The organism is Rhizobacter sp. OV335 (genome assembly GCF_900142965.1).
In the GTDB taxonomy this organism is placed as follows: domain Bacteria; phylum Pseudomonadota; class Gammaproteobacteria; order Burkholderiales; family Burkholderiaceae_C; genus Rhizobacter.
Map to the genome: position 1 here is coordinate 1 of NZ_FRCQ01000013.1, position 174,307 is coordinate 174,307.

Here is a 174,307-nt window from a genome sequence, read left to right on the forward strand (position 1 = left end):
CAGGTGGCGCCGTCGTCGGAGACGAGGATTGCGTATTCCTTGGCGTACGCGGCTTCCCACACCAGCTTCAGGTAGCCGATCTGGGTCTTGGCGCCGAAGTCGAACTGGATCCAGTTGGTGTCGGACTGCGAGCTTTCCCAGCGGCTGTCCTGGGTGGCCTTGCCGTCGATCGCCTTGTCGGCGGTGTTGCCGCCACTGGCGGTCAACGCGGTGGCCTTGACCGGCACGACGGCGACGCCGGGCTTGCTCATGTCGACGCCGGCGGGCAGTTGCTGCGCGGGCGTCGGGGCCGGCGCGGCGGGGGCGCCGCCGGACGGGATCGACGGCGGCGGTGCCGGGGTCGTCGGCACTTCGTTGGGCGGGGTGGGGTCGTTGCCACCAACGACGGGCGGCTGTGCCGGGGGTTGCGCCGGCGGCTGACCGGGGGCGCCAACGTCCGGGCTCGGAGTCGCGGCGGAATCCGCATCCTTGCCGCCACACCCACTGAGGACGGCTGCGGCGAGGAAGAGGGAACTCAGCGCCACCACCGCTGTGCGCGGCCGGCTCTGTCCCTCGGGAATCGGGTGCTTCATGCTTGCAGGTCCTTTGATCGTGTCTATTGGCTTGGGGCGTGGCGCCGGAGAATTTCAGCAATCCTCAGTGCCGGGTGCACGCAGGGATTGATGCGCAGGTTTGATGCCAGCGTGGGTGTCGGACCACGAAAGCGGAACCGGTTCCGCTGCACGTGTCCTGCGGAGCTTGCGAGCGCACGGTCGCCGACAGGATCGGCCGCTTTTCACGCCAGAAACAACTGGATACAAACTTGACCGGTTGAGGCGCCGCGCAACAGTTTGTGGCGCTCATTGCTGCACTGCAGCGCGCCAGGGTGTGGCAGGAATCACGGCCTGGGGCGTGCCCGCATCGGTCAATCGTCCGATACCGTCGATCGGCTTTGCACGGGAGACTGGCTCGATCAACTCCGGAACTCCAAGCCATGACCTCTGCGATCTCCCTTGCCGCGAACTCCACCTGGCTGCGCAAGCTCTACCTCACGCGCGCGGCCGTCTCGATCGTGTGGGTGGCCCTCGCGTTCACGGTGGCGCTGAAATCGCCCGTCGTCGCGAGCGTGCTGCTCGTCGTGTACCCCGCATGGGACGCGTTGGCCAACGCCGTCGATGCCCGGCAATCCGGCGGCATGTCGGCCAACACGACGCAGATGATCAACGTGCTGGTGAGCGCCGTGACGACCGTCGCGATGGTGGTGGCGGTGGGGCAGGGCATGCCGGCGGTCTTCGTCGTGTTCGGCGCCTGGGCAGTGCTGTCGGGCCTGCTGCAGCTGGGCACGGCCGTGCGGCGCTGGAAGCACCACGGTGCGCAATGGGCGATGGTGCTCAGCGGCGCGCAGTCGGCGCTGGCCGGCACCTTCTTCGTGAAGCAGGCGGGCGAGCCGGGGCCGATGCTGCAGAACCTGGCCGGGTATGCGGCGGTGGGCGCGGTCTACTTCCTGATCTCGGGCGCGGTGCTGCTTTACCGCGAGCGCCGCTCGCACTGAATATCCGCGATCATGGGGGTCTCCGATCGACTCCTCTCCGGCATCCCATGAAGCAGCCTCGCCGTGTCTTCGCCGCCCTGCTCCTGGCCGCCACGGCCGCGCTGCTTCCGCAGGCGGCAGGCGCGCAGGAGAAGTTCATCGTCGTGGCCTCGACCACGTCGACGGAGCAATCGGGCCTCTTCAAGCACCTGCTGCCGGCGTTCACGCGCGCCAGCGGCATCGAGGTGCGCGTGGTCGCCGTCGGCACCGGCCAGGCGCTCGACATCGGACGGCGCGGCGATGCCGACGTCGTTTTCGTGCATGACACGGCGGCCGAGGAAAAGTTCGTCGCCGAGGGCTGGAGCGAGAAACGCTTCCCGGTCATGTTCAACGACTTCGTGCTGGTCGGGCCGAAGTCGGACCCGGCCGGCGCGCGCGGCGCGGACATCGGCGCCGGCATGGGCAAGGTGGCCGCCAGCGGCCAGCCCTTCGTCTCGCGCGGCGACCGCAGCGGCACGCACAGCGCCGAGCTGCGGCTGTGGAAACTGGCCGGGCTCGACCCGGCTGCGTCCAAGCCGGCCGGCTACCGCGAATGCGGCTGCGGCATGGGGCCGGCGCTGAACATGGGGGCGTCGATCAACGGCTACGTGCTGACCGATCGCGGCACCTGGCTCGCGTTCAAGAACCGGGGCGATCTCGCCATCCTGGTGGAAGGCGACAAGCGGCTCTTCAACCAGTACGGCGTGATGCTGGTCAACCCGGCCCGGCATCCGCAGGTGAAGAAGGAACTCGGGCAACGCTTCGTCGACTGGCTGGTCTCGCCCGCGGGCCAGGCCGTCATCGGCAGCTATCAGATCGAAGGTCAGCCGCTCTTTTTCCCGAATGCGAACTGATCGGGTGCGAACTGGCGCAGCCGCCGGATGAGCACCTTCGCCGACAGTTGGCGGCTCGCGTGGACGCTGATCGTCGGCGGCGATGTCGAACTGTGGCGCATCGCGATGCTGTCGCTGCAGGTCAGCGGCATCGCGGTGGGGGTCGGGTCGGTGGCGGGCCTGCTGCTCGGCGCCTGGCTGGCGGTGGCGCGCTTTCCGGGCCACGGCGTGCTGGTGTGGGGGGTCAACACCCTGCTCGCGTTGCCGGCGGTGGTCGTGGGGCTGCTGGTCTACCTGCTGCTGTCGCGGGCCGGACCGCTCGGGCCTCTGGGGCTGCTGTTCACGCCGACGGCCATGGTGGTGGCGCAGAGCGTGCTCGTCACGCCGCTGATCGCCGCGCTGTCGCGCCGGCTGGTCCTGGCGGCCCTGGATGAAGGCGGCGACCAGCTGAGGTCGCTTGGGGCGGGGCAGCTCGCCTGCGCGCTGCTGATGCTGGTGCACGAGCGGCTGGGCGTCGCGACGGTGCTGTTGACCGCGTTCGGCCGCGCGGTCGCGGAAGTCGGCGCGGTGATGATCGTCGGCGGCAACGTGGCCGGCGTCACGCGCGTGATGACCACCGCGATCGCGCTCGAGACCAGCAAGGGCGACCTCGCGCTGGCGCTCGGCCTGGGCCTGGTGCTGCTGGGCATCGTCGGCGCGGTCAATGGCGTGATCATGTTGCTGCAGTGGTGGGGCGGGCGCACGCGGGCCTCGCTTCCGGCGCCGCAGCCGCCGCGATCGGAGGACTCGCCGCTGGCAGGCGGCGCCGCGCCGGTCGCTGCCGATCCGCAGCCGCTGATCGCACTGCAACGGGTGAGCGTCGCGTTCGGCGACTTCACCGCGCTGCGCGACGTCACGATGACGCTCGCGCGCGGCGAACGCCTGGTGCTGGTCGGCGCCAACGGGTCGGGCAAGACCACGCTGCTGCGGTTGCTGCAGGGCCTCGTTTCCCATGCCGGCATCGTGACGCGCGCGCGCCTGCAGCCCGAGGCCCGGCTGCCGCGTGCGGCGATGCTGTTCCAGCAACCCTTCCTGATGCGGCTGTCGGTGTTCCGCAATGTCTGGATCGGCCTCTGGCTGCGCGGCATCCCGGGCGCCGAGCGCGCTGCCCGTTGCCACGAGGCGCTCGCGCGCGTCGGGCTGGGCAGCCAGGCTGCCAGGCCGGCCCGCGCGTTGTCCGGCGGCCAGCGCCAGCGCTTGGCACTCGCCCGCGCCTGGGCCACGCAACCGGACCTGCTGCTGCTCGACGAGCCCACGGCGAGCCTCGACCCCGGCGCGAAGCGCGAGGTCGAGGCGCTGATCGAGCAGATCGCTGCCACCGGCGTCACGATTGCGATGAGCACGCACAATCTCGGCCAGGCCAAGCGCCTGGCGACCCGCGTGGCCTACCTGGAGGGTGGACGCGTGGTGGTCGAGCGCCCGGTCGACCTGTTCTTCACCGACGACGCGCTGCCGGCCGAGGCCGCGCAGTTCCTGCGAGGAGAGCTGCCCTGGACATGACCCGAAGACCCGCTGGGACGAAGGATGTGCGCATGCACGGCTTCGCGCAGCGCAGCGAGGTGGGCGTAGCCCAGGCCTGGGTCGACCTGGCCAGCGCGCGGCCGTTGCCTGCGCAGCCCGTGGCGGTGGAGGACAGCGCCGGTCGGGTGCTGGCCGCCGACCTGGTCGCGACCATCGACGTGCCGACGTTCCAACGCGCCGCGATGGACGGCTTCGCGCTGCGGGGCGCGGAGACCGACGGCGCCGGCGAGTACAACCCGATCGAACTGACGGTGCAGGGCCAGGCCTTGCCGGGCCGGCCGTATGAGGGCAAGGGCGAGGTCCCGGCCGGCACGGCGGTGCGCATCATGACGGGCGCGCCGCTGCCCGACGGCCTGGATGCGGTGATCCCGGCCGAGTACGCCACCGAGGCCGGCGGGCGCATCGCGATCACGCGGCCGGTGTCGCCGTGGCAGCACGTGGGGCGCGTCGGCGAGGACATCCAGGCCGGCTCGACGGTGCTGCCGGCCGGCCGCCGCCTGCGACCGCAGGATGGCGGCCTCGCGGCCTCGCTCGGGTTCGCGCAGGTCAGCGTCGTGCGGCGTCCACGCGTGCGGCTGCTGGTGACCGGCAACGAGGTCGTCGCCCCTGGCGCGCCCAAGGGGCCGTGGGAGATCTACGATGCGAACTCCGTGCTGCTGCGCGGCCTCATCGCGCGTGATGGTGCGGAGCTGGAGAGCCACCAGCGCATCGGCGACGAGGCCGCCGCGATCGGCGCCGCGATGAGCGCGCCGGGCGCCGACGTGGTGCTGGTCTCCGGCGGGTCGAGCGTCGGCAGCGAAGACCACGCGCCGCAATTGCTGGGGCAACTGGGTGACTTGGCGATCCATGGCGTCGCGATGCGGCCGTCGAGTCCCGCGGGCATGGGCCGCATCGGCGACACGCTGGTGTTCCTGCTGCCCGGCAATCCGGTGTCCTGCCTGTGCGCCTACGACTTCTTCGCCGGGCGCGCGATCCGCCGCCTGGCGGGGCGCGGCCCCGATTGGCCCTATCGCCAGCGCCGGGCGACGGTGGCGCGCAAGATCGTCTCGGCCGTGGGCCGGGTCGACTACGTGCGCGTGAAGCTGGAGGGCGATGCGGTCGAGCCGCTCGCGATCTCCGGCGCGTCGGTGCTGTCGTCGACGACGCGCGCCGACGGCTTCGTCGTCGTGCCGGCCGAGAGCGAGGGCTACGGCCCCGGCAGCGAGATCACCCTCCACCTCTACGACTGAAAAGCCGAGCCCCGCCGTGAAGTCGACATCGCAATCGCAGTTCCTGGATGTCATCACGCGCGACGAGGCGACGCAGCGCTTCCAGCGCCACCTGAGGCTCGCGCCGCTCGGGCAGGAGCGCGTCGCGCTGGGCGCGGCGCTGCACCGCGTGCTGGCCGAGGACGTCGTGGCCGGCATCGACGTGCCGGGCTTCGACCGCTCCAACGTCGACGGCTTCGCAGTGCAGGCCGCCGACACGCACGGCGCGCAGGAGGAGCGGGCCCGCACGCTGCACTTGAGCGACGAGCTGCTGCGGCCAGGCGTCGTGCCGCGGGTCACGGTGACGGCGGGCACGGCCACCACGATCGCCACCGGCGGCATGCTGCCGCGCGGGGCCGACGCGGTCGTGATGGTCGAGCACACCGAGTTGCGCGATGACGGCCGCGTCGAGATCCGCCGCGCGGCGACGGCCGGCGAGAACGTCAGCTACGCCGGCACCGACATCGCGCGCGGCGAGGCGGTGCTGCGCGCGGGCCAGCGCCTGACCTCGCGCGAGATCGGTGTGCTCGCCGCGCTCGGCCTGGCCGACGTGCCGGTGCACCGCGCACCGCGGGTCGCGATCTTCTCGACCGGCGACGAGATCGTCGCACGCGGGCAGCCGCTGCGCACCGGCGCCGTCTACGACTCCAACGCCGCGATCATCGGCGCGGCGGTCGAGGAACTCGGCGGCCGGCCGGTGCACCTGGGCGTGATCCCCGACGACGAGGCCGCGCTGAGCGCGGCGCTGGCACGCGGGCTGGCCTGCGACGCGGTGGTGTTCTCGGGCGGCACGTCGAAGGGCGAAGGCGACCTGTCGTACCGCGTCGTCGGCCGCCTGGCCGATCCGGGCATCGTCGCGCACGGCGTGGCCCTGAAGCCCGGCAAGCCGGTGTGCCTGGCGGTCACCGGCGGCAAGCCGGTCGTCATCCTGCCGGGCTTCCCGACCTCGGCGATCTTCACGTTCCACGAGTTCCTCGCGCCGGTGCTGCGCGCCTTCGCGGGCCTGCCGCCGGACCGGCAGGACACGGTGCCGGCGACGCTGCCGATGCGCGTGAACTCGGAGCGCGGCCGCACCGAGTACCTGCTGGTCGGGCTGGTCCGCACGGAAGACGGCCTGGCGGCCTACCCGATGGGCAAGGGCTCGGGCTCGGTGACCGCTTTCAGCACGGCGGACGGCTTCATCACGATCCCGCAGCACACCGAGATGCTCGATGCCGGCGACCGCGTCGACGTGCAGTTGCTCGGGCAGGGCCTGGAACCCGCGGACCTGATCCTGATCGGCAGCCACTGCGTCGGCCTGGACTGGCTGGCGGGGCAGATGATCGGAGAGGGCTGGCGCGTCAAGTCGCTCAACGTGGGCAGCAGCGGCGGCCTGATGGCGGCGAAGCGCGGCGAGTGCGACATCGCCGGCATGCACCTGATGGACCCGGCCAGCGGCGAATACAACCGGCCGCTGCTGACCGACGCGTTGGAACTGCTGCCGGGCTATGGGCGGATGCAGGGCATCGTGTTCCGGCCAGGCGATCCGCGCTTCGAGGGGCGCAGCCGCGACGAGGCGGTCGCGGTGGTGACCGGCGACCGCGACTGCGTGATGGTCAACCGCAATGCCGGCAGCGGCACGCGCGTGGTGATCGACCGGCTGCTGGGCTCGGCCCGTCCGTCAGGCTACGGCGTGCAGACGAAATCGCACAACGCCGTGGCGGTGGCGGTGGCGCAGCAGCGCGCGGACTGGGGCGTGGCGATCGACACGGTCGCCCGCCAGTACGGGCTGGGCTTCATCCCGGTGCAGGAGGAGCGCTACGACTTCATCGTGCCGAAGTCGCGGCTCGAGCGGCCGGCGGTGCTGGCGTTTCGCCGGCTGCTGGAGGCTGCAAGCACGCGCGCGGCGTTGCGAGGGCTGGGCTTCCGCGTCGACGCGGATTGAGGCGGATGGCGATCCGGCGTCGGCAAGAATGACGGCATGAAGCAACGAGAACAGACCCGTCGATCCGCCGTACCGACCCTTCGTCGTCTGTCGAGCGTGCTGCTCTTCATCGGCGCCTTGGCGGGCTGCAACCTGGCGCCGAACTCGGCCGGGCAGATCAGCGAGCGCATCGGCGAAGTGGCCAACGAGCCGTCCAGCAAGGAGCTGGACCTGGGCCGGCTGACTTCGTTCGGCTGGGACAGGCTTTACCTGTTCAAGGCCGGCACCACCCGCGAGGCGATCTGCCGGTTTCTGAGCGCGAACCGCAACCTCTGCGACCGCGTCGTGCGCTACGAGTCCGTGCCTGCGGCCCACATGGCGATCCTGTTCGCGCTCGACGGGCGGCTGACGCACATCGAACTGCATGCGCTGGCCAACGGCGAGTTCGATGTCGACCCCGGCCCTGAAGGCCTGCCACGGTCCGACTGCGTCTTCAGGATCAGGCATGCGGCCTCCACGGGCGAAGCGTCGGTCGCGCACCTGGAGCCGATCCCGGTGGCTGCGTCAGGCCCTCGATAGCTGAGGCGCCAGGGATTCAGGCCTACCCCGTCGCGTCCGCATTCGCGGCGCGCAGCGGGTCGGACACCTCCAGCCAGTCCAGGTCGTTCTCCAGGCTGTGGAACGCGTCGTCGCCGATGTCGCCGGCGTCCCTCATGCCGAGCAGCGCGTGGCGGGCGGCCTGCAGCGCAGCGCGGTAGCGGCTGTCGTACTCGGCACCGAAGGAGGCGAAGGGGCTCTCGCTGTCGTGGAGCTGCCGGCCAAGGTGCATCTTGAGGTTCTTGCGCACCAGGTCCCCGGCTGCGGAGGACTCCTGCGGCAACTGGGCGAAGGCCGCGTCCAGCATGCGCTGGCGGGCGGCGTGCTCCTCTTGCGCGACGGGGTCGCCGTCGTGCAGCTTGAGGGCGCGCAGCAGCGGCTTCAGCGTCAGCCCCTGGATCAGCAGCGTGCCCAGCACCACCAGAAAGGCCGTCAGCACGATCAGGTCGCGGGCCGGAAAGTCCGCGGGCAGCGCGAGCGCCGCGGCCAGCGTGACGATGCCGCGCATGCCCGCCCACGAGATCACCAACCCGCTGCCCACGGTGGGTCGCAGCATGGGCCGCGGCGGGTGAAAGCCGTGGCGCCGGTCGCGCCAGCGCACCACCGCGTTGAAGCTCATGTGCCACGCGATGCGCACGCCGATGACCGTGGCCAGCACGGCGGCTGCCACGCCGAAGTACTGCTCCCGCGCCGCTGGCGCCAGCTCGACCAGGATCGGGCGCACCTGCAGCCCGATGAAGATGAACGCGAAGATGTTCAGCGCGAACACGACGGTGGCCCACACCGCATTGGTGGGGATGCGGATGCGCGCCGGTATGCGCGCCGGCGCCGTTCTCGCCAGCGTCATCGCGAAGGCGACGGTGGTCAGCACGCCGGAGAGCCCCACCTGCTCGGCCAGCTGCCACACGGTGAAGGTGCCGATGAACTGCAGGATGATGGCCGTCGGGATGTGCTGCACCTTCTCGAACAGGCGCTGCGCGAGCCAGCCCAGCGCCGGCCCCGCGACGAGGCTGCCCAGCACGGCCAGCAAAAAGGTCGGCGCCACCGCCTGCACCGAGAAGCCGCCGGCGGCGACGGCGCCGACCGCGAGACGATAGATCAGCAGCGCGCTGGCATCGTTCAGCAGGCTTTCGCCTTCGAGGATGCCGAGGATGCGCTGCGGCGGACGCAACGGGCGCAGCACGGCCGTGGCGGCCACCGCGTCGGGCGGGGCGACGATCGCGCCCAGCGCCACCGCGGCGGCCCATGGCAAGGTCGGTACCAGCGCATGGACCACGACTGCCACCGCGGCCGTGGTCAGGCCGACGGCGACGATCACCAGGCTGGCGAGCGGCGCCCAGTTGTCCCGGAGATCCCTCAGCGACGCGTCGTAGCCGGCATCGACCAGGATGGGCGCGACGAACAGCGCCAGCACGAGGTCGGGTGGCAGGCTCATCCGGGGCGCGCCGGGGATCAAGGCCAGCAGCGCGCCACCGATGGCGAGGAAGACCGGGTACGGCGCCCCGGCGCGCCGGGCGGTGGCGGCCAGGACCACGGCCGCCATGAAGAGGATCAGGAGCTGTTCGAGTTCGTGCACCGGCGCAAGTATGGCCGCGCCGCCACCGCAAGGAAAGGCACGAGCCGGCGGTGGCGACCGCGATCCGTCAGGGCCGGAAGGCCACGTTGCGCACCGTCATCTGCACGCCGCGCTGGTCGTTCCAGCGCGGGAACACCGAGAAGCTGCCGATGCGCGCCACGTCCAGGCAGGCGGCCGCCCCGGCCAGCACCGTGCTCATCGGCACCGACACCGTGGCCCACGCGCCTTGCGGCGGCCGGCCGATCGAGATGTCGGCGGTCGCGCAACCGGCGCCGCTCTCCAGCTTGAGGGTCAGGTCCGAGGTGTTGCTGCCGTAGAGGTAGGGGTAGACCTCCAGTGTCAGCCGCCCGGCCCGGTACGCCGACAGGTCGGTCGCCGGGCCGCTGATGAAGACCATGCCGTTGGCGCCCACGGTGTTCGAGAACTGCATGCGGATCTCGGCCGGCGACGCACCCACCGGGATCACCTGCCAGCTGACGTGGCCGGCCGTGCTCTGGTAGCTGCTGAAGCCGAAGCCCGGTGCGACGCCGTTCGGCCCGAACAGCGCGAAGTCGCTCTGCTGACCCGAGCAGCCCGAGACCCCGCCTCCCAGCGCACCGCCCTTGACCACCTTCAGGTTGGTGAAGGCCAGCGTCAGCGCGCCCATCGACTCGAGGCTGAACGGCGTGTCGATGCTCGCGAGGTTGGCGCCGGTCGACGCGAAGCAGCTGAGCGGGATCTTCAGCGTCTGCCTGGCGTTCAGCGGCAGGCTGCGCAGCGTCTGCGTCAGGTCCACCGTGCCGCGGCACGGGTAGCCGCAGTCCATGTGCAACTGCACCGCGGCGGCGGGCGCCTGCGAGACGATGGTGTCGAACTCCAGCGTGCCGTCGGTGTAGCCCGAGAGGTTCTGGCCGCTCGCCGCCTTCGAGAAGATCTGGCCCGGCGAGAACCAGGTGACCAGCTTGGCGTCCTGCTGCGTGTTGATCTGCGTGGTCTGCACCCGCATCGCCGCGGTGCCGGTGGCCGGCACGTTGAGCGTCGCGTTCAGGTCGCTGCCGACCGGCACGCTGGCCCAGTTGTTGGCGGCGGTGTTGACGTTCAGCGCAAAGGGCGCGACGTCGCCCTGGTTGAACAGCACCAGCGTGCCGCTGCCCTGGCCGCAGGCCGACGGCACGGCCGGTGTCGGCAGCGTGCCGACGCTGGCGGTGCTCGTGTAGGTCAGCCCGTAGCCCGGCGCGAACTGCGGTTGCTGGCCGTCGCCGAGGTTCAGCGGCGTCTGGCAGGCCGAGGCCGGCCACGAGAACGACAGCGTGCCGTTGAAGTCGAAGCCGACCGCGCCCTGCGCCGTGCGGTAGAGCACGTCGCTGACGCCCTTGCCCTCGGTGCCCGGCAGCCAGCCGGCGACGAAGGCATCGGATTTGTTGATCAGGTCGTTCGCGTACAGCGGGCGGCCCGCCAGCAGCAGCGTCACCACCGGCTTGCCCTTGCCCGACACCGCGTTCAGCGCTGCCAGGTCCTCCGGGTAGTTGGCCGCGTGCGCGAGCGTGCGGCTGCCCTTGATGTCGCCGGCGCCTTCGGCATACGGCGTCTCGCCGATCACCGCGATCACCACGTCGTAGTTGGCCGGGTTCTTGTCGGTGCCGGTCGCGCTGTACTCGACGTTGGCGCTGCCGGCCGCCTCCTGGATGCCGGCCAGCACGGTGTCGCTGATGCCGGTGAAGTCGGCATTGCTGTTGCCGGTGCCCTGCCAGGTCAGCGACCAGCCGCCCGACTGGTTCGAGATGCTGTTGGCGCTCTTGCCGACCACCAGCGTCTTGCGCCCGCGGGCCAACGGCAGCAGCGCGCCGTTGTTCTTGATCAGCACCAGCGACTTGCGCACCGCGTCGCGCGCCAGCGCACGGGCCACCAGCTGGCTTTGGACACCGGCTCCGGCGGACTGCGACGGCTTGCGCCCGTTGAACAGCCCCGAGCGCATCTTGACCCGCAGGATGCGCGTCACCGCGTCGTTGATGCGCGCGATCGGGATCGCACCCGAGCGCACCTGGGCCGAGGTGTTGCTGATGAAGGCCTGCCACTCGTCGGGCACCATCACCATGTCGATGCCGGCGTTGATCGCCTGCGCGCAACTCGCGTTGCTGCAGCCGGGCACCTGGCCGATGCCGTTCCAGTCCGACACCACGAAGCCGTCGAAGCCGATCTTGGTTTTGAGGATGTCGGTCAGCATCTGCTTGCTGCCGTGCATCTTGCCGACGTTGATGCCGGCGGCTGCATTGGTCCAGCTGTTGAAGGACGCCATCACCGTCTGCGCCCCGGCGCCCAGCGCGCTGTAGTAGCCCTGGCCGTGGATGTTGATCATGTCGGCGGTCGACGCCATCGTCACGCCCTGGTCGACGCCCTGGTCGGTGCCGCCGTCGCCCATGAAGTGCTTGGCGGTCGCGACCACGTTGGTGTCGCTCGCGAAGCTGCCTTGCAGGCCGGTCACGTAGGCGCCGGCGTAGGCGCGCACGATGGAAGGATCTTCCGAGAAGCTCTCGTAGGTGCGGCCCCAGCGGTCGTCGCGCACGACGGCGATCGTCGGCCCGAAGATCCAGTTGATGCCGGTGGCGCGCACCGCCTGGCCGACCGCCGCGCCGATCTGCTGCACCAGCGCCGGGTCATGCGCCGCGCCGAGCCCGATGTTGTGCGGGAACAGCGTCGCCTGGTAGACGTTGCTGTGGCCGTGGATCGCGTCGGTGCCCCAGATGAGGGGAATCCTGGTGGCCATCGAGCTGGCCATCGACGCGTTGTAGTACTGGTCGGCCAGCGCCACCCAGGCGGCGGCGCTCGCGTGCTTGTCGCCGTTCGGCCAGGAGCCGCCGCCGTTCAGCACCGAGCCGATGAAGAACTGCCGCACCTGGTCGGGCGTGATGCTCTTGATCTCGGGCTGCGTCATCTGCCCGACCTTCTGCTCGATCGTCATCGCCGCGACGATCTGCGCGATGCGCGACTCCATCGCCGGGTCGCGCGCGATCGCGCTGGTGACGGCCGGCCAGTCGGTGTAGGTGGGGGCGGGCGCGATGACGGCAGCGGCCTTCTCGGGCCGGGCGCCGGCGGCATGGGGGCTCATTTCCTCGGCTGCGGCCGAACCGCCTCCGCCGCAGCCGGCGGCCAGCAGCGCGCTCAGCACGCCCAGGGCCGCGGCACCGTGCCGGGCAAGGTGCTTCGAATTCATGGTGTCTCCTCGGGATCTCGGAATGGCGGTCGGTCCGGCATCCGCTTTCTCTTCGTGCCTCATCCCGGGAGGGTGGCCAAGAGTGGAAGCGGTTCCACAGATTGTTGTGGATGGGGTGGGCCGCTTTGCAGAGGGATAACCCGCTGGTCTGAGCCTGGACCTGCCGAGTTCCGGTACCAGAAGCACCATCCACCGCTTTCCCAAGCAGTGGTTGATCGTCAGCGTGCTCTCGCCCTCCAGGCTCACTTCCGCGCAAGCGGGATCTGCAGATTCGTCGGCCTGTTCTCTTCCTTGTCGAACCCACGGCCGTCCACGTTGCGTGCACCCCAGAACAACATGCCGTGGCTCAGGTAGACGAGGTCGAACTCCATGAAATTCTTGCCCTCGCTCAACCCGAACGGGGCGAACGCTTTGCCGAAGACGCTTTGCGTGTCGTTGACTTGCCACTTTCTGTAGCCACTGGCGGCGATCTGGTTCAGCAGATCGGCAAACCCCTGGTTCAGCGGCGTCACCTCGTAAGCCTCGTCGGCGACGAAGTCAACCTTCTGCGCCCCGGCGGCGATCGCGTGCGGTCCGCGCCAGATCATTCGGCCCCGGATGGCGATCCGAGCGATGGGAACCGCACCGTTCGGGTCTGCCGAGTTGACGATGCCCAACTCGAACCGATCCCCAGCCAGGTACTTGAACTCACGCTTCAGATAGAACGGCTTCAGCGTGCCGTCAGGATTCTTGCCGGCGCTCGGCCGGACCTCCGGGGCGACGCTGACCCAGTCGCCCACAAGGGCCTCCTTGATCTGTTCCACGTTCATGACGGGCATTCCTTCGGGTCTGCGAGAGGGGGCGGTTGTTGAAGCACAGGCTGCGAGCGTCAATGCCAGCACGTGCGCCAGGAGGCGCGAAACACATCGTGTCCACATCTGGAAGGAGGTCCTCGACGGAGAAGGTGTGCCCACTATGCAGCGTGCGCGCCCGGCACCGTTAGCCCAAATCGGCAAACCAGCGCGGAATCCGAGCCAGGGCTATTCTTCGGCAGCAGCGCCGCCACGGGACACCGCATGACACTCAAGCTGGATGTATTCGACAACTTCCACGTGCATGGCGCCTCGGCGCCAGAGTGGAACCAGCGCTACCTTCAAGTGTCGCCGGGGGTCATGCACAGTTCGCTTGCCGAAGCGACGACCGGCAGCATCCACGTCTTTCGCAAATGGATGAGCGAGCGGGTGATTCAACAGGGCTGTCTGCCCAACGGCAAGATCTGCTTCGCAATCCCGCTGGGGAAGTTGGCCGAAACGCCCCGGATGCAGGGCCATGAAATGCACGGGGACAGCATGGTCGTCCTTCGCAGTGGCGACGAGTTCACGCTGCAACGCCCGAAAGGCATGGAGCTTGTGGCGGTGACGTTCGAGCTGGACGAATTTCGTCGCCTGTCCGAGGAACGGCCGTGGGCACCGGGCGCCCGGACCCTGCTGTCCCGCTCCGTGCTGCGTGCCCCGGGGCACGCGATGCAGCGATTGCGGTACGCCCTGCTTTCGTTGCTCGATGACACGCTGGCAACCGACCCACGCAAGTCGGAAGCAATCGAGGATCAGTCGGTATCCTGCGGCGTGTTCGAAGCGCTGCACGAACTGTTCAATGGTGCGGCCGACGCAGGGCAGGCTGTCGGGAGCGCGTCGGCCAGTTACATCGTCGCGCAATGCCATCGAATGGTGGAAGGCAGCGGGAATTCCCCGCCCAGCGTGGAGGATCTATGCCTGCGCCTTCGCACGAGCCGGCGGACCTTGCAGAACAGCTTCAGGCAGGTCGCCGACACGACGCCGGTGGACTACCTGCGCTGCGTGAGGCTGAACGTCGTGCGGCGGCAGTTGATGTCGACACGAGCGGTGGACCTGAACATTGCGCAGGCGGCCGCGGACAGAGGATTCAACCATCTGAGCCACTTCGCCCAACGGTACAGGGCGCTGTTCGGCGAGTTGCCGTCGCAGACACTGCGAGGCAGCACCTGCGCAACCACAAGCGGGCCGAATACGATAGCCACGACATGAACGACTCGCCGCTCTTCGAGGACTTCTCCAAGCCGGATTTGAGCCCACGCCTGAGTTGGCGCTGCGAACCCGCGAGCTGGCGTGTAGACAGCGCTGCAATGTGCCTTCGGCTCAATCCAGACGCCACGACCGACTTCTGGCAACGAACTCACTACGGCTTCGAAGTCGACAACGGCCATTTCCTGTACCTTGAGGCTGCTGGCGACTTCGTGCTCACAACCAAGGTCACGTCGAACCCGCTGCACCAGTACGACCAAGCGGGCCTCATGGTGCGTCTGTCGCCCGCTTGCTGGCTCAAGACCTCCGTCGAGTTCGAGCCAGATGGCTCCAGTCGCTTGGGCGCGGTTGTCACCAATGGTCAGTATTCGGACTGGTCAACACAGCCCATCGCTGCAGAGGTGCGTACCGTCTGGTTTCGGGTCCGGGCCGAAGACAACGACTACATCGTCGAGTCGTCCTTCAACGGTCAGAACTGGGAGCAAATTCGGATGGCACGCCTGCTTGAACGGCCGGCAGCGAAATCAGTGTCCTGTGGTCTTTACGCCTGTAGCCCGAAGGCCGCAGGTTACGAGGCGGAGTTTTCGTTCTTGCGCTTCGAACCAGGGCGAATACGCTAGATGCGGCATGGTGTCCGACCTGCCTGCCCCGCAGCGTCAAGCTGTAGACGGTCGCATCGCGTCGGCTGAAGGGTTGCGACAGGCATCCACAATGGCCCTGTCCCGCGTCAGTCCACCCTGCAAACGGGCCATGACGGCATAGTCGACGATCAGAATGGAGTTCTTCGTCGAAATGCCCATCAGCATGAGCAGACCGATCATTGACGGCAGCGACATCGTCGCCCCGGCGAGATAGAGCGCAACGAACGCGCCCGGGATCGAGAGGACAACTGCTACCAAGATGGTCATGGATTGCACAAAGTCCTTGAGAAGCAGGACCAGGACGACGTAGATGCACAGCACCCCCGTCACCATGGCTGTGCCGAAACCCTGCGAGAGTTCGTCCATCGCCTTTGCAGGCGCGGTCATGGCGGGTGATCTGGGCGGGACCGCTGCCGGTCGCGAGTGATGCGACGTGGCGAATGGAACGTGACGGTCACCGTCAGGGTCGGCGCGAGGCGCCGCTTTCGCGGCCTGTGCTTCTGCGCAATCTGCTCATGGGTGCTTTCTGGGGGTCGCCCGGCAGCGAGGCTGTCATCGCGCGCAGAGGCGAGACAGGTGCAGCAGGACGAAGCCGCCGACCTCGGTCCGCTGCGTGACGCAGTCGAAGCTTGCAAGGACGTTGGTGTCGTCATCGCGCAGCGCGACAAAACCGCCGCTCGGTGCCAGGCGCTTCAGCGCCTCAGCCGGGGAGGTGGCGAACTCCGCCCGGCCTGCGCTGTAGAACGAAGCCGAGTGAAGCCGTTCGGTCACGAACACCAGCGGCTCGGCATCCTGATGGCGCTGTGCTTCCCAGGCGCTGACGACGGCCTTGGCGGAGCTGCTGCCGAACGTGCCCGCACGCTCGGCGTGGATGAGGAGTCCCAGCGCACTGGCGGTCGACAGTGCCAGTCCCCCGGCAATCCAGGCGTGCATGCGTTCTGAGCCGACGCGACGCGACAGCCAATGGCTGGCCAGCAAGGCCATCGCCGGGAGGGCCGGCAGCGCATACGGCAGGATGATGTTGCGCGCCGCTGTGAAGAACACGAGCGGCGCCAGTGACCAGCACGCGAGGTAGGCTTGCCAGGAGCGCGTGTCGACATCGGGGCTGGCACGCTCGGTCCGTGCCACACGAGGCGTGGATGCGGCGGCCAGCAGCAGCAGCGGCCAGGGCAGGGTCGACACAAGGGCGAAGAGCCAGATCGTTCCCGGAGGAAAGGCATGGGCGAAGCCATAGCGGTCGCCGGACCATCCCGGCGTGAGGAAGCGGTGCCAATGTTCACCGATGAGGTAGTAGTCGATGAAGCCGGGCGTCTTCAGTTCTGCCGCGATGTACCACCAGGCGGCAGCCGCGGTCGTCGCTGCCAGCCCCGGGATCCACGGGACGTCCCTCAGCAAGCGGCGCCCCTGCCTTGTCCACACGGCCCAGGCTGCCGTCGGCAAGCCTGCCAGCACGAGTGCCAGTGGGCCCTTGGCCAGCAGTCCGATCGCCAGGCCGGCGAACAGCAGGATGGCGCCGTCGCGATACCGCGGCCCGTGCAAGGCCTGCCACAGGCCGCACAGCGCGAGCGTGTTGCCGACCACGAGGGCTTCGTCGGTCATCACGGCGCCGGCCGATACCAGGAACAGGGATGCACCGCACAGCAGGCCGAGGGTGGCCAGCGGTGGGGTGTCGCGGCGTGACGCCGCCAGGCGGCCGCATGCCGAGGCGACGAACAGCATGCAGAGGAAGTGGGGCAGCCGGGCCGCGAGCTCGTTGACGCCGAACACCTTCATGCTGGCCGCGGTGAGCCAGAACGACAGCGGCGGCTTGGCCCAGAACGGCACGCCGTTGTCATGCCAAGGCGTGATCCAGTCGCCGAGCTCGAGCATCTTGCGGCCGATCTCGGCATAGCGCGCCTCGGTGGTCTCCATCAACGGCAACCAGGCCATGGCGAACAGGCGCAGCGTCAGCAAAGCGGCGATGAGCAGCACCATCGCCTTCGACAGGCGACCTGAAGGGCTTGTGGCCTGCATCGCTCAGAAGAGATACAGGTAGCCGAATCGGACGCCGTCTTGCCTGGAACGCTCCACCAACGGGCTGTCCTTGATGCCGGCGCCCAAGCGGGTCGTGTTCAGGTCGAGCGAAAGCTTGTGGCGCGGTGCGAGCGAATAGCCGATCCGCACCCCGGCTTCAACGTTCGTCGTGGACTTGCCCGGGTAATACGGGCGGGTCGAGGTGGATTCATCCGCGCGCACGCCGTAGTAGTAGTCGACGTACTTGCCGTCGAAGCGGTGGAGTGCGAGGCGCGGCGTGAAATCGAAGTCTCCGGCCTTGAACTCACGTTCGATGCTCAGGCTGGCGCGTTTCCCTTTGCTTTTGCCGGAGGCGTCTCCCAGAAGTTCGACGGACAGGGTGGCAATGTCGGTATTCAAGCTGCTCGCGCCGCCGACCCAGAAGCTCGCCTTGCGCTCGGCCATGCCGGCCAGGTAGGGGGAGTCACCGGGTTCGTATCCGTCCCCGGCATAGTGCAGCCTTGCGCTGAACGACAGGGAGTCAGTCGACAGCAGCTTCAGGTCGAGGGTCGGTCCGATCAAGCTGACCCAGCGGCTGTCATAAAAGATGAAGGGCAGTGCCTTCGCCTTGTTGTCGAAACTTCGATAGGGCTTGCGGTCGTACAGGGTCACGAGGCCGAGGCCCCATTGCGAGCCTTGCCGTTCCTCGTCGGCCTGAGCGGAAAACAGCGTGAGCAGGCCCAGGGCGAGGACACCGGCTCTGACGACGGGACGAATGTGGGACATCATGGAATTCCAGGGGTGGGTTGAACCGGCCAGCGACTTGTCGCGGCACATGACACGAACGAGCGGATTGGGGCGCCCGATGCGTGAAGCAACCGTGAGGTTCGCCAGGCGTCCCGAGCGCCCTTTTGCAGGCGGCTTCAGTGAATGAACTGGCAACGGTCAGAATGGAAGGCGTTGACGTGTCCTCGCTGCGCAGCGATTGCGCACGCGACGTTCATCCATGAGGCCCGTGATGCATCGCGAACGTGTTTTGCTCGTCGAAGACAACCGAGACTTGGCTGCCTCGATCCTGGAGACTCTGGAAGAGTCCGGGTTCGATCCGGACTATGCAAGCGATGGTGCGCAGGCACTGCGACTGGTGGAGAGCACATCACCTCCGTTCGATGCGGTGCTGCTTGATGTAGGTCTCCCGCGCATCAGCGGATTCGACGTCTGCACGCGACTGCGCAGCGATGGTTTTCGCTCACCCATCCTGATGCTCACCGCCCAAGGCGCCCCGGACCAGGTTGTCGAGGGGCTCGACAGGGGAGCCGACGACTACATCGTCAAACCCTTCGAATCCAAGGTGCTGGTCGCCCGCGTCCGGGCCGCGATTCGAAGGTTCCTGACCGTCCCGAACAGTGCCGGTGTCGTTCAGGGCGCCGGCCTCACCTTGGACACCAGGCAATGGAAGCTGCTGATCTCGTCGGGCGAGACCTGCACACTGACGCCGCTCCAGGGACGTCTCCTTCACACCCTGATGCGACACGCGCCACGCGTCGTCTCGCGCGAAGAGCTCGAGAGCGCCTTGTGGGGCGATGATGACCGGCCTGCAAGCGACGCATTGCGCACGCATCTCTACCAGCTCCGCCGTCTGATCCACCACGCTGGAGGCCGCGCAGTCATCCAGACTCGAGGCAAGCAAGGCTATTGCCTGGAGCCCTGATGGCAAGCTTCGTTTCCACCTCGGAGCGGTCGAAGACGCTGTTCGCGAGGATGTGGCATCTGCTGTTGGTGATCCTCGTGTTGACGTTTGCGGTGAACGCGTTTCTCGTGAAGGGTGCGCTGCACCTGGGATCGGACTTCCAGACCGAGCGCCGCCTGCAGCGCATCGGTGACCACTGGAGCAAGCAGGCGACGTTGGAGGAGCCGCTCGGGATCGATCCTGTCACCGTCATCTATCCCCGTTATGAGCTGCTCCCGCCCGAGCTGCAGCGGATGTTGTCGCCGGACAAGCGCGGCATCGTCGAGCTCGGCAACCAGGACCTGGACTACTACGTGCTGGCGCAGCCCCATGCGACCGGCCGCGCCTTCTACGTTGTCGAGTCCCACGCCGAGGTCAAACCGACCGAGACCATCGAGTCTCAGGTCTTCGTCTGGTACCTGATAGGCATCGTTCCGTTCGGCCTGCTGCTGCTGTGGCTGTGCAAGAGGATCACCGGACGGGTCACCGCGCCGATGCTGGAGGTCGGGCGCCTGGTGTCGGCGCGCGATCCCCGAAGCCTCGAGAAGGTCGCACTGCCGGCCAATTCCCCCGTCGAGATCGAGGTCCTCGTCGTCCAGATCAACAGCGCACTGCAGAGAACTTCGGACGCTCTGGATCGGGAGCGCAGTTTCACCCGCTTCGCGAGCCATGAGCTGCGTACGCCAGCGGCGATCGTGCAAGCGGCTCTTGAGCGCATTGAGGCGCACAGCAGGCCGGAGCAGGTGCCGGCGATCGAGCGTGCCCACCGGGGGCTGCGGGACATGCACGCACTGGTCGACACGTTCCTGCAACTGTCCGGCGACACGGTCCGGCCGGTGTCGGACGTGCTGTCGATCGATGAAGCCTGGGTGAGATCCTTGATCCGCCATCTCATGGGCGAGAGCCCGAGCCATGCGTTCTCGGTCCTGGAGCGGCATCCACTGTTGCTTTCGGCCCCTGCGACGACGGTCCACGTGCTCGTGGCCAACATGCTGAAGAACGCCGTCTTCCACGGTGGCCCGGAGCGCATTGAAGTGGTCGTCGACGAGTGCAGTATCGAGGTGCGGAATGGGCTTCCTGACACGCCGTCGACGGCAGGCTTCGGGCTGGGGACCCAGATCGCGCATCGGATCTGCGAGCGGTTCGGCTGGACTTTCACGCTGACGGTGGCAACGCACCTCGCGGTGGCCCGGTTGTGGGTTCCCCCCGAGCGGCAGGCCTGATGATCGGATCAATGCTGATTGTCAAGACGCACCCAGTGCTGTTCAGCGAACGCCGCCTGGTGTAGCAAAGTCGACTTCCTCTGCTGTTGCGATTCCGTTCTTCCGTCCGGGGTAGCTGATCCACTTCATCGCGACGTTCAAGTCGGCAACGACGCTTGGGGCCTCAATCTTCGGCCCGTTCTCAAGCTCGACACTCTTCGTCGTGTGCGCATCCTTGACCAGAGTCAGGTCGTAGCCGCGATCCAGTGCGCCGTAGGCGGTGGCACGGATGCACCAGTTGGTCGCGGCGCCGGCCAGAACGATGTGCGTCGCGCCGATGCGCGCAAGCTCGGCTTCGAGCCCCGTCTCTTCGAACGACGACTCGAAATGCTTGTAGATCCGCGCTTCGCCTTGCGCGGGAACCAATTCTGGTACCAGTTGCCATGACGGCGAGTCGCGCACGAGTTCCTTGTCGTCATGTTGCACCCAGATCACGGGGACAAGTTGCTCTCGGGCGCGCTCAACAACGCGCGCGACGTTGTTGACGACTCGCGTGGTCTCCCAGGCTTCGGCTACGACGCTGACTTGAACGTCAACTACGACGAGCGCTGCTTGATTTCCGGCGCGGACTGTGGACATGGTCAGGATGCCTTGATGCGAGGTGGAGGGCAGGCGGTCGATCTTCTGCGGCCTGACGTTCGAGTCAACCGGCCCGCGCAGGCAAGCGCCGCAAGCCCGGACTGAGATGATGCACCATGTGCCTCAGGCCGGGCTTGCGGCGCTTGCCGTCGCGGGTCCGGTTGAACGAGATGTCAGGCCTCATTGCCATACTCCGCCGGCAAGTCTTGCTGAAAATGCATCCCCATCTTGTGTCAATCAAGTGCATGGCTAACTACACGCGAACCCTTCTCCTCGTTGCGTTCGGCGCGGTGATCGCGTCGGGAGCCTGCGGTCAGACAAAGCCGTCGGGTCATCGTTCATGCGAACTAGGGTACGACAACAGCATCTTCGCCCCGAAGTCATGGCCTGAGCGGGACCTCGATTCGTACGCCCTGCGAAACCTGGGCATCGTCGTTCCGCAATACGATCACTTCTATCTGTTCATCGCCTACCGGAAGCTGTCCGCACTGTCGTTGACTCCCACGGATGTCGAACGGTTGCGGCCGTTCGATCCGTGCTGGGACGACGGATCGAGGCAATGGCATGGCCATGACGGGTGGTCTGCGTCCCCGATGCAATCGGCGCAGGAAGCCTGGCGGGATGCCCGGGCGAGGGTCCTTCCGCCATCTGGGCGGTCGCAGCAGAATGGCAGCTACGATTCCGTGCTGGGATACCTGGGCCGTTCCGTTCCGAACTGCAACCCGGACGCATATCGCAATGCCGCCCGTACCTTGCTCGACAGGTTGGCAGTGCACGGCGGGGATCCGTTCGTGGTCGAGTGGGCACGGGGACAGGATCTGGTCCTCGGGAAGTGCACGGCGGTGTCCGACGAGCTCCCCGCCGCGGCGCCGGTGAACGCCCCGGATTGGTATCGCCATGACCGGGCATACCAGACTGCCGCGGCACAGTTCTACGCGGGCCACTACCAGCGCGCCGCTGAAGCCTTCGACGCTATCGCACAAGAGTCGTCATCGCCCTGGAAGGACATCGCGCCCTACTTGACCGCACGTTCCCAGATTCGGCAGGCAAGCATCGACCGGGCGGCGGACAACGAAGCTTTGCTGACCGATGCCAGAACCCGTCTCGATGCTGCTGGCGCCGCGAGCAAGGACGAGGCACTGCGTGCCGATATCGCCCGGTTGGTACAGCGAGCTCGCCTGACGCTGGAGCCGCAGGCCGTCAAGGCCGAGTTGGACCAGCACCTCAGCGCTGCGACGCTGCCTCAAACGATCGGACAGGACGTGCGGGATTTCGATCCGAAGGCTTTGCTCGAATTGCCCGCTGACACCGATGGCCGACGGTTCAGTCAATGGCTGGACGCGATGCGGAGTACCCCGGAGTTGAACGGCGGCGAAGGTCGGCCGGCCAACGATTTGTGGCTCGTGGCTGCACTGCAGAACTCGAACGTCGACGGCCCTCAGCTGTCCCAGCTGCTGGCCCGCGCCTCGAGGGTCCCGAAGGCGTCACCCGCCTACTACACCGCGCAGTACCACATCGTGCGATTGACGCCCGAGCACGATCGGGCGATGAGGATCACCCGCGAGCTACTGGCCCTGCCGGATGACGAGTTCTCACGGCAGGACAAGAATCGGCTCAAGGCTGCGGCGATCGGTCATGCCCGGACGCTGCCTGAATTTGCCCTGCTTGCTTACAGGCAGCCCATCGCCATGACTTCCGCCAGGTACGACAAGGCCTCCTTGCCGGTCGTAGACTCTGCCACCGCCAAGGTGCTGAACGGGGCATTGCCCCTGGACACTCTGTTCGCGCTGTACGCCGATCCGGCGACCCCTGCACCGCTGCGCGACGAATTGCAGGGAGTTGTCTGGGTGCGCGGGCTCGTGCTCAAGCGATGGGACGTCCTGCATCGGTTGAAACCTGCGCTGCAGGCGCGCCTGGCATCGGCTTCCCCGATCCTCTCGCAGCTGGACGCGGCCGAGGACCCGGCGGAGAAGGCCGCCATCGGTGCGATGTTTCTCGCGCGCTACCCGGGGCTCGTCGGCTCGGTCCCGCTGCCGGCTTTCGTCGGCAAGAAGGCAGCCGCGACATGGAAGGACGAACGCGCCAAGCTGCAGGCCACGCCGAACGCAACCGACTACCTTGCCAAGACAATCCTCTCGTGGGCGTCGATTCATCCCCGCGATGAACGGTTGCCGCCTGCCCTTCGCATGCTGGTCAGATCTTCACGCGGCGGCTGCGTCAGTCAGGAGTCGGCGGGCCTCGGGCGCACAGCCTTCCGACACTTGCACAGGCACTTCCCGGGTCGCGAAGAATCGAAGCTGACAAGAGTCCACTACTGAGAACCGTCGATCGACCGACCGCAAACCCAGTGCCGGACTTTCGGTGCGAGACCTGTCAGGGTCGCCCAACGGAGCGTTATTCGTGGCAGAGTTCAAAATGGAGATGGTCAAGGTGCGCAAGACGACTGGCTGATCCGCCTGAACAGCAACGAAGTTCAACCGCGCGAACGGCGGAAAGCCTCGAAAAACGGGCAGCCGTCAAGGGTCGACGCCAGGCCAAGATCACTCCAACGAACCAACGAACCAACGAACCAACGAAGCGCAAGCGACGCGTTTCGCGAAAGGCGTCGACGCCAGTCGCTCAGTCCGCAGCAGTACAGATTGAAGGCGGTGTCAGCTCGCAGTAGAAGTAGGACTCCGGCACGCGGCGCGTCGAGCATTGAGGGTTCGATGTCATTTGTCCGCGGTAAACGGGGCCGCCACGCTCACGCCCTGCCACGCACCATGTCGAGCAGCCGGCCGACGATGTGCTCACCATCGGCCCGCAGCCCGTTGTGGGCGTACTCGTTGGTGATCCACATACGCAACCCGCGCACGCGAGTCGCGGTGTCCTCGGCGAATGATCGCTCCACATACATGTCGTCCACATACACGGTCGCAGCGACCGGCACCTCGTTGCGCGCCAGCCGGTCGGCGTCGTAGAGGCGCGGCCACGGATGCTCCGCAAGCAACTGCGCTGCCTCACGGTGCGCATGTAGCCCCGCGTAGTCCTCCCACATCCAGGGGAAGACGTGCTCCCCGCCGAGCAGTTCACCGCTCACCGCGTCGTCGGGGGCCAAGCGGTGCGCCGACCAGCGTGTAGCGCCGCCATCGGCATACGAGGACTCGTGCAGCGTCGCGTAGATTGGGTTGCGCTCCCACGCCGACGCCTGGTGCGCGTCCCAGAGGAACGCCGCCGATGCGAAAGGCAGCTCGAGCAGGTGATGCAGCCGTTCGAAGCCGGCGCTGTCGCCCAGCCACATCCCGGTCTGGCGGAACCGGCGCGCCGTGAGGCGTTCGCCGTCGGGCAGGCGAACGTCCTCGTCGTCGAGCCGGCGCAGGATGGTGCGCAAGCGATCGAGGTCGCCCGGGTACCGCGCGTGGTAGCGCTGGTTGGCTTCGCGCGTGCGCACCCAGGTGGCCGCGTAGACCTCGTCGACAGGCCGGCCCGTCACCGGTGCGAGGCCGCCGGTGATCAGCACCTCGCGCAGACCCTCGGGGGCCAACGACAGGTAGGTGAGCGAGGTGAAGCCGCCAAAGCTCTGGCCGAGCACGCTCCAACGCTCGACGCCGAGTTCGGCACGGATCAGTTCGAGGTCGCGCACGATCGAGTCCGCGCGAAAGTGCGTGAGGTACTCGGCCTGATCGGCCGGCGTTGCACCGGGCAGGACAGAGCCGACCGGCGTGGAGCGCCCGGTGCCGCGCTGGTCCAGCAGCAGCAAGCGAAAGTCGGCCAGCGCCCGCGCCAGCCAGCCCGAAGGCGGACTCGTGGGGCGGGTGGCCTCGAAGCCGGGACCGCCTTGCAGGAAGACGAGGTAGGGGCGATCGCCGCCGTCGGGCGCTGCCACCTCACGGGTGAACACGCTGATCCTGCCGCGCTGCGGGTCGCCGTGAACCAACGGAACGGCGTGCTCGCGCTCGGTCAACACGGCGCCGGGAATGGGGTAGGTGGTGCTCATGGCGACACGATAGCCAAGTAACGATGCGATTTGAAGTAAAGACGATTGATCTCGGGGGCTTGCAGATCGGAAGTTCGATGCGAACCGACTTCGTGCTCGACGCGCTGGAGATTGGCAGCTATTTGCCCGCCGCGCGCCGCAAGCTTGCCCGCTCGCTTGAGTGCGCGCTGTTTCCGGCGGTCGCCGAGAAACTCGCGGGGCGACCCGTCATGAAGGACTGGCGGAGGAGAACGCGACGTCCAGTCGCGTGCTCCTGAAGCCGTTGACGACGCAATCGACGAAGACACGCGTCTTCGCCGACATCAGCTTTCGTGATGCGTAGTAGATCGAGAGTACGCCGGCCTCCGCGTACCAGCCGGGAAGCAGTCGAATCAGTTGTCCACGCTCCAGTTCCGGCAGTACATCGAACAGCGCAATCAAAGAAATACCCAACCCGAGAAGTGCGGCTTCGCGCATCGCGACGGGATCATCCATGACGACGTCTTCGTCGAGCGTCCCCGCCATCTCGACCCCATCGACGTTGCGGAACATCCACTGGCGAATTCGTCCAGTGCGGTGCTGCCGCATGACGATGCCGTTGTAGCCAGAGAGTTCTGACGGGTCGGCCGGTGCCGTGCGGCCGGCCATATAGGCCGGTGAGGCCACTGCGATGATATGGACGGGTGCCAGTGTGCGTGAAACGAAACCGTCGGCAAGGTCGAAGCCGCCGCCAATGGCAACGTCGTAATTCTCGGCGATCAGGTCGACGGGACGATTCTCGAAGTGCCACTCAGGTCGAATGCGCGGGTACTTTGCCAGGAAGGGTGGCAGCAAGGGCAATATGTGCCGGACACCAACGGTTGGGCTCATGCTGACTTTCAACACACCTGCCGGCTCGCTGCTCTCGGCTGACGCCTCGGCAATGGCAATCTGGAGCCCATCGAGGTTGTCGTGGATCGACTCCAGGAAGCGCTCGCCAACCTCCGTCAGCGTGAGCTTGCGTGTGGTTCGGTGAAACAGCCTGACCCCCAGGTTGCGTTCCAACATCGCCACGTTTCGGCTGATCGCGGCAGCTGTCAGGCCCAGCCTGCGGCCCGCCTCCGCGAAGCTGTGGCCTTCCGCCGCACGCACGAAGGACTCAAGGTTCGCCAAAGACTCCATATGCCTGATGCTCTTCAACGATCACTTGAAACAGAAACACGATATTAGCGCCTAATCAAGGGGTGATCGAGCACCTATGCTGAGCTTTTCCAACCGCTTCTTGCAAGGCTCATGTCCAAAATCGTCCGTTTTCACAAGGTGGAAGCTGTGGGGCTGAATCATTCGGAAGGCGCATATTTCCACGGCACCTATGTGGAACAGCCAAAGCTTCCGTCAAAGTTGGGATACGAGGCAAGGGGAGTCGTCGAAGCTGTGGGGCATGGCGTCGATGTGGGCTTGATCGGCGCAGGTCGCGGCGCCAGAGGCAACAATTTTCCTCTATGGGAGTCTGTCTGGGCAGCCTACAAATTATCCGGCGCTGGATTCGGAAAAGGTCTGGCACTACGCGCCTACGTCATGATGGAAATGTGGGCTTCGTCGGAACGCATGAACGAAGCCAAGAGATACATCTACGAACGGCTGGAGGACGGTCGATTCACACCGAAGATCGCAAGGACGTTTTCGTTCGCGGATAAGCGCGAGGCGTTTGCATATACATCCACACGACTAATGAAAGCAGCCAAATGAAAACGACCAACACGTCAGAAAAATCGGTAATCGAGGCAACGATATTAGAATATTTCGAAGCCTTGAATGCCGGCGATATAGACGCTGCGCTCAAGCTTTATACCGATGACCCCGTGCAGCTGCCATTCATGCAGCCCACTATAGTTGGCACCGAGGCCGTCCGCAGCGGTTACGAAGGCCTCTTCGGGCTTATCCGCTTCCAGATGCACACCAAGATTGTGGAATTGGTGCAGATGTCGACAGACTGGGCATTCGTCCGTACCGAGTCCGCTGGGATGATGACGCCGGTCAGGACGGGACAAGCCTCTCCAGCCACCTTCCACGAGCTGTTCCTCCTTCGCAAGACCGGTGATGCAAAGTGGCGGATCGCGCGATATAGCTTCTCCCCGACCGCTCCGCTGCCGGAGTTATGACGGCCCGCGGATCGCCGCATCCTCTGGCGGGTTGAAATGCGGACCTCGGCCAGCCCTGACTTTGGCGGGGATGGCCGCCCTTCATCTGGATAGATCCGGAGATTTTCCAAGTGGTTGTCTCAGCGCATAGTCAGCGACAGCTTGCGGGTCGTCCTGTGCAGGAGGCGCAGAGCCAGGTGGGATTCGAGTGAACCGATATGTCGACCGACATTGCGCTGCCCGATGCCGAGTTCGCGCGGTCGCGGAAAAGCTGCCGGTCTCGACCGCGCGAACGAAGCACTGCATCCAAAGGAGCTTGCCCGTCTGTCGAACCACATCGCCTTTCTGATCGAGGGCGTCAGTCCGCTCGATGACGTGCTTGTATGTCATGCCGTTATGAGGTCAGGTCATCGTGGATTGGAACTCGAACCACATGCGAACTAAGCATAGGCGATATGCCCTTGGCCTACCTTCCAGAGGGGTGTGGTGCGGCAGGACACTGGAGTCTTGTTACCAGACAGCCCTCCTGGAGAAACCCATGAAGATCGAACTCAACGGCCGTAGAGCACTTGTTACCGGATCCACCGCTGGCATCGGCCGAGCCATTGCCGAAGGGCTTGCCCGCGCCGGCGCCTCCGTCGTCATCAACGGCCGCAGCAAGGAACGCGTGGAAACCGCTGTGAATGAGCTGCGTGCACTGCTGCCGAACGCCGAGTTCATCGGCGTCGTGGCCGACGTCTCAACGGCTGAGGGCTTCGCCTCTTTGACTGCGCAAGTCAAGGACGTCGATATTCTCATCAACAACGCCGGCACGGCATACCCGAAGGGCTTCTTCGAACAGAACGATGCCGACTGGCTCGACATCTACCAACTCAACGTCATGAGCGGCGTTCGCGCGGCGCGAGACTACATGCCCGGCATGATTCAGCGAGGCTGGGGGCGCGTGGTGTTCATCAGCAGCGAGTCCGCCATTGCCGTTCCCAAGGAGATGATCGACTACGGCGTCACGAAGACGGCTCAGCTCGCCGTATCAAGAGGGTTGGCCGAACTGGCCAAGGGCACGGGCGTTACCGTCAACGCCGTCCTGCCTGGCCCGACGCGGTCCGAAATCATGAGTAATTGGATGAAGGCGGCCGCGGAAGAGCAGGGCATCACCCAGGATGAAGCCGAGCAAAACTTTCTAGACACAACGCGACCGTCTTCTCTGATCAACCGATTTACGACCACCGAAGAAGTGGCAAACCTCGTGGTCTACGTGAGCTCGGAGCAGTCTTCTGGCACCACGGGCTCTTCGCTGAGAGTCGATGGGGGTGTGGTTCGCTCCATTATTTAAAGTATTCGAGTGTGCGCGCGAGACGCGGTCGAGCGCACCTCGCTTGCGAAGCGACACCTTCCATTGGCGCCACGCGCCGCATGCTCCACCGGACGATTTACTCATGACCACTGAAGATTCATTGATCAAACGACGTACGTTGCTTGCGGCCAGCATGGCCGCGGCTGCGTCAGCTTCGGTCCCGGCTTCCACGCTGATCGCCGGCGTCACCCCGTCTGTCAGCGATGCGAATGAAAACGCCATGTCTTCAAATCGTCAGTTCTGGCCCAACAATGCGCGCCTGGCCATCAGCTTCTCTCTCATGTTCGAGGCAGGAGGTCAGCCAATTTCGGGCGCGCCAGGCTTCATTGAGGAACCCATGCAAAAAGGTCTGCCCGACCTCGCAACCAATGGCGCGTTCCAGTACGGCGTCTATGAAGGCATCCCCCGCATCCTGGACCTGATGGACAAGCATCAGGTAAAGGTCTCATCCTTCATGATCGGTCAAGCCGTTGACAAGGCCCCTGATCTCGCGCGCGAGATCGTGAAGCGTGGGCACGAGGCCGCCGCGCATGGGCGAACTTGGCAAAACAGTTATCTCCTCGACGCTGACGCCGAGAGGCGCTTCATCATGGACGGCGTCGAAAGCATCCACAAGGCCACGGGCCAGGCGCCGGTCGGCTGGAACGCCTACTACGTGCGTAATTCGCCGAACACGTTCGACATTCTTCAGAGTCTCGGCTTCAAATATCACATCGATGAGTGGAGCGCCGATCAGCCGTTCATCATCAAGCTCAAAGGTGGTGATTTCGTCACTGTGCCTTACACGCTGCACTTGAACGACATGTTGTATCCCTTCTCGGGGTGGAATCCAGCCGCTTACGAGCAGGCGCTCAAAGACGAATTCGATCAACTCTACGAAGAGGGGGCGAACCGCCGGCGGATGATGGTCATTGGACTCCACGACCGAGTCTCGGGCCACGCCAATCGGGTTCGCGTGCTCGACCGCTTTCTTACCTACGCGCGCTCGAAGCCTGGCGTCTGGTTCGCCCGCAAGGACGAAATTGCTGCTTGGGCACTGGCGCATCGTGACTTCACCCCAGTGTACGAGCGCGGCGCGCCCACTGTCACCGGGCTGCCTGGTTCCGCGTCAAAGGAATAGGCGACATGGCATTCAAATTGGACACCTGCCGCGTTGTCGTCGAGGGGAGCGTATGCCACGACTAATTGGAGCTCTTCGCTTCGTCGTGGTTGCGATTGCGGCGCTCTTCTGCATCGCCTCCCTATGTGCAGTTGCGACGAATGCCATCCCGGGCTGGACGATCATGGTGGTCATCGCACTCTTGTGCGTTGTGGTGGTGGGTGTGGTAGCGCTCATTCGTCACCCGAACGGTCCATTCTTTGAACCGCTCAGCATCTTGCTGCCCGGGTTGATTATCGGACGCCTCCTATCGACCGTCTGGCTCATCCCGGCGGGACAGCCCGTCCCCAAGCTGAGCGAGCTGATCCTGGGCGAAACCGGACCGGGGGTTGCTTACTTCGAGCCGCTTTCCCTCGTCTTTGTGGTTGCAGTGTCGCTTTATGTACTCGCGCAAGCGCACCGTTCGATCACCGCCAGTTCGAACGGCGCTAATTTCAGCGCTTCAGATTGGTTGGTGACCCTGCTGCGCATCTATGTCGGGTTGATGTTCATATCTCATTTCACAGGGCATATCTTTGCAGGACCCATCCCGTTCGACGCTTTTGTCGATCTTTTCGGTCAGATCGGAATGCCGCTTCCCGCCGCTTCGGTCGTGCTTGCCGGCCTGATCGAGATCACGGTCTGTATCGGCCTGACGTTCGGTTTGTGGACTCGCCCGGTGGCGGTCCTGGGCACCTTCTATCTGCTGTTCGCGGTAGGGATTGGAGGGCACTTCAGCATAGGCTACAGCTGGGCCTTGCCCGGTCTGGGCTGGGAGTTTCCCGCGCTCTGGTCGTTTGCGGTCGCCCTCTTCGGAATGTTCGGCCCCGGGCCAATCTCTCTGGATGCGAAGCTCGATTCGAGGAGATCGGGAGCGGCGTGAGCAGCGGCGCTCCGCGTTGCTCTGCCTCGTTCACCATCTGCGCAGCGGGTTCGCATTGATGCCGTTGGCCATCGTCCACGTGTCCGCGGAGGAGTCAAGTGGAGTAGAGCCTCCTATGGCAGCGAGCTCAGATCAAGATGGCTTGGCCGGACGCATGCTGACGTCTCATGGGTGAAGCATCCCGTTTGTCAGCATGCGCGCCCACGGCGCGCGTTCCGACGTGAGGGACAGCGTCGTGATGAGGTGGCACAGCTGCCCGTAGGCCATGAACCGCTGCACCGCCTCGTCGGAAGCGCGCGAGTGCTTCTTCACGAACATCGTGATGGCCTGCAGACCGCTCCGAAAGGCCGCGTTGATCTCCGGCACGCTGGCGGCAGACTGCGCGTGCACCTGCAGGATCAACAGATCGCGATTCGAGATCAAAGCGGCGTAGGCGGCGCCCATGGCAGACAACACGCCGTTCGGGCTCTTGTCGGTACTGGATTCGGCGCCCTCAGCGAGCGCATCGTGAATCAAATCGAAGCAGCGCTCCAGCGCAGCGACAAAGAGCCCTTCCTTGTTGGGGAAGAGCTTGAACACATACGCCGGGGATATGCCAGCGTGCGCCGCGACCGCGGTGATCGGCGTCCCCAGATACCCGCTTTTGGCGAAGCAGACGATAGCGCTGGCTACGACCGCCCCGCGACGCACGTCTGCAGTCGAGAGCGATCGAGAAGTACGTGAATATGGCATATAAGTGACTGTACACTTACCGGTAAATGTGTCGCGCGTTGCCGCAGTGTGATGACGGTGAAGTGTCGTCAGAGGGCCTGTTGCCGCTGATGTTCTTCAGTGACAGTGCCGCGACAGAAATCTCTGCGGTTGGCGACCGGAACAAAGTGTTTGAAGCTGCCGGGCAGCCCTCACAAGGGTTCTCTGCGAGCAGCAAGTACCTCATGCAGCCTTCTGCGAGGGCCTTCCTGCCCAGCCTTGGACGAAGGTTCCAACGCCCTCCATCTTGGCCCTTTGTTGCCCCTGCAGGCTGACTGCCTGATGCAGGTTCCGCATCCCCAACAAGCTCACAATTGGTGCAACATCAGACTATGCTGAATAGCGCTTCCATCAGGCCCTTGCGCCTCGCCGAGATCGACGATGTCGCGTCGCTGGCCAAGTTGATTTGGCGAGAGCACCACACCAAGTTCATTACCGACGCTCAAATTGAGTACATGCTCTCCGGCAAATACACGCTTGAGGATCTGCAGCCGTTCATCGGTGCCTCGGATCGATGGTTTGATGTCTTGCGGGTGGACAGCGTAATTTGCGGATTTCTTCGCTGCATCCAGACGAGTTCGCATCAACTCAAGTTGTCGGAGGTATACATCTCTCGTGCCCAGCGGGGCCGCGGCCTGGGCGGACTGCTCCTTGCCAGGGCGGAATCTCTGGCCAAGGACATCGGCTGCAAATCAATCTTCCTGTATGTCAATCGGCGAAACGATGTACCCATTGCCGCTTACAAACGAGCTGGGTTCGCCTCGAAGGGAGAGCAGGTCTTTGACATTGGCGGGGGCTTCGTCATGGAAGACTTCTTGATGGAGAAGTTGCTTCACGAAGCTTGAGACGAGGTGTCTCGTCTTATCAACGATCGATCGGTCCACCTAGACTCTGCTGCACAAAGGCACGCAGCGAGGCTATCTCGCACAGCGGTTTTCTCTTCTCCGGATTGCTCACCGTGAGCCAGTCTGCATCGGGTTCAGGCGTGCCATCCAGCCCACCGGATACCACTGTCCTCGGCCAGTGACCAGGTAGTACGGCCCTGTCGCGCCCAGCACCGCGTTCCGTGGCACAACCACTCCCATTTCCTCAGGGACACTTTCGCCGAGCCTTCTTGCGCTTGCCGGCGTACTCGGGGGTGAAAAACTCATCCGGCTCATCGCTGCGCGCCCCGCTGCTGACCTGAATCCCTTGACTTGCTCAACCAGTGAGTGCACAGTCACTCATATGCACGCTTTACCCACTTCTTCTCGGCCGTGGCGAAAAATCGACCCTTCCGAATCAAATTTCAGAATCGATCATGCATCTTCATTTCAAATTCTCCCGCGTCGTCTTTGCTGCGCTCCTTCTATCGGCACTCGGTGCCTGCGGAGGTGGTGGCAATAACGGAACGTCGCCATCGCCTCCCGACACTTCCGCGCCGACAATCACTGCAAGTGCGACGGTAGGAACCGAAGCCGTCGTGCTCTCGGCTGCTGTCAGCGACAACGTGGCCGTGACGCAGGTTGAGTTCATCGTCGACGGTGGCGTCACCACAGCAACGGTCACAGACTTGCAAGGCCGCACCTTGTTCTCGACCAGCATCCCCGCCACCACTCTCGGCCCGGGCAGCCACAACTTGGTGGCGCGAGCCCACGATGCCGCCGGAAATGTGACCGATACCGCGGCTGTCGGCTTCTCAGTCAGCCAAGGCGCGGCCCCTGCCTCTCCCATTAAGTTGACCACGAGCGGCACAAACGAAGGCGGGAACGTCACGTTTACCGTGGACATCCAATCGGACAAGCAGATCAAGCTGGTCAACTTCTTCATTGATGGCGAGTTCGTGGGTGGACGCGCAGATGACCAGAGGCACTACTCCTTCTCTCGCATGTTGCCGTCGGGCACACATCACCTGATCGTCGATGTGACGGACGTGAACGGCAACAACTCGCAAGCCGAAGTCACCGTTCAGGTTTGAACGAGACCCAGTTCAACGCCATCGGCACGAATCACTTGCGGCAGCACTCGGGCAAGTGGGCCGGGACGAATTGAAGGCAGCGCCGCGGGCCTCAAGGAACTCCGCTGTGCGGGGAGTGCTGTAGATGGTGGGGTCATGCGGGGGTCAACTGCTGTCGCTGGTCGATGCGCTGAAGGCGCAGATGCTCGCGCACCGGGTGTTGCATGCCGACGAGACGCCGGTGCCGATGCTCGATCCGGGCAGCGGCAAGACCCATCGAGCGTACCTGTGGAGTTACTGTACGAGGCAATTCGAGTCGGACAAGATCGTCGCCTACGACTGTCGCCGCCTGGTGCATGCGCGGCGCAAGTTCTACGAGCTGTGGACCAACCACAGCAGCCACATCGCCGAGGGGCGCTGAGCCATTTCGGCAAGCTCTACGACGTGGAGCGGAAGCCGCGCGAGTCGAGTACCGATGAGCGAAGGCGCGTGCGGCAAGCCCGAGCGCGGCCGGTGGCGGCCGCTAGCGATGGTGTCACGGCGCCACGAACGGCGGCGCCGCTCACGCGGGTCTAACGGCTTGCCTTCGACGCGCTGGCTTCGCTTGTGGCCTTCAATCGTGTCAGCCACTCCCGAAGCGCACTGTCCAGGAGGGGTTGGAGCGATGCCGCGTTGGCTCGCACGACCTCGCCACTCCACGATTCCTCGGTGCTCACCTTGACGCCCTGCGCGGTCTCGGTGAACTGCCAGACGTGGACGGCGTCGATGCCCTGCGCGGGGCCTGTCCAGACGATGCGGTGCAGCGGCGCCAGTTCCTGCACGGTCGAGGTGATCTGCAGGCCACCTTCTTCCCACTTGAAGGCCGAGCCGACGGCCAGTTTGCCGTCGAAGCGAGCTGCCGTGACGGTTGGCCGCCACGTGGTCCAGGACGAGATGCCGGTCTGAATCTTCCAGATCGTCGCGAGCGGAGCGTTGATCACGATCTCCTGACGGGAGATGACCGGTGCCGCCGGGTCGATGCCCCTGACCTGTGCCGCGCGCGCATCGCCCGTCTGCAGAAATATGCCGAGTGCCGCAGCGAGCACGGTTCCGGACGCGGTGCGCGCGGCCAGACTCCAGCGGATCCACATCGAGACATTCAGGCCCGAACCTTTCACCATGACGTTGTTTCCCATGTTGACTCTCCAAAAAGTTGCGATGAAGGAAGTCTGAGCGTGGAAGGGTTCTAATGAAATTGCTCAAGGACGCTGAGCATCCATGCGTTTTTGTATGGCCACACGGGGCGCATCGAGCCCGCCGCACCGAGGGCGGCTTTGCGCCACAGGCTTGAAAGTCGCGCGAATGCCTGGAGCAACGCCCTGCGCGGGAAATGAGGTCACCCTGTTTGCTCAACGACGCAGCGCCTTCACCTGATACGGCAACTTCGGTGCTCCCGTCTCCGTCCCTACGGCATACCCCAGCCTCGATTCGTTGACGAGCAGCCAATTGCGGCCGTCCAGGGTCACCGTTGCAATCCCCGACGGATCGAACAGGTCTTGTGCCAGCACCGTGCGTCGCACGGTCGTCGGGCTGGTGAACTCGATGCGGTAGATGCTGCCCTTGGCGCCGGCCGTGAAGAGATCGTTCTCTGCATAGTCGATGCCGCCATTCGTCCAGCGCATGCCGTCGGCGAAGATCACCGGGTCGCCCTCCACCTGCACTGGCAGGGCGGCACGCGCACTGCCGTCTTCGGCCAGGCCGATGAACCAGAGGCGGTTGTCGTGAGCCGCGTAGATCCCGCCGCCCCCCTGCACCATCCCTCCGATGCCGAAACCGCCCTCGGGCCAGCGCGCATCGGTGGCCCAGGTCGTCAACTGGTCGGTGGCCGGGTCGATGCGCAGGATTCGGGGATGCGGCCCGATGTCGCCAACGTAGATTCGGCCCTGCGCATCGACGTCAATGGAGTTGCCCACGGCCTGCGCAGGCAGGTTCCAGCGTTTGACCACCGCGCCCGTGCTCAGGTCGAAGGCGGTGACGCGTCCGGCCTGTGCATGCGCGGGGTTGAAGTCGTAGGGCAGGTTCTGCACCGACAGCAGCCAGCCTTTCGAGCGCAATACCTTCAAGCCCCAGGCGGCGCTGTAGGCGTCGCTTGCAGCTGGGACGAACGTCGAGGCTGCTCCGCCCCGTGCGAGATCCAGTTGCAGGATCGAGCCGTCGCTCAGGCTGGACACATAGGCTCGTGAACCGTCGACCTCGATGTCCTCGGGGATTCCGTTGCCGACATCGATCGCCGAAGGCAGGGATGCAGCAGCTTCCGCGTCGTTTCCGCCGCAGCCGGTGAGCGCCAGCAGGGGGATCGCCAGCGCCGCGGCCAGCAAGGGGTTCAGCTTCATAGGGAGTTCTCGTTGGTTGAAATCACGGGGTAGTCCGCGACCGAGAGCGTCCCAGTTTTGCGTGAGCGGGAATAGATGGCTAACAATAGAATCAATTTCCCATGGGCAAGAAAATGAAGTCATCGGACAAGAACGCAATGGCTTTGTATGTGCGGGTGGTCGACTGCGGCAGCTTTTCCAAGGCAGCCCTGCGCGAGGCGGTGCCTGTGTCCACCGTCAGCCGCAAGATCGCCGACCTGGAGCAGCACCTGGGTGTGCGCCTGCTGGAGCGCTCGACGCGCCAACTGCGCACGACGGAGATGGGACAGCTGTATTTCGAGCATTGCCGCCGTGGCCTGGCCGAGTTCGACGCGGCGGACGCTGCCCTCACCGACCGCCAGGCGCGGCTGTCGGGCCGCATTCGCATCTCGGTGCCGCCGACGATGTCGGACCTGGTGGTGCTGCCGTTGGTGTCGGCCTTTCTAACTCTGCATCCGGACGTGAGCGTCCAGTGCCTGGTCACCGAGCGCTTCATCGACCCCATCGGTGACGACATCGACCTGGCGCTGCGCGTCGGCAAGCTGGACGACAGCAGCTTGATTGCCGCGCCGGTCAGCCGGCATCGCCCGCGCCTGCTGGCCTCGCCTTCGTACCTGGCGGCGGCGGGCGAGATCGGCCACCCCGCGCTGCTGGCGGCCCATGTGCAGGTGGCCTTCTCGCGCTGGGAACGGCCGATTCGGTGGACCCTGCGCTCCGGCACCGAGAGCTGTCGGCTGGAGCCGGCACCGCGCCTGGTGATCAACGACTATGCCGGCGTCCTGCACGGGCTGCTACAGGGCGCCGGCATATCCGAGCTGCCGACCTTCATCGGTGCGCAGCCGGTGCGCGACGGCCGCTTGGTGGAAGTGCTGCCAGAGTGGCAGTTCGAGGCCCAGCCGGTAGCGATGGCTTACCCGAGCGGCAAGCACCTTTCATCATTGGTGCGGGCGTTCAAGGAGCATTGCCAGCGGTACTTCGATGAGCATCCGCTTGCGTGACGCGGCACCTGCAAGGATGAGGTGACTGTGCAGGGCATGAAATGTTGTCACCAGAGTTCAAGCCGAGCGAGATCCTTGGCTGTAAACGCGCTCTCGCATTCCGGGCGGGCCAAGGACGGTATCGAGCTCGAACGCCGCCCCGCAAGGTCGGCATTGGAGACCAGTTCCAGCTCGGCGACGCTGGTGAAGCTGTCGCGCTTGATGCAGTTCTCGGAGATGTCGCGGAAGAAGCGCTCGACCATGTTCAGCCACGAGGCAGTGGTGGGCGTGAAGTGCATGACGAAGCGAGGATGCTTGGCCAACCAGTCCTGCACGTCAGTGTGGGTGGCCTAGTTATCCGCGATCAAGTGCAGCGTCAGGTGCTTGGGCGTGCGCCGCTGGATGAGCCGCAGGAAGTTCAACCACTCTTCGTGCCGGTCAGTGTGTTCAACGCGGCGAACAGCGTGGTCGTGCCGTGGCGCTTGTGGTCGTGGGTGACAGTGCCTGCGCGTCCGGCCTTCATCGGCAGGTCCGGCTGCGTGCGGGCCCACTCCCAGCTGCGCGGCCAACGTGCCCGTGCTCCATTGCGTGGCGGCAATGGGCTTGTCCTGCAGCGACTGACCCGGCGTGAGCCTCCTCCTCACTCCACCGTCACGCTCTTCGCCAGGTTCCGCGGCTTGTCCACATCCGTCCCGCGCGCGCACGCCGTGTGATACGCCAGCAACTGCAGCGGCACCACGTGCAGGATCGGCGACAGCGCCCCGTAGTGCTCCGGCATCCGGATCACATGCAGCCCTTCGCTCGATTCGATGCGCGTGTCGGCATCGGCAAACACGAACAGCTCGCCACCTCGCGCCCGCACTTCCTGCAGGTTGCTCTTCAGCTTCTCCAGCAGCGCGTCGTTCGGCGCCACGGTCACCACCGGCATCTCGGCCGTCACCAGCGCGAGCGGCCCGTGCTTCAGCTCGCCGGCCGGGTAGGCCTCGGCGTGGATGTAGCTGATCTCCTTCAGCTTCAGCGCGCCTTCCAGCGCGATCGGGTAGTGCAGCCCGCGGCCGAGGAACAGCGCGTTCTCCTTGCGCGCGAACTCCTCGCTCCACGCAATGACTTGCGGCTCCAGCGCCAGCACCGCCTGCACCGCCACCGGCAGGTGGCGCAGTGCCTTCAGGTGCTCCTGCTCCTGCGCATCGGTCAGGTGCCCGCGCACCTGCGCCAGCGCCAGCGTCAGCAGGAACAGCCCGACCAGCTGCGTGCTGAACGCCTTCGTCGACGCCACGCCGATCTCGGCGCCGGCGCGCGTGATGTAGGCCAGCTCGCATTCGCGCACCATCGCGCTGGTCGCCACGTTGCACACCGTCAGCGTGTGCTTCATGCCCAGTGAGCGGGCATGCTTCAACGCCGCCAGCGTGTCGGCGGTCTCGCCGCTCTGCGTGATCGTCACGACCAGCGTGCGCGGGTTCGGCACGCTGTCGCGGTAGCGGTACTCGCTCGCGATCTCGACGCTGGTCGGGATCTTCGCGATGCTCTCCAGCCAGTACTTCGCGGTCGAGCCGCTGTAGTAGCTGGTGCCGCAGGCCAGGATCAGCACCTGGTCCACGTCCTTGAAGATCTTGTATGCGCCGTCGCCGAACAGCTCGGGCGTGATGCTCTCGACCGCGTCGAGCGTGTCGGCGATCGCGCGCGGCTGCTCGAAGATTTCCTTCTGCATGTAGTGCCGGTACGGGCCCAGCTCGGCCGCGCCGGTGTGCGCCTGCACGGTGCGCACCTCGCGCTGCACCACCTTGTAGGCCGCCTCGCCGGTGCGGCTGGTGATCCACACCTTGCCGAGCTGCAGGTCGACCACGTCGCCTTCTTCGAGGTAGACGATCTGGTCGGTCACGCCGGCCAGCGCCATCGCGTCCGAGGCCAGGAAGTGTTCGCCGCTTTCCTTGCTGCCGATGCCGAGCACCAGCGGCGAGCCTTCGCGGGCGCCGATCACGCGGTGCGGCTCGTCGCGGCAGAACACCGCGATCGCGAACGCGCCGCGCAGTTGCAGCGTCGCGCGCTGCACCGCATCGAGCAGGTCGCCGTCGTACAGGTGGTCGACCAGGTGCGCGATCACCTCGGTGTCGGTCTGGCTGTCGAAGACGTAGCCCTTGGCCTTCAGTTCGGCGCGCAGCTCGTCGTGGTTCTCGATGATGCCGTTGTGCACCAGCGCGATCCGCCCGGCGGACGCCGCCTTCGCGCCGGGGCCGGCCGAGAAGTGCGGGTGCGCGTTGTGCACCACCGGCGCACCGTGGGTCGCCCAGCGGGTGTGGGCGATGCCGGTGCCGGACTGGATCTCGTCGCTGCGCACATTGGCTTCGAGCTCGGCCACGCGCGAGGTGCTGCGCGCCCGGCGCAGCTGGCCGTTCTGGTGGACGGCCACGCCGCAGGAGTCATACCCGCGGTACTCCAGGCGCTTCAGCCCTTCGATCAGGATCGGAACGATGTTGCGGGTGCTGACGGCGCCGACGATGCCACACATGGGAGGTCTTTCTGGTGAAACTGGGATGGGCGGATCGTAGGGAGCTTGGCGTGGTGAATGTTTGCGCAAAATTGGCATCACTGAAATAATTCGCCATCACTTGGAAGTTTGGGTGAATTATTTCAAAGAGTGTATAGAAATGGCGGAATCAGACAGAAAACTGAACCTGGACCCCACCGACTTGAGGGTGCTGGAGCTGTTGCAGAACAACGCCTCGCTGTCCAACCAGGACCTCGCGGCCGCCGCCCACACCTCGCCGGCCACCTGCCTGCGCCGCGTCAAGCGGCTGGTCGAAGCCGGCGTGATCGAACGGCGCGTCGCCATCCTGTCGCCCGAGAAGCTCGGCGCCGGGCTCACGGTGCTGGCCGAGATCACGCTCGATCGCCAGGGCGCCGAGCACCTCGCGGCCTTCGAGGCGCGTGCCGTGGCCGAGCCGGCGGTGCAGCAGTGCTACCGCGTTTCGCCGGGTCCGGATTTCATGCTGGTGATGCAGGCGCCCGACATGGCCGGCTACCACGCGCTGGTGCAGCGCCTCTTCACGCAGGACGCCAATGTGCGCAACGTGAAGGCCTTCTTCAACGTGCACCGCGCGAAGTTCGAGCCGCGCATCGCGCTGCCGGTCATCGCGTGAGCGCCCGCGCCCAGTTCTGCGCCCAGCGGTCGAGCGGGCCCAGCTCATCGAGCAGCCCGAGGCCGCGCGCCGTCAGCGCATAACCCTCGGGCCGCAGCTCCAGCAGCTGCGCCTCGCGCAGCTCTTTCGCGCGGCTGTTCAGCAGCGTCGGCGATGCCCCGCCCATGCTCTGCTGCAGCGCGCGGAAGTTCTGCGGCTGCCCGTCGCGCAGCTCCCACAGCAGGCGCAGCGTGCCGCGCCGGCCCAGCAGGTCGAGCAAGGCCATGATCGGCCGCCCGCTGGCCGATCCGCGCACGCGCGTGCCGGGCAGCGGGGCCTTCGGTCGGGATGAGGTGGTCGTCGTCACGTCGGCGACTATGCCATGCGGGCTTCGGTGCCAAGATCGGTTTGCTATCATTTTTGTAGCAACCAGGAGATCGCCATGGCATCGACCGAAGCCTCCCCGCGCATTCCCCCCGTCGTGCCGCCGTACGAACCCGAGCTCGACGCGCTGCTGCGCCGCATGACGCCGCCCGAGGCGGTCGACGTGCTGCAGTTGTTCCGCGTGTTCGCCCGCCACCCGCTGCTGGCCGAACGGCTGCTGCCCTGGGGCGGCTTCATGCTCGGCCGCCACGCGATGCTGTCGCTGCGCGACCGCGAGGTGGTGATCGACCGCGTCTGCGCGCGCTGCGGGGCCGAGTACGAATGGGGTGTGCACGTCGCGGCGTTTGCGAAGGCCGCCGGCTTCACGCCGGCGCAGGTGGCCGCGATCGAGAGCGGCCGCGCCGACGATGCGGCGCTGACCGCGCGCGACGCGCTGCTGGTGCGCCTGGTCGATTCGCTGCACGACACGGCGGACGCCGACGACGACCTGTGGGCGCAACTGGCCGCCGTCTGGAGCGAGCCGCAGCTGCTGGAGCTGCTGCTGCTCGCCGGCTGGTACCGCGCGATCTCCTACGTCTGCAACGCGGCGCGGGTGCCGCTGGAGCGCTGGCAGGCGCGGTTCAGCGCGGAGCCTGGCGTTTGATGATCACCAGCCCCTTCAGGTAGTCCCCCTCGGGGAAGGTGATCGTCATCGGGTGATCCGGTGCTGCGCCGGTGCGTGCATAGACCAGGCCGTCGACCTGCGCATCGAGCCCGGCCCCGGCGACGATCTTGTGGAACAGGTCGGGGCTGATGCCGCCCGAGCACGAGAAGGTGAACAGCACGCCGCCCGGCTCCAGCAGCATCAGCGCGAGCCGGTTGATGTCCTTGTAGGCCCGCGCCGCGCGCTCGGCATGCGAGACGGTCGGCGCGAACTTCGGCGGGTCGAGCACGATTGCGTCGAAGCGCCGGCCTTCCTGCAGCATCGCGCGCAAGGTCTGGTTCACGTCGGCGTCCAGCGTCTCGTGCGCCGCGTCGTCGAAGCCGTTGCGCAGCACGTGCGCACGCGCCCGCTCCAGCGCCGGGCCCGATGAATCGACGCTCGCCACCTGCGCCGCGCCGCCGGCGAACGCCGCCACGCTGAAGCCGCCGGTGTAGCTGTAGCAGTTCAGCACGCGCTGCAGGCCGAAGTGCCGCACGGTGTCGGCGAACAGCTTGCGGCTGTCGCGCTGGTCGAGGTAGTAGCCGGTCTTGTGGCCCTCGGCCACGTCGAGGCTCAACTGCCAGCCGTGCTCGCGGATCGTGACCTCGGTGGGGCCGTCGCCGCGCAGCCAGCCGGTCGCCGGTGGCAGGCCCTCGAGTTCGCGCGAAGTCGCATCGCTGCGCTCGTACAGCCGCGTGAGGCCGGTGGCCTTCAGCAGGTGGTCGGCGATCGTCGCCTTCCAGCGTTCGGCGCCGGCCGACAGGAACTGCGCGCTCAGCGTGTCGCCGTAGCGGTCGACGATCAGGCCCGGCAGCCCGTCAGCCTCGCCGTGGACCAGCCGCACGCCGTCGCTCGCGATCGGCAGCCGCGCGCGGATTGCGATCGCCTGCTCGATGCGCCGCAGGAAGAACGCGCTGTCGATGCGCTCGGTCTCGTCGAAGCTCCACGCGCGCACGCGGATCTGGGAATGCGGGCTGCAGGCGGCCCAGGCCAGGAACCTGCCATCGTGCGTTTGCACGCGCACCGTCTCGCCGAGATCGGCCTTGCCGCTGGCGATGCTGCCCTCGAACACCCAGGGGTGGCGGCGCTGCAGCGAGCGCTCCTTGCCTTCACGTACTGTGATCGTCTTCATGGCCCGATTGTCGGCGACGCAGCCGACCGCCCCCCGGGATGGGGGAGACATCGACAGGCTAGGGATGTCGATCGCTCCAGGTGCCGCCTAATTTGGTTGCAGCGCGCGGTCCGCGCGTCGTTCCACCACCTGGCTGCCAAGGAGGCTCCGCCATGCCCACGCTCAAGAACCTGGCCGTGCTCGACACGTTCATCCTCAAGTGGTTTCGCGAATGCACGCCCAAGATCCTGGTCGTCACCGATGGGCTGAACTTCAGCGCCGGCGACGATTTCGGCCTGACCCGCTTCGTCGATGCGTTGCGCACCAGCACGGTCCATGCGATGACGCCGATCGTGCGCACCGCGCTCTACACGCCGGGCTCCGGCAGCGCCGCCACGCTCGATGCCGCCACGCAGCACATCAGCAATTTCCAGTTCACCGACGCGACGCACGGCGTGCTGAAGTCGCGCTACGACGTGGTGTTCCTGCTCGCGATCACCACCGAGGGCGGTGCCGGGCTCGCGCAAGAGCCGGGCGCGCAGGCGGCGATCGTCAACTTCATGCAGCAGGGCGGCGGGCTGTTTGCCACCGGCGACCATGAAGACCTGGGCGCCGCGATGTGCATGACGATCCCGCGCGTGCAGGGCATGCGGCGCTGGGCCGCGGCCGACACGCCGAGCGGCGGCGGCATCGACCGGCTGACCACCACCGGGCCCGGCACGAACGACGTGTTCGAGTTCGCCGACCAGTCCGATGCGCTGCCGCAGCGGCTGTACGTCAACTTCCGCACCAGCTTCGGCGTCGGCGTCGCGCACCCGGTGCTGCAGGTGCCGGGTGCCGCGCCTGCGCGCGCGATCGAGGTGTTTCCGGATCACCCGCACGAAGGCGAGTGCCGCGTGCCGGGGGTGCTGACCGGCAAGCTGCCCGATGGCGTCACCGACGAATGGCCGGTCGCCACCGGCAGCACGCAGCGCGTCGTGCCGGAGGCGATCGCGCTGACGGTGTCCGAGGGCAATGCGTTCCCCGGCAAGGCGGCGGTCGCGCCGCGCTCGTTCATCCCGGTCTGTGCCTACGACGGGCAGCAGGCCGAGGTGGGCCGCGTCGTCACCGATTCGACCTGGCACCACTTCGTCAACGTCAACCTGATCGGCCTGACCGGCCGCAACCTCACCGACCTGCACCAGTACTACCGCAACCTCTCGACCTGGTTGATGCCCAAGCACGTGCGGCGCTGCTGGCGCTACCCGGTGCTGATCCGCGAGCTGGTGCGCTACCCGCTGTTCGAGGAGATCCGCCTGGAGCCGGTCGAGAAGCTCGACGGGCCGGCGCTGCATGCGCTGGGCGAGAAGGTGGAAGACGCGCTGCAGAGGCGCTTCACGCGGGCCGACGTGGCGGCGATGGTGGACGATGCGCTCGACGAGATGCTGGATGCCCGCACGCGCAAGCTGCTCGACGGCTTCCACGGCCGCTATGGCGAGGTGTCGTCGCGCGACACCGGTCTCGCCGCGCTCGGTGCGCTGACGCTCGCGACCGGCAACACCGCGCTGCAGCTGCAGGACAAGGGCGACGACGTGAAGGACGCGATCGGCCTGTTTGACGAGGCCGCGGCGAAGGCGCTGCGGCTGGGCATCCAGCGCTACCTGGGCGATGCGCGCGAGGGTCTGCGCAAGCTCGACGAGGTGATCGGCGCGGTGCTGCGCTGATCAGGGCTTGCGCTTCGCCCGCGGGTGCGCGGCGTCGTACACCTTCGCGAGGTGCTGGAAATCCAGCTTCGTGTAGACCTGCGTCGTCGAGATGTTCGCGTGGCCCAGCAGCTCCTGCACCGCCCGCAGGTCGCCGCTGGACTGCAGCAGGTGCGACGCGAACGAATGCCGCAGCATGTGCGGGTGCACGTGCGTCGGCAGCCCGGCCTGCAGTGCGCGCCGCTTCAGCCGCGAACGCACCTGGCTGTCGGTCAGCCGCGTGCCGCGCCGGCTGACGAACAGCGCCGGCTCGCCCGCGTCGGCCAGCGTGCCGCGCAGCGCGAGCCACTGCGCGAGCGCCAGCAGCGCCGGCCCGCCGACCGGCACGCTGCGGCGCTTGCGGCCCTTGCCGAGCACCTGCGCCTCGGCCTCGGCGGCATCGATCCAGCCGGCGGCCTCGCCGCTCGCCTGCACGTCCAGCCCCACCAGCTCGCCGACGCGCAGCCCGCAGCCGTACAGCAGCTCGACGATGCACTGGTCGCGCGCGGCCAGCGCCGGGTCGGTGCCGTCGTCCTCGCGCGGTTCGGCCAGCGCCACCGCCTGGTCGACCGGCAGCGCCTTCGGCAACGGCTTGGCCGCTTTGGGCGCGCGCACGCCATCGACCGGGTTCAGCGGCACCACGCCTTCATGGCCGAGCCAGCGGAAGAAGCCGCGCCAGGCCGACAGCACCAGCGCGATGCTGCGCGAGCCGAGCCCTTGCGAGTGCAGCTGCGCCGCCCAGCGCCGCACGTGGTGCACCTGCGTCGCGCGCAGCGCCACCGGCTGCGCCTGCGCGAAGGCCTGCAGCCGCGTGAAGGCATCGCGGTACAGCACCAGGCTGCGCGGCGCGAGCCGGCGCTCGGATTCGAGGTGGACGAGGTGACGCTGCAGGTCCGCGTCGAGGGCGGCGGACGGTGCGGTCATCAGCGCGACCTTCAGGCGACAGGCAGCAGCCGCGACAGCCCGGCGCTCGCGATGTCGCCGATGCGCGACAGGAACTCGGTGCCCATGTCGGCGCTGTAGCGCGTCGGGTCCGGCGAGGCCAGCACCAGCATGCCGAAGGCCGGGTCGTCCTGGCGCACGCGCAGCGGGATCAGCGCGAGCGACATCACGGTCGCGACCTCGGTCAGCCACTGCGCCGCCTCGAAGCCTGAATTGACGCCGCAGTACGGCTGCGTGAGGCTGGCCGCGAAGCTGCGCGCGTCTTCGCTGACCGACTTGGCGAACGGCAGCACGTTGAACACCTCGGCCGCGCCCCAGATGCGGATCGCCGCCTGCGGGATCATGAACTGGTGCTTCAGCTCGGCCACCAGCACGTCGGGCAGGTCGCCGGGGTTGTGCGTCAGCATGATCGCGCGCGTCCAGCGGTGCAGCTTGTCGGCGATCGAGACGTTCTCGGTGCCGTGGCGGATCATCTCGATGATGCGCAGCTCGAGGCCCTTGTGCTTCTCGCGCAGCATTTCCATCTGCCGCTCCTGCAGCGAGACCGCGCGCTGCCCGTGCGGGCTGGTCAACTGCACGGCCGCCAGCAGTTCGGCATGGCGCTCGAAGAAACCCGGCGTGTTGGCCAGGTAGTTGGCGATGTCCTGTTCGGTGATGCCTTGGATGCTCACGGGGTGCCCTTCTACGGCTTGAGGGATTCGGCTTTTACAGATGGATCACGCCGTCGAAGACGGTCGTGGCGGGGCCGGTCATCAGCACGGGCTCGTCGAGCCTGCCTGCCGCGCCCTGCCATTCGATGGTGAGCCGGCCGCCGCGCGCATCGACGTCGACGCGCGCATCCAGCAGGCCCATGCGGATGCCCGCGACCACCGCGGCACAGGCGCCGGTGCCGCAAGCGAGCGTCTCGCCGGCGTCGCGCTCGTGCACCCGCAGCCGGATGTGCGTGCGTGACAGCACCTGCATGAAGCCGGCATTCACCTTGCGCGGGAAGCGCGCGTGCTGCTCGACCAGCGGGCCCTGCATGGCGACCGGTGCGGCGTCGACATCGGCCACCACCTGCACCGCGTGCGGGTTGCCCATCGACAGCGCGGCCACCTCGATCGTGCCGTCGCCCACCGGCAGCGGCCACACCGCGAAGCCGTTGAGCTCGCGCGGCGCGAGGCCGCTGGCGTCGAACGGCAGCGCGGCCAGGTCGAACACCGGGGCGCCCATGTCGACCGTGACCCGGCCGTCGGCCTGCAGGCGCAGTTCGAGCACCTGCCGGATCGTCTCGACGCGGATCGTTGTCTTGTCGCTCAGTTTCTTGTCGTGCACGAAGCGCACGAAACAGCGTGCACCGTTGCCGCACTGTTCCACTTCGTCACCGGTGGCACCGTTGAAGATGCGGTAACGGAAGTCGATGCCGGGCGTGTCGCTGGCCTCGACCACCAGGATCTGGTCGGCCCCGACGCCGAAGCGCCGGTCACCCAGTGCGCGCAGCTGCGCGGCATCCAGCGCGAGCGGCGCGGTGGTGGCATCGAGCACGACGAAGTCGTTGCCGGCCCCCTGCATCTTCGTGAACTGCACTCTCATGGGCGGCGATTATCGCTGCCGCGCCGTGACAGCGGTCACGGCAGGGTCGCCGTTCATCCGGGCCATCTGCCCGCCAGATGCGGGTTTCTCGAAAACATCTGGCCGCCTGCAAAAGGCCTGCACAAAGCCTGCACAGCATGCCGGGCCATGCCGTGGGCGAATCCTCGCGCCGGCTTCCACCTGGGAGAAACGATGGACATGAACCACCCCTTTGCTGTCTGTGTCGCTGTCGACGAGGCCGCTGCCTGCCGCCGGCCGCTGACGCGCGCCCCCGCCGTGCGGCTGAAGCCCGTCCGGCGACGACCGCCGCGGTCCTGTGCCTGCACCTGCGGCCGTGGCCGGGCGCACCCGTGGCGAGCCGACAAGCGCTGGCGCCTGGGCGGCGCGCCCTGCCTGATCCTTCGTCGGGAGCGCGTGCCATGCTGAAATTCCTGAAGCGACTTCGCCGCCGGTTCGACGAGCCCGAACCGCTGTGCGTGCAGGCGGCCGTCGAGACCGCATGCTTGCCTGCCCTTGCCCCGATTCCGGCCGAGCCGGCACCGCAGCAGGGCGACGTGTCGGTCGTCGACTGGCTGCGCCTCGTGCTCGGCCACCTGCGCACCGAGGAGCGGCATCGCCTGCAGCAGCGCGTGCTCAACAACCTGCGCTTCGGCGACAGCCTGCCGAAGGCGATGGTCCATGCGATGCTGAACGAAGGCGGGCAGCAGGACGGCCAGTGGGCGATGCTGCTCGTCGGCGTGAACGCGGTCGAAGACATCGAGCGGCAGGGGCGCGAGCTGGCGCGGTCGGCCGGCATCGCCGCGGTGTACGGCTGGGAGTGGCACGAAGGCCATGGCCGCACGACGCGCCCCGCGATGTTCGCGTTGCACGCCTGGCTGCTCGGTTTCGGCTATTCGCTGCTGCAGATGGACACCGGCCGCCAGGAGCATTGCATGCTGATGACCAGCGCGGCCGACGCCGAGACCGCGATCCGGCTGGGCGCCGCACTCGGGTTGCAGCTGACGCTGCCACGCAGCGACTGAGCGAGTGACCGTGGGGCCGCGGCCGGTGCCGTCTGCCGGTCGTGGTCTCAGTGCCGTGGTCTCACTACCTCGGTCTCAATACAGCGACGGCTCGCCCGCCGGCCGCGTCTTGAAGCGCTTGTGCACCCACAGGTACTGTGCCGGGTTCTTGCGGATCTCGTCTTCGATCCAGCGGTTCATCGCCGCGGTGTCGGCGACCGCGTCGTCGCTCGGGAAGTGCGTGAACGGCTCGCCGAAGCGCACCCGGTAGCCCTGGCCGCCGGGCAGCATCTCGGCGATCACCGGTTGCACCACCATGCCGAGCGCGCGCGCCATGCGCGACGGCGCCAGCAGCGTGGCGGCGGGCACGCCGAAGAACGGCACGAACGCGGCATCGCGTTCGCCGAAATCCATGTCGGGCAGGTTGAAGAAGGCGTGCCCCTTGCGGATCGCGCGGATCAGCGGCAGCGCCTTGTCGCTGCGCGGAAAGATCTCGGCATGGTCGCCGAAGCGCATGCGGCCCTTGCGGATCGCGGCGTCCATCAGCGGGTTGCTCTGCTGCTGGTACATCGAGCAGGCCGGGTGGTGCTGGAACAGCAGCGTGGCCACGCCCGCCACGTCCAGCCCCATGAAGTGCGGCACCAGCCACATCACCGGCCGCGGGCTGTGCTCGGCGAGCTTCACGTCGCCTTCGACGTGGATGATCCGCTTCAGCTGGCCCATCGGCGCGTACCAGAGCAGGCTGCGCTCGAGGATGCTGCGCCCCAGCCAGCGAAAGTGCTCGCTGGCCAGCGCGAGCCGCTGCGCCGGGCTCCAGTCGGGGTAGCACAGCGCGAGGTTGCGCAGCGCGACGCGCCGCCGCGAGCGTGCCAGCACGAACAGCAGCCGCCCGAGGCCGCGTCCCAGTGCGGCGAGCAGCGGCAGCGGCAGCCAATGCAGCAGCCACATCGTTCCCAGCAGGAGTCGGGTTCCCATCGTCTGTTCGTCAGTTCTTTTCTGCGGCGTCCGCTGGATGTTCGCGCGGCACCTTGTATCGGTTGTAGCCCCACAGGTACTGGCCGGGGCACTGCAGTATCAGCTGTTCCATCGCCCGGTTGACGGCCGTGGCCGCTTCGGTCGGGTCGTCGGGCAGCGTGCCGGGGAATTCGAAGAAGCGCTGCAGGTAGCCGGCGCCGTGCGGCAGCCGCTCGCCCCAGGTCAGCAGCAGCGCGGCGCCAGTCTGCTGCGCGAGCCGCGCGGCCAGCGTCATCGTGTAGGCCGGCTTGCCGAAGAAGGGCGCCCACACGCCCATGCCGTCGGGTGGCACCTGGTCGGGCAGCAGGCCGACCATCTCGCCACGGCGCAGCGCGCGGATCATCTGGCGCACGCCCGACAAGGTGGCCGGCACCGCCTGCAGGTGCGGGCGATCGCGCGCGGTTTCCTCGAGGCGGCGCAGCCAGGCCTGGCGCGCCGGACGGTACAGCACCGTGATCGGCTGGTGCGAGCCCCAGCGCTCGGCGATGGCCTGGGCGGTGACCTCGAAGCAGCCCATGTGCGGCGTCAGCAGCAGCACGCCCCGGCCGGATTCGAGCGCACGCGCCAGCAGCGGCTCGCCTTCGAAGCGCACCAGGCCGAGCACCGACCGGTCGACCGGCCGCAGCCACAGCTTCGGAAGCTCCATCACCATGCGCCCGGCCGACGCGATCGCCGGCTGCCACTGGGCCTTCGCCAGCCCCGCCTGGCTGGCGTTGTCGACCATGCGGCGCCGGTAGCTGCCCGACACCGCGTAGCCCAGCCAGCCGAGCACGCTGCCGAGATGATGCAAAAAGCCCAGTGAAAGGCCGGCAAACCAGCGCAGTAGGGTCGACATCTGTTCCTATAATCCCGCCATCGCCGAGTTATGAACTACTTGCGGGGCGATTCAAAAAATTCTGCTAAAGCGTTCGCCGCTCGATGAACCCTCAAGTCCGGCAACGCGTTTTTGCAACCTTGCTGGAGTTTAAGAGTGTCGAACGACTTCCTTTTCACGTCCGAGTCCGTTTCCGAAGGTCACCCCGACAAGGTGGCTGACCAGATCTCCGACGCCATCCTCGATGCGATCTTCAAGCAGGACCCGCGTTCGCGCGTGGCCGCCGAGACGCTGACGAACACCGGGCTGGTCGTGCTGGCCGGCGAGATCACCACCAACGCGCACGTCGACTACATCCAGGTCGCGCGCGACACCATCAAGCGCATCGGCTACGACAACACCGAGTACGGCATCGACTACAAGGGCTGCGCGGTGATGGTCTGCTACGACAAGCAGTCCAACGACATTGCCCAGGGCGTCGACCAGGCGAGCGACGACCACCTGAACACCGGTGCCGGCGACCAGGGCCTGATGTTCGGCTACGCCTGCGACGAGACACCGGAGCTGATGCCCGCGCCCATCTACTACGCGCACCGCCTGGTCGAGCGCCAGGCCCAGCTGCGCAAGGACGGCCGCCTGCCGTTCCTGCGCCCCGACGCGAAGAGCCAGGTGACGATGCGTTATGTCGACGGCAAGCCGCACAGCATCGACACCGTCGTGCTGTCGACGCAGCACAGCCCCGATCAGAGCGAGACGCCGAAGAAGATGAAGGCCTCGTTCAACGAAGCCATCATCGAGGAGATCATCAAGCCGGTGCTCCCGAAGGAGTGGCTGAAGGACACCAAGTTCCTGATCAACCCGACCGGCCGCTTCGTCATCGGCGGTCCGCAAGGCGACTGCGGCCTGACCGGCCGCAAGATCATCGTCGACACCTATGGCGGCGCCTGCCCGCACGGCGGCGGCGCGTTCTCGGGCAAGGACCCGAGCAAGGTCGACCGCTCGGCCGCCTATGCGGCGCGCTATGTCGCGAAGAACGTCGTCGCGGCCGGCCTGGCGCGCCAGTGCCAGATCCAGGTGGCGTACGCGATCGGCGTGGCCCGCCCGATGAACGTGACGGTCTACACCGAAGGCACCGGCGTGATCTCCGACGACAAGATCGCCGCGCTGGTCAACGAGCACTTCGACCTGCGCCCGAAGGGCATCATCCAGATGCTCGACCTGCTGCGCCCGATCTACGAGAAGACCGCTGCCTACGGCCACTTCGGTCGCGAAGAGCCGGAGTTCAGCTGGGAAAAGACTGACAAGGCGGCTGTGCTGCGGGCTGCGGCCGGGCTGTAAGACAGGCTGCGCTCCGTGCGGTAGTGCGCGCCGCTTCGCCGGCCATCGTTGCCGCCGCTACAGGCCGCGGCACGGTCGCCGATAAGCAGGCCGAAGGCGTCGACATCGGCGTCATCGGCCCTGCCCATGTCCGTTGTTCCTGCCGCCACTTCTTCGCTGACCATCCTCGTCGTCGACGACCAGCCTGCCGTGCGGGTCGCACTCGTCGCGCAACTCGATGCGCTCGGCCACCGCGTGCTCGAAGCCGGTGACGCGACCTGGGCGCTGGACCAGTTCCAGCGCCACCAGCCCGACCTGGTGCTGCTCGACGTGGTGATGCCCGGCCACGACGGCTACTGGCTGGCGCGCCAGATGCGCCAGGCGGAGTCCGGTCGCTGGACGCCGATCATCTTCCTGTCGGCGCGCGACCAGGAACAGGATCTGTGGAAGGGCATCGAGAGCGGTGGTGACGACTACCTGGTGAAGCCGGTGTCGACCGTGGTGCTGGCCGCCAAGCTGCGCGCGATGAGCCGGCTGCAGCAGATGCAGGCGCAGCTGATGCAGGTGTCGTCCGAGTTGCGCACCGCGAACCAGCGGCTGCAGCACCTGAGCGAGCTCGACGAGCTGACCGGCCTGATCAACCGCCGCGGCTTCGACCGCCTGCTGCATGCCGAGATCGGCGCGGCGCGCCGCGAGCAGCAGCCGCTGACGCTGGTGTTCTGCGACCTCGATGCGTTCAAGCCCTACAACGACACGCTCGGCCATGTGCAGGGCGACGATTGCCTGCGCCGCATCGGCGCGCTGTTGCGCGACGCCTGCCACCGGCCGCGCGACCGCGCGACGCGCTACGGCGGCGAGGAGTTCGCGCTGATCCTGCCGAACACGCCGAAATCCGGCGCGATGACCTTCGCGCGCGCGGTCCGCCGCATGCTGGCCGGCGTGGCGCTGCCGCACCCGGCCTCGCCGGTCGGTGGGCTGGTCACGCTGACCGGCGGCATCACCACCTGCATCCCCGACGCGCAGACCACCACCGAAGGCATGGTGATGCGCGCCGACCAGGCCTTGTACGCCGCGAAAGCGCAGGGGCGGGATCGCTTCTTCAGTTTCGAGATGCAGTTGGACACGGTGGAGCAGCTGGCGCAGTAGTGTCAGCAGGCCCAGGCCAGGCGCTTTGCTCGCGCGGGCGGATGACGCATCATCCGGCCCCATGCCGATCACCCTCGACCACCTGCGGCGCTATGCCGTCGCCCGCACGCTCTTCAAGCCGACCACGCTGCTGCGCGCGATCCGCCAGCTGGGCTTCCTGCAGGCCGACCCGATCCGCTCGCCGGCGCGGGCGCAGGACCTGACGCTGCGCCACCGCGTCAAGGGCTACCGCGCCGGCGATCTGGAGCGCCGCTACGCGAAGCTGCCGGTCGAGGAGGACTGCCTCGTCAACTACGGCTTCCTGCCGCGCGAGCACCTGGCGCTGATGCACCCGCGCATCGCGAAGACCGCGTGGGATCGCGCCACGCAGCGCCGCGCAGCCGACGTGCTGGCCTTCGTGCGCGAGCGTGGCCGCGTGCACCCGCGCGAGGTCGACGAGCACTTCGCACACGGCCGCATCACCAACTACTGGGGCGGCTCGTCGAACGCGAGCACGCACCTGCTTGACGGCATGCACTACCGCGGCCTGCTGCGCGTCGTGCGGCGCGATGCGGGCATCCGCGTCTACGAGGTGGTCGAGCATCCGCCGGCCGACGAGAGCCCGGCCGAGCGAACGCGCCGTGCCGCCGCGCTGCTGGAACTGATCGTGCGCAAGTACGCACCGCTGCCGGCGCGCAGCCTGACCCACCTGACCGGGTTGCTGAACTACGGCGCGCCGCACCTGAAGGCGCAGACGCAGGCGGCGATGAAGCTCGCGCGCGAGCAGCTCGCGAGCCTGCAGCTCGATGGCGTCACCTGGTACTGGCCGGCCGACGAGAACCCGGCCTCGCGCCGCCATGCGCCCGACGACGCGGTGCGGCTGCTCGCACCGTTCGACCCGGTGGTCTGGGACCGCATCCGTTTCGAGCTGCTGTGGGACTGGGCCTACCGCTTCGAGGCCTACACGCCGCAGCCGAAGCGCAAGTTCGGCTACTACGCGCTGCCGCTGCTGTGGCACGACCGCGTGATCGGCTGGGGCAACCTGTCGGTGGTCGGCGGGCAGCTGAAGCAGCAGTTCGGCTATGTCGAGGGCCGGGCGCCGCGCGATCCGGCGTTCAAGGCGGGGCTGGCCGACGAGATCGCGCGCATGCGCCATTTCCTCGGCGTGGACTGATTCACGCCGCCGGCAACGGCCGCTGCCGCGCGGCGAGCGACGCCGCCAGCGCCAGCACGCCGGCCGATGCGGCGAGCCCGGCGCGCAGCCCGCCCGGCCCGTCGGCCAGCCAGCCGACCAGGCTGGGGCCGACGATCTGCCCGGCCGCGAACACCGTCGTGAAGGCGGCGATGCCGGCCGGCCACGCGGCGGCCGGCAGGTTGTGCCGCACCAGCGCGGTGGTCGACGCGACCACCGACAGGAACACGCCGCCGAACAGCGCGCCCGATGCGAAGCCGGCCAGCGGGTGCGCACTGACCACCGGCAGCAAGGTGGCGACCGCGAGCAGCGCGTTCAGCAGCGCCATCGGCTGCCCGCCGCGCCAGCGCTGCAGCAGCCCGGCCCACAGCCACGACGACGCGATCACGCCCAGGCCGAGCAGCGCGTAGAACACCGTGATCAGCCCGCTGCCCAATTGCTGCTCGCGCAGCAGCGTCACCGAAAACGTCATGTAGCCGATGTAGCCGAGGCCGAACAGCGTGTACGACGCGAGGCCGAACACGAAGTCGCGCGGCCGGAAGCCGGTGCGGGCCGAGGCCGGGGCGGGTGCCGCGTCCAGGCCGCGCGTGCCGCCGGCGGTGACCGCGGTGGCGAGCAGCGCCGCGGCGCCCAGCGCGATCCACGCCCATTGCCAGGCATGCGCTTGCGGCAGCGCGACGAGCGGCGGTACCAGCAGCGCCGAGGCCACGATGCCGACGCCGGTGCCGCCGTAGTACAGACCGAGGATCAGCCCGGCGCGCGCGGCGCCATCGCTGCCGACCAGGCGGGCGGCCATCAGCCCGCCGGCGATGAAGGCGGCGGCGCTGGCGATGCCGGTCGCGAGCCGCAGCGCGTACAGCGCTGCATCCGAGCTGACGAGGCCATGCGCCACCAGCACCAGCCCCGCCGATGCGCTGCCCGCCAGCAGCACGCGCCGCGCGCTCAGCCGCGCCAGCGCCAGCGGCGTGGCCAGCGCGCCGAGCAGGTAGCCGGCGGCGTTGACGGTGTTCATCGCGCCGGCCGTGAGGTAGCTCCAGCCGAGGTCGGCGCGCATCGCCGGCAGCAGCAGCGCGTACGAGAAGCGCGCCAGCCCGAGCGACACCGCGGCGGCCAGCGCCAGGGCGGCGGCGGTGCGCAGCGTGGAGGAGGAAGGGCTCATCGCGGCGCATTGTGCCCATGCGCGCGGCCGGGCGCATTCGTCCTACAGCGTCGTGGGCGGCCGGCCGATGGGCGCGGTGCGGGTCTCGCGGTGCAATGCCGCATGCACCAACACTTCGACGTCGACTGCGAGCTGAGCTACCAGATGGCCGGTCCGGCGGACTTCCTGTTCCAGCTGCATGCGCTGGACGGCATGGACCAGCGCGTGCTGAGCGAATCGCTGGAGGTGGAGCCGGCGGTGCGCGTGCACGTCTACGAAGACCCGGCGGTGGGCCACCGTTTCGCGCGCCTGTCGGCGGGAGAGGGCACGCTGCGGCTGCAGTACCGGGCGCGCGTCGAGCGGCGGCCGGTGCCGGCGGACCTGGCGGCTGCCGAGATGGCGATCACCGAGCTGCCCGACGAGGTGCTGCATAACCTGATGCCCACGCGCTACTGCGAATCCGACCTGCTGTCGCATGCGGCGATCAAGATCTTCGGCGAGCTGCCGCGCGGCGCGCTGCGGGTGCAGGCGATCTGCGACTGGCTGCACGACAACATCGACTACCAGCTCGGATCGAGCACCGCGACCACGACCGCCTGCGACGTGTTCCGCAACCGTGCCGGCGTGTGCCGCGATTTCGCGCACCTTGCGGTGACCTTCTGCCGCGCGCTGAACATCCCGGCGCGGCTGGTGGTCGGCTATGCACGGTTCGACGAGCCGCCGCCGGACTTCCACGCGGTGTTCGAGGCGTACCTCGGTGGCCGCTGGATGATGTTCGACCCGACCCGGATGTCACCGGTCGACGACCTGGTGCGCATCGCGATGGGCCGCGACGCCAAGGACGTGGCCTTCGCGACGATCTTCGGGCCGGCGACGATGACGGGCATGCGGCCCGATGTGGCGCTGGTCGCGCAGGGTGCGAATGCCGGGCCCCGTGGCGAATCGTCTGGCTGATCGGGTGGAACCGTGTGCGCGAGCGCGTTACCAACCGGGCTGTTGCTGATGACGGGAGATTTTCGATGACATCGCTGACCCAAGATCGCCGTGCCCTTGTCGAGGCCGAAGCCGACGGCCAGGATGGCGCGCCTGCGGACGGCGCTACGTTCCTGAAGATCGTCCAGATCCTGCAACGCAAGGAGCGGCTTGCCGCGAGCGGGGCGGCGTTCGAGCGTTTCGATCCGACAGCACCCGGCATCCATTCCGCTCGACGCCGCGAGCCTGCCGGCGCGCTCACCTTCACCGGCTGAGCCCGGCCAGAGCCTCGACGGAACCTCGTTCAAGCCGGCTCGCTGACCTCGTTCTCGGCCAGCCAGCGCCGCCGGTCACGCGCCGGCGGGGCGCCGAACATTCGGCCATATTCGCGCGCGAACTGCGAGGCGCTTTCGTAGCCGACCTGGTGTGCCGCGGTCGACGCATCGGTGCCGCCGGACATCAGCAGCCGGCGCGCCTCCTGCAGCCGCAGCTGCTTCTGGAACTGCAGCGGGCTCATCGCGGTGACCGCCTTGAAGTGGTGGTGGAACGACGACACGCTCATGTGCACCTCGCGCGCGATCTCGTCGATGCGCAGCGCCTGCGCGTAGTTCGCGCGCAGCCGCGCGATGGCCTTCGCGATGCGCTGCGTCTGGCTGTCCTGCAGCGCGAGCTGCCGCAGCCGCGCGCCTTCGCCGTTCATCAGCAGCCGGTACAGGATCTCGCGCTTGACCAGCGGCGCGACGATCGCGATGTCGGCCGGCGCATCGAGCAGCTTCAGCAGCCGCAGCACCGGCTCGAGCACCGGCAGCGCGATGCGGTTCACGTAGATGCCGCGGGCCGGCCCGGTCTGCGCGGCAGCGGGCAGGCGTTCGTCGCGGATCAGCTCGCCGATCTCGGCGATGTCCAGCGACAGCCGCAGGCCGAGGTAGGGCAGCGAGTCGCTCGCGACGCGCACTTGGCCGACCACCGGCAGGTCGACCGAGGTCACCAGGTAGTGCAACGCGTCGTAGGTGTGGACGTCGTCGCCGACCATCACCTGCTTGGAGCCCTGCGCGATCAGCGCCAGCGCCGGTTCGTAGACGTTGTGCTTCGGCCCGCCCGGGTTCGCGATGCGGTGGACGATGAGTCCGGGCACCGGCGTCTGCACGGCGCCTTCGACGCCACCGGTCGCGCGGTCCAGCATCCCCACCAGCGAGCGGCGGGCGTCGTCGAGTTCGGGAGGGTCGTGCGGGGACATCGTCTTGCGGTGGAGGATCGGGTGTGTCGCAGCTTAGCGCCGTCCACGTACCTGTGCTTTGCCGGCCGGCGCGGTCTGGAGAAATGGGCAAGAACTCTGCAGGAACGTGCTGGCGTGGCATCGGCACGCGGCAGGACACTGCCGGCCTGGCCCCGCTTCCCGGGGCGACGTCACAAGGAGCTGGACATGCAACATCGAAAACTCGGCCGCACCGGCCTGTTCGTCTCGGAACTGTGCCTGGGCACGATGACCTTCGGCGGCGGCGGTGGCATCTGGAGCCAGATCGGCAAGCTGCAGCAGGACGAGGCCGATGCGCTGGTGGGCCGCGCGCTCGACGCCGGCATCAACTTCATCGACACCGCCGACGTCTATTCGGAAGGCCAGTCGGAGCAGATCACCGGCCAGGCGCTGCGCAACCTGAAGGTGCCGCGCGACAAGGTGGTCATCGCCACCAAGGTGTTCGGCGAGACCGGCGCCAAGGGCGTCAATTCGTCGGGCATGTCGCGCTTCCACATCATGGACGGCGTGAAGGCAAGCCTGAAGCGCCTGCAGCTCGAGCACATCGACCTGTACCAGATCCACGGCTTCGACCCGTCCACCCCGATCGACGAAGCGGTGCATGCGATGGACACGCTGGTGCAGCAAGGGCACGTGCGCTATGTCGGGGTGTCGAACTGGGCGGCCTGGCAGATCGCGAAAGCGCTGGGGATAGCCGAGCGCGACGGCAAGGCGCGCTTCGAGTCGCTGCAGGCCTACTACACGATCGCCGGGCGCGACCTGGAGCGCGAGATCGTGCCGATGCTGCGCAGCGAGCAGGTCGGGCTGATGGTGTGGAGCCCGCTGGCCGGCGGCTTGCTGAGCGGCAAATACGGGCGCGACGGGCAGGGCGCCGAGCAGGGCAGCCGGCGCACCACCTTCGATTTCCCGCCGGTGAACCGTGCGCGCGCCGACGATTGCATCGACGTGATGCGCGGCATCGCCGAGGCACACGGCGTGTCGGTCGCGCGGGTCGCGCTGGCCTGGGTGCTGCACCAGCCGGCGGTCAGCACCGTGATCATCGGTGCCAAGCGGGTCGAGCAACTGGACGACAACATCGCCGCGACGGCGTTGAAGTTGAATGCCGATGAGCTCGCGGCGCTGGACAAGGTCAGCGCGTTGCCGGCGGAGTACCCGGGGTGGATGCTGACGCGGCAGGCGGGGCAGCGGGCGGCGCGGCTGGGTTGACGGCTCTGGGGCGCTTGTCGGCGGTGCGAGCCGCGCGCAGCGCCCCGGCCACTTCAGCGAACCCTCGTCCGCGCTCGCCTTGAGCCAGGTACGCCGGCCACGTGTGCAACCGATCCGCGAATTGCATCAGGTTCGCGACCCCGACGCTGACCGGGAAGTGCCCGAACATCGCCTGGTCGTTCGTCGAATCGCCGACGTACGCCCAGGCCGCGGTCTCGTCATCGAGCGAGCGCCCGAGCAAACGCTGCACGATCCAGCGCGCACCGCTCAGCTTGTCGTGCTCGCCGTACCAGCCGTTGATGTGGATCGAGCTGACGGTCGCGTTCATGCCTTCGCTGCGCATCACCTGCAGCACCGCGTCGATCTGCGGCGGCGTCAGGTGCGCGAACTCGCCGTGGTCGATCGCGATGTCGGTGACGCGGCCGGCGCTGTCCTGCGCGAGCGTGGCGCCGGGCACCTCGTCCAGCACGCGCTGTGCGGTCTGACGCAATCGCATCGCGTTGTGGGTTCGTGTCGCTTCGTCCTGCGCGTACTCGATCAACAACCGCCCGGCCGCTTCGCGGAACAACGCGACCGCGCCGTTCTCCGCGACGATCGCATCGATCGGCCAGTCGCGCGCGAACGGTTCGCTCCAACCCATCGGCCGCCCGGTGATCGCGATCACCGGAATGCCGGCGTCGCGCAGCGCCTGCAGGGCCGCCAGCGCCGCCGGCTCGATCGCGCCGTCGCGCGTCAGCGTGTCGTCGATGTCGGTCAGCACGCCGCGCACGCTGCGGGCCAGCTCGGGGCTCAGTTCTGAAAGGGGGCGGGGCCGGGGTGTGGCGTCAGGCATGCCCCGCAGTCTTGCACGACCCGCGGGCATAACGCACGCCACAACGCACGCAATGGGCTGGAATCCGCCCGTTCCGGCGTCTACAATCCCTGCACTTTCCGAGGAGCGTTGCAAGGCCGCCTGTCGCCACGACAGCCGCCCCAGGCTCGGGAATCCAATTGCAACCGCGCTCACCCGCACGATCGTCCTTCGTGGGTGAGTTTGTGAACCGCGGTCCTGAACCGCGTTCTTGAGCTTCCAACGTCGTTGCGCGTGCGGGGTCCTTATCAATGGAGCCCGACATGAACGCTGTTCTCAAGCCTTCCCAAGACCACGCCATCGCCGACATCTCGCTTGCCGCCTGGGGCCGCAAGGAGATCCGCATCGCCGAGACCGAGATGCCCGGCCTGATGTCCATTCGCGAAGAATTCGCGAAGACACAGCCGCTGAAGGGCGCGCGCGTCACCGGCTCGCTGCACATGACGATCCAGACCGCCGTGCTGGTCGAGACGCTGCAGGCCCTCGGCGCCCAGGTGCGCTGGGCCTCGTGCAACATCTTCTCGACGCAAGACCACGCTGCTGCCGCGCTGGTCGAGAAGGGCACCCCCGTCTTCGCCTACAAGGGCGAGAACCTGACCGACTACTGGGACTACACCCACCGCATCTTCGACTTCGGCACTAAGGGTTCCGAAGGCGAAGGCCCGAACATGATCCTCGACGACGGCGGCGACGCGACGCTGCTGATGCACCTGGGCCAGCGCGCCGAGAAGGACATCAGCCTGCTGGACAAGCCCGGCAGCGAAGAAGAGACCTGCCTGTTCGCCAGCATCAAGGCCAAGCTCGCGCAGGACCCGACCTGGTACACCCGCAAGAGCGCGCAGATCCAGGGCGTGACCGAAGAGACCACCACCGGCGTGCACCGCCTGAAGGAAATGAGCGCGAAGGGCACGCTGCTGTTCCGCGCGATCAACGTGAACGACTCGGTCACGAAGAGCAAGTTCGACAACCTGTACGGCTGCCGCGAATCGCTGGTCGATGGCATCAAGCGCGCGACCGACGTGATGATCGCCGGCAAGGTGGCCTGCGTGGCCGGCTACGGCGACGTGGGCAAGGGCTCGGCCCAGGCGCTGCGCGCGCTCAGCGCCCAGGTGTGGGTGACCGAGATCGACCCCATCAATGCGCTGCAGGCCGCGATGGAAGGCTACAAGGTCGTGACGATGGAGTACGCCGCCGACAAGGCCGACATCTTCGTGACGACCACCGGCAACAAGGGCGTGATCCGCCATGAGCACATGGTCGCGATGAAGGACCAGGCGATCGTCTGCAACATCGGCCACTTCGACAACGAGATCGACATCGCGGCGATCGAGAAGTACGAATGGGAAGAGATCAAGCCGCAGGTCGACCACGTGATCTTCCCGGACGGGAAACGCATCATCCTGCTGGCCAAGGGCCGCCTCGTGAACCTCGGCTGCGGCACCGGCCACCCGAGCTTCGTGATGAGCTCGAGCTTCGCCAACCAGACGATCGCGCAGATCGAGCTGTTCACGCGGCCCGAGAAGTACGAGGTCGGCCAGGTCTACGTGCTGCCCAAGCACCTCGACGAGAAGGTCGCCCGCCTGCACCTGAAGAAGGTCGGCGCGATGCTGACCGAGCTGACGGACGAGCAGGCCGCCTACATCGGCGTGTCGAAGAACGGCCCGTACAAGCCCGACACCTACCGCTACTGATCCGACCATGCGCATCGACCAGCTGCTCGTCTCCGAGGGGCTGGCGCCCACCCGATCGGCCGCCCAGCGGTTGATCGAGCGCGGCGCCGTCCGTTGGCTCGGCCCCAAGGGCTGGGCCGTTCCGAAGAAGGCGGGCGAAGACGTGCCCGAAGGCTGCGAGCTCGAGATCACCGACGACGCCGAGCTGCGCTTCGTGTCGCGCGGCGGGCTCAAGCTCGAAGGCGCGCTGAAGCACTGCGCGATCGACGTGACCGGGCTGGCCTGCCTCGATGCCGGCCAGAGCACCGGCGGCTTCACCGACGCCCTGCTGCAGGCCGGTGCCGCCCGCGTGGCCGGCATCGACGTCGGCCATGGCCAGTTGCACCCGAAGCTGCAGGCCGATGCGCGGGTGCAGTGCTTCGAGGGCGTCAATGCCCGCGACGTGACCGGCTCGGCCTTCGAGGCCGCATCGACGCCGCACAGTTTCGGCTTCGTCACCGGCGACCTGTCGTTCATCACGTCGACGCACGTGCTGCCGACGCTGGCGCACTACCTGGCGCCCGAGGGTCACCTGCTGCTGCTGATCAAGCCGCAGTTCGAGCTGCAGCCGGCGCAGATCGGCAAGGGCGGCATCGTCAAGGACGAACGGCATTTCGCCGAGGTCGAGACGCGCATCCGCAAGGCCTGCAGGGAGCAGTTTCTGCAGGTGCGCGCCTATTTCCAAAGCCCGATCAAGGGCGGCAACGGCAACACCGAGTTCTTCGTGTGGGCCGTGCCATCCGAGGATGTTGCATGAGCCGAGTTCCCGTCAGTCTGGAGTTCTTCCCGCCCAAGACGCCCGAAGGCGTCACCAAGCTCGCAGCCGTGCGCCAGCAGCTCTATGCGCTGAAGCCGAGCTTCTGCTCCGTCACCTATGGCGCGGGCGGCTCGACGCAGGACGGCACGTTGGCGGCCGTGCAGGCGATCCTGGCCGAGGGTGTCGAGGCCGCGTCGCACTTCACCTGCGTCGGTGCGGACCGGGCGTCGGTGCAGGCCAAGCTCGAGCAGTTCAAGGCCGCGGGCATCCGCCGGCTGGTGGCGTTGCGCGGCGACCTGCCGAGCGGCTATGGCGGTTTCGGCGAGTTCCGCTACGCGAGCGAGCTGATCGCGTTCATCCGCGAGGCCACCGGCCAGCAGTTCCACATCGAGGTGGCGGCGTATCCCGAGATGCATCCGCAGGCGAAGTCGCCGCAGGCCGACCTGCAGGCCTATGTCGAGAAGGTGAAGGCGGGCGCCGATGCGGCGATCACGCAATTCTTCTTCAATGCCGATGCCTACGAGCGTTTCGTCGAGGACGCGCGCCGGCTGGGGGCCGACATCCCGGTGGTGCCGGGCATCATGCCGATCACGAACGCGAGCGGCATCATCCGCTTCGCCGATTCGTCGGGTGCCGAGATCCCGCGCTGGATCCGGCTGCGGCTGCAGAGCTTCGGCGACGACACCGCGTCGATCAAGGCCTTCGGGCTCGACGTGGTGACCGAGCTGTGCGAGCGGCTGCTGCGCATCGGCGTGCCGGGGCTGCACATCTACACGATGAATGCCGCGACCGCGCCGATCGAGATCTGCCGGCGCTTGGGCCTCTCGTAGTCAGCTGTCCCGCTGCCACATCACACCCTCTTCGGTGATGACGGCATCCAGCGGGTTCTCGCCTTCCTTCGGGCGCAGCATCGGCAGGAAGCCGTGCGCATAGCAAAGCCCGACCGTGATCGGGCGGGGCGTCAGCGCGGCGACCGAGCGCTCGTAGAACCCGCCGCCATACCCCAGCCGCGCCCCCTCGGTGCCGTAGCCCACGCAGGGCAGCAGCAGCAGTTCCGGCTGGAACTGCTCGGTGCCTTTCGGCTTGGGGATGTCATGCGCATCGAGTTCGGTCGGGCAGCCCGGGTACCAGACGTGGAAGCGCAAGGTGCCGTCGGTCCGGTCCATCACCGGCAACCCGATGCGCCGGCCCGGTCCGCCTTCGCTCCAGCGGAACAGCGCCGGCAGCGGATCGAACTCGCCCTTGATCGGCCAGTAGCCGCCGATCAACGATTCGCGCCGGCTGACCAGCCAGATGCGCAGCATGCTTTGCAGCTGCACCGCAAGCTCGAGCCGGTCGGGCAAGGCCTGACGGTCGGCGATCAGCTTCTTGCGCAGCACCGCAATCGTGGAGGACGTGTCGGGGGTGGCCATGCGGGCGATTGTGACCGAGCCGTGGCACGGGTGGCCAGCACCACAGCAGCGCGCCTACCATCGGCGCATGGCCACGATCAGCTCACCGAAGGATGAATTCGCCCGCTACTGCGTCGAGCTGCTCGGCTCGCTGGGCCCGACACGCTCGCGGCGCATGTTCGGCGGGCACGGCTTCTATGTCGACGATGTGTTCATCGCGCTGATCTTCGAGGAGCGCCTGTACCTGAAGGCCGACGACGCGACCCGGGCGCGCTTCGAGCAGGCCGGCTGCCAGCCCTTCGTCTACGAAGGCGGGCAGGGCAAGTCGGTGTCGATCAGCTACTACACCGCGCCCGACGACGCGATGGAATCGCCGGCGCTGATGCGCCCGTGGGCGCGGCTCGCGATGGAGGCGGGCCTGCGCGCCGCGGCGGCCAAGGCCCGCAAGCCGGTCAAGCCGCGTGCAGCGCCGGCGAAGACGAAGCGCCCAGCCGCGAAGAGAGCTGCTCGCTGAACCGCTGCGCCAGCGACTTGCCGCGCTTGCAGGCGTCGGGCGGCACCAGCAGCTGGAACTGCGCGCTCGGCCAGGCTTCGAGCACCGCCTGCGCGCCGGCCGGCAGCGCGACGCTGTCGCCGCGTTCCAGCCACACATCCTGGGCCGGCTCGTCGGCCGTGCCCGGCACCGTCAGCCACAGGCGGCCTTCGGTGACGCGCAGCCAGCGCGACCCGGGTCCGATCTCCAGCGGGCGGGCCTCGCCGGGCGCCACGGTCCAGCTCGCGGCTTCGGATTGTTGAAAATTGCTCATCACCATCGGGCTTGCCATGTTGCTCTCCTTGCAGGGCATGGGATGAACTTTAGGGGGCTGCAGGCCGGTGGTCCAATGACTTACGCGGCGCGCATTGATACCATTCGCGCATGAATCAACCGCGTCATCGGCCGCTCTCGGTCGGTCCGATCCGGGCCTTCGAGGCGGTGGCCCGCCACCTCAGCTTCAGCGCTGCCGCCGAAGAACTGCACCTGACCCAATCGGCCGTCAGCCGGCAGATCAAGGGGCTGGAGGACGAACTCGGCGCGCCGCTCTTCAACCGCGGCACCCGCTCGGTCGAACTCACCGGCGACGGCCAGGTGCTGCTGCGCGCCGTCGCCCCGTCGCTCGATCGGCTCGACACCGCGGTGCGGCAGATCCGCACCTCGCGCGGCCGGCGGCGCGTCACGGTGAACACCTTCGCGTCGTTCGTGTCGCTGTGGCTGCTGCCGCGGCTCGAGGCCTTCCAGCGCGCGAACCCCGACATCGACATCCGCGTCTCGGCCACCGACATGGTGGTCGACCTCGACGACCCCGAGATCGACATCGTGCTGCGCTACGGCGGTGACCACCTGGTGCCGGCCGGCACGCCGCGGCTGTTCGGCGAAACGCTGACGCCGGCCATCAGCCCGTGGCTGGCCGAACAGATCGCGCGCGGCCAGGCGCCGCCGCTGTCGACGCCGGCCGACCTGGCCGGCCACACGCTGGCCGAGGAAGACGACAACCGCCCGACCGCCGAGTTCCTGAGCTGGCGGCGCTGGCTGACGCTGCACGGACAGGCCGGGCTGCAGCCGCGCCGATGGATGTACCTGAACTTCACCTACCAGCAGGTGCAGACGGCGCTGGCGGGGCAGGCGATCGCGCTGGCCCGCATGGCGCTGGTGGCCGACTCGCTGGAGCGCGGTGACCTGGTCGAGCCGTTCGGGCCGGCCGGGCGCATCGATGCACCGCATGCCTACTGGATGGTGGTCTCGCCGCAGTCGATCGCGCGGCCGGAGGTACAGCGCTTTCGCGACTGGCTGATCGAGCAGGGCGAGCGCACCAACGCGACGCTGACCGCGCAGTCGGCCAGCAGCGTGCAGCGCCTCGCGCAGGCGGTGCCGGAGCTGGTCAGCCCTGCGCCACCCCGTTCTCGGTCACGATGAGCGCGAGCGGCAGGTCGTGGGCCTGCGGCGCGAGTTCGGCCTCGCTGAGGCGCCCGGCCTCCCACGCGACGCCGATGGCCGTGACGTGCGGGTGCAGCGCGAGCCAGCGGTCGAAGAAGCCGCCGCCGTAGCCGAGCCGCCAGCCGCTGCCGGTGAAGCCGACGCAGGGCACCAGCACCACGTCGGGCACCACCGCGGCGCCGGTCGCCGCCGGGATGTTGCACTCGTCCTTCAGCGCCGGCGCGCTGCCATCCCACAAGCGGTAGTGCATCTGCGGCGGCACGCGCTGCGTGAATGGCAACGCAAGCGGCAAGGCGGCATGCGATCCATCGCCATCCCACAGGGATGCTGCGTTAAATTCGGACCGGAGCGGCCAATAGACCCCGAGGCACTCGGGTTCGAGTTGATCGAGAACCCGCCCGAGGTGATGGGCGAGCGACTCCGCTGCAACTTTTCCGGCGGGCGACGAGACAAACGCGGTGCGCGCGGCCAGCAAGCGTTGGCGCAGGGGATGTCGCAAGGGATGGCGGACGTCGGGGTCTGATGGCAAGGTCGGCACCATGAAGGACAGCGTGAACAAAGACAAATCATATGGCGCAGCGATGGTGAGGTGGGTGCTGAAGGCGTTGGCGGCCGCCGTGCTCCTGAACGCGATGCCCGCCTGCGCGCAGACCGGCAACGACGCGGTGCTCGAAGCCCGCGAGGCGCTGCGCAAGAAAGACCGGGCCCGGCTCGCCGCACTGCGCGACAGCGCGATCGCCGAGCGCAACCCGCTTGCGATGTGGATCGACTACTGGGAGATCGGCCAGCGCCTGCAGTTCGTGCAGGCCGACGAGATCGCGGCGTTCTACCAGCGCTGGCGCGGCACCTACGTCGAAGACCGGCTGCGCAACGACTGGCTGCTCGAGCTCGGCCGCCGCCGTGATTTCAAGGCGCTGGCCGCCGATTTCCCGAGCTTCCGGATGAACGACGACCGCGAGGTCTCGTGCTACGCGCTGCTGGCCGATCACCTCGGCGGCAAGGACGTGCGCAGCGCCGCCCGCAGCGCCTGGTTCGCGCAGCGCGAGGCCGACGACGGCTGCGCGCTGCTGGCCGCCACGCTGTACGACGCGAAGCAGCTCACCGAAGCCGATGCCTGGCGCAAGGCGCGCCTGGCGATCGACGGCAACAAGCCGCGTGCGGCGCGCCAGGCCGCGCTGATGGTCAACACCCGGTCCGCCAGCGATGTCGACGACCTGGCCGACAACCCGGCGCGCTACCTGACCCGCGCGCTCGGGGGCCGCCAGGCCAACCAGCTGAACACGCTGGCGCTGATGCGCCTCGCGTCCACCGATCCCGAACTCGCCGCCAACCTGCTGAACGGCAAATGGGAAGCCGCGCTGCCGCCCGAGCTCGCGGCCTGGGCGTGGGCGGCGGTCGGCAAGCAGGCGGCGCTGAAGCTGCTGCCCGAGGCCTCCGGCTACTTCACGCGGGCCGCGCTGTTGTCGGCCAAGTCGTCGACGACCATCGACTGGGCCGACGAGACGCTCGCCTGGAAAGCGCGTGCCGCGCTGCGCGCCGGCGAGAACGCGCCGCGCTGGCAGCAGGTGGTGCAGGCGATCGATGCGATGAACCCGGTGGAGCAGCGCGATGCGACCTGGGTCTACTGGAAGGCGCGCGCGTTGCGGGCGCTGGCCAAGGAGTCGGCCGAGGGCGACGGGCTGCGGGCGCAGGCGACCGAGATGTTCGAGGGCATCTCGTCGCAGTTCGGCTTCTACGGCATGCTCGCCGCCGAGGAACTGGGCCGGCCGATCACGCTGCCGGTCGCGCCGCAGCCGCTGACGCAGGACGAGCGCGACGCCGCCGCGCGCCAGCCGGGCCTGGCGCGCGCGCTGACGCTGGTGTCGATCGGGCTGCGCAGCGAGGGCGTGCGCGAATGGAACTTCACGCTGCGCGGCATGGAAGAGCGCGAGCTGCTCGCCTCGGCGCAGCTCGCCTGCGACCGGCACGTCTGGGACCGCTGCGTCAACACCAGCGACCGCACGCGCGGCGAGATCGACATCGCGCAGCGCTATCCGACGCCGTTCCGCGCCGAGGTGATGGCGGCGTCGAAGACGACCGCGGTCGACCCGGCGCTGATCTACGGCGTGATGCGCCAGGAGTCGCGCTTCCAGCCCGACATCCGCTCCAGCGCGAATGCGTATGGGCTGATGCAGGTGATCCAGCCGACCGCGAAGAACGTCGCCAAGCGCATCGGCATGGCCTACGACCCGGCGCAGATCATGGACGTGCCGACCAACGTGCAGCTCGGCTCGAGCTACCTGCGGCTGCTGCTCGACGACTTCGGTGGCTCGCAGGTGCTGAGCGCCACCGCCTACAACGCCGGCCCGGGTCGGCCGCGGCGCTGGCGCGAGGGCCCGAAGCTGGAGCCGGCGATCTGGATCGAGAACATCCCGTTCAACGAGACGCGCGACTACGTGAAGAAGGTGATGGCCAACACCTTGCTCTACGCGACGCTGCTGAACGACCCGACGGCGCTGCAGACCGCGTCGCTGAAGGCGCGACTGGGCAAGCCGGTCGGCCCGCGCGAGCTGACCGCGCCGCCCCCCGACACCAACCTGCCGTAATGCCATGGACCTGCTGATCCTCGGCGGCAGCGGTTTTCTCGGCCGCGCCGTGTGTGCCGAACTGATCCAGCGCAACGGTGCGGCCGGTGGCCGACTGACCGTCGCGAGCCGGCAGCCGCAGCGCGCGAAGGCGCTGCAGATGCTGCCGACCGTCGAGCTGGTCGGCGCCGACGTGCACGACGACGTGCAACTCGCGCGCATGGTTGCCGGCCGCAGTGCGGTGATCAACCTGGTCGGCATCCTCCACGGGAGCGAGGCGGATTTCCAGCGCGCCCATGTCGAGCTGCCGAACCGCATCGCACACGCCTGCCGGCAGGCAGGCGTGCGCCGGCTGGTGCACGTCAGCGCGCTCGGCGCGCAGGCCGGCACCCCGAGCATGTACCTGCGCTCGAAGGCCGCCGGCGAGGCGGTGCTGCAGCAGTCGGGGCTCGACGTGACGGTGCTGCGCCCGTCGGTGATGTTCGGCGAGGAGGATCGGTTCATGAACCTGTTCGCCCGGCTGCAACGCGTGCTGCCGGTGCTGCCGCTGGGCGGGGACGATGCGCGCTTCCAGCCGGTGTGGGTGCAGGACGTGGCGGCGGCGATCGGGCAGGCATTGACGCGTGGCGCGGCGGCCGCGCGTTCGTACGAGTGCGCCGGCCCGAAGGTCTACACGCTGGAGCAGCTGGCGCGGCTGGCCGGGCGCTGGTCGGGCCACCCGCGGCCGGTGCTCGCGCTGCCCGACGGCCTGGCGCGGCTGCAGGCCGGGCTGATGGAATGGCTGCCCGGCACGCCGCTGATGTCGCGCGACAACCTCGATTCGATGAAGGTGCCGAACGTCGCGAACGAAGCGCTGCCAGGGCTCGATGCGCTCGGCGTGCGCCGCACCGGGCTCGAAGCGGTGGTGCCGGACTACCTCGGCGGCGTCGCCGGGCCGGCGCGGCTCGAAGGCTGGCGGCGGCAGGCCGGGCGCGGTTGAGCGCGCGCGCCGGCAGCGAATGCGTGCCGGTCATTGATCTCATTCGCAAATCTCATCGGTGACCGGGTCGGCGGCGGCGCGGGGCTCGCCTACGATGCATGGCCCCCTCTGACCGACTCGACAACCCGAGATCCTCCATGCAGCTCTACATCGGCAACAAGAACTACTCGTCCTGGTCCATGCGCCCGTGGGTGCTGCTGAAGCAGGCCGGCATCGCGTTCGACGAGGTGATGGTCCGCTTCGATTCGTTCGAGCCCGACTCGAAGTTCAAGAGCGAGCTGGCGCGCCACTCGCCGACCGGCCGCGTGCCGCTGCTGGTCGACGACGGCTTCGCGGTGTGGGACACGCTGGCGATTGCCGAGTACCTGGCCGAGCGCTTTCCCGCCAAGCAGCTGTGGCCTGCCGATGCGAAGTCCCGGGCACGCGCCCGCAGCGTCTGCGCCGAGATGCATTCCGGCTTCGGTGCCTTGCGCAACCACTGCCCGATGAACATCGAGGCCGTGCTGCCCGAGGTCGGCGAGCGGCTGCTGCGCGAGCAGCCGGCGGTGCGCGCCGACCTCGACCGCCTGGTGCAGATGTGGAGCGAACTGCTCGAGCAGCACGGCGGCCCGCTGCTGTTCGGCGGCTTCACGATCGCCGATGCGTACTTCGCGCCGGTGGTGATGCGGCTGCTGAGCTACCGGCTGCCGCTGCCGCCGCAGATCGCGGCCTACGTGCAGCGGGTGCGCGCGCTGCCCGGGGTCGATGCCTGGTGCCGCGACGCGCTGGCCGAGCAGGACTTTCTTCCCTTCGAGGAGCCGTATCGCAGCGCGCGCTGAGGCCGTTCACCGCGCCGCGCCCCCTACACTGCGCCGATGAAGAAGTGGATGGTAGGCGGCGCAGTCCGCGATGCGTTGTTGGGGCGGCCGGTCAACGACCGCGACTGGGTGGTGGTCGGCGCGTCGCCGCTGCAGTTGCTCGAGGCCGGCTACCTGCCGGTCGGCAAGGACTTCCCGGTGTTCCTGCACCCGGAGACCAAGGACGAGGTGGCGCTGGCGCGCACCGAGCGCAAGACCGCGCCGGGCTACCACGGCTTCGCGTTCCATGCGGACCCCAGCGTCACGCTCGAGGAAGACCTGCAGCGCCGCGACCTGACGATCAACGCGATGGCGCAGGACGAAGACGGCCGCATCGTCGACCCCTGGGGTGGCAGGCGCGACCTGCAGGACAAGCTGCTGCGCCATGTGTCGCCGGCCTTCGCCGAGGACCCGGTGCGCATCCTGCGGCTCGCGCGCTTCGCGGCGCGCTTCGATGATTTCAGCGTCGCGCCGGAGACCGACGCGCTGATGCGCCACATGGTCGAGATCGGCGAGGTCGATGCGCTGGTGCCCGAGCGGGTCTGGCAGGAGCTGGCGCGCGGGCTGATGGAAGCGCGACCGTCGCGCATGTTCGAGGTGCTGCGTGGGTGCGGCGCGCTGGCGCGCCTGCTGCCCGAGGTCGACCGGCTGTGGGGCGTGCCGCAGCCGCCGGAGCACCATCCCGAGGTCGATACCGGGCTGCACCTGATGCTGGTGCTCGACATGGCGGCGCGGCTCGAGGCACCGCTCGAGGTGCGCTTCGCCTGCCTCGGCCACGACCTCGGCAAGGGCACGACGCCGGTCGACGAACTGCCGCGCCACATCGCGCACGAGGCGCGCAGCGTGCAACTGGTGCAGGTGCTGGCGCAGCGGCTGAAGGTGCCGACCGACTGCCGCGAACTGGCCGAGGCGGTGGCGCGTGAGCACGGCAACATCCACCGCAGCCTGCAGCTCGACGGCTCGGCGGTGATGCGCCTGTTCGACCGCTGCGACGTGTGGCGGCGGCCGGTGCGGTTTTCAGAACTGCTGCTCGCCTGCGAGTGCGATGCGCGCGGGCGCACCGGCTTCGAGGAGCGGCCGTATCCGCAGCGGCCGCGCCTGCAGGGCGCGATGGACGCCGCTCTGGCGGTGGACACCGCGAAGGTGTCGTCCGATGCGCTGGCCCGCGGCTGGAAGGGCACCGCGATCGGCTCGGCGATCCGGCATGCGCGCTACGTGGCGGTGTCGGAATTCCTCGCGTCGCAGTCTCAGTCGCAAGCTCAGCCTTCGACCGGCAACTGACGATTCCGCACGTGGAGGGCGATGCGCCGGCGGGCCCGGTCATCGAGCATCAGCAACCAGCGCACCGCGCGCAACTCGTGCGCCACGAACACCGGGACCGACAAGCGCAACACGCCGGGCAGGTTGTGCAGGCCTGCCGGGCAGCCTGTGCGACGCATCGCCTCAGGTGGCGAAGTAGCGCGACTCGAGCGCCCGGGCGTCGGTCAGGTGCAGCCGCAGCTTCACCCGGTCGAGCCAGCTGAGCGGGTGCATGCGGCCGTCGGGCATCGCGAGCACCGGGCCGAGGATCGGTTCTTCCTCGATGCGGGATTCCTGATAGTCCTGCTGCGTCGTCGGCGATTTCAGAGCTTCAGTCATGCGGGCCTCCTTGTACTCCCTCGAGGAGGGAGCGAGGCCGTTGTAACCAGTTGTAGGGGGCGGCGCAAGTCTGGTTTGTCCGTGCCCCTGCCGGCGGTGCAGCCTTCAGACCAGCTTCGTGATCAGCAGCGCCACCACGCTCAGCAGCACGCTGCTGGTGATCGGGATGAAGAACTCGCGCCCGAACAGCCGGAAGCGGAAGTCGCCGGGCAGCCGCCCGAGCCCGAGCTTCAGCAGCCAGCGCTGCAGCCCGCTGAACAGCAGCAGCGCGATCAGGATCACCAGCAGCCAGCGCAAGCCCATGGTCGTCAGCCCCGCGTCAGAGCGTGTGGCTGCGGTCGCCGTGGGCGAAGCCGAGCGGCGCGTCGGTGAACGACGCGTCGCAGCCGCGCGCCAGCGCGATCACCTTGAACAACTCGCCCATCTCGTGCTCCAGCAACAGCTTCTGCGCATTCGCGCGGGTCTTCAGGTCGGCGTCGGCCAGCCGCTCGACGAGCCCGCAGTTGATCAGGAAATGGGCCTGCGTGGTGTAACCGACGACCTCCAGCCCGGCGTCCTGCGCGGCCAACGCGATGCCGGTGAAATCGACGTGGGCGGTGATGTCCTTGCGGCCGACCTCGACGAGCGGGTCGCCGTCGGCCTGGTGGCCCTGGTGGCACATCAGCGTGCCGCCATGGCGCTGCGGCAGGTAGTACTCGGCCTCGGGGAAGCCGTAGTCGATGAAGAAGGCCGCGCCGCGCTGCAGCCGGTCGGCCAGCGTCGCGATGAAGGCGCGCGCCTGCGGGTGGATCTCGGTGACGGTGCCCGGCACGAAGGGCGCGTCCAGCGGCGGGCGCAGCGCGGTCGGCCGGTCGCCCCAGGCGAGGCCGTCGCCGGACACAACCACGCCGCGCTCGTGCCACTGCGTGCCGTCGAAATGCAGCAACTGCACCGGCATCGCGTCCAGCACCTCGTTGCCGACGATCACGCCGTGCATCGTGTCGGGCAGCTCCGACACCCAGCGCACCTGCGTGCCGAAGCGCGCCAGCCGCGCCTGCTGGCGCTGCCGCAGCGCGCCGGACAGGTCGACGATGGTGTAGCGCGCGGGTGCGATGCCGTCGGCGGCCAGCGCGTCGAGCAACTGCTCGGCCAGCGCGCCGGAGCCGGCGCCGAACTCCCAGACCTCGCGGCCATCGCAGGCCCGCAGCGCCTGCGCGACCTGGCGCGCGAGCGCGGCGCCGAACAGCGGCGTCAGCTCCGGTGCGGTGACGAAATCGCTGCCGGACGACGGCAGCATGCCGAACTGCCGGTCGCCGGCCGCGTAGTAGCCGAGCCCGGGGGCGTACAACGCGAGCGCCATGAAGCGGTCGAAAGGCAGCCAATCGCCGTTGCGGGCGATGGCCTGGCGGATCAGCGACGAAAGCGCCGCCGATACACTGCCGGCTGGTGGGGTTTGCATGCCCCGATTGTAGAAAGCCATGTCCGCACGCCCCGTCACCCTGGTCACCGGCGCGGCCCGCCGCCTGGGCCGGGCGATCGCGCTCGAACTCGCCGCGCACGGCCACGACCTCGCGATCCACTGCCGCGGCTCGCGCGACGAGGCGCAGGCCACCGCCGACGAGGCCGCGCGGCTCGGTGCCCGCGCCGCGGTGTTCGCCGCCGACCTGGCCGACGAGGCCGCCTGCCGGGCGCTGGTGCCGGCCGTCTGCGAGCGCCTGGGCCGCCTCGACGCGGTCGTCAACAACGCCTCCACCTTCGCCTACGACAACGCCGAGAGCTTCAGCTACGCGTCGATGGAGGCCCACTGGCGCGCCAACACCGGCCCGGCCGTGCTGCTCGCGCAGGCGCTGCACGCGCACCTGACGGCCCGCGACGGCCGCGGCTGCGTCGTCAACCTGCTCGACCAGAAGCTGTGGAATCCGAACCCCGACTACCTGTCCTACACCTTGTCGAAGGCGGCATTGCAGTCGGCGACCGTGCTGCTGGCGCAGGCGCTGGCGCCGCGGCTGCGGGTGTGCGGCGTCGCGCCGGGCGTCACGCTGCTGTCGGGCGCGATGACCGAGGCAGAATTCGCCCAGGCGCACGGCCTGACGCCGCTGCAGCGCTCGTCGACGCCGGGCGACATCGCGCAGGCGGTGCGGTTCCTGATCGAGTCGCCGGCCATCACCGGCAGCACGCTGCTGGTCGATGGCGGCCAGCACCTGCAGGGCCAGCCGCGCGACGTGATGTTCATTGCCAATCCCGAGAAGAAGACCTGACATGCATTCCCTGCTCATCCACCCCGGCCTGATGGATTGCCGCCGGCTGTTCCTGCGCGACTACGAGGTGTGGATCAACATCGGCGTGCACGACTTCGAGAAGAAGGGCGAGCAGCGCGTGCTGATCAATGTCGACCTCTACATTCCGCTGGCAATGTCGACCCCGAAGGCCGACGAGCTCGACGAGGTGGTCGACTACGACTTCATCCGCCGCACCATCGCCGGCCGCGTGAAGCAGGGCCACATCCACCTGCAGGAAACGCTGTGCGACGACGTGCTGGCGCTGATGATGGCCCACCCGCGCGTGCGGGCCGCGCGCGTGTCGACCGCCAAACCCGATGTGTACCCGGACTGCGAAGCCGTCGGCTGCGAAGTCTTTGCGATGAAGAAGGACCTGTGATGAGTGCGGTACTGGACAACCCCAAGGACGAAGCGAAGAACGCCTTCGAGATCAACAAGCTCAGCAAGCGCCTGCATCGCCAGGTCGGCCAGGCGATCGCCGACTTCAACATGATCGAGGACGGCGACAAGGTGATGGTCTGCGTGTCCGGCGGCAAGGACAGCTACGCGCTGCTCGACATCCTGCTGAACCTGCAGCAGCGCGCGCCGATCCGCTTCACGCTGGTGGCGGTGAACCTCGACCAGAAGCAGCCGGGCTTCCCCGAGCACGTGCTGCCGGAGTACCTGAAGTCGCGCGGCGTGCCCTTCCACATCGAGAGCCAGGACACCTATTCGATCGTCAAGCGCCTGATCCCCGAGGGCAAGACGATGTGCAGCCTGTGCTCGCGGCTGCGCCGCGGTGCCCTGTACCGCGTGGCCGGCGAGCTCGGCGCGACCAAGGTGGCGCTCGGCCACCACCGCGACGACATGCTGCAGACGCTGTTCATGAACATGTTCTTCGGCAGCCGCATGAAGGGCATGCCGCCGAAGCTGGTCAGCGACGACGGCAAGAACATCGTGATCCGCCCGCTGGCCTACGTGGCCGAGCCCGACCTGGAGCGCTGGGCCGCGCACCGGCAGTTCCCGATCATCCCGTGCACGCTGTGCGGCAGCCAGGAGAACCTGCAGCGGGTGCAGACGAAGCAGATGCTGCGCGACTGGGACAAGCGCTTCCCCGGCCGCATCGAGAACATGTTCACCGCGATGGGCAACATCGTGCCGTCGCACATGATGGATCGGAACCTCTACCCGTTCACGACGCTCAAAACCACCGGGGTGCCCGATGCCGGTGGCGATCGGGCCTTCGATGACGACGAGAGCTGCGCCCCGGCGGAACCCGCCGGCGACGCGGTGCCCATCAAGCTGCACGTTTGACCTGACGGAGGCCGACCATGTGGAAACCTGCCCTGACCACCACCCTGCTGGCCGGCGCGTTGCTGGGCCTGGGGGGCTGCGCCGCGCTGAACGCGGTCGACAGCAACGTCTCCACCTACAGCCAGTGGCCGGCCGGGCGCAGCGCATCGACCTACGCGTTCGAGCGCCTGCCGTCGCAGCAGGCGCGGGCGATGGAGCAGGAGAAGCTGGAGTCGATGGCCCGGCACTCGCTGCAGGTGGCCGGTTTCAGCGAAGCGGGTGAGGCGAAGGCCGCCGATTTCACGGTGCAGGTCGGCGCGCGCATCAACCGCTACGACGTCTCGCCGTACGACGATCCGCTGTGGTGGCACGGCGGGCTGTACCGTTCGCGCTATGGCTACGGCTATGGCCGGGGGCCGTTCTGGGGCCCGCCCGGCTACTTCGGTCCGCGCTACTACGACACGACCTACTATGACCGCGAGGTGGCGGTGCTGATCCGGGACCGGCAGTCCGGGCAGGTGGTGTACGAGGCGCGCGCCGCCAACGACGGCACGACGATGGGCAGCGATGGGCTGATCGCCGCGATGTTCGACGCGGCGCTGAAGGACTTTCCGCAGACCGGCATCAATCCGCGCCGGGTGACGATCCAGTTGCCCCCAAGTTGACGGGGGTCAGCGGCCGGCGTCCGCCGCCAGCGCGTGGAAGTCGCCGGCCCACCCCTTGAGCTTCTTCGCCGCGTACTGCCGCTGCACCGCGCTCGTCGTGTTGTGCAGCTGCGCGCCGAACTCGCAGTTGTAGCGCGTCAATTTTTCCTGGTAGCTGCGGAAGTTCTCGCGCGGCGAATGCTGCACCCGCTCGGCGATCGCGCGCAGCGCCGCCTGCACCTGGGCCTGCGGCGGCCGCTCCGCCAGCAGCCGGCGCAAGGTCTGCAGCACGTCCTGCTGGCGCGCCTTGCGCTCGGCCAGCCACAGCTCGGGGTCGAACGGCGACGCCGCCATCGCCCGCTTCACTTGCGCGGTCTGCGCGTCGTCCAGGTCGCCGTACAGCATCTCGGCGCGCTCCATCGTGCGCTTCATCGTGGCCTTCACGCGGTCCTGCGGATCGGGCTGCAGGTAGTCGTCGGCATAGTCGTCGTTGACCTTCGCGTAGCGCTTCTCGATGTGCTTGAGCTGCTCGGGCTTCAGCGACAGCGCCGTTTCGGCCAGCGCCGGCAGCGCCTGGTCGAGGCCGACGAACATGCGCGACTCGACCTCGTCGGTCCAGCGGCACACCTGGGCCGCGGTGACCGGCTGCTGCAGGTCGCCGGCCAGCTTGTCCAGCCAGCGCGCATAGTCCGGCAGCTGGGTGCTGCGGTTCCAGCGGAACCACGACGTGATCGCATCGCGCACACGCGGCGTCTGCTCGTCGTTGAAGTCGATGTACTTGTCCAGCCACCAATACCCCAGATCGGGGGCCTGGTTGTAGGCCAGCCGCATCGCGCCACACCCTGAAAGCAGGGTGGTCAACGCCAGCGCGACACCGATAATCACCGACCTGAAAAAAGGACGTTGCATGGCTCTCGACATCGTGATCATGGCCGCGGGCAAAGGCACCCGCATGAAATCCGGCCTGCCCAAGGTCTTGCACAAGCTGGCCGGGCGAAGCCTATTGCAGCATGTTCTGGGTACCGCAGCAGCGCTGGGGGCGACCCGCATCATCACGATCACCGGCCACGGCGCCGAGCAGGTCGAGGCGGCGGTGCAGGCACCCGGATTGCTCTTCGTGCGGCAGATGCCGCAGCTGGGCACCGGCCATGCGGTGCAGCAGGCCGTGCCGCAGTTGCATGACGAGGGCACGACGCTGATCCTGAACGGCGACACGCCGCTGATCGACGCGGCCACGGTGCGCGCGCTGGTCGACGCCTGCGGCGGCGAGCGCTTCGCGCTGCTGACGATCACGCTGGCCGATGCCACCGGCTACGGCCGCATCGTGCGCGACGGCGAGCAGGTGCGCGCGATCGTCGAGCACAAGGATGCGACGCCGGCGCAGCGCGAGATCCGCGAGGTCAACACCGGCGTGATGGCGGTGCCCACGAAGCGGCTGAAGGACTGGCTGGCCAGGCTGGACAACAAGAATGCCCAGGGCGAGTACTACCTGACCGACATCATCGCGATGGCGGTCGCCGACGGCGTGCCGGTCGTCACCGCGCAGCCGAAGAGCGAGACCGAGGTGCTGGGCGTCAACAGCCCGATGCAGCTGGCCGACCTGGAGCGCCGCTACCAGCGCAGCCGCGCCGAGGCGCTGATGGAAGCCGGCGTGCGGCTGGCCGACCCGGCGCGCTTCGACGTGCGCGGCAAGCTGAGCTGCGGCAGCGATGTCGAGATCGACGTCAACTGCGTGTTCGACGGCGAGGTCGAGTTGGGCGACGGCGTGCGCATCGGCGCGAACTGCGTGATCCGCAACGCGCGCATTGCGGCCGGCGCGGTGATCCACCCGTTCACGCACATTGATGGCGAGGCGCAGGGCGTGACGGTCGGCCGCGGATCGCTGGTCGGCCCGTTCGCGCGGCTGCGCCCCGGCGCACAACTGGGCGACGAGGTGCACATCGGCAACTTCGTCGAGGTGAAGAACTCGACGCTCGCGAAGGGCGCGAAGGCCAACCACCTGGCCTACCTGGGCGATGCGACGGTGGGCGAGCGCGTGAACTACGGCGCCGGCAGCATCACCGCCAACTACGACGGCGCGAACAAGCACCGCACCGTGATCGGCGATGACGTGCACGTCGGCAGCAACTGCGTGCTGATCGCACCGGTCGTGATCGGCGCCGGCGCGACCATCGGCGGCGGCTCGACGATCTCGAAGGATGCGCCGGCCGGCCAGCTGACGGTGTCGCGCGCGAAGCAGGTGTCGCTGGAAGGCTGGACGCGGCCGGTCAAGAAACGCTAGCGAGGGAACCGATCTGCGTCCTGCGTCACTCAGGTCGGGTGCAACCGACAGCCTGAAGGACCGACTTGACCACCCACCTGAAGAAGCAGATGAGCATCGCGGCGTTCGTCGATGAACTCCTGACGCAGGTCCCCGAACTGTCGCCCTTGCACCAGCGGCACATCGAGGCCCACCACGGCCTGGTGCCGGTGGCGCTGATGGCCGACGTCACCCGGCTGATGCTGCGCCTGATGAAGGACCCGGCCGGCGCCGAGCCGCTCACCCGCCTGATGCGGGCCATGGAGCGGGCGCTGCAATCGCCGGACACCGGCGTGCGCGAGCTGGTCGAATCCTCGCTGGTCGAGCGCCTGTCGACCCGCAGCGCCGAGCTGGCCGAGCGCTGGCTCGCCAACGACGACCTCGTCACTCGGCCCTGATGTTCACACCAGCGCCGGCCCCGCCAGCGCGATCGCCCAGGCCTCGAACGCCGCCGCCGGCAGCGGCGCGCTGACCAGCTCGCCCTGCAGCTCGTCGCAGCCGAGCCGCGTCAGGAACTCCTGCTGCGCGATCGTCTCGACGCCTTCGGCGATCACCGTGATGTCGAGGCTGCGCGCCAGCTGCACGATCGCGCGCGCGATCGCCGCCGAGTCGTGCTCGTCCGGCAGGTCCTTCACGAACGAGCGGTCGATCTTCATCTTGTCGATCGGCAGCTCCTTCAGGTGGCCGAGCGACGAGTAGCCGGTGCCGAAGTCGTCGACCGAGATGCGGATGCCCATCGCCTTCAGCTCGCCGAGCCGGGCCTTCACCTCGCCCAGGTCGTCCATCAGCATGCGCTCGGTCAGCTCCAGCTCGAGGAAATCGCCCGGCACGCCTTCCTCGCGCAGCATGTCGGCGATCAGCTGGATGAAACCGACCGTCTGGAACTGCACGCTCGACAGGTTCACCGCCACCGGCACGCTGCTGATGCCGGCCTCGTGCCAGCGCCGCGCGCAGCGCAGCGCGTCGCGCAGCACCCACTGGCCGATCGGCAGCATCAGCCGCTGCTGCTCGGCCAGCGGGATGAAGTGGTCGGGCATCAGCAGCCCGCGCTCCGGGTGGTTCCAGCGGATCAGCGCCTCGACGCCGACCAGCACGCCGTCGTGCGAGCGCACCTGCGGCTGGAAATGCAGCACGAACTCGCTGCGCTCCAGCGCCTGCGTCATCTGGCTTTCCATCACCAGCGCGGCATAGGCCGAGCGCGCCATCGCCGGTGTGAAGAACTGGTAGTTGGCCCGGCCGCGCGCCTTCGCGAGGTACATCGCGGTGTCGGCGTTCTTGATCAGCTCGTCGGCGGTCTGCCCGTCGTGCGGGAACATCGAGATGCCGACCGACGGCGTCACCGAGATCAGCCGCCCGTCGGCATTCACCGGCACCTCGATCGCCGCCAGCAGCTTCTGCGTGGCCTCCTCGACGTCGGCGCGCTGCAGCACGCCGGGCAGCAGCACGATGAACTCGTCGCCGCCGAAGCGTGCGACCAGGTCGGTCGAGCGCAGGCTCTGGATGATGCGCTGCGCGACGGTCTGCAGCAGCGTGTCGCCGATCAGGTGGCCGAGCGAGTCGTTGACGCGCTTGAAGTGGTCGAGGTCGATGAACAGCAGCGCGAGCTGCGAGTCGCTGGTGCGGGCGCCGGTGATGCGGTGCTCCAGCGTCTCCATGAAGCTCATCCGGTTCGGCAGCTGCGTCAGCGCGTCGTGGTGCGCCAGGTGATGGATGCGCTCCTGCGCCGCCTGCCGGTCGCGCAGGTCGCGCACCAGCGTCATGCGCATGCGCTCGCCGTTGCGCAGCATCGTGCGCACGGTGAACTCGACCGGGATGCGCCCGCCGTCCTTGTGCAGCGCGACGCTCTCGTAGGTGATCTCGGCGGCGGCGGCCTGCGTCGCGGCGGCGCGGGCCAGCTGGTCGGGCGCGATGAAATCCAGCGTCTGGCGGCCCTTCAGCTCCTCCAGCGTGTAGCCGATCAGCGCGAGCGCCGGCGGGTTGGCGTCGGTGATCACGCCATTCTTGTGGAACACGATGCCCTCGGCGCTCGCCTGCATGAACTTCGCGAGCCGCTCTTCCGATTCGCGCACCGATTGCTCGGCCAGCCGGTGCTTCGTGATGTCGGAGATCAGCACGAAGGCGGCGGTCGCGTCGCCGTCGTTGACGACGTGCGGCAGCAGGTTCACCTCGATCCAGCGGCGCGCGCCGTCGGCACCGATCAGCTCGCGCTCGTACGACGCGCCGCGCCGTTCGCGCAGCACCCGGTCGACCTGCGGCTGGATCAGCCGTGCGGCCGGCTCGCCGATGATCTCGGCGACGGTGTGGCCGACGATCGATTGCTCGTCCCAGCCGAAGGTCTGCGCGTAGCGCTTGTTCGCGAACAGGCAGCGCAGCGTGCTGGCCTGGTAGTAGGCGATCAGCACCGGCACGTTGTCGGCCAGCAGCTGGAACTGGTCGGCGCGGGCGCGTGCCGAGAGTTCCGCGCGCCGGCTGTCGGTCACGTCGTGCAGCACGCACAGGTAGTGGCCGAACGCCGGCAGCCAGCGCGCCTCCATGTCGAGCCAGCAGTAGCCGCCGGTCGACTGCGGCGCGCACTGCATGCGCAGGTTCAGCGCGAAGTCCTCGCGGCCGATCAGCCGCGTGGCGAGCGTGGCGCGCGATTCGGGGCCGAGCAGCGCCTGCCACAGCAGCCCGGCGTCGAGCACCGAGCCGGCGCCGCTGAACTCGACGAAGGCGCGGTTGCCTTGCAACAGCACGCATTCGGGCGTCAGCCGCAGCACCATGCACGGCAGGTCCTCGGTGTCGGGCCAGGCGGGCGTGGTGGCGTCCATCGTCAGGTGGCCGCCGTTTTCATCTGTTCGGCCTTCATCTGCTCCAGCGCCAGGCACAGGTCGTCCCACGCCCGGGCCTTGTCTTCCGGATTGCGCAGCAGGTAGGCCGGGTGGTAGGTCACGACCAGCGGCACGCCCTGGTACTGGTGCACGCGGCCGCGCAGCCTGCCCACCGGCTCGTTGCTGCGCAGCAGGCTCTGCACCGCGAAGCGGCCCATCGCGAGGATCATGCGCGGCTTCACCAGCTCGATCTGGCGGATCAGGAAGGGCTCGCACTGCGCCAGCTCGTCGGGCTCGGGGTTGCGGTTGCCGGGCGGGCGGCACTTCAGCGTGTTGGCGATGAAGACCTGGCGCGCCGGCTCGGCCTCGCCGCGCGTCAGCCCGAGCGCGCGCAGCATGCTGTCGAGCAACTGGCCCGATTTGCCGACGAAGGGCTCGCCCTGCCGGTCCTCCTGTTCGCCGGGCGCTTCGCCGACGACCATCCAGTGGGCCTGCGGGTTGCCGACGCCGAACACCGTCTGCGTGCGGCCGCTGCACAGCTTGCAGGCGGTGCAGCCCGCGACCGCCTCGCGCAGCGCGGGCCAGTCCATCGCGTCGACGCCGGTCGCGCGGGGGCCGCGCACGGGGGCGGCCGCGGCGGGCGAGGGCAGCGCAGGCGCCGACGCGGGCGGCGGGGTGTCGACCCCGGTGTCGGGCTCGGCGAGTGCCACCGCATCGTCCTGCGACGGCGTGTTCCACACGCGGATGCCCATCTCCTGCAGCATCGCGACCTGGCGTTCACTCCAGCGCATCGGCACCCTCCACCTGCAGGCTCATCACCGCCGCATCCTCGCGCCCGCTCGGGTGCGTGGTGCGCGACGCCGGGTAGTAGCCGCGGCGCGTGCCGATCGCCTTGAAACCGTAGCGCAGGTACAGCGCCCGCGCGCGCTCGTTGCTCTGCCGCACCTCCAGCCACAGCTGGGCGGCGTGGCGCTCGCGGCACACGGCCACCAGCTCGTCGAGCAGGAAGCGCGCATGCCCCTGGCGCTGGAAGGCCGGGGCGACGGTCAGGTTCAGCAGGTGCATCTCGTCCACGCCGGGCATCGCGATGAAGTAGCCCAGCATCTCGCCGCGCTCGCCGTAGATCACGCGGGCCACGTAGCCGGCGGCCAGCGAGTCGATGAAATTGCCATGGGTCCACGGGAATTCGTAGGCCTGGCGCTCGATCTCGAGCACCGCGTCGAGCTGCGTGACGCCCAGCGGCAGCAGCAGGCGCTTGTCCCTCAGCACGGCACTCATGCAGCCGCCTTCGCTTTCATCGCCTGATCTTTCATCACCTTGTCGTGCGCGCGCTCGACGGTCGTCTGCGCCACCTTGTCGCGCAGGTAGACGGGCAGCGCGTGCGCGGCATCGACACGGACCCCTTGTGTCCACAGCTGGGTGGCAACGCGGGCCAGCGCCTCGGCTCGCGAGCGCGGCTGCGGCACACGCCGCGGCGAGGGCGCCAGGGCCAGCCGGTCGCCGAAGGCCTCGAGGGCCGAGCCGGCGATCACCGCGGGCGGGTGCTCATGCCACAGTGCGTTGAAGGCTTCGATGCGCAGCAACGCGGGCGCCGTGGTCACCGTCCAGCGCCCATCGCTCCAGCGGTAGCGGCCGGCGTAGATCTCGTCCATCCGCGCGTCCATCGCGACGCAGAGGTCGTCGGCACCGGTTTGCGCCCGCGCGTCGTCGGCCACCAGCATCAGGCTGTCGACCGGGATCACCGGCTTGTTCGCGCCGAACGCCAGCCCCTGGGCCACCGAGCAGGCGGTGCGCAGGCCGGTGAACGCGCCGGGGCCGCAGCCGAAGGCGATCGCGTCGATGTCGGCGAGCGCGAGGCCGTGCGCGGCCAGCAAGGCCATCAGTTCAGGAATCAACGTGGCCGAGGCTTGCGGTCCACCGGCGCGATCGTGCGCAAGCTGCAGCCCGGGCGCGACCAGCCCGACGCTCATCGCGTCGGTGGAGGTGTCGAAAGCCAGCAGCGTGCCCATGGCGAGAGTCTAAAGCCCGGGGTGCGTGCGATCATCAGGTGATGGGGTATCTAGGGAGACGCATCCTGTGGGGCGCGATCGGTCTGTGGGCCGGGATGCCGGCATGGGCCGTCCCGCTGCCGATCGAGGCCGAGGTCGCGCTCGACGCCGCCAAGGTGCCGCGCGAGGCGATGGTCGCCTGGGTGCAGGAGGTCGGCGCGAGCGCGCCGCGGCTCGACTGGCAGGCGCGCCAGTCGGTCAACCCGGCGTCGCTGATGAAGCTGCTGACCACCTCGGCCGCACTCGAGCTGCTGGGCCCGGCCTGGAGCTGGTCGACGCCGGTCTGGCTGCAGGGCACGGTGCGCAGGCCGGGACCGAACGGCGTGCTCGACGGCGATCTCGTGATCCGCGGCACCGGCGACCCGAAGCTCGTGCCCGAGCGGCTGTGGATGATGCTGCGCCGCGTGCAGCAGCTCGGCGTGCACGAGATCCGCGGCGACATCGTGCTCGACCGCAGCGCGTTCCGCCCGGCGCTGCAGAACCCGGGCGATTTCGACGGCGATCCGCTGCGGCCGTACAACGTGCAGCCCGATGCGCTAATGCTGAACTACAAGTCGCTGACGCTCACCTTCGCGCCCGACGCGCTGGCCGGCGTCGCCCGCATCACCGCCGACGTGCCGCTGTCCGGGCTGCAGCTCGACGACAGCGTGCCGCTGATCGCCGGTCCGTGCGACGACTGGCGGGCCCCGCTGATGCTCGACGTCGCCGATCCGGCGAAGCTGAAGGTGGCCGGCGGGTTCCGCAAGCTGTGCGGCGAGAAGTCGTGGTCGATCGCGTGGCCCGAGCCGCAGCGCTACAGCGAACGGCTGCTGCGCGGCCTGTGGAGCGAGATGGGCGGCAAGCTGGGCGGCAAGGTGCGCGATGGCACGGCGCCGTCGACGCCGCCGAGCTTCGAGCTGGTGTCGCCGCCGCTGGCCGAGGTGATCCGCGACATCAACAAGTTCAGCAACAACGTGATGGCGCAGCAGCTGTTCCTGACGCTCGGGCTGACGCAGCGCGGCCTCGGCTCCCCGGAACTCGCGCGCGAGGTGCTGCGCCAGTGGGTGGCCGAGCGGTATCCGGATGCGGCGCCGTCGGTCGTGGTCGACAACGGTTCGGGGCTGTCGCGCGATTCGCGCGTCACCGCCCAGTTGCTCGGCCGCGTGCTGCAGGCCGACTGGGCCGGGCCGGTGATGCCGGAGCTGATGAGCTCGCTGCCGGTCAGCGGGCTCGACGGCACGATGAAGCGCTCGCGTGCGCCCTTGGGGCGGGCGCACCTGAAGACCGGCTCGCTGAAGGATGTGGCCGGCATCGCCGGCTATGTGCTGGGCAACAGCGGCCGGCGCTACGTGGTGGTGGTGATCATCAACCACCCCAACGCCAACGCTGCCCGCCCGGCGCTCGACGCGATGACCCAGTGGGTGCTCAACGACACGCTGACCCCGTAGGTTTCCATGTCTGGCAGTGTCAGAACGGGTTGTTGACGGCGCGGCTGGCCGCCATCGCCCCGAGCTGGGCCTGGGCGGCCGGGCCGAAGTGCAGGGGGTCGGCCCACAGCCAGCCGTAGGCGGTCGCGTCGGCGGCGCCCGATTCCGGCACCTTCTTCAGCGTCGACACGGTGCAGGTCGGCAGCGGGGCGCTGGCGAGGCAGGAGCCGTCGGTGATGTTCACCAGCCCGTAGCCCGGGTAGTTGCGCACCATGTCCTGCAGGCGCTCGTCGAACACCACCAGGCCGACCGACTTGCCGCCTTCCTTCACGTCTTCGAGCTTCAGCCGCAGCGCGGCGTTGAACTGGAAGCTGAGCGAAGACAGGAACGCGCCGCGTCCCGGATCGTTCAGGTCCTGGGCGCCGGCATACGGCGTGAGGCCCTGGTCGGGCGCAGTCGACACGATGATCTTCGCGCCGAGATCGGCCAGCCGGATGATCTGCGCGCCCAGTGCCGTGCCGGCCGCGGCAGCGGCTGCCTGCAGGTCGGTCGTGCTCTGGCCGGGGTACTGCTGGTACAGCGCGATGATGTCGTTGGCGCCGGCCATCACGGTGACGAGGTCGGTGGCCGACAGCGAGTCGCCGGAGGTGAACTGCGTGATCTGCGACGCGACGTCGCTGACGGTGGCGCCCGCCGTCGCCAGCGTGTGCGCGGTGACCGGGGCATTGTTGACGTTGCACTCCGCGAAGATCAGGCGGAAGGTGCCGGCCACGTTCTGGATCCAGATCGGGTTGTTGTTGCAGTCCAGGTCGGTTTTCGGCGTGTGCGGGTTGGTGGTCTCGTCGTAGAGCACCGCGTTGACGCTGTACTTGGCGCTGGTAACAGTGGTCATCACGCTGGCGTCGTCGCCGAACGCGATCAGGCGGCGCGGCGAGAAGCTCTCGACCTGCGTGCCGCCGCCGCACGACGCCAGCAGCGTGGCCGCCAGCAGTGCTGCGCCGATGCGCACCCAGCCGTTTTGCTTCGGATCAGCCTTGAAAATCATGAACACTCCAGACGGGAAACGGTAAGGGGAGGAAGTCAGGCGGCGGCAGCCCGTTGCAGGCGGTCGCGCACGCCGTCCCATTCGGGCTCGGCGGGCGGCTCTTCCACCCAGATCAGATGCACGCCCTCGGCATCGAGTTCGCGCAGCGCGGAAAAAAGTTCGTGTGCCGCCTGCGATGCCTGCGACGGCATCGCGCGGTGGCGCAGCCCGCGCACCGCCTTGGCGGGCACGGTCCGCGAATATACCGCCAGCTTCAATGTCGAGCCTTCGAGCATCTGCAACGCCGTATTCAGCATCGGGCCGGGCATCAGCCGCAGCTTGGCGCGCGGCGCGTAGTGGGCTTCCAGCGTGCCGGAAGCGCGCGGCGCGGCATCGTCGCGGTCGGCCAGCGGCTGGCCGGCGGCGGCTTCGAGCTGCCGGCGCGTCAGCACGCCGGGGCGCAGCAGCACCGGCCGGCCGCGCGAGCAGTCGACGATGCTCGATTCGATGCCGACCTCGCAATCGCCGCCGTCGAGCACCAGCAGCGCGTCGCCGAATTCGTCGACCACGTGGGCGGCGCGCGTCGGGCTGATGCGCCCGAAGCGGTTCGCGCTCGGCGCCGCGACGCCCGGCACGCCCAGCGCCTTGGCCTCGCGCAGCAGCGCCTGGGCGACCGGGTGCGACGGGCAGCGCAGCCCGATGCTGTCCTGGCCGCCGGCCGATGCGCCGGCGATGCCGGGTGCGCGCGGCACGATCAGCGTCAGCGGGCCGGGCCAGAAGCGGGCCGCCATCTGCTGCGCGACGGCCGGCCAGTCGGCCGCGAACACCTGGGCCGAGCCGACGTCGGGCACGTGGACGATCAGCGGGTGGTCGGCCGGCCGGCCCTTGGCGGCGAAGATCTTCGCGACCGCGGCGTCGTCGTCGGCACGGGCGGCCAGGCCGTAAACGGTCTCGGTCGGCATGCCGACCAGCTCGCCGTCGGCCAGCGCGCGGGCGGCCCGGGCCACGGCCTGGGCGGTGTCCGCACCGGCGGGATCGCGGGCATCGAGCAGCACGGCAGGTCCTCGGCTCAAGCGCTCACCAGGCCGCGAGGCCCAGGTGCTCGGCGGCCTGCAGCGCGACCGCATTGGCCAACTCGGCCGTCGCGGCGGTGACCGTCAGGTGGCCCATCTTGCGGCCCGGGCGGGCGCTGGCCTTGCCGTAGAGGTGCAGGTGGGCGCCCGGCAGCGCGAGCACCGCGGCCCAGTCGGGCTCCGCCGGGGTTTCGGTTTCACCATCGCGGAACCACAGGTCGCCCAGCAGGTTCAGCATCACCGCCGGCGAGTGCAGGCGCGGCGCGGCCAGCGGGGCGCCGGCCAGCGTGCGCACCTGCAGGTCGAACTGCGACTGGTCGCAGGCGTCGAGCGTGTAGTGGCCGGAGTTGTGCGGCCGCGGCGCCATCTCGTTGGCGACCAGCCGGCCATCCTTCAGCACGAAGAACTCGACGCACAGCACGCCGACGTAGCCGAGCGTCGCGGCGATGCGGCCGGCATGCGCGATGGCCTGCTGCTGCACGTCGGGCGTCACGTCGGGCGAGGGCACGCGGGTCACCGCGAGGATGCCGTCGCGGTGCAGGTTCTGCTGCAGCGGGAAGTGCACGCTGGCGCCGTCGGCGCCGCGCGCGACGATCACGCTCACCTCGTAGGCCAGCGGCAGCATCTGCTCGAGCACGCAGGGCACCTGCTTCAGCATGTCCCAGGCGGCGGCGAGCGCGGCGCGGTCGGCCACGCGCACCTGGCCCTTGCCGTCGTAGCCGAGGCGGGCGGTCTTCAGGATGCCGGGCAGCAGCGCGGCGTCGACAGCGTCGAGCTGGGCGGGAGTCTCGATCAGCACGAAGGGGGCACACGGCACGTTGCAGCGGCCGAAGTGCGCCTTCTCGGCGGCGCGGTCCTGGCATACCGCGACCGCATCGCCGGACGGCGCCACCGGCCGCATCGCGGCCAGCGTGCGCAGCGCGGCGGCCGGCACGTTCTCGAATTCGGTGGTGATGGCCGCGCTGATCGCGGCGAGCTGCGTGAGGCCGGTCGAGTCGAGGTAGTCGGCCTGCACATGGTGGTGCGCGACCAGGCCGGCCGGGCTCGCGGCGTCGGGGTCGAGCACCGCGGTGGCATAGCCCATCTGCTGCGCGGCATGCACGAACATGCGGCCGAGCTGGCCGCCGCCCATCACGCCGAGCGTCTGGCCGGGGGGAATGAAGCGCAGGATCATTTCAGGTCGGCACTCATGGCGCGGGCGACCTCGGTCTGGCGCGCACGGTAGGCCTCGAGCTGGGCGCGCAGCGCGGGCTGGTCGCAGGCCAGCATCGCGACGGCGAACAACGCGGCATTGGCCGCGCCGGCGCTGCCGATCGCGAAGGTCGCGACCGGAATGCCCTTGGGCATCTGCACGATGGAATGCAGCGAATCGACGCCCTGCAGGTGGCGGCTCGCGACCGGCACGCCGAGCACCGGCACGGTGGTCTTGGCGGCCAGCATGCCGGGCAGGTGGGCGGCCCCGCCGGCGCCGGCGATGATCGCGCGCAGGCCGCGCGGGGCGGCCGATTCGGCGTAGGCGAACATGTCGTCGGGCATGCGGTGGGCAGAGACCACGCGCGCCTCGTAGGGCACGCCGAACTCGGCGAGAATCTCGGTCGCGAGGCGCAGGGTCTCCCAGTCGCTGCTGGAACCCATCACCACGCCAACCACGGGGGCGCTGCTCACGGCTCGCTCCAAGGGCTGAACAACCTTGAATTGTAGGCGGCGCGGCCCATCTGACTGATCGACCTCATTGCAGCATCGCCTGCCATTGCCGGAACACGATGGACATCACGATTCAGAACTTCGAAACCGACCTGATCAACGCCTCGGTCGAGCAGCCGGTGCTGCTGGACATCTGGGCGCCGTGGTGCGGTCCCTGCAAGGCGCTGACGCCGGTGCTCGAGAAGATCGAGGTCGCCTATGCCGGGCGCTTCAAGCTGGCCAAGCTGAATGCCGACGAGCAGCCCGAGATCTCCGGCCAGCTGTCGCAGATGTTCGGCGTGCGCAGCATCCCGTTCTGCGTGCTCTTCAAGGGCGGCCAGCCGGTCGACGGCTTCGTCGGCGCGCTGCCCGAGGCGCAGGTGCGCGAGTTTCTCGACCGGCACGTGCCGAGCGCCGAGGAAGTGGCGGCCGATGAAGACGTGGCCGCTGCCGAAGAGCTGCTGGCCGAGGGCGATGCCGACAGCGCGCTGGAGCGCCTGCAGGAAGCGGTCGCGATCGATCCGGCCAATGACGTGGCGCGCTACGACTACCTGCGCGCGCTGCTGACGGTCGGGCGGGTCGACGATGCGCGCCGGGCGTTCGACCCGGTCGCGAGCAAGGTGATGCTGGATGCGCGGCTGGCGGCGGCCGGCCATTGGCTGGCGGCCTGCGAGAAGGCCGCATCGGCGCGCAGCCCGGAGCAGCTGGCCGCGGCGATCGCCGCCAGCAAGCGCGATTTCGACGCCCGCTTCGAGCTCGCGCAGACCCACTTCGCGGCGCAGCGCTTCACGCAGGCGATGGATGAGCTGCTCGAGATCGTGATGCGCGACAAGGCCTGGAACGGCGAGCTGGCGCGCAAGACCTACGTCGCGATCCTCGAGCTGATGAGCAAGCCGGCACCCAAGGCCGAAGCCGCGGCGCCGAAGGGCGCGCTGGAGCTCACCGGCAAGGTCAACACCGCGCCGGCCGATCCGGTCATCGACCAGTACCGGCGCAAGCTGAGCATGGCGCTGTTCTGATCCGGGCTATTTGAGCGCTGCGTCGAGCAGGCGCAGCACTTCCGCCTGCTCGTCGGCGAAGGCGCGCCATGCGGCCTCGGCCTGCTGCGAGTGCTTCTTCGCGGCATCTTGCTGGCCCATCGCTGCATAAACCTGCGCCAGCCGGCTGTGCGTCGCGGCCCGGTCGTCGAGGTCGCAGTCGGAGCGGTTCGCGGCCTCGGCCGCCTGCGCATCCTCGCGCGCCTGGTCGAGCTGCTTCAGCTGGACCCGGCACCACGCCAGGTCGGCGCGCAGCCAGTTCGCCATGTGGGCCGCGCCCTGCGTCAACGCATGGTCGAGGTGCTGCTCGTACAGCGGCAGGGCATCGGCATGCCGCCCCTGCAGCGACAGCAGTTGCGCCCGCAGGACCGGCGCCAGCGCTTCGAGCGCCGCGGTGCCGACCAGCGCATCGAAGTTCTGCGACGACTCGGCACCGAGCAGCGCCTGCCGCGTGGCCTGCGCCTCGCCGGGGCCGCTCAGCACGTTCTGGCGCGCCTGGCTGGTGTTCAGCCAGGCCATGTTGGCCAGCAGCGCGGCAAGCGTCGCTTCGTCGCCCTCGGCCGTGCCGTGCTGGCGGGTCAGCGCGTACCAGGGCTGGGCGAGTTCGTAGCGGCCGGCGAAGTGGTAGGTCTGCGCGATCACCAGGCTGATGCGCGAATGGGCCGCATGGTGCTTGGCGTCGGCGAGCTTCAGCGTCTCGGCGACGCGGCGCGCCATCGACACGAAGTCGTGCTTCACGTAGTCGAGGTGGGCGAGCCAGGCGCAGCACAGCGCGTGCAGTGCCGGCTCGCGCGCGGCGCCGCTCATCGCGTAGGCGCGGTGGATCTTGTCGATCGCCTCGGCCGAGCCGAGCTTGCCGTAGTGCGCGATCAGCCCTTCGGCCAGGCTGATCCACGCGCTCAGCACCATGTTCGGTTGCCGCGCGTACTGCTGCTGCAGGCCGGTGAGCGTCTTGCGCGCGTCGTCGAAGTGGCCGTGGCGCGCCATCAGGCAGGCGCGTTCGGCGCGCAGGCAATCGGCCTTGACCGGGCTGCCGGCGGAATCGATGGCGGCGTCGAGCTGCTTCAGCAGGCGAGACTGCATGGCGCTCAGGAGGTCAGGCGTTGCAGGGCTTCGCGGTACTTGGCGGCGGTCTTCTCGACCACTTCGGCGGGCAGGGCCGGAGCCGGTGCACGCTTGCCCCAGGGCTGGCCGTCGACGCGGGCCTGCTCCAGCCAGTCGCGCACGAACTGCTTGTCGTAGCTCGGCGGGTTGCGGCCTTCGCGGAAGGCGGCGTCGTAGCCCTCGACCGGCCAGAAGCGCGACGAATCGGGCGTCAGCACCTCGTCCATCAGCGTCAGCGTGCCGTCGCCGTCGAGGCCGAACTCGAACTTGGTGTCGGCGATGATGATGCCCTTCTTCAGCGCGATGCCGGCGGCGCGGGTGTAGAGCTGGATCGCGGTGTCGCGCACGCGGGCGGCGAGGTCGGCGCCGATGATCTGCGCCATCCGGTCGAACGAGATGTTCTCGTCGTGGTCGCCCATCTCGGCCTTGGTGGCCGGCGTGAAGATCGGTGCCGGCAGCGGGCTCGCGTTCTTCAGCCCCGGCGGCAGCGCGACGCCGCACACCGACTGGCTCTGCTGGTACTCGGCCCAGCCGCTGCCGGCCAGGTAGCCGCGCACGACGGCCTCGACCGGCAGCGGCTTCAGGCGCTTGACCAGCATCGAGCGGCCGCGCACCTGCGGCCGTTCGGCGGCGGTGACGACGCTCTCGGGGTCGTCGCCGGTCAGGTGGTTCGGGATGATGCCTTCGAGGTGCGCGAACCAGAACAGCGCCATCTGCGTCAGCAGCTCGCCCTTGCCGGGGATCGGCTCGCCCATGATCACGTCGAAGGCGCTGAGCCGGTCGCTCGCGAGCATCAGGATGCGATCGGTGCCGACGGCGTAGTTGTCGCGAACCTTGCCGCGCGCGAGCAGCGGCAGGGAGCTGAGGGTCGAATTGAGGACGGCGTTCATGGAAATCCGGCGCAGGAGCTGAAGCGCCGGATTGTAGTGAGCCACGAACGGCGAAGCCCGGCGTGGCCGGGCTTCATCAACACTGGGGATGCGGTGTCAGACCACCATCTGCGCCAGCTCGCCCTTCGCGTACCGCTGAGCCACGTGCTCCAGGCTCTGCGCCTTGATCTTGCCCGATTGCCCCTCGCAGCCGAACTCCAGGTAGCGCTGCTTGCAGATCGCCTTGGCCGCCTCGCGCGCCGGCTTCAGGTACTCGCGCGGGTCGAACTTCTCGGGGTTCTGCATGAAGAACTTGCGGATCGCCGCCGTCATCGCCAGGCGGATGTCGGTGTCGATGTTGATCTTGCGCACGCCGTGCTTGATGGCTTCCTGGATCTCGCTGACCGGCACGCCGTAGGTTTCCTTCATGTCGCCGCCGAACTCGCGGATCGCCGCCAGCAGCTCCTGCGGCACGCTCGAGCTGCCGTGCATCACCAAATGGGTGTTCGGGATGCGGGCGTGGATTTCCTTGATGCGGCTGATCGCGAGGATATCGCCGGTGGGCTTGCGGGTGAACTTGTAGGCGCCGTGGCTGGTGCCGATCGCGATCGCCAGCGCGTCGAGCTGGGTGCGCTTGACGAAGTCGGCGGCCTGCTCCGGGTCGGTCAGCAGCTGGTCCATCGTCATCGTCGCGTCGGTGCCGTGGCCGTCTTCCTTGTCGCCCTTCATCGTCTCGAGCGAGCCGAGCACGCCCAGTTCACCCTCGACCGTGACGCCGACCCGGTGCGCGATGTCGACCACCTTGCGCGTCACGTCGACGTTGTAGTCGTAGCTGGCGATGGTCTTGCCGTCGGCCTGCAGCGAGCCGTCCATCATCACCGAGCTGAAGCCCAGGTTGATCGCGCCCTGGCAGACGTCCGGGTTCTGGCCGTGGTCCTGGTGCATCACCAAGGGAACCCGGGGGTAACTTTCGACCGCCGCGAGGATCAGGTGCTTGATGAACGGCTCGCCGGCGTACTTGCGGGCACCGGCGCTGGCCTGCAGGATGACCGGGGCGCCGACCTCGTCGGCGGCGCTCATCACGGCCTGCACCTGCTCGAGGTTGTTGACGTTGAAGGCCGGAATTCCGTAGCCGTTCTCGGCGGCATGGTCCAGCAGCTGACGCATCGAAACGAGTGGCATGGCGATGTCCTGGAAGTGAAGAAACCCTTCAGGCGGCATGAAACCGCGCTGTAACTCTCGGCATTGTACTGAGGCCTTCCACGGGAAAACCCCGTGGCCTCCATGCCTTCCCCCCGAGCCCGGGGGGCGGAAATGGCGGGTGTTCCCGCCGCTTTTCGCGCTCAAGTCGTCCGACCTGCGCGGGACACTGATGGCAACAACCGACTGTCCCGCTGGAGGGAGACCCGTCATGGCCCGACTCGACCTGAATGCACTCACGCTGTGGATCACCGCGGCGGCCCATCAACAGCCGCAAGACCTCGCGTCGCAGGTGGCGCAGCGGGCTGGCGTGTCGCGCGCGACCGCCAACAAGGCGCTGCGCCGGCTGGCCGAGATGAAATGGCTGGTTCGCGAAGGCAGCGCCTCGCGCCCGCTGTACCGGCCGGGCACGATGCGCCAGGTGGTGCAGCGCTACACGCTGGCCGGGCTCGGCGAGGACCTGCCGTGGTCGCGCGATTTCGCGCCCTGTTTCGAGTTGCCGGATGGCGTGCGCCGCATGGTGCACCACGCCTTCACCGAGCTGCTGAACAACGCGATCGACCACAGCGCCGGCCACAGCGTCACGGTGTCGATGCGCCAGACCGCCAGCCATGCGCAGCTGCTGGTGTCGGACGACGGCCGCGGCCTGTTCGACAAGATCAACGAATCCTTCGCGCTCGACGAGCCGCACCTCGCGATGCTCGAACTCAGCAAGGGCAAGCTGACCAGCGCGCCGGACCGCCATTGCGGCCGCGGGCTTTTCTTCACGTCGAAGCTGGCCGACGTGTTCGACCTGCATGCGAATGAATCGGCCTTCCAGCACCGCGGCTGGGAAGCCGGCCGCTGGCGCGAAGGCAAGCCGCTGAAGCACCAGGGCACCTCGATCTACGTGGCGTTCGCGCTGGACAGCACGCGCACGCTGGAGCAGGTGCTGCAGGCGCACAGTGCCGATGGTGCCGGCTACGACTTCGAGCGCACCGTGGTGCCGCTGCGCCTGCTGACGACGACGCAGTCGGGGCTGGAGTCGCGGGCCCAGGCGCGCCGCGTCGGCGCCCGCCTGAACCAGTTCCGCCGCGCCGAGGTCGATTTCAGCGGCGTGACCAGCGTCGGGCACAGCTTCGCGGACGAACTGTTCCGCGTGCTGGCCTCGGAGCAGGACGCGCTGGAGCTGGTGCCGATCAACATGCTGCCGGCGGTGGCAGCGATGGTCGGCAGCATCCGCCGCTAGCCGATTCTTTCTGCGCGGTAGCCCTGGGCTCGCATCGCGGCCAGGATCTCCTCGATGTGGGCCACGCCGCGCGTGTGCACCACCACCTCGATCTCCGCGCGCTCCACCGACAGCGAGCTGAACGCCCGCTGGTGCTGCACCTCGTCGATGTTGGCGCCCAGCTTGCCGAGCAGCGTCGCGACGTCGGCCAGCGCACCGGGCACGTCGCGCACGTCCATGCGCAGGCGCGCCAGCCGGCCCGACTTCACCATGCCGCGCTGGATGATCTCGCCCAGCACCAGCGGCTCGATGTTGCCGCCGGAGAGGATCAGCCCGACCTTGCGCCCGGCGAAGCGCGCGCGGTGCTTCATCAGCGCCGCGAGGCCGACGGCGCCGGCGCCCTCGACCACCGTCTTCTCGATCTCCAGCAGCATCAGGATCGCCTGCTCGATGTCGTCCTCGCCGACCAGCAGCACGTCATCGACATGCTGCTTGATCAGCGGCGCGGTCAGCACCCCGGGCACCTTGACGCCGATGCCGTCCGCGATGGTGGCCTGCGCGCTCTCGCGCTGCTGGTTGTGCACGACGTTCCAGACCGCGGGGAAGCGCTCGGTCTGCACGCCGATCACCTGGATGCCCGGCTTCAGCGCCTTGGCGGCGCTCGCGACGCCGCCGATCATGCCGCCGCCGCCGATCGCGACCACCAGCGTGTCGAGGCCCGGCTGCTGCGCCAGCATCTCGAGCGCGATCGTGCCCTGGCCGGCCGCGACATCGAGGTCGTCGTAGGGGTGCACCAGCGTCAGGCCGCGCTCTTGCGCGAGGCGCAGGCCGTGTGCGCGCGCATCGTCGAAGGTGTCGCCTTCGAGCACGACGGTGGCACCGAAGCCGCGCGTGCGCTCGACCTTCACGGCCGGCGCGAAGCGCGGCATCACGATGGTGGCGGGAATGCCCAGGCGCTGCGCGTGGTACGCGACGCCCTGCGCATGGTTGCCGGCCGAGACGGCGAGCACGCCGCGCGCGCGCTCGATGTCGCTCAGCTGGGCGATCTTGTTGAGGGCGCCGCGTTCCTTGAAGGAGGCGGTGAACTGCAGGTTCTCGAACTTCAGGAACACCTCGCAGCCGGCGATGGCGGAGAGGGTTCGCGAGGGCACGCAGGGGGTGTCGAGGACCTGGCCGTGCAGGCGCTCGGCGGCGGCACGGATGTCGGAAAGGGCGAGCGTCATCCCATGATTGTGGCCGGCTTCGACAAGCTCAGCCCGAACGGAGGTCGTTCAGCCGACGCGGCACACCTTCAGCATGTTGGTGCCGCCCGGGTAGCCCATCGGCTCGCCGCAGGTGATCGCGTAGGTGTCGCCCGGCTTCAGCACGCCCTTCTCGACCAGCAGCAACTCGGCGCGCTTCAGCGCCTCGTCGCGGTCGCTGAAGTTCGGCATCAGCAGCGGGCGCACGTTGCGGTACAGCATCATCTTGCGCTGCGTGACCACCTGCGAGGTCAGCCCGTAGATCGGCACGTGGATCTTGTGGCGGCTCATCCACAGCGACGTGGAGCCGGATTCGGTCAGCGCGAGGATCGCCTTGCAGCCCAGGTGGTACGCGGTGAACAGCGCGCCCATCGCGATCGACTGGTCGATGCGGCCGAACTTCTTGTTCGTGAAGCCGGCGTCCAGCGAGATCTCCTCGGCGCGCTCGGCCTCGATGCAGATGGTGGACATCATCTCGATCGTCTCGACCGGGTACTTGCCGGCAGCCGTCTCGGCGCTCAGCATCACCGCGTCGGTGCCGTCGAGCACCGCGTTGGCCACGTCGCTCACCTCGGCGCGCGTGGGCACCGGGTTGACGATCATCGACTCCATCATCTGCGTCGCGGTGATGACCACGCGGTCCATCTCGCGCGCCATCTTGATCATGCGCTTCTGCAGCGCCGGCACCGCGGCATTGCCGACCTCGACCGCGAGGTCGCCGCGGGCGACCATGATGCCGTCGCTCGCGCGCAGGATGCTCTCGAGCGCGGGGATGGCCTCGGTGCGCTCGATCTTCGCGATCAGCGCCGGCTTGTGGCGCCACGGCTCGCCGGCCACGTTGGCCAGCTGGCGCGCCATCTCCATGTCGGTCGCGTTCTTCGGGAAGCTCACCGCCAGGTACTCGCACTGGAAGCTCATCGCGGTCTTGATGTCCTCCATGTCCTTGGCGGTCAGCGCCGGGGCGGTCAGGCCGCCGCCTGCCTTGTTGATGCCCTTGTTGTTGGACAGCTCGCCACCGATCACCACGGTGGTGTGCACCTGGTCGCCGCGCACCGCGTCGACCGTCAGCTTCAGCAGGCCGTCGTTCAGCAGCAGCGTGTCGCCGGGCTTCACGTCGCGCGGCAGTTCCTTGTAGTCGAGGCTCACCATCTCGTTGGTACCGAGCGCGGTGCTGCTGGCATCGAGCACGAACTTCTGGCCCTGCTCGAGCATCGTCTTGCCGCCTTCGAACTTGCCGACACGGATCTTCGGGCCTTGCAGGTCGGCCATGATGGCCACTTCCTTGCCGGCGGCGCGGGCGACCTCGCGCACCAGGGCGGCGCGGTCGATGTGGTCCTGCGCCTTGCCGTGCGAGAAGTTGAGCCGCACCACGTCGACGCCGGCGCGGATCATCTGAGCCAGCACCTCCGGCGAACTGGAAGCGGGGCCGAGGGTGGCGACGATCTTGGTGGCGCGTGGCATGGTGGGTGTCTCCGGTCTTGTCGTTGTAGGTGCTGCAATCAGGGGTGCCGGCACGGGGTGGGCCGGCGCGCGGCCGGAACGGTCAGCCCTGGGCACGGCGCTGAAGGATCTCGAAAGCCGGAAGCGTTTTGCCTTCCAGCACTTCCAGGAAGGCGCCGCCGCCCGTGGAGATGTAGCCGACATCCTTCTCGATGCCGTACTTCGCGATCGCGGCCAGCGTGTCGCCGCCGCCGGCGATGCTGAACGCATCGGAGTCGGCGATCGCGCGCGCCAGCGTCTCGGTGCCGTGCGCGAACGCATCGAACTCGAACACGCCGACCGGGCCGTTCCAGACGATGGTGCCGGCGGCCTTCAGCTGGGCCGCGAGCTTCGCCGAGGTCTCGGGACCGATGTCGAGGATCAGGTCGTCCGGCTCGACGGCCGAGGCCGCCTTCACGGTGGCCGGCGCATCGGCCGCGAAGGCCTTCGCGGTGACGACGTCGGTCGGGATCGGCACCGCGGCGCCGCGCGCCTTCATCGCCTCGATCACCGCCTTGGCCTCGCCGACCAGGTCGGCCTCGACCAGCGACTTGCCGATCGGCAGCCCGGCGGCCAGCAGGAAGGTGTTGGCGATGCCGCCGCCGACGATCAACTGGTCGACGTTCTTCGCCAGCGATTGCAGGATCGTCAGCTTGGTACTGACCTTGCTGCCGGCGACGATCGCCACCAGCGGCCGCTTCGGATTGGCCAGCGCCTTCGTGATCGCGTCGATCTCGGCGGCCAGCAGCGGGCCGGCGCAGGCGATCTTCGCGAACTGCGCGATGCCGTAGGTCGAGGCCTCGGCGCGGTGCGCGGTGCCGAAGGCGTCGTGCACGAAGATGTCGCACAGCGCGGCCATCTTGCGCGAGAGTTCCTCGCTGTTCTTCTTCTCGCCCTTGTTGACGCGGCAGTTCTCGAGCAGCACCACCTGGCCGGGCGCGACCTGCACACCATCGACCCAGTTCGCGATCACCGGCACCTCGCGGCCGAGCAGCTCGCCCAGGCGCTTCGCGACCGGGGCCAGCGAATCCTCGGGCTTGAACTCGCCCTCGGTCGGGCGGCCCAGGTGCGAGGTGACCATCACGGCGGCGCCGGCCTTCAGGGCCAGTTCGATGCAGGGCACCGAGGCGCGGATGCGGGTGTCTTCGGTGATGCGGCCGGTGGCGTCCAGCGGCACATTGAGGTCGGCGCGGATGAACACGCGCTGGCCTGCAGCTTTGCCTTGGGCTGCAAGGTCTTCAAAACGGAGAACGTTCATGGGCGGCCAAAGTTTAGAGGGGGAATTCTAGGGATGCCGCGGGCGCAAAAGTTACGAAGCGGTTCCGAGATCCATTGGACACCAGCCGGGCATTCCAACGCCAGCGCCAATGGGGTCCGTCAACCCTACCAGCCCAGCAGCAGTTTCAGCGGCACCAGCACGGCCATGCCGACGACGATGGTGCCGAGGATGCCGCGGCGCCAGAAGAAATACGCCGTGGCGGCCGGCACGGCGTACAGGCGGGCGTCCTGCCAGGTGCTGATCAGCTGGCCCTGGCTCATCAGCAGTTCCGGCACGACGACGGCCGCCAGCGCGGCCAGCGGGGCGTAGCGCAGGCCGCGCTGCACCCAGCCCGGCAGGCGCAGCTCGCGCTCGGGGATCAGGAAGAAGCAGCGCGTGACGACGGTGATCACCGTCAGGCCGATGATCGTGATCAGTGATTCGAGTTCGCTCATCCGGTGACTCCATCGCGCGGCTTCGTGCGCATCAGCGACGCGAGCACGCGACGCCCCGCATCGCCGCCGCCGTCGATCATCAGCCCGACGCACACCGCGGCGGCGATCGCGACCACGATGTTGAGCCGGTACGGCAACGCGAAGGCGGCCACCGCGGCCGCGCCGGCCACGACCGCCGCGAAGCTGGTCGCCTTGTCGGACAGCAGCGAGTAGCCCAGCCCCAGCAGCGCCAGCACGCCGGCGAAACCGAGGCCCCAGTGCGTCGGCACCACGTCGGCCAGCACGATGCCGAGCACCGACGGCGCCTGCCAGGCCACCCAGCTCATGAAGCTGCTGCCGAGGAAGTATTCGATCTGGCCCTCGTCGTCGCTCGGCTCCTTGAACTTCTTCATGAAGAGCACGTAGTTCAGGTCGGCCGTCAGGTAGCCGAACAGCATCCGCTGGCCGCGCGGGAAGCGCATGAAGAAGGGCCGCCAGTGGGCGCTGAAGATCACGAAGCGCAGGTTCACGCACAGCGCAGTGGCCCAGATCACCCAGGCCGGCGAGCCGGCGCCCATCAGCGGAATCGCCGCGAGCTGTGCGCTGCCGGCGAACACCGCGAAGGTCATCAGCAGCGACAGCGGGATCGAGAGGCCGGCCTTCACCATCGCGACACCGGTCACCAGGCCCCAGGCGGCGATGCCCAGGCTGACGCCGGACATCTCGCGCGCGCCGGTGGCGAACTGGGGGTGGCGGACGAGGGCGCGCAGCGAGGAACTCATGCGGGCATTGTCACCGCATGCGGGTTATCCCGCTGTCAGGTGTCGCTGTGCTTGGCGGGCTTCGTGCCCGACGCCTTCGCCGGCCGCTTCTCGGGAGCAGGAGCGGCCGCCTCGGCCGGGGCCTCGCCTTCGGGGGCGGCCTTGGCCTCGGCTTTCACGTCGGCGCGCATCTCGGCCTTGGTGTCTGCCTTGCTCTCCGCCTTGGCACCGCCTGCGATCTGCGGCACCACCGGCTCGATCTTGTTCTCGCGCATGTAGTCGTTCATGTCGCGCCAGCCGGCGAACACCGAGGCCTTGTCGGCCTTCTTGTTCAGCGTGTAGCAGTCCTCGATGGCCCGGTTGGCGTGACGGCACGCGCCGCCGATCGCGCGGCCATCGGCCTCGCGCGCCGCGGCCAGCTTCTCGGCCGAATCGACGCCCAGCATGTCGCAGCCGGCGAGGGCGGCGGTGCTGAGCAGGAGCGCGGAGATCAGGTGGCGTGGCATGGCGGGCAGTGGTCGGAGGACGGGTCTGTGGTCGCAGTGTCCGCTGCTTCGCGGCCGGGGCAGGCGTGAAAAAGCCCCTCGAAGAGGGGCCAGTTCGGGGCTTTGGCGATGCGGCTCAGGCGGGCCGCATCGCCATCAGGCGTGCGACGCGTTCTTCGGTCGACGGATGGGTCGAGAACAGCCCCCGCAGCCCGCCGCCGGACAGCGGGTTCATGATCATCATCTGCGCCGTCTCCGGGTGGCGCTCGGCGGCCTCGAGCGGCGTGCCTTGCGCGTAGCGGTGGATCTTCTGCAGCGCGCTCGCCAGCGCCTGCGGGTCGCCGGAGATCTCGGCACCGCCGCGGTCGGCCTCGAACTCGCGGGCCCGGCTGATCGCCATCTGGATCAGGCTCGCCGCCAGCGGCGCGAGCAGCATCACCAGCAGCCCGACGATCGGGTTGTGCGGCCGGCCTTCGCTGTCGCGTCCGCCGAAGAACATCGCGAAGTTCGCGAGCATCGAGATCGCGCCGGCCATCGTCGCGCTGACGGTGCTGATCAGGATGTCGCGGTGGCGCACGTGGGCGAGTTCATGGGCCATCACGCCGCGCAGCTCGCGCTCGCTCAGCACGCGCAGGATGCCGGTGGTGGCCGCCACCGCGGCGTGCTCCGGGTTGCGGCCGGTCGCGAAGGCGTTCGGTGCGTCTTCGTTGATCAGGTAGACGCGCGGCATCGGCAGCTGCGCACGCTGCGCGAGCTCGCGCACCATCCGGTAGAACTGCGGCGCCGAGGTCTCGTCGACCTCCTGCGCGTTGTACATGCGCAGCACCATCTTGTCGGAGAACCAGTAGCTGAAGAAGTTCATGCCGACGGCCACGACCAGCGCGATCATCATGCCGGCGCGGCCGCCGATCATCGCGCCGATGGCCATGAACAGCGCCGTGATGGCAGCCATCAGCACCGCGGTCTTCAACAGGTTGAACATGGGGAAACCCTTTCTCTTGCTACAGGGCCTCAGATGAGGTCCGCTGCCCCAAGTTCAATCGATGTGCCCGAAGGCGCTGCCGGGGGCGACCGGCCGCGACTGCAGCCAGGCCGAGGCCGCCAGCCGCTTGCCGCCGGGGCGCTGCAGCTCGGTCAGCAGCAGCGAGCCGGTGCCGCACGCGACCTCCAGGCCCTCGGCGCCGCTGGCCAGCACGCGGCCGGGCTGGCCGCTGCCGGCACGAACCTCGCCGCGCCAGAGCTTCACGGTCTCGCCGTCCAGCAGGCCGGTGGCGCCGGGGAACGGGTCGAAGGCGCGCAGCCGGCGCTCGAGCTGGTCGGCGGGCAGCGCCCAGTCGACGGCCGCCTCCGCCTTGTCGATCTTGTGCGCATAGCTGACGCCCTCGGCCGGCTGCGGCGTGCGCGGCATGCCGCCGCAGGTGGCCAGCTCGAGCGCCTCGACGATCAGGCGCCCGCCGAGCGGTGCCAGCCGGTCGTGCAGGCTGGCGGTGGTGTCGGCCGGCAGGATCGGCAGCGTCTCGACCAGCAGCATGTCGCCGGTGTCGAGCCCGGCGTCCATCTGCATGATCGTGATGCCGGTCTGGGCGTCGCCGGCCTCGATCGCGCGGTGGATGGGCGCAGCACCGCGCCAGCGCGGCAACAGCGAGGCGTGGATGTTCAGGCAGCCGCGCGCCGGCAGGTCGAGCACCCACTGCGGCAGGATCAGCCCGTAGGCAGCGACGACCATCAGGTCCGGGCGGGCCGCCTGCAGCGCGGCCCGAGCCGCGGCCGCATCGTCGGGGTACTTGCCGTCCAGCCGCAGGCTGCGCGGCTGGGCGACCGCGATGCCGTGGCTTTCGGCGAAGGCCTTCACCGGCGACGGTTGCAGCTTCATGCCGCGGCCGGCCGGGCGGTCGGGCTGCGTCAGCACCAGCGGGATCTCGAATCCGGCGGCATGCAATCGGGCCAGCGCGATCTGCGCGAACTCGGGGGTGCCGGCGAAGACGACGCGCATCGCAGTCATCGGTTCGCGCGGCTCAAGGCCGCTGCTCGTCGCGCGTGCGCTTCAGCATCTTGGTCTTGATGCGGTCGCGCTTCAGCGGGCTCAGGTACTCGACGAACACCTTGCCGAGCAGGTGGTCCATCTCGTGCTGCACGCACACCGCGAGCAGCCCTTCGGCGTCGAACTCGACGCTTTCGCCAGCGCGGTTCAGCGCGCGCACGCTGACGCGCGCGTGGCGGGGCACCTTGTCGTAGACCTGCGGCACCGACAGGCAGCCTTCGTCGCCGGTCAGCATCTCGTCGCTGAGCGCCGTCAGCTCGGGGTTGATCAACACGTGCGGTTCGTCACGGCGTTCCGAGGTGTCGATCACGATCACCCGTTCGTGGACGTCGACCTGCGTCGCCGCGAGGCCGACGCCGTCGGCCTGGTACATGGTCTCCAGCATGTCGTCGACAAGCTGTCGGATGCGTGCGTCCACTTGCGTGACAGCCTTCGCAACGGTGTGCAGGCGGGGATCGGGGTAACGAAGGATCGAGAGCTTGGCCATGTGGGAAACGCGCAACGCCGGACGGCGTGACAGGACGCACGCGAGGTGTGTCCGGAAGTCAATTTCGTTGCGATATCAAGGGTTTAGGGGCAGAATCTGTGAAACTGAATGAAGATTTTCGCTGAGTCGCAGGCGTCGTGCCGCGGCCCGGTTCAGTTAACCGCACAACGCAGCATTGTGCTGCCTGAGCGCCCGGAGACTTACCTTCATGACCCGAAGCCACCGTATCGCCCTGTCGTTCCCCCGGGCTGCCGCCATCACCGTTGCGCTGGGCGTCTGCTTCGGTTCCGCGACCGCGAACGCAGAAGCCGGCAACTTCCCGATCACGCCCAAGCAGCGCAGCACCGCCAAGCAGGTGGCCGAAGCCGGTGTCGCACTGTCCGAGCTGTCGCCCAACGCGCCCGATTCGTACACCGTGAAGACCGGCGACACGCTGTGGGGCATCTCCAGCATGTTCCTCGTCAGCCCGTGGCGCTGGCCCGAGCTGTGGGGCATGAACCTCGACCAGATCCGCAATCCCCACCTGATCTACCCGGGCCAGGTGCTGTTCCTCGACAAGGCCAATGGGCGTGCGCGGCTGCGCGTCGGCAGCGGCGAGCAGGGCGGCGTCGTCAAGCTGTCGCCGCGCGTGCGTGAAGGCGATCTGTCGCGCGACGGCATCCCGGCCATCGCGCTGAACCTGATCGAGCCGTTCCTGAACGAGGCGCTGATCCTCGACGAGAACGAACTCGCAAAGGCGCCGCGCGTCGTCGCGACGCCCGAGGGCCGCGTGCTGCTGGCCCGTGGCGACAAGGCCTACGTGCGCGGCGACCTGGGCGGCGTGCGCAACTTCCGCTTCTTCCGCGAGCCGCAGCCTTTGCGCGACCCGACCACCAATGAAGTGCTGGGCTACGAGGCCTTCTACCTCGGCACCGGCGAGCTGATCCGCCAAGGCGACACCAGCGGCGCCGCGCGGGCCGACGACATCGTCCCCGACACGTTCATGCTGAACAACATCCGCCAGGAAGTGCGTGTCGGCGACAAGCTGTCGCCGGTGCCTCCGCGCGAATTCCAGAACTACGTGCCGCGTGCGCCGCAGTCGCCGATCACCGGGCAGATCGTGTCGGTGTACGGCGAGGCGGTGGCAGCCGGCCAGAACCAGATCGTGTCGCTGAACAAGGGCGCACGCGACGGGCTCGAGAAGGGCAACGTGCTGGCGCTGTGGAAAGACGGCGCACGCACCGTCGACAAGACCGAAGCAGGTTCACCAGCGATCAAGCTGCCGGACGAGCGCCACGGCTTCCTGTTTGTCTTCCGCGTGTTCGACCGCATGTCGTACGCGCTGATCCTGTCGGTGCAGGAACCGGTTCGCCGCGGCGACCGCTTCACGCAGCCCTGAACGCCCTGCGCTGACCGCGACTGCCGCGTTGTTGTTGTCGGGCAGTCGCCGGTCGGATGACCGGCATGGGTGCTTCCCCCGCGTTCCATGGGTCCGCCCCGATCGATGATTGGGCGGCCTGGGTTCGGCTGACCGAAACTCCCGACGTCGGGCGCGAGGCAGCACGCAAGCTGCTGGCGGCGTTCGGCTCGCCCCAGGCGGTGCTGCAGGCGGGATCTGCCGCGCGCCGGCAGGTCGTCGCGCCGGCCATCGCCGATGCGTTGAATGAGGTGCCGGCGGAACTCTCCGATCTGCTGGACACCACGCAGCGCTGGCTTGCCTCGGCCCCGGCCGATGCACCGCGCCGCATCGTCACGCTGGGCGATCCCCACTATCCGGCAGCGTTGCTGCAGACCGCCGACCCGCCGTTGATGTTCTATGCCGAGGGGCGCATCGAACTGCTGGCCGCGCCCTGCGTGGCCATCGTCGGCAGCCGGCAGGCGACGCCCCAGGGGCTGGCGAATGCGAAGGCCTTTGCGCGCGCGTTGGGCGAGGCCGGCATGACGGTCGTGTCCGGACTCGCCCAGGGCATCGACGGCGCGGCGCACGAAGGCGCGCTGCAGGGGCCTTCGAGCACCATCGCGGTGGTCGGCACCGGCCTGGACCAGGTCTTCCCGAAACGCCATGCCGCGCTGGCGCAGCGGATCAGCGTCGAGGGGCTGATGCTCAGCGAATACGCGCTCGGCATGCCGCCGCTGCCGCACAACTTCCCTCAGCGCAATCGCATCATCGCCGGGCTGTCGCGAGGCACGCTGGTCGTCGAGGCGGCGCTGCAATCGGGGTCGCTGATCAGCGCCCGACTGGCCAGCGAGGCGGGGCGCGAGGTGTTCGCGATTCCCGGGTCGATCCATTCGCCGCAGTCGCGCGGTTGCCACGGCCTCATCAAGCAGGGCGCCAAGCTGGTCGAGAGCGCGGCCGACGTGCTGGAGGAGATCCAGTTCCCTCTGCACACGGCCGCCGGCGCGAATGCCGAGGTGGGTGCTCACGCGGACGCTACTTCCGACGATGCCGTCGAAGATGCGGTGCTGGCTGCCCTCGGCTTCGAGCCGGCCAACCTGGATGCGCTGGTGGCGCGCACCGGATGGTCGGCGCAGCAGCTCAACATCCGACTGCTGGAGCTCGAACTGGAGGGCCGCGTCAACCGCCTTCCGGGGCAGCTGTTTCAGAGGGTTTCAGCCGCCTGAGCCACCCCGAACGCAGGGCTTTTTGCCGCTCATCCAGCAGTGACGCTGCGGTATAGTGGGTTCATGTTCGACGTGCTTGTCTACCTGTACGAAAACTACTGGCGGCCGGACGCATGTCCCGACCACGCCCAGTTGACGCGCAAGCTGTCGGCGATGGGCTTCGAGTCGGACGAGATCGAAGAAGCCTTGTCCTGGCTCGACGGTCTGGCCACTGCGGCGCAGTCCCATGCCGGCGAGCAGAGCGCCGACAGCCTGCGCGTGTACTCCCCGGCCGAGCAAGAGCACCTGGGCGAGGCATCGATCGGCTTCGTCAGCTTCCTCGAATCCGCCGGCGTGCTGCCGCCGCCGATGCGCGAGATGGTCATCGACCGTGCCACGGCGATTTCCGGCGGGCCGGTCGACCTCGAAGACCTGAAGATCATCGTGCTGATGGTGTTCTGGAGCCTGGGCGAAGAACCCGATGCGCTGATCCTGGACGAGTTGTTCGTCGACGAAGCGGACCGGCTGATCCACTGAGCACCGGCTTCGCACCAAGCAGAAGGCCACCGCATGCGGTGGCCTTTTTGTTGGGTGGCGGCAGCCTCAGTTCAGCAGCCGGCTCGGATCGACATCGAGCTTCGCCAGTGCGCTGCGGGTGGCCCGCACGGTCAGCGATTCGTCCTGCGCCGGCACCAGCAGCCCGGCCTGCAGGAAGGCGGCCAGTCGGTGCTGCTGGAACAGGATGCCCCGCCCGTGCGGCGACACGAACAACGCCAGCTGGCGCCGCAGCCCCTGCCACGCCAACTGCACCGCTTCGTTGCGGTTGCGGTAGTCGAGCATGTACCAGCCGCCCACCTGGAGTTCGCGTGCCCAGGTCATCATCGCCGGCGTCGGCATCGAACCGCCTTCGCCGACCACCTCGAGTTCGGCGCTCTCATGGCCTGACAGGTCGAGCACCATCGCTTCGTCGATGTCGACGTCCGCGGAGTCGGGCAGCATCTCCTCGAGCGTCTCGAGGCGCACCATCAGTTCCTCGAGCCGCTCCTGCGGGATCGCGGCGGTCTTCGCGGTGAACGCCGCGGCGAGCGAGTTGTTCAGCCGCTGGATGTGTTCGTCCTGGCGCTCCGGCGAGACACCGGCGTGGTCCATGCCTTCGCGCAGCGTCTTCAGCAGCGGCGGCAGGCGGCGGATCACCTCGGCGCGCTCCTCGCGCGAGACCTTCGCGCTCGCCGACCAGATCAGGTCGGCCGCCGCGCGCTTCATCGTCTTGGTTTCCTGGCCCTGCGCGCCGCTCTTCACGGCCGTCATCGCCATCACGTCGGCCCAGACCTGGAACAGGAAGTCGCGCACGCCTTCCTGCACCGGCACCTCGTTGAGCATCTTGCGCAGCTCGATCGTGTACTGGATCGCGAGCGTCTCTCGCTGCTCGACCTGCTGCGCCAGCGAGACGCCCTTGCGGGTCGCTTCGTTCTCGTTCTGGAAATAGTTCTCGAGGAACTTCTCGAACTCGGTCAGCACCGTCTGGAACACGCGGCGCCCGGTGTCCGGGTAGGCCTCGACGACCTGCACGACGCGCTTGATCTCGCGCTCGAGCGCATCGCCGACGGCGCGGCTGGTGGAGTCGAAGCCCATCACGCAGGCACCCATGCGGTCGATCAGCCGGCGCGCCGGGTGGTCGACGGTCGCGAAGAAGTCGGGCTCGCTGACGGCGACGCGCAGCACCGGCATCTGCAGCCGGGCGAACCAGACGCGCACGACGGCCGGGATGCGCTCCTCGGTCAGGATGCTCTGGAACAGCAGCGCGACGATCTCGATCGTCGCGCGCTCGACTGGCGTCGACGCGGCCTTCTTCAGCGCCTGCTTGCGCTGGTGCAGCTCTTCGAGCAGGGCCGGCGTGCTGACCTGGCCCGGCCCGGTGCGCGGGGAATCTTGCGAACCCAGCCGCCGCTGGATGCCTTGCTGGGCATCCGAGATCGCGGCCTTCAGCTCGGGCGAGGTCGAATTCATCGGCGCCGTGCGGCTGAAATCGGGCAGCTGCCGACCGATCAGCCGGTTCAGGCGCCCGAGCACGGCTTCGGCATGGTCCGACCCGCGGGCAAAGCCGCCGGCCCGGGTCATCATGCGGGTTTCTTCGCCGACCCCGGTGCGGCCGAAGCCGGTGGCCGGCTGCGCGGCGGTGGCCGATGCGCCACCCGAGCCGCCTCCCGCAGCGCTCTGGGAATTGCGCGTGCGGCGGATGAACGGGCGCAGGTCGATGTCGGGCAGCACGCCCTTCTGCACGAGCCAGCGGTTGGTCTCGTGGTACGCCTCTTCGGCGAAATGGGCGAACTCTTCGTGGATCACGCCTTGCAGCGTGCGCCACAGGTCATGGTTGAGCGAGGCACCGCGCCATGCGGCGGTGACGATGCGCGCGAGCACATGGGGCCGCAGCACGTCGTTGGTGTCGAGCTCGTCGCGGCGCTCCATCGCCGACATGCGCGAGCGCAGGTCGGTGAACTCCCACGACGACTTGTCCATCATCGCCAGCGCCAGCCGGGAACTCAGGATCTCGACCTCGATGGTGTCGTCGTCGACCAGCGTCATGCTGGCGGCGCGCCCCGGCGGCGGCAGGTCGCCCGGGCGGGATGCCGACACCATGCCGCTGCCGAGCGACGCACGCAGTGCCGTCGTCATGCCGCTGACCCACAGCGGCGCAGCACGGCGCAGGTCGGCCGCGGCGTCGCGGCGCTTGTACTGGATGCCGTGCTCGGCCGTCTGGGCGGCAAGCAAGCGGGCACCTTCTTCGACGGCCTGGACGATGCCCGGCACGCCGTACAGCAGCCGCTCGACGTAGGAGCGGCGCGCCTGGGCGGCCAGGGCCAACGAATCGGCGGCGGTCGCCATGAAGGTGTCGGATAGCGCTCGAGTGGGGGAAGCCCTTACTCTACACCACCGCTCCGGCGTTCGGGTCGTCCGGATCGGTCTCTTTGGCGGTCGCTTTCATCAGGTCTTCACGCTTCACGCCCAGCCACATCGCGATGGCAGCGGCGACGAAAACCGACGAGTAGATGCCGAACAGGATGCCGATCGTCAGCGCCACGGCGAAGTAATGCAGCGTCTGGCCACCGAAGATCAGCATCGACAGCACCATCATCTGCGTGCTGCCGTGCGTGATGATGGTGCGGCTCATCGTGCTGGTGATCGCGTGGTCGATGACCTCGTGCGTCGACATCTTGCGGTACCTGCGGAAGGCTTCGCGGATCCGGTCGAAGATCACGACCGATTCGTTGACCGAGTAGCCCAGCACCGCGAGCACGGCGGCCAGCACCGACAGGCTGAACTCCCACTGGAAGAACGCGAAGAAGCCCAGGATGATGATCACGTCGTGCAGGTTGGCGACGATCGCGGCGACCGAGAACTTCCACTCGAAGCGGAAGGCGAGGTACAGCATGATCCCGGCGATCACGAAGACCAGCGCCTTGGCGCCGTCTTCAGCCAGCTCGCGGCCGACCTGCGGGCCGACGAACTCGTTGCGGCGCAGCGTCACCGGCTCGGCGTCGCCGGCGGTGCAGACCGGCCGTGAGACGGCCTCGCCCTTGTCGCTGACGAACTGCTTGGTCGAGACCGTGCCCTTCTCGGCTGTGCACAGCGCGCCGAACACCCGCTCGACGACCACGTCCTGCTTGACGTCGGGCCGCACCGGCAGGCGGATCAGCACATCGCGCGCGCTGCCGAAGTTCTGAACCTGGGCCTCACCCAGCTGCAGCGTCTCGACGATGCCGCGCACCCGGTTGATGTCGGCCGACTGCGAATATGCCGTCTCGATCAGCGTGCCGCCGGTGAACTCGACCGACAGGTGCAGGCCGCGGGTCACGAGGAAGAACACCGCGGCCAGGAAGGTCAGCAGCGACACGATGTTGAACACCAGCGCGTGCCGCATGAACGGGATGTCGCGCTTGATCCGGAAGAATTCCATGGAGATGCCTGCTTGTTCTGGTGTTGCGTGGATCAGCCTTGCGACGGCTGGTCGCCCGGCGCGGCCGGTGCTGCGCCTTGCGGACGCCAGACCTGGCCGATCGACACGCCCTTGAGCTTCTTCTTGCTGCCGTACCAGAGGTTCACCAGGCCACGCGAGAACATCACGGCCGAGAACATCGACGTCAGGATGCCGAGGCAGTGCACGACCGCGAAGCCCTTGATCGGGCCGGAGCCGAAGGCCAGCAGCGCGACGCCGGCGATCAGCGTCGTGACGTTCGAGTCGAGGATGGTCGCGAACGCGCGCTCGTAGCCGGCGTTGATCGCCGTCTGCGGCGCTGCGCCGTTGCGCAATTCTTCACGCACCCGCTCGTTGATCAGCACGTTGGCGTCGATCGCCATGCCCAGCGTCAGCGCGATGGCGGCCACGCCCGGCAGCGTCAGCGTGGCCTGCAGCATCGACAGCACCGCCACCAGCAGCAGCAGGTTGAAGGCCAGCGCCAGTGTCGAGAACACGCCGAACAGCATGTAGTAGCAGCACATGAACAGCGCGATCGCGGCGAACCCGCCCATCACGCTGTGGAAGCCCTTGGCGATGTTGTCGGCGCCGAGCGTCGGGCCGATCGTGCTCTCTTCGATGATGTCCATCGGCGCGGCCAGCGAGCCGGCGCGCAGCAGCAGCGCGGTGTCGGTGGCCTCGGACGGCGTCATCGAGCCGGAGATCTGGAAGCGGTTGCCCAGTTCGCCCTGGATCACCGGGGCGGTCACGACCTCGCCCTTGCCCTTCTCGAACAGGATGATCGCCATGCGCTTGCCGATGTTCTCGCGCGAGGTGTCGCGCATGATGCGCGCGCCCTTGGCGTCGACGGTCAGGTCGACCTTCGGCTGCTGGGTCTGGCTGTCGAAGCCGGGTTGCGCATCGGTCAGGCTGTCGCCGGTCAGCACGACGTTGCGCTTGACGATGATCGAGCGGCCGCCGCGTTCGACGAAGCGCTCGGTGCCGAACGGCACCGGCCCGCTGCCATTGGCCGCGGCGCTCGCCTCGGCGCTGTCGTCGACCATGCGCAGCTCGAGCGTCGCGGTGCGGCCGAGCGTCTGCTTCGCCCGTGCCGTGTCCTGCACGCCGGGCAGCTCGACGACGACGCGATCGATGCCCTGCTGCTGGATCACCGGTTCGGCGACGCCGAGTTCGTTGACGCGGTTGTGCAGCGTCGTGATGTTCTGCTTGATCGCGGCATCCTGGACCAGGCGGGCGGCCGCCGGTTTCAGCACGCCGGACATGCGGATCTCGGTCCCGTCGGGCGTCTCGGTCCACTGCAGGTCGGGCAGCTGTTCAGTCAGCAGCGCGCGCGCCGCATTCACCGTCTCGCGATCGCGGAAGCGCACGTCGACGGTGTTGCCGTCGCGCGTGATGCCGGCGTGGCGCAGGTTCTTGTCGCGCAACAGCGTGCGGATGTCGCCGGTCAGCGCCTCGGCCTTCTTGGTCAGCGCCGACTTCATGTCGACCTGCATCAGGAAGTGCACGCCGCCGCGCAGGTCGAGGCCGAGGTACATCGGCAGCGCATGGATCGCGCTCAGCCAGTGCGGCGAGCGCGACAGCAGGTTCAGCGCGACGACATAGCTCGGGTCGTTCTCGTTGGGGTTCAGCGCGCGGCTGATCGCATCCTTGGCCTTGGCCTGGGTGTCGAGGTCGCTGAAGCGGGCGCGCACCGAGCTACCGTCGAACTCGACGAAGTCGGGCTGGATGCCGGCGGTTGCCAGCACCTGCGACACGCGCTGCGTCATCGACGAATCGAGCTTCAGCGTCGGCTTGCCGCTGCTGATCTGCACCGCCGGTGCTTCACCGAATACATTGGGCAGCGTGTACAACAGGCCGACCACCAGTGCGATCGCGAGGATCGCGTACTTCCACCACGGATAGCGATTCATGGCGCGCTGCTTACTTGACCGTGCCCTTGGGCAGCACTTGCACGACGGAGCTGCGCTGCACCTGCACCTCGACGCCGTTGGCGATCTCGACGTGGATGAAGGTCTCGCCCAGCTTGGCGACCTTGCCGAGCAGCCCGCCGGCGATCACGACCTCGTCGCCCTTGGCGATGGCCTCGATCATCGCCTTGTGCTCTTTCTGCCGCTTCATCTGCGGACGGATCATCACGAAGTACATCACCACGAACAGCAGCACGAACGGCAGCATGCCGGTGATGCCGCCGCCAAACGGCGACTGGGCGCCTGCAGCGGGAGCGGCCTGGGCAAAAGCTTCGGAAATGAACACGTGAGAACCCTCAGTGGACGCCCCTGCGTGCCAGACGGCCCCGGGGCAGAAATGAAAAGTCCGCGATTGTAGGTTGTGGCGCGAGCGCAAAGTCCTGGCGCTGCGCCCGGTTTCTTTTGGCGGGCCTTGTTGACAGCGCCTTCAGAAGTCCTCCATAATCCGCAGCTTCGCCGAAACGCCCGTTTGGCCTCATGTCGAAATGGTTGCAAGAGCACCAGATCGATGCGAGAGCAAAACGAGCTCCGGCTCCGCCCACACCACGGGCCCAAGACTGACTGCGCTTGCGCAGTACAAGTTGGGGACAGAACATGATTCAAATGCAATCGCGGCTTGATGTCGCGGACAACACTGGCGCGAAATCCGTCATGTGCATCAAGGTGCTCGGCGGCTCGAAGCGTCGTTACGCCGGCATCGGTGACGTGATCAAGGTCAGCATCAAGGAAGCTGCGCCGCGTGGTCGCGTGAAGAAGGGCGAGGTCTACAGTGCCGTCGTCGTTCGCACCGCCAAGGGCGTTCGCCGCCAGGACGGCTCGCTGGTCAAGTTCGACGGCAATGCCGCCGTCCTGCTGAACGCCAAGCTCGAGCCCATCGGCACCCGCATCTTCGGCCCGGTCACGCGTGAACTGCGTACCGAGCGCTTCATGAAGATCGTTTCGCTCGCACCTGAAGTGCTCTGAGCTGAGACAAGTCAAAGGACGAGCCATGAACAAGATTCGTACAGGCGACGAGGTCATCGTGTTGACCGGTCGCGACAAGGGCAAGCGCGGCAAGGTGATCGCGCGCATCGATGCTGACCACCTGACGGTCGACGGCGTGAACGTCGTCAAGAAGCATGTGAAGCCGAACCCGATGAAGGGCGCCACCGGCGGCATCGTCGACAAGGTCATGCCGATCCACCAGTCGAACATCGCCATCTTCAATGCGGCGACCGGCAAGGGCGAGCGCGTGGGCATCAAGTTGCTGTCTGACGGCAAGAAGGTCCGCGTGTTCAAGTCCAGCGGCGAAGAAATCAAGGCATAAGAGGTCAGCCATGGCACGTTTGCAACAGTTTTACCGCGAGAAGGTCGTTCCCGATCTCGTGACGAAGTTCGGCTACGTCTCGACGATGCAGGTTCCCCGCATCACGAAGATCACGCTCAACATGGGCGTGAGCGAGGCAGTCTCCGACAAGAAGGTCATGGAACACGCCGTCAGCGACCTGACCAAGATCGCCGGCCAGAAGCCCGTGGTCACCAAGTCGAAGAAGGCGATTGCCGGCTTCAAGATTCGTGACGGCGTGCCCATCGGCTGCATGGTCACGCTGCGCGGCGTCCAGATGTATGAATTCCTCGACCGGTTCGTGACGATCGCGCTGCCGCGCGTTCGTGACTTCCGCGGCATCTCGGGTCGTTCGTTCGATGGCCGTGGCAACTACAACATCGGCGTCAAGGAACAGATCATCTTCCCCGAGATCGAGTACGACAAGGTCGATGCGCTGCGTGGTCTGAACATCAGCATCACGACGACTGCCAAGAGCGACGATGAAGCCAAGGCGCTCCTCGCTTCGTTCAAATTCCCGTTCAAGAACTGAGGTGGCCCGTGGCTAAGACATCCCTCATCCAGCGTGAACTGAAGCGCGAGCAACTGGTTGCCAAGTTCGCGAAGAAGTACACCGAGCTGAAGTCCACCGCGAACGACGCGAAGAAGTCCGACGAAGAGCGTTACGCCGCGCGCCTGGAGCTGCAAAAGCTGCCGCGCAACGCGTACCCGACCCGTCAACGCAATCGTTGCGAGCTGACCGGCCGCCCGCGTGGCACCTTCCGCAAGTTCGGCCTGGGCCGCAACAAGATCCGCGAACTCGCGTTCAAGGGCGACATCCCCGGTGTCGTCAAGGCCAGCTGGTAATCGGCAGGACGATCAGGAGATATTCGAATGAGCATGAGTGATCCTATCGCCGATCTGCTGACGCGCATCCGCAACGCACAGATGGTCCAGAAGACCTCCGTGACGATGCCGGCGTCGAAGCTGAAAGTGGCGATCACACAAGTCCTGAAGGACGAGGGCTACATCGAGAGCTTTGCAGTGGTGGGCGAAAAGTCCAAGCCGCAGCTCGAGATCACGCTGAAGTACTACGCCGGCCGCCCGGTGATCGAACACATCGAGCGCGTCAGCCGCCCGGGTCTTCGGATCTACAAGGGCCGCCACGATATTCCGAGCGTGATGAACGGCCTCGGTGTCGCCATCGTGACCACGCCGAAGGGCGTGATGACGGATCGCAAGGCTCGCCAGGCCGGTATCGGCGGCGAAGTCCTTTGCTACGTCGCCTAAGGAACGGAGAAGCGAATGTCCCGCGTAGGAAAAATGCCGATCACCGTCCCGCAAGGCGTGGACGTGTCGATCACCGCTGAGAAGATCAGCGTCAAGGGTTCGCTCGGCACGCTGGTGCGCCAGGTGAACGGCCTGGTGGCCGTGAAGAACGAAGGCGGCAAGCTGATGTTCACGCCGGCCAACGACAGCGTCGAAGCCGATGCGATGTCGGGCACGATGCGCGCGCTGGTGGCCAACATGGTCAACGGCGTCAGCAAGGGCTTCGAGAAGAAGCTGACGCTGGTGGGCGTGGGCTTTCGTGCCCAGGCTGCTGGCTCGAAGCTGAACCTGCAGATCGGTTTCTCGCACCCGGTGGGGAAGGACATGCCGGCCGGCATCACGGTCACCTGCCCGACGCAGACCGAGATCTTGATCAAGGGATCCGACCGCCAGGTCGTCGGACAGATCGCCGCCGAAGTGCGCGCGATCCGGCCGCCCGAGCCCTACAAGGGCAAGGGCATCCGGTATGCCGACGAGAAGGTCGCCCTCAAAGAGACCAAGAAGAAGTAAGGAGCGAACGACATGTTGAACAAAAAAGATCAGCGCATCCGTCGCTCCCGCCAGACCCGTGCACGCATTGCGACGCAACGCGTGGCGCGCCTGACGGTCTTCCGCACCAACCTGCACATCTACGCCAGCGTCATTTCCGACGACGGCCAGAAGGTGCTCGCCACCGCCTCGACCGCCGAAGCCGATGTCCGCAAGGAACTGGGCGCCGCCGGCAAGGGTGGCAACGTGGCCGCTGCCACCGTCATCGGCAAGCGCATCGCCGAAAAGGCGAAGGCGGCTGGTGTCGAGAAGGTGGCGTTCGACCGCGCCGGTTTCGCATACCACGGCCGCATCAAGGCGCTGGCAGACGCGGCTCGCGAAGCCGGCCTGCAGTTCTGATGCCCTCGGGCGTCTGAGAATCGGCGAAGACAAGGAATTCGACAATGGCAAAGTTTCAACCCCGCGCTCAAACCGAAGGCAACGACGACGGCCTGAAGGAGAAGATGATCGCGGTCAACCGCGTCACCAAGGTCGTCAAGGGTGGTCGCACGCTGAGCTTCGCGGCACTGACCGTGGTCGGTGATGGCGATGGCCGCATCGGCATGGGCAAGGGCAAGGCGAAGGAAGTTCCGGTCGCCGTGCAGAAGGCGATGGAATCTGCCCGTCGCAACATGGTCAAGGTCTCGCTGAAGAACGGCTCGATCCACCACAAGGTGATCGGCGAGCACGGTGCTTCGCGCGTCCTGATGGCGCCGGCGAAGCCGGGTGACGGCATCATCGCCGGCGGCCCGATGCGCGCGGTGTTCGAAGTGATGGGCGTGACCGACATCGTCTGCAAGAGCCTCGGTTCGACCAACCCGTACAACCTCGTTCGTGCCACGCTGAATGCCCTGAAGCATGTCAGCACGCCGGCTGAGATCGCCGCCAAGCGTGGCCTGTCCGTCGAGCAGATCCTCGGCTGAACGGCACGCGGAGAAACATCATGGCTGACAAGAAAACCGTCAAGATCAAGCTGGTCCGCAGCATCGCCGGCACGCGCGAGTCGCACCGCGCGACCGTGCGCGGCCTGGGCCTGCGCAAGCTGAACAGCGAATCGACGCTGGAAGACACGCCGGCAGTGCGCGGCATGATCACCAAGGTCCAGTACCTGGTCAAAGTGCTCTGAGCCGAGGAACGAACATGGAACTCAACAACATCAAGCCCGCCACGGGTGCCAAGCATGCCAAGCGCCGTGTCGGCCGTGGCATCGGCTCCGGCCTGGGCAAGACGGCCGGTCGCGGCCACAAGGGCCAGAAGTCGCGTTCGGGCGGCTATCACAAGGTCGGCTTCGAAGGCGGCCAGATGCCGCTGCAACGTCGCCTGCCGAAGCGCGGCTTCAAGTCAGCGCTGCTGAAGTACAACGCCGAAATCACGCTGGCCGACCTCGAGGTGCTGGCCGCCGATGAAGTCGACATGCTGACGCTGAAGCAAGCGGGCCTCGTCGGCCAGCTGGCCAAGGTGGTCAAGGTCATCAAGACCGGCGAGCTGACCAAGAAGGTCGTGCTCAAGGGCATTGGTGCGACCGCCGGCGCGAAGGCCGTGATCGAAGCCGCTGGCGGCTCGGTGGCGTAAGCCTTTTCGAACAGACTCAACCCACCCACTCACTCGGGACACGCTTCAGTGGCAACCAACGCGAATCAGCTGGCCAAGAGCGGCAAGTTCGGCGACCTCCGTCGCCGGCTCGTCTTCCTGGTGTTGGCGCTCGTCGTGTACCGCATCGGCGCGCACATCCCGGTGCCGGGCATCGATCCGAACCAACTGCAGGCGCTGTTCAAGGGCCAGCAGGGCGGGATCCTGAGCCTGTTCAACATGTTCTCGGGCGGAGCACTGTCGCGCTTCACCGTGTTCGCGCTGGGCATCATGCCGTACATCTCGGCGTCGATCATCATGCAACTGATGACCTACGTGGTGCCGAGCCTGGAAGCGCTGAAGAAGGAAGGCGAGTCGGGCCGCCGCAAGATCACGCAGTACACCCGCTACGGCACGCTGGGTCTCGCGGTGTTCCAGTCGCTGAGCATCGCGCTCGCACTGGAAGGCTCGCCTGGCCTGGTGGTCTCGCCCGGCTTCGGCTTCCGGATGACGGCGGTCGTGAGCCTGGTGGCCGGTACGATGTTCCTGATGTGGCTGGGTGAGCAGATCACCGAGCGCGGTCTGGGCAACGGCATCTCGATCCTGATCTTCGGTGGCATCGCGGCCGGTCTGCCGAATGCGATCGGCGGCCTGCTCGAGCTGGTGCGAACCGGCGCGATGGGTGTTCCGGTGATGCTGTTCATCCTGATCGTGATCGGCGCGGTGACCTATGCCGTGGTGTTCGTCGAGCGGGGCCAGCGCAAGATCCTCGTGAACTATGCGAAGCGCCAGGTCGGCAACAAGGTCTACGGCGGCCAGTCGTCGCACCTGCCGCTGAAGCTGAACATGTCGGGCGTGATCCCGCCGATCTTCGCGTCGTCGATCATCCTGCTGCCGGCCACCGTGGTGAGCTGGTTCGCAACGGGCGAAAGCCTGCGCTGGCTGAAGGACCTGGCCGGCCTGCTGTCCCCGGGCCAGCCGATCTACGTGATGCTGTATGCGGCCGCGATCGTGTTCTTCTGCTTCTTCTACACGGCGCTGGTGTTCAACAGCCGCGAGACGGCAGACAACCTGAAGAAGAGCGGCGCGTTCATTCCGGGCATCCGCCCGGGTGACCAGACGGCCAAGCACATCGACCGCATCCTGTCCCGCCTGACGCTGGCCGGTGCGATCTACATCACGCTGGTCTGCCTGCTCCCCGAATTTTTGGTGCTGAAGTACAACGTTCCGTTCTACTTCGGTGGAACCTCGCTGCTGATCATCGTGGTTGTCACGATGGACTTCTGGGCGCAGGTGCAGTCTTATGTGATGAGTCAGCAGTACGAGTCGCTGCTCAAGAAGGCGAATTTCAAGGCCAGCTGATGCTGGTGATCGACGAAGACAGTCACGAAACAGACAGGCATGGCGAAAGACGACGTCATTCAGATGCAAGGCGAGATTCTGGAGAATCTGCCGAATGCCACGTTTCGTGTGAAGTTGGAAAACGGGCACATCGTGCTGGGCCACATCTCCGGAAAAATGCGGATGCACTACATCCGCATCCTGCCCGGCGACAAGGTGACAGTCGAGTTGACGCCCTACGATTTGACGCGGGCCCGCATCGTGTTCCGGGCCAAGTGATTGTTCGGAACACGACGAGTTTGAATCAGGAAGCGCTCGAAAAGGGCCTAGGAGAAGAGTATGAAAGTTGCAGCATCGGTCAAGAAGATGTGCCGGAATTGCAAGGTCATCCGTCGCAAGGGCGTTGTGCGCGTGATCTGCACTGATCCGCGCCACAAGCAGCGCCAAGGCTGAACCTGGCCTTCGACGACAAGCGAATAGAGGAAGCACATGGCACGTATTGCTGGTATCAACATTCCGCCGCAAAAACACGCGGAGATCGGCCTGACGGCGATTTACGGCATCGGTCGCAGCACCGCGCAAAAGATTTGCGCAGTCTGCAATGTTCCGTTTGATCGCAAGATCAAGGACCTGACCGACACCGACCTGGAGAAAATCCGGGAAGAAATCGGCCGCATGACGATCGAAGGCGACCTGCGCCGCGAGATGTCCATCAACATCAAGCGATTGATGGACCTCGGGTGCTACCGTGGTTTCCGTCATCGCCGTGGCCTGCCGGTTCGCGGCCAGCGCACGAAGACGAATGCGCGCACTCGCAAGGGCCCGCGCAAGTCCGGCGCCCTGGTCAAGAAGTGATTTGAGAGAAGGTCGATATGGCTAAAGCACCGAATACCGCTGCCCAGCGCGTGCGCAAGAAGGTCCGCAAGAATGTTGCGGACGGCATTGCCCACGTTCACGCATCGTTCAACAACACGATCATCACGATCACCGATCGTCAGGGCGGCGCGCTGTCCTGGGCTTCGAGCGGCGGCCAGGGCTTCAAGGGCTCGCGCAAGTCGACCCCCTTCGCAGCCCAGGTGGCAGCTGAAGTCGCCGGTCGTGCTGCCCAGGAACAGGGCATCAAGAACCTCGACGTGCGGATCAAGGGCCCCGGCCCGGGTCGTGAATCGTCGGTGCGCGCCCTGGCTTCGCTGGGCATCCGCATCAACTCGATTTCCGACGTGACGCCGGTGCCGCACAACGGCTGCCGTCCGCAGAAGCGTCGTCGCATCTGATCGTTGAAGTTTTTCTCGTCGCCGGCGGGTGCCCAGCACCGCGCCGGCGCATTCGTTAGGCCATCAGGCCTCAAGCCCACCGTCCGAGCGCCCAGAACAACACTCGCCGGACTCGCATGAGCTTCAAGAGAAGCCCATGTCAGATTGACCAAAGGAAGCAACGTGGCACGTTATCTTGGCCCCAAGGGCAAACTCGCCCGCCGTGAAGGCACCGACCTGTTCCTGAAGAGCGCCCGTCGCGCCATCGGTGACAAGGTCAAGTTCGACAGCAAGCCCGGCCAGCATGGCCGCACCTCCGGCTCGCGCACCTCCGACTTCGGCCTGCAGCTTCGCGAGAAGCAGAAGGTCAAGCGCATGTACGGCGTGCTGGAGCGCCAGTTCCGCCGCTACTTCGCCGAGGCCGAGCGCCGCAAGGGCAACACCGGTGCCAACCTGCTGCTGCTGCTGGAATCGCGCCTGGACAATGTCGTCTACCGCATGGGCTTCGGCTCGACCCGCGCCGAAGCGCGCCAGCTGGTGTCGCACAAGGCGATCACGGTGAACGGCGCCACGGTCAACATCGCGTCGTACCTGGTCAAGGCCGGCGACACGGTGGCAGTGCGCGACAAGTCGAAGAAGCAGCTGCGCATCACCGACTCGGTCAAGCTGGCCGAATCGCAAGGCATGCCGAACTGGGTGCAGGTCGATGCGAGCAAGCTGGAAGGCGTGTTCAAGAAGGCGCCGGACCGCGACGAATTCGGCGCGGACATCAAGGAAGCGCTGATCGTTGAGTTGTATTCGCGTTGATGCCCGTCCTGGCCGCGCCGACGCCGCCTGTGCAGGTGGCGTGGGGCGGCCCGTCCGCGTTTCGCGCGTCCCTCGATTTCCCTGGTGCGGCCGTGGCACCCGCCGTGGCCGTTGGTCCCTCAGCCTTATCGGTGTAACGAACCGAGGGTATTGAAAGAAAGACCTCATGCAAACAAATCTGCTCAAACCCAAAGCCATCAATGTGGAGCCGCTGGGCGGCAACCGCGCCAAGGTCACGCTCGAACCGTTCGAGCGCGGCTACGGCCACACGCTGGGCAATGCGCTGCGTCGCGTGCTGCTGTCGTCGATGGTGGGGTATGCGCCGACCGAAGTGACGATCGCCGGCGTGCTCCACGAGTACTCGACCGTCGATGGCGTCCAGGAAGACGTGGTTCACATCATGCTGAACCTGAAGGGCGTCGTGTTCCGCCTGCACAACCGCGACGAAGTGACGCTGGTGCTGCGCAAGGAAGGTGAAGGCCCCGTCACCGCCGGCGACATCCAGACGCCGCACGACGTGGAAATCATCAACCCGGATCACGTCATCGCCCACCTGTCGCAAGGCGGCAAGCTGGACATGCAGATCAAGGTCGAGAAGGGCCGCGGCTACGTGCCGGGCACGCTGCGCCGTTATGGCGACGAGCCGACCAAGTCGATCGGCCGCATCGTGCTGGACGCGTCGTTCTCGCCGGTCGCCCGCGTCAGCTACACGGTCGAGAGCGCCCGCGTCGAGCAGCGCACCGACCTGGACAAGCTGGTGATGGAGATCATCACGAACGGCGCGATCACGCCGGAAGAAGCGATCCGCGCCTCGGCGAAGATCCTGGTGGAACAGCTGGCCGTGTTCGCGCAGCTGGAAGGCAGCGAGATCGCCGCGTTCGACCAGCCGGCCCAGCGCAGCACGCAGTTCGATCCGATCCTGCTGCGCCCGGTCGACGAGCTCGAGCTGACGGTGCGTTCGGCCAACTGCCTGAAGGCCGAAAACATCTACTACATCGGCGACCTGATCCAGCGCACCGAGACCGAGCTGCTGAAGACCCCGAACCTGGGTCGCAAGTCGCTGAACGAAATCAAGGAAGTGCTTGCCTCGCGTGGTCTCACGCTCGGCGCACGCCTGGAGAACTGGCCCCCGCAGGGCCTGGACAAACGCTGAGGCGTTTGATCGTGCAAGCCCCAGTACCTGATACGGCTGGGGTTCTATAAGTCAGTCAAGAAAGGAAAGCACCATGCGCCACCGTAACGGCCTACGCAAACTCAACCGCACTTCGGAGCACCGCGCCGCGATGCTGCGCAACATGTGCAACTCGCTGCTGCAGCACGAAGCGATCAAGACCACGGTCCCCAAGGCCAAGGAACTGCGCCGCGTCGTCGAGCCGCTGATCACGCTGGCCAAGGAGCCGACGCTGGCAAACCGCCGCCTCGCCTTCGACCGCACGCGCGACCGCGACATCGTCACGAAGCTCTTCAACGAACTGGGCCCGCGCTACAAGGCGCGCCCGGGCGGCTACACCCGCATCCTGAAGATGGGCTTCCGCATCGGCGACAACGCGCCGATGGCGTTCGTCGAGCTGGTCGACCGCCCGGAAGTGGCTGACGAGGCGACCGCCGAAGCCTGAGCTTTCACGCGTTGAACCGAGAAGGGCTGGCCGTTTCGATGGCTGGCCCTTTTTCATTGGGGCCACCGATCGTCGCCCGCCCGCGACCCGCGGGGCTTTGGCACACTGCAGCCCATGCCCGAGCCGATCTTCCGCATCTCCCACCTGTTCAAGAAGTTCGGCGACAACCAGGTCGTCAATGACCTGTCGCTGGAGATCCGTCCCGGCGAATGCCTCGGTGTGATCGGCCCCAACGGTGCCGGCAAGACCACCACGATCCGCATGTGCCTCGGCCTGGTGGGCCCCGATTCGGGCGAGGTCGAGGCCTTCGGCCTGCCGATCCCGCAGGAAGTGCGCGAGGCGAAGAAGCGCATCGGTGTCGTCACGCAGTTCGACAGCCTCGATCCCGACTTCAGCTGTGCCGAGAACCTGCGGGTGTACGGCCGCTACTTCGGGCTGTCGAAGGCGGTGATCGACGCGCGCATTCCCAAGCTGCTCGAGTTTTCGGCGCTGCAGGCCAAGGCCGATGCGAAACCCGGCGAACTGTCCGGCGGCATGCGGCGGCGTCTGAGCCTGGGCCGGGCGCTGATCAACGACCCCGACCTGTTGCTGCTGGACGAGCCGACCACCGGTCTCGACCCGCAGGCGCGCCACCTGATGTGGGAACGGCTGCAGAACCTGCTGCAGCAGGGCAAGGCCATCCTGCTGACCACGCACTTCATGGACGAGGCCGAGCGCCTGTGCGACCGCTTGCTGGTGCTCGACCACGGCCGCAAGATCGCCGAAGGCACGCCGCGCGGGCTGATCGGCGAGCACCTCGAGAGCGACGTCGTCGAGGTCTTCGGCGACGGGGCGCTCGCGACGGCGCAGCAGCATGGGGCGCTGGCCGAGCGGGTCGAGACGAGTGGCGAAACGGTGTTCTTCTACCTGAGCCGACCGCAGCCGCTGCTGCAGGCGCTGGCGCAGCACCACGACATCCGCACGCTGCACCGGCCGGCCAACCTCGAGGACCTGTTCCTCAAGCTCACCGGCCGGCAGATCCGCGATGAATGACGACCGCCGACCCCGCCGCACCGGAGCCCCGACATGCTGATCTCGTTCTACGCCGCCCCGCGCATCACCGCCCGCTTCTGGCCGGTGGTGCTGCGCAACCTGCTGGTGTGGCGCAAGCTGGCGGTGCCAAGCGTGCTGGGCAACATCGCCGAGCCGCTGATCACGCTGGTGGCCTTCGGCTACGGGCTCGGCTCGATGATCGGCCAGGTGCAGGGCCTGCCGTACATCGAGTACCTGGCGTCGGGCAGCATTGCCGTCAGCGGTGCGCTCGCGGCGACCTTCGAGGCGCTGTACTCGGCGTACTCGCGCATGCAGGTGCAGCGCACCTGGGACAGCATCATGAACGCGCCGATCGCGCTCGACGACATCGTGTTCGCCGAGATGCTGTGGGCCGCGATGAAGTCGGTGTTCACGGTGGCGGCGATCATGGCGGTGATCTTCGTGCTGGGCATCAGCCGGGCGCCGACGATGCTGCTGGCGCTGCCGCTGCTGTGCTTCGTCGGCGTGACCTTCGCGTCGATCGCGCTGGTGTTCAACGCGCTCGCGCAGGGCTACGACTTCTTCACCTACTACTTCACGCTGGTGATGACGCCGATGACCTTCCTGTCGGGCGTGTACTTCCCGATCGAGCAGATGCCCGGCTGGCTGCAGGTGATTGCGCACGTGCTGCCGCTCACCGCGGCGGTCGACCTGGTGCGGCCGCTGATCCTCGGGCAATGGCCGCAGCAGGTGTGGGGTCCGATGCTGGTGCTCGCCGCCTATGCACTCGGCGGCTATTACCTGGCATTGGTGCTCACCCGGCGCCGATTCTTCAAGTAGCGGCACGGAACCTGTCGCGTGCCTTCGACTCCCCACCCCATGCGTGCACTGAACACTTTCACCGTCTGGTACCGATTGGCGGCCGTGCTGATGATGGCCGCGGCGCTCTCGGTGGCGCCCGCTGCCGTGCGCGCCGCGGACGATTTTCTCGATCCGGAAGTGGCGTTTCGCTTCGATGCGAAGCCGCTCGACGCGAAGAGCGTCGAGGTCAGCTTCGCGATCGCGCCGGGCTACTACCTCTATCGCGAGCAGTTCCGGTTTGCGGCCGAAGGCGCGACGCTCGGCGAGCCGGTCATCCCGGCGGGCAAGGTGAAGTTCGACGAGACCTTCCAGAAGAACGTCGAGACCTACCGCGACGTGATCCGCATCGTCGTGCCGGTGCAGCAGGCGTCGCCGCGCTTCACGCTCGCGGTGACGAGCCAGGGCTGTGCCGACAAGGGGCTGTGCTACCCGCCGCGCGAATCGCGTGCGGAAGTAGGGCTGAGCGGATTCGGCGGTGACGGCTCGATCCGCCTGGTGGCCGCCGGCGGCGGCGGTGCGCTGTCTTCGGGTGCGGTGCTGTCCACCAGCGCAGCGGCCACCGCGCCGACGCCTTCGGTGACGTCTACCACGTCAACCTCCACCGACAGCGCCGGCATCGACGCCGCATTGCGTGGCGGCCGATTCTGGACGGTCGTCGGTGTGTTCTTCCTGGCCGGCGTGCTGCTGTCGCTGACACCGTGCGTGCTGCCGATGCTGCCGATCCTGTCGTCGATCATCGTCGGGCAAGGGCACAGCGTGACGCGCTCGAGAGGCCTGGCGCTGGCGGCGAGCTACTCGCTCGGCATGGCGCTGGTCTACACCGCGTTCGGCGTGGCCGCCGGGCTGGCCGGTGTCGGGCTCGCCGCGGCACTGCAGAACCCGTGGGTGCTGGGCACGTTCGCGCTGGGGCTGGTGGCACTCGCGGTGTCGATGTTCGGCGTCTACGAATTGCAGTTGCCAGCGGCGCTGACCGGGCGGCTCACCGAAGCCTCGCAGCAATTGCCGGCCGGCCGAATGGCCAGCGTGTTCGCGATGGGTGGCGTGTCGGCGTTGATCGTGAGCCCCTGCGTGGCGGCGCCATTGGCCGGCGCGCTGGTGTACCTGAGCCAGACGCGCGATGTCCTGCTGGGCGGCACGGCGCTGTTCTCGCTCGCGGCCGGCATGAGCATCCCGCTGCTGCTGGTGGGTGCCTCGGCCGGCACCTTGCTGCCGCGGGCCGGCGCGTGGATGGACGGCGTGAAGCGCCTCTTCGGGCTGATGCTGCTCGCGGTCGCGCTGTACACGGTGCAGCCGGTGCTGCCGTCGACGCTGGCGCTCGCGCTGTGGGGTGCGTTGCTGATCGGTGCAGCGGTGGTGGCCCTGGCTGGCGGTGCGCATGCGGCCGCGACGGCACCGGGCACGCTGTTGCGCAAGTCGGGTGCGGCGGTACTGGCGTTGCTGGGCACCTTGCAGCTGGTGGGCGCGGCCTCGGGCGGAACGGATCCGCTGCAGCCGCTCGGGCATCTGCGTGGCGGCGGCACGGTCGCCGCATCGCACGGACCGGTGTTCGGATCGGTGCGCAGCGTGGCCGAGCTCGATGCCGCGCTGCGCAGCGCGGGGCGACCGGTGATGCTCGATTTCTATGCCGACTGGTGCGTGTCGTGCAAGGAGATGGAGCGTTTCACGTTCACCGATGCGGCCGTGCAGGCGAAGCTGTCGAACGCGCTGCTGTTGAAGGCCGACGTGACGAAGAACGACGACGACGACCGTGCGCTGCTGAAGCGCTTCAGCCTGTTCGGCCCGCCGGGCACGATCTTCTTCGGTGCCGATGGGCGCGAATTGCAAGGCACCCGCGTGATCGGCTTCCAGAAGGCCGAAGAGTTTCTCGTGACATTGCAGCGGGCCGGTCTGTAAACCTCGCAATGTCCCCATCTCTTGTGCTATAGTCACAGGCTCAGTCGCGGGGTGGAGCAGTCTGGTAGCTCGTTGGGCTCATAACCCAAAGGTCGTTGGTTCAAATCCAGCCCCCGCAACCAAAATAGTCATGCAAAACGCCCACGCCATGTGGGCGTTTTGCATTGAGCGCAAGCTTCTGTCCATTGGGCGCCAAGCTTCCGCAGAAGGTGTGCCGACAGGAACCCTCGTGCCGATCAAGACCCTCCATTGCGCTGCCAGCGGCTTCGAATCCGCATGTGAAGTGAGCCTGCTGCCGGCTGGCCATCGCTCGCGGCGGCTGCACGGCCACAGCTTCCTCGCGACGCTGCGCGCCGAACTGCCGCCCGGCTGGGCCGCGTTCGAAGGCGGCGAGGTCGAACGCCTGCGCGCGGACCTCGAATCGCGCACCGCCCAGCTCGACTACCGCCTGCTCAACGACATCGTCGCGCAGCCGACCGACGAGAACCTCGCGCGCTGGATCCGCTCGCAGCTCGACGCCCCCGGCATCACGCAGCTCGGTATCCAGAGCACCGCGCACGGCGGTGTCGACCTCGATGCCGCCGGCCAGGCGCACGTCTGGCGCCGCTACCTCTTCCAGGCCGCCCACCAGCTGCCGAACGTGCCGCTCGGCCACAAGTGCGGCCGCATGCATGGCCACGGGTTCGAGGTCATCGTGCATGCCAACCAGGACCTCGGCGCACGCGACCTCAGCATCGACTACGACCACCTCGACGACTGCTGGGCGCCGCTGCACCATGAGCTGAACTACGGCTGCCTGAACGACCTGCCGGGCCTGCAGAACCCGACCAGCGAGCTGATGTCGAGCTGGATCTGGGAGCGCCTGAAGCCCACGCTGCCCGAGCTCTCGTGGATCACCGTCTACGAAACCGCGTCGTGCGGCGCCAACTTCGACGGCCGCCACCACCGCATCTGGAAAGAGTTCACGCTCGACAGCGCGCTGCAGCTCAAGCACGCACCCGACGGCAGCCCGCTGCGCCGCATCCACGGCCACACCTACACGCTGCGGCTGCACCTCGCCGCGCCGCTCGACACGCTGATGGGCTGGACGGTCGATTTCGGCGATGTGAAGACGCTCTTCGATCCGATCTTCAAGGCGCTGGACCACCGGCCGCTGCACGAGATCGATGGCCTCGCCGACTGCGACACCGCCACGCTCGCCGCGTGGATCCTCCAGCAAGCCCGCGCCGTGCTGCCGATGGTCGACCGCGTCGACCTCTACGAAACGCGCGGCTGCGGCGCGATCGTGATCGCCGACCAGGCCGAGGCGCAGGCCGGCCTCGCGATCCCGATCTGAAGTTGCCTACGCAAGAACGAACGGAAGGACGCGGCATGACCTACGCGGTCAAGGAAATCTTCTACACGCTGCAGGGCGAGGGCGCACAGGCCGGCCGCCCCGCGGTGTTCTGCCGCTTCGCCGGCTGCAACCTGTGGTCCGGCCGCGAGCAGGACCGCGCGAGCGCCGTCTGCCAGTTCTGCGACACCGACTTCGTCGGCACCAACGGCGTCGGCGGCGGCAAGTTCGACACCGCGCTCGCGCTGGCGCAGGCGGTCGCGTCGCACTGGCCGGTGCCGCACACGGGCCGGCCGTTCGTCGTCTGCACCGGGGGCGAGCCGCTGCTGCAGCTCGATGACGCGCTGGTCGATGCCTTCCATGCGCAGGGCTTCGAGATCGCGGTCGAGACCAACGGCACGCAGCCCGCGCCGAAGGGCCTCGACTGGATCTGCGTCAGCCCGAAGGCCGACGCCGAACTGGTGTTGACGCACGGCCACGAGCTGAAGCTCGTTTTCCCACAGGCGAAGGCGATGCCCGAGCGCTTCACGTCGCTCCAGTTCGAGCACTTCTTCCTGCAGCCGATGGACGGCCTCGAGCGCAAGCGCAACACCGAGCAGGCGGTCGCCTACTGCCTGGCGCATCCGCTGTGGCACCTGAGCGTGCAGACGCACAAGTACATCGGCATCGCCTGACGCGACGTGATGCGATGAGCCCGCGCTACGCCGTGTTCGCCACCGCCATCGGTCCGTGCGCGATCGCGTGGGGCGAGCAGGGCATCGTCGGCGCGTGGCTGCCCGATGCCGACGAGGCGGCCTTGCGCCGGCGCATCCAGCGGCGCCTGGCCGCATCGATCGAAGACACGGCACCCACGATGATCCAGGCCGTCATCGAGCGCCTGCAGGCCTTGATGGAAGGCGAGCGTGTCGACCTGTCCGGCTCGCCGCTCGACATGACCGGGCAACCCGATTTCCACCGCCGCGCGTACGCCATCGCGCTGGCGATCCCGCCGGGCCAGACCCGCAGCTACGGCGAGATCGCGCAGCAGCTCGGCGAGCCCGGCAGCGCCCGTGCGGTCGGCCAGGCGATGGGCAGCAACCCGTTCCCGCCGATCGTGCCATGCCACCGGGTGCTGGCAGCCGGTGGGCGCTCGGGCGGCTTCTCGTCGCCGGGCGGCCTCGACATGAAGCGGCGCTTGCTCGGCATCGAGCGCGCGCGCATCGGTCGTGAGCCCGGCCTGTTCGACGATCTGTAGCGCCCGTTGCCGCCGCGAAGGCTGGCATCATCGGCGCGATGTCCGATGAGTATCAAATCCACGTCCCGCCGAGCTTCTACGCGCTGTACACCGACGCACGCCAGCGCCTGACGGTGCCGCTGGCCGAGTTGCGCGAGCGATCCGAACTGTGCGAAGACTTGGCGCAGCACCTGAGCGAGCGCGCGAGTGCGCAGCATTTCGGCACCGGTGCCTCTCACGCGTCGGTGCTCGGCGATTGCCTGCGTGGCCTTCAGGCCGGCCCGGTGGTCACCCCTGACGAAGCGGTGTGGGTCGTGCACCGCCTGGCGGAGCTGCTGGGCTGGCCGTTCCTCGAACCCGAGGGCCCGACGAACGGCGACTGAGCCCGATCTCGAGCCGACCTCTCGCGCGAGAAACCCCGCGCGACCTATCGCTCCGACTATTCCGCCTGGCCGCCGACAGCGGCGCTGTTGGCCACCACGGTCGCCGCTGCGGGCGTCACTTTCGGCGCCTCCAGCAACGCGACCGTCGGGCTCTTCAGCGTCTTCGCGAAGCCCACCACCGTCTGGGTCGGCTGGTACGGCAACGGCTGCCACGGGTTCGCGCCGTGGCTCATCAGAAAGCTCACCATCTGCGCCTGCGCGCGCTCGTCGTTCATGAACGTCGGCACGACGACGCGGGCCAGCGGGATCCACGGCAGCTGCTGCCCCTGCGTCGACGGCACCTTGTCGACCAGCTTCGGCTCGCGCTTGAACCACCATTCGAGCGCCGCATAGTCGGCGGTGCGCAGCGCCTCTTCGAAGCCGGCGGGCGTCTTGCCCTGGTACGGGCCGAGGCCCGCCTTCGCGGTGTGGCCGGCAGCTTCCAGCTTGGCCGCGAGCGGCGTCTGCAACGCACTCGGGTGCAGCGCGCTCAGCGGGCTGAAGGCCAGCTGGCCGACCGCCAGGCCGCCCTGGTCGACCCACTGCGCGATCACGTCGTCAAGGCCGGCGGCGCGCGCGCTCGGCGAGCTCAGCAGCCGCACCACGTCATGGTTGACCGCCCGCGAATCGACCTCGGCCAGGAAGCGCAGCGAACGCAGCGCCTGCGGCGAGGCCTTCGAGAAATCGACCGGGTTCGGCGAACGCGCCAGCGCGACCATCGGCGGCTGGTAGCAGGTCTCGGGCTGGGCACCCTTGTCGAGCAGCTCCGGCAGCACCGGCCAGAACTGCGGATCGCGCGCAGCGATCGTCAGCGTGCATTCCTGGAAGCCGCTGGCACGGATGTCGGCCACCTTCAGGCTGCCCGGCTGGAACGGCAGGCAGCGTGCGGTCAGCGCGCGCTGGGCCGAGTTCAGTGATGCGCAGGATTGCGGGTCGCCCTCGGTCAGCTTGGCGTGGAAGTGCTTGATGATCTCCCAGGTCGGGCTGGTATCCGTCGCGATGCCGGTGGCGCTCATGATCGCGCTGGCCGTGGTGGTGCAGCCGCTGGTCAACAGCAGGCCCGAGATCGCGGCGCTGAGCAGCGCCAGCCGTGGCAAGAAGTTCATGAGGTGGCGCTCCCAACGCACAGCCGCCCGGCTCGTGGCCGGAATGCTCTTCTCAGCGCAAAAAACAAGCCATCGCCGAATCACGCTTCCAGGCTGGTGCGCAACCGGATGGCGAACTGGTGCATGGCTGCACGAAGCGAGAATCGGCGCGGGTTGCGGGCGATGTTGGGAAGCACTCGCCCACCGAGCGCCAGTGAAACGGATGCTGACGCACCTGACACAAATGGGAAGCCCGCGCCTGCGCAGGGGTCAAGCCGGGCAAAAAACGGCAGCGCTGGCGACAGGCGGTAACGCCGCGTGTGCTGGTGTTCGACCCGCGGCGAATGTCACACGCCGAGCCAGCGCGCCAGCGCGGCGCTGTCGGCGGCGAGGGTTGCCGATGCCGCGCAGCACACGATCCGCCCCTTCTCCAGCACCACCGCCTGGTCGGTGTGCTCCAGCACGCGCCGCACGTTGCGGTCGACGATCAGCGTGCTGATGCCGCCCGCGCGGATCTGCGCGATCACGCGCCAGATCTCGGCGACCACCAGCGGGGCCAGGCCTTCGGTCGCTTCGTCGAGGATCAGGAGCCGCGGGCTCGTCATCAGCGCGCGGCCGATCGCCAGCATCTGCTGCTCGCCGCCCGACAGTTGCTGGCCGCCGCGCGCCAGCCGCTCGCCGAGCCGTGGAAACGTTTCCAGTACGCGCTCCAGCGGCCACGGCCGCTGCCCGTCGGCCGAGGCCCGCGCCGCCATCACCAGGTTCTCGCGCACCGACAGGTTCGGGAAGATGCCGCGGCCTTCGGGCACGTAGCCGACGCCGAGCCGCGCGATGCGCTCGGGCGGCCAGCCGGTCACGTCGCGGCCCTGCCAGCGCACGCGGCCGGCGGTCGGGCGCAGGTAGCCCATCAGCGTGCGGATCAGCGTCGTCTTGCCCATGCCGTTGCGCCCGAGCAGGCCGAGTGCGCTGCCGGCCGGCAGCGCGAACGACACACCGTGCAGCACGCGGCTGTCGCCGTAGCCAGCGTGCAGCGCATCGATCTCGACCAGCGGCGCGGTCATGCGTGCGCCTCGCCGAGGTAGGCCAGCACCACCTGCGGGTGCTCGCGAATGCGCTGCGGCACGTCGCTCGCGATGACCGCGCCGTTGACCATCACCGTGATGCGGTCGGCGATGCGGAACACCGCGTCCATGTCGTGCTCGACCAGCAGGATCGCGTGGCCGGCCTTCAGCGACTGCAGCAGCGCGAGCATGCGCTCGGTCTCTTCGGCGCCCATGCCGGCCAGCGGCTCGTCGAGCAGCAGAACACGCGGTTTCGTCGCGAGGCACATCGCGATCTCCAGCTGGCGCTTCTGGCCGTGGCTCAGCGTGCCGGCGATGCGGTCGGCGCTGTCGGCGAGCCCGGCCGCCTGCAGCGCCTGCGCCGCCACCTCGCGGCTGCCGGCGCAGCGCTGCGCCGATTGCCACACCTGCCACGGCCGCTGCAGCGCGGCCTGCGCGCTGAGCCGGCAGTTCTCCAGCACGCTGAAGCTGTCGAAGATGGTGGTGCGCTGGTAGCTGCGGCCGATGCCGGCGCGCGCGCGGCGCGGCTGCGACCAGCCGGTGATGTCGTCATCGCCGAAGCGGATCCGGCCCGACGTGACCGGCAGCTCGCCCGACAGCAGGTTGACCAGCGTCGACTTGCCGGCGCCATTGGTGCCGATCACCGCATGCACCTCGCCGAGCCGCAGGTCGAGCGAGACCGCATCGACGGCCGCCAGCCCGCCGAAGTGGCGCGACAGCGCGGTGGCCTGGATCACGACGCTCATGCCGAACCCCTGCGCCACCGCAGGCCGACGATGCCGCGCGGCAGCAGCGCGACGAACGCGATGATCGTCAGCCCGAGCGTCATCTGCCAGTGCGCCGCCAGCGGGCCGACCAGGCCCTCGCTCGCGAACAGCTCCTTCAGCAGCGTGAACGCGACCGCGCCGACGATCGCGCCGCGCAGCGGGCCGAGGCCGCCGAGGATGATCATCAGCAGCACCGCGCCCGATTCGTGCCATGACAGCAGCTCCGGGTTCACGACGCCGTCCTGGATCGCGAACAACGCGCCCGCCAGCCCGGCCAGCGCCCCGGCGATCACGAACGCGGCCAGCTTGTAGCCGTAGGTGCGGAAGCCGACCGCCCGCATGCGCGCCTCGTTGACGCGGATGCCCTGCAGCGCGTGGCCGAAGCGCGAGCGCAGCAGCAGCGCGAGCAGGCCCCAGGTGAACGCCAGCGAGGCCAGCACCAGGCCGTAGACCTGGCGCTTGTTCTCCAGGTCGAGCAGCGTCGTGTCGCCGAGCCGCAGCACCGGGCGCACATACAGGTAGATGCCGTCGCTGCCGCCGCCCAGCTTGGTGTCGTGGAACACGAAGTAGGCCATCTGCGCGAAGGCCAGCGTGACCATGATGAAGTAGACGCCTCGGGTGCGCAGGCTCAACGCGCCGACGAACAGCGCATAGGCCGCTGCGCCGGCCATCGCCGCGGGCAGCAGCCACCACAGCGATGCGCCTTCGCCCTGCGGCGATGCGAGCACCGTCACGTAGGCGCCGATGCCGAGGAAGGCCGCGTGCCCGAGGCTCACCAGCCCGGTCGTGCCGACCAGCAGCTGCAGGCTCAGCGCGAAGATCGCCGAGACCAGGATCTTCACCGTCAGGTCCATCAGGTACGGCGACAGCACCGCCGGCAGCAGTGCCAGCGCGAGCAACAGTGCCAACGGCGCGACCAACGGCAAGCAGCGCGACCAGGCGGGCACCATCAATGCCCCCGCCGCATCAGGCCTTCCGGCCGCCACACCAGCACGATCGCCATCAGCAGGTAGATGCCGATGCCGCTCAGCTCGGCGAAGAACACCTTGCCGAAGGTGTCGACGAAGCCGACCAGCAGCGACGCGACCAGCGCGCCGGTGATCGAGCCGATGCCGCCGATCACGACGATGACGAAGCTGACGATCAGCACGCTGCCGCCCATGCCCGGGTACACCGACGACATCGGCGCGGCGATCATGCCGGCCAGCGCCGCCAGCGCGACGCCGGCCGCGAACACGCCGCGGTACAGCAGCCGGATGTCGATGCCGAGCCCGCGCACCATGTCGCGGTTGCTGGCACCGGCGCGCACCATCATGCCCAGCCGCGTGCGGTTGACCACCAGGTACAGCAGCGCTGCGATCGCGAGGCAGGCGGCCGACGCGAACAGCCGGTACACCGGGTACGACATCAGCTCGCCGAGCGCGATGCTGCCCGCGAGCCACGCCGGCGGCTGCACGCCGTGCACGTCATTGCCGAGCAGCAGGCTGCGCGACTCCTCGAACACCAGGATCAGCGCATAGGTCATCAGCACCTGCTGCAGGTGCTCACGCTGGTACAGGAAGCTGAAGAACAGCCACTCCAGCACGAAGCCGAACAGCGCGGCGAGCAGCGTGCCGACCAGCAGCATCAGCACGAACTGGTCGACGAAGTACGGCGCCAGCGCGAACGCCAGGTAGGCGCCGATCATGTAGAAGCTGCCGTGCGCGAGGTTGATCACGCCCATGATCCCGAAGATCAGCGTCAGCCCGCTGGCCACCAGGAACAGCAGCAGGCCGTACTGGACGGCGTTCAGGCACTGGACGAGGAAGGTGGCGAGGTCCACCTCAGAGCTTGCAGCCGCGGGCTGGGTCGGCGAGGGCCTTCACGGCGATCGACTTGAACTCGTTGTTCGGGCCCTTCGCCTCGCGCAGGTACATGTCCTGCACCGGGTTGCCGGCCGCCGACAGCGTGAACTTGCCGCGCGGGCTGTCGACCGTCGTCTTGTGCATCGCGGTCGTCAGCGCCTCGCGCTTCGAGAGGTCGCCCTTCACCGCGTTCAGGCCGGCCGCGAGGATCTGCGCGGCGTCGTAGCCCTGCACCGCGTAGACGTCGGCGTTTGCCTTGTACGCGAGCGCGAAGCTCTTGCGGAACGCGTTGTTGCGCGGCGTGTCGAGGTTGTCGGCATAGTGCAGCGTGGTCTGCAGGCCCTGCGCGGCGGCACCCTGCGCCTCGAGCGTGCCGTCGGTCAGGAAGCCCGAGCCGTACAGCGGGATCGTCTTGTTCAGGCCCGCGGCCGCGTAGTCCTTGACGAACTTCACCGCGCCGCCGCCGGCGAAGAACGCGAACACCGCATCGGGCTTCTGCGCGGCGATCTCGGTCAGCAGTGCCTGGAACTCGACGTTCGGGAACGGCAGGTTCAGGTCCTTGACGACCTTGCCGCCACCCTTCTCGAAGGCCTCGGTGAAGCCCTTCACGGTCTCGCTGCCGGCCGCATAGTTCCAGGTGATCGTCATCGCACGCTTGTGGCCCTTCTGCGCCACCACGACACCGGTGGAGTAGCCCGGCTGCCAGTTCGAGAACGAGCTGCGCACGATGTTCGGCGAGCACAGCGGGCCGGTGATCGCGTCGGCGCCGGCGTTCGGGATGATCAGCAGCGTGTTGCTCTCCTTCGCCGCCTTGGCCATGCCGAGCGCGACGCCCGAATGCACGGTGCCGACCAGCACGTCGACCTGGTCGCGCTTGATCAGCTTGTTGACGTTGTCGGTCGCCTTGGCCGGCTCGGATTCGTCGTCGACCTTGAAGTACTGGATCTCGCGGCCGCCGAGCTTGCCGCCTTGTTCCTGCACGTAGAGCTTGAAGCCGGCCTCGATCATGTTGCCCAGGCTCGCGTAGGTGCCGGTGTAGGGCAGCATGAAGCCCACCTTGACCGGCCCGGTGGCGGCCTGCGCGCGGGCCTCGCCCGTCATCGCCAACGTCATCGCCAATGTCGTCGCCAGGGCGGCCGCGGCCGACAGTTTGATCAGGTGCATGCCAATCTCCGTTGAGGTTCAGGTCTCGGTGGTCTCAGGACTTCCGGTGATGAAGCGGCCGACCTCGCGGATCACGACGTCGGCCTGGTCGCGGTGCGGCGAATGGCCGCATTCCACCAGCTCCAGCAGCCGCGTCTGCGGCACGCGCCGCGCGATGCCGCGGATCTGCTCCAGCGTACCGTACTCATCGTCGACGCCTTGCACCGCCAGCACCGGGCAGGTGATTGCGGGCAGCTCGTCCTCGATGGTCCAGCCGCGGAACTCGGGTGCCAGCCAGATGTCGTTCCAGCCGCGGAAGGCCGATTCCGCGTCCGCATGGTAGCGCCCGAGGCGCTGCGGAAGGTCGGTGGTTTCATAGGTGTTGCGGGCCCGTTCGATGCTCGCGATGCTGAGGTCTTCGACGCGGATGTGCGGTGCCATCGCGACCACGCCGGCGGTGGCGTGCGACGCGGCATGCAGCAGCGCGATGCTGCCGCCGTCGCTGTGGCCGAACAGCCAGGGCCGCGTGACGCCGAGCTGCAGCAGCAGCGCCGGCAGCACCTCGCGCGCCTGGGTGTGCATGAAGTCGACCGGCCAGCGCTCGCCGCGCGGCTTCGGCGTCGACTGGCCGTAGCCGTAGCGCGAATACACCAGGCCGCGCAGGCCGTGCGCCTCGCACAGGTGGCGCGGGAAGTTCTTCCACATCGCGAGCGAGCCCAGCCCTTCGTGCAGGAACACGACGACCGGCCGGGTCGACGCGGCATCGCCGACCCATTGGTATTCGAGGCGCAGCGGCTGGCCGCGCCCGGCGAGTTCGGCGAACTGGATGGGCTCGGCGTAACGGCGTCCGACCATGCGTCAGGCGGTGGTGTCGCTCGCCGCGCCCAGCGCACGCAGCTTGAAGCGCTGGATCTTGCCGGTCGCGGTCTTCGGCAGCTCGGTCGTGAAGACGATCTCGCGCGGCGTCTTGTGCGGCGCGAGCCGCGTCTTCACGAAGGCCTTCAACGCGGCCTCGAGTTCGGCGCCCACCGCATGGCCCTGGTTCGGCACGACATAGGCGCGCGTCTTCGTCAGCCCCTGCGCATCGGCCAGGCCGATCACCGCGCACTCCATCACCGCCGCGTGGCCCATCAGCGCCGATTCGACCTCGATCGGCGACACGTACTGCCCGCTGACCTTCAGCATGTCGTCGCTGCGGCCGGCGTAGGTGTACCAGCCGTCGGCATCGACCACGTACTTGTCGCCGCTGCGCACCCAGTCGCCCTGGAAGGTCGAGCGCGTCTTGTCGCGGCTGTTCCAGTAGAGCAGCGCGGCACTCGGGCCGCGGATGAACAGGTCGCCGATCTCGCCGGGCGCGGCCGGCCGGCCGTCGTCGGCGCGCAGTTCGAGTTCGTAGCCCGGCACCGGCTTGCCGGTGCTGCCGTAGCGCAGCGCGCCGGCACGGTTCGACAGGAAGATGTGCAGCATCTCGGTCGAGCCGATGCCGTCGAGCACGTCGCAGCCGAAGTGCTTGCTGAAGCGCTCGCCGACCTCGCGCGGCAGCGCCTCACCGGCCGAGGCGCAGACGCGCAGCGAGACCGCACTGCGCGGCGGCAGGGCCTCGTTCGCGAGCAGTGCGACGTACAGCGTCGGCACGCCGCAGAACACGGTCGGGCGGTGCTGCGTCAGGCGCTTGAAGACCGCGGCCGGCGTCGGCCGCTCGGCCATCAGCACGACGGTCGCGCCGACGCTCAGCGGAAAGGTCAGCGCGTTGCCGAGCCCGTACGCGAAGAACAGCTTGGCGGCCGAGAACACGGTGTCGTCCTCGCGCACGCCGAGCACCGGCTGGCCGTACAGCGCGGCCGTCCAGTACAGGTTGGCATGGCTGTGCACCGTGCCCTTGGGCTTGCCGGTGGAGCCGGACGAGTAGAGCCAGAACGCGAAGTCGTCGGCGTGCGTGTCGGCGGGGGCGGCGAGCGGCGGGGTGTCGAGCAGCGCGCTGAAGGCGATGCTGCCGTCGGCGGGCGCGGCACCGGACATCACGATGGCCGGTTTGTCATCGAGGGCCGCCAGCGCCTGCTGCGCCACCGGCCACAGTGCGCCCGACACCACGAGCGCGCGGGCCCGGCTGTGCGCGAGCATGTAGGTGTAGTCGCCGGCCGGCAGCAGCGTGTTGACCGGCACCGGCACGATGCCGGCATACAGCGCGCCGAGGAACGCGACCGGCAGGTCCACCGTGTCCAGCATCAGCAGCAGCACGCGGTCCTCGCGGCGCAGGCCCAGGCGCAGCAGCCCGGCGGCGCAGCGCCTCACGCGATCGGCCAGCTCGCCGTAGCTGAGGCGGGTGTCGTCATCGATGTAGGCGGTCTTCGCGGCGCGGCCCGCGTTGCGCTGCAGCAGGTGGGCTGCGATGTTGAATCGTTCGGGCGGCGCATCCACGGCGAGGTTCGGGGCCATGCTGTTCTCCTGACGGTCAATCGGCCCGGATGCCGGGGCGGACCTGCAAGGCCACCCGCGTCGCGACAGCTGGGGCCGCCGGGACGGCCGGCCGCGTTTGTACCTCAAGCGCGCCGGGGCCGAACCGTCCGCGCCGCAACTTCGTCTGAATGGACCCTGGGGTGGGTTCGCACTGGCGTCTCACGGCGATCTCCGCATAATGCATTCACGGACAGTGCAATCAGCCATTGATGCAATATGTTGCACTGAAACCAGTATAGCCAGCAGTCCCGATCGACCTCGTTACGGACATACCCTTGGACCGATTCCCGAACTCGCCGCCCGCGCCGGAAGGCGATTCCGACCCGACCGCCAACAAGGACCCATTCCTCGCCTCGCTGGGCGAGCGAACGCGTGCGCTGCGATCGCGGCGCGGCCTGACACGCAAGAGCCTGGCCAAGGTGGCCGACGTGTCGGAGCGGCACCTGGCCAATGTCGAGATGGGGGTCGGCAATGCGTCGATCCAGTTCCTGCGCCAACTGGCACAGGCGCTCAACTGCACGCTGGCCGAGCTGGTCGGCGACGAGACCGCCAGCTCGCCGGAGTGGCTGATGATCCGCGAGATCTTGCGCGGCCGCAGCGAATCCGAGCTGGCGCAGGCGCGCTCGGCGCTGGCCTCGGTGTTCGGGGCGCCGGCCAGCCAGGCGGCGCGACGCCAGCGGGTCGCGCTGATCGGCCTGCGCGGCGCCGGCAAGAGCACGCTCGGCAAGATGCTGGCCGACAGCTGGGCCGTGCCCTTCGTCGAGCTGAACCGCCACATCGAGACGGTGGCCGGCTGCAGCGTCTCCGAGATCCATTCGCTGTACGGGCCGGCGGCCTACCGGCGCTACGAGCGGCGTGCGCTGGAAGAGTGCATCCAGCGCTTCCCGCGTGCGGTGATCGCGACGCCCGGCGGGGTCGTCTCCGACCCGGCCACCTTCAACATGCTGCTGGCGCATTGCTACACCGTGTGGGTGCGCGCCTCGCCCGAAGAGCACATGAACCGCGTGCTGGCGCAGGGCGACACCCGCCCGATGTCGGGCAACGCCGAAGCGATGAACGACCTGCGGCGCATCCTCGAGAGCCGCGCGGCCTTCTACTCGAAAGCCGACGAGGTGTTCGACACCAGCGACAAGACCATGGAGACCGCGTTCGTGGCCCTGCAGGACCAATTGAGGGGCACGATCCGGCTGGCGGGTTGACGCTCGGCGTGACATGCACTAAATTGCATCTCTATTGCCGAGCGTGCAGCATACTGCCGTTCGCTGGAGATGCCCATGAGTGCTGTCGCTGAGCCTGTCGTTGCCCCTGTCGCCCCCGTTGATTACGAAACCCATCCGGACCGCTACCGCCACTGGCGCCTGAGCGTCGAAGGCGCCGTCGCCACGCTGGTGCTGAGCGTCAGCGAAGACGGCGGGCTGCGCGCGGGCTACAAGCTGAAGCTCAACAGCTACGACCTCGGCGTCGACATCGAGCTGCACGATGCGGTGCAGCGCATCCGCTTCGAGCACCCGGCGGTGCGCACCGTGATCATCACCAGTGGCCGCGAGCGGGTGTTCTGCTCGGGCGCCAACATCTTCATGCTCGGCCTGTCCAGCCACGGCTGGAAGGTCAACTTCTGCAAGTTCACGAACGAGACGCGCAACGGGCTCGAAGACAGCAGCCGGCACGGCGGCCTGAAGTTCCTGGCCGCCGTCAACGGCGCCTGCGCCGGCGGCGGCTACGAACTGGCGGCGGCCTGCGACGAGATCATCCTGGTCGACGACCGCTCGTCGGCCGTCAGCCTGCCCGAGGTACCGCTGCTCGGCGTGCTGCCGGGCACCGGCGGGCTGACGCGCCTGACCGACAAGCGCCGCGTGCGCCACGACCATGCCGACATCTTCTGCACCACCAGCGAAGGCGTGCGCGGCAAGAAGGCGGTCGACTGGCGCCTGGTCGATGAAGCCGTGAAGACGCAGGCCTTCGCGCAGCGCGTGCAGGAGCGAGCGCGCGAGCTGGCCGCGTCGAGCGACCGGCCGGCTGACGGGCGCGGCGTGCCGTTGCCGCGGCTCGTGAAGCAGGTGTCGGCGGACGGCATCGCCTACGGCCACGTCGACGTGCAGATCGACCGCGCCGCGCGCCACGCGACGCTGACTGTGCATGCCCCCGCTGGTGCGCAGCCGGCCGACCTCGCCGGCATCGAAGCCGCCGGTGCCGCCTGGTACCCGCTGCAGATGGCCCGCGAACTCGACGACGTGATCCTTCACCTGCGCACCAACGAACCCGAGATCGGCACCTGGCTGCTGAAGACGCAGGGCAGCGTCGACGCGGTGCTCGCGATGGACGCGGCGCTGCAGGCGCACCAGGCGCATTGGCTGGTGCGCGAGACCATCGGCCTGCTGCGCCGCACGCTGGCGCGGCTCGACGTGTCGTCGCGCTCGCTGTTCGCGCTGGTCGACCGTGGCTCGTGCTTCGCCGGCTCGCTGCTCGAGATTGCTCTCGCGGCCGACCGCATCTACATGCTGGCCCTGCCCGACGAGCCCGTCGCGGCGCCGAAGATCGCGCTGTCGCCGTTCAACTTCGACGCACTGCAGATGGTCAGCCGCGAGACGCGCCTGCAGCGCCGCTTCCACCGCGATGCCGGCGAGATCGCCGCGGTGCAGGCCACGCAGGGCCGCGTGCTCGATGCCGACGAGGCGCTCGCGCTCGGCCTCGTCACCGCGGCGCCCGACGACATCGACTGGGCCGACGAGATCCGCATCGCCGTCGAGGAGCGGGCGAGCCTGTCGCCCGACGCGCTGACCGGCCTGGAGGCCAACCTGCGCTTCGCCGGCACCGAGAGCATGGAGACCCGCATCTTCGGCCGCCTGACCGCATGGCAGAACTGGATCTTCAACCGCCCGAACGCCGTCGGCGAGGCCGGCGCGCTCAAGGTCTACGGCACCGGGCACAAGGCCCAGTTCGACTGGAAACGCGTCTAGGCCGATCGAACACCCTCCGTTCGCACTGAGCCTGTCGAAGTGCAGCGCAACGAAACCAAGTCCATGTCCAGCATCAACTACACCGACAAGATCCCGAACAACGTCCACCTGTCGGAGGACCGCACGCTGCAGCGCGCGCTCGAGCACTGGCAGCCCAACTACCTGAACTGGTGGCAGGACATGGGCCCCGACGGCTCGCACGGCTTCGACGTCTACCTGCGCACCGCCACCAGCACCACGCCCGACGGCTGGGCGCAGTTCGGCCACGTGAAGATGCCCGACTATCGCTGGGGCATCTTCCTCGCGCAGCCCGAGGCCGACCGCCGCATCGGCTTCGGCGACCACAAGGGCGAGGCCGCCTGGCAGGACGTTCCCGGCGAGCACCGCGCCAACCTGCGCCGCATCATCGTCACGCAGGGCGACACCGAGCCGGCCTCGGTCGAGCAGCAGCGCCACCTCGGCAAGACGGCACCCAGCCAGTACGACCTGCGCAACCTGTTCCAGGTGAACGTGGAAGAGGGCCGCCACCTGTGGGCGATGGTCTACCTGCTGCACAAGCACTTCGGCCGCGACGGCCGCGAGGAGGCCGAGGCGCTGCTCGAGCGTCGCTCCGGCGACCAGGACAACCCGCGCATCCTCGGGGCCTTCAATGAAGAGACGCCCGACTGGCTGGCGTTCTACATGTTCACCTACTTCACCGACCGCGACGGCAAGTTCCAGCTGTGCGCGCTGGCCGAGAGCGCGTTCGATCCGCTGTCGCGCACCACGCGCTTCATGCTGACGGAAGAGGCGCACCACATGTTCGTCGGCGAATCCGGCGTGTCGCGCGTGATCCAGCGCACCTGCGAGGTGATGAAGCAGACCGGCCTCGAGGACCCGGGCGAGTTGCGCCGCCACGGCGTGATCGACCTGCCGACGATCCAGCGCTACCTGAACTTCCACTACAGCGTGACCATCGACCTGTTCGGTGCCGACCAGTCGAGCAACGCGGCGATCTTCTACAGCTCGGGCCTGAAGGGCCGCTACGAAGAAGGCAAGCGCGCCGATGATCACGTGCTGAAGGGCGCCCACTACAAGATCCTCGACGTGCGCGACGGCGTGCTGGTCGACAAGGAGGTGCCGATGCTGAACGCGCTGAACGAGGTGCTGCGCGACGACTACATCCGCGATTCGTCGGCCGGCGTGAACCGCTGGAACAAGGTGATCGAGAAGGCCGGGCTCGCGTTCCGGCTCGGCGTGCCGCACAAGGCCTTCAACCGCCACATCGGCAGCTTCGCCGGGCTGCGCGTCAGCCCCGACGGCCGCGTGATCGGCGAGATCGAGTGGCAGGCTCATGTGCGCGACTGGCTCGCGAGCGAGGAAGACCGTGCCTACGTCGCGTCGCTGATGGGCCGCGTGGTCGAGCCCGGCAAGTACGCGAACTGGATCGCGCCGCCGCCGATCGGCATCAACAAGCAGCCGGCCGATTTCGAGTACGTGCGCTTCAACTGAGGATGTGATGGACCCCGTCGTCTTCATCCAGCAGCACCTGATCGACCCCGAGGTCTGCATCCGCTGCAACACCTGCGAGGAGACCTGCCCGGTCGATGCGATCACGCACGACGACCGCAACTACGTCGTCGACGCGGCCATCTGCAACGGCTGCCAGGCCTGCGTGTCGCCGTGCCCCACCGGCAGCATCGACCACTGGCACCCGGTGCCGAAGGCGGCGGCCTATTCGATCGAGGCCCAGTTCGGCTGGGACGAGCTGCCGCCGAAGCAGGCGGTGCCGGCGCTCGCGCAGGACCCGGCGGAGGTCGGTGCGCCGCCGTCGGTCGACGTGCCGCCGCAGGCGAATGCCGCGGTGTCGCCGAGTTCGCCGAGGCCACCGTGGTCGGCCGCGCACCCGTACCTGAACCTGCACACGCTGAAGAAGCCGGTGCAGGCGACGGTGGCCGGCAATTTCCGGCTGACCGCGGCCGATGCCGAAGGCGACATCCACCACCTGGTGCTCGACTTCGGCACGCAGTTCTTTCCGCTGCTCGAAGGCCAGGCCATCGGCATCGCGCCGCCCGGCACCGATGCCGCCGGCAGGCCGCACTACCTGCGCATGTACTCGGTCGCCAGCCCGCGCAGCGGCGAGCGCGAGGGCTACAACAACGTCTCGCTGACGGTGAAGCGGGTGACCAGCGACCACGACGGGCAGCCGGTGCGCGGCGTTGCCTCGAACTACCTGTGCGACCTGCGCAAGGGCGACACGGTGCAGGTCTGCGGCCCGTTCGGCGACCGCTTCCTGATGCCCAACCATGCGGGCTCGAACCTGCTGATGGTGTGCACCGGCACCGGCGCGGCGCCGATGCGGGCGATGACCGAGCACCGGCGCCGGCTGATGGCAGCGGGCAAGCCGGTCTACGCCAGGCTGATGCTGTTCTTCGGTGCGCGCCGGCCGGAGGAGCTGCCGTACTTCGGACCGCTGACCAAGCTGCCGGCCTCGTTCATCGACACCTCGCTCGCGTTCTCGCGCGTGCCGGGGCAGCCGCGGCGCTACGTGCAAGATGTGCTGCGCGAGCGCGCGGCCGACGTCGTCGAGCTGCTGCGTGGCGACACCTGCATCTACCTGTGCGGGCTGAAGGGCATGGAGACCGGCGTGCTGGAGGCGCTTTCCGACATCTGCGCGGCGGCGGGGCTGGACTGGCCGCCGCTGCACCAGCGCCTGGTCGACGAAGGGCGCTTCCACGTCGAGACGTATTGAGGGGTATTCCCTGCTGTGCCTCGGCGTCGTTTGTTTAAGACTCATAACTGTCCAGGCTTCAAGCACCCGCCGTGAGCAGCTCCTTGTTGAACGTTTCCAACGACGGCCCGGTCGCCCACGTCCGCCTGACCCGTCCCGCCAAGCGCAATGCGCTGAACGATGCGCTGATCGCCGAACTGCTGCGCGTCTTCAGCAGCTTCGACGGCAGCGTGCGCGCCGCGGTGCTGAGCGGCGAGGGTGCGCATTTCTGCGCCGGACTTGACCTCTCCGAACTCGGCGAGCGCAGCGCTGCCGATGGCATCCTCCACTCGCGGGCCTGGCACGCGGCCTTCGAGCAGATCCAGTTCGGCCGCGTGCCGGTGGTCGCGGTGCTGCACGGCGCGGTCGTCGGCGGCGGGCTCGAGCTCGCGAGTTCGGCCCACATCCGCGTGGCGGAGCGCAGCAGCTTCTACGGCCTGCCCGAGGGCCAGCGCGGGCTGTTCGTCGGCGGTGGCGGCTCGGCCCGCATCCCGCGGCTGATAGGCGTCGCCCGCATGAGCGACATGATGCTGACCGGCCGCGTGCACGATGCCGACGAAGGCCAGCGCATCGGCCTGTCGCAGTACCTGGTCGACGACGGGCAAGGCCTCGCGACTGCGTTCGAACTCGCCCGCAAGATCGCGTCGAACGCGCCGCTGTCGAACTTCGCGGTGATGCACGCGCTGCCGCGCATCGCCGAGCAGGGCCAGGCGGCCGGGCTGTTCACCGAATCGCTGATGGCCGCGATCGCGCAGGCCGACGATGCGGCCAAGCAGCGCATGCGCGACTTCCTCGACGGCAAGGCGGGCAAGGTCTTGAAGTCATGACGGTGCCGCGCTACCGGTCGGTTGCGCTCGGCGGCTCGTTGGCAGCCCGCTTCACGCCAGGCGACGACGGCAGCCTGCGCATCGAATCGACCGAGCCGCTGCAGCCACACCCGCAGCGCCTGACCGATCGCCTGCAGCACTGGGCCGCACGGGTGCCCGAGCGCACGCTGGCCGCCAAGCGCGATGCCACCGGCACCTGGCGCCACCTCAGCTACCGCGACGCGGTGCACGGCGCGCGCAGCATCGCGCAGGCCTTGCTCGACATCGGCCTCGGCCCGGAGCGTCCTCTCGCGATCCTCTCCGACAACGACCTGGAACACCTGCTGCTGACGCTTGGCGCGATGTGGGCCGGCGTGCCGTGCGCGCCGATCTCGCCGGCGTACTCGCTGCTGTCGCAGGACCACGCCAAGCTGCGCCACATCCTCGGGCTGCTGACGCCGGGGCTGGTGTTCGCGTCGAACGGAGGCGCCTACGCCAGGGCGATCGACGCCGCGTTGCCGCCCGGCACGCCGCTCGCGCTGACCGGCGGCGCCGTCGACGGCCGGCACGCCTTGCACTTCGCCGACCTGCTCGCGACCACGCCCACCGACGCGGTGGACGAGGCGCATGCCCGCGTCGGCCCCGACACCATCGCGAAGATCCTGTTCACCTCCGGCTCGACGCAGGCGCCCAAGGGCGTGATCAACACGCAGCGCATGCTGTGCAGCAACCAGCAGATGATCCTGCAGTGCTTCCCGTGCCTCGGCGAGACGCCGCCGGTGCTGGTCGACTGGCTGCCGTGGAACCACACCTTCGGCGGCAACCACAACGTCGGCCTGACGATCTGGAACGGCGGCACGCTGTACATCGACGACGGCAAGCCGACGCCGGCGCTGATCGGCCCCACGCTGCGCAACCTGCGCGAGATCGCGCCCACCGTCTACTTCAACGTGCCGAAGGGCTTCGAGGAGATCGCCAATGCGCTGGAGCACGACGCCGCGTTGCGCGACACGCTGTTCAGCCGCGTGCAGATGTTCTTCTTCGCCGGCGCCGGGCTGTCGCAGCCGGTGTGGGACCAGCTCGACCGGCTGGCCGAGGCCACCTGCGGCGAGCGTATCCGCATGCTGACGGGGCTCGGCATGACCGAGACCTCGCCGTTCGCGATCTGCGCCAACGGCGGCGACGTGCGCTCCGGCCACATCGGCCTGCCGGCGCCCGGCATCACGCTGAAGCTGGTGCCGAGCGGCGACAAGACCGAGCTGCGCTACCGCGGCCCGAACGTCACGCCGGGCTACTGGCGGCTGGCGTCGGCCGGGCATGTCGACGACGACGGCTTCTACGCGAGCGGCGATGCGGTGCGCCTGGTCGACCCGGCCGACCCGCAGCGCGGCCTCGCGTTCGACGGCCGCATCGCCGAGGACTTCAAGCTCGCGACCGGCACCTTCGTGTCGGTCGGGCCGCTGCGCGTGCGGGCCATCACGGTCGGCGACCCTTGCGTGCAGGACGTGGTCGTCACCGGGCTGAACCGCGGCGAGATCGGCCTGCTGGTGTTCCCGCGCGCCGACCGCTGCCGTGCGCTCGCCGGCCTCGCGGCCGACGCGCCGCTGGCCGAGGTGCTGGCCGCCGCGCCGGTGCGCGCGTTCTTCCAGCGCTGGATCGACGCGCTGCACGACGCCGGCACCGGCAGCGCGACGCGCGTCGCCCGTGCGCTGCTGCTGGTCGAGCCGCCGGCGATCGACCGCGGCGAGGTGACGGACAAGGGTTCGATCAACCAGCGCGCGGTGCTGGCCTGCCGCGCCGCGCTGGTCGAGCAACTGCACGACGGCAGCGCACCGGGCCTCTTCCTTCCCGCCAGGTCATGAGCGAATCCCGCACCACGACGCACACGGTGGCCGTGAACTTCGGCGATTGCGACCCGGCCGGCATCGTCTTCTTCCCGAACTTCTCGCGCTGGATGGACGCGGCCTCGCTGTCGTTCTTCATGCAGTGCGGCGTGCCGCCGTGGCGCGTGCTCGAGCAGACGCGCGGCATCGTCGGCACGCCGCTGCTGGAGATCCACACCCGCTTCCTGCAGTCGGTCACCTACGGCGAGACGATCACCATCGAGACCTGCGTCGAGGAATGGCGTGGCAAGGTGTTCGTGCAGCGGCACCGCGTCACGCGCGACGGCGAGCTGGTCTGCGAAGGCCGCGAGACGCGCATCTTCGTGACCCGCGACGCCACCGGCAAATTGAAGTCCATTGCGGTGCCGGACGACATCCGCGCACTGTGCCAGACAGAATCACGCCCCCGAACGGAGACACCCCCATGAAGCACCTGAAGACCTGGCTGGCCACCGCCGCACTGGCCGCCCTCGCGGCCGGCGCACAAGCCGACGTGACGATCGGCGTCAGCGTCCCGCTGACCGGCCCGACCTCGGCGCTCGGCATCCCGAGCAAGAACGGCATCAGCCTGTGGCCGACCACGATCGCCGGCGAGAAGCTCAACGTGATCGTGCTCGACGACGCGACCGACCCGACCGTCGGCGTCAAGAACGCGCGCCGCTTCGTCACCGAGGACAAGGTCGACCTGATCGTCGGGTCGTCGGCGACGCCGATCGCGATCGCGATGTCGGACGTGGCCGCCGAGGCGCAGACGGTGCAACTGGCGCTGTCGCCGATCCCGCTGCCCGAAGGCAAGGGTGCCTGGACCTTCCGGCTGCCGCAGTCGACCGCGGTGATGGCGATCCCGATCGTCGAGCACTGGAAGAAGACCGGCGTGAAGACCTTCGGCTTCGTCGGCTACGCCGATGCGTACGGCGAGGCCTGGCTGAAGGACATCACCGCGCAGGCCACCGCGGCCGGCATCAAGAACGTCGGCGTCGAACGCTTCGCACGCGCCGACACCAGCATCACCGGCCAGGCGCTGAAGCTGGTCGGCACGAACCCGGACGCGATCCTGGTGGCAGCCTCTGGCAGTGGCGCGGCGATGCCGCACAAGGGCCTGGTCGAGCGTGGCTACCCGAAGGGCAAGATCTACCAGACGCACGGCGCGGCGACGCTCGACCTGATCCGCGTCGGCGGCAAGGACGTCGAGGGCTCGTTCGTCTCGTCCGGCCCGGCGCTGGTGGCGACCAAGCTGCCCGACAGCAACCCGAGCAAGGCGATCGGCGTGCGCTTCATCGAGCAGTACGAGAAGGCGTTCGGCCCGAAGAGCGCGAACCAGTTCGGCGCGCACGCGTTCGACGCGGCGATCGTGCTCGAGAAGATCATCCCGATGGCGCTGAAGAAGGCCAAGCCTGGCACGAAGGAATTCCGCGCCGCGCTGAAAGAGGCGCTGGAGACGGCCGGCCGCATCCCGGTGTCGCAGGGCGTGCTGAACTACACCGCGGCCGATCACTTCGGCTTCACGCCCGACACCGGCGTGCTGCTGAAGGTCGTCAACGGCGACTGGGAAGTCGTCAAGTGACGTTGAACCTTCACTGATGGACCTCTCGATCGCGGGCATCCTGCTGCTCGACGGCGCGACCAGCGGTGCGGTCTACGCGCTGCTGGCGCTCGCGCTGGTGCTGGTGTTCGCGGTCACGCGGGTCATCTTCATCCCGCAGGGCGAGTTCGTCGCGTACGGCGCGCTGACGCTCGCGATGCTGCAGATGGGCAAGCTGCCCGGCACCGTGTGGCTGCTCGGGATCCTGGCCGTGCTGGCCGCGCTGCGCGATGCGTTCGGCGCGGTGCGCGAAGGCCAGTCGGCCGGCCGCATCGTGCGCGACGCCGCGCTGTCGCTGGCCGTGCCGGCCGTGGTGACGCTGCTTGCGCTGTGGGCCGCGCCGCGCCAGTTGCCGCTGCTGCTGCAAAGCCTGCTGACGCTCGCGATCGTCACGCCGCTCGGTCCGCTGGTCTACCGGCTCGCGTACCGGCCGCTCGCCGATGCATCGGTGCTGGTGCTGCTGATCGTCTCGGTCGGCGTGCATTTCGCGCTGACCGGCCTCGGGCTGCTGTTCTTCGGCGCCGAGGGCTTTCGCAACCCGAGCTTCTGGGACGAGCGCTTCCAGGCCGGGCCGCTGATGCTGTCGGGGCAGGCGCTGATCATCTTCCTCGTCTCGGCCGCGCTGATCGTCGGGCTGTGGCTGTTCTTCGGCCGCACGCTGCGCGGCAAGGCCTTGCGCGCGACGGCGGTGAATCGGCTGGGCGCGCGGCTGATGGGCATCTCGACGGATGGCGCCGGGCGCTGGAGCATGGGCCTCGCCGCGTTCATCGGCGCGCTGTCCGGCTTGTTGATCGGCCCGACCACGACGATGTTCTACGACACCGGCTTCCTGATCGGGCTGAAGGGCTTCGTCGCGGCGATCTTCGGTGGGCTCGCGAGCTACCCGGGTGCGGCGGCCGGCGCGCTGTTCGTCGGCTGGCTCGAATCGTTCGGCTCGTTCTGGGCCAGCGCCTACAAGGAGGTGATCGTCTTCACGATGATCCTGCCGGTGCTGCTGTGGCGCAGCTTCACGCATGGCGCGCCCGATGACGAGTAGCCGCTGGTGCCTGCTCGCGTTCGCCGCCGCGCTGGCGCTGCTGCCGCAGTTGCCGGTGCCGGAGTTCTGGATCACGCAGCTGAACTACATCGGGCTGTACGCGCTGGTCGTGATCGGGCTGGTGCTGCTGACCGGCATCGCGGGGCTCACGTCGTTCGGCCAGGCGGCCTTCGTCGGCATCGGTGCGTACAGCAGCGCCTGGCTGACGCTGAACCTCGGCTGGTCGCCATGGCTCGCGGTGTTCGGCGGTCTGGCGCTGACGGCGCTGGCCGCGCTGGTGCTGGGCTGGATCACGCTGCGCATGTCGGGCCACTACCTGCCGCTCGCGACGATCGCGTGGTGCCTGAGCCTGTACTACCTGTTCGGCAACCTGGAGGCGCTGGGCCGCTACGACGGCCTGCTGGGCATCGCGCCGATCGGTTTCTTCGGGGTGCCGCTGAACACCGGGCGCAGCTTCTTCTACCTGCTGTGGGCGCTGGTGCTGCTGGCGGCGCTGGCCGCCACGCAGCTGCTCGATTCGCGCAGCGGCCGCGCGCTGCGGGCGCTGAAGGGCGGCAGCACGATGCCCGAGGCGATGGGCATCGACACCTTCCGCGCCAAGGTCACGGTGTTCGTGCTGGCCGCGCTGCTGGCCAGTCTCTCGGGCTGGCTGTTCGCGCACTTCCAGCGCAGCGTCAACCCGTCGCCGTTCGGGCTGAAGATGGGCATCGAGTACCTCTTCATGGCGGTGATCGGCGGCGTCGGCCAGGTGTGGGGTGCGCTGGCCGGTGCGGCCGTCGTGAAGCTGCTGGAAGACCAGCTGCAGGTGCTGCTGCCGCGGCTGCTCGGCGGCAGCGGCAGCTACGAGGTGATCGTGTTCGGCGTGCTGCTGGTGCTGGTGCTGCAGTACGCGCGCGACGGGCTGTGGGCCGCGGTGGTGGCGCGGCTGCCGCGGCGCGCCCGACAGCGCGACTGGGCCGATGCGGCGCCGCTGCCCGAGGCCGTGCGCCCGCCGCACGGCGAGCTGGTGCTGGACGTGCAATCGGTGCGCAAGGAGTTCGGCGGGCTGGTCGCGGTGAACGACGTCAGCTTCCAGGTGCGGGCCGGCGAGATCGTCGGGCTGATCGGGCCGAACGGTGCCGGCAAGTCGACCACCTTCAACCTGGTGAGTGGTGTGCTGCCGCTGACGCGCGGGGAGGTGCGGCTGCGCGGCGAGCGCATCGACGGGCTGCCGTCGCGCGGCATCGCACGGCGCGGCGTGTCGCGCACCTTCCAGCACGTGAAGATGGTGCCCGAGATGACGGTGCTGGAGAACGTCGCACTCGGCGCGCACCGGCGCGGACAGCGCGGCGTGGTGGCGGCGATGCTGCGGCTCGACCGCGCCGAAGAGCGCCGCCTGCTGCGCGAGGCCGAGCGCCAGTTGCAGCGCATCGGCATGGCCGACCGCGCGGATGAGCTGGCCGGCAACCTGGCGCTCGGGCCGCAGCGACTGATGGAGATCGCGCGGGCGCTGAGCGCTGATCCGTCGCTGCTGTTGCTCGATGAGCCGGCCGCCGGGTTGCGCCACCAGGAGAAGCGGGCGCTGGCCGAGGTGCTGCGGCAGTTGCGCGCCGAGGGGCTGTCGATCCTGCTGGTCGAGCACGACATGGACCTGGTGATGGACGTCAGCGACCGCATCGTCGTGATGGAGTTCGGCACGCAGCTGATGCAGGGCACGCCGGCCGAGGTGCAGGCGAGCGAGGCGGTGCGCGCGGCGTACCTGGGGACGGAGCACTGAGCATGAGCGACGCGACCCCCACCCCTCCGTTCACCCTGAGCTCGTCGAAGGGTCGGGCTGAGCCTGTCGAAGCCCTCGAAGTCAACGAGCTCCACGCCGGCTACGGCCGCGCCGAAGTGCTGCGCGGCATCCGATTGCAAGCCGCCGCCGGCAGCGTCGTCACCGTGATCGGCCCGAACGGTGCCGGCAAGTCGACGCTGCTGAACGCGCTGATGGGCGTGCTGCCGTCGCGCGGCGCGATCCGCTGGCAAGGCAGTGCGATCGACGCGCTGCCGCTCGAGGCGCGCGTCGACCGCGGCATCGCGCTGGTGCCCGAAACCCGCGCGCTGTTCGGCAGCATGCCGGTCGAGGACAACCTGCGGCTCGGCGCATGGCGCTTGCGCCAACGCGGGCCGCAGGCGGCACGCGACGCGATGGAACGCGTGTTCGCGCTGTTCCCGCGCCTGCAGGAGCGGCGCGGGCAGCTCGCAGGCACGCTGTCAGGCGGCGAGCGGCAGATGCTGGCGGTGGGTCGCGCGCTGATGGGCGAGCCGTCGCTGCTGATGCTCGACGAGCCGAGCCTCGGCCTCGCGCCGCTGGTGGTGCGCGAGATCTTCCGCACCATCGCCGCGTTGCGCGCGACCGGCGTGACGATCCTGCTGGTCGAGCAGAACGCGCGCGCGGCGCTGGAGGTCGCCGACCACGCCTACGTGCTGGAGATGGGCGAGATCGTGCTGCAAGGCCCGGCGGGCGAGCTGGCGCGGGATGCGCGCGTGATCGACACCTACCTCGGCGCGGCGCGGTCTAGGGCCTGTTAACACTACGGGAAGGCTCGCGTGACTCATCAAAAGGGCACCCGCAAGGCGCACGGCGCAGCCCAGGCTTGCTGCCTGGGCAAGCCGTGCAACGCGGCGGGTGCCCTTTTGATGAGATCACCCTGCGGGCCGGTGCCTGCCAAGGCGCTGGGCCGCGTTGCGCCGCTTGCCCGGGCAGAGAGCCCGGGCCGCGCGTCGCGCCTTGCCCAGCGCCTTGGCAGGCACCGGCGCGAGCCTTCCCGTAGTGTTAACAGGCCCTACGGACCCCGCTGATGGCGGAAGCCCTCGACACCTCGCGCCTGGAGCACCTGGTCGGCTATGCGGCGACGCGCGCCTCGGTGCAGCTGAAGCGCTCGTTCGTGCGCCACCTCGGGCCGCTGCAACTGAAGGCGGTGGAGTTCTCGATCCTGGTGCTGGTGGCGGCCAACGAGCGCGTGAACCAGAAACAGCTCGGTCAGGCACTGGACGTGTCGGCGCCGAACATGGCGGTGACGCTGGACCGCATGGTCGAGCGCGGCTGGGTGCTGCGCGAGCGCTGCAGTGACGACCGGCGCTCGCAGCGCATCGCGCTGACGCCGGCGGGGCGCAAGCTGACGACGCGCGCCGAGAAGATCGCCGAGACGATGGAAGACGACGCGCTGCAGGTCTTGTCGTCGCGCGAGCGTGCGACCTTGATCAAGCTGCTGATGCGCGTCGCGGCCGGTGCGGCCGACTAGAGCGGCTTCAACTCGGGCCCGCGCAGCCCGATCAGCAGGGCGCGGCCGTTGTCGTCGATGCGGAACTCGCCGAAGCGCGCCCCGGACCAGCGCTGCGCTTCGCCCTCGCGGAAGAACCATGCATCGGTGACGAGGATCCAGTCGCCGCCCTTCGGCGTCAGCTCGACGCGCAGCTCGTCGGTGGCAAGCGGCGTGCCGTTGTCCAGCCGCAGCAGCGTCAGCACGTTGCGCTCATCGCGCCGGGCGATTGCGTGCGGGCGCTGCGCACGCAGCGGGTCGCCGTCGAGCTGCTGCTGCACGCTGAACGGCATGCGGAAGTTCAGCCGCATGAAGTCGCCCTGCATCAGCGAGCGCGGATCGGCCGGCGCGAGTTCGACGAACACCGGCTGGCCGTGGGCGATCAGCGATTCCTTCTGCCAGATGGCGAAGTTCGCGACGGCCAGCACGGCCACCGCGCAGATCGCGATGCCCCAGCGTTGCAGTCCGGCCGATGCCACGACCGGTGTCGCAGCCTCGCTCGACACGCGCCGCGGCGTGCCCCAACGCGCCAGCAGCGCGAGCACCACGCCGGCCGCCACCATCAGCAAAGCCTTGTGCGCGAGCGGCCACGCCAGTTGGTAGTAGAACGCGCCGATGATCCAGGCCGCGGCCACGCCAGCGGTGGCGGCCAGGCGCCAGCGTCGCGTGGTGATGCACAGCGCGAGCGCCAGCAGCACCGCGCCGAGCGTCGGCATCAACCAGGCCAGCAACGCGAGCACCGCGGCCACGCCGATGAGCCACGGCTGGCGCAGGCCCGGCCAGCGGCGCGCGGCCCACAGCGCGCCGACGATGGCCAAGGTCAGCGAGGCCGCCTGCTGCAGCGCGCCGGTCCAGTGAGGTCCATCGCGATCGAACCCGCGCGCGACGTCGTTGCCGAACTCACCGAGGTTCGCGCCGACCAGGAAGGTCATGCCGGCCCACCAGGCGAGGCCGCACAGCGTCGCGAGCAGCCAGCCGGCGCTGACCGGTTCGACGATGGCGGCGTGCTCCTGCGGGATGCGGCGCACCATCACGTGAGCCGCCAGCCAGGCCGCCGCGCATCCGTGCCACGCGAGCCAGAACACGCCGAGGCGCGTCGCATGCGAGCCGCGCCACGGGTCGATCGCCAGCGCGAGCGCCAGCATCACCGCCGCCAGCGCGCCGAGCAGCGCGCGCAGCCAGTCGGCATGCACCAGCACCGCGGCGGCAAGCGCAACCGCGCCGAGCGCCGCGAAGGCGAGGGCATCCGGTAGATCGCGGAACAGCCCGAAGGCGAGCGCGCCGCCGCCGACGATCAACCCCGGCACCGCGAGTTGCTCGACGAACAGCGGGATCTGCCGCGAATGCAGCACCACCAGCGAACCGGCCAGCACCAGCAGCCCGATCAGGTAGGGGCCCGCGCCGCGCGTGACGAAATCGCCGAACAGCATGCCGACGACGATGATCAGCGGCACGGCCGCGAGCCAGGCGCCCAGCCCGGTCAGCAGCACGACCGGCCACGGGCGGGTCTCGGAAGAGATCGTGAGGGAATCGTTCATGCGTCGGCTCCGCTGGGGGTGCCGGTGCGTGCGTGGCGGCGTGCGAGGCGCATCACGCCCGACACGCTGGCGGCCAGCAGCCCGGCTGCGGACAGGCCCAGCACCAGCATCCGGCTGATCTCGTCGAACGGGCTGCGGCGGTCGAACAGCCAGTGCGTGAGCCCGGCGACGAGCAGCGCGTTCAGCCCGAGGGCCACCGCGCTGAGCCCGTAGATGTCGAACAGGCGCTGGTTGGACAACACCACCGCGGCGACGCCCAGCACTGCCAGCGCCAGCGCGTAGTGCGCGCCGCTGCGGTCGCCGAACACCGCGCTGGCGCCGCTGATGCAGATCATCGCGACCGCGAGCGTCACCGCGGTGCGCTCACCCCATTCACCGCCGCCGGTGAAGCGCTGCCACGCCGGGTGCAGCGCGGCCACCAGCGTGATCGCCGCGCTCCAGCCGATCAGGTGCGCCGGCAGGTCCTGCGGCTCGATGCGCCAGCGGTGGCCGGTGTGCGCGACGATCCACAGCGAGATGCCGCTCATCGCGACCAGCGCGAACGGGGCCCACAGCACGTCGCTGCGCGCGCCCAGGCACAGCGGCAGCGCGAGCGCGGCCCACAGCGCGAACAGCTGCCAGGCATCGGCGCCGGTCTGGTAGGTCTGGCCGAAGAACGCGAACAGGCCGCCGATCGCGAGCAGCGCCAGCAGCCCCAGCGGCGCGCGCAGCGTGGGCCGCCACAGCGCGCCGGCGCACATCACGACCACGCAGGCCTGCAGCAAGGCGAAGCGGCCGGTGCGACCCAGCTCGTCCCAGTTGGCGGCGACCCAGAAGATCAGGCCCAGCCCGCCGAGCGCCGCGGCCAGCACGGCGATGCCCTGCGGCAGGCGCTGCGAGAGCGCGGGGGGTTCATCGTGCAGGTCCATGGCTCCTCCGGGATGTGGGGGCGATGGTAGCGATGTGCCGTGATGCCTGGTGCCGCTGCGTGCACGCAGTGCCGCGGGCCGGCACTGTCGGGAGCGTGTTCCGATACCGCTGTCAGTCCGATGACGCCAGGTTGTCCGTCACCCGCTGCAGCAGCGCCTGCAACTGCCGCTGTTCGGCCGCGCTGAACCCCGACACCGCGCGCGCCGTCAGCTTGCGCGCCTGCTGCTGCAGCGTGCGCAGCACCGCCTGGCCGTCCGCCGTCAGCGACAGCGCGACGCTGCGCCGGTCGGCCGCGTCGGCCTGCGCATCGAGCAGGCCGCGCTCGCGCAGGCCCTTGATCAGCCGGGCCAGCTGCGCCTTGTCGCGCCCGCTGTGCTGCGCCAGGTCGCTCTGCGTCGTGCCGGGGTGGCGGCCGAAGTAGCCGAGCACCTTGCTCTCCATGTGCGTGATGTCGTGCGGCCCGTCGCGCAGCACCTGGTACTGCTGGCCGCGGTATTGGTGCATCACCGTGTGGATCAGCTCCAGCACGTCGTCTTCCACGCGGGCTTTGCCCTGATGGTTGACATTGTCATCTTGTTTGCCCATGATGGGGGATATTGTCAACCATTTCGGAAGCGGCTCCCATGACGGCAGAAACATCCACCCGGCGCGTGCAGCGCATCCAGCATGAGATCAAGAGGCGCGAGCTGCGCATCGTGCGCGTCGAGGCCACCAGCCCCGGCTTCCGGCGCATCGTGGTGGCCGGCGAGCCGATGGCGGGTTTCGTCAGCGCGTCGTTCGACGACCATGTGAAGCTCTTCATCGACACCGGCGATGGCGAACCGGTGCGCCGCGACTACACGCCGCGCCGCCACGATGCAGTTGCGGGCGAGCTGACGCTGGACTTCGCATTGCACGACGACGGCCCGGCGTCCGACTGGGCTGCGCGTGCGAAGCCCGGCGACGCGCTGATGGTGGCCGGCCCGCGCGGCTCCTTCATCATCCCGCTCGACTACGACTGGCACCTGCTGGTCGGTGACGCGAGTGCGCTGCCGGCGATCGAGCGCCGGCTGGAGGAATTGCCGGCCGGCACGCGCGCGATCGTGCTGTTGCAGCTCGATGAAGCAGACCGCCGGCCGCTCGCGAGCGCCGCCGAGCTGCAGGTACAGCATGTCGACAGCGATGACGCGCTGCTCGCCGCGGCGCGCGCACTCACGCTGCCGCCCGGCGAGGGCTACGCCTGGTGCGCCGGCGAGGCCGCGACGATGGCGGCGCTGCGCCGCGTGCTGGTCGACGAGAAGGGCCACGACCGCCACGCGATCCGCGCAGCCGCGTACTGGAAGCGCGGTGTGATCGCGCACCACGAGAACCTCGGCGACTGAAAGGAACTGCCATGTCAAACCGAACCTTGCCGCTCGACGACCACCTGCTCGACTACGTCATCGCCCATTCGGTGCGCGAGCACCCGGCACAGACCGCGCTTCGCGACGCGACGCGGCGCCACCCGCACGCGTCGATGCAGATCTCGCCCGAGCAGGGGCAGTTCATGTCGCTGCTGGTGCGCCTGATCGGCGCGCGCCGCGCGATCGAGATCGGCGTGTTCACCGGCTACAGCGCGTTGACGGTGGCGCTCGCGCTGCCCGATGACGGCCGGCTGCTCGCCTGCGACATCAGCGACGAGTACACCCGCGTCGGCCGGCCGTTCTGGCAGCAGGCGGGCGTGGCGCACAAGATCGACCTGCAGATCGCCCCGGCGTTGCAGACGCTGGATGCGCGGCTCGCGGCGGGCGAGGCCGGGCAGTACGACTTCGCGTTCATCGATGCCGACAAGCGCGGCTACGACGGCTACCTGGAGCGCTGCCTGCAGCTGCTGCGCCCGGGCGGGCTGATCGCGATCGACAACGTGCTGTGGGGCGGCGAGGTGGCGCACCCGGCCGCGGCGGGCACTGACACCGCGGCGCTGCAGGCGCTGAACGACAAGCTGCACCGCGACGAGCGGGTGGATGTGTCGTTGCTGCCGATCGGCGACGGGCTCACGCTCGCGCGCAAGCGCTGACCTTCATCGAGGCGCAGACGTCGCGGCCGAAGCAGGTGCGGCGGACGGGGGGCCGATGTACCGCGCCAGGAATGGCAGGATCGTGTCGTAGATTCGGCGACTGTCTTCCACGTAGAAGCCGTGCCCTGCGCCGAGCAGGGGCTTCCACTCGACGCTCTTGCCTTGGTCCAGCAATGCCGTGCGCATGTACTTGCCGTGGATGATCGGCACGCGCTCGTCGTCGGTTCCGTGGATCAGCAACACCGGCGCCTGGATGCGGTCGGCATGCTTCAGCGGGGAGACGCTGTCGAACTGCGCCTTGTCCTGCTTCACGCTGCCCACCATTTCACGTCTCCAACGACGGGCGTCCCAGTCGCCGTTGGCGTCGGAGCCGTCCGTCCGCATGTTCGCGATGTCGGAGACACCCGCAACGCTGATGCCGCACTTGTAGAGCGCGGGTGTTTTCACGAGGCCCCACAGTGCCGCATAACCGCCATAGCTTCCGCCCATGATGCAGATGCGCTGCGGGTCGACGGCGTGCTGGTCGATCAAGTACTGCACGCCGGCGGTGATGTCGTCCTGCATCGCCAGCCCCCACTGCCTGCGGCCGGCCACCTCGAACTTCTTGCCGAAGCCGCTGGACCCTCGGAACTGGGGTTGGAACACCGCATACCCGTGCGCCGCGAGGATCTGCACTTCCCAGTCGAAGCCCCAACGGTCACGGACGTTCGGTCCGCCATGGATCAGCACGACGAGCGGAGGCAGCGTTCCCGCCGTTGCAGACGGGGCGGGGCGGGTGAGGTAGGCGGGAATGCTCATGCCGTCCGCAGCGGGATAGCGCAAGGTTTCCATCGGCCGCATCGCGGCCGGATCGATCGCCGGATCGCGCTCGGCCACCTGCCACAGTTTTCGTTGTGCGGGGTCCAGCACCAGCCAACGCCCGAGGTCGATGTCGCTGTACGAATACACGAGGATCCGACCCTTGGGGTTGCCCGACAGCACGTTGATGTGATTGGGACGTGCCGCATCGATCGTCGCCTGCAGCCCGGCCCACACGGGGTCGAACCAGATCTGGACCGGCTTCAGGCCCTGAGCGACGACGCCACGGACGCTGGCGTTGCGGTCGATGTCCGGCAGCAGATCCTGGTTTTCGGCACCGACCATCAGATCCACCGTCTGGCGCGTCTTCAAGTCGTAGCGGAAGACGCCCCATGTATCACGGCCATGGCGGGACGAGATGATGAGCGTGTCCTTGTCCTCGAAAGCGAGAGCGTTCCATCGGTCTTCGGTGAGAGGATGGGACTCAAGCAACTGCCAGGGCGCCTTGGCGTCGGGGCGGTACCAGTAGCTGAGGCGGGTGTCGTCCTCCCAGAACGAGCTCTTTCGCGTGATCGCGAAGCGCAAGGCGCCGGTACCGTCATACGACGCCTCGATGAACTCCTCGTCGAGGCCGACGTCCTCACGCGTCGATTTGCCGGTGCGCGGATCCACCGTGTCGAGGTAGCCGCGGTAGCCGTCGCGGCCGGTCAGTACCCTTGCGGCCGGGCCGGCACGCGCATCCAGGCCCAGCCGTCGAACTTGGCAATGACGTTCCCCTGCAGGTCGATCGTGATCGAGCTGCCGTCGGACAAGCCGACGACGAGGAGCCCGTCGCCGATCCACATCACCCGATAGGGTTGCACGACGCGTCGGCCATACACGATGCGCGGTGGGACCAGCAGATCGGCTCCAGCGTCTGCACGTCCAGCACAAACAGTCCCGTGTGCCCGCCGCCGTGGCCGATCGCGGCGAGCCGCTGGCTGTCAGGTGACAGCGACATGCGGCTGAAGGTGTCCGGCGTCGTCATCTTGCTGACCACCGGATCACTGGACTTGTACTCGTCGTCGCCTGCCGTGGCGTGCAGAGCCGCCACGAACAACACCGCGGGCAAGGCCCGGCGCACCGCTTCGCACCATCTCGTCATGTCGTCCCCCGGTCGCGTCGCGACCACCTCCCTGGGGTCGGCATTGTCCACGAGCTCCGATGTACCGCGGCGCTCGATCAGCCCCACACCTCCTGCGCCGTCTCCACCACCAGCCGCAGCTTCGCCCGCTGCGCCTCCACCGCGATGTCGTTGCCGTGCACCGTGCTGCTGAAGCCGCACTGCGGCGACAGGCACAGCTGGTCGAGCGGCACGTACTTCGCGGCCTCGTCGATGCGGCGTTTCAGCTCGTCTTTCGATTCCAGCTCGCCGAGCTTGGTCGTCACCAGCCCCAGCACCACCGTCTTGCCCTTCGGCAGGAAGCGCAGCGGCTTGAAGTCGCCGCTGCGCGCGTCGTCGTACTCCAGGAAGTACGCGTCGACGTCCATCTCCGACAGCAGCGCCTGCGCCACCGGCTCGTAGCCGCCCTGCGCAGCCCAGGTGCTCTTGAAGTTGCCGCGGCACAGGTGCACCGCGAGCGTCATGCCGGGCGGCTTCTGCGCGACCACGCGGTTGATGAAGCCGGCGTAGCGGTGCGGCAGCTCGTCGGGGTCGTCGCCGCGCTGGCGGGCCGCCTCGCGCATCTTGTCGTCGCACAGGTAGGCGAGGTTGGTGTCGTCCATCTGCACGTAGGTCGCGCCGGCGGCGGCCAGCGAGCGCAGCTCGTCGCCATAGGCGTTCGCGACGTCCTGGTAGAACGGCTCCAGGTCCGGGTAGTGCTCGCGGCTGATGCCGGCGCGCCCGCCGCGGAAGTGCAGCATCGTCGGCGACGGGATCGTCACCTTCGGCGTGCGCCGCGTCTGCGATTTCAGGTACTCGAAGTCGGCGCGCTGGATGTCCTTCACGTGGCGCACCTTGTCGATCACGCGCATCACCGGCGGGGCGAGTTCCTCCGTGCCGTCCGGCTTCTTCACCAGCATCGGGATGTCGGTCTTCACGCCGCCCAGCTGCTCCAGGAAATCGATGTGGAAGTAGGTGCGCCGGAACTCGCCGTCGGTGATGCTCTGCAGCCCCACGTCCTCCTGGAAGCGGACGATCTCGGTGATCGCCCGGTCTTCCACCGCGCGCAACTCGGCCGCGTTGATCTCCTTCAACCGGAAGCGCTCGCGAGCCTCCAGCAAGTACTTCGGCCGCAGGAAGCTGCCGACGTGATCGGCACGAAACGGAGCACTGGAACGCGAGGTCATGGACGTCTCCTGTGAGGGTTCACCGCGATGCGCGATGCCCCTGTTTCTGCTGCAATGTTCTTATATAGAACACGGGTGCTGTATGCGAACCAGAATGCTAGCATCCGGCCCCGGATCCGCTGCATCATCCACCGCCTTCTATCCCGGAGACAACGCATGCACAAGCGCACCGCCCTGCGGCACCTCGCTGCGGCGGGGCTGGCCTCGAGCCTGCCCCTGGCTTTCTCGTCGGCCGCCGTGGCCCAGGCCAAGCCGTTCAAGATCGGCTTCATCCTCCCGATGACCGGGCAGTCGGCCTCCACCGGCCGGCAGATCGAGGCGGCCGCGAAGCTGTACCTGGCGCAGAACGGCGCCACGGTGGCCGGCCGCAAGATCGAGCTGATCATCAAGGACGATGGCGGCGTGGCCGACGCGACCCGCCGCATCGCGCAGGAGCTGGTGGTCAGCGACAAGGTCGACGTGCTGGCCGGCTTCGGGCTGACCCCGCTGGCCCTCGCGACGGCGCCGATCGCGACGCAGAGCAAGACGCCGATGGTCGTGACGGCCGCCGCCACGTCGATCGTCACCGAGCAGTCGCCCTACATCGTGCGCACCAGCTTCACGCTGCCGCAGGTCACGCTGGGCATCGCCGAATGGGCGAGCAAGAACCAGATCAAGCGGGCCGTGACGATGGTGGCCGACTACGCGCCGGGCATCGACGCCGAGAAGACCTTCAAGGACCGCTTCAAGCTGAACGGCGGCGAGATCGTCGCCGAGATCCGCTCGCCGCTGCGCAACCCCGATTTCGCGCCCTTCCTGCAGAAGGTGCGCGACGCCAACCCCGATGCGGTGTTCGTTTTCCTGCCGTCCGGCCAGGGCGCGGCGTTCATGAAGCAGTTCGCCGAGCGCGGGCTCGACAAATCGGGCATCCGCCTGATCTGCACCGGCGACGTGACCGATGACGACCAGCTCAACGACATGGGCGACGTCGCGCTCAACATCGTCAGCTCGCACCACTACTCCGCGTCGCACCCGTCGGCGCTCAACAAGAAGTTCGTCGAGGCCTTCCAGGCGGCCAACAAGTTCCGCCCGAACTTCATGGCGGTGGCCGGCTACGACGGCATGCGCGTGATCACGAAGGCGCTCGAAGCCACCAAGGGCGCGGGCGGCGGCGATGCGCTGCTGGCTGCCATGAAGGGCCAGGTCTTCGAGAGCCCGCGCGGGCCGGTGCTGATCGACGCGCAGACGCGCGACATCGTGCAGGACGTCTACATCCGCCGCGTTGCCCGCGTCAACGGCCAGCTCTTCAACGAGGAGTTCGAGGTGCAGAAGGCCGTGAAGGATCCGAACAAGACGAAGTAGGCATGCTGACGCTGCTGTTCGACGGCATCGCCTACGGGATGCTGCTCTTCGTGCTGGCCGTCGGGCTGGCGGTCACGCTCGGGCTGATGAACTTCGTCAACCTGGCGCATGGCGCGTTCGCGATGGCCGGCGGCTACGTCACCGTGCTGTTGATGAACCGCCTCGGCGTGCCCTTCCTCGCGACGCTGCCGGCTGCCTTCATCCTGACCGCGCTGGCCGGCGCGCTGCTCGAACGCACGCTGTACCGGCCGATGTACGCGAAGCCGCACCTCGACCAGGTGCTGTTCTCGATCGGCCTGGTCTTCATGGCGGTCACCGCGGTCGACTGGTTGATCGGCTCGCAGCAGCAGATGATCCAGGTGCCGCCGTGGCTGCAGGGCCGCTTCGACTTCGCCGCGGTCGGCATCGGCAAGTACCGCTTGTTCCTCATCGTGCTGTGCGGCGTGCTGACGATTGCGCTGCAGGCGGTGCTGACGCGCACCCGCTTCGGCAGCCGGCTGCGCGCGGCGGTCGACGACGCGCGCGTCGCGCAGGGGCTGGGCATCAACACCAGCCAGGTGTTCCTGCTGACCTTCGCGGTCGGCTCGGGCCTGGCCGGGCTGGGCGGCGCGCTCGGCGCCGAGGTGCTGGGGCTGGACCCGAGCTTCCCGCTCAAGTTCATGATCTATTTCCTGATCGTCGTCTCGGTCGGCGGCACCACCACCATCACCGGCCCGCTGCTGGCCGCGCTGCTGCTGGGTATCGCCGACGTGTTCGGAAAGTACTACGTGCCCAAGCTCGGCGCCTTCATCGTCTACACGCTGATGATCGTGATCCTCACGCTGCGCCCGCAAGGCCTGTTCGGGCGGGGCGCGACCCGATGAGCTTGCGCGAAGGCGTGCGCGATTCACTGGCCGCCGCTTCGGCCTGGCGCTGGTGGGAGTTCGCGCTCGGGCTGGTCGCGCTGGGTTCCGGCGTGTTCGCCGGCGAGCATGCGCTGCTGCTCAACGAGATCGCGATCCTCGGGCTGTTCGCGATGTCGCTCGACCTGGTGCTGGGCTATGCCGGCATCGTGTCGCTGGGCCATGCGGCGTTCTTCGGCTTCGGCGCCTACGCCGCGGCGTTGTTCGCGAAGCATGTGATGCCGGACCCGCTGGTCGGCCTGGCGGTGGCGATCGTCGCGTCGGCGCTGCTCGGGGCCGTCAGCAGCCTGCTGATCCTGCGCGGCTCCGACCTGACGCGGCTGATGGTGACGCTCGGCGTCGCATCGGTGCTGTACGAGCTCGCGAACAAGCTGGATGGGCTGACCGGCGGCACCGACGGCCTGCAGGGCGTCGTGATGGGGCCGCTGCTCGGGCGCTTCGAGTTCGACCTGTATGGCCGCACCGCGTACGCCTACAGCCTCGCGGTGCTGGTGATCGCGCTGCTGCTCGCGCGGCGCGTCGTGCACTCGCCGTTCGGCGTATCGCTGAAGGCCTTGCGCGACAACCGGCTGCGCGCCACCAGCATCGGCCTGTCGGTGAATGCGCGCCTCGTGGCGGTCTACACCTTCGCGGCGGCACTCGCCGGTGCGGCCGGCGCGCTGCTCGCGCAGACCAGCGGCTTCGCGTCGCTCGACGTGCTCGATTTCCACCGCAGCGCCGACGTGCTGCTGGTGCTGGTGATCGGCGGCACCGGCTACCTGTACGGCGGCATCTTCGGCGCGATCGCGTTCAAGCTGCTGCACGACCTGGTCTCGGCGTGGACGCCGCAGTACTGGCTGTTCTGGCTCGGGCTGTTCCTCGTCGTGCTGATGCTGGTCGGTCGCGATCGCTTCATCCGTCCGTGGACCTGGTGGAGGCCGAAGGCATGAGCGTCGCGCTGGAAACCCGCGGCCTCGTCAAGCGCTTCGGCGGCCTCGCCGCGACGCAGGACGTGTCGTTGACGATCGAGACCGGTGCGCGCCACGCGCTGATCGGCCCGAACGGCGCCGGCAAGACGACGCTGATCAACCTGCTGACCGGCGTGCTCGCGCCGAGCGCCGGCACGATCCTGCTCGACGGGCAGGACATCACCCGCCTCGCGCCGCACCAGCGCGTGCGCCGCGGCTTGGTGCGCACCTTCCAGATCAACCAGCTGTGGAGCGAGCTGACGCCGCTGCAGTCGCTCGCGCTGGCGGTGTCGGCCCAGCGCGGCGCCGCTTCGCGCTGGTGGCAGCCGCTCGGCCGGGCGGACGGCGTGGCCGAGGCCTGCGAGGCGCTGCTGAAGCAGTTCCGGCTCGACGACGTGATGGACCGCCAGGTCTCGGTGCTGCCCTACGGCAAGCGCCGGCTGCTGGAGATCGCGACCGCGCTGGCCTGCAAGCCGCGCGTGCTGCTGCTCGACGAGCCGGTGGCCGGCGTGCCCGAAGGCGAGCGGCAGGAGATCTTCGACGCCATCAATGCGCTGCCGGCCGACGTCTCCATCCTGCTGATCGAGCACGACATGGACCTGGTCTTCAACTTCGCGCGCCGGGTCTCGGTGCTGGTCAGCGGTGCGCTGTTCGCTGAGGGCGACGTGCAGAGCATCTCGAACGACCCGCGGGTCAAGGCGGTGTACCTCGGCCATGGAGACGCCGTCGATGGCTGAGCTGCTGCGCGTCGAAGGGCTGCGCGCCGGCTATGGCGAGGCGGTGGTGGTGCAGGGCGTCGACTTCGCGCTCGACGCCGGCCGCTCGCTTGCGCTGCTCGGACGCAACGGCACCGGCAAGACCACGCTGCTGAACACGCTGGTCGGCGTGACGCGCCGGCACGCCGGCCGCATCGTGCTGGCCGGGCAGGACGTCAGCGCGCTGCCGCCCTACCGCCGCGCCGCGGCCGGCATCGGCTGGGTGCCGCAGGAGCGCAACATCTTCAAGTCGCTGACGGTCGACGAGAACCTGAGCGCGGTCGCGCGGCCCGGGCCGTGGACGCCGGCGCGTGCCTACGAGATGTTCCCGCGGCTGGCCGAGCGGCGCGCCAACCTCGGCCACCAGCTGTCGGGCGGCGAGCAGCAGATGCTGGCGGTGGCACGCGCGCTGGTGCTGAACCCGAAGCTGCTGCTGCTCGACGAGCCGCTCGAAGGGCTGGCGCCGATCATCGTCGACGAGCTGCTGCGCTCGATCGCCCGCGTGGTGCGTGATGAGGGGCTGTCGGCGATCATCGTCGAGCAGAACCCGCGGATGATCCTGCCGATCACGCAGCAGGCGATCGTGCTCGACCGCGGCAGCATCGTGCACCGCGGCGACAGCGCGGCGCTGCTCGCCGATCCACAGCAGCTCGAGGGCTGGCTCGCGGTGTCGCAGCGCTGAACCGAGCAATCCCGGTGGCGCGCGGCGGCGGCCGGCCGCCTACAGTGGCGCGGCCCATCACCTTCGTCCATGCGCCCGCAGTCCGAACTCTCCTACCGCCGCCGCATCAACCGCGTCGTCGCCCATGTGCATGCCCACCTGGCTTCAGACCTGGAGGGCGGCACGCTGGCCGACATCGCCGCGATGTCGCGCTTTCACTTCCACCGCGTGTTCTCCGCGATGACCGGCATGACGCCGGCGCAGTACGTGCTGCGCATGCGCCTCGCTGCCGCCGTCGAGGCGCTGCGCGGTGGCAGCGCGCCGGTCGGGCAGATCGCGCTCGATTGCGGCTTCGATGGCGGCACGAGCTTCGCTCGCGCGCTGCGGCGTGAGTTCGGCCTGTCGCCGAGCGCGGTGCGCACGGCGCTGGTGGACCCGCGCCTGGCGCTGCCGGTGGTGGCATCCCACCGACCCTCCCGGAGAAAGACCATGCTTGAACCGACCTTCCGCGACCTGCCTGAACGCCAGGTGCTGTGCGCCACCGAACGCGGTGCGATCGACAACGACATGAGCGCCGCCGCGCAGCGCGCCTTCGGCCGCCTGCTGCCGGCCATGCAGGCGCTCGGCCTCGGCGAGCGGCAGACAGCGTGCCTCGCGATCTGCCCCGACGAGATCCGGGGCTTCGACGACCCCGATGCGCGCTTCATCGCGGCCATCGCATTCACCGGCCCGGTGCCCGACCTCTCGACCGTGGACCGCATCGACTGCCAGGCGATCCCCGCCGGCCGCTGGGCGGTGTTCCGCCACACCGGGCCGTACGACACGCTGTGGCAGACCTGGCGTGCGATCTACCGCGACTGGGTGCCGTCGTCCGGTCTCGAGCTGCGCGATGCCGCGCCGTTCGAGGACTACGTGAACGATGCGAGCCGGGTGCCGGCCGAAGCGCTGATCACCGACATCCACATCCCGGTTCGCTGACGCGCCGGTCAGTGGTCGAGCGGCAGGCCGACGTAGTTCTCGGCCAGCACGGTGGCCGCCGCCTCGGACTGCAGCAGGTAGCCGATCTCCGCCTCCTGCACCTTCTGCCCGAACTCGCCACCCTCCGGAAACCGGTGCATCAGCGACGTGAACCACCACGAGAAGCGCACCGCGTTCCACACGCGGCGCAGGCAGCGTTCGGAGTAGTGGTCGATGCCGTCATCGCTGCGCTGCTGGTAGTGCTCGATCAGCGCCTGCGACAGGTACTGCACATCGGAGGCCGCGAGGTTCAGCCCCTTCGCGCCGGTCGGCGGCACGATGTGCGCCGCATCGCCGGCGAGGAACAGCCGGCCGAAGCGCATCGGCTCGGCGACGAAGCTGCGCAGCGGCGCGATGCTCTTCTCGATCGACGGGCCGGTCACCATGCGCTCGGCCGATTCCGGGTCGAGCCGGCGGCGCAGCTCGTCCCAGAAGGCCTGGTCGCTCCATTGCGCCAGCGTGTCGTCCGCCGGGCACTGGATGTAGTACCGGCTGCGCGTCAGCGACCGCATGCTGCACAGCGCGAAGCCGCGCTCGTGGTTCGAATAGATCAGCTCGTGCGAGACCGGCGGCGTCTCCGACAGCACGCCGAGCCAGCCGAACGGGTAGCTGCGCTCGAACACCTTCAGCGCTGCCGGCGGCACGCTGGCGCGGCTCACGCCGTGGAAGCCGTCGCAGCCGGCGATGAAGTCGCAGTGCAGCTCGTGCGCGACGCCTTGCCGGCGCCAGGTGACGCGCGGCGCTGCGCCGTCGAAGTCGTGCAGCTGCACGTCCTCGGCCTCGTACTCGGTGACGGCACCGCAGGCGCTGCGGGCGTCCATCAGGTCGCGCGTCAGCTCGGTCTGGCCGTAGACCATCACCTGCCGGCCGTGCGTCAGGCGGTGCAGGTCGATGCGCTGGCGGGTGTTGCGGAAACCGAGGTCGAAGCCGCCGTGCACCAGCCCCTGCGCATGCATGCGCTGGCCGACGCCGAGCTGGTCCATCAGGTCGACCGTGCCCTGCTCGAGCACGCCGGCGCGGATGCGGCCCAGCACATAGGCGGCGCTGCGCTGTTCGAGGATCACCGCGGCGATGCCGGCCTGGTGCAGCCGCTGGCCGAGCAGCAGGCCCGCCGGTCCGCCCCCGATGATCGCGACCTGCACCCTCATGGCGTCACAGCACCGTGCGCAGGCTGGCCTGGGCGTGCAGCAGCGCCGGCAGCGAGCCTTCGACCAGCTGGTCCATCGTGACGCGCGCCGCATGCACGCTGACGTTCATCGCCGCCAGCACCTCGCCGCGGTGGTTCTTCAGCGGCACCGAGATCGTCCGCAGCCCGAGCTCCAGCTCCTGGTCCACCGTCGCATAGCCCTGCGAGCGGGTGCGGGCGATCTCGAGGCGCAGCCGCTCCGGCAGCGTCACGGTGTTGGGCGTCAGCGGCTCCAGCGTCTGGCGCGCGATCCAGGTGTCGACCTCGGCTTGCGGCAGCGCGCTCAGCAGCACGCGGCCGTTCGCGGTGCAGTACGCCGGCACGCGCGTGCCCGGTTGCAAGGTGGACGACACGACGCGGCCGGCGCTGGTGGCGGCAATGCAGATCACGTCGTTGCCGTCGAGCACGCCGGCCGACGAGGCTTCCTTCAGCGCATAGGCCAGCTTGTGCAATTCAGGCTGCACGATGCGCGGCAAGCGCGCCGAGTGCATGTAGCTTTGCCCCATGCGCAGCACCTTCGGCGTCAGCGCGTACATCTTGCGGTCGCTGTTGACGTAGCCGAGGTATTCCAGCGTGATCAGGTAGCGGCGCGCGGCGGCGCGGGTCAGGCTGCAGCGGGCCGCCACCTCGCTGATCGTGAGCCGGGGACGGTCCTGGTCGAAGGCCTCGATCACCGCGAGGCCCTTTTCGAGGCCGGCGATCAGGTCGCGCTTGTTGGGGGCGACGGGGGCCGCGGGGTCGGCGGCCTGGTCGTCGTCGGGAAGCTGCGGTTCGCGAGCGTTCATCAACTGCCACTCCTGGACTGCTTCTGCGATGTGCGCCAATCGCCCACCGTGGGCGCTGTGTCGACGCGATCGGCGCGCAGCCCCTTGTGGTGCGATTCAATGTAGCCTACCTTTCGCGCGTTGCAGCCGCTGCGCCCACGCGTGGGCGATTGGCGGATCAAGGAGACATTCGATGCAGTTCGACGAGGTGGCGCCGGGCGTGTACCCGAGCCTGATCCATCCCCCGTACCGATCCACCCTTGGCCGCGGGCCGACGCTGTCGCCGCTGCGGGTGAAAGCGCCCGTTCCGGCGAGCGATGGAGTGCGTTTCTCGCCGGCGCTGATCGGCCCGAAGGACCTCGACCTGACGTCGCACGGCAGCAGCGCGCCGCTCGGCGAGAAGATCATCGTCAGCGGCCGCGTGGTCGACGAAGACGGCCGCCCGGTGCGGCGTTCGCTGCTCGAGGTGTGGCAGTGCAATGCGGCCGGCCGCTACTGGCACAAGAAGGACCAGCACGATGCGCCGCTCGACCCGAACTTCCACGGCGTCGGCAAGATGTTCACCGACGACGACGGCCGCTACCGCTTCGTGACCATCAAGCCGGGGCCGTACCCCTGGGGCAACCACGACAAGGCCTGGCGGCCGGCGCACATCCACTTCTCGCTGTTCGGCAACGTGATGGCGCAGCGGCTGGTGACGCAGATGTATTTCGCGGGCGATCCGCTGTTCGCGTTCGACCCCATCTTCCAGAGCATCCCGGACGACGCGGCGCGCACCCGCCTGGCCGCGCACCTGAACATGGACCACACCGACGGCGGCAATGCCCTCGGCTACGACTTCGACATCGTGCTGCGCGGCCGCCACGCGACGCCGATGGCCCTGTGAGCACGAGCGCCATGACGAACCGCATCACGCCGGCTCTCATCACGTCTTCGCAGACCATCGGTCCGTTCCCGCACGAGGGCTGGCGCTGGGCCGCCGAGCTGTCGCAGCAGGGCGCCACGGCCACCACCTGGATCACGATCGGCGGCGTGCTGTTCGACGGGCAGGGCCAGCCGGTGAGCGATGGCTGGGTCGAGGCCTGGTCACCGGTCGCGGCGACCGGCGAGCACGAGCGCCCGATGCCCGGCTTTCGCCGTTGCGCGACCGGCGAGCGCGGCGAGTTCCGCATCGAACTGGGCGCGTCGCCGCAGGCCGCACCGGGCGAGCCGGTGGCCTGGATCACGCTCTTCGCGCGCGGGCTGTTGAAGCACCAGTTCTGCGCGGTGTTCCTGGCCGATGCGCCGGGGCTCGCGAACTCGGAGCTGCTGGCGCAGGTGCCGGCGGCGCGCCGCGACACGCTGATCGCACAACGCCAGGCCGACGGCAGCTACCGCTGGGACATCCACCTGCAGGGCGAAGGCGAGACGGTGTTCCTCGATTTCGAATGAGCGGCTCGGCGAACCTCAGGGGTTGGCCGCTGCATGCGCGCCGGCCAGCAGCGCGTCCATCGCAACGGCCTGCGCGATCGAATCGTCGAGCGTGATGCGCGGCGCCTCGTGCCCGAGCGCCGCGGCCTCGAAGTGCCGCACCATCAGCGCATACGGGTCGCACGGTGCGAAGCGCTCGACGTGCTCGCCGATGCGCAGCACCGCCTCGACATCCTTCCAGCCGAACGGCGTTTCCAGCCGCAGGATGCCGTCGCGCAGCAAGGCCTCGAACTGCGTGTGCGGCGGCAGCGAGAACGCGCAATCGAAATGGCCGGTGACGTCGCCGTGCACCGTGTCGAAGCGCAGCATCGCGTGGGCGGCGTGGTCGACGCGGCCGCCTTCGGCATCGGGCGGGGTCAGCCCGGCCGTGACGCCGAGCACCACCGGTTCGACGCCGGCCAGCCAGCGCATCACGCTGAGCGGATAGCAGCCCAGGTCGTACAGCGCGCCGCCGCCCATGCGGCGACTCCAGCGCACGTCGGCCGGGTCGTGCAGCGTGTAGGTAAAGTGGCTGCGCATCCACTTCAGCGGGCCCCAGGCGTCGCCTTGCACGAGCGCCTGTGCGCGGGCGAGCTGCGGGTGGAAGCGGTGCATGAAGGCTTCCATCACGGTGCGCCCGGCGGCAGCGGCGGCGGCCTTCATCTGCCGCGCTTCGCCGGCGCTGAGCGCAAGCGGCTTCTCGCACAGCACGTGCTTGCCGGCCGACAGCGCCGCGAGCGTCAGCGGCAGGTGCGCATGGTTGGGCAGCGCGATGTAGACGGCGTCGATGTCGTCGCGCGCGAGCAGCGCGGCGTAGCTGGTCGCGAGCGGGATCTCGTGGGTGGCGGCGAAGGCCGCGCCGCGGGCGGGATCGCTGCAGCCGAGCGCGACGATCGGGCTGCCGGTGCTGCGGAAGGCCGGGATCAGCGCCGACGCAGCGATGCGGGCCGCGCCGATCAGGCCCCAGCGCAAGGTGGGTGGTGAGGTCATGGAGGTGGGGGTGCGAGCTTCGCCCATCGTGCCAGCAATTCCTGTTCTCGCTGCGGCGTCAGCTTGCTCTGCCGACGCGCATCGTCGGGCGCTGGGATCGGCTCAGCGAGGATGTCGGCGGCCGTCTCGTGCAGTGGCCGTGTGCGCAGCCCGGCCGCCTGCGCTCGCGCCACGCTGACCGCGAGGAAGCCTTGCGAATCCGCCTCGCTCACCGGGATCCACAGCGGCAGCTCGGTCCACAGGCGCACGCCTTCAGCTTGCAGGAAGGCCTCGCTGACGGCCCGTGGCGTCGCCGGCGCATGGCCTGCACGCGCGGCCGCGGCGAGGCAGGCGTCGATCAGCCGCGGCCAGGTCAGCGGCCCCTCGACCGGCCCGGTCGCGTTGAAGTCACCGCTCGCGCCATCCTCCAGCAGCGTCACCATCCACGCGGCGAGATCGCGCACGTCGATCACCTGCAGCGGCGATGGCGAATCGGGCACCAGCATCGTGCCGCCGGCCGCGGCGCGCCACAGCCAATGGCTGAAGCGGCCGGTCGGGTCGCCCGGCCCGACGATCAGCCCGGGCCGCACCACCAATGCGCGCTCGCCCCACAGCGCGCGCAACGCCGCCTCGCAGGCCGCCTTCTGTGTGCCGTAATGCGCGACGCTTCGATCGTCCGGGGGCACGCCGTCGAACGCGGCCAGCGGCGCGCGCTCGTCCTCGCCCGGCCGCGCGAGCGATGCATACGCCGATACGCTCGAGACGAACAGGTACTGCCCCGCATCGACCAAGGCCTCGGCGCTGAGCCGCACGTCCCCTGGCAGGTAGCCGCAGGTGTCGACCACCGCATCGAAGTTCCGGCCCTGCAGCGCACCGAGATCGTGTTGCCGATCACCGACGATGCATTCGACGCCCGCCGGCCACGCACTGCGCGCCCGCCCGCGGTTGAATACCGTCACCGCATGCCCCGCCGCGCGCGCCACGTCGACCACGGCCGCACCGAGGAACACCCCACCGCCAAGCACCAGCAGCCTCATATCGCCACCGGCAACGGCGACGGCGCCTTCACCTCTTCCATGCAGATCATCGAGCGCACGTCGTCGACGCCGGGCACCTGCATCAAGCGATCGGTCAGGAACTGGCTCAGGCTCTTCAGGTCGTGCGCGACCACCTTCAGCAGGTAATCGCTGTCGCCCGAGACCGTGTGGCATTCGAGGATCTGCGGGAACGCGCGGATGTCGGCCTCGACCTCACGCACGCGGCCGAACTGGCCACCGTCGATGTTCAGGCTGACGTAGGCCATCACGCCCAACCCCAGCGCCTGCGGCTCGACCTGCGCGCGGTAGCCGCGGATCACGCCGCGCTCTTCCAGCGCGCGCACGCGGCGGAAGCACTGCGGTGCCGACAGGTGCACCAGCGCCGCCAACTCCACGTTGCTGGCGCGGCCATCGGCCTGCAGGGCTTCCAGAATCTTGCGGTCCAGGCCGTCAATTGCTCCAGCATTCATCGCTTCGCCTTCTTCAATGCACGAATCGTGCACTTCAGGCGGCTTGGATGCAAGTTTTGGAACGCAAATTTCGCCATGAGATCTCTAGACTGTGAGCGTTCGCTATGCACCCAGACCAGGAGTCGACATGACCACCGCCGCCCGCGCCGCCGCGCTGCAAGCCCGCCAGGCCCCAGTGACGACATCACCGAAGACCTCACCGATCGCGCTGGAACAGCGGTATGGCGCCGACAACTACCACCCGCTGCCGGTCGTGCTGACGCGCGGCGAAGGGGTTCATCTCTTTGACGACCAGGGCCGGCGCTACCTCGACATGATGTCCGCCTACTCGGCCGTCAGCTTCGGCCACAGCCACCCGGTGCTGGTGCAGGCGCTGACCGAGCAGGCGCAGACGCTCGCCGTCACGAGCCGGGCCTTCCACACCGACCGGCTCGGTCCCTTCCTCGAGACGCTGTGCCGCATGACCGGCATGGCGCGCGCGCTGCCGATGAACAGCGGCGCCGAGGCGGTGGAGACCGCGATCAAGGCGGCCCGCAAGTGGGCCTACAAGGTCAAGCGCGTGCCCGAGGGCCTGGCGCAGATCCTCGTCGCCGAAGGCAACTTCGCCGGCCGCACGACGACGATCGTCGGCTTCTCGACCGAGGCGCAGTACCGCGACGGCTTCGGTCCGTTCGCGCCCGGCTTCAGCGCGGTGCCGTTCGGCGATGCGCGGGCGCTCGAAGCCGCCATCACGCCGCACACCGCGGCCTTCATCGTCGAGCCGATCCAGGGCGAGGCCGGCATCATCGTGCCGCCGGCCGGCTACCTGAAGGCGGTGCGCGAGATCTGCACGAAGCACAACGTGCTGATGATCTGCGACGAGGTGCAGACCGGCCTCGGCCGCACCGGCCGGCTGCTGGCCTGCGAGCACGACGGCGTGCTGCCCGACGGCCTGGTGCTCGGCAAGGCGCTCGGCGGCGGGCTGCTGCCGGTCAGCGCCTTCCTCGCGCGCGACGACGTGATGGCGCAGTTCACGCCCGGCGACCACGGCAGCACCTTCGGCGGCAACCCGCTGGCCGCGGCCGTCGGGCTGGCCGCGCTGCAGTTGCTGGAGCGCGAGCAGTTGTCGCGCCGCGCGCACGAGCAGGGCGACTACCTGATGGCCCAGCTCGGCAAGCTGCAGCACCCGGCGATCACCGACATCCGTGGCCGCGGACTGCTGGTCGGCGTGCAGATCGACCCGGCGTTCGCGAGCGCGCGCGAGGTCTGCGAGCGGCTGATGGACGAAGGCGTGCTGACCAAGGACACGCACCACACCGTCGTGCGGCTCGCGCCGCCGCTGGTGATCGAGCGGGCGCAGATCGACGAGGCAGTGGGGGCGCTGCGGCGGGTGCTGCAGGCGATCGATGCGAAGGCGGGGGTACGGCGCGAGGCCGCGGCGGCTTGAAGGGAGCGGGTTGCCGCACACCGATCCGTGCAGGCGCGCTGGCACTGATCGTCGATCTTTGTCGGGAGAAGGAACCGAACAGGGCCTCTGGTTCACTCAGAAGGATCGCATCACACGCCCTCCGTGGTTCCGTCCATGAACGTTCAGAGAAATACCTCCACCGCCGTGCCCGTCTCCTCTCAGGTGTGGGAACCGATTCGGATCGGCAATTCTTCGATTGGGGCCCGTATGCGGACCGGTCGAATCGCATCGCGCGGATTCGCGAATGCAGTCATGTTCGGACTCCTCCGGGAGAGCGGGCTTCCCATCGACCTCATCCGCGAGGCCGCCGGGTGGTTGATGGTTGTTGAGCGGGAGACGCGTGGGCGTGGCGTGGGCATCATCCTCCGATTGGGTGTCGATTTCGACCTGGGCCTCGATCGTCACGGGCTGGCGCCAGCGGCCATGTTCGACCTGAAGGCAACCATTGACAACAGCGAGTTCTCGAATGCTGCTGAGGCGCGTCAGAGGGGGCTGAGTTGGACGTCGCATCTTTTCGACGTAGAAGAAAATCTGCGCAGGAAACTGACTGCGGTAAGCGCCAAACTTCCACCGGCGCTTTCGAGTGCCATTGACAAAAAGCTCAATGAACTCGAAGAGAAAATCGACGCCGAGGACTGGGACGCCTGCTGCAAAAGCATGGCGGCGCTGGACCGCCTTGTCTCGGATGAACTGGTGAAAACGCCGTGCGCAAGCCACGTGGGCTGACGGCTGAAGCGGCGCGAGCCCTGCTCCACGGCACCCGACCGCGTAAGCTCCAGGCGATGGGTCTCATCGCCTCCTTGTTTGCCTCCTTCGCCAACTACAAGCGCCAGGCCTTCCGCTGGCAACGCGGCCGCCAGGGCACCGGCTACGACAAGATGCTGCTGCTCACGGCCCGCTGGCCGCTCGGCTTCGACAGCTATCTGCTGCGCTACCCCGAAGGCGCCGAGATCCCGCCGCACACCGACCCGGTGCAGGCGCGCCGCCACTACCGGCTCAACATCGTGCTGAAGGCCTCACCCGCCGGCGGCGAGTTCATCTGCGCGACGCCGATCTTCGCGACGCGCCGCATCAAACTGTTCCGCCCCGATGCCTGCGAGCACAGCGTGACGCGCGTGCTCGGTGGCAGCCGCTACGTGCTGTCCGTCGGATGGGTATTGCCGGCGCGCCAGACACAGGGTTAACCCGAGTCGCAGGCAGCGCTTCAGTTACCACCACTTACACGATCCGCGCTAGGCCCGCACAGTTTTTGGCCCGCGCGTCGCACGTCGCGCTTTATTTCCGCGCCGGGCATGCCGACAAGTACGCATGTCCTCCTTCAGCCTCACCTCCGTGCGTGAAGCGGCGCCGTCATCGAGCGCGCCATCACGTTTGTCGCCGAGCGCCTTCGCCTGCACCGCAATGGGCCTGGCCGGCGGCCTCGCCACCTGGGCCGCGAGCGGCTGGAATGGCTGGGCATTGCTGGTTGGCGCCGGCCTCGGCATCGCGGGCGCGCTGTTCGACCGGCGCCAGGCCACGCTGCGCCGCCAACAGCACGACGCCACCGCCGCCTTCGTCACCGGCACCGAGCGGCTCGGCCGCGAGCTGCTGCCGGTCTGGGGTGGCCACATCGAAAGCTCGCGGGCGCAGATGGAGGCCGCGATCTCGGCCCTCGCGCTGCGCTTCGGCGGCATTGTCGACAAGCTCGACCAGGCGATGCGCGCCTCGAACCTGGCCGCCGGCTCGGTCGAGAGCAGCGACCAGGGCCTGGTCGCCGTCTTCGCCCACAGCAGCAAGGAACTGAACGGCGTGCTCGATTCGCTGCGGGCCGCGATGGCCAGCAACGGCGCGATGCATGCCGAGGTGCAAAGCCTGAACCGCTTCGTCGGCGAGCTGCAGCAGATGGCCGCCGAGGTGGCCAACATCGCGTCGCAGACCAACCTGCTCGCCATCAATGCCGCGATCGAGGCTGCCCACGCCGGCGAGACCGGCCGCGGCTTCTCGGTGCTGGCGCAGGAGGTGCGCAAACTGTCCGCCGCGTCCGGCGAGACCGGCCGGCGCATGGCCGACAAGGTCGCGCTGATCGGCGACGCGATCGCCACCGCGCGCCGCAGCGCCGACGCATCGGCCGAGCGCGAGGCGGCGTCCATCGTCGCCTGCGAGACCACGATCACCAGCGTGCTCGGCGGCTTCCACACCGTCACCGATGCGCTGGTCGCGTCGGCCGACGTGCTGAAGCGCGAGAGCGTCGGCATCCAGGGCGAGATCGGCGAGGCACTGGTGCAGCTGCAGTTCCAGGACCGCGTCAGCCAGGTGATGTCGCACGTGCGCCAGAACATCGAACAACTGCCGGCCCAGCTGACGCGCAGCCGCGAAGGCTTCGAGCGCAGCGGCGTGCTGCAGCCGGTCGACAGCGCCGTCCTGCTGGCCGAGCTGGAGAAGACCTACGCGATGGCCGACGAGCGCAGCCTGCACAGCACGCATGCCGGCCAGGACGCGCAGGCGGCCGCCGCGAGCGAAGAGATCACCTTCTTTTGACAACGACAGACCGGGAAGCACAACACCATGGCCAAGACCATCCTGATCGTCGACGACTCCGCCTCCGTGCGGCAGGTCGTCGGCATTTCGCTCAAGCAAGCCGGCTATGACGTGATCGAGGGCGTCGACGGCAAGGACGCGCTGAAGAAGCTCACCGGCCTGAAGGTCCACCTGATCATCAGCGACGTCAACATGCCCAACATGGACGGCATCAGCATGGTGAAGGCGATCAAGCAGATGCCGGCCTACAAGTTCACGCCGATCGTGATGCTGACCACCGAGTCGCAGGACGCGAAGAAGAAGGAAGGCCAGGAAGCCGGCGCCAAGGCCTGGGTCGTCAAGCCCTTCAAGCCCGAGCAACTGCTGGGTGTCGTGCAGAAGCTGGTGCTGCCGTGACCGGGATCCGCATCGAAGGCGAGCTGACGATCTACCGCGCCGCCGAACTGAAGCAGACGCTGCTGGCCGCGGTGGCCGAGCATGCGGCGGTCGAGGTCGACCTGTCGCAGGTCAGCGAGTTCGACAGCGCCGGGCTGCAGCTGCTGCTGCTCGCCAAGCGCGAAGCCGGTGCCGCCGGCCGCACGCTGCGTCTGGTCGACCACAGCCCCGCCGTCGTCGAGGTGCTGGAACTGTTCGACCTGGCCGCGCACTTCGGCGACCCGCTGGTCGTCGGGTCGTCCCCGTCCTCATCGCGCGCCGCCTGACGCGCCCCTGGAAAGCATCCCGATGAACATGGACCAGGCCCTGCAGACCTTCTTCGCGGAAAGCCGCGAGCTGCTGGTAGACATGGAGGCCTCGCTGCTGCGCGTGCGCGAGGAGACCGAACCGGCGGAGACGATCAACGCGATCTTCCGCGCCGCCCACACCATCAAGGGCTCGGCCGGGCTGTTCGGCCTGGACCAGGTGGTGGCGTTCACGCACGTCGTCGAGAGCGTGCTCGACGAGGTGCGCGAGGGCCGCATCGCCGTTGACGAGCCGATGGTCGCGCTGCTGCTGGCCTGCGGCGACCACATCGGCGCGCTGGTCGACGCGGTCGAGTCCGATCCGAACCAGGTCGACCCGGCGCTGGTGCAGCGCGGTGAACCGCTGCTGCTGCGCCTGCGCGCGCACCTCGAGCCGGCGTCGGGCGCGGTGGTGGCGTCCGCCGTCGCGACGACCGAACCGTCGTTCGAACGCATCGGCGCTGCCGCACACGATGCCGACCTGTGGCACATCTCGCTGCGCTTCGGCCGCGACGTGCTGCGCAACGGCATGGACCCGCTGTCCTTCATCCGCTACCTCGGCACGCTGGGCCAGGTGGTCGGCATCGTGACGCTGGCCGACGCGCTGCCGGCGGCCGGCGAGATGGACCCCGAATCCTGTTACCTCGGCTTCGAGATCGCGTTCCGCAGCCAGGCCGACAAGGCGGCGATCGAGGGCGTGTTCGACTTCGTGCTCGACGACTGCACGCTGCGCATCGTGCCGCCGCACAGCCGCATCGGCGACTACATCGACCTCATCAAGGCGGCACCGGAGGAAGCGTCGCGCCTCGGCGAGATGCTGGTGCGCTGCGGCACCGTCACCGCCCACGAACTGGAAGCGGCGCTGAACGTGCAGGCCCACGCCGTGCCGACGCCGCTGATCGGCGCGGTGCTGGTCGAGCAGGGCCGCGTCTCGCCGCCGGTGGTCGAGGCCGCGCTCGAGAAGCAGAAGCGCGTGAAGGATGCGAAGACGCAGGAAAGCCAGTCGATCCGCGTCGATGCCGACAAGCTCGACCACCTGATCAACCTGGTCGGCGAGCTGATCATCGCGTCGGCCGGCGCCAACCTGATTGCGCGCAAGACGCGCAACAGCGAGCTGCAGGAATGCCACTCGGTGCTGTCCGGCCTGGTCGAGGAAGTGCGCGACAGCGCGCTGCAACTGCGCATGGTCAAGATCGGCGGCACCTTCAGCCGCTTCCAGCGCGTGGTGCACGACGTCTCGCGCGAGCTCGGCAAGGACATCGGCCTGGTCATCGACGGCGAGGACACCGAGCTCGACAAGACCGTGGTCGAGAAGATCGGCGATCCGCTGACGCACCTGGTGCGCAACGCGATCGACCACGGCATCGATTCGCCCGAGCAGCGCGCCGCGCGCGGCAAGCCGGCCCGCGGCACCGTGATGCTGAACGCGTTCCACGACTCCGGCAGCATCGTGATCGAGGTCAGCGATGACGGCGGCGGCCTGAACCGCGAGAAGATCCTCGCGAAGGCCGTCGAGCGCGGCCTGATCGAGGCCGGCCGCGTGCTGAGCGATGCCGAGATCTACGGCTTGATCTTCGAGCCTGGTTTCTCGACCGCCGAGAAGGTCACCAACCTGTCCGGCCGCGGCGTCGGCATGGACGTCGTCAAGCGCAACATCGTCGCGCTGCGCGGCAGCGTCGGCATCGCCAGCACGCCGGGCGAGGGCACCACCGTCACGGTGCGGCTGCCGCTCACGCTGGCCATCATCAACGGCTTCCAGATCGGCGTCGGCAAGGCGGTGTTCGTCGTGCCGCTCGACATGGTCGACGAATGCGTGGAGTTCAGCACCGAGACCGGCCACGACTACACCGACCTGCGCGGCCAGGTGCTGCCTTTCATCCGGCTGCGCGAGCTGTTCGACATCGACGGGCCGCGAAGCGCGCGCCCGAACATCGTCGTCGTCAAGCATGCCGGCCAGAAATTCGGCCTCGTCGTCGACACGCTGCTCGGCGAGGCGCAGACCGTCATCAAGCCCTTGTCGAAGATGTTCGGCCAGGTCCGCGGCATCAGCGGCTCCAGCATCCTCGGCAGCGGCGACGTCGCGCTGATCCTCGACGTGCCGGCGCTGATGGAGTCGGCCGGCACGCCGGTCGCGGCCGCCTGAATTCACCAGTTTCCAGGGAGAACCACACCATGTTCAGCAACTTCAAGATCGGCGTCCGGCTGATCGCGGGCTTCATGCTCGTCGCGTCGATCAGCGTCGTGATCGGCGTCATCGGCATCTCCAACACCGGGCAGATGAACGAGCTGGCCGACAACATGTACAACAAGGAGCTGATGGGGCTGTCGTACATCAAGGAAGCCAACATCAACCTGATCTACATCGGGCGGGCGCGGTCGAACTTCCTGCTGGCGAGCTCGCAGGCCGAGCGCGACAAGCACATGGCGTCGATCACGAAGAGCCTGGCCTCGATGAAGGACTACATCGAGAAGTCCAAGCCGCTGTTCGTCAGCGACCGCGCGAAAGAGGTCTTCACCGCGTTCGGCGCACTGTCCGAGGACTACCAGCGCGAGATGCAGCGTGCGCTGACGCTCGCGTCGGCGAAGAAGCTGGCCGACCGCGACGAGGTGCTGGCGCAGTCGCTGGACCTGGTGCGCGACAAGGCCAACAAGCTCGACGAGATGCTCGACGAGCTGATCCAGCAGAAGGAAGCGCGTGCCAAGGCGGCCGCCGAGCACACCGAGAGCCTGTACCGCAGCAGCCGCACCGTGATGATCGGCGCGATCGCGGGCGGCGTGGTGCTGGGCCTGCTGCTCGGCTTCTTCATCAGCCGCAGCGTCAGCAAGCCGCTGGGGCGTGCGGTCGAGGCCGCGAACCGGCTGGCCGAAGGCGACCTGACGGTGCAGATCGAATCCACCAGCCGGGACGAGACCGGCCAGCTGCTGCTGGCGATGAAGCACATGGTGGCCAGGCTGTCGCAGGTGGTGACCGAGGTGAACAGCGGCGCCGAGGCGCTGGCGGGGGCCTCGGAAGAGGTGAGCGCGACGGCGCAGTCGCTGTCGCAGGCGTCGAGCGAGCAGGCCGCGGGGGTCGAAGAGACGAGCGCGTCGATCGAGCAGATGACGGCATCGATCTCGCAGAACACCGAGAACGCGAAGGTGACCGACGGCATGGCGACCAAGGCGGCGAGCGAAGCGGCCGAGGGCGGCGAAGCGGTGCGCGCGACGGTGGCGGCGATGAAGCAGATCGCGCAGAAGATCGGGATCATCGACGACATCGCGTACCAGACGAACCTGCTGGCGCTGAA

Annotated in this window: 183 protein-coding genes, 1 tRNA gene, 1 pseudogene and 1 riboswitch; of the genes and pseudogenes, 107 read left to right on the forward strand and 78 right to left on the reverse strand. The window is 68.4% G+C overall.

What is annotated here, in order from left to right; genetic code table 11:
* A partial coding sequence (locus BUE42_RS33750; protein WP_235002371.1) for a discoidin domain-containing protein occupies positions 1–350 on the reverse strand: 350 nt, incomplete at its 3' end.
* A gap of 623 nt (positions 351–973) precedes the next feature.
* Between BUE42_RS33750 and BUE42_RS14935 the strand changes: the two genes are divergently transcribed.
* The 6 genes from BUE42_RS14935 to BUE42_RS14960 are packed head-to-tail and all read left to right on the forward strand — an operon-like array spanning position 974 to position 7,671.
* On the forward strand, positions 974–1,531 hold the full coding sequence (locus BUE42_RS14935) for a DUF308 domain-containing protein (RefSeq protein ID WP_073465910.1): 558 nt from the start codon (positions 974–976) through the stop codon (positions 1,529–1,531).
* Between the two features lie 47 nt (positions 1,532–1,578).
* Positions 1,579–2,403, forward strand: a complete 825-nt coding sequence (locus tag BUE42_RS14940; protein WP_073465911.1) for an ABC transporter substrate-binding protein — start codon at positions 1,579–1,581, stop codon at positions 2,401–2,403.
* Positions 2,404–2,430: 27 nt separating this feature from the next.
* Positions 2,431–3,921, forward strand: coding sequence for an ABC transporter permease (locus BUE42_RS34285; protein ID WP_073465912.1), 1,491 nt, complete (start codon positions 2,431–2,433; stop codon positions 3,919–3,921).
* Positions 3,922–3,953: 32 nt separating this feature from the next.
* Positions 3,954–5,171 (forward strand): molybdopterin molybdotransferase MoeA, encoded by a 1,218-nt coding sequence (glp, locus tag BUE42_RS14950; RefSeq protein WP_073465913.1) that lies wholly within the window; start codon positions 3,954–3,956, stop codon positions 5,169–5,171.
* 16 nt (positions 5,172–5,187) lie between these two features.
* Positions 5,188–7,113 (forward strand): molybdopterin biosynthesis protein, encoded by a 1,926-nt coding sequence (locus BUE42_RS14955; RefSeq protein WP_073465914.1) that lies wholly within the window; start codon positions 5,188–5,190, stop codon positions 7,111–7,113.
* Between the two features lie 36 nt (positions 7,114–7,149).
* A complete protein-coding gene (locus tag BUE42_RS14960; RefSeq protein WP_143171514.1) occupies positions 7,150–7,671 on the forward strand; it encodes a hypothetical protein in 522 nt (173 codons plus the stop codon).
* Positions 7,672–7,693: 22 nt separating this feature from the next.
* Here the strand turns inward: BUE42_RS14960 and BUE42_RS14965 are convergent, their stop codons facing one another.
* The 3 genes from BUE42_RS14965 to BUE42_RS14975 form a co-directional block, all read right to left on the reverse strand.
* Positions 7,694–9,265, reverse strand: coding sequence for a cation:proton antiporter (locus BUE42_RS14965; protein ID WP_073465915.1), 1,572 nt, complete (start codon positions 9,263–9,265; stop codon positions 7,694–7,696).
* A gap of 67 nt (positions 9,266–9,332) precedes the next feature.
* Positions 9,333–12,455 carry a glycoside hydrolase family 3 protein gene (locus BUE42_RS14970; protein ID WP_073465916.1) on the reverse strand — a complete coding sequence of 1,041 codons (3,123 nt, stop codon included), beginning with the start codon at positions 12,453–12,455 and terminating at the stop codon, positions 9,333–9,335.
* Positions 12,456–12,697: 242 nt separating this feature from the next.
* Positions 12,698–13,264 carry a hypothetical protein gene (locus tag BUE42_RS14975; protein WP_073466059.1) on the reverse strand — a complete coding sequence of 189 codons (567 nt, stop codon included), beginning with the start codon at positions 13,262–13,264 and terminating at the stop codon, positions 12,698–12,700.
* 246 nt (positions 13,265–13,510) lie between these two features.
* On the opposite strand from BUE42_RS14975, the gene BUE42_RS14980 reads away from it, so the two are divergent.
* Together BUE42_RS14980 and BUE42_RS14985 are read left to right on the forward strand one after the other, a co-directional pair.
* Entirely contained in the window at positions 13,511–14,497 is a 987-nt protein-coding gene (locus tag BUE42_RS14980; protein ID WP_073465917.1) for a helix-turn-helix domain-containing protein, read from the forward strand.
* Complete coding sequence (locus tag BUE42_RS14985) at positions 14,494–15,114, forward strand: DUF1349 domain-containing protein (RefSeq protein WP_073465918.1); 621 nt, start codon at positions 14,494–14,496, stop codon at positions 15,112–15,114. Before BUE42_RS14980 ends, BUE42_RS14985 begins: the two co-directional genes overlap by 4 nt.
* A 36-nt stretch (positions 15,115–15,150) precedes the next feature.
* Here the strand turns inward: BUE42_RS14985 and BUE42_RS14990 are convergent, their stop codons facing one another.
* The 3 genes from BUE42_RS14990 to BUE42_RS15000 all read right to left on the reverse strand — a co-directional run bounded on the left by BUE42_RS14990 (position 15,151) and on the right by BUE42_RS15000 (position 17,913).
* On the reverse strand, positions 15,151–15,522 hold the full coding sequence (locus BUE42_RS14990; protein WP_083614163.1) for an efflux RND transporter permease subunit: 372 nt from the start codon (positions 15,520–15,522) through the stop codon (positions 15,151–15,153).
* Positions 15,523–15,687: 165 nt separating this feature from the next.
* The gene (locus BUE42_RS14995) at positions 15,688–17,109 is read right to left on the reverse strand and encodes an ArnT family glycosyltransferase (RefSeq protein WP_073465920.1); all 1,422 of its coding nucleotides are present in this window, start codon (positions 17,107–17,109) and stop codon (positions 15,688–15,690) included.
* A 42-nt stretch (positions 17,110–17,151) separates the two neighbouring features.
* Entirely contained in the window at positions 17,152–17,913 is a 762-nt protein-coding gene (locus BUE42_RS15000; protein ID WP_073466060.1) for a MipA/OmpV family protein, read from the reverse strand.
* A gap of 232 nt (positions 17,914–18,145) precedes the next feature.
* Between BUE42_RS15000 and BUE42_RS15005 the strand changes: the two genes are divergently transcribed.
* Together BUE42_RS15005 and BUE42_RS15010 are read left to right on the forward strand one after the other, a co-directional pair.
* Positions 18,146–18,838: a response regulator transcription factor gene (locus BUE42_RS15005; protein WP_073466061.1), complete on the forward strand. Its 693-nt coding sequence runs from the start codon at positions 18,146–18,148 to the stop codon at positions 18,836–18,838.
* Entirely contained in the window at positions 18,838–20,079 is a 1,242-nt protein-coding gene (locus BUE42_RS15010; RefSeq protein ID WP_073465921.1) for a sensor histidine kinase, read from the forward strand. The genes BUE42_RS15005 and BUE42_RS15010 overlap by 1 nt, the downstream gene beginning before the upstream one ends.
* Before the next feature lie 42 nt (positions 20,080–20,121).
* Here the strand turns inward: BUE42_RS15010 and BUE42_RS15015 are convergent, their stop codons facing one another.
* A complete protein-coding gene (locus BUE42_RS15015) occupies positions 20,122–20,697 on the reverse strand; it encodes an isochorismatase family protein (protein WP_073465922.1) in 576 nt (191 codons plus the stop codon).
* Between the two features lie 245 nt (positions 20,698–20,942).
* Here BUE42_RS15015 and BUE42_RS15020 point away from each other — a divergent pair, with 245 nt between their 5' ends.
* Complete coding sequence (locus BUE42_RS15020; RefSeq protein ID WP_143171516.1) at positions 20,943–23,015, forward strand: hypothetical protein; 2,073 nt, start codon at positions 20,943–20,945, stop codon at positions 23,013–23,015.
* Positions 23,016–23,440: 425 nt separating this feature from the next.
* On the opposite strand, the gene BUE42_RS15025 is transcribed toward BUE42_RS15020, so the two are convergent.
* Both BUE42_RS15025 and BUE42_RS15030 read right to left on the reverse strand, forming a co-directional pair.
* Positions 23,441–24,673 carry an alpha/beta fold hydrolase gene (locus BUE42_RS15025; protein WP_073465924.1) on the reverse strand — a complete coding sequence of 411 codons (1,233 nt, stop codon included), beginning with the start codon at positions 24,671–24,673 and terminating at the stop codon, positions 23,441–23,443.
* A gap of 207 nt (positions 24,674–24,880) precedes the next feature.
* The gene (locus BUE42_RS15030; protein ID WP_073465925.1) at positions 24,881–25,813 is read right to left on the reverse strand and encodes a LysR family transcriptional regulator; all 933 of its coding nucleotides are present in this window, start codon (positions 25,811–25,813) and stop codon (positions 24,881–24,883) included.
* 111 nt (positions 25,814–25,924) lie between these two features.
* Here BUE42_RS15030 and BUE42_RS32215 point away from each other — a divergent pair, with 111 nt between their 5' ends.
* Together BUE42_RS32215 and BUE42_RS15035 are read left to right on the forward strand one after the other, a co-directional pair.
* Entirely contained in the window at positions 25,925–26,380 is a 456-nt protein-coding gene (locus tag BUE42_RS32215) for an alcohol dehydrogenase catalytic domain-containing protein (protein WP_143171517.1), read from the forward strand.
* Positions 26,377–26,793 (forward strand): YybH family protein, encoded by a 417-nt coding sequence (locus BUE42_RS15035; protein WP_073465926.1) that lies wholly within the window; start codon positions 26,377–26,379, stop codon positions 26,791–26,793. Before BUE42_RS32215 ends, BUE42_RS15035 begins: the two co-directional genes overlap by 4 nt.
* Before the next feature lie 119 nt (positions 26,794–26,912).
* On the opposite strand, the gene BUE42_RS31610 is transcribed toward BUE42_RS15035, so the two are convergent.
* Complete coding sequence (locus BUE42_RS31610; RefSeq protein ID WP_369822970.1) at positions 26,913–27,110, reverse strand: helix-turn-helix domain-containing protein; 198 nt, start codon at positions 27,108–27,110, stop codon at positions 26,913–26,915.
* 200 nt (positions 27,111–27,310) lie between these two features.
* Here BUE42_RS31610 and BUE42_RS15045 point away from each other — a divergent pair, with 200 nt between their 5' ends.
* From BUE42_RS15045 to BUE42_RS15055, 3 genes are all read left to right on the forward strand, one after another.
* Entirely contained in the window at positions 27,311–28,105 is a 795-nt protein-coding gene (locus BUE42_RS15045) for an SDR family NAD(P)-dependent oxidoreductase (RefSeq protein WP_073465927.1), read from the forward strand.
* A 103-nt stretch (positions 28,106–28,208) separates the two neighbouring features.
* Complete coding sequence (locus tag BUE42_RS15050; protein ID WP_200798965.1) at positions 28,209–29,246, forward strand: polysaccharide deacetylase family protein; 1,038 nt, start codon at positions 28,209–28,211, stop codon at positions 29,244–29,246.
* A gap of 52 nt (positions 29,247–29,298) precedes the next feature.
* On the forward strand, positions 29,299–30,147 hold the full coding sequence (locus BUE42_RS15055; RefSeq protein ID WP_083614167.1) for a DoxX family protein: 849 nt from the start codon (positions 29,299–29,301) through the stop codon (positions 30,145–30,147).
* A 165-nt stretch (positions 30,148–30,312) separates the two neighbouring features.
* On the opposite strand, the gene BUE42_RS15060 is transcribed toward BUE42_RS15055, so the two are convergent.
* Positions 30,313–30,879, reverse strand: a complete 567-nt coding sequence (locus BUE42_RS15060; protein WP_073465929.1) for a TetR/AcrR family transcriptional regulator — start codon at positions 30,877–30,879, stop codon at positions 30,313–30,315.
* Between the two features lie 377 nt (positions 30,880–31,256).
* Between BUE42_RS15060 and BUE42_RS15065 the strand changes: the two genes are divergently transcribed.
* The 3 genes from BUE42_RS15065 to BUE42_RS34290 all read left to right on the forward strand — a co-directional run bounded on the left by BUE42_RS15065 (position 31,257) and on the right by BUE42_RS34290 (position 33,254).
* Entirely contained in the window at positions 31,257–31,742 is a 486-nt protein-coding gene (locus tag BUE42_RS15065; RefSeq protein ID WP_159445424.1) for a GNAT family N-acetyltransferase, read from the forward strand.
* A gap of 455 nt (positions 31,743–32,197) precedes the next feature.
* Complete coding sequence (locus tag BUE42_RS15070) at positions 32,198–32,854, forward strand: Ig-like domain-containing protein (RefSeq protein ID WP_143171519.1); 657 nt, start codon at positions 32,198–32,200, stop codon at positions 32,852–32,854.
* Between the two features lie 124 nt (positions 32,855–32,978).
* On the forward strand, positions 32,979–33,254 hold the full coding sequence (locus tag BUE42_RS34290; protein WP_073465932.1) for an IS66 family transposase: 276 nt from the start codon (positions 32,979–32,981) through the stop codon (positions 33,252–33,254).
* Positions 33,255–33,405: 151 nt separating this feature from the next.
* Here the strand turns inward: BUE42_RS34290 and BUE42_RS15080 are convergent, their stop codons facing one another.
* The gene (locus BUE42_RS15080; RefSeq protein ID WP_143171520.1) at positions 33,406–34,008 is read right to left on the reverse strand and encodes an SRPBCC family protein; all 603 of its coding nucleotides are present in this window, start codon (positions 34,006–34,008) and stop codon (positions 33,406–33,408) included.
* A gap of 213 nt (positions 34,009–34,221) precedes the next feature.
* Positions 34,222–35,205: an NHL repeat-containing protein gene (locus tag BUE42_RS15085; RefSeq protein ID WP_073465933.1), complete on the reverse strand. Its 984-nt coding sequence runs from the start codon at positions 35,203–35,205 to the stop codon at positions 34,222–34,224.
* Positions 35,206–35,342: 137 nt separating this feature from the next.
* On the opposite strand from BUE42_RS15085, the gene BUE42_RS15090 reads away from it, so the two are divergent.
* Positions 35,343–36,221 (forward strand): LysR family transcriptional regulator, encoded by an 879-nt coding sequence (locus BUE42_RS15090; RefSeq protein WP_159445425.1) that lies wholly within the window; start codon positions 35,343–35,345, stop codon positions 36,219–36,221.
* Between the two features lie 167 nt (positions 36,222–36,388).
* On the opposite strand, the pseudogene BUE42_RS32225 reads toward BUE42_RS15090, so the two are convergent.
* Positions 36,389–36,744, reverse strand: a pseudogene (locus BUE42_RS32225) (transposase); the annotation flags it as partial.
* Positions 36,745–36,840: 96 nt separating this feature from the next.
* A complete protein-coding gene (gene glmS, locus BUE42_RS15100; protein ID WP_073465935.1) occupies positions 36,841–38,706 on the reverse strand; it encodes a glutamine--fructose-6-phosphate transaminase (isomerizing) in 1,866 nt (621 codons plus the stop codon).
* 139 nt (positions 38,707–38,845) lie between these two features.
* On the opposite strand from glmS, the gene BUE42_RS15105 reads away from it, so the two are divergent.
* A complete protein-coding gene (locus BUE42_RS15105) occupies positions 38,846–39,337 on the forward strand; it encodes an Lrp/AsnC family transcriptional regulator (RefSeq protein ID WP_073465936.1) in 492 nt (163 codons plus the stop codon).
* Here BUE42_RS15105 and BUE42_RS15110 read toward each other — a convergent pair.
* Positions 39,327–39,683 carry a winged helix-turn-helix transcriptional regulator gene (locus BUE42_RS15110; RefSeq protein WP_073465937.1) on the reverse strand — a complete coding sequence of 119 codons (357 nt, stop codon included), beginning with the start codon at positions 39,681–39,683 and terminating at the stop codon, positions 39,327–39,329. The genes BUE42_RS15105 and BUE42_RS15110 overlap by 11 nt on opposite strands.
* A 75-nt stretch (positions 39,684–39,758) precedes the next feature.
* On the opposite strand from BUE42_RS15110, the gene BUE42_RS15115 reads away from it, so the two are divergent.
* On the forward strand, positions 39,759–40,343 hold the full coding sequence (locus BUE42_RS15115) for a carboxymuconolactone decarboxylase family protein (RefSeq protein ID WP_073465938.1): 585 nt from the start codon (positions 39,759–39,761) through the stop codon (positions 40,341–40,343).
* On the opposite strand, the gene BUE42_RS15120 is transcribed toward BUE42_RS15115, so the two are convergent.
* On the reverse strand, positions 40,321–41,514 hold the full coding sequence (locus tag BUE42_RS15120; RefSeq protein WP_073465939.1) for a class I SAM-dependent rRNA methyltransferase: 1,194 nt from the start codon (positions 41,512–41,514) through the stop codon (positions 40,321–40,323). The two genes, BUE42_RS15115 and BUE42_RS15120, sit on opposite strands and share 23 nt — an antisense overlap.
* 152 nt (positions 41,515–41,666) lie before the next feature.
* Here BUE42_RS15120 and BUE42_RS15125 point away from each other — a divergent pair, with 152 nt between their 5' ends.
* Positions 41,667–43,196, forward strand: coding sequence for a hypothetical protein (locus tag BUE42_RS15125; RefSeq protein ID WP_073465940.1), 1,530 nt, complete (start codon positions 41,667–41,669; stop codon positions 43,194–43,196).
* Here BUE42_RS15125 and BUE42_RS15130 read toward each other — a convergent pair whose 3' ends face one another.
* From BUE42_RS15130 to dapF, 3 genes are read right to left on the reverse strand one after another with little or no spacing between them, the layout of a single operon-like run.
* Positions 43,197–44,138: a tyrosine recombinase XerC gene (locus BUE42_RS15130; protein ID WP_073465941.1), complete on the reverse strand. Its 942-nt coding sequence runs from the start codon at positions 44,136–44,138 to the stop codon at positions 43,197–43,199.
* A gap of 11 nt (positions 44,139–44,149) precedes the next feature.
* Positions 44,150–44,827: a DUF484 family protein gene (locus BUE42_RS15135; protein WP_073465942.1), complete on the reverse strand. Its 678-nt coding sequence runs from the start codon at positions 44,825–44,827 to the stop codon at positions 44,150–44,152.
* 34 nt (positions 44,828–44,861) lie between these two features.
* Positions 44,862–45,728 (reverse strand): diaminopimelate epimerase, encoded by an 867-nt coding sequence (dapF, locus tag BUE42_RS15140; RefSeq protein WP_073465943.1) that lies wholly within the window; start codon positions 45,726–45,728, stop codon positions 44,862–44,864.
* A 419-nt stretch (positions 45,729–46,147) separates the two neighbouring features.
* Here dapF and BUE42_RS15145 point away from each other — a divergent pair, with 419 nt between their 5' ends.
* A complete protein-coding gene (locus tag BUE42_RS15145; protein WP_073465944.1) occupies positions 46,148–46,750 on the forward strand; it encodes a DUF6630 family protein in 603 nt (200 codons plus the stop codon).
* Positions 46,751–46,825: 75 nt separating this feature from the next.
* Here BUE42_RS15145 and BUE42_RS15150 read toward each other — a convergent pair whose 3' ends face one another.
* Together BUE42_RS15150 and BUE42_RS15155 are read right to left on the reverse strand one after the other, a co-directional pair.
* Positions 46,826–47,704, reverse strand: a complete 879-nt coding sequence (locus tag BUE42_RS15150) for an LpxL/LpxP family acyltransferase (RefSeq protein ID WP_073465945.1) — start codon at positions 47,702–47,704, stop codon at positions 46,826–46,828.
* A gap of 10 nt (positions 47,705–47,714) precedes the next feature.
* Positions 47,715–48,578 carry a lysophospholipid acyltransferase family protein gene (locus tag BUE42_RS15155; protein WP_073465946.1) on the reverse strand — a complete coding sequence of 288 codons (864 nt, stop codon included), beginning with the start codon at positions 48,576–48,578 and terminating at the stop codon, positions 47,715–47,717.
* A gap of 135 nt (positions 48,579–48,713) precedes the next feature.
* Between BUE42_RS15155 and metK the strand changes: the two genes are divergently transcribed.
* From metK to BUE42_RS15170, 3 genes are all read left to right on the forward strand, one after another.
* Positions 48,714–49,895, forward strand: a complete 1,182-nt coding sequence (metK, locus tag BUE42_RS15160; protein WP_073465947.1) for a methionine adenosyltransferase — start codon at positions 48,714–48,716, stop codon at positions 49,893–49,895.
* Between the two features lie 126 nt (positions 49,896–50,021).
* The gene (locus BUE42_RS15165) at positions 50,022–51,020 is read left to right on the forward strand and encodes a GGDEF domain-containing response regulator (RefSeq protein WP_073465948.1); all 999 of its coding nucleotides are present in this window, start codon (positions 50,022–50,024) and stop codon (positions 51,018–51,020) included.
* 61 nt (positions 51,021–51,081) lie between these two features.
* A complete protein-coding gene (locus tag BUE42_RS15170) occupies positions 51,082–52,173 on the forward strand; it encodes a DNA glycosylase AlkZ-like family protein (RefSeq protein WP_073465949.1) in 1,092 nt (363 codons plus the stop codon).
* A gap of 1 nt (position 52,174) precedes the next feature.
* Here the strand turns inward: BUE42_RS15170 and BUE42_RS15175 are convergent, their stop codons facing one another.
* Positions 52,175–53,350 (reverse strand): YbfB/YjiJ family MFS transporter, encoded by a 1,176-nt coding sequence (locus BUE42_RS15175; protein WP_073465950.1) that lies wholly within the window; start codon positions 53,348–53,350, stop codon positions 52,175–52,177.
* A 102-nt stretch (positions 53,351–53,452) separates the two neighbouring features.
* Here BUE42_RS15175 and BUE42_RS15180 point away from each other — a divergent pair, with 102 nt between their 5' ends.
* Positions 53,453–54,283 (forward strand): transglutaminase-like domain-containing protein, encoded by an 831-nt coding sequence (locus BUE42_RS15180; protein WP_073465951.1) that lies wholly within the window; start codon positions 53,453–53,455, stop codon positions 54,281–54,283.
* Positions 54,284–54,348: 65 nt separating this feature from the next.
* Positions 54,349–54,576: a hypothetical protein gene (locus BUE42_RS15185; protein WP_073465952.1), complete on the forward strand. Its 228-nt coding sequence runs from the start codon at positions 54,349–54,351 to the stop codon at positions 54,574–54,576.
* A gap of 29 nt (positions 54,577–54,605) precedes the next feature.
* Here BUE42_RS15185 and BUE42_RS15190 read toward each other — a convergent pair whose 3' ends face one another.
* A complete protein-coding gene (locus BUE42_RS15190; protein WP_073465953.1) occupies positions 54,606–55,538 on the reverse strand; it encodes an AraC family transcriptional regulator in 933 nt (310 codons plus the stop codon).
* A gap of 186 nt (positions 55,539–55,724) precedes the next feature.
* Between BUE42_RS15190 and BUE42_RS15195 the strand changes: the two genes are divergently transcribed.
* A complete protein-coding gene (locus BUE42_RS15195; protein ID WP_073465954.1) occupies positions 55,725–56,762 on the forward strand; it encodes an aldo/keto reductase in 1,038 nt (345 codons plus the stop codon).
* Here the strand turns inward: BUE42_RS15195 and BUE42_RS15200 are convergent.
* On the reverse strand, positions 56,686–57,594 hold the full coding sequence (locus BUE42_RS15200) for an HAD family hydrolase (protein WP_143171521.1): 909 nt from the start codon (positions 57,592–57,594) through the stop codon (positions 56,686–56,688). The genes BUE42_RS15195 and BUE42_RS15200 overlap by 77 nt on opposite strands.
* A gap of 94 nt (positions 57,595–57,688) precedes the next feature.
* A riboswitch (S-adenosyl-L-homocysteine riboswitch) is annotated at positions 57,689–57,773 on the forward strand.
* 102 nt (positions 57,774–57,875) lie between these two features.
* Here BUE42_RS15200 and ahcY point away from each other — a divergent pair.
* The 3 genes from ahcY to metF are packed head-to-tail and all read left to right on the forward strand — an operon-like array spanning position 57,876 to position 60,908.
* On the forward strand, positions 57,876–59,303 hold the full coding sequence (gene ahcY / locus BUE42_RS15205) for an adenosylhomocysteinase (RefSeq protein WP_073466065.1): 1,428 nt from the start codon (positions 57,876–57,878) through the stop codon (positions 59,301–59,303).
* 7 nt (positions 59,304–59,310) lie between these two features.
* On the forward strand, positions 59,311–60,078 hold the full coding sequence (locus BUE42_RS15210) for a TlyA family RNA methyltransferase (protein ID WP_073465955.1): 768 nt from the start codon (positions 59,311–59,313) through the stop codon (positions 60,076–60,078).
* The gene (gene metF, locus BUE42_RS15215) at positions 60,075–60,908 is read left to right on the forward strand and encodes a methylenetetrahydrofolate reductase [NAD(P)H] (RefSeq protein WP_073465956.1); all 834 of its coding nucleotides are present in this window, start codon (positions 60,075–60,077) and stop codon (positions 60,906–60,908) included. Before BUE42_RS15210 ends, metF begins: the two co-directional genes overlap by 4 nt.
* On the opposite strand, the gene BUE42_RS15220 is transcribed toward metF, so the two are convergent.
* A complete protein-coding gene (locus BUE42_RS15220; protein WP_073465957.1) occupies positions 60,909–61,490 on the reverse strand; it encodes a 5-formyltetrahydrofolate cyclo-ligase in 582 nt (193 codons plus the stop codon).
* Positions 61,491–61,557: 67 nt separating this feature from the next.
* Between BUE42_RS15220 and BUE42_RS15225 the strand changes: the two genes are divergently transcribed.
* Complete coding sequence (locus BUE42_RS15225; RefSeq protein WP_073465958.1) at positions 61,558–61,983, forward strand: TfoX/Sxy family protein; 426 nt, start codon at positions 61,558–61,560, stop codon at positions 61,981–61,983.
* Here the strand turns inward: BUE42_RS15225 and BUE42_RS15230 are convergent.
* Positions 61,922–62,293: a DUF2917 domain-containing protein gene (locus BUE42_RS15230; RefSeq protein WP_235002375.1), complete on the reverse strand. Its 372-nt coding sequence runs from the start codon at positions 62,291–62,293 to the stop codon at positions 61,922–61,924. The genes BUE42_RS15225 and BUE42_RS15230 overlap by 62 nt on opposite strands.
* A gap of 92 nt (positions 62,294–62,385) precedes the next feature.
* On the opposite strand from BUE42_RS15230, the gene BUE42_RS15235 reads away from it, so the two are divergent.
* Positions 62,386–63,420 carry a LysR family transcriptional regulator gene (locus BUE42_RS15235; RefSeq protein ID WP_073465960.1) on the forward strand — a complete coding sequence of 345 codons (1,035 nt, stop codon included), beginning with the start codon at positions 62,386–62,388 and terminating at the stop codon, positions 63,418–63,420.
* Here BUE42_RS15235 and BUE42_RS15240 read toward each other — a convergent pair.
* Positions 63,386–63,982, reverse strand: a complete 597-nt coding sequence (locus BUE42_RS15240; protein WP_235002381.1) for a 5-formyltetrahydrofolate cyclo-ligase — start codon at positions 63,980–63,982, stop codon at positions 63,386–63,388. The genes BUE42_RS15235 and BUE42_RS15240 overlap by 35 nt on opposite strands.
* 10 nt (positions 63,983–63,992) lie before the next feature.
* Between BUE42_RS15240 and BUE42_RS15245 the strand changes: the two genes are divergently transcribed.
* The 4 genes from BUE42_RS15245 (at position 63,993) to BUE42_RS15260 (ending at position 69,101) form a co-directional block, all read left to right on the forward strand.
* The gene (locus tag BUE42_RS15245) at positions 63,993–66,026 is read left to right on the forward strand and encodes a lytic transglycosylase domain-containing protein (RefSeq protein ID WP_369822971.1); all 2,034 of its coding nucleotides are present in this window, start codon (positions 63,993–63,995) and stop codon (positions 66,024–66,026) included.
* A gap of 4 nt (positions 66,027–66,030) precedes the next feature.
* Complete coding sequence (locus BUE42_RS15250) at positions 66,031–66,984, forward strand: complex I NDUFA9 subunit family protein (RefSeq protein WP_073465963.1); 954 nt, start codon at positions 66,031–66,033, stop codon at positions 66,982–66,984.
* A 137-nt stretch (positions 66,985–67,121) separates the two neighbouring features.
* Positions 67,122–67,802 (forward strand): glutathione S-transferase family protein, encoded by a 681-nt coding sequence (locus BUE42_RS15255; protein ID WP_073465964.1) that lies wholly within the window; start codon positions 67,122–67,124, stop codon positions 67,800–67,802.
* A gap of 36 nt (positions 67,803–67,838) precedes the next feature.
* Positions 67,839–69,101: a multifunctional CCA addition/repair protein gene (locus BUE42_RS15260; RefSeq protein ID WP_073465965.1), complete on the forward strand. Its 1,263-nt coding sequence runs from the start codon at positions 67,839–67,841 to the stop codon at positions 69,099–69,101.
* On the opposite strand, the gene BUE42_RS15265 is transcribed toward BUE42_RS15260, so the two are convergent.
* The 4 genes from BUE42_RS15265 to BUE42_RS15280 form a co-directional block, all read right to left on the reverse strand.
* The gene (locus BUE42_RS15265) at positions 69,080–69,259 is read right to left on the reverse strand and encodes a hypothetical protein (protein ID WP_073465966.1); all 180 of its coding nucleotides are present in this window, start codon (positions 69,257–69,259) and stop codon (positions 69,080–69,082) included. The two genes, BUE42_RS15260 and BUE42_RS15265, sit on opposite strands and share 22 nt — an antisense overlap.
* 4 nt (positions 69,260–69,263) lie before the next feature.
* Complete coding sequence (locus BUE42_RS15270; protein ID WP_073465967.1) at positions 69,264–69,458, reverse strand: hypothetical protein; 195 nt, start codon at positions 69,456–69,458, stop codon at positions 69,264–69,266.
* Positions 69,459–69,563: 105 nt separating this feature from the next.
* Positions 69,564–69,761, reverse strand: a complete 198-nt coding sequence (locus BUE42_RS15275) for a DUF2905 domain-containing protein (protein WP_073465968.1) — start codon at positions 69,759–69,761, stop codon at positions 69,564–69,566.
* A gap of 16 nt (positions 69,762–69,777) precedes the next feature.
* Positions 69,778–70,896 carry a class I SAM-dependent methyltransferase gene (locus tag BUE42_RS15280; RefSeq protein WP_073465969.1) on the reverse strand — a complete coding sequence of 373 codons (1,119 nt, stop codon included), beginning with the start codon at positions 70,894–70,896 and terminating at the stop codon, positions 69,778–69,780.
* Positions 70,897–70,915: 19 nt separating this feature from the next.
* Here BUE42_RS15280 and BUE42_RS15285 point away from each other — a divergent pair, with 19 nt between their 5' ends.
* The 4 genes from BUE42_RS15285 to BUE42_RS15300 are packed head-to-tail and all read left to right on the forward strand — an operon-like array spanning position 70,916 to position 73,653.
* Positions 70,916–71,695 (forward strand): SDR family oxidoreductase, encoded by a 780-nt coding sequence (locus BUE42_RS15285; protein ID WP_073465970.1) that lies wholly within the window; start codon positions 70,916–70,918, stop codon positions 71,693–71,695.
* A 1-nt stretch (position 71,696) separates the two neighbouring features.
* Positions 71,697–72,095 carry a dihydroneopterin aldolase gene (locus BUE42_RS15290; RefSeq protein ID WP_073465971.1) on the forward strand — a complete coding sequence of 133 codons (399 nt, stop codon included), beginning with the start codon at positions 71,697–71,699 and terminating at the stop codon, positions 72,093–72,095.
* Positions 72,095–73,009, forward strand: a complete 915-nt coding sequence (gene ttcA, locus BUE42_RS15295) for a tRNA 2-thiocytidine(32) synthetase TtcA (RefSeq protein WP_073465972.1) — start codon at positions 72,095–72,097, stop codon at positions 73,007–73,009. The genes BUE42_RS15290 and ttcA overlap by 1 nt, the downstream gene beginning before the upstream one ends.
* Before the next feature lie 17 nt (positions 73,010–73,026).
* Complete coding sequence (locus tag BUE42_RS15300) at positions 73,027–73,653, forward strand: DUF4136 domain-containing protein (RefSeq protein ID WP_073465973.1); 627 nt, start codon at positions 73,027–73,029, stop codon at positions 73,651–73,653.
* A gap of 6 nt (positions 73,654–73,659) precedes the next feature.
* Here BUE42_RS15300 and BUE42_RS15305 read toward each other — a convergent pair whose 3' ends face one another.
* On the reverse strand, positions 73,660–74,493 hold the full coding sequence (locus BUE42_RS15305) for a DUF6279 family lipoprotein (RefSeq protein WP_143171523.1): 834 nt from the start codon (positions 74,491–74,493) through the stop codon (positions 73,660–73,662).
* A 46-nt stretch (positions 74,494–74,539) separates the two neighbouring features.
* Here BUE42_RS15305 and glmU point away from each other — a divergent pair, with 46 nt between their 5' ends.
* Both glmU and BUE42_RS15315 read left to right on the forward strand, forming a co-directional pair.
* On the forward strand, positions 74,540–75,913 hold the full coding sequence (glmU, locus tag BUE42_RS15310) for a bifunctional UDP-N-acetylglucosamine diphosphorylase/glucosamine-1-phosphate N-acetyltransferase GlmU (protein ID WP_073465975.1): 1,374 nt from the start codon (positions 74,540–74,542) through the stop codon (positions 75,911–75,913).
* 65 nt (positions 75,914–75,978) lie between these two features.
* Positions 75,979–76,329: a DUF7674 family protein gene (locus tag BUE42_RS15315; RefSeq protein WP_073465976.1), complete on the forward strand. Its 351-nt coding sequence runs from the start codon at positions 75,979–75,981 to the stop codon at positions 76,327–76,329.
* 3 nt (positions 76,330–76,332) lie between these two features.
* On the opposite strand, the gene BUE42_RS15320 is transcribed toward BUE42_RS15315, so the two are convergent.
* Genes BUE42_RS15320 through tsaB form a run of 4 tightly spaced genes read right to left on the reverse strand, consistent with a single transcriptional unit; the run spans position 76,333 to position 80,750 of the window.
* Positions 76,333–78,741 (reverse strand): putative bifunctional diguanylate cyclase/phosphodiesterase, encoded by a 2,409-nt coding sequence (locus BUE42_RS15320; RefSeq protein WP_083614171.1) that lies wholly within the window; start codon positions 78,739–78,741, stop codon positions 76,333–76,335.
* Between the two features lie 2 nt (positions 78,742–78,743).
* Positions 78,744–79,532: a uracil-DNA glycosylase gene (locus BUE42_RS15325; RefSeq protein WP_073465977.1), complete on the reverse strand. Its 789-nt coding sequence runs from the start codon at positions 79,530–79,532 to the stop codon at positions 78,744–78,746.
* Positions 79,519–80,019 (reverse strand): ribosomal protein S18-alanine N-acetyltransferase, encoded by a 501-nt coding sequence (gene rimI, locus BUE42_RS15330; protein ID WP_073465978.1) that lies wholly within the window; start codon positions 80,017–80,019, stop codon positions 79,519–79,521. The genes BUE42_RS15325 and rimI overlap by 14 nt, the downstream gene beginning before the upstream one ends.
* The gene (gene tsaB / locus BUE42_RS15335) at positions 80,016–80,750 is read right to left on the reverse strand and encodes a tRNA (adenosine(37)-N6)-threonylcarbamoyltransferase complex dimerization subunit type 1 TsaB (RefSeq protein WP_073465979.1); all 735 of its coding nucleotides are present in this window, start codon (positions 80,748–80,750) and stop codon (positions 80,016–80,018) included. Before tsaB ends, rimI begins: the two co-directional genes overlap by 4 nt.
* A 95-nt stretch (positions 80,751–80,845) precedes the next feature.
* Here tsaB and dacB point away from each other — a divergent pair, with 95 nt between their 5' ends.
* On the forward strand, positions 80,846–82,216 hold the full coding sequence (dacB, locus tag BUE42_RS15340; RefSeq protein WP_235002376.1) for a D-alanyl-D-alanine carboxypeptidase/D-alanyl-D-alanine endopeptidase: 1,371 nt from the start codon (positions 80,846–80,848) through the stop codon (positions 82,214–82,216).
* A 19-nt stretch (positions 82,217–82,235) separates the two neighbouring features.
* On the opposite strand, the gene BUE42_RS15345 is transcribed toward dacB, so the two are convergent.
* Genes BUE42_RS15345 through purE form a run of 4 tightly spaced genes read right to left on the reverse strand, consistent with a single transcriptional unit; the run spans position 82,236 to position 85,927 of the window.
* Complete coding sequence (locus tag BUE42_RS15345; protein ID WP_073465981.1) at positions 82,236–83,240, reverse strand: SGNH/GDSL hydrolase family protein; 1,005 nt, start codon at positions 83,238–83,240, stop codon at positions 82,236–82,238.
* A gap of 35 nt (positions 83,241–83,275) precedes the next feature.
* Positions 83,276–84,274 (reverse strand): L-threonylcarbamoyladenylate synthase, encoded by a 999-nt coding sequence (locus BUE42_RS15350; protein WP_073465982.1) that lies wholly within the window; start codon positions 84,272–84,274, stop codon positions 83,276–83,278.
* 22 nt (positions 84,275–84,296) lie between these two features.
* Entirely contained in the window at positions 84,297–85,466 is a 1,170-nt protein-coding gene (locus tag BUE42_RS15355; RefSeq protein ID WP_073465983.1) for a 5-(carboxyamino)imidazole ribonucleotide synthase, read from the reverse strand.
* Positions 85,463–85,927: a 5-(carboxyamino)imidazole ribonucleotide mutase gene (gene purE, locus BUE42_RS15360; RefSeq protein ID WP_073466067.1), complete on the reverse strand. Its 465-nt coding sequence runs from the start codon at positions 85,925–85,927 to the stop codon at positions 85,463–85,465. The genes BUE42_RS15355 and purE overlap by 4 nt, the downstream gene beginning before the upstream one ends.
* A gap of 128 nt (positions 85,928–86,055) precedes the next feature.
* On the opposite strand from purE, the gene BUE42_RS15365 reads away from it, so the two are divergent.
* Positions 86,056–86,994: a tetratricopeptide repeat protein gene (locus tag BUE42_RS15365; protein ID WP_073465984.1), complete on the forward strand. Its 939-nt coding sequence runs from the start codon at positions 86,056–86,058 to the stop codon at positions 86,992–86,994.
* 6 nt (positions 86,995–87,000) lie between these two features.
* Here the strand turns inward: BUE42_RS15365 and BUE42_RS15370 are convergent, their stop codons facing one another.
* The 3 genes from BUE42_RS15370 to fba form a co-directional block, all read right to left on the reverse strand.
* Positions 87,001–88,095, reverse strand: a complete 1,095-nt coding sequence (locus BUE42_RS15370) for a tetratricopeptide repeat protein (protein WP_073465985.1) — start codon at positions 88,093–88,095, stop codon at positions 87,001–87,003.
* Between the two features lie 5 nt (positions 88,096–88,100).
* The gene (locus tag BUE42_RS15375; RefSeq protein WP_143171525.1) at positions 88,101–89,006 is read right to left on the reverse strand and encodes a phosphoribosylaminoimidazolesuccinocarboxamide synthase; all 906 of its coding nucleotides are present in this window, start codon (positions 89,004–89,006) and stop codon (positions 88,101–88,103) included.
* Positions 89,007–89,102: 96 nt separating this feature from the next.
* The gene (gene fba / locus BUE42_RS15380; protein WP_073465986.1) at positions 89,103–90,167 is read right to left on the reverse strand and encodes a class II fructose-bisphosphate aldolase; all 1,065 of its coding nucleotides are present in this window, start codon (positions 90,165–90,167) and stop codon (positions 89,103–89,105) included.
* A gap of 229 nt (positions 90,168–90,396) precedes the next feature.
* Here fba and BUE42_RS15385 point away from each other — a divergent pair, with 229 nt between their 5' ends.
* Positions 90,397–91,413 carry an ATP-binding protein gene (locus BUE42_RS15385; protein WP_073465987.1) on the forward strand — a complete coding sequence of 339 codons (1,017 nt, stop codon included), beginning with the start codon at positions 90,397–90,399 and terminating at the stop codon, positions 91,411–91,413.
* Here BUE42_RS15385 and BUE42_RS15390 read toward each other — a convergent pair.
* The 9 genes from BUE42_RS15390 to def form a co-directional block, all read right to left on the reverse strand.
* Positions 91,410–92,615 carry a threonine ammonia-lyase gene (locus BUE42_RS15390; protein WP_073465988.1) on the reverse strand — a complete coding sequence of 402 codons (1,206 nt, stop codon included), beginning with the start codon at positions 92,613–92,615 and terminating at the stop codon, positions 91,410–91,412. The two genes, BUE42_RS15385 and BUE42_RS15390, sit on opposite strands and share 4 nt — an antisense overlap.
* Positions 92,616–92,663: 48 nt before the next feature.
* On the reverse strand, positions 92,664–94,094 hold the full coding sequence (gene pyk, locus BUE42_RS15395) for a pyruvate kinase (RefSeq protein WP_073465989.1): 1,431 nt from the start codon (positions 94,092–94,094) through the stop codon (positions 92,664–92,666).
* Positions 94,095–94,176: 82 nt separating this feature from the next.
* On the reverse strand, positions 94,177–95,370 hold the full coding sequence (locus BUE42_RS15400) for a phosphoglycerate kinase (RefSeq protein ID WP_073465990.1): 1,194 nt from the start codon (positions 95,368–95,370) through the stop codon (positions 94,177–94,179).
* 125 nt (positions 95,371–95,495) lie between these two features.
* Positions 95,496–95,825 carry an AzlD domain-containing protein gene (locus BUE42_RS15405; RefSeq protein ID WP_073465991.1) on the reverse strand — a complete coding sequence of 110 codons (330 nt, stop codon included), beginning with the start codon at positions 95,823–95,825 and terminating at the stop codon, positions 95,496–95,498.
* Positions 95,822–96,586: an AzlC family ABC transporter permease gene (locus tag BUE42_RS15410; RefSeq protein ID WP_073465992.1), complete on the reverse strand. Its 765-nt coding sequence runs from the start codon at positions 96,584–96,586 to the stop codon at positions 95,822–95,824. Before BUE42_RS15410 ends, BUE42_RS15405 begins: the two co-directional genes overlap by 4 nt.
* Positions 96,587–96,621: 35 nt before the next feature.
* Positions 96,622–97,071, reverse strand: coding sequence for a hypothetical protein (locus BUE42_RS34295; RefSeq protein WP_073465993.1), 450 nt, complete (start codon positions 97,069–97,071; stop codon positions 96,622–96,624).
* A gap of 115 nt (positions 97,072–97,186) precedes the next feature.
* Entirely contained in the window at positions 97,187–98,032 is an 846-nt protein-coding gene (htpX, locus tag BUE42_RS15420) for a zinc metalloprotease HtpX (RefSeq protein ID WP_073465994.1), read from the reverse strand.
* A 54-nt stretch (positions 98,033–98,086) separates the two neighbouring features.
* On the reverse strand, positions 98,087–99,043 hold the full coding sequence (gene fmt, locus BUE42_RS15425) for a methionyl-tRNA formyltransferase (RefSeq protein ID WP_073465995.1): 957 nt from the start codon (positions 99,041–99,043) through the stop codon (positions 98,087–98,089).
* Positions 99,044–99,065: 22 nt separating this feature from the next.
* The gene (gene def / locus BUE42_RS15430; RefSeq protein ID WP_073465996.1) at positions 99,066–99,578 is read right to left on the reverse strand and encodes a peptide deformylase; all 513 of its coding nucleotides are present in this window, start codon (positions 99,576–99,578) and stop codon (positions 99,066–99,068) included.
* Between the two features lie 208 nt (positions 99,579–99,786).
* On the opposite strand from def, the gene BUE42_RS15435 reads away from it, so the two are divergent.
* From BUE42_RS15435 to BUE42_RS15445, 3 genes are all read left to right on the forward strand, one after another.
* Positions 99,787–100,956: a LysM peptidoglycan-binding domain-containing protein gene (locus tag BUE42_RS15435; RefSeq protein WP_073465997.1), complete on the forward strand. Its 1,170-nt coding sequence runs from the start codon at positions 99,787–99,789 to the stop codon at positions 100,954–100,956.
* A 65-nt stretch (positions 100,957–101,021) separates the two neighbouring features.
* Positions 101,022–102,179 (forward strand): DNA-processing protein DprA, encoded by a 1,158-nt coding sequence (dprA, locus tag BUE42_RS15440; RefSeq protein ID WP_073466069.1) that lies wholly within the window; start codon positions 101,022–101,024, stop codon positions 102,177–102,179.
* Positions 102,180–102,242: 63 nt separating this feature from the next.
* On the forward strand, positions 102,243–102,695 hold the full coding sequence (locus tag BUE42_RS15445) for a Smg family protein (RefSeq protein WP_073465998.1): 453 nt from the start codon (positions 102,243–102,245) through the stop codon (positions 102,693–102,695).
* A 66-nt stretch (positions 102,696–102,761) separates the two neighbouring features.
* Here BUE42_RS15445 and BUE42_RS15450 read toward each other — a convergent pair whose 3' ends face one another.
* From BUE42_RS15450 to yajC, 4 genes are read right to left on the reverse strand one after another with little or no spacing between them, the layout of a single operon-like run.
* Positions 102,762–105,041 (reverse strand): DUF1631 family protein, encoded by a 2,280-nt coding sequence (locus BUE42_RS15450; RefSeq protein ID WP_073465999.1) that lies wholly within the window; start codon positions 105,039–105,041, stop codon positions 102,762–102,764.
* Between the two features lie 40 nt (positions 105,042–105,081).
* Complete coding sequence (secF, locus tag BUE42_RS15455; RefSeq protein ID WP_073466000.1) at positions 105,082–106,113, reverse strand: protein translocase subunit SecF; 1,032 nt, start codon at positions 106,111–106,113, stop codon at positions 105,082–105,084.
* A 32-nt stretch (positions 106,114–106,145) separates the two neighbouring features.
* A complete protein-coding gene (gene secD, locus BUE42_RS15460; protein WP_073466001.1) occupies positions 106,146–108,041 on the reverse strand; it encodes a protein translocase subunit SecD in 1,896 nt (631 codons plus the stop codon).
* Between the two features lie 10 nt (positions 108,042–108,051).
* Positions 108,052–108,384, reverse strand: a complete 333-nt coding sequence (gene yajC, locus BUE42_RS15465; protein WP_073466002.1) for a preprotein translocase subunit YajC — start codon at positions 108,382–108,384, stop codon at positions 108,052–108,054.
* A 308-nt stretch (positions 108,385–108,692) separates the two neighbouring features.
* On the opposite strand from yajC, the gene rplN reads away from it, so the two are divergent.
* From rplN to BUE42_RS15595, 26 genes are all read left to right on the forward strand, one after another.
* Positions 108,693–109,061, forward strand: coding sequence for a 50S ribosomal protein L14 (gene rplN, locus BUE42_RS15470; protein WP_011831006.1), 369 nt, complete (start codon positions 108,693–108,695; stop codon positions 109,059–109,061).
* A 25-nt stretch (positions 109,062–109,086) separates the two neighbouring features.
* Positions 109,087–109,404: a 50S ribosomal protein L24 gene (gene rplX / locus BUE42_RS15475; protein ID WP_073466003.1), complete on the forward strand. Its 318-nt coding sequence runs from the start codon at positions 109,087–109,089 to the stop codon at positions 109,402–109,404.
* 10 nt (positions 109,405–109,414) lie between these two features.
* A complete protein-coding gene (gene rplE / locus BUE42_RS15480; RefSeq protein ID WP_047507690.1) occupies positions 109,415–109,954 on the forward strand; it encodes a 50S ribosomal protein L5 in 540 nt (179 codons plus the stop codon).
* A gap of 8 nt (positions 109,955–109,962) precedes the next feature.
* Positions 109,963–110,268, forward strand: coding sequence for a 30S ribosomal protein S14 (rpsN, locus tag BUE42_RS15485; RefSeq protein WP_073466004.1), 306 nt, complete (start codon positions 109,963–109,965; stop codon positions 110,266–110,268).
* A gap of 27 nt (positions 110,269–110,295) precedes the next feature.
* The gene (gene rpsH / locus BUE42_RS15490; protein WP_073466005.1) at positions 110,296–110,691 is read left to right on the forward strand and encodes a 30S ribosomal protein S8; all 396 of its coding nucleotides are present in this window, start codon (positions 110,296–110,298) and stop codon (positions 110,689–110,691) included.
* A gap of 15 nt (positions 110,692–110,706) precedes the next feature.
* On the forward strand, positions 110,707–111,240 hold the full coding sequence (rplF, locus tag BUE42_RS15495; RefSeq protein ID WP_073466006.1) for a 50S ribosomal protein L6: 534 nt from the start codon (positions 110,707–110,709) through the stop codon (positions 111,238–111,240).
* Between the two features lie 12 nt (positions 111,241–111,252).
* Positions 111,253–111,618 carry a 50S ribosomal protein L18 gene (gene rplR, locus BUE42_RS15500; protein WP_073466007.1) on the forward strand — a complete coding sequence of 122 codons (366 nt, stop codon included), beginning with the start codon at positions 111,253–111,255 and terminating at the stop codon, positions 111,616–111,618.
* Positions 111,619–111,662: 44 nt separating this feature from the next.
* Positions 111,663–112,181, forward strand: coding sequence for a 30S ribosomal protein S5 (rpsE, locus tag BUE42_RS15505; protein ID WP_056805286.1), 519 nt, complete (start codon positions 111,663–111,665; stop codon positions 112,179–112,181).
* Positions 112,182–112,201: 20 nt separating this feature from the next.
* Entirely contained in the window at positions 112,202–112,384 is a 183-nt protein-coding gene (gene rpmD, locus BUE42_RS15510) for a 50S ribosomal protein L30 (protein WP_047507678.1), read from the forward strand.
* A 14-nt stretch (positions 112,385–112,398) separates the two neighbouring features.
* On the forward strand, positions 112,399–112,830 hold the full coding sequence (gene rplO, locus BUE42_RS15515) for a 50S ribosomal protein L15 (protein ID WP_073466008.1): 432 nt from the start codon (positions 112,399–112,401) through the stop codon (positions 112,828–112,830).
* 48 nt (positions 112,831–112,878) lie between these two features.
* The gene (secY, locus tag BUE42_RS15520; protein ID WP_073466009.1) at positions 112,879–114,189 is read left to right on the forward strand and encodes a preprotein translocase subunit SecY; all 1,311 of its coding nucleotides are present in this window, start codon (positions 112,879–112,881) and stop codon (positions 114,187–114,189) included.
* A 39-nt stretch (positions 114,190–114,228) separates the two neighbouring features.
* Positions 114,229–114,447 (forward strand): translation initiation factor IF-1, encoded by a 219-nt coding sequence (infA, locus tag BUE42_RS15525; RefSeq protein ID WP_047489367.1) that lies wholly within the window; start codon positions 114,229–114,231, stop codon positions 114,445–114,447.
* A gap of 60 nt (positions 114,448–114,507) precedes the next feature.
* Positions 114,508–114,621, forward strand: a complete 114-nt coding sequence (gene rpmJ, locus BUE42_RS15530) for a 50S ribosomal protein L36 (protein WP_011830995.1) — start codon at positions 114,508–114,510, stop codon at positions 114,619–114,621.
* A gap of 36 nt (positions 114,622–114,657) precedes the next feature.
* Positions 114,658–115,023: a 30S ribosomal protein S13 gene (gene rpsM / locus BUE42_RS15535; RefSeq protein ID WP_056805297.1), complete on the forward strand. Its 366-nt coding sequence runs from the start codon at positions 114,658–114,660 to the stop codon at positions 115,021–115,023.
* A gap of 17 nt (positions 115,024–115,040) precedes the next feature.
* Complete coding sequence (gene rpsK / locus BUE42_RS15540) at positions 115,041–115,442, forward strand: 30S ribosomal protein S11 (RefSeq protein WP_025495798.1); 402 nt, start codon at positions 115,041–115,043, stop codon at positions 115,440–115,442.
* Between the two features lie 162 nt (positions 115,443–115,604).
* Positions 115,605–116,228, forward strand: coding sequence for a 30S ribosomal protein S4 (rpsD, locus tag BUE42_RS15545; protein WP_047507670.1), 624 nt, complete (start codon positions 115,605–115,607; stop codon positions 116,226–116,228).
* Positions 116,229–116,394: 166 nt separating this feature from the next.
* Positions 116,395–117,381 carry a DNA-directed RNA polymerase subunit alpha gene (gene rpoA / locus BUE42_RS15550; RefSeq protein WP_056805299.1) on the forward strand — a complete coding sequence of 329 codons (987 nt, stop codon included), beginning with the start codon at positions 116,395–116,397 and terminating at the stop codon, positions 117,379–117,381.
* A gap of 73 nt (positions 117,382–117,454) precedes the next feature.
* A complete protein-coding gene (gene rplQ / locus BUE42_RS15555; protein WP_073466010.1) occupies positions 117,455–117,844 on the forward strand; it encodes a 50S ribosomal protein L17 in 390 nt (129 codons plus the stop codon).
* A gap of 114 nt (positions 117,845–117,958) precedes the next feature.
* On the forward strand, positions 117,959–118,876 hold the full coding sequence (locus tag BUE42_RS15560; protein WP_073466011.1) for an ATP-binding cassette domain-containing protein: 918 nt from the start codon (positions 117,959–117,961) through the stop codon (positions 118,874–118,876).
* A gap of 33 nt (positions 118,877–118,909) precedes the next feature.
* On the forward strand, positions 118,910–119,695 hold the full coding sequence (locus tag BUE42_RS15565) for an ABC transporter permease (RefSeq protein ID WP_073466012.1): 786 nt from the start codon (positions 118,910–118,912) through the stop codon (positions 119,693–119,695).
* A 39-nt stretch (positions 119,696–119,734) separates the two neighbouring features.
* Positions 119,735–121,609 (forward strand): protein-disulfide reductase DsbD, encoded by a 1,875-nt coding sequence (gene dsbD / locus BUE42_RS15570; RefSeq protein ID WP_073466013.1) that lies wholly within the window; start codon positions 119,735–119,737, stop codon positions 121,607–121,609.
* A 45-nt stretch (positions 121,610–121,654) separates the two neighbouring features.
* A tRNA-Met gene (locus BUE42_RS15575) sits at positions 121,655–121,731 on the forward strand.
* Between the two features lie 107 nt (positions 121,732–121,838).
* A complete protein-coding gene (locus tag BUE42_RS15580; RefSeq protein WP_159445426.1) occupies positions 121,839–122,945 on the forward strand; it encodes a 6-carboxytetrahydropterin synthase in 1,107 nt (368 codons plus the stop codon).
* 35 nt (positions 122,946–122,980) lie between these two features.
* The gene (queE, locus tag BUE42_RS15585) at positions 122,981–123,616 is read left to right on the forward strand and encodes a 7-carboxy-7-deazaguanine synthase (RefSeq protein WP_073466015.1); all 636 of its coding nucleotides are present in this window, start codon (positions 122,981–122,983) and stop codon (positions 123,614–123,616) included.
* A gap of 14 nt (positions 123,617–123,630) precedes the next feature.
* Entirely contained in the window at positions 123,631–124,176 is a 546-nt protein-coding gene (locus BUE42_RS15590) for a methylated-DNA--[protein]-cysteine S-methyltransferase (protein WP_073466016.1), read from the forward strand.
* Positions 124,177–124,214: 38 nt separating this feature from the next.
* The gene (locus BUE42_RS15595) at positions 124,215–124,538 is read left to right on the forward strand and encodes a hypothetical protein (RefSeq protein WP_073466017.1); all 324 of its coding nucleotides are present in this window, start codon (positions 124,215–124,217) and stop codon (positions 124,536–124,538) included.
* 56 nt (positions 124,539–124,594) lie between these two features.
* Here the strand turns inward: BUE42_RS15595 and BUE42_RS15600 are convergent, their stop codons facing one another.
* The 8 genes from BUE42_RS15600 to BUE42_RS15635 form a co-directional block, all read right to left on the reverse strand.
* Positions 124,595–125,683, reverse strand: coding sequence for a hypothetical protein (locus tag BUE42_RS15600; RefSeq protein ID WP_073466018.1), 1,089 nt, complete (start codon positions 125,681–125,683; stop codon positions 124,595–124,597).
* 326 nt (positions 125,684–126,009) lie between these two features.
* Positions 126,010–126,723, reverse strand: a complete 714-nt coding sequence (locus tag BUE42_RS15605) for an ABC transporter ATP-binding protein (RefSeq protein ID WP_073466019.1) — start codon at positions 126,721–126,723, stop codon at positions 126,010–126,012.
* Entirely contained in the window at positions 126,720–127,469 is a 750-nt protein-coding gene (locus BUE42_RS15610) for an ABC transporter ATP-binding protein (RefSeq protein ID WP_073466070.1), read from the reverse strand. Before BUE42_RS15610 ends, BUE42_RS15605 begins: the two co-directional genes overlap by 4 nt.
* On the reverse strand, positions 127,466–128,440 hold the full coding sequence (locus tag BUE42_RS15615; RefSeq protein WP_073466020.1) for a branched-chain amino acid ABC transporter permease: 975 nt from the start codon (positions 128,438–128,440) through the stop codon (positions 127,466–127,468). Before BUE42_RS15615 ends, BUE42_RS15610 begins: the two co-directional genes overlap by 4 nt.
* Entirely contained in the window at positions 128,440–129,312 is an 873-nt protein-coding gene (locus tag BUE42_RS15620) for a branched-chain amino acid ABC transporter permease (RefSeq protein ID WP_073466021.1), read from the reverse strand. Before BUE42_RS15620 ends, BUE42_RS15615 begins: the two co-directional genes overlap by 1 nt.
* A 1-nt stretch (position 129,313) precedes the next feature.
* Entirely contained in the window at positions 129,314–130,447 is a 1,134-nt protein-coding gene (locus BUE42_RS15625; RefSeq protein ID WP_235002385.1) for an ABC transporter substrate-binding protein, read from the reverse strand.
* Positions 130,448–130,516: 69 nt separating this feature from the next.
* Positions 130,517–131,332, reverse strand: a complete 816-nt coding sequence (locus tag BUE42_RS15630; protein WP_073466023.1) for an alpha/beta fold hydrolase — start codon at positions 131,330–131,332, stop codon at positions 130,517–130,519.
* A 3-nt stretch (positions 131,333–131,335) separates the two neighbouring features.
* The gene (locus tag BUE42_RS15635) at positions 131,336–132,913 is read right to left on the reverse strand and encodes a benzoate-CoA ligase family protein (protein ID WP_073466024.1); all 1,578 of its coding nucleotides are present in this window, start codon (positions 132,911–132,913) and stop codon (positions 131,336–131,338) included.
* Positions 132,914–133,209: 296 nt separating this feature from the next.
* On the opposite strand from BUE42_RS15635, the gene BUE42_RS15640 reads away from it, so the two are divergent.
* The 12 genes from BUE42_RS15640 to BUE42_RS15695 all read left to right on the forward strand — a co-directional run bounded on the left by BUE42_RS15640 (position 133,210) and on the right by BUE42_RS15695 (position 147,213).
* Positions 133,210–134,133: a helix-turn-helix transcriptional regulator gene (locus BUE42_RS15640; RefSeq protein ID WP_073466025.1), complete on the forward strand. Its 924-nt coding sequence runs from the start codon at positions 133,210–133,212 to the stop codon at positions 134,131–134,133.
* A 75-nt stretch (positions 134,134–134,208) separates the two neighbouring features.
* Complete coding sequence (gene boxC, locus BUE42_RS15645) at positions 134,209–135,891, forward strand: 2,3-epoxybenzoyl-CoA dihydrolase (RefSeq protein WP_073466026.1); 1,683 nt, start codon at positions 134,209–134,211, stop codon at positions 135,889–135,891.
* 63 nt (positions 135,892–135,954) lie between these two features.
* On the forward strand, positions 135,955–137,382 hold the full coding sequence (gene boxB / locus BUE42_RS15650; protein WP_073466071.1) for a benzoyl-CoA 2,3-epoxidase subunit BoxB: 1,428 nt from the start codon (positions 135,955–135,957) through the stop codon (positions 137,380–137,382).
* A 7-nt stretch (positions 137,383–137,389) separates the two neighbouring features.
* Entirely contained in the window at positions 137,390–138,622 is a 1,233-nt protein-coding gene (boxA, locus tag BUE42_RS15655) for a benzoyl-CoA 2,3-epoxidase subunit BoxA (RefSeq protein ID WP_073466027.1), read from the forward strand.
* A 71-nt stretch (positions 138,623–138,693) separates the two neighbouring features.
* On the forward strand, positions 138,694–139,467 hold the full coding sequence (locus tag BUE42_RS15660) for a crotonase/enoyl-CoA hydratase family protein (protein WP_073466028.1): 774 nt from the start codon (positions 138,694–138,696) through the stop codon (positions 139,465–139,467).
* Entirely contained in the window at positions 139,464–141,308 is a 1,845-nt protein-coding gene (locus BUE42_RS15665; protein WP_073466029.1) for a feruloyl-CoA synthase, read from the forward strand. Before BUE42_RS15660 ends, BUE42_RS15665 begins: the two co-directional genes overlap by 4 nt.
* Complete coding sequence (locus BUE42_RS15670; protein WP_073466030.1) at positions 141,305–141,757, forward strand: acyl-CoA thioesterase; 453 nt, start codon at positions 141,305–141,307, stop codon at positions 141,755–141,757. The genes BUE42_RS15665 and BUE42_RS15670 overlap by 4 nt, the downstream gene beginning before the upstream one ends.
* Positions 141,754–142,893 carry an ABC transporter substrate-binding protein gene (locus BUE42_RS15675; RefSeq protein WP_073466031.1) on the forward strand — a complete coding sequence of 380 codons (1,140 nt, stop codon included), beginning with the start codon at positions 141,754–141,756 and terminating at the stop codon, positions 142,891–142,893. Before BUE42_RS15670 ends, BUE42_RS15675 begins: the two co-directional genes overlap by 4 nt.
* A gap of 16 nt (positions 142,894–142,909) precedes the next feature.
* Entirely contained in the window at positions 142,910–143,947 is a 1,038-nt protein-coding gene (locus BUE42_RS15680; protein WP_073466032.1) for a branched-chain amino acid ABC transporter permease, read from the forward strand.
* Positions 143,937–145,703 carry a branched-chain amino acid ABC transporter ATP-binding protein/permease gene (locus BUE42_RS15685; RefSeq protein ID WP_073466033.1) on the forward strand — a complete coding sequence of 589 codons (1,767 nt, stop codon included), beginning with the start codon at positions 143,937–143,939 and terminating at the stop codon, positions 145,701–145,703. Before BUE42_RS15680 ends, BUE42_RS15685 begins: the two co-directional genes overlap by 11 nt.
* A 2-nt stretch (positions 145,704–145,705) precedes the next feature.
* Positions 145,706–146,500: an ABC transporter ATP-binding protein gene (locus BUE42_RS15690; protein ID WP_083614174.1), complete on the forward strand. Its 795-nt coding sequence runs from the start codon at positions 145,706–145,708 to the stop codon at positions 146,498–146,500.
* Between the two features lie 269 nt (positions 146,501–146,769).
* On the forward strand, positions 146,770–147,213 hold the full coding sequence (locus BUE42_RS15695) for a MarR family winged helix-turn-helix transcriptional regulator (RefSeq protein WP_073466034.1): 444 nt from the start codon (positions 146,770–146,772) through the stop codon (positions 147,211–147,213).
* Here the strand turns inward: BUE42_RS15695 and BUE42_RS15700 are convergent.
* From BUE42_RS15700 to BUE42_RS15710, 3 genes are all read right to left on the reverse strand, one after another.
* Positions 147,210–148,769 (reverse strand): GDYXXLXY domain-containing protein, encoded by a 1,560-nt coding sequence (locus tag BUE42_RS15700; protein ID WP_083614175.1) that lies wholly within the window; start codon positions 148,767–148,769, stop codon positions 147,210–147,212. The two genes, BUE42_RS15695 and BUE42_RS15700, sit on opposite strands and share 4 nt — an antisense overlap.
* Positions 148,766–149,677, reverse strand: coding sequence for a DUF2157 domain-containing protein (locus BUE42_RS15705; RefSeq protein WP_073466036.1), 912 nt, complete (start codon positions 149,675–149,677; stop codon positions 148,766–148,768). Before BUE42_RS15705 ends, BUE42_RS15700 begins: the two co-directional genes overlap by 4 nt.
* 112 nt (positions 149,678–149,789) lie before the next feature.
* Entirely contained in the window at positions 149,790–150,263 is a 474-nt protein-coding gene (locus BUE42_RS15710) for a MarR family winged helix-turn-helix transcriptional regulator (protein WP_073466037.1), read from the reverse strand.
* A 38-nt stretch (positions 150,264–150,301) separates the two neighbouring features.
* On the opposite strand from BUE42_RS15710, the gene BUE42_RS15715 reads away from it, so the two are divergent.
* The gene (locus BUE42_RS15715) at positions 150,302–151,039 is read left to right on the forward strand and encodes a siderophore-interacting protein (RefSeq protein WP_073466038.1); all 738 of its coding nucleotides are present in this window, start codon (positions 150,302–150,304) and stop codon (positions 151,037–151,039) included.
* An 11-nt stretch (positions 151,040–151,050) separates the two neighbouring features.
* Entirely contained in the window at positions 151,051–151,713 is a 663-nt protein-coding gene (locus BUE42_RS15720; RefSeq protein WP_073466039.1) for a class I SAM-dependent methyltransferase, read from the forward strand.
* Positions 151,714–151,716: 3 nt separating this feature from the next.
* On the opposite strand, the gene BUE42_RS15725 is transcribed toward BUE42_RS15720, so the two are convergent.
* The 4 genes from BUE42_RS15725 to BUE42_RS15735 are packed head-to-tail and all read right to left on the reverse strand — an operon-like array spanning position 151,717 to position 154,839.
* The gene (locus tag BUE42_RS15725; protein ID WP_073466040.1) at positions 151,717–153,183 is read right to left on the reverse strand and encodes a S9 family peptidase; all 1,467 of its coding nucleotides are present in this window, start codon (positions 153,181–153,183) and stop codon (positions 151,717–151,719) included.
* Between the two features lie 35 nt (positions 153,184–153,218).
* On the reverse strand, positions 153,219–153,374 hold the full coding sequence (locus tag BUE42_RS33020) for a hypothetical protein (RefSeq protein WP_159445427.1): 156 nt from the start codon (positions 153,372–153,374) through the stop codon (positions 153,219–153,221).
* The gene (locus BUE42_RS15730; RefSeq protein ID WP_143171526.1) at positions 153,356–153,706 is read right to left on the reverse strand and encodes a hypothetical protein; all 351 of its coding nucleotides are present in this window, start codon (positions 153,704–153,706) and stop codon (positions 153,356–153,358) included. Before BUE42_RS15730 ends, BUE42_RS33020 begins: the two co-directional genes overlap by 19 nt.
* A 26-nt stretch (positions 153,707–153,732) precedes the next feature.
* Entirely contained in the window at positions 153,733–154,839 is a 1,107-nt protein-coding gene (locus BUE42_RS15735) for a 5-methyltetrahydropteroyltriglutamate--homocysteine S-methyltransferase (protein ID WP_073466042.1), read from the reverse strand.
* A gap of 156 nt (positions 154,840–154,995) precedes the next feature.
* On the opposite strand from BUE42_RS15735, the gene BUE42_RS15740 reads away from it, so the two are divergent.
* The 6 genes from BUE42_RS15740 to BUE42_RS15765 all read left to right on the forward strand — a co-directional run bounded on the left by BUE42_RS15740 (position 154,996) and on the right by BUE42_RS15765 (position 160,423).
* Positions 154,996–156,180 (forward strand): ABC transporter substrate-binding protein, encoded by a 1,185-nt coding sequence (locus BUE42_RS15740; RefSeq protein ID WP_073466043.1) that lies wholly within the window; start codon positions 154,996–154,998, stop codon positions 156,178–156,180.
* A 2-nt stretch (positions 156,181–156,182) separates the two neighbouring features.
* Positions 156,183–157,043: a branched-chain amino acid ABC transporter permease gene (locus tag BUE42_RS15745; protein ID WP_073466044.1), complete on the forward strand. Its 861-nt coding sequence runs from the start codon at positions 156,183–156,185 to the stop codon at positions 157,041–157,043.
* A complete protein-coding gene (locus tag BUE42_RS15750) occupies positions 157,040–158,011 on the forward strand; it encodes a branched-chain amino acid ABC transporter permease (protein WP_073466045.1) in 972 nt (323 codons plus the stop codon). The genes BUE42_RS15745 and BUE42_RS15750 overlap by 4 nt, the downstream gene beginning before the upstream one ends.
* The gene (locus BUE42_RS15755; protein WP_073466074.1) at positions 158,008–158,766 is read left to right on the forward strand and encodes an ABC transporter ATP-binding protein; all 759 of its coding nucleotides are present in this window, start codon (positions 158,008–158,010) and stop codon (positions 158,764–158,766) included. The genes BUE42_RS15750 and BUE42_RS15755 overlap by 4 nt, the downstream gene beginning before the upstream one ends.
* Positions 158,759–159,466 (forward strand): ABC transporter ATP-binding protein, encoded by a 708-nt coding sequence (locus BUE42_RS15760; protein WP_073466073.1) that lies wholly within the window; start codon positions 158,759–158,761, stop codon positions 159,464–159,466. The genes BUE42_RS15755 and BUE42_RS15760 overlap by 8 nt, the downstream gene beginning before the upstream one ends.
* Positions 159,467–159,535: 69 nt before the next feature.
* Complete coding sequence (locus tag BUE42_RS15765; protein ID WP_073466046.1) at positions 159,536–160,423, forward strand: AraC family transcriptional regulator; 888 nt, start codon at positions 159,536–159,538, stop codon at positions 160,421–160,423.
* 8 nt (positions 160,424–160,431) lie between these two features.
* Here the strand turns inward: BUE42_RS15765 and pobA are convergent, their stop codons facing one another.
* Both pobA and BUE42_RS15775 read right to left on the reverse strand, forming a co-directional pair.
* Positions 160,432–161,610: a 4-hydroxybenzoate 3-monooxygenase gene (gene pobA, locus BUE42_RS15770; protein ID WP_073466047.1), complete on the reverse strand. Its 1,179-nt coding sequence runs from the start codon at positions 161,608–161,610 to the stop codon at positions 160,432–160,434.
* 4 nt (positions 161,611–161,614) lie between these two features.
* Positions 161,615–162,433, reverse strand: coding sequence for an IclR family transcriptional regulator domain-containing protein (locus BUE42_RS15775; RefSeq protein ID WP_073466048.1), 819 nt, complete (start codon positions 162,431–162,433; stop codon positions 161,615–161,617).
* A 172-nt stretch (positions 162,434–162,605) separates the two neighbouring features.
* On the opposite strand from BUE42_RS15775, the gene pcaH reads away from it, so the two are divergent.
* Positions 162,606–163,298 (forward strand): protocatechuate 3,4-dioxygenase subunit beta, encoded by a 693-nt coding sequence (gene pcaH, locus BUE42_RS15780; RefSeq protein WP_073466049.1) that lies wholly within the window; start codon positions 162,606–162,608, stop codon positions 163,296–163,298.
* 11 nt (positions 163,299–163,309) lie between these two features.
* Positions 163,310–163,843, forward strand: coding sequence for a peptidase associated/transthyretin-like domain-containing protein (locus BUE42_RS15785; protein ID WP_073466075.1), 534 nt, complete (start codon positions 163,310–163,312; stop codon positions 163,841–163,843).
* Positions 163,844–163,858: 15 nt separating this feature from the next.
* Here BUE42_RS15785 and BUE42_RS15790 read toward each other — a convergent pair whose 3' ends face one another.
* The 3 genes from BUE42_RS15790 to BUE42_RS15800 are packed head-to-tail and all read right to left on the reverse strand — an operon-like array spanning position 163,859 to position 166,337.
* Positions 163,859–164,851 (reverse strand): Gfo/Idh/MocA family protein, encoded by a 993-nt coding sequence (locus BUE42_RS15790; RefSeq protein WP_073466050.1) that lies wholly within the window; start codon positions 164,849–164,851, stop codon positions 163,859–163,861.
* Complete coding sequence (locus BUE42_RS15795) at positions 164,848–165,867, reverse strand: NAD-dependent epimerase/dehydratase family protein (protein ID WP_073466051.1); 1,020 nt, start codon at positions 165,865–165,867, stop codon at positions 164,848–164,850. Before BUE42_RS15795 ends, BUE42_RS15790 begins: the two co-directional genes overlap by 4 nt.
* Positions 165,864–166,337 carry an Lrp/AsnC family transcriptional regulator gene (locus BUE42_RS15800; RefSeq protein ID WP_073466076.1) on the reverse strand — a complete coding sequence of 158 codons (474 nt, stop codon included), beginning with the start codon at positions 166,335–166,337 and terminating at the stop codon, positions 165,864–165,866. Before BUE42_RS15800 ends, BUE42_RS15795 begins: the two co-directional genes overlap by 4 nt.
* Before the next feature lie 175 nt (positions 166,338–166,512).
* Between BUE42_RS15800 and rocD the strand changes: the two genes are divergently transcribed.
* The 8 genes from rocD to BUE42_RS15840 all read left to right on the forward strand — a co-directional run.
* Positions 166,513–167,763: an ornithine--oxo-acid transaminase gene (gene rocD / locus BUE42_RS15805; RefSeq protein WP_073466077.1), complete on the forward strand. Its 1,251-nt coding sequence runs from the start codon at positions 166,513–166,515 to the stop codon at positions 167,761–167,763.
* 273 nt (positions 167,764–168,036) lie between these two features.
* Complete coding sequence (locus BUE42_RS15810; protein WP_073466052.1) at positions 168,037–168,510, forward strand: hypothetical protein; 474 nt, start codon at positions 168,037–168,039, stop codon at positions 168,508–168,510.
* A 56-nt stretch (positions 168,511–168,566) separates the two neighbouring features.
* On the forward strand, positions 168,567–168,968 hold the full coding sequence (locus BUE42_RS15815; protein WP_073466053.1) for a 2OG-Fe(II) oxygenase family protein: 402 nt from the start codon (positions 168,567–168,569) through the stop codon (positions 168,966–168,968).
* 124 nt (positions 168,969–169,092) lie between these two features.
* On the forward strand, positions 169,093–170,301 hold the full coding sequence (locus BUE42_RS15820) for a methyl-accepting chemotaxis protein (protein ID WP_143171527.1): 1,209 nt from the start codon (positions 169,093–169,095) through the stop codon (positions 170,299–170,301).
* A 27-nt stretch (positions 170,302–170,328) separates the two neighbouring features.
* Positions 170,329–170,697, forward strand: coding sequence for a response regulator (locus tag BUE42_RS15825; protein WP_073466055.1), 369 nt, complete (start codon positions 170,329–170,331; stop codon positions 170,695–170,697).
* A complete protein-coding gene (locus BUE42_RS15830) occupies positions 170,694–171,002 on the forward strand; it encodes an STAS domain-containing protein (protein WP_073466056.1) in 309 nt (102 codons plus the stop codon). Before BUE42_RS15825 ends, BUE42_RS15830 begins: the two co-directional genes overlap by 4 nt.
* Positions 171,003–171,024: 22 nt before the next feature.
* Positions 171,025–173,163: a chemotaxis protein CheA gene (locus BUE42_RS15835; protein ID WP_073466057.1), complete on the forward strand. Its 2,139-nt coding sequence runs from the start codon at positions 171,025–171,027 to the stop codon at positions 173,161–173,163.
* A 29-nt stretch (positions 173,164–173,192) separates the two neighbouring features.
* Positions 173,193–174,307 (forward strand): methyl-accepting chemotaxis protein (locus BUE42_RS15840; protein WP_073466058.1); only part of this gene is annotated, 1,115 nt, incomplete at its 3' end.

What these genes read in the sequence shown, in the direction of transcription:
- BUE42_RS14935 (WP_073465910.1), top strand. Translation starts at nt 974, where the DNA reads ATGACCTCTGCGATCTCCCTTGCCGCGAACTCCACCTGGCTGCGCAAG.
- BUE42_RS14940 (WP_073465911.1), top strand. Translation starts at nt 1,579, where the DNA reads ATGAAGCAGCCTCGCCGTGTCTTCGCCGCCCTGCTCCTGGCCGCCACG.
- BUE42_RS34285 (WP_073465912.1), top strand. Translation starts at nt 2,431, where the DNA reads ATGAGCACCTTCGCCGACAGTTGGCGGCTCGCGTGGACGCTGATCGTC.
- glp (WP_073465913.1), top strand. Translation starts at nt 3,954, where the DNA reads ATGCACGGCTTCGCGCAGCGCAGCGAGGTGGGCGTAGCCCAGGCCTGG.
- BUE42_RS14960 (WP_143171514.1), top strand. Translation starts at nt 7,150, where the DNA reads ATGAAGCAACGAGAACAGACCCGTCGATCCGCCGTACCGACCCTTCGT.
- BUE42_RS14970 (WP_073465916.1), bottom strand. Translation starts at nt 12,455, where the DNA reads ATGAATTCGAAGCACCTTGCCCGGCACGGTGCCGCGGCCCTGGGCGTG.
- BUE42_RS14975 (WP_073466059.1), bottom strand. Translation starts at nt 13,264, where the DNA reads ATGAACGTGGAACAGATCAAGGAGGCCCTTGTGGGCGACTGGGTCAGC.
- BUE42_RS14980 (WP_073465917.1), top strand. Translation starts at nt 13,511, where the DNA reads ATGACACTCAAGCTGGATGTATTCGACAACTTCCACGTGCATGGCGCC.
- BUE42_RS14985 (WP_073465918.1), top strand. Translation starts at nt 14,494, where the DNA reads ATGAACGACTCGCCGCTCTTCGAGGACTTCTCCAAGCCGGATTTGAGC.
- BUE42_RS14990 (WP_083614163.1), bottom strand. Translation starts at nt 15,522, where the DNA reads ATGACCGCGCCTGCAAAGGCGATGGACGAACTCTCGCAGGGTTTCGGC.
- BUE42_RS14995 (WP_073465920.1), bottom strand. Translation starts at nt 17,109, where the DNA reads ATGGTGCTGCTCATCGCCGCTTTGCTGACGCTGCGCCTGTTCGCCATG.
- BUE42_RS15000 (WP_073466060.1), bottom strand. Translation starts at nt 17,913, where the DNA reads ATGTCCCACATTCGTCCCGTCGTCAGAGCCGGTGTCCTCGCCCTGGGC.
- BUE42_RS15005 (WP_073466061.1), top strand. Translation starts at nt 18,146, where the DNA reads ATGCATCGCGAACGTGTTTTGCTCGTCGAAGACAACCGAGACTTGGCT.
- BUE42_RS15010 (WP_073465921.1), top strand. Translation starts at nt 18,838, where the DNA reads ATGGCAAGCTTCGTTTCCACCTCGGAGCGGTCGAAGACGCTGTTCGCG.
- BUE42_RS15015 (WP_073465922.1), bottom strand. Translation starts at nt 20,697, where the DNA reads ATGTCCACAGTCCGCGCCGGAAATCAAGCAGCGCTCGTCGTAGTTGAC.
- BUE42_RS15020 (WP_143171516.1), top strand. Translation starts at nt 20,943, where the DNA reads ATGGCTAACTACACGCGAACCCTTCTCCTCGTTGCGTTCGGCGCGGTG.
- BUE42_RS15025 (WP_073465924.1), bottom strand. Translation starts at nt 24,673, where the DNA reads ATGAGCACCACCTACCCCATTCCCGGCGCCGTGTTGACCGAGCGCGAG.
- BUE42_RS15030 (WP_073465925.1), bottom strand. Translation starts at nt 25,813, where the DNA reads ATGGAGTCTTTGGCGAACCTTGAGTCCTTCGTGCGTGCGGCGGAAGGC.
- BUE42_RS32215 (WP_143171517.1), top strand. Translation starts at nt 25,925, where the DNA reads ATGTCCAAAATCGTCCGTTTTCACAAGGTGGAAGCTGTGGGGCTGAAT.
- BUE42_RS15035 (WP_073465926.1), top strand. Translation starts at nt 26,377, where the DNA reads ATGAAAACGACCAACACGTCAGAAAAATCGGTAATCGAGGCAACGATA.
- BUE42_RS31610 (WP_369822970.1), bottom strand. Translation starts at nt 27,110, where the DNA reads ATGTGGTTCGACAGACGGGCAAGCTCCTTTGGATGCAGTGCTTCGTTC.
- BUE42_RS15045 (WP_073465927.1), top strand. Translation starts at nt 27,311, where the DNA reads ATGAAGATCGAACTCAACGGCCGTAGAGCACTTGTTACCGGATCCACC.
- BUE42_RS15050 (WP_200798965.1), top strand. Translation starts at nt 28,209, where the DNA reads ATGACCACTGAAGATTCATTGATCAAACGACGTACGTTGCTTGCGGCC.
- BUE42_RS15055 (WP_083614167.1), top strand. Translation starts at nt 29,299, where the DNA reads ATGCCACGACTAATTGGAGCTCTTCGCTTCGTCGTGGTTGCGATTGCG.
- BUE42_RS15060 (WP_073465929.1), bottom strand. Translation starts at nt 30,879, where the DNA reads ATGCCATATTCACGTACTTCTCGATCGCTCTCGACTGCAGACGTGCGT.
- BUE42_RS15070 (WP_143171519.1), top strand. Translation starts at nt 32,198, where the DNA reads ATGCATCTTCATTTCAAATTCTCCCGCGTCGTCTTTGCTGCGCTCCTT.
- BUE42_RS34290 (WP_073465932.1), top strand. Translation starts at nt 32,979, where the DNA reads ATGGTGGGGTCATGCGGGGGTCAACTGCTGTCGCTGGTCGATGCGCTG.
- BUE42_RS15080 (WP_143171520.1), bottom strand. Translation starts at nt 34,008, where the DNA reads ATGGGAAACAACGTCATGGTGAAAGGTTCGGGCCTGAATGTCTCGATG.
- BUE42_RS15085 (WP_073465933.1), bottom strand. Translation starts at nt 35,205, where the DNA reads ATGAAGCTGAACCCCTTGCTGGCCGCGGCGCTGGCGATCCCCCTGCTG.
- BUE42_RS15090 (WP_159445425.1), top strand. Translation starts at nt 35,343, where the DNA reads ATGGCTTTGTATGTGCGGGTGGTCGACTGCGGCAGCTTTTCCAAGGCA.
- glmS (WP_073465935.1), bottom strand. Translation starts at nt 38,706, where the DNA reads ATGTGTGGCATCGTCGGCGCCGTCAGCACCCGCAACATCGTTCCGATC.
- BUE42_RS15105 (WP_073465936.1), top strand. Translation starts at nt 38,846, where the DNA reads ATGGCGGAATCAGACAGAAAACTGAACCTGGACCCCACCGACTTGAGG.
- BUE42_RS15115 (WP_073465938.1), top strand. Translation starts at nt 39,759, where the DNA reads ATGGCATCGACCGAAGCCTCCCCGCGCATTCCCCCCGTCGTGCCGCCG.
- BUE42_RS15120 (WP_073465939.1), bottom strand. Translation starts at nt 41,514, where the DNA reads ATGAAGACGATCACAGTACGTGAAGGCAAGGAGCGCTCGCTGCAGCGC.
- BUE42_RS15125 (WP_073465940.1), top strand. Translation starts at nt 41,667, where the DNA reads ATGCCCACGCTCAAGAACCTGGCCGTGCTCGACACGTTCATCCTCAAG.
- BUE42_RS15130 (WP_073465941.1), bottom strand. Translation starts at nt 44,138, where the DNA reads ATGACCGCACCGTCCGCCGCCCTCGACGCGGACCTGCAGCGTCACCTC.
- dapF (WP_073465943.1), bottom strand. Translation starts at nt 45,728, where the DNA reads ATGAGAGTGCAGTTCACGAAGATGCAGGGGGCCGGCAACGACTTCGTC.
- BUE42_RS15145 (WP_073465944.1), top strand. Translation starts at nt 46,148, where the DNA reads ATGCTGAAATTCCTGAAGCGACTTCGCCGCCGGTTCGACGAGCCCGAA.
- BUE42_RS15150 (WP_073465945.1), bottom strand. Translation starts at nt 47,704, where the DNA reads ATGGGAACCCGACTCCTGCTGGGAACGATGTGGCTGCTGCATTGGCTG.
- BUE42_RS15155 (WP_073465946.1), bottom strand. Translation starts at nt 48,578, where the DNA reads ATGTCGACCCTACTGCGCTGGTTTGCCGGCCTTTCACTGGGCTTTTTG.
- BUE42_RS15165 (WP_073465948.1), top strand. Translation starts at nt 50,022, where the DNA reads ATGTCCGTTGTTCCTGCCGCCACTTCTTCGCTGACCATCCTCGTCGTC.
- BUE42_RS15170 (WP_073465949.1), top strand. Translation starts at nt 51,082, where the DNA reads ATGCCGATCACCCTCGACCACCTGCGGCGCTATGCCGTCGCCCGCACG.
- BUE42_RS15175 (WP_073465950.1), bottom strand. Translation starts at nt 53,350, where the DNA reads ATGAGCCCTTCCTCCTCCACGCTGCGCACCGCCGCCGCCCTGGCGCTG.
- BUE42_RS15180 (WP_073465951.1), top strand. Translation starts at nt 53,453, where the DNA reads ATGCACCAACACTTCGACGTCGACTGCGAGCTGAGCTACCAGATGGCC.
- BUE42_RS15185 (WP_073465952.1), top strand. Translation starts at nt 54,349, where the DNA reads ATGACATCGCTGACCCAAGATCGCCGTGCCCTTGTCGAGGCCGAAGCC.
- BUE42_RS15190 (WP_073465953.1), bottom strand. Translation starts at nt 55,538, where the DNA reads ATGTCCCCGCACGACCCTCCCGAACTCGACGACGCCCGCCGCTCGCTG.
- BUE42_RS15195 (WP_073465954.1), top strand. Translation starts at nt 55,725, where the DNA reads ATGCAACATCGAAAACTCGGCCGCACCGGCCTGTTCGTCTCGGAACTG.
- BUE42_RS15200 (WP_143171521.1), bottom strand. Translation starts at nt 57,594, where the DNA reads ATGCCTGACGCCACACCCCGGCCCCGCCCCCTTTCAGAACTGAGCCCC.
- ahcY (WP_073466065.1), top strand. Translation starts at nt 57,876, where the DNA reads ATGAACGCTGTTCTCAAGCCTTCCCAAGACCACGCCATCGCCGACATC.
- BUE42_RS15210 (WP_073465955.1), top strand. Translation starts at nt 59,311, where the DNA reads ATGCGCATCGACCAGCTGCTCGTCTCCGAGGGGCTGGCGCCCACCCGA.
- metF (WP_073465956.1), top strand. Translation starts at nt 60,075, where the DNA reads ATGAGCCGAGTTCCCGTCAGTCTGGAGTTCTTCCCGCCCAAGACGCCC.
- BUE42_RS15220 (WP_073465957.1), bottom strand. Translation starts at nt 61,490, where the DNA reads ATGGCCACCCCCGACACGTCCTCCACGATTGCGGTGCTGCGCAAGAAG.
- BUE42_RS15225 (WP_073465958.1), top strand. Translation starts at nt 61,558, where the DNA reads ATGGCCACGATCAGCTCACCGAAGGATGAATTCGCCCGCTACTGCGTC.
- BUE42_RS15230 (WP_235002375.1), bottom strand. Translation starts at nt 62,293, where the DNA reads ATGGCAAGCCCGATGGTGATGAGCAATTTTCAACAATCCGAAGCCGCG.
- BUE42_RS15235 (WP_073465960.1), top strand. Translation starts at nt 62,386, where the DNA reads ATGAATCAACCGCGTCATCGGCCGCTCTCGGTCGGTCCGATCCGGGCC.
- BUE42_RS15240 (WP_235002381.1), bottom strand. Translation starts at nt 63,982, where the DNA reads ATGGTGCCGACCTTGCCATCAGACCCCGACGTCCGCCATCCCTTGCGA.
- BUE42_RS15250 (WP_073465963.1), top strand. Translation starts at nt 66,031, where the DNA reads ATGGACCTGCTGATCCTCGGCGGCAGCGGTTTTCTCGGCCGCGCCGTG.
- BUE42_RS15255 (WP_073465964.1), top strand. Translation starts at nt 67,122, where the DNA reads ATGCAGCTCTACATCGGCAACAAGAACTACTCGTCCTGGTCCATGCGC.
- BUE42_RS15260 (WP_073465965.1), top strand. Translation starts at nt 67,839, where the DNA reads ATGAAGAAGTGGATGGTAGGCGGCGCAGTCCGCGATGCGTTGTTGGGG.
- BUE42_RS15265 (WP_073465966.1), bottom strand. Translation starts at nt 69,259, where the DNA reads ATGCGTCGCACAGGCTGCCCGGCAGGCCTGCACAACCTGCCCGGCGTG.
- BUE42_RS15270 (WP_073465967.1), bottom strand. Translation starts at nt 69,458, where the DNA reads ATGACTGAAGCTCTGAAATCGCCGACGACGCAGCAGGACTATCAGGAA.
- BUE42_RS15275 (WP_073465968.1), bottom strand. Translation starts at nt 69,761, where the DNA reads ATGGGCTTGCGCTGGCTGCTGGTGATCCTGATCGCGCTGCTGCTGTTC.
- BUE42_RS15280 (WP_073465969.1), bottom strand. Translation starts at nt 70,896, where the DNA reads ATGCAAACCCCACCAGCCGGCAGTGTATCGGCGGCGCTTTCGTCGCTG.
- BUE42_RS15285 (WP_073465970.1), top strand. Translation starts at nt 70,916, where the DNA reads ATGTCCGCACGCCCCGTCACCCTGGTCACCGGCGCGGCCCGCCGCCTG.
- BUE42_RS15290 (WP_073465971.1), top strand. Translation starts at nt 71,697, where the DNA reads ATGCATTCCCTGCTCATCCACCCCGGCCTGATGGATTGCCGCCGGCTG.
- ttcA (WP_073465972.1), top strand. Translation starts at nt 72,095, where the DNA reads ATGAGTGCGGTACTGGACAACCCCAAGGACGAAGCGAAGAACGCCTTC.
- BUE42_RS15300 (WP_073465973.1), top strand. Translation starts at nt 73,027, where the DNA reads ATGTGGAAACCTGCCCTGACCACCACCCTGCTGGCCGGCGCGTTGCTG.
- glmU (WP_073465975.1), top strand. Translation starts at nt 74,540, where the DNA reads ATGGCTCTCGACATCGTGATCATGGCCGCGGGCAAAGGCACCCGCATG.
- BUE42_RS15320 (WP_083614171.1), bottom strand. Translation starts at nt 78,741, where the DNA reads ATGGACGCCACCACGCCCGCCTGGCCCGACACCGAGGACCTGCCGTGC.
- BUE42_RS15325 (WP_073465977.1), bottom strand. Translation starts at nt 79,532, where the DNA reads ATGCGCTGGAGTGAACGCCAGGTCGCGATGCTGCAGGAGATGGGCATC.
- rimI (WP_073465978.1), bottom strand. Translation starts at nt 80,019, where the DNA reads ATGAGTGCCGTGCTGAGGGACAAGCGCCTGCTGCTGCCGCTGGGCGTC.
- tsaB (WP_073465979.1), bottom strand. Translation starts at nt 80,750, where the DNA reads ATGGGCACGCTGCTGGCTTTCGACACCTCCACCGACGCGATGAGCGTC.
- dacB (WP_235002376.1), top strand. Translation starts at nt 80,846, where the DNA reads ATGCCGGCATGGGCCGTCCCGCTGCCGATCGAGGCCGAGGTCGCGCTC.
- BUE42_RS15345 (WP_073465981.1), bottom strand. Translation starts at nt 83,240, where the DNA reads ATGATTTTCAAGGCTGATCCGAAGCAAAACGGCTGGGTGCGCATCGGC.
- BUE42_RS15355 (WP_073465983.1), bottom strand. Translation starts at nt 85,466, where the DNA reads ATGATCCTGCGCTTCATTCCCCCCGGCCAGACGCTCGGCGTGATGGGC.
- purE (WP_073466067.1), bottom strand. Translation starts at nt 85,927, where the DNA reads ATGGGTTCCAGCAGCGACTGGGAGACCCTGCGCCTCGCGACCGAGATT.
- BUE42_RS15365 (WP_073465984.1), top strand. Translation starts at nt 86,056, where the DNA reads ATGGACATCACGATTCAGAACTTCGAAACCGACCTGATCAACGCCTCG.
- BUE42_RS15370 (WP_073465985.1), bottom strand. Translation starts at nt 88,095, where the DNA reads ATGCAGTCTCGCCTGCTGAAGCAGCTCGACGCCGCCATCGATTCCGCC.
- BUE42_RS15375 (WP_143171525.1), bottom strand. Translation starts at nt 89,006, where the DNA reads ATGAACGCCGTCCTCAATTCGACCCTCAGCTCCCTGCCGCTGCTCGCG.
- fba (WP_073465986.1), bottom strand. Translation starts at nt 90,167, where the DNA reads ATGCCACTCGTTTCGATGCGTCAGCTGCTGGACCATGCCGCCGAGAAC.
- BUE42_RS15385 (WP_073465987.1), top strand. Translation starts at nt 90,397, where the DNA reads ATGGCCCGACTCGACCTGAATGCACTCACGCTGTGGATCACCGCGGCG.
- BUE42_RS15390 (WP_073465988.1), bottom strand. Translation starts at nt 92,615, where the DNA reads ATGACGCTCGCCCTTTCCGACATCCGTGCCGCCGCCGAGCGCCTGCAC.
- pyk (WP_073465989.1), bottom strand. Translation starts at nt 94,094, where the DNA reads ATGCCACGCGCCACCAAGATCGTCGCCACCCTCGGCCCCGCTTCCAGT.
- BUE42_RS15400 (WP_073465990.1), bottom strand. Translation starts at nt 95,370, where the DNA reads ATGAACGTTCTCCGTTTTGAAGACCTTGCAGCCCAAGGCAAAGCTGCA.
- BUE42_RS15405 (WP_073465991.1), bottom strand. Translation starts at nt 95,825, where the DNA reads ATGAGCGAACTCGAATCACTGATCACGATCATCGGCCTGACGGTGATC.
- BUE42_RS15410 (WP_073465992.1), bottom strand. Translation starts at nt 96,586, where the DNA reads ATGAGTTCCTCGCTGCGCGCCCTCGTCCGCCACCCCCAGTTCGCCACC.
- BUE42_RS34295 (WP_073465993.1), bottom strand. Translation starts at nt 97,071, where the DNA reads ATGCCACGCCACCTGATCTCCGCGCTCCTGCTCAGCACCGCCGCCCTC.
- htpX (WP_073465994.1), bottom strand. Translation starts at nt 98,032, where the DNA reads ATGTTCAACCTGTTGAAGACCGCGGTGCTGATGGCTGCCATCACGGCG.
- fmt (WP_073465995.1), bottom strand. Translation starts at nt 99,043, where the DNA reads ATGCGCGTCGTCTTCGCCGGCACCCCCGAGTTCGCGCAGATCGCGCTG.
- def (WP_073465996.1), bottom strand. Translation starts at nt 99,578, where the DNA reads ATGGCCAAGCTCTCGATCCTTCGTTACCCCGATCCCCGCCTGCACACC.
- BUE42_RS15435 (WP_073465997.1), top strand. Translation starts at nt 99,787, where the DNA reads ATGACCCGAAGCCACCGTATCGCCCTGTCGTTCCCCCGGGCTGCCGCC.
- dprA (WP_073466069.1), top strand. Translation starts at nt 101,022, where the DNA reads ATGGGTGCTTCCCCCGCGTTCCATGGGTCCGCCCCGATCGATGATTGG.
- BUE42_RS15445 (WP_073465998.1), top strand. Translation starts at nt 102,243, where the DNA reads ATGTTCGACGTGCTTGTCTACCTGTACGAAAACTACTGGCGGCCGGAC.
- BUE42_RS15450 (WP_073465999.1), bottom strand. Translation starts at nt 105,041, where the DNA reads ATGGCGACCGCCGCCGATTCGTTGGCCCTGGCCGCCCAGGCGCGCCGC.
- secF (WP_073466000.1), bottom strand. Translation starts at nt 106,113, where the DNA reads ATGGAATTCTTCCGGATCAAGCGCGACATCCCGTTCATGCGGCACGCG.
- secD (WP_073466001.1), bottom strand. Translation starts at nt 108,041, where the DNA reads ATGAATCGCTATCCGTGGTGGAAGTACGCGATCCTCGCGATCGCACTG.
- rplN (WP_011831006.1), top strand. Translation starts at nt 108,693, where the DNA reads ATGATTCAAATGCAATCGCGGCTTGATGTCGCGGACAACACTGGCGCG.
- rplX (WP_073466003.1), top strand. Translation starts at nt 109,087, where the DNA reads ATGAACAAGATTCGTACAGGCGACGAGGTCATCGTGTTGACCGGTCGC.
- rplE (WP_047507690.1), top strand. Translation starts at nt 109,415, where the DNA reads ATGGCACGTTTGCAACAGTTTTACCGCGAGAAGGTCGTTCCCGATCTC.
- rpsH (WP_073466005.1), top strand. Translation starts at nt 110,296, where the DNA reads ATGAGCATGAGTGATCCTATCGCCGATCTGCTGACGCGCATCCGCAAC.
- rplF (WP_073466006.1), top strand. Translation starts at nt 110,707, where the DNA reads ATGTCCCGCGTAGGAAAAATGCCGATCACCGTCCCGCAAGGCGTGGAC.
- rplR (WP_073466007.1), top strand. Translation starts at nt 111,253, where the DNA reads ATGTTGAACAAAAAAGATCAGCGCATCCGTCGCTCCCGCCAGACCCGT.
- rpsE (WP_056805286.1), top strand. Translation starts at nt 111,663, where the DNA reads ATGGCAAAGTTTCAACCCCGCGCTCAAACCGAAGGCAACGACGACGGC.
- rpmD (WP_047507678.1), top strand. Translation starts at nt 112,202, where the DNA reads ATGGCTGACAAGAAAACCGTCAAGATCAAGCTGGTCCGCAGCATCGCC.
- rplO (WP_073466008.1), top strand. Translation starts at nt 112,399, where the DNA reads ATGGAACTCAACAACATCAAGCCCGCCACGGGTGCCAAGCATGCCAAG.
- infA (WP_047489367.1), top strand. Translation starts at nt 114,229, where the DNA reads ATGGCGAAAGACGACGTCATTCAGATGCAAGGCGAGATTCTGGAGAAT.
- rpmJ (WP_011830995.1), top strand. Translation starts at nt 114,508, where the DNA reads ATGAAAGTTGCAGCATCGGTCAAGAAGATGTGCCGGAATTGCAAGGTC.
- rpsM (WP_056805297.1), top strand. Translation starts at nt 114,658, where the DNA reads ATGGCACGTATTGCTGGTATCAACATTCCGCCGCAAAAACACGCGGAG.
- rpsK (WP_025495798.1), top strand. Translation starts at nt 115,041, where the DNA reads ATGGCTAAAGCACCGAATACCGCTGCCCAGCGCGTGCGCAAGAAGGTC.
- rpoA (WP_056805299.1), top strand. Translation starts at nt 116,395, where the DNA reads ATGCAAACAAATCTGCTCAAACCCAAAGCCATCAATGTGGAGCCGCTG.
- rplQ (WP_073466010.1), top strand. Translation starts at nt 117,455, where the DNA reads ATGCGCCACCGTAACGGCCTACGCAAACTCAACCGCACTTCGGAGCAC.
- BUE42_RS15560 (WP_073466011.1), top strand. Translation starts at nt 117,959, where the DNA reads ATGCCCGAGCCGATCTTCCGCATCTCCCACCTGTTCAAGAAGTTCGGC.
- BUE42_RS15565 (WP_073466012.1), top strand. Translation starts at nt 118,910, where the DNA reads ATGCTGATCTCGTTCTACGCCGCCCCGCGCATCACCGCCCGCTTCTGG.
- dsbD (WP_073466013.1), top strand. Translation starts at nt 119,735, where the DNA reads ATGCGTGCACTGAACACTTTCACCGTCTGGTACCGATTGGCGGCCGTG.
- queE (WP_073466015.1), top strand. Translation starts at nt 122,981, where the DNA reads ATGACCTACGCGGTCAAGGAAATCTTCTACACGCTGCAGGGCGAGGGC.
- BUE42_RS15590 (WP_073466016.1), top strand. Translation starts at nt 123,631, where the DNA reads ATGAGCCCGCGCTACGCCGTGTTCGCCACCGCCATCGGTCCGTGCGCG.
- BUE42_RS15595 (WP_073466017.1), top strand. Translation starts at nt 124,215, where the DNA reads ATGTCCGATGAGTATCAAATCCACGTCCCGCCGAGCTTCTACGCGCTG.
- BUE42_RS15600 (WP_073466018.1), bottom strand. Translation starts at nt 125,683, where the DNA reads ATGAACTTCTTGCCACGGCTGGCGCTGCTCAGCGCCGCGATCTCGGGC.
- BUE42_RS15605 (WP_073466019.1), bottom strand. Translation starts at nt 126,723, where the DNA reads ATGACCGCGCCGCTGGTCGAGATCGATGCGCTGCACGCTGGCTACGGC.
- BUE42_RS15610 (WP_073466070.1), bottom strand. Translation starts at nt 127,469, where the DNA reads ATGAGCGTCGTGATCCAGGCCACCGCGCTGTCGCGCCACTTCGGCGGG.
- BUE42_RS15615 (WP_073466020.1), bottom strand. Translation starts at nt 128,440, where the DNA reads ATGGTGCCCGCCTGGTCGCGCTGCTTGCCGTTGGTCGCGCCGTTGGCA.
- BUE42_RS15625 (WP_235002385.1), bottom strand. Translation starts at nt 130,447, where the DNA reads ATGACGTTGGCGATGACGGGCGAGGCCCGCGCGCAGGCCGCCACCGGG.
- BUE42_RS15630 (WP_073466023.1), bottom strand. Translation starts at nt 131,332, where the DNA reads ATGGTCGGACGCCGTTACGCCGAGCCCATCCAGTTCGCCGAACTCGCC.
- BUE42_RS15635 (WP_073466024.1), bottom strand. Translation starts at nt 132,913, where the DNA reads ATGGCCCCGAACCTCGCCGTGGATGCGCCGCCCGAACGATTCAACATC.
- boxC (WP_073466026.1), top strand. Translation starts at nt 134,209, where the DNA reads ATGAGTGCTGTCGCTGAGCCTGTCGTTGCCCCTGTCGCCCCCGTTGAT.
- boxB (WP_073466071.1), top strand. Translation starts at nt 135,955, where the DNA reads ATGTCCAGCATCAACTACACCGACAAGATCCCGAACAACGTCCACCTG.
- boxA (WP_073466027.1), top strand. Translation starts at nt 137,390, where the DNA reads ATGGACCCCGTCGTCTTCATCCAGCAGCACCTGATCGACCCCGAGGTC.
- BUE42_RS15665 (WP_073466029.1), top strand. Translation starts at nt 139,464, where the DNA reads ATGACGGTGCCGCGCTACCGGTCGGTTGCGCTCGGCGGCTCGTTGGCA.
- BUE42_RS15670 (WP_073466030.1), top strand. Translation starts at nt 141,305, where the DNA reads ATGAGCGAATCCCGCACCACGACGCACACGGTGGCCGTGAACTTCGGC.
- BUE42_RS15675 (WP_073466031.1), top strand. Translation starts at nt 141,754, where the DNA reads ATGAAGCACCTGAAGACCTGGCTGGCCACCGCCGCACTGGCCGCCCTC.
- BUE42_RS15680 (WP_073466032.1), top strand. Translation starts at nt 142,910, where the DNA reads ATGGACCTCTCGATCGCGGGCATCCTGCTGCTCGACGGCGCGACCAGC.
- BUE42_RS15685 (WP_073466033.1), top strand. Translation starts at nt 143,937, where the DNA reads ATGACGAGTAGCCGCTGGTGCCTGCTCGCGTTCGCCGCCGCGCTGGCG.
- BUE42_RS15690 (WP_083614174.1), top strand. Translation starts at nt 145,706, where the DNA reads ATGAGCGACGCGACCCCCACCCCTCCGTTCACCCTGAGCTCGTCGAAG.
- BUE42_RS15695 (WP_073466034.1), top strand. Translation starts at nt 146,770, where the DNA reads ATGGCGGAAGCCCTCGACACCTCGCGCCTGGAGCACCTGGTCGGCTAT.
- BUE42_RS15700 (WP_083614175.1), bottom strand. Translation starts at nt 148,769, where the DNA reads ATGAACGATTCCCTCACGATCTCTTCCGAGACCCGCCCGTGGCCGGTC.
- BUE42_RS15705 (WP_073466036.1), bottom strand. Translation starts at nt 149,677, where the DNA reads ATGGACCTGCACGATGAACCCCCCGCGCTCTCGCAGCGCCTGCCGCAG.
- BUE42_RS15710 (WP_073466037.1), bottom strand. Translation starts at nt 150,263, where the DNA reads ATGGGCAAACAAGATGACAATGTCAACCATCAGGGCAAAGCCCGCGTG.
- BUE42_RS15715 (WP_073466038.1), top strand. Translation starts at nt 150,302, where the DNA reads ATGACGGCAGAAACATCCACCCGGCGCGTGCAGCGCATCCAGCATGAG.
- BUE42_RS15720 (WP_073466039.1), top strand. Translation starts at nt 151,051, where the DNA reads ATGTCAAACCGAACCTTGCCGCTCGACGACCACCTGCTCGACTACGTC.
- BUE42_RS15735 (WP_073466042.1), bottom strand. Translation starts at nt 154,839, where the DNA reads ATGACCTCGCGTTCCAGTGCTCCGTTTCGTGCCGATCACGTCGGCAGC.
- BUE42_RS15740 (WP_073466043.1), top strand. Translation starts at nt 154,996, where the DNA reads ATGCACAAGCGCACCGCCCTGCGGCACCTCGCTGCGGCGGGGCTGGCC.
- BUE42_RS15745 (WP_073466044.1), top strand. Translation starts at nt 156,183, where the DNA reads ATGCTGACGCTGCTGTTCGACGGCATCGCCTACGGGATGCTGCTCTTC.
- BUE42_RS15750 (WP_073466045.1), top strand. Translation starts at nt 157,040, where the DNA reads ATGAGCTTGCGCGAAGGCGTGCGCGATTCACTGGCCGCCGCTTCGGCC.
- BUE42_RS15755 (WP_073466074.1), top strand. Translation starts at nt 158,008, where the DNA reads ATGAGCGTCGCGCTGGAAACCCGCGGCCTCGTCAAGCGCTTCGGCGGC.
- BUE42_RS15760 (WP_073466073.1), top strand. Translation starts at nt 158,759, where the DNA reads ATGGCTGAGCTGCTGCGCGTCGAAGGGCTGCGCGCCGGCTATGGCGAG.
- BUE42_RS15765 (WP_073466046.1), top strand. Translation starts at nt 159,536, where the DNA reads ATGCGCCCGCAGTCCGAACTCTCCTACCGCCGCCGCATCAACCGCGTC.
- pobA (WP_073466047.1), bottom strand. Translation starts at nt 161,610, where the DNA reads ATGAGGGTGCAGGTCGCGATCATCGGGGGCGGACCGGCGGGCCTGCTG.
- BUE42_RS15775 (WP_073466048.1), bottom strand. Translation starts at nt 162,433, where the DNA reads ATGAACGCTCGCGAACCGCAGCTTCCCGACGACGACCAGGCCGCCGAC.
- pcaH (WP_073466049.1), top strand. Translation starts at nt 162,606, where the DNA reads ATGCAGTTCGACGAGGTGGCGCCGGGCGTGTACCCGAGCCTGATCCAT.
- BUE42_RS15785 (WP_073466075.1), top strand. Translation starts at nt 163,310, where the DNA reads ATGACGAACCGCATCACGCCGGCTCTCATCACGTCTTCGCAGACCATC.
- BUE42_RS15790 (WP_073466050.1), bottom strand. Translation starts at nt 164,851, where the DNA reads ATGACCTCACCACCCACCTTGCGCTGGGGCCTGATCGGCGCGGCCCGC.
- BUE42_RS15795 (WP_073466051.1), bottom strand. Translation starts at nt 165,867, where the DNA reads ATGAGGCTGCTGGTGCTTGGCGGTGGGGTGTTCCTCGGTGCGGCCGTG.
- BUE42_RS15800 (WP_073466076.1), bottom strand. Translation starts at nt 166,337, where the DNA reads ATGAATGCTGGAGCAATTGACGGCCTGGACCGCAAGATTCTGGAAGCC.
- BUE42_RS15810 (WP_073466052.1), top strand. Translation starts at nt 168,037, where the DNA reads ATGTTCGGACTCCTCCGGGAGAGCGGGCTTCCCATCGACCTCATCCGC.
- BUE42_RS15815 (WP_073466053.1), top strand. Translation starts at nt 168,567, where the DNA reads ATGGGTCTCATCGCCTCCTTGTTTGCCTCCTTCGCCAACTACAAGCGC.
- BUE42_RS15820 (WP_143171527.1), top strand. Translation starts at nt 169,093, where the DNA reads ATGTCCTCCTTCAGCCTCACCTCCGTGCGTGAAGCGGCGCCGTCATCG.
- BUE42_RS15825 (WP_073466055.1), top strand. Translation starts at nt 170,329, where the DNA reads ATGGCCAAGACCATCCTGATCGTCGACGACTCCGCCTCCGTGCGGCAG.
- BUE42_RS15835 (WP_073466057.1), top strand. Translation starts at nt 171,025, where the DNA reads ATGAACATGGACCAGGCCCTGCAGACCTTCTTCGCGGAAAGCCGCGAG.